The sequence below is a fragment of the Hafnia alvei genome (assembly GCF_034424155.1).
Classification (GTDB): Bacteria; Pseudomonadota; Gammaproteobacteria; order Enterobacterales; family Enterobacteriaceae; genus Hafnia; species Hafnia alvei.
The window spans coordinates 1,093,963-1,324,648 of record NZ_CP139992.1; the positions used below are offsets into that span (position 1 = coordinate 1,093,963).

General features: G+C 48.6%; 215 protein-coding genes, 9 tRNA genes, 1 pseudogene and 1 CRISPR repeat array (1 of these 226 cut by a window edge). Of the genes and pseudogenes, 123 read left to right on the forward strand and 102 right to left on the reverse strand.

Annotated elements, in window-relative coordinates; translation table 11 throughout:
- The 9 genes from rseB to acpS form a co-directional block, all read left to right on the forward strand.
- Positions 1-541: the 3' portion of a sigma-E factor regulatory protein RseB gene (rseB, locus tag U0008_RS05055; protein ID WP_025800529.1), read on the forward strand. 422 nt of this gene lie to the left of the window's left edge; the window shows 541 of its 963 coding nt (coding positions 423-963); its start codon lies off the left edge, out of view; the stop codon is at positions 539-541.
- Entirely contained in the window at positions 538-1,002 is a 465-nt protein-coding gene (gene rseC / locus U0008_RS05060; RefSeq protein WP_043491437.1) for a SoxR-reducing system protein RseC, read from the forward strand. The genes rseB and rseC overlap by 4 nt, the downstream gene beginning before the upstream one ends.
- A gap of 132 nt (positions 1,003-1,134) precedes the next feature.
- The gene (gene lepA, locus U0008_RS05065) at positions 1,135-2,928 is read left to right on the forward strand and encodes a translation elongation factor 4 (RefSeq protein WP_025800531.1); all 1,794 of its coding nucleotides are present in this window, start codon (positions 1,135-1,137) and stop codon (positions 2,926-2,928) included.
- A 121-nt stretch (positions 2,929-3,049) separates the two neighbouring features.
- Positions 3,050-4,024, forward strand: coding sequence for a signal peptidase I (lepB, locus tag U0008_RS05070; protein ID WP_121626089.1), 975 nt, complete (start codon positions 3,050-3,052; stop codon positions 4,022-4,024).
- Positions 4,025-4,332: 308 nt separating this feature from the next.
- Complete coding sequence (rnc, locus tag U0008_RS05075) at positions 4,333-5,013, forward strand: ribonuclease III (RefSeq protein ID WP_043491473.1); 681 nt, start codon at positions 4,333-4,335, stop codon at positions 5,011-5,013.
- Positions 5,010-5,915 (forward strand): GTPase Era, encoded by a 906-nt coding sequence (gene era, locus U0008_RS05080; protein ID WP_025800534.1) that lies wholly within the window; start codon positions 5,010-5,012, stop codon positions 5,913-5,915. The genes rnc and era overlap by 4 nt, the downstream gene beginning before the upstream one ends.
- A gap of 12 nt (positions 5,916-5,927) precedes the next feature.
- Positions 5,928-6,656, forward strand: a complete 729-nt coding sequence (gene recO, locus U0008_RS05085; protein WP_025800535.1) for a DNA repair protein RecO — start codon at positions 5,928-5,930, stop codon at positions 6,654-6,656.
- Positions 6,657-6,787: 131 nt separating this feature from the next.
- Positions 6,788-7,519 carry a pyridoxine 5'-phosphate synthase gene (gene pdxJ / locus U0008_RS05090; RefSeq protein ID WP_025800536.1) on the forward strand — a complete coding sequence of 244 codons (732 nt, stop codon included), beginning with the start codon at positions 6,788-6,790 and terminating at the stop codon, positions 7,517-7,519.
- A complete protein-coding gene (gene acpS / locus U0008_RS05095) occupies positions 7,519-7,899 on the forward strand; it encodes a holo-ACP synthase (RefSeq protein ID WP_025800537.1) in 381 nt (126 codons plus the stop codon). Before pdxJ ends, acpS begins: the two co-directional genes overlap by 1 nt.
- Positions 7,900-7,960: 61 nt before the next feature.
- On the opposite strand, the gene barA is transcribed toward acpS, so the two are convergent.
- A complete protein-coding gene (barA, locus tag U0008_RS05100; RefSeq protein WP_025800538.1) occupies positions 7,961-10,702 on the reverse strand; it encodes a two-component sensor histidine kinase BarA in 2,742 nt (913 codons plus the stop codon).
- Positions 10,703-10,778: 76 nt separating this feature from the next.
- On the opposite strand from barA, the gene rlmD reads away from it, so the two are divergent.
- From rlmD to U0008_RS05120, 4 genes are all read left to right on the forward strand, one after another.
- A complete protein-coding gene (gene rlmD / locus U0008_RS05105) occupies positions 10,779-12,095 on the forward strand; it encodes a 23S rRNA (uracil(1939)-C(5))-methyltransferase RlmD (protein ID WP_043491476.1) in 1,317 nt (438 codons plus the stop codon).
- 35 nt (positions 12,096-12,130) lie between these two features.
- Positions 12,131-14,374, forward strand: a complete 2,244-nt coding sequence (gene relA / locus U0008_RS05110; protein WP_025800540.1) for a GTP diphosphokinase — start codon at positions 12,131-12,133, stop codon at positions 14,372-14,374.
- Between the two features lie 351 nt (positions 14,375-14,725).
- Positions 14,726-15,751, forward strand: coding sequence for a GGDEF domain-containing protein (locus tag U0008_RS05115; RefSeq protein WP_046359224.1), 1,026 nt, complete (start codon positions 14,726-14,728; stop codon positions 15,749-15,751).
- Positions 15,752-15,763: 12 nt separating this feature from the next.
- Complete coding sequence (locus U0008_RS05120) at positions 15,764-18,346, forward strand: bifunctional diguanylate cyclase/phosphodiesterase (RefSeq protein ID WP_121626090.1); 2,583 nt, start codon at positions 15,764-15,766, stop codon at positions 18,344-18,346.
- Between the two features lie 137 nt (positions 18,347-18,483).
- Here the strand turns inward: U0008_RS05120 and paaY are convergent, their stop codons facing one another.
- The 13 genes from paaY to paaA form a co-directional block, all read right to left on the reverse strand.
- The gene (gene paaY / locus U0008_RS05125) at positions 18,484-19,080 is read right to left on the reverse strand and encodes a phenylacetic acid degradation protein PaaY (protein ID WP_043491483.1); all 597 of its coding nucleotides are present in this window, start codon (positions 19,078-19,080) and stop codon (positions 18,484-18,486) included.
- 12 nt (positions 19,081-19,092) lie between these two features.
- Complete coding sequence (paaX, locus tag U0008_RS05130; RefSeq protein ID WP_043491486.1) at positions 19,093-20,034, reverse strand: phenylacetic acid degradation operon negative regulatory protein PaaX; 942 nt, start codon at positions 20,032-20,034, stop codon at positions 19,093-19,095.
- Between the two features lie 127 nt (positions 20,035-20,161).
- Positions 20,162-21,466: a phenylacetate--CoA ligase PaaK gene (gene paaK, locus U0008_RS05135; protein ID WP_025800545.1), complete on the reverse strand. Its 1,305-nt coding sequence runs from the start codon at positions 21,464-21,466 to the stop codon at positions 20,162-20,164.
- Positions 21,467-21,547: 81 nt separating this feature from the next.
- Positions 21,548-22,753 (reverse strand): 3-oxoadipyl-CoA thiolase, encoded by a 1,206-nt coding sequence (gene pcaF / locus U0008_RS05140; RefSeq protein WP_043491489.1) that lies wholly within the window; start codon positions 22,751-22,753, stop codon positions 21,548-21,550.
- Positions 22,750-23,199, reverse strand: coding sequence for a hydroxyphenylacetyl-CoA thioesterase PaaI (paaI, locus tag U0008_RS05145; protein ID WP_043491491.1), 450 nt, complete (start codon positions 23,197-23,199; stop codon positions 22,750-22,752). Before paaI ends, pcaF begins: the two co-directional genes overlap by 4 nt.
- On the reverse strand, positions 23,199-24,743 hold the full coding sequence (locus U0008_RS05150) for a 3-hydroxyacyl-CoA dehydrogenase (RefSeq protein ID WP_043491493.1): 1,545 nt from the start codon (positions 24,741-24,743) through the stop codon (positions 23,199-23,201). Before U0008_RS05150 ends, paaI begins: the two co-directional genes overlap by 1 nt.
- Positions 24,744-24,745: 2 nt before the next feature.
- Positions 24,746-25,546: a 2-(1,2-epoxy-1,2-dihydrophenyl)acetyl-CoA isomerase PaaG gene (paaG, locus tag U0008_RS05155; protein WP_025800549.1), complete on the reverse strand. Its 801-nt coding sequence runs from the start codon at positions 25,544-25,546 to the stop codon at positions 24,746-24,748.
- A 4-nt stretch (positions 25,547-25,550) separates the two neighbouring features.
- On the reverse strand, positions 25,551-26,324 hold the full coding sequence (gene paaF / locus U0008_RS05160) for a 2,3-dehydroadipyl-CoA hydratase PaaF (protein ID WP_043491496.1): 774 nt from the start codon (positions 26,322-26,324) through the stop codon (positions 25,551-25,553).
- 9 nt (positions 26,325-26,333) lie between these two features.
- A complete protein-coding gene (gene paaE / locus U0008_RS05165) occupies positions 26,334-27,392 on the reverse strand; it encodes a 1,2-phenylacetyl-CoA epoxidase subunit PaaE (RefSeq protein WP_043491499.1) in 1,059 nt (352 codons plus the stop codon).
- 15 nt (positions 27,393-27,407) lie between these two features.
- Complete coding sequence (gene paaD / locus U0008_RS05170) at positions 27,408-27,917, reverse strand: 1,2-phenylacetyl-CoA epoxidase subunit PaaD (protein WP_043491501.1); 510 nt, start codon at positions 27,915-27,917, stop codon at positions 27,408-27,410.
- A gap of 27 nt (positions 27,918-27,944) precedes the next feature.
- The gene (gene paaC, locus U0008_RS05175; protein WP_043491505.1) at positions 27,945-28,706 is read right to left on the reverse strand and encodes a 1,2-phenylacetyl-CoA epoxidase subunit PaaC; all 762 of its coding nucleotides are present in this window, start codon (positions 28,704-28,706) and stop codon (positions 27,945-27,947) included.
- An 8-nt stretch (positions 28,707-28,714) separates the two neighbouring features.
- Entirely contained in the window at positions 28,715-29,002 is a 288-nt protein-coding gene (gene paaB, locus U0008_RS05180; RefSeq protein WP_043491508.1) for a 1,2-phenylacetyl-CoA epoxidase subunit PaaB, read from the reverse strand.
- Positions 29,003-29,016: 14 nt separating this feature from the next.
- The gene (paaA, locus tag U0008_RS05185) at positions 29,017-29,961 is read right to left on the reverse strand and encodes a 1,2-phenylacetyl-CoA epoxidase subunit PaaA (protein WP_043491511.1); all 945 of its coding nucleotides are present in this window, start codon (positions 29,959-29,961) and stop codon (positions 29,017-29,019) included.
- A gap of 319 nt (positions 29,962-30,280) precedes the next feature.
- On the opposite strand from paaA, the gene paaZ reads away from it, so the two are divergent.
- Positions 30,281-32,353: a phenylacetic acid degradation bifunctional protein PaaZ gene (gene paaZ / locus U0008_RS05190; RefSeq protein ID WP_043491513.1), complete on the forward strand. Its 2,073-nt coding sequence runs from the start codon at positions 30,281-30,283 to the stop codon at positions 32,351-32,353.
- Positions 32,354-32,424: 71 nt separating this feature from the next.
- Positions 32,425-33,219 carry a nucleoside triphosphate pyrophosphohydrolase gene (mazG, locus tag U0008_RS05195; protein WP_043491516.1) on the forward strand — a complete coding sequence of 265 codons (795 nt, stop codon included), beginning with the start codon at positions 32,425-32,427 and terminating at the stop codon, positions 33,217-33,219.
- A 176-nt stretch (positions 33,220-33,395) separates the two neighbouring features.
- Positions 33,396-33,784: direct repeats of the CRISPR family, unit length 28 nt; unit sequence GTTCACTGCCGTACAGGCAGCTTAGAAA.
- Positions 33,785-33,852: 68 nt separating this feature from the next.
- On the opposite strand, the gene U0008_RS05200 is transcribed toward mazG, so the two are convergent.
- The 3 genes from U0008_RS05200 to U0008_RS05210 all read right to left on the reverse strand — a co-directional run bounded on the left by U0008_RS05200 (position 33,853) and on the right by U0008_RS05210 (position 38,953).
- Positions 33,853-35,451: an MFS transporter gene (locus U0008_RS05200; RefSeq protein WP_051874085.1), complete on the reverse strand. Its 1,599-nt coding sequence runs from the start codon at positions 35,449-35,451 to the stop codon at positions 33,853-33,855.
- A gap of 85 nt (positions 35,452-35,536) precedes the next feature.
- Complete coding sequence (locus U0008_RS05205; RefSeq protein WP_051874086.1) at positions 35,537-37,207, reverse strand: MFS transporter; 1,671 nt, start codon at positions 37,205-37,207, stop codon at positions 35,537-35,539.
- Positions 37,208-37,306: 99 nt separating this feature from the next.
- Positions 37,307-38,953, reverse strand: a complete 1,647-nt coding sequence (locus tag U0008_RS05210; RefSeq protein WP_043491518.1) for an amidohydrolase — start codon at positions 38,951-38,953, stop codon at positions 37,307-37,309.
- Positions 38,954-39,096: 143 nt separating this feature from the next.
- Between U0008_RS05210 and pdxR the strand changes: the two genes are divergently transcribed.
- The 3 genes from pdxR (at position 39,097) to eno (ending at position 43,879) form a co-directional block, all read left to right on the forward strand.
- Positions 39,097-40,572: a MocR-like pyridoxine biosynthesis transcription factor PdxR gene (pdxR, locus tag U0008_RS05215; protein ID WP_226929917.1), complete on the forward strand. Its 1,476-nt coding sequence runs from the start codon at positions 39,097-39,099 to the stop codon at positions 40,570-40,572.
- Between the two features lie 281 nt (positions 40,573-40,853).
- A complete protein-coding gene (pyrG, locus tag U0008_RS05220; RefSeq protein ID WP_025800558.1) occupies positions 40,854-42,491 on the forward strand; it encodes a glutamine hydrolyzing CTP synthase in 1,638 nt (545 codons plus the stop codon).
- An 83-nt stretch (positions 42,492-42,574) separates the two neighbouring features.
- Positions 42,575-43,879, forward strand: coding sequence for a phosphopyruvate hydratase (gene eno / locus U0008_RS05225; RefSeq protein ID WP_025800559.1), 1,305 nt, complete (start codon positions 42,575-42,577; stop codon positions 43,877-43,879).
- Between the two features lie 114 nt (positions 43,880-43,993).
- Here the strand turns inward: eno and U0008_RS05230 are convergent, their stop codons facing one another.
- The gene (locus U0008_RS05230; protein ID WP_025800560.1) at positions 43,994-44,221 is read right to left on the reverse strand and encodes an HP1242/YdcH family protein; all 228 of its coding nucleotides are present in this window, start codon (positions 44,219-44,221) and stop codon (positions 43,994-43,996) included.
- Between the two features lie 355 nt (positions 44,222-44,576).
- Between U0008_RS05230 and U0008_RS05235 the strand changes: the two genes are divergently transcribed.
- From U0008_RS05235 to U0008_RS05245, 3 genes are all read left to right on the forward strand, one after another.
- Positions 44,577-45,344, forward strand: a complete 768-nt coding sequence (locus tag U0008_RS05235) for a basic amino acid ABC transporter substrate-binding protein (RefSeq protein WP_040044484.1) — start codon at positions 44,577-44,579, stop codon at positions 45,342-45,344.
- A 95-nt stretch (positions 45,345-45,439) separates the two neighbouring features.
- Positions 45,440-46,204: an amino acid ABC transporter permease gene (locus U0008_RS05240; protein ID WP_025800562.1), complete on the forward strand. Its 765-nt coding sequence runs from the start codon at positions 45,440-45,442 to the stop codon at positions 46,202-46,204.
- Positions 46,191-46,913, forward strand: coding sequence for an amino acid ABC transporter ATP-binding protein (locus tag U0008_RS05245; protein ID WP_043491522.1), 723 nt, complete (start codon positions 46,191-46,193; stop codon positions 46,911-46,913). Before U0008_RS05240 ends, U0008_RS05245 begins: the two co-directional genes overlap by 14 nt.
- A gap of 120 nt (positions 46,914-47,033) precedes the next feature.
- Here the strand turns inward: U0008_RS05245 and U0008_RS05250 are convergent, their stop codons facing one another.
- From U0008_RS05250 to tesA, 9 genes are all read right to left on the reverse strand, one after another.
- Positions 47,034-48,467, reverse strand: coding sequence for an L-histidine transporter HutT (locus U0008_RS05250; protein ID WP_040044486.1), 1,434 nt, complete (start codon positions 48,465-48,467; stop codon positions 47,034-47,036).
- 101 nt (positions 48,468-48,568) lie between these two features.
- Positions 48,569-50,104 (reverse strand): histidine ammonia-lyase, encoded by a 1,536-nt coding sequence (gene hutH, locus U0008_RS05255; RefSeq protein ID WP_043491525.1) that lies wholly within the window; start codon positions 50,102-50,104, stop codon positions 48,569-48,571.
- Complete coding sequence (gene hutU / locus U0008_RS05260) at positions 50,104-51,792, reverse strand: urocanate hydratase (RefSeq protein ID WP_043491526.1); 1,689 nt, start codon at positions 51,790-51,792, stop codon at positions 50,104-50,106. Before hutU ends, hutH begins: the two co-directional genes overlap by 1 nt.
- Positions 51,793-52,134: 342 nt before the next feature.
- Positions 52,135-52,590: a DUF5071 domain-containing protein gene (locus tag U0008_RS05265; protein ID WP_043491528.1), complete on the reverse strand. Its 456-nt coding sequence runs from the start codon at positions 52,588-52,590 to the stop codon at positions 52,135-52,137.
- Positions 52,591-52,600: 10 nt separating this feature from the next.
- On the reverse strand, positions 52,601-52,945 hold the full coding sequence (locus U0008_RS05270; protein WP_043491530.1) for a hypothetical protein: 345 nt from the start codon (positions 52,943-52,945) through the stop codon (positions 52,601-52,603).
- A gap of 66 nt (positions 52,946-53,011) precedes the next feature.
- On the reverse strand, positions 53,012-53,938 hold the full coding sequence (locus tag U0008_RS05275; protein WP_043491532.1) for a hypothetical protein: 927 nt from the start codon (positions 53,936-53,938) through the stop codon (positions 53,012-53,014).
- A 321-nt stretch (positions 53,939-54,259) separates the two neighbouring features.
- Positions 54,260-55,114, reverse strand: a complete 855-nt coding sequence (locus tag U0008_RS05280; RefSeq protein WP_025800567.1) for a co-chaperone YbbN — start codon at positions 55,112-55,114, stop codon at positions 54,260-54,262.
- A 74-nt stretch (positions 55,115-55,188) separates the two neighbouring features.
- The gene (locus U0008_RS05285) at positions 55,189-55,962 is read right to left on the reverse strand and encodes an SDR family oxidoreductase (protein ID WP_025800568.1); all 774 of its coding nucleotides are present in this window, start codon (positions 55,960-55,962) and stop codon (positions 55,189-55,191) included.
- 54 nt (positions 55,963-56,016) lie between these two features.
- A complete protein-coding gene (gene tesA / locus U0008_RS05290; protein ID WP_043491535.1) occupies positions 56,017-56,655 on the reverse strand; it encodes a multifunctional acyl-CoA thioesterase I/protease I/lysophospholipase L1 in 639 nt (212 codons plus the stop codon).
- Between tesA and ybbA the strand changes: the two genes are divergently transcribed.
- The 3 genes from ybbA to U0008_RS05305 all read left to right on the forward strand — a co-directional run bounded on the left by ybbA (position 56,626) and on the right by U0008_RS05305 (position 61,374).
- Entirely contained in the window at positions 56,626-57,312 is a 687-nt protein-coding gene (gene ybbA / locus U0008_RS05295; RefSeq protein ID WP_043491538.1) for a putative ABC transporter ATP-binding protein YbbA, read from the forward strand. The genes tesA and ybbA overlap by 30 nt on opposite strands.
- On the forward strand, positions 57,309-59,714 hold the full coding sequence (gene ybbP, locus U0008_RS05300) for a putative ABC transporter permease subunit YbbP (RefSeq protein ID WP_043491540.1): 2,406 nt from the start codon (positions 57,309-57,311) through the stop codon (positions 59,712-59,714). The genes ybbA and ybbP overlap by 4 nt, the downstream gene beginning before the upstream one ends.
- Before the next feature lie 241 nt (positions 59,715-59,955).
- Positions 59,956-61,374: a sensor domain-containing diguanylate cyclase gene (locus U0008_RS05305; RefSeq protein ID WP_043491544.1), complete on the forward strand. Its 1,419-nt coding sequence runs from the start codon at positions 59,956-59,958 to the stop codon at positions 61,372-61,374.
- A gap of 54 nt (positions 61,375-61,428) precedes the next feature.
- On the opposite strand, the gene purK is transcribed toward U0008_RS05305, so the two are convergent.
- Positions 61,429-62,499 (reverse strand): 5-(carboxyamino)imidazole ribonucleotide synthase, encoded by a 1,071-nt coding sequence (purK, locus tag U0008_RS05310; RefSeq protein WP_043491546.1) that lies wholly within the window; start codon positions 62,497-62,499, stop codon positions 61,429-61,431.
- Positions 62,496-63,020 (reverse strand): 5-(carboxyamino)imidazole ribonucleotide mutase, encoded by a 525-nt coding sequence (gene purE / locus U0008_RS05315; protein WP_043491549.1) that lies wholly within the window; start codon positions 63,018-63,020, stop codon positions 62,496-62,498. The genes purK and purE overlap by 4 nt, the downstream gene beginning before the upstream one ends.
- 517 nt (positions 63,021-63,537) lie before the next feature.
- Between purE and U0008_RS05320 the strand changes: the two genes are divergently transcribed.
- The 3 genes from U0008_RS05320 (at position 63,538) to dnaC (ending at position 66,446) form a co-directional block, all read left to right on the forward strand.
- Positions 63,538-64,920 (forward strand): sensor domain-containing diguanylate cyclase, encoded by a 1,383-nt coding sequence (locus U0008_RS05320; protein ID WP_051874087.1) that lies wholly within the window; start codon positions 63,538-63,540, stop codon positions 64,918-64,920.
- A gap of 213 nt (positions 64,921-65,133) precedes the next feature.
- Positions 65,134-65,697: a primosomal protein DnaT gene (dnaT, locus tag U0008_RS05325; RefSeq protein WP_043491554.1), complete on the forward strand. Its 564-nt coding sequence runs from the start codon at positions 65,134-65,136 to the stop codon at positions 65,695-65,697.
- A gap of 20 nt (positions 65,698-65,717) precedes the next feature.
- Entirely contained in the window at positions 65,718-66,446 is a 729-nt protein-coding gene (gene dnaC / locus U0008_RS05330) for a replicative helicase loader DnaC (RefSeq protein WP_369828314.1), read from the forward strand.
- 18 nt (positions 66,447-66,464) lie between these two features.
- Here dnaC and U0008_RS05335 read toward each other — a convergent pair whose 3' ends face one another.
- Positions 66,465-67,190: a UDP-2,3-diacylglucosamine diphosphatase gene (locus U0008_RS05335; protein ID WP_043491557.1), complete on the reverse strand. Its 726-nt coding sequence runs from the start codon at positions 67,188-67,190 to the stop codon at positions 66,465-66,467.
- An 11-nt stretch (positions 67,191-67,201) separates the two neighbouring features.
- On the reverse strand, positions 67,202-67,696 hold the full coding sequence (ppiB, locus tag U0008_RS05340) for a peptidylprolyl isomerase B (RefSeq protein WP_004847094.1): 495 nt from the start codon (positions 67,694-67,696) through the stop codon (positions 67,202-67,204).
- A 298-nt stretch (positions 67,697-67,994) separates the two neighbouring features.
- Here ppiB and cysS point away from each other — a divergent pair, with 298 nt between their 5' ends.
- The gene (cysS, locus tag U0008_RS05345; protein ID WP_043491559.1) at positions 67,995-69,380 is read left to right on the forward strand and encodes a cysteine--tRNA ligase; all 1,386 of its coding nucleotides are present in this window, start codon (positions 67,995-67,997) and stop codon (positions 69,378-69,380) included.
- A gap of 68 nt (positions 69,381-69,448) precedes the next feature.
- On the opposite strand, the gene ybcJ is transcribed toward cysS, so the two are convergent.
- The 3 genes from ybcJ to folD all read right to left on the reverse strand — a co-directional run bounded on the left by ybcJ (position 69,449) and on the right by folD (position 72,349).
- Complete coding sequence (ybcJ, locus tag U0008_RS05350) at positions 69,449-69,661, reverse strand: ribosome-associated protein YbcJ (RefSeq protein ID WP_025800580.1); 213 nt, start codon at positions 69,659-69,661, stop codon at positions 69,449-69,451.
- 186 nt (positions 69,662-69,847) lie between these two features.
- Complete coding sequence (locus U0008_RS05355) at positions 69,848-71,215, reverse strand: NAD-dependent succinate-semialdehyde dehydrogenase (RefSeq protein ID WP_043491561.1); 1,368 nt, start codon at positions 71,213-71,215, stop codon at positions 69,848-69,850.
- 276 nt (positions 71,216-71,491) lie between these two features.
- A complete protein-coding gene (folD, locus tag U0008_RS05360; RefSeq protein WP_025800582.1) occupies positions 71,492-72,349 on the reverse strand; it encodes a bifunctional methylenetetrahydrofolate dehydrogenase/methenyltetrahydrofolate cyclohydrolase FolD in 858 nt (285 codons plus the stop codon).
- A 204-nt stretch (positions 72,350-72,553) separates the two neighbouring features.
- Here folD and U0008_RS05365 point away from each other — a divergent pair.
- The 19 genes from U0008_RS05365 to U0008_RS05460 all read left to right on the forward strand — a co-directional run bounded on the left by U0008_RS05365 (position 72,554) and on the right by U0008_RS05460 (position 86,070).
- Positions 72,554-72,630: transfer RNA gene (locus U0008_RS05365), tRNA-Arg, on the forward strand.
- Between the two features lie 164 nt (positions 72,631-72,794).
- Positions 72,795-73,994: a tyrosine-type recombinase/integrase gene (locus tag U0008_RS05370; RefSeq protein ID WP_004092395.1), complete on the forward strand. Its 1,200-nt coding sequence runs from the start codon at positions 72,795-72,797 to the stop codon at positions 73,992-73,994.
- A gap of 363 nt (positions 73,995-74,357) precedes the next feature.
- Positions 74,358-75,059, forward strand: a complete 702-nt coding sequence (locus tag U0008_RS05375; RefSeq protein WP_004092393.1) for a hypothetical protein — start codon at positions 74,358-74,360, stop codon at positions 75,057-75,059.
- A 126-nt stretch (positions 75,060-75,185) separates the two neighbouring features.
- A complete protein-coding gene (locus tag U0008_RS05380; RefSeq protein WP_004092392.1) occupies positions 75,186-75,392 on the forward strand; it encodes a helix-turn-helix transcriptional regulator in 207 nt (68 codons plus the stop codon).
- Between the two features lie 99 nt (positions 75,393-75,491).
- The gene (locus U0008_RS05385) at positions 75,492-76,007 is read left to right on the forward strand and encodes a hypothetical protein (RefSeq protein WP_004092390.1); all 516 of its coding nucleotides are present in this window, start codon (positions 75,492-75,494) and stop codon (positions 76,005-76,007) included.
- A complete protein-coding gene (locus U0008_RS05390) occupies positions 76,004-76,627 on the forward strand; it encodes an ORF6N domain-containing protein (protein WP_043491579.1) in 624 nt (207 codons plus the stop codon). Before U0008_RS05385 ends, U0008_RS05390 begins: the two co-directional genes overlap by 4 nt.
- Positions 76,620-77,894 carry a host cell division inhibitor Icd-like protein gene (locus U0008_RS22570; protein ID WP_080723922.1) on the forward strand — a complete coding sequence of 425 codons (1,275 nt, stop codon included), beginning with the start codon at positions 76,620-76,622 and terminating at the stop codon, positions 77,892-77,894. The genes U0008_RS05390 and U0008_RS22570 overlap by 8 nt, the downstream gene beginning before the upstream one ends.
- The gene (locus U0008_RS05405; RefSeq protein ID WP_168126624.1) at positions 77,887-78,057 is read left to right on the forward strand and encodes a hypothetical protein; all 171 of its coding nucleotides are present in this window, start codon (positions 77,887-77,889) and stop codon (positions 78,055-78,057) included. The genes U0008_RS22570 and U0008_RS05405 overlap by 8 nt, the downstream gene beginning before the upstream one ends.
- Entirely contained in the window at positions 78,050-78,283 is a 234-nt protein-coding gene (locus tag U0008_RS05410) for a hypothetical protein (protein WP_043491581.1), read from the forward strand. Before U0008_RS05405 ends, U0008_RS05410 begins: the two co-directional genes overlap by 8 nt.
- A complete protein-coding gene (locus U0008_RS05415; RefSeq protein WP_043491583.1) occupies positions 78,276-79,070 on the forward strand; it encodes an ORF6N domain-containing protein in 795 nt (264 codons plus the stop codon). The genes U0008_RS05410 and U0008_RS05415 overlap by 8 nt, the downstream gene beginning before the upstream one ends.
- The gene (locus tag U0008_RS05420) at positions 79,067-79,372 is read left to right on the forward strand and encodes a hypothetical protein (RefSeq protein ID WP_043491585.1); all 306 of its coding nucleotides are present in this window, start codon (positions 79,067-79,069) and stop codon (positions 79,370-79,372) included. The genes U0008_RS05415 and U0008_RS05420 overlap by 4 nt, the downstream gene beginning before the upstream one ends.
- A gap of 79 nt (positions 79,373-79,451) precedes the next feature.
- Positions 79,452-79,820, forward strand: a complete 369-nt coding sequence (locus tag U0008_RS05425; protein WP_004092361.1) for a hypothetical protein — start codon at positions 79,452-79,454, stop codon at positions 79,818-79,820.
- Positions 79,820-80,440 carry a hypothetical protein gene (locus tag U0008_RS05430; protein WP_043491587.1) on the forward strand — a complete coding sequence of 207 codons (621 nt, stop codon included), beginning with the start codon at positions 79,820-79,822 and terminating at the stop codon, positions 80,438-80,440. The genes U0008_RS05425 and U0008_RS05430 overlap by 1 nt, the downstream gene beginning before the upstream one ends.
- Before the next feature lie 9 nt (positions 80,441-80,449).
- Entirely contained in the window at positions 80,450-80,806 is a 357-nt protein-coding gene (locus tag U0008_RS05435) for a hypothetical protein (protein WP_004092356.1), read from the forward strand.
- Positions 80,799-83,501, forward strand: coding sequence for a TOPRIM and DUF927 domain-containing protein (locus U0008_RS05440; protein ID WP_004092355.1), 2,703 nt, complete (start codon positions 80,799-80,801; stop codon positions 83,499-83,501). Before U0008_RS05435 ends, U0008_RS05440 begins: the two co-directional genes overlap by 8 nt.
- Positions 83,501-83,842 (forward strand): single-stranded DNA-binding protein, encoded by a 342-nt coding sequence (locus U0008_RS05445; protein ID WP_051874088.1) that lies wholly within the window; start codon positions 83,501-83,503, stop codon positions 83,840-83,842. Before U0008_RS05440 ends, U0008_RS05445 begins: the two co-directional genes overlap by 1 nt.
- A 54-nt stretch (positions 83,843-83,896) precedes the next feature.
- Positions 83,897-84,820, forward strand: coding sequence for a hypothetical protein (locus U0008_RS05450; RefSeq protein WP_043491589.1), 924 nt, complete (start codon positions 83,897-83,899; stop codon positions 84,818-84,820).
- An 89-nt stretch (positions 84,821-84,909) separates the two neighbouring features.
- Entirely contained in the window at positions 84,910-85,689 is a 780-nt protein-coding gene (locus tag U0008_RS05455; protein ID WP_151200885.1) for an antitermination protein Q, read from the forward strand.
- 303 nt (positions 85,690-85,992) lie between these two features.
- Positions 85,993-86,070, forward strand: a tRNA-Ile gene (locus U0008_RS05460).
- A 527-nt stretch (positions 86,071-86,597) separates the two neighbouring features.
- On the opposite strand, the gene U0008_RS05465 is transcribed toward U0008_RS05460, so the two are convergent.
- Positions 86,598-86,873: a DUF1883 domain-containing protein gene (locus tag U0008_RS05465; RefSeq protein ID WP_043491656.1), complete on the reverse strand. Its 276-nt coding sequence runs from the start codon at positions 86,871-86,873 to the stop codon at positions 86,598-86,600.
- A gap of 377 nt (positions 86,874-87,250) precedes the next feature.
- On the opposite strand from U0008_RS05465, the gene U0008_RS05470 reads away from it, so the two are divergent.
- Genes U0008_RS05470 through U0008_RS05480 form a run of 3 tightly spaced genes read left to right on the forward strand, consistent with a single transcriptional unit; the run spans position 87,251 to position 88,553 of the window.
- A complete protein-coding gene (locus tag U0008_RS05470) occupies positions 87,251-87,511 on the forward strand; it encodes a phage holin (protein WP_227660077.1) in 261 nt (86 codons plus the stop codon).
- Complete coding sequence (locus U0008_RS05475) at positions 87,508-88,038, forward strand: lysozyme (protein ID WP_227660078.1); 531 nt, start codon at positions 87,508-87,510, stop codon at positions 88,036-88,038. The genes U0008_RS05470 and U0008_RS05475 overlap by 4 nt, the downstream gene beginning before the upstream one ends.
- Positions 88,035-88,553 carry a DUF2514 family protein gene (locus tag U0008_RS05480; RefSeq protein WP_043491613.1) on the forward strand — a complete coding sequence of 173 codons (519 nt, stop codon included), beginning with the start codon at positions 88,035-88,037 and terminating at the stop codon, positions 88,551-88,553. The genes U0008_RS05475 and U0008_RS05480 overlap by 4 nt, the downstream gene beginning before the upstream one ends.
- A 330-nt stretch (positions 88,554-88,883) precedes the next feature.
- On the opposite strand, the gene U0008_RS05485 is transcribed toward U0008_RS05480, so the two are convergent.
- A complete protein-coding gene (locus U0008_RS05485) occupies positions 88,884-89,396 on the reverse strand; it encodes a hypothetical protein (RefSeq protein ID WP_043491615.1) in 513 nt (170 codons plus the stop codon).
- A 200-nt stretch (positions 89,397-89,596) separates the two neighbouring features.
- Here U0008_RS05485 and U0008_RS05490 point away from each other — a divergent pair.
- The 28 genes and pseudogenes from U0008_RS05490 to U0008_RS05625 all read left to right on the forward strand — a co-directional run.
- Positions 89,597-89,827: pseudogene (locus tag U0008_RS05490) on the forward strand (glycosyltransferase family 2 protein); the annotation flags it as partial.
- A gap of 228 nt (positions 89,828-90,055) precedes the next feature.
- Positions 90,056-90,553 carry a DUF1441 family protein gene (locus tag U0008_RS05495; protein ID WP_043491621.1) on the forward strand — a complete coding sequence of 166 codons (498 nt, stop codon included), beginning with the start codon at positions 90,056-90,058 and terminating at the stop codon, positions 90,551-90,553.
- Complete coding sequence (locus U0008_RS05500) at positions 90,553-92,658, forward strand: phage terminase large subunit family protein (protein ID WP_043491623.1); 2,106 nt, start codon at positions 90,553-90,555, stop codon at positions 92,656-92,658. Before U0008_RS05495 ends, U0008_RS05500 begins: the two co-directional genes overlap by 1 nt.
- Entirely contained in the window at positions 92,655-92,870 is a 216-nt protein-coding gene (locus U0008_RS05505) for a DUF6148 family protein (RefSeq protein ID WP_043491625.1), read from the forward strand. Before U0008_RS05500 ends, U0008_RS05505 begins: the two co-directional genes overlap by 4 nt.
- Entirely contained in the window at positions 92,867-94,351 is a 1,485-nt protein-coding gene (locus U0008_RS05510) for a phage portal protein (protein WP_043491627.1), read from the forward strand. Before U0008_RS05505 ends, U0008_RS05510 begins: the two co-directional genes overlap by 4 nt.
- A 7-nt stretch (positions 94,352-94,358) precedes the next feature.
- Complete coding sequence (locus tag U0008_RS05515) at positions 94,359-96,341, forward strand: ClpP-like prohead protease/major capsid protein fusion protein (protein ID WP_326490415.1); 1,983 nt, start codon at positions 94,359-94,361, stop codon at positions 96,339-96,341.
- Between the two features lie 85 nt (positions 96,342-96,426).
- Positions 96,427-96,753, forward strand: a complete 327-nt coding sequence (locus U0008_RS05520; RefSeq protein WP_043491629.1) for a DUF2190 family protein — start codon at positions 96,427-96,429, stop codon at positions 96,751-96,753.
- Entirely contained in the window at positions 96,746-97,021 is a 276-nt protein-coding gene (locus U0008_RS05525; RefSeq protein ID WP_043491631.1) for a hypothetical protein, read from the forward strand. The genes U0008_RS05520 and U0008_RS05525 overlap by 8 nt, the downstream gene beginning before the upstream one ends.
- 4 nt (positions 97,022-97,025) lie before the next feature.
- Entirely contained in the window at positions 97,026-97,604 is a 579-nt protein-coding gene (locus U0008_RS05530; protein ID WP_043491634.1) for a phage tail protein, read from the forward strand.
- The gene (locus U0008_RS05535; protein WP_043491637.1) at positions 97,601-98,002 is read left to right on the forward strand and encodes a phage minor tail U family protein; all 402 of its coding nucleotides are present in this window, start codon (positions 97,601-97,603) and stop codon (positions 98,000-98,002) included. The genes U0008_RS05530 and U0008_RS05535 overlap by 4 nt, the downstream gene beginning before the upstream one ends.
- A gap of 9 nt (positions 98,003-98,011) precedes the next feature.
- Positions 98,012-98,749 (forward strand): phage tail protein, encoded by a 738-nt coding sequence (locus U0008_RS05540; protein WP_043491639.1) that lies wholly within the window; start codon positions 98,012-98,014, stop codon positions 98,747-98,749.
- Between the two features lie 58 nt (positions 98,750-98,807).
- The gene (gpG, locus tag U0008_RS05545; protein ID WP_043491641.1) at positions 98,808-99,203 is read left to right on the forward strand and encodes a phage tail assembly chaperone G; all 396 of its coding nucleotides are present in this window, start codon (positions 98,808-98,810) and stop codon (positions 99,201-99,203) included.
- Positions 99,204-99,268: 65 nt separating this feature from the next.
- Positions 99,269-99,532: a phage tail assembly protein T gene (locus U0008_RS05550; protein WP_051874090.1), complete on the forward strand. Its 264-nt coding sequence runs from the start codon at positions 99,269-99,271 to the stop codon at positions 99,530-99,532.
- Positions 99,516-102,590 carry a phage tail tape measure protein gene (locus tag U0008_RS05555; RefSeq protein WP_043491646.1) on the forward strand — a complete coding sequence of 1,025 codons (3,075 nt, stop codon included), beginning with the start codon at positions 99,516-99,518 and terminating at the stop codon, positions 102,588-102,590. The genes U0008_RS05550 and U0008_RS05555 overlap by 17 nt, the downstream gene beginning before the upstream one ends.
- Before the next feature lie 25 nt (positions 102,591-102,615).
- Entirely contained in the window at positions 102,616-102,972 is a 357-nt protein-coding gene (locus U0008_RS05560; protein ID WP_051874091.1) for a phage tail protein, read from the forward strand.
- Entirely contained in the window at positions 102,972-103,727 is a 756-nt protein-coding gene (locus U0008_RS05565) for a phage minor tail protein L (protein WP_043491649.1), read from the forward strand. The genes U0008_RS05560 and U0008_RS05565 overlap by 1 nt, the downstream gene beginning before the upstream one ends.
- A 1-nt stretch (position 103,728) precedes the next feature.
- Complete coding sequence (locus U0008_RS05570) at positions 103,729-104,439, forward strand: C40 family peptidase (protein ID WP_043491651.1); 711 nt, start codon at positions 103,729-103,731, stop codon at positions 104,437-104,439.
- A gap of 108 nt (positions 104,440-104,547) precedes the next feature.
- Positions 104,548-104,877, forward strand: coding sequence for a YecR family lipoprotein (yecR, locus tag U0008_RS05575; RefSeq protein WP_043491654.1), 330 nt, complete (start codon positions 104,548-104,550; stop codon positions 104,875-104,877).
- Between the two features lie 149 nt (positions 104,878-105,026).
- The gene (tnpA, locus tag U0008_RS05580; RefSeq protein WP_043495692.1) at positions 105,027-105,464 is read left to right on the forward strand and encodes an IS200/IS605 family transposase; all 438 of its coding nucleotides are present in this window, start codon (positions 105,027-105,029) and stop codon (positions 105,462-105,464) included.
- Positions 105,465-105,649: 185 nt separating this feature from the next.
- Positions 105,650-106,087, forward strand: coding sequence for an IS200/IS605 family transposase (gene tnpA, locus U0008_RS05585; protein ID WP_043495692.1), 438 nt, complete (start codon positions 105,650-105,652; stop codon positions 106,085-106,087).
- Positions 106,088-106,272: 185 nt separating this feature from the next.
- Positions 106,273-106,608: a hypothetical protein gene (locus U0008_RS05590; RefSeq protein WP_043491669.1), complete on the forward strand. Its 336-nt coding sequence runs from the start codon at positions 106,273-106,275 to the stop codon at positions 106,606-106,608.
- A gap of 65 nt (positions 106,609-106,673) precedes the next feature.
- The gene (locus U0008_RS05595) at positions 106,674-107,267 is read left to right on the forward strand and encodes a tail assembly protein (RefSeq protein WP_043491673.1); all 594 of its coding nucleotides are present in this window, start codon (positions 106,674-106,676) and stop codon (positions 107,265-107,267) included.
- A gap of 61 nt (positions 107,268-107,328) precedes the next feature.
- Positions 107,329-110,841: a TipJ family phage tail tip protein gene (locus tag U0008_RS05600; RefSeq protein WP_327058441.1), complete on the forward strand. Its 3,513-nt coding sequence runs from the start codon at positions 107,329-107,331 to the stop codon at positions 110,839-110,841.
- Positions 110,841-111,137 (forward strand): hypothetical protein, encoded by a 297-nt coding sequence (locus tag U0008_RS05605; RefSeq protein ID WP_043495705.1) that lies wholly within the window; start codon positions 110,841-110,843, stop codon positions 111,135-111,137. Before U0008_RS05600 ends, U0008_RS05605 begins: the two co-directional genes overlap by 1 nt.
- Positions 111,138-111,140: 3 nt before the next feature.
- A complete protein-coding gene (locus tag U0008_RS05610; RefSeq protein ID WP_043495707.1) occupies positions 111,141-111,794 on the forward strand; it encodes a hypothetical protein in 654 nt (217 codons plus the stop codon).
- Positions 111,795-111,947: 153 nt separating this feature from the next.
- Entirely contained in the window at positions 111,948-112,385 is a 438-nt protein-coding gene (gene tnpA / locus U0008_RS05615; protein ID WP_043495692.1) for an IS200/IS605 family transposase, read from the forward strand.
- 78 nt (positions 112,386-112,463) lie between these two features.
- Entirely contained in the window at positions 112,464-113,819 is a 1,356-nt protein-coding gene (locus tag U0008_RS05620; RefSeq protein ID WP_327058442.1) for a phage tail fiber protein, read from the forward strand.
- Between the two features lie 185 nt (positions 113,820-114,004).
- Positions 114,005-114,619 (forward strand): helix-turn-helix transcriptional regulator, encoded by a 615-nt coding sequence (locus U0008_RS05625; protein ID WP_121626120.1) that lies wholly within the window; start codon positions 114,005-114,007, stop codon positions 114,617-114,619.
- Between the two features lie 244 nt (positions 114,620-114,863).
- On the opposite strand, the gene U0008_RS05630 is transcribed toward U0008_RS05625, so the two are convergent.
- The 12 genes from U0008_RS05630 to U0008_RS05685 form a co-directional block, all read right to left on the reverse strand.
- Complete coding sequence (locus tag U0008_RS05630) at positions 114,864-115,262, reverse strand: hypothetical protein (protein ID WP_004096324.1); 399 nt, start codon at positions 115,260-115,262, stop codon at positions 114,864-114,866.
- Complete coding sequence (locus U0008_RS05635) at positions 115,253-115,672, reverse strand: helix-turn-helix domain-containing protein (protein WP_043495717.1); 420 nt, start codon at positions 115,670-115,672, stop codon at positions 115,253-115,255. The genes U0008_RS05630 and U0008_RS05635 overlap by 10 nt, the downstream gene beginning before the upstream one ends.
- Positions 115,662-115,955, reverse strand: coding sequence for a hypothetical protein (locus U0008_RS05640; RefSeq protein WP_035504242.1), 294 nt, complete (start codon positions 115,953-115,955; stop codon positions 115,662-115,664). The genes U0008_RS05635 and U0008_RS05640 overlap by 11 nt, the downstream gene beginning before the upstream one ends.
- 283 nt (positions 115,956-116,238) lie before the next feature.
- Positions 116,239-116,415, reverse strand: a complete 177-nt coding sequence (locus U0008_RS05645; RefSeq protein ID WP_226930209.1) for a YdcA family protein — start codon at positions 116,413-116,415, stop codon at positions 116,239-116,241.
- A gap of 947 nt (positions 116,416-117,362) precedes the next feature.
- Positions 117,363-119,096: a flotillin family protein gene (locus U0008_RS05650; RefSeq protein WP_096386618.1), complete on the reverse strand. Its 1,734-nt coding sequence runs from the start codon at positions 119,094-119,096 to the stop codon at positions 117,363-117,365.
- Positions 119,097-119,131: 35 nt separating this feature from the next.
- On the reverse strand, positions 119,132-119,770 hold the full coding sequence (locus U0008_RS05655; RefSeq protein WP_043491680.1) for an OB-fold-containig protein: 639 nt from the start codon (positions 119,768-119,770) through the stop codon (positions 119,132-119,134).
- Between the two features lie 435 nt (positions 119,771-120,205).
- The gene (locus U0008_RS05660) at positions 120,206-121,723 is read right to left on the reverse strand and encodes a sigma-54 interaction domain-containing protein (RefSeq protein ID WP_226930114.1); all 1,518 of its coding nucleotides are present in this window, start codon (positions 121,721-121,723) and stop codon (positions 120,206-120,208) included.
- 135 nt (positions 121,724-121,858) lie between these two features.
- The gene (locus U0008_RS05665) at positions 121,859-123,142 is read right to left on the reverse strand and encodes an amino acid permease (protein ID WP_025800584.1); all 1,284 of its coding nucleotides are present in this window, start codon (positions 123,140-123,142) and stop codon (positions 121,859-121,861) included.
- A gap of 161 nt (positions 123,143-123,303) precedes the next feature.
- A complete protein-coding gene (gene megL / locus U0008_RS05670; protein WP_025800585.1) occupies positions 123,304-124,497 on the reverse strand; it encodes a methionine gamma-lyase in 1,194 nt (397 codons plus the stop codon).
- A 320-nt stretch (positions 124,498-124,817) separates the two neighbouring features.
- A complete protein-coding gene (locus U0008_RS05675; RefSeq protein WP_043491685.1) occupies positions 124,818-125,258 on the reverse strand; it encodes a GNAT family N-acetyltransferase in 441 nt (146 codons plus the stop codon).
- A 330-nt stretch (positions 125,259-125,588) separates the two neighbouring features.
- Positions 125,589-126,080 carry a FidL-like protein gene (locus U0008_RS05680; RefSeq protein WP_025800587.1) on the reverse strand — a complete coding sequence of 164 codons (492 nt, stop codon included), beginning with the start codon at positions 126,078-126,080 and terminating at the stop codon, positions 125,589-125,591.
- A 12-nt stretch (positions 126,081-126,092) separates the two neighbouring features.
- Positions 126,093-126,911: a winged helix-turn-helix domain-containing protein gene (locus U0008_RS05685; protein ID WP_051874092.1), complete on the reverse strand. Its 819-nt coding sequence runs from the start codon at positions 126,909-126,911 to the stop codon at positions 126,093-126,095.
- A gap of 394 nt (positions 126,912-127,305) precedes the next feature.
- On the opposite strand from U0008_RS05685, the gene U0008_RS05690 reads away from it, so the two are divergent.
- Positions 127,306-128,022: a GNAT family N-acetyltransferase gene (locus U0008_RS05690; RefSeq protein ID WP_043491687.1), complete on the forward strand. Its 717-nt coding sequence runs from the start codon at positions 127,306-127,308 to the stop codon at positions 128,020-128,022.
- 106 nt (positions 128,023-128,128) lie between these two features.
- Here the strand turns inward: U0008_RS05690 and U0008_RS05695 are convergent, their stop codons facing one another.
- Positions 128,129-128,638, reverse strand: coding sequence for an RrF2 family transcriptional regulator (locus tag U0008_RS05695; RefSeq protein WP_043491689.1), 510 nt, complete (start codon positions 128,636-128,638; stop codon positions 128,129-128,131).
- A 234-nt stretch (positions 128,639-128,872) separates the two neighbouring features.
- Between U0008_RS05695 and U0008_RS05700 the strand changes: the two genes are divergently transcribed.
- Both U0008_RS05700 and U0008_RS05705 read left to right on the forward strand, forming a co-directional pair.
- A complete protein-coding gene (locus U0008_RS05700; protein WP_043491692.1) occupies positions 128,873-130,075 on the forward strand; it encodes an NAD(P)/FAD-dependent oxidoreductase in 1,203 nt (400 codons plus the stop codon).
- Positions 130,076-130,439: 364 nt separating this feature from the next.
- Positions 130,440-131,894, forward strand: coding sequence for an EmmdR/YeeO family multidrug/toxin efflux MATE transporter (locus U0008_RS05705; protein ID WP_043491694.1), 1,455 nt, complete (start codon positions 130,440-130,442; stop codon positions 131,892-131,894).
- 55 nt (positions 131,895-131,949) lie between these two features.
- On the opposite strand, the gene lldD is transcribed toward U0008_RS05705, so the two are convergent.
- The 4 genes from lldD to U0008_RS05725 form a co-directional block, all read right to left on the reverse strand.
- The gene (gene lldD, locus U0008_RS05710; protein WP_043491696.1) at positions 131,950-133,095 is read right to left on the reverse strand and encodes an FMN-dependent L-lactate dehydrogenase LldD; all 1,146 of its coding nucleotides are present in this window, start codon (positions 133,093-133,095) and stop codon (positions 131,950-131,952) included.
- A complete protein-coding gene (gene lldR / locus U0008_RS05715; protein ID WP_043491700.1) occupies positions 133,092-133,883 on the reverse strand; it encodes a transcriptional regulator LldR in 792 nt (263 codons plus the stop codon). The genes lldD and lldR overlap by 4 nt, the downstream gene beginning before the upstream one ends.
- Positions 133,880-135,535 carry an L-lactate permease gene (gene lldP / locus U0008_RS05720; RefSeq protein WP_043491703.1) on the reverse strand — a complete coding sequence of 552 codons (1,656 nt, stop codon included), beginning with the start codon at positions 135,533-135,535 and terminating at the stop codon, positions 133,880-133,882. Before lldP ends, lldR begins: the two co-directional genes overlap by 4 nt.
- Positions 135,536-135,781: 246 nt before the next feature.
- Positions 135,782-136,675 (reverse strand): LysR family transcriptional regulator, encoded by an 894-nt coding sequence (locus U0008_RS05725; protein WP_025800596.1) that lies wholly within the window; start codon positions 136,673-136,675, stop codon positions 135,782-135,784.
- A 185-nt stretch (positions 136,676-136,860) separates the two neighbouring features.
- Here U0008_RS05725 and U0008_RS05730 point away from each other — a divergent pair, with 185 nt between their 5' ends.
- Positions 136,861-137,256, forward strand: a complete 396-nt coding sequence (locus U0008_RS05730) for a (R)-mandelonitrile lyase (RefSeq protein WP_043491706.1) — start codon at positions 136,861-136,863, stop codon at positions 137,254-137,256.
- Between the two features lie 128 nt (positions 137,257-137,384).
- Positions 137,385-137,798: a hydroxyisourate hydrolase gene (uraH, locus tag U0008_RS05735; RefSeq protein WP_025800598.1), complete on the forward strand. Its 414-nt coding sequence runs from the start codon at positions 137,385-137,387 to the stop codon at positions 137,796-137,798.
- Positions 137,799-137,858: 60 nt separating this feature from the next.
- Here the strand turns inward: uraH and U0008_RS05740 are convergent, their stop codons facing one another.
- Entirely contained in the window at positions 137,859-138,473 is a 615-nt protein-coding gene (locus tag U0008_RS05740; RefSeq protein ID WP_043491708.1) for a TetR family transcriptional regulator, read from the reverse strand.
- Positions 138,474-139,051: 578 nt separating this feature from the next.
- Between U0008_RS05740 and U0008_RS05745 the strand changes: the two genes are divergently transcribed.
- The 6 genes from U0008_RS05745 to yjfF all read left to right on the forward strand — a co-directional run bounded on the left by U0008_RS05745 (position 139,052) and on the right by yjfF (position 148,392).
- On the forward strand, positions 139,052-140,215 hold the full coding sequence (locus U0008_RS05745) for an efflux RND transporter periplasmic adaptor subunit (protein ID WP_043491711.1): 1,164 nt from the start codon (positions 139,052-139,054) through the stop codon (positions 140,213-140,215).
- A 38-nt stretch (positions 140,216-140,253) separates the two neighbouring features.
- Positions 140,254-143,367: an efflux RND transporter permease subunit gene (locus U0008_RS05750; RefSeq protein WP_043491713.1), complete on the forward strand. Its 3,114-nt coding sequence runs from the start codon at positions 140,254-140,256 to the stop codon at positions 143,365-143,367.
- A gap of 433 nt (positions 143,368-143,800) precedes the next feature.
- Entirely contained in the window at positions 143,801-144,757 is a 957-nt protein-coding gene (ytfQ, locus tag U0008_RS05755) for a galactofuranose ABC transporter, galactofuranose-binding protein YtfQ (protein ID WP_043491717.1), read from the forward strand.
- A gap of 96 nt (positions 144,758-144,853) precedes the next feature.
- A complete protein-coding gene (locus U0008_RS05760; RefSeq protein WP_025800603.1) occupies positions 144,854-146,359 on the forward strand; it encodes a sugar ABC transporter ATP-binding protein in 1,506 nt (501 codons plus the stop codon).
- A gap of 13 nt (positions 146,360-146,372) precedes the next feature.
- Positions 146,373-147,392: a galactofuranose ABC transporter, ATP-binding protein YtfT gene (ytfT, locus tag U0008_RS05765; protein WP_043491719.1), complete on the forward strand. Its 1,020-nt coding sequence runs from the start codon at positions 146,373-146,375 to the stop codon at positions 147,390-147,392.
- Complete coding sequence (gene yjfF / locus U0008_RS05770) at positions 147,385-148,392, forward strand: galactofuranose ABC transporter, permease protein YjfF (RefSeq protein WP_043491723.1); 1,008 nt, start codon at positions 147,385-147,387, stop codon at positions 148,390-148,392. Before ytfT ends, yjfF begins: the two co-directional genes overlap by 8 nt.
- 116 nt (positions 148,393-148,508) lie before the next feature.
- Here yjfF and U0008_RS05775 read toward each other — a convergent pair whose 3' ends face one another.
- The 6 genes from U0008_RS05775 to rhaB all read right to left on the reverse strand — a co-directional run bounded on the left by U0008_RS05775 (position 148,509) and on the right by rhaB (position 154,380).
- Positions 148,509-149,114 (reverse strand): transglycosylase SLT domain-containing protein, encoded by a 606-nt coding sequence (locus U0008_RS05775; RefSeq protein ID WP_025800606.1) that lies wholly within the window; start codon positions 149,112-149,114, stop codon positions 148,509-148,511.
- Positions 149,115-149,301: 187 nt separating this feature from the next.
- Positions 149,302-149,616, reverse strand: a complete 315-nt coding sequence (gene rhaM, locus U0008_RS05780; protein WP_043491725.1) for an L-rhamnose mutarotase — start codon at positions 149,614-149,616, stop codon at positions 149,302-149,304.
- A 9-nt stretch (positions 149,617-149,625) separates the two neighbouring features.
- Positions 149,626-150,774: a lactaldehyde reductase gene (gene fucO / locus U0008_RS05785; protein WP_043491727.1), complete on the reverse strand. Its 1,149-nt coding sequence runs from the start codon at positions 150,772-150,774 to the stop codon at positions 149,626-149,628.
- Between the two features lie 78 nt (positions 150,775-150,852).
- Complete coding sequence (rhaD, locus tag U0008_RS05790) at positions 150,853-151,677, reverse strand: rhamnulose-1-phosphate aldolase (RefSeq protein ID WP_025800609.1); 825 nt, start codon at positions 151,675-151,677, stop codon at positions 150,853-150,855.
- 25 nt (positions 151,678-151,702) lie between these two features.
- Complete coding sequence (locus U0008_RS05795; protein WP_043491729.1) at positions 151,703-152,959, reverse strand: L-rhamnose isomerase; 1,257 nt, start codon at positions 152,957-152,959, stop codon at positions 151,703-151,705.
- Entirely contained in the window at positions 152,956-154,380 is a 1,425-nt protein-coding gene (gene rhaB / locus U0008_RS05800; RefSeq protein ID WP_248298847.1) for a rhamnulokinase, read from the reverse strand. Before rhaB ends, U0008_RS05795 begins: the two co-directional genes overlap by 4 nt.
- A 392-nt stretch (positions 154,381-154,772) precedes the next feature.
- On the opposite strand from rhaB, the gene rhaS reads away from it, so the two are divergent.
- The 22 genes from rhaS to U0008_RS05910 all read left to right on the forward strand — a co-directional run bounded on the left by rhaS (position 154,773) and on the right by U0008_RS05910 (position 177,361).
- A complete protein-coding gene (gene rhaS, locus U0008_RS05805) occupies positions 154,773-155,594 on the forward strand; it encodes an HTH-type transcriptional activator RhaS (RefSeq protein ID WP_025800612.1) in 822 nt (273 codons plus the stop codon).
- A gap of 137 nt (positions 155,595-155,731) precedes the next feature.
- Positions 155,732-156,592, forward strand: coding sequence for an HTH-type transcriptional activator RhaR (gene rhaR / locus U0008_RS05810; protein WP_043491734.1), 861 nt, complete (start codon positions 155,732-155,734; stop codon positions 156,590-156,592).
- A gap of 134 nt (positions 156,593-156,726) precedes the next feature.
- A complete protein-coding gene (locus tag U0008_RS05815; protein ID WP_043491736.1) occupies positions 156,727-157,644 on the forward strand; it encodes an aldo/keto reductase in 918 nt (305 codons plus the stop codon).
- A 541-nt stretch (positions 157,645-158,185) separates the two neighbouring features.
- The gene (locus U0008_RS05820; RefSeq protein WP_025800615.1) at positions 158,186-158,725 is read left to right on the forward strand and encodes a fimbrial protein; all 540 of its coding nucleotides are present in this window, start codon (positions 158,186-158,188) and stop codon (positions 158,723-158,725) included.
- 77 nt (positions 158,726-158,802) lie between these two features.
- Positions 158,803-159,360: a fimbrial protein gene (locus tag U0008_RS05825; RefSeq protein WP_043491739.1), complete on the forward strand. Its 558-nt coding sequence runs from the start codon at positions 158,803-158,805 to the stop codon at positions 159,358-159,360.
- 64 nt (positions 159,361-159,424) lie between these two features.
- On the forward strand, positions 159,425-161,899 hold the full coding sequence (locus U0008_RS05830; RefSeq protein ID WP_043491742.1) for a fimbria/pilus outer membrane usher protein: 2,475 nt from the start codon (positions 159,425-159,427) through the stop codon (positions 161,897-161,899).
- A gap of 114 nt (positions 161,900-162,013) precedes the next feature.
- On the forward strand, positions 162,014-162,718 hold the full coding sequence (locus tag U0008_RS05835; protein ID WP_455748978.1) for a fimbrial biogenesis chaperone: 705 nt from the start codon (positions 162,014-162,016) through the stop codon (positions 162,716-162,718).
- Between the two features lie 16 nt (positions 162,719-162,734).
- Positions 162,735-163,358 (forward strand): fimbrial protein, encoded by a 624-nt coding sequence (locus tag U0008_RS05840; RefSeq protein WP_025800619.1) that lies wholly within the window; start codon positions 162,735-162,737, stop codon positions 163,356-163,358.
- Positions 163,358-164,413 (forward strand): fimbrial protein, encoded by a 1,056-nt coding sequence (locus U0008_RS05845; RefSeq protein WP_043491746.1) that lies wholly within the window; start codon positions 163,358-163,360, stop codon positions 164,411-164,413. The genes U0008_RS05840 and U0008_RS05845 overlap by 1 nt, the downstream gene beginning before the upstream one ends.
- 9 nt (positions 164,414-164,422) lie before the next feature.
- Complete coding sequence (locus tag U0008_RS05850; protein ID WP_043491750.1) at positions 164,423-164,965, forward strand: fimbrial protein; 543 nt, start codon at positions 164,423-164,425, stop codon at positions 164,963-164,965.
- Positions 164,966-164,987: 22 nt separating this feature from the next.
- On the forward strand, positions 164,988-165,662 hold the full coding sequence (locus U0008_RS05855; protein WP_025800622.1) for a LuxR C-terminal-related transcriptional regulator: 675 nt from the start codon (positions 164,988-164,990) through the stop codon (positions 165,660-165,662).
- A gap of 96 nt (positions 165,663-165,758) precedes the next feature.
- Positions 165,759-165,953 carry a DUF4762 domain-containing protein gene (locus tag U0008_RS05860; protein WP_043491757.1) on the forward strand — a complete coding sequence of 65 codons (195 nt, stop codon included), beginning with the start codon at positions 165,759-165,761 and terminating at the stop codon, positions 165,951-165,953.
- A gap of 91 nt (positions 165,954-166,044) precedes the next feature.
- Complete coding sequence (locus U0008_RS05865; RefSeq protein ID WP_043491783.1) at positions 166,045-166,713, forward strand: DsbA family protein; 669 nt, start codon at positions 166,045-166,047, stop codon at positions 166,711-166,713.
- A 5-nt stretch (positions 166,714-166,718) separates the two neighbouring features.
- On the forward strand, positions 166,719-167,669 hold the full coding sequence (locus tag U0008_RS05870; protein WP_043491786.1) for a lysophospholipid acyltransferase family protein: 951 nt from the start codon (positions 166,719-166,721) through the stop codon (positions 167,667-167,669).
- 9 nt (positions 167,670-167,678) lie between these two features.
- Positions 167,679-169,817 (forward strand): peptidase domain-containing ABC transporter, encoded by a 2,139-nt coding sequence (locus U0008_RS05875; protein ID WP_043491760.1) that lies wholly within the window; start codon positions 167,679-167,681, stop codon positions 169,815-169,817.
- Positions 169,814-170,974, forward strand: coding sequence for an efflux RND transporter periplasmic adaptor subunit (locus U0008_RS05880; RefSeq protein ID WP_043491763.1), 1,161 nt, complete (start codon positions 169,814-169,816; stop codon positions 170,972-170,974). Before U0008_RS05875 ends, U0008_RS05880 begins: the two co-directional genes overlap by 4 nt.
- Before the next feature lie 14 nt (positions 170,975-170,988).
- Complete coding sequence (locus U0008_RS05885) at positions 170,989-172,932, forward strand: MacB family efflux pump subunit (RefSeq protein WP_043491788.1); 1,944 nt, start codon at positions 170,989-170,991, stop codon at positions 172,930-172,932.
- Complete coding sequence (locus U0008_RS05890; protein WP_043491766.1) at positions 172,929-174,326, forward strand: TolC family protein; 1,398 nt, start codon at positions 172,929-172,931, stop codon at positions 174,324-174,326. The genes U0008_RS05885 and U0008_RS05890 overlap by 4 nt, the downstream gene beginning before the upstream one ends.
- Entirely contained in the window at positions 174,316-175,569 is a 1,254-nt protein-coding gene (locus U0008_RS05895; RefSeq protein WP_043491768.1) for a beta-ketoacyl-[acyl-carrier-protein] synthase family protein, read from the forward strand. Before U0008_RS05890 ends, U0008_RS05895 begins: the two co-directional genes overlap by 11 nt.
- Positions 175,566-176,342: a MaoC family dehydratase gene (locus U0008_RS05900; RefSeq protein WP_043491770.1), complete on the forward strand. Its 777-nt coding sequence runs from the start codon at positions 175,566-175,568 to the stop codon at positions 176,340-176,342. Before U0008_RS05895 ends, U0008_RS05900 begins: the two co-directional genes overlap by 4 nt.
- A 28-nt stretch (positions 176,343-176,370) precedes the next feature.
- On the forward strand, positions 176,371-176,622 hold the full coding sequence (locus U0008_RS05905; RefSeq protein WP_025800631.1) for a phosphopantetheine-binding protein: 252 nt from the start codon (positions 176,371-176,373) through the stop codon (positions 176,620-176,622).
- Position 176,623: 1 nt separating this feature from the next.
- Complete coding sequence (locus tag U0008_RS05910; protein ID WP_025800632.1) at positions 176,624-177,361, forward strand: SDR family oxidoreductase; 738 nt, start codon at positions 176,624-176,626, stop codon at positions 177,359-177,361.
- Positions 177,362-177,393: 32 nt separating this feature from the next.
- On the opposite strand, the gene U0008_RS05915 is transcribed toward U0008_RS05910, so the two are convergent.
- From U0008_RS05915 to U0008_RS05925, 3 genes are all read right to left on the reverse strand, one after another.
- Positions 177,394-178,536: an HD domain-containing protein gene (locus tag U0008_RS05915; RefSeq protein WP_226930116.1), complete on the reverse strand. Its 1,143-nt coding sequence runs from the start codon at positions 178,534-178,536 to the stop codon at positions 177,394-177,396.
- A 107-nt stretch (positions 178,537-178,643) separates the two neighbouring features.
- Positions 178,644-179,117 (reverse strand): FidL-like protein, encoded by a 474-nt coding sequence (locus tag U0008_RS05920; RefSeq protein WP_043491775.1) that lies wholly within the window; start codon positions 179,115-179,117, stop codon positions 178,644-178,646.
- Positions 179,110-179,859 (reverse strand): winged helix-turn-helix domain-containing protein, encoded by a 750-nt coding sequence (locus U0008_RS05925; protein WP_043491777.1) that lies wholly within the window; start codon positions 179,857-179,859, stop codon positions 179,110-179,112. The genes U0008_RS05920 and U0008_RS05925 overlap by 8 nt, the downstream gene beginning before the upstream one ends.
- A 169-nt stretch (positions 179,860-180,028) precedes the next feature.
- Here U0008_RS05925 and U0008_RS05930 point away from each other — a divergent pair, with 169 nt between their 5' ends.
- Both U0008_RS05930 and U0008_RS05935 read left to right on the forward strand, forming a co-directional pair.
- A complete protein-coding gene (locus tag U0008_RS05930) occupies positions 180,029-180,394 on the forward strand; it encodes a FaeA/PapI family transcriptional regulator (RefSeq protein WP_025800636.1) in 366 nt (121 codons plus the stop codon).
- A 593-nt stretch (positions 180,395-180,987) separates the two neighbouring features.
- Positions 180,988-181,440, forward strand: a complete 453-nt coding sequence (locus U0008_RS05935; RefSeq protein ID WP_043491793.1) for a GNAT family N-acetyltransferase — start codon at positions 180,988-180,990, stop codon at positions 181,438-181,440.
- A gap of 25 nt (positions 181,441-181,465) precedes the next feature.
- On the opposite strand, the gene rhaT is transcribed toward U0008_RS05935, so the two are convergent.
- Positions 181,466-182,500: an L-rhamnose/proton symporter RhaT gene (gene rhaT, locus U0008_RS05940; protein WP_043491796.1), complete on the reverse strand. Its 1,035-nt coding sequence runs from the start codon at positions 182,498-182,500 to the stop codon at positions 181,466-181,468.
- 505 nt (positions 182,501-183,005) lie between these two features.
- On the opposite strand from rhaT, the gene U0008_RS05945 reads away from it, so the two are divergent.
- Positions 183,006-183,329 carry a hypothetical protein gene (locus U0008_RS05945; RefSeq protein ID WP_025800639.1) on the forward strand — a complete coding sequence of 108 codons (324 nt, stop codon included), beginning with the start codon at positions 183,006-183,008 and terminating at the stop codon, positions 183,327-183,329.
- Between the two features lie 56 nt (positions 183,330-183,385).
- On the opposite strand, the gene U0008_RS05950 is transcribed toward U0008_RS05945, so the two are convergent.
- Entirely contained in the window at positions 183,386-183,808 is a 423-nt protein-coding gene (locus U0008_RS05950) for a rhodanese-like domain-containing protein (RefSeq protein ID WP_043491798.1), read from the reverse strand.
- A 109-nt stretch (positions 183,809-183,917) separates the two neighbouring features.
- On the opposite strand from U0008_RS05950, the gene ftrA reads away from it, so the two are divergent.
- Positions 183,918-184,895, forward strand: coding sequence for a transcriptional regulator FtrA (gene ftrA, locus U0008_RS05955; protein ID WP_043491800.1), 978 nt, complete (start codon positions 183,918-183,920; stop codon positions 184,893-184,895).
- 117 nt (positions 184,896-185,012) lie between these two features.
- On the forward strand, positions 185,013-185,210 hold the full coding sequence (gene tatE, locus U0008_RS05960; RefSeq protein ID WP_025800642.1) for a twin-arginine translocase subunit TatE: 198 nt from the start codon (positions 185,013-185,015) through the stop codon (positions 185,208-185,210).
- A gap of 181 nt (positions 185,211-185,391) precedes the next feature.
- Here tatE and lipA read toward each other — a convergent pair whose 3' ends face one another.
- From lipA to leuS, 13 genes are all read right to left on the reverse strand, one after another.
- Entirely contained in the window at positions 185,392-186,357 is a 966-nt protein-coding gene (lipA, locus tag U0008_RS05965; RefSeq protein WP_025800643.1) for a lipoyl synthase, read from the reverse strand.
- The gene (lipB, locus tag U0008_RS05970) at positions 186,350-187,021 is read right to left on the reverse strand and encodes a lipoyl(octanoyl) transferase LipB (protein WP_040045661.1); all 672 of its coding nucleotides are present in this window, start codon (positions 187,019-187,021) and stop codon (positions 186,350-186,352) included. The genes lipA and lipB overlap by 8 nt, the downstream gene beginning before the upstream one ends.
- Positions 187,022-187,174: 153 nt before the next feature.
- Positions 187,175-187,438, reverse strand: coding sequence for a DUF493 family protein YbeD (ybeD, locus tag U0008_RS05975; RefSeq protein ID WP_025800645.1), 264 nt, complete (start codon positions 187,436-187,438; stop codon positions 187,175-187,177).
- 109 nt (positions 187,439-187,547) lie between these two features.
- Complete coding sequence (gene dacA / locus U0008_RS05980) at positions 187,548-188,759, reverse strand: D-alanyl-D-alanine carboxypeptidase DacA (protein ID WP_025800646.1); 1,212 nt, start codon at positions 188,757-188,759, stop codon at positions 187,548-187,550.
- A gap of 162 nt (positions 188,760-188,921) precedes the next feature.
- On the reverse strand, positions 188,922-190,028 hold the full coding sequence (rlpA, locus tag U0008_RS05985) for an endolytic peptidoglycan transglycosylase RlpA (protein WP_043491803.1): 1,107 nt from the start codon (positions 190,026-190,028) through the stop codon (positions 188,922-188,924).
- A gap of 8 nt (positions 190,029-190,036) precedes the next feature.
- Entirely contained in the window at positions 190,037-191,149 is a 1,113-nt protein-coding gene (gene mrdB, locus U0008_RS05990) for a peptidoglycan glycosyltransferase MrdB (RefSeq protein WP_025800648.1), read from the reverse strand.
- Positions 191,150-191,168: 19 nt separating this feature from the next.
- On the reverse strand, positions 191,169-193,064 hold the full coding sequence (gene mrdA, locus U0008_RS05995; protein ID WP_040045664.1) for a peptidoglycan DD-transpeptidase MrdA: 1,896 nt from the start codon (positions 193,062-193,064) through the stop codon (positions 191,169-191,171).
- 84 nt (positions 193,065-193,148) lie between these two features.
- The gene (gene rlmH, locus U0008_RS06000) at positions 193,149-193,619 is read right to left on the reverse strand and encodes a 23S rRNA (pseudouridine(1915)-N(3))-methyltransferase RlmH (RefSeq protein WP_004096425.1); all 471 of its coding nucleotides are present in this window, start codon (positions 193,617-193,619) and stop codon (positions 193,149-193,151) included.
- A gap of 3 nt (positions 193,620-193,622) precedes the next feature.
- Entirely contained in the window at positions 193,623-193,940 is a 318-nt protein-coding gene (gene rsfS, locus U0008_RS06005) for a ribosome silencing factor (protein ID WP_025800650.1), read from the reverse strand.
- Positions 193,941-194,116: 176 nt separating this feature from the next.
- A complete protein-coding gene (gene nadD / locus U0008_RS06010; RefSeq protein ID WP_043491806.1) occupies positions 194,117-194,788 on the reverse strand; it encodes a nicotinate-nucleotide adenylyltransferase in 672 nt (223 codons plus the stop codon).
- Positions 194,778-195,812 carry a DNA polymerase III subunit delta gene (gene holA / locus U0008_RS06015; RefSeq protein ID WP_043491808.1) on the reverse strand — a complete coding sequence of 345 codons (1,035 nt, stop codon included), beginning with the start codon at positions 195,810-195,812 and terminating at the stop codon, positions 194,778-194,780. Before holA ends, nadD begins: the two co-directional genes overlap by 11 nt.
- Positions 195,809-196,546 (reverse strand): LPS assembly lipoprotein LptE, encoded by a 738-nt coding sequence (gene lptE, locus U0008_RS06020; protein WP_025800653.1) that lies wholly within the window; start codon positions 196,544-196,546, stop codon positions 195,809-195,811. The genes holA and lptE overlap by 4 nt, the downstream gene beginning before the upstream one ends.
- 14 nt (positions 196,547-196,560) lie before the next feature.
- Positions 196,561-199,143, reverse strand: coding sequence for a leucine--tRNA ligase (gene leuS, locus U0008_RS06025; RefSeq protein WP_043491810.1), 2,583 nt, complete (start codon positions 199,141-199,143; stop codon positions 196,561-196,563).
- A 354-nt stretch (positions 199,144-199,497) separates the two neighbouring features.
- Between leuS and U0008_RS06030 the strand changes: the two genes are divergently transcribed.
- Positions 199,498-199,980, forward strand: coding sequence for a zinc ribbon-containing protein (locus U0008_RS06030; RefSeq protein ID WP_043491812.1), 483 nt, complete (start codon positions 199,498-199,500; stop codon positions 199,978-199,980).
- Positions 199,981-200,031: 51 nt separating this feature from the next.
- Here the strand turns inward: U0008_RS06030 and rihA (U0008_RS06035) are convergent, their stop codons facing one another.
- The 12 genes from rihA (U0008_RS06035) to miaB form a co-directional block, all read right to left on the reverse strand.
- Positions 200,032-200,964, reverse strand: coding sequence for a pyrimidine-specific ribonucleoside hydrolase RihA (gene rihA / locus U0008_RS06035; protein ID WP_043491816.1), 933 nt, complete (start codon positions 200,962-200,964; stop codon positions 200,032-200,034).
- A 13-nt stretch (positions 200,965-200,977) separates the two neighbouring features.
- On the reverse strand, positions 200,978-201,925 hold the full coding sequence (gene rihA / locus U0008_RS06040; protein WP_043491818.1) for a pyrimidine-specific ribonucleoside hydrolase RihA: 948 nt from the start codon (positions 201,923-201,925) through the stop codon (positions 200,978-200,980).
- Positions 201,926-202,119: 194 nt separating this feature from the next.
- On the reverse strand, positions 202,120-202,845 hold the full coding sequence (locus tag U0008_RS06045) for an amino acid ABC transporter ATP-binding protein (protein WP_025800658.1): 726 nt from the start codon (positions 202,843-202,845) through the stop codon (positions 202,120-202,122).
- Positions 202,845-203,519, reverse strand: a complete 675-nt coding sequence (gene gltK / locus U0008_RS06050) for a glutamate/aspartate ABC transporter permease GltK (RefSeq protein ID WP_025800659.1) — start codon at positions 203,517-203,519, stop codon at positions 202,845-202,847. Before gltK ends, U0008_RS06045 begins: the two co-directional genes overlap by 1 nt.
- Positions 203,519-204,259 carry an amino acid ABC transporter permease gene (locus U0008_RS06055; protein ID WP_025800660.1) on the reverse strand — a complete coding sequence of 247 codons (741 nt, stop codon included), beginning with the start codon at positions 204,257-204,259 and terminating at the stop codon, positions 203,519-203,521. The genes gltK and U0008_RS06055 overlap by 1 nt, the downstream gene beginning before the upstream one ends.
- Positions 204,260-204,518: 259 nt before the next feature.
- Entirely contained in the window at positions 204,519-205,451 is a 933-nt protein-coding gene (locus U0008_RS06060) for an amino acid ABC transporter substrate-binding protein (RefSeq protein ID WP_043491820.1), read from the reverse strand.
- 411 nt (positions 205,452-205,862) lie between these two features.
- Positions 205,863-206,450 carry an MSMEG_1061 family FMN-dependent PPOX-type flavoprotein gene (locus tag U0008_RS06065; protein ID WP_025800662.1) on the reverse strand — a complete coding sequence of 196 codons (588 nt, stop codon included), beginning with the start codon at positions 206,448-206,450 and terminating at the stop codon, positions 205,863-205,865.
- 150 nt (positions 206,451-206,600) lie between these two features.
- Entirely contained in the window at positions 206,601-208,124 is a 1,524-nt protein-coding gene (gene lnt / locus U0008_RS06070; protein ID WP_043491823.1) for an apolipoprotein N-acyltransferase, read from the reverse strand.
- A gap of 7 nt (positions 208,125-208,131) precedes the next feature.
- A complete protein-coding gene (corC, locus tag U0008_RS06075; protein WP_004096455.1) occupies positions 208,132-209,016 on the reverse strand; it encodes a CNNM family magnesium/cobalt transport protein CorC in 885 nt (294 codons plus the stop codon).
- 80 nt (positions 209,017-209,096) lie between these two features.
- Positions 209,097-209,570, reverse strand: a complete 474-nt coding sequence (ybeY, locus tag U0008_RS06080; protein ID WP_040045675.1) for an rRNA maturation RNase YbeY — start codon at positions 209,568-209,570, stop codon at positions 209,097-209,099.
- A gap of 26 nt (positions 209,571-209,596) precedes the next feature.
- Complete coding sequence (locus tag U0008_RS06085; RefSeq protein ID WP_025800665.1) at positions 209,597-210,655, reverse strand: PhoH family protein; 1,059 nt, start codon at positions 210,653-210,655, stop codon at positions 209,597-209,599.
- 417 nt (positions 210,656-211,072) lie between these two features.
- Entirely contained in the window at positions 211,073-212,497 is a 1,425-nt protein-coding gene (gene miaB, locus U0008_RS06090; protein ID WP_025800666.1) for a tRNA (N6-isopentenyl adenosine(37)-C2)-methylthiotransferase MiaB, read from the reverse strand.
- Positions 212,498-212,740: 243 nt separating this feature from the next.
- On the opposite strand from miaB, the gene ubiF reads away from it, so the two are divergent.
- Positions 212,741-213,916, forward strand: coding sequence for a 3-demethoxyubiquinol 3-hydroxylase (gene ubiF / locus U0008_RS06095; protein WP_043491827.1), 1,176 nt, complete (start codon positions 212,741-212,743; stop codon positions 213,914-213,916).
- A 199-nt stretch (positions 213,917-214,115) separates the two neighbouring features.
- On the opposite strand, the gene U0008_RS06100 is transcribed toward ubiF, so the two are convergent.
- From U0008_RS06100 to nagB, 12 genes are all read right to left on the reverse strand, one after another.
- Positions 214,116-214,190: transfer RNA gene (locus U0008_RS06100), tRNA-Gln, on the reverse strand.
- A 67-nt stretch (positions 214,191-214,257) separates the two neighbouring features.
- A tRNA-Gln gene (locus tag U0008_RS06105) sits at positions 214,258-214,332 on the reverse strand.
- Between the two features lie 2 nt (positions 214,333-214,334).
- A tRNA-Met gene (locus tag U0008_RS06110) sits at positions 214,335-214,411 on the reverse strand.
- 45 nt (positions 214,412-214,456) lie between these two features.
- Positions 214,457-214,531: transfer RNA gene (locus U0008_RS06115), tRNA-Gln, on the reverse strand.
- 40 nt (positions 214,532-214,571) lie between these two features.
- A tRNA-Gln gene (locus tag U0008_RS06120) sits at positions 214,572-214,646 on the reverse strand.
- A 26-nt stretch (positions 214,647-214,672) separates the two neighbouring features.
- Positions 214,673-214,757 (reverse strand) — tRNA-Leu (locus U0008_RS06125).
- Positions 214,758-214,785: 28 nt separating this feature from the next.
- Positions 214,786-214,862 (reverse strand) — tRNA-Met (locus tag U0008_RS06130).
- Between the two features lie 240 nt (positions 214,863-215,102).
- Positions 215,103-216,770 carry an asparagine synthase B gene (gene asnB, locus U0008_RS06135; protein ID WP_025800668.1) on the reverse strand — a complete coding sequence of 556 codons (1,668 nt, stop codon included), beginning with the start codon at positions 216,768-216,770 and terminating at the stop codon, positions 215,103-215,105.
- A gap of 342 nt (positions 216,771-217,112) precedes the next feature.
- Positions 217,113-217,865 carry an HAD-IIA family hydrolase gene (locus tag U0008_RS06140; protein ID WP_025800669.1) on the reverse strand — a complete coding sequence of 251 codons (753 nt, stop codon included), beginning with the start codon at positions 217,863-217,865 and terminating at the stop codon, positions 217,113-217,115.
- An 81-nt stretch (positions 217,866-217,946) separates the two neighbouring features.
- The gene (gene nagC, locus U0008_RS06145; protein WP_043491831.1) at positions 217,947-219,179 is read right to left on the reverse strand and encodes a DNA-binding transcriptional regulator NagC; all 1,233 of its coding nucleotides are present in this window, start codon (positions 219,177-219,179) and stop codon (positions 217,947-217,949) included.
- A gap of 73 nt (positions 219,180-219,252) precedes the next feature.
- Positions 219,253-220,404, reverse strand: coding sequence for an N-acetylglucosamine-6-phosphate deacetylase (nagA, locus tag U0008_RS06150; RefSeq protein ID WP_043491834.1), 1,152 nt, complete (start codon positions 220,402-220,404; stop codon positions 219,253-219,255).
- Between the two features lie 27 nt (positions 220,405-220,431).
- On the reverse strand, positions 220,432-221,232 hold the full coding sequence (nagB, locus tag U0008_RS06155) for a glucosamine-6-phosphate deaminase (RefSeq protein ID WP_043491837.1): 801 nt from the start codon (positions 221,230-221,232) through the stop codon (positions 220,432-220,434).
- Positions 221,233-221,576: 344 nt separating this feature from the next.
- Between nagB and nagE the strand changes: the two genes are divergently transcribed.
- The 5 genes from nagE (at position 221,577) to U0008_RS06180 (ending at position 230,574) form a co-directional block, all read left to right on the forward strand.
- Positions 221,577-223,613, forward strand: a complete 2,037-nt coding sequence (gene nagE / locus U0008_RS06160) for an N-acetylglucosamine-specific PTS transporter subunit IIBC (RefSeq protein ID WP_172625141.1) — start codon at positions 221,577-221,579, stop codon at positions 223,611-223,613.
- Between the two features lie 266 nt (positions 223,614-223,879).
- Positions 223,880-225,547, forward strand: a complete 1,668-nt coding sequence (gene glnS, locus U0008_RS06165; protein ID WP_025800674.1) for a glutamine--tRNA ligase — start codon at positions 223,880-223,882, stop codon at positions 225,545-225,547.
- 556 nt (positions 225,548-226,103) lie between these two features.
- Positions 226,104-227,489, forward strand: a complete 1,386-nt coding sequence (gene chiP / locus U0008_RS06170) for a chitoporin ChiP (protein ID WP_043491843.1) — start codon at positions 226,104-226,106, stop codon at positions 227,487-227,489.
- A 57-nt stretch (positions 227,490-227,546) separates the two neighbouring features.
- Positions 227,547-227,876: a ChiQ/YbfN family lipoprotein gene (gene chiQ, locus U0008_RS06175; RefSeq protein WP_043491845.1), complete on the forward strand. Its 330-nt coding sequence runs from the start codon at positions 227,547-227,549 to the stop codon at positions 227,874-227,876.
- A gap of 19 nt (positions 227,877-227,895) precedes the next feature.
- Positions 227,896-230,574, forward strand: a complete 2,679-nt coding sequence (locus U0008_RS06180) for a beta-N-acetylhexosaminidase (protein WP_043491847.1) — start codon at positions 227,896-227,898, stop codon at positions 230,572-230,574.
- Positions 230,575-230,686 lie beyond the last annotated feature (112 nt).

The window sequence follows — 230,686 nt, forward strand, 5'->3', positions numbered from 1 at the left end:
CGAGGTGATTCGTATTGTGTCGCGTGACGGTTTGCGCTTTAGCTATATCGTATGGATTGATGAAAGTTCGAAATTGCCTTTGCGGGTCGACTTGTTAGATCGCGATGGCGAAACGTTAGAGCAGTTCCGCGTAATTTCCTTCACGGTTGGCGATCAGGTCAGTACAGCGATGGCGAGCTTAGCTCAGCTCACGCTGCCACCTTTGCTGAAATTACCGGCAACGGATAAGGTTAACTTCAGTTGGCAAGCATCTTGGCTGCCGCAGGGTTTCAAAGAGGTTTCACGCAGTCGCCGTACCCTGCCATCACTCACCGAACCGGTGGAATCACGCTTGTATAGCGATGGGTTGTTCAGTTTCTCTGTCAATATCAGCAGTGCCGCTGCGGGTGCTGCGGTGAGCGAGCAATTCTTGCGCCAAGGGCGTCGCACCATTCACACCGAAACGCGTAACAATACTGATATTACCGTCGTCGGTGAATTACCTCCGTCAACGGCTAAACGTGTTGCAAACAGCATTACGCTCAATGGTCGTAAATCATGATGCGCGAATGGGCAACGGTGGCATCCTGGCAACAGGGCATCGCTACGCTAAACTGTGAACAGCGCTCAGGTTGTGGTTCTTGCGGGGCGAAAAATACCTGCGGTACGGCGGTGTTGAATAAAATCAATCCTCAGTCGCAGCATCAGCTTCAAGTTGAAATTGCTCAACCGTTAGAGCCTGGCCAAAGGGTCGAGATTGGCATTACTGAAGCCAATCTGCTGCGTTCTGCGGTGCTAGTCTACCTCACGCCGCTGCTTGGACTCATCGTCGGCGGTGGTGTGGGGCAGTCATTGATGCATTCTGATGCATGGGCTGCGTTAGGCGCATTGGTTGGCGCTGCTGCTGGTTTCATGTTTGCGCGATTTAAGGCGAAAAAGCTAAGTGACCGGCAAGATTACCAGCCTATCGTTTTGCAGGTCGGTTTGCCTCCATCGATGATCCGCACCCCCACGAATATCTAGGTTTTACTGGGTTCGATGTGTAGAATGCATCGAATCTGGCAAATTACCGCCAAACGTTAAACCATCGCTTTGAACCCATCAGTGTGTCCTTAGGCGAGTAATCTAGAAATCATCAGGCAAAATATCTTAATAATGAAGCGTATACGAAATTTCTCCATTATCGCACATATTGACCACGGTAAGTCGACACTGTCTGACCGTATTATTCAGATTTGTGGCGGTTTGACTGACCGTGAAATGGCAGCGCAAGTTCTGGATTCTATGGATCTAGAACGTGAGCGCGGCATCACTATTAAAGCGCAGAGCGTAACGCTCGACTATAAAGCACAGGATGGGGAAACTTATCAGCTGAACTTCATCGATACTCCAGGACACGTTGACTTCTCTTATGAGGTTTCTCGTTCTCTGGCGGCGTGTGAAGGTGCATTGCTGGTGGTTGACGCAGGTCAGGGCGTTGAAGCCCAGACGCTAGCTAACTGCTATACAGCCATGGAAATGGATCTGGAAGTGGTTCCTGTTCTGAACAAAATTGACCTGCCAGCGGCCGATCCCGATCGTGCTGCTCAGGAAATTGAAGATATCGTCGGCATTGACGCGATGGATGCTGTGCGTTGCTCAGCAAAAACCGGCGTTGGCGTTCCTGAAGTGCTTGAACGTCTGGTTCGCGATATCCCTGCACCGGAAGGTGATCCAGAAGGCCCATTACAGGCGCTGATTATCGACTCATGGTTCGATAACTATCTGGGCGTAGTTTCTTTGATCCGTATTAAAAACGGTTCACTGCGCAAAGGCGAGAAAGTTAAGGTAATGAGCACCGGTCAGACCTATAACGCTGACCGTCTTGGTATCTTCACACCGAAGCAGATCGACCGTGACGTACTTAACTGCGGCGAAGTAGGCTGGTTGGTATGTGCGATTAAAGATATCCACGGCGCACCCGTAGGCGATACCTTGACGCTGGCACGTAACCCAGCCGAAAAATCTTTGCCGGGCTTCAAAAAAGTAAAACCTCAGGTTTACGCAGGCCTGTTCCCTGTAAGCTCTGATGACTATGAAGCTTTCCGCGATGCGTTGGGCAAATTAAGCCTGAATGATGCGTCCCTGTTCTATGAGCCAGAAACATCTACCGCGCTGGGCTTCGGCTTCCGCTGTGGTTTCTTGGGCTTATTGCACATGGAGATCATTCAGGAGCGTCTGGAGCGTGAATACGATCTAGACTTGATCACAACGGCACCAACGGTTGTGTACCAGATCCAAACCACCGGTGGTGAAGAGATTTTTGTTGATAGTCCATCTAAATTGCCGCCAATCAACAATATCGAAGAGTTGCGTGAGCCGATTGCTGAATGTCATATGCTGTTACCACAAGAGTATCTTGGTAACGTTATAACGCTTTGTATCGAGAAGCGTGGTGTTCAGACTAATATGGTTTATCACGGCAATCAGGTTGCATTAACCTATGAAATACCGATGGCAGAAGTGGTGCTCGATTTCTTCGACCGCCTCAAATCTACATCGCGTGGTTATGCGTCGCTGGATTACAGCTTCAAACGTTTCCAGCAGTCTGACATGGTTCGCGTTGACGTCTTGATCAACAACGAACGTGTGGATGCGCTGGCGCTAATCACCCATCGCGACAACGCGCAGTATCGTGGTCGTGAGCTGGTTGAGAAGATGAAAGAACTGATCCCGCGCCAACAGTTTGATATTGCGATTCAAGCGGCTATTGGCAACCAGATTATTGCGCGTTCAACGGTTAAGCAGCTGCGTAAAAACGTTCTTGCTAAGTGTTACGGCGGCGACGTGAGCCGTAAGAAAAAACTGCTGCAGAAGCAGAAAGACGGTAAGAAACGTATGAAGCAGGTCGGCAACGTCGAACTGCCGCAGGAAGCCTTCTTGGCCATTCTGCACGTAGGTAAAGACTAAAGTTCTATGATGAGCGGCACCGATTGAGGTGCCGTTATCATTGAGAGGCTTATGCCCAAATAGATTTCAACCTCGTTCTCGTTAAAGTTGAAATCACGGGGTTATTTAAGGAGTTATTGGCATGGCCAATATGTTTGCTCTAATTCTGGTTATCGCAACGTTGGTGACTGGGGTTATTTGGTGTATCGACCGCTTTAAGTTAGCACCGGCGCGTCGAGCAAAGATCGAGGCGATTAATGCCCAAACGGTTGACGGTTTAGATAACCAGACCGCCAAAGACGCGGTGAAAACGTCAGGTTGGATTGAAACCTGCGTATCCGTTTTCCCTGTTTTGGCACTGGTTCTGATTATCCGCTCATTTATTTATGAGCCTTTCCAGATCCCATCAGGTTCAATGATGCCGACGCTGCTGATCGGCGATTTCATTCTGGTAGAAAAGTTTGCCTATGGAATTAAAGAGCCTGTCGCGCAGCACACGATTATTCCAACCGGACATCCTAAGCGCGGCGATATCGTGGTATTTAAATATCCGCTGGATCCACGTTTGGACTATATCAAACGCGCCATTGGTTTACCGGGTGATAAAGTCACTTACGATCCATACAGTAAAGAAGTTACGGTTTACCCAGCCTGCCAAACAGGGCAGAACTGCGACAAGTTATTGCCGATTACCTACAGCGCGGCTGAGCCAAGCGAGTGGGTGCAGACTTTTGGCCAAATGGGTAATGGCGAAGCGAGCAGCGGCTTTTTCCAGATTCCATTAGATCAAAACGTGGATGATGGATACCGCATGAGCGAGCGCAAAGAAACGCTGGGTACCGTTACCCATCGGATTCTGACCGTGCCTCAAGCGCAGGACATGATGTCGCGTTACTATCGCCAGCCGGGTCAACCACAGGGCGTATGGGTGGTGCCTGAAGGCCATTACTTCATGATGGGCGACAACCGTGATAACAGCGCCGATAGCCGTTATTGGGGCTTTGTTCCTGAGCAAAATCTCGTAGGTAAAGCAACGGCAATCTGGATGAGCTTTGAAAAACAAGAAGGGCAATGGCCGACCGGCGTTCGCCTGAATCGTATTGGTGGCATCCACTGATTTTCTGCTCGTTATTCACGCTGTGGGGATCTTCCTACAGCGTGAAATCTGTGTGACGTTTTCACCAGCATTAAAATATGTGCCTAAACTTATTTCCGTTGCATTAATAGCTAGGCAACTTCAGCGAATAAGGCATATTACCGCAGCATTATATTTTCAGTCGTTGTAGAATACCCCTTCGAGCGATAAAAAGTTGGCTTCCGATCTGGAAGCCACTGCAAACGAAACAGCTTTGGATTGGCTAATGGCAAGCAGGCCTGTTCCGTATGCTGCGGTTTTTGACGCATTCTAGATCTATTTGGTATCTCATGAATCCCATCGTAACTAACCGGCTTCAAAAGAAGCTGGGCTATACTTTTCAACAGCAGGAGCTGTTATTGCAGGCATTGACTCATCGCAGTGCCAGCAGCAAACACAATGAACGTCTTGAGTTTCTGGGCGACTCAATTCTTAGTTTCGTTATTGCCAATGCGCTGTATCACCGCTTCCCGCGGGTTGATGAGGGCGACATGAGCCGCATGCGTGCTACTTTAGTACGTGGAAATACGCTGGCAGAAATGGCACGAGAATTTGATTTGGGGGAGTGCCTACGTCTTGGGCCGGGTGAGCTAAAAAGTGGTGGTTTCCGCCGTGAATCTATTTTAGCTGACACCGTAGAAGCGTTAATTGGCGGCATTTTCCTGGATAGTGATATCCAAACGATTGAACGACTGATCCTTGATTGGTACCGCTCACGCTTGGACGAGATAAGTCCAGGTGATAAGCAAAAAGACCCGAAAACGCGTCTGCAAGAGTTCTTGCAGGGACGCCATCTGCCACAGCCATCTTATTTGGTGGTGCAGGTTCGCGGTGAAGCACACGATCAAGAATTTACTATTCACTGTCAGGTCAGCGGCCTGAGCGAACCGGTTATCGGTATTGGCTCAAGTCGTCGCAAGGCCGAGCAGGCAGCGGCTGAACAAGCGCTGAAACAGCTGGAGCTTGAATGAGCGAAGAAACAACTTATTGCGGATTTATTGCCATCGTTGGACGTCCTAACGTTGGCAAATCGACATTGCTGAACCAATTACTGGGGCAGAAGATTTCGATCACCTCGCGTAAGCCACAAACGACCCGCCACCGCATCATGGGTATTCACACGGAAGGGCCATATCAGGCCATCTACGTGGACACCCCCGGGTTGCATATTGAAGAAAAACGCGCCATCAACCGTTTGATGAACCGCGCTGCCAGCAGCTCAATCGGTGACGTTGAGCTGGTGATTTTCGTTGTTGAAGGGACACACTGGACCGCCGATGACGAAATGGTCGTGAATAAACTGCGTGATTTGAAAGCGCCGGTTATCTTAGCGATCAACAAAGTCGATAACGTTCAGGATAAAGCAGCTTTGCTGCCACATATCCAGTTCCTCAGCGAACAAATGAACTTTATGGACGTGGTTCCAATCTCTGCGGAGAAGGGAACGAACGTAGATACCATCGCCAGTATTGTGCGTAAAAAACTGCCGGAAGCGATCCATCACTTCCCAGAAGAGTACATTACTGACCGCTCACAGCGCTTTATGGCGTCTGAAATCATCCGTGAAAAACTGATGCGTTTCTTGGGCGAAGAGCTGCCGTATTCCGTTACCGTTGAAATTGAACGCTTCGTTTCTAACGAACGCGGTGGTTACGATATTAACGGTCTGATTCTGGTTGAGCGTGAAGGCCAGAAGAAAATGGTTATCGGTAATAAAGGCAGCAAAATCAAGACAATTGGTATCGAAGCTCGCCAAGACATGGAAGCCATGTTTGAAGCTAAAGTCCATCTTGAGCTGTGGGTTAAGGTTAAATCCGGTTGGGCAGACGACGAACGTGCGCTGCGCAGCTTGGGTTATGGTGAAGATCTCTAAGAGATCGCGCCTATGGAAGGTTGGCAACGCGCATTTGTGTTACATGGGCGTCCCTACAGTGAAACCAGTCTTCTGTTAGACCTGTTCACTGAAGGGCACGGTCGTGTACGTCTGTTGGCAAAAGGCGCACGCAGCAAACGCTCAAGTCTCAAAGGTGCGTTACAACCTTTCACGCCGCTGCTGGTTCGCTGGGGCGGTAAAGGGGAAGTCAAAACCCTACGTAATGCTGAGCCTGTTTCATTAGGGCTACCGCTGACGGGCATTTCGCTCTATAGCGGTCTGTATGTCAATGAGCTGGTTTCCCGCGTGCTTGAGCAGGAAACCAACTACTCTTCGTTATTCTTCGATTACCTCAACTGTTTACAAAATCTGGCGGCGACCGTCGGCTCTCCTGAACATACGCTGCGTGAATTCGAACTCGCTTTGCTGGGCAATCTTGGCTATGGCATCGATTTTCTGCACTGCGCGGGCAGCGGCGAACCGGTCTCTGATGAGATGACCTATCGCTACCGTGAAGAGAAAGGCTTTATCGCCAGTCTGCTGGTCGATCAGCTCAGCTTTACCGGCCGCGATTTAAAAGCGTTAGCTGAACGTAGATTCCCTGATCCCCTCACGCTGCGTGCGGCTAAACGTTTTACGCGTATGGCGCTGAAACCCTATTTAGGTGGAAAACCGCTAAAAAGCCGTGAGCTGTTCCGTCAGTTTGTCGGAAAACGCCCAGTCAAACCTGCATCTGCTTGAAATCTCACTGTCCCCTACATCGCAATAATTCTGTCTGACCCTATCCCGCTAAGTTCGGTGTACACTGATGCGAACTAAGCCTTATTCTGTCTGTAATCTCTGACTTAAACGTTTTCTTAAGAGGATTTGTCATGGCTGATTTACTGTTGGGCGTCAATATCGATCATATCGCAACCCTGCGCAATGCGCGTGGCACCCAGTATCCAGACCCTGTTCAAGCGGCATTTATTGCAGAGCAGGCTGGCGCCGATGGGATCACCGTGCATCTGCGCGAAGACCGTCGCCACATTACCGATCGCGATGTGCGTTTGCTGCGCCAAACTATTCAGACGCGTATGAATCTGGAAATGGCGGTTACCGATGAGATGATCGATATCGCCTGTGAATTGAAGCCGCATTTTTGTTGTTTAGTGCCTGAAAAGCGCCAAGAAGTGACTACCGAAGGCGGGTTAGACGTTGCGGGCCAGTTGGACAAAATGACGGTTGCAGTGGAGCGCTTAACTCAGGCGGGTATTTTGGTATCGCTGTTTATCGATCCCGACCAGCGTCAGATTGAAGCCGCTGTGAGCGTTGGCGCGCCCTATATTGAAATTCACACCGGTGCTTATGCCGATGCAGAATGTGAACTAAAACGACAAGCCGAATTTGAACGTATTGCCCAAGCCGCGCGTTTTGCCAACGAGCGCGGTTTGAAAGTCAATGCGGGCCACGGTTTGACCTATCATAACGTCCTGCCGATTGCGGCATTGCCTGAAATGCATGAGCTGAATATTGGCCACAGCATCATTGGTCGTGCGGTGATGAGCGGTTTACCTGAGGCCGTGAGTGCCATGAAACAGCTGATGTTGGAAGCGCGTCGCTAATGGCTGTTCTAGGATTGGGCACTGATATCGTTGAAATTTCTCGCATTGAGGCCGTAGTCGAGCGCAGTGGCGATCAAATGGCGAAACGCGTATTGGCGCCCGCTGAATGGGAGCAATACTGCGCTCATCAGCAGAAAATTCGTTATTTAGCCAAGCGCTTTGCGGTGAAAGAGGCTGCGGCTAAGGCATTTGGCACCGGTATTCGTAACGGGCTGGCCTTTGCTCAGTTTGAAGTTTACAACGATTCGCTGGGCAAGCCGGTACTGCGTTTACACGGGCGAGCCGCCGAGCTGGCGCAGGAAATGGGGATTACGTCGATTCACGTTTCTCTGGCTGATGAACGCCGCTATGCCTGTGCGACCGTGATTGTTGAAGGGTAAAAAATAGCGAGATAACTAACGCTCAATCACCGTTCTGCGCGTGATTGAGCGCCCAACAATGCTAGCCGTTCAGTTTCTCCTGTGCGGCTTTCTCCACGTTTTCAATTTCGTCGAGTAACTCCATCCACTCCGGCTCTAAATCGCCCACCGCAATCTCATGGCGCAGTTGTTGCTCGATATAACGGCACAGACGTTTCAACCGTGGAAGACCACTGTAACTGCAGCTACCGTGAAGCTTGTGAATAATATCTACGATAGCCGGATCCTGATTGCCTTCGAGAGCCGCTTCCACCTGTGTTTTGACCTGTGGAAGGAACTCCAGCAGCATCTGTAGTAAATCCCGCGCCAGATCTTCTTTATTGGCCGCTTGTCGCAGCGCCATGTCCCAATCGAGCGTCAGATCGCTATCGGTTTCAAGTGATGCGGCTGCGGCTGGTGAATTAGTCTCATTAGGGGCACGATAGTAACGCGCTAGAAGCTGGCGCAGCATATTTTCGTCGATGGGTTTAGCGAGATAGTCATCCATCCCCGCGCGGAGTAGGCGCTCACGTTCACCGTTAATGGCATGTGCCGTTACGGCGATGATTGGCGTATCAACATAGCGTGGAATTTTGCGGATTAATTCACTGGTACGAATGCCGTCCATTTCTGGCATTTGAATATCCATGAGGATGATGTCTAAACGATGCTCCTTAGCTTGAGCAATCGCTTCTTCACCGCTATGACACAGAATAATTTGTTCGACCAGCTCACCTAACAGCGCGCCAATCAGCTTCAGGTTGGCCGGATTATCATCAACCGCCATGACGTTCAGCGGTAGGCGCTCAACCTTATGCTCAATCACCACCGGCGCACGCTTCGGCAGGCTATTATCCAGCAAAATAGGCAGCAGACGGTTGCTAGTCAGCGGTTTGGCTAAACAACTGCGTACTCCTTGTTCTTTCAGTTCATCGCTATAGAGCAGCTTGTGGCTCGGCATAGCAAGGATCACGCGGTTGGCTAAGGACAACGCGGTTTTCAGCTTATCGCGGCCCTGTGCATCGTCATAGGTGAAGTTAACCGGCAGCCCCACCAACAGGATATCGTAGTGAGAGTCAGGAATAACCTGAGCCAGAAGTGGGCTGTAGCTCACTTCTAACGGCGTTGCCTGAAGCAAGTCCAGCGTGCATTGTGCCGCAACGGGGTTTGACTCGACATAAAGCAGTTTTTGCCCGGCTAAACGCTGCATCGGGAAGTGACTTGCCGGTGCGTTATGGTTGAGCTCAAGTTGAATATGGAACCAGAATGTCGAACCTTTGTTCGGCTGGCTATGGAAGCTAATATCCCCACCCATTTCATTCACCAGTTTCTGGGTGATGACCAACCCCAATCCAGTGCCGCCATGACGGCGAGAGATACTGGCATCTGCCTGTCGGAATGCTTGGAACAGCTGCGATTGCTGGCGTTCTGAGATACCAATACCGGTGTCGTGCACCAACACTTCAAGCTCCACCTGATGTGGGGTGGTGCTACGCAGCTCAATGCGAATATCAATATTCCCTTTCTCGGTGAATTTAATCGCATTACCTAACAGGTTAGTGAGGACTTGCTGTATCCGCATCGGGTCGCCGATCACATGTTCGGGAACGTCGTTACGAATATTCAGAGTAAGCTCAATGCCTTTTTCGTGTGCGCTAGGAGCAAGTAAAACGGTGACTTCATCGATGGTTTCACGCAGCAGGAAAGGAATATGTTCCAGTACCAGTTTGCCTGCTTCAAGCTTCGAGAAATCAAGCACATCGTTGATGATGGTCAGAAGATTATTTGCCGAACGTTCAATGGTCTGCAAGTAGTCACTTTGGGTCGCGTTAAGCGGTGTTTTCAGCACTTGTCGAGTAAAGCCGATGACGCCATTGAGCGGCGTACGCAGCTCATGCGACATATTGGCCAAAAACTCGGATTTAATTCGCGCAGCTTCCTGAGCACGTTTTTTAGCTAAATCTAACTCGACGTTTTGGATTTCCATCTGCTCGAGCGTTTCACGCAGGTCTGAAGTGGCCTGATCGATATTTTGCTGCATCTCTTCGTGATAGGCCGTCAGAGACATTGCCATCGAATTAATACCGTTTTTGAGCATATCCAGCTCACCCAGCATATGGCCTTCTACGCGACTGTCGAGCTGCCCGCGACGGATACGGTCGACGGTGTTAACCATGTTGCGGATAGGCCCTGTGACATCGCGCATCAGCCGGTAGGCAAACAGCAACGCAATACACATGCAGATAATCAATAGCAACGTCGCAACGAACACTTCCTTGTATTGCTGTAATCGCACCGAACGCAGATCCAATTCAACCGCGATATAGCCAAGGTGTGGATTTTCGTCGTTGGTTGCATCGATAAATCGGTCTTCTGAGATGATCGGCGTGCGCAGGATTAACGAATCCCCATGCTTAGAAAGCATCAGGTCGTTAGGCATCGGCACCCCTTTAGGGAGCTGTAGCAGCGAATAGTTGTGGTGATAATTCGAGGTGACGAACAGATCGTTATTATCGTCGAAAACGGCGATGGAACGCACGATATCGGAATGACGGCGATGCAGCAGGCCAATCAACTGTCGCACGGCTTCACGGCTACGGAAGGTCATACCGTATTCGCTAGCCACGGCAAGCGGCTCAATGATGCTGGCTCCAGAATCCACCAATTGTGCTTGTAACTCATTGTATCTATGAACAACGAAGAAAGTACTGAGCAGCAAACCAATCAATAAAGTGGGGGCTAAAATCAGTACCATCATGCGCGCACGCAGGCTGTATTTGGTCATGTGGGTCCAATGTGGGAGAATTGGTGGCAGATATCATTATTAGCGAAAGCTAAAACCAACAACAAATCGATAAAACATGGCTCAATTTTACTCTCCGGGACGCCGTGTGGCGACCCGACAAACCATAACTGTGACGGCAACCGACCTTGATCCTTTTGGCCAGGGTGTTGCGCGCCACAATGGTAAAGCTATCTTTATTTCAGGCCTATTGCCAGATGAGCAAGCCGAAGTCACGTTAACCGAAGATAAAAAGCAGTTCGCTCGCGCCAAAGTGAAGCGTTTACTCACTCGCAGTCCAGAGCGTGTAGCGCCACGTTGCCCGCATTTTGGCACCTGTGGCGGCTGCCAACAGCAACATGCCAGTGAGCCTCTGCAGCAGCGCAGTAAATCGGCTTCTCTCCAGCGCCTGATCAATCGTGAAACAGGTTTGGATATCATACCAGAATCCGTTATTAGCGGGCCAGAATACGGCTACCGTCGGCGTGCGCGTTTAGGATTACAGTTTCAGCCGAAGCAACAACAACTGGTGATGGGATTTCGCAAGTCAGGTTCTAATGATTTAGTGCCTGTTAACGCGTGCCCTGTATTAGCGCCCGCGCTGGCATCGCTTTTGCAACCGCTGCATGAATGTCTGGCCGGAATGAAGGTGGTTCGTCGTTTAGGCCATGCGGAACTTGTTTTGGCCGATAATGGCCCCGTGTTGGTATTGCGCCATCTTGATCCGTTGAAAGAACAAGATTTGGCCCGATTGCACAATTTTAGTGCGCAGCATCGCGTTATGATCTACCTGCAGGGTAATGACGACGAACTGGTTAAGCTGTGCGATGACGCACCGTTTTATCAGGTTGATAAACTGCGCTTATTTTTTAGCCCCAAAGATTTTATTCAGGTCAACGACGCCGTGAATCAACAGATGGTTGCGCAGGCGTTGGAGTGGCTAGAGGTAGAATCGACCGATCGCGTGTTAGATCTGTTTTGCGGTATGGGCAACTTCACATTACCGTTAGCAAAACGCGCAAAACAGGTCGTTGGCGTTGAAGGTGTTGCTACGCTGGTGGCAAATGGTCTGTATAATGCCCAGATTAATGCATTGAATAACGTCGAGTTCTTCCAGCACAACTTGGAGGAGGATGTGACTCTGCAGCCATGGGCTAAACTTGGGTTTGATAAAGTGTTGTTAGATCCAGCGCGAGCCGGCGCCGCAGGCGTCATGGACCACATTGTTAAACTGGCACCGCAGAAGGTGGTTTATGTTTCCTGTAATCCCACCACGCTGGCGCGTGACAGTCAGATTTTAATCGCCGCGGGTTACCAAATGGCGCGCGTGCGAATGCTAGATATGTTTCCCCACACGGGGCATTTAGAGTCGATGGCGTTGTTTGTTGCGTCGTAGTACGGCTCAAAGTTGATGAGTAAAAGGGAGAGGATATGGTTGCGGTAAGAAGTGCCCATCTAAATACGGCTGGTGAATTTGCCCTCGATGAGTGGGTGAAGAGCCTGAATCTGTCGAACCAGCAGTCGTGTGAGCGTCTCTCTGCAACTTGGCGTTATTGTCAGCAAAAAACACTTAACCATCCTGACGCGGCATTGTTACTGTGGCGCGGCGTTGAAATGGTGGAAATTCTCTCCACGCTCAGCATGGACAACGACAGTATGCGCACCGCGCTGCTGTTTCCGCTGGTGGAAGCCAAGGTCATTGACCGTGAAACCGTCGAAGAAGATTTTGGTAAAGAAATCACCAATCTGGTGCATGGCGTGCTGGAAATGGATGCTATCCGCGCGTTAAAAGCCACCCAAAATGACTCCGGCGCCTCCGAGCAGGTGGATAATATCCGCCGCATGCTGCTGGCGATGGTGGAAGATTTCCGCTGCGTGGTGATAAAGCTGGCTGAGCGTATTGCTCATCTACGCGAGGTCAAAGATGCGCCAGAAGAAGAACGCGTATTGGCGGCCAAAGAGTGTTTCAACATCTATGCGCCGTTGGCAAATCGTCTGGGTATTGGGCAGCTAAAGTGGGAGTTAGAGGATTTCTGCTTCCGTTACCTGCATCCAGATGAATATAAAAAGATTGCCAAACTGTTGCATGAACGCCGTATCGATCGTGAGCAGTTTATTGACGATTTTGTTGAAGCGCTGCGCAAGGAAATGGCCAAAGAAGGTGTCAAAGCCGAAATTTATGGCCGACCCAAACACATCTACAGCATCTGGCGCAAAATGCAGAAAAAGGCATTGGCGTTTGATGAGCTATTTGACGTGCGTGCGGTGCGCATCGTGGTTGAGCGCTTGCAAGATTGCTACGCGGCGCTGGGGATAGTGCACACTCACTATCGTCATTTGCCTAATGAATTTGACGACTATGTGGCTAACCCAAAACCTAATGGTTATCAGTCGATTCATACCGTAGTTTTAGGCCCGCGTGGTAAAACGCTAGAGATTCAGATCCGTACACGCCAGATGCATGAAGATGCCGAGCTGGGCGTTGCGGCGCACTGGAAATACAAAGAGGGGCCGCAGGCGGCGGGTCGTTCTGGTTACGAAGGCCGAATTGCATGGCTGCGTAAACTGATTGCATGGCAAGAAGAGATGGCGGATTCCGGCGAGATGCTGGATGAGGTACGTAGTCAGGTATTTGACGATCGTGTTTATGTATTTACGCCAAAAGGCGACGTCGTGGATCTGCCTGCGGGCTCAACGCCGCTCGACTTTGCTTATCATATCCACAGCGACGTCGGTCATCGCTGCATCGGTGCCAAAATTGGTGGCCGCATCGTGCCGTTCACCTATCAGCTACAGATGGGCGATCAGGTTGAAATTATCACCCAGAAGCAGCCAAACCCAAGCCGCGACTGGCTGAACCCGAACCTTGGCTATGTGACAACCAGCCGTGGGCGCGCCAAAATCCATAACTGGTTCCGCAAGCAAGATAAGGACAAAAATATCCTTGCTGGCCGCCAAATTCTCGATGATGAACTTGAGCGCTTGGATATCAGCCTGAAAGAAGCTGAGAAGCTTCTGATCCCGCGTTATAACGTCAATTCAATGGATGAGGTTCTGGCGGCGATAGGCGGCGGCGATATTCGCGTTAACCAAATGGTTAACTTCCTACAGGGCAAAACGAATAAGCCAAGTGCGGAAGAAGCCGATCGGGAAGCGCTAAAACAGCTCACGCAAAAAGGCCAATCTCAGTCACGTAGTGATAAGAGCAGCGGTCGTGTTGTAGTGGAAGGCGTTGGTAATTTAATGCACCACATTGCGCGCTGCTGCCAGCCGATCCCTGGCGATGAAATTATCGGTTTTATCACTCAGGGGCGCGGTATTTCAATTCACCGCTCTGACTGCGATCAGCTAAATGAATTACGCTCTCATGCGCCTGAACGTATCATTGACGCGGTATGGGGCGAAAGCTACTCCAGTGGCTATTCGCTGGTGGTTCGCGTGATGGCTAACGATCGTAGTGGTCTGCTACGTGATATCACCACCATTCTCGCCAATGAGAAGGTTAACGTGCTGGGCGTGGCCAGCCGTAGCGATACCAAAAAACAGTTGGCAACGATTGATATGGATATCGAGATTTATAATCTGCAGGTGCTTGGACGTGTGCTGGCAAAATTAAATCAGTTACCCGATGTTATCGATGCGCGCCGATTGCACGGTGGAAAAGCAGAAAAATAACTAGCTAAAAATAGAGGTGGCGCTATTCGTCACCTCTATTTATATTAAGATAATTCTATTTTTAATAAAAATCCTATTAAATTAGATTTAACTATTAATATGTAATCTGATTTCTAATTATATTTTTAATTTTTATTTATCAGCGTGTTACCGTTTTCTTTCTCGTTATCAATCATGATTTTTGTTTCATGGTGGCGCTCATTTTATGAGTCTCGCGATGCATCTCTGGATAATTATTTACATCTGACTTATTATCAACGAAATATTCACTGAGTATACGCCTCAGTTGTGCCTTTCAGACAATAATCCTAAAGAGAATAATCTACTCATGAGAAAATTCTGGTTTGGCTTATGAGCTCAAATAATCTTTTTTTCCGCTTGCTAAGCCAGCGTCAGGACGTAATAACGGTAATATTGTTCGTTATCAGTGCTGCCTGTTTTACACTTTTTTATTACAAAACTGAAACAACCGTTAAGCAGATGGAATTTTTGCTTAAACTTTCCAGCGCCCGCAGCGACTTTCTCTCTCTCTCCGCGTCTACGTTTTATAATATAGATAATCGAAAAACGAATGAGCGGCTCAAAGATAGCCAATTACAAGCTTTACAGTGGAGTTATTCAAACTATATTAATTTGCTACACAGCTTTTCAATCCCTAAAGGGTTAAAAGAAAGTGAAGAAACGGCGTCAAACGAATTATTTAACCGGGTTATCAATGCTAGGCATGGTGATTCGGGGACCATGGTATTACCGTCGAATACCCAAAACTTCAGAGCGATTATTGAAGAGTCGTTAGAGGAAATAAAATATACGTTTCATTGGCAGTTAATACTGCTGATCTTAATCCCCTTTCTTATTGCCGTTATCCGCACGCTACATGGACTCTACTATATAGATATCTTTGATAAGATGAATAAAGACTACTATATGGATTTTTTGACCAAAGCCTATAATCGCCGATATATTCCTAAGATTAAAAAACGTGCTGGTTTAGACTATGTTCTTGCTATCGATATCGACCACTTTAAACAAATCAATGATAGCTATGGTCATGATATTGGTGATGAAGCTTTGTACAAATGCACGAAGATTATGCAGGGAAATATCAAGGCGAGTGACATTGTTGTTCGCATGGGAGGCGATGAGTTTGTGGTCTTTTTGTTTAATGCCACCTTACAGGATGCCAAGCATGTTACTGAGCAAATTTTGCATGATATTAATGATGAGAAACTCTATATTTCTGAGAGCGTGACGGCAAAAATGACCGTTTCAATTGGCGTCGCGAAGTTCGATAATGATATTTCCACGACAATGAAACTGGCAGATGTTAACTTATACGAGTCTAAGAGTCGCGGTAAGAAACAGTTCACCTTCTGAGCACTAGTTCGTATGAAAAAAAATAAATTGGCATTTATAGAGAGCTACTCTCTCAAGACGATTGTTCTGTCGGTATTCGTGTTTTTTACCACGTTTATTGTCATCTTTATTCTTTATCTCCAGTTTCAGCAAGAGAACCATGCGCTGAATCGGATGAGCGAAAAGGTCATTACGTCTAAAGGGGAAACGGTAAAAAGCATGCTGGAGCACTATATCAATGTGCCCAAACAGTCGAATGCCGCCGTAGCCACATCACTGAAAGCCATGGATTTTAGTGAAACCAGCGATCAAATGCCGTTTATAAAAGAAATTTTGCTGCAAACCATGGGACGAATTTTTTCGGGTGACAAGTATTTAAGCATGGTGGCGCTTGGTACGAGGGATGGCCACTATATCGGCGTCGGTCGGAATAACATTACGGATAAAGAATATCTCATCCTGAAGTCGCGTGTCACACAGGGTCGGCTGAATTACTACAATGGACTTTCTCAGGATGAAAAACCACGAGAAAGCATTGAAAACTACGACGTTAGCCAACGTCCATGGTTCCGTTATGTTGATGAAAGCAAACAATCTTCATGGACCAAAGCCTATCGAGACTTTAACTCGGATAGCGGCATTAGCATCTCTTTTAGCTCTCCCGTATACGACAAAAAAAATCGTTACATTGGCGTGATCTCAAGCGATCTGCGCTTAAGCCGATTTAGTCGCTACCTGATGGAACTGACAAAAAATGAAAACAACGTCATTTTTATTGTGAACGGTTCTAATCAGATCATTGCGTCTTCTAAAGATGATTATCTCATTTCCGATCTCTCATTTGGCATTGCCGATCAGGACGGTGGCGGGCTGGGTTCAGTCATGGACAGCACCGATCCTTTAATAAAATCGACGGTTAAAATCCTGCAAAATAACCCTAGCGAAGTTGAGCGCATTCAATCTGGCAGCTCTATGTACTTTGGTAAGGTCATGCCGGTAGGAAACGATCTTAATTTACCCGGCTGGCGCATTGTTGTGCTGTCAGCTCAGGACGATTTAACTGGTGATTTGCTGAGTAATCGTATTATTACGATTATCCTTTCGGTCATTATATTTGCACTGGGTTCGTTGATCGCGGTGAAATTACTCTCGATGGTAACGAACCCGATATTAGATATTGCGCGACAAGCGCCGATGATTGCCCGCCGAAAATGGAAACCAAGTCTTAATCATCAGGCTCAATTTTCTGAAATTAGGGTGCTGAATACCGCCTTTGCACAAATGTCGGATGAGCTGGAAGGCATGTTCCTAAAGCTAGAAAATCAGCTCAATATTGATGAAGACACTCAACTTCTGACGCGCAGAGGATTGCTGGGTAAGTTCCGAGAATGTCATGAAGAGCAGGGTGGTTATACGATTGGATTGCTCGCGATTGTCGCTTTAAGTAACTTTAATGCCATCACCAGCAGTTTAGGGCGCAGCTACGGCAGAGATTTTGTTTCACGTTTTATTCAAGACTTACAGGCAATTTTGCCCGCTGGGACATGGCTTGCGCGGGATGCCGAAGAGCGGTTTATTATTTGCTATCCGGGCGTAAAAACGCAGGAATTCTGCTTAGCAGAGCAACATAAATTTGAGCGTTTCTTCAGAGGATTAGATGTAGAGCATGATGCGGATGGGCAGGTATATGCGGGAAATACCGGCTTTGTGCATGACTTTATCAATCCGAGCACGCTCAATGACAGTATTATGGATGCTTATATTGCGCTCAAATTTGCCTGCAGCAAAGGCAACGGTTACAGCATGCTGTATCACTCAGATATTCGCGCCGAGGAAATCCTCAATATTAATATGCTACGCCATCTAAAGAGTGCGCTAGCGCTGAACGAGTTCTTCTTGGTATTCCAACCGATTGTGAATTTGGCTACGCGTAATATTACCGGTGCTGAATGCTTAATTCGTTGGCGCAATGCAGAACTCGGCATGGTGGGGCCCGATCACTTTATTCCTCTCGCGGAAGATACCGGCTTTATTGTTCCTCTCGGTGCGTGGGTTTTAGATAACGCCTGTATGCAACTGAGTGAAAAACTCTCCAGCGGTGAATGGCCAAGCAACTTTAAACTGCATGTGAATATTTCACTAGTACAGCTCATGCAGCAAGATTTTGCGCACAGCCTTTTTGCTACGCTGGCTCGGCATAATATTGCGCCGCACAACATCTCGATTGAAATTACTGAAACGAGCATGATGAAAGAAACTGAGATCCTAATGGAAACTATTAGCACTATCCGCCGTGGGGGTGTTTCTGTTGCTATTGATGATTTTGGTTCAGGTTTCTCAAGTCTCTCTTATCTGCATAAGCTTGAGTTTGATACCTTAAAAATCGATAAAGACTTCGTTAGCGATGTCCTTACCGATAGCCGCAACGAATCGATTGTGTCGGCGGTGATCCGACTATCCCACGGTTTTAATGTTCCATTGGTGGCCGAAGGGGTTGAAACTGCGGAAGTGGCCGACAAACTACAGGCAATGGGCTGCCAAAAAGCACAGGGGTATTACTTTGCTCGGCCAATGCCGCTCAGCGAGTGGCCGGATATCGGGAAGGTCTTACCCTAATCCTCGCCATAAGATGTGCCAAAGCCGTGAGATGAAATGTTTCGTTGGCTTAGGTGACGGGTTTCGGACGCTAAGAACTCCAACAGGAATAGGCGAACGAAACCTTGCACCGTCATTATGCTGTTACTGAGTCAATCTCAAATCTGCCCTTTCGGCACAATATCCTCATTGAAACTCAGCCTCTTGCGGCCCGCTTCCTCTTCACGCAGTGGCTCAACTTCACGCAGCGTTTCTTTGCAGCGGATAACCAACTCTTGATATTCGCGGGTGCCTGCGCGTTTCCAACTCAATTCTTGTTCACTGAGCTCGCGTACCACGCGGGCGGGGCTGCCAACCACCAGCTTATTTGCGTCAAATTTTGCGGCGGCTTTCACAAAAGCTGCTGCGCCAATAATGGTGTTTTCACCGATGTCTGCGCCATCCATCACCACGGCATTCATGCCAACGAGCGCATTATGACGAATGCGGCAGCCGTGCAAAATGGCACCGTGGCCGATATGCCCATCGATTTCTACCACGGTATCCTGCTGTGGGAACCCATGCATGACGCAGTTATCTTGAATGTTTGCGCCGTCTTGCACCACGATGCGGCCAAAGTCGCCGCGCAAGCTGGCGTTGGGCCCGATATATACGCGTTTGCCGATAATCACATCGCCAATTAAAACCGCGGTAGGATGAACGAAACTACTGCTGTCGACTACGGGGGTTAAGCCATCAATCTGATACACGGGCATCGTTAAGTCTCCTTAAGGTGTAGGGCTTTCTCGGGGTAATCCGCCAAAGCGCCGATAGTAGGCGACCGCTGGCTGGGGGAGTTCACCGATGGTGGTTTCTGTTTTCTCACTCACATAGCGCGTGGCGGCATGATCGATGCGTTGGTAAATATTGATACACAGATTACGGGCGATCTGTCCTTCCCACTGGTTCGGCAAAAGCGCATCGGGCAACAGCGGATCTTTCAAAACCACGCGGCGATAGTAGTGGATCAACAGTAAACGCAGCTGAAAGCAGCGCTCAGGGGTGAGTTCTTCTTCTGGTGTATCACGCAGCAGCGTCATGAGCGGGCGAAACGAGGCGATAAACTCATGATAATACTCTGCAACTTCATTCAGGGACCAACTAGTAGAAACTAGCTCTTTCAAGCTCTGTTCCGAGCGGTTGTAAGGATAGTCCGCACGGAAATAGATCACTGATTCGCTGGCGTTCAACTCGCTTAGCATGGCGGGAACGTCGTTCTGTTCGCGTGCGGGAGCCGCCATCAGCGAACTGTTCATTTGACCAAAACCAAGCCAGCTGAGTCCCTTTTTCAGCCGAACTCGCTCTGCTTTACTTGCCATTTCGAGCAACAACAAATCCCACTGTCCATCCCATTCAGGCTGTTCGCTGAGATAGATTTTGCTTTCTGCATGACGAAACTGATTCATGCCGCGCTCGGTGACGCGATAGAAGCTGCGACGGCCTAATTTTATGACGTCCAGCCATCCCTCTTTTTGCAGCCGAAAAATGGAGGTACGGACGAAACGATCGCCAAACCCAAGCGGCTCAAGCAGCGCACTCAGGCTACCTAACCAAACTTCACCGCCACGATGGCTGAGTGCATCGCCATACAACGAGATAATCAGTGACGTACCGCTGATCGGCTGGGCATCCAGCGCATGACGAATAAAGTCGTCAATTTTGTGTTCCATTATTCTTCACCGGTCAGTTTTTAGTGTGTCATCACAGTAGCATAACCGGATGAAAAGTTGTGGGATCTTCCAAACAGCGCAGAACGGTTCCCTCCCCTGATAAGGGGAGGGCTAGGTGGGGCAGGGTTTACCGCCCCCGACAATCCACCACGCGAACGGCTTTGCCCTCTGAACGCGGAATATCACCGCAGTTGACGATGCTGACCTGAGTACTCACGCCGACCATCGATTTAATATGGTGGCGCAGCTGATGGCAGATATCACAGCGCTGGTCGTGGTTGAGAACGTTAGGCTCTTTCAGTTCAACTTTGACCGACAGGTTATCCAAATTGCCTTTGCGCGTGACTTCCAACTGGTAGTGCGGCGACAGCTCGCGGAACTTCATAATTTGTTCTTCAAGCTGAGAAGGGAACACGTTTACGCCGCGAATAATTAACATATCGTCAGATCGGCCGGTGATCTTATCCATACGGCGCATATTGCGTGCCGATCCCGGCAGCAAGCGGGTAAGATCGCGGGTGCGATAGCGGATCACCGGCATCGCCTCTTTGGTTAGGGTGGTGAAAACCAACTCTCCCGCTTCACCGTCTGGCAGCACATGGCAGCTATCGGGATGAATGATCTCTGGATAGAAATGATCTTCCCAGATTGTTGGGCCGTCGGCATATTCGGCGCACTCCATCGCTACACCAGGGCCCATCACTTCAGACAGTCCATAAATATCTAGCGCTTTAATCCCCATACGGGTTTCGATTTCGCTACGCAGAGAATCGGTCCAAGGCTCCGCGCCGAATACGCCCAAGCGCAGTGAACAACCGCGGGCATCACCGCCCATTTTGCGCTCGAGCTCGTCAATCAGCGTCAGGCAATAAGAAGGCGTCACCATGATGACATCGGGTTTGAAGTCGAGAATGAGCTGCGCCTGTTTTTCCGTTTGTCCGCCGGACATCGGGATGACGGTTGCGCCGAGTCGCTCAGCGCCGTAATGCGCGCCTAAACCTCCGGTGAATAGCCCATAACCGTAGGCCACATGAATTTTATCTTTGGCCGTTGCTCCTGCGGAACGCAAACAGCGGGCCACAATATCCGCCCAGTTATCGATATCCTGCTGGGTATAACCGACTACCGTTGGGCGACCGGTCGTTCCCGATGACGCATGCACGCGAACCACCTGTTCCATCGGCACTGCGAAGGTGTCGAAAGGGTAGTTGTCGCGCAGATCCTGCTTGGTGGTATAGGGGAATTTCGCAATATCGCTCAGTTGCTTAAAGTCATCAGGATGAACGCCAGCCGCATCGAATTTGCGTTTGTACATCGGCACGTTGTTATAGGCGTGATGCAGCGTCCACTTCATACGCTCTAGCTGCAATGCCTGAATTTCATCACATGAGGCGAATTCAATCGGATCAATGTGCGGTAATGTTTTAGTCATGTTTGCCATTCCTGATAATATTTTTCTTAGTATTTGAATCGCGCTCACAGGCTCTGATTTGTAGGGGCAGAGGCGGAGGGATCAGACACGCTCGATAATCATGGCGATGCCTTGCCCTACGCCGATGCACATGGTGCAAAGTGCGTAGCGCCCGCCGCGCCGTTCCAGTTCAAAAGTGGCTGCCAAGGCCAAACGTGCACCGCTCATGCCAAGCGGATGACCGAGTGCAATGGCACCGCCGTTTGGGTTCACGTGTTCGGCATCGTCAGGAAGGCCAAGCTGACGCATCACGGCCAGAGACTGCGCCGCAAAGGCTTCGTTAAGTTCAATAACGTCCATTTGGTTCAGGCTTAAACCGGCCAGTTCCAGCACTTTGCGCGTTGCCGGAAGCGGACCGATCCCCATAATGCGTGGTTCAACGCCGCAGGTGGCGGTGGCGACAATGCGTGCTCTTGGTGTCAGTCCCTGCGTGATAGCCAGTGCTTCGGATGCCACAATCAGTGCGGCGGCGCCGTCGTTAACGCCCGAGGCATTTCCGGCTGTCACGCTGCCCGGCATACGGAACGGCGTTTTCAGGTTTTGCAATTGCTCCAGCGTGGTTTCTGGACGAGGATGCTCATCCTGCGTCACGCGGATTTCCGCTCCTTTTTTACCTTTCAACACTACCGGAACAATTTCTTGCCCTAACACGCCTGAAGCCTGCGCTTTCGCAGTACGCTGTTGGCTGCGCAGTGCAAAGGCATCCTGATCGGCGCGGCTGATATTGAACTGAGCGGCTACGTTTTCGGCGGTTTCCGGCATGGAGTCAGTGCCAAAAGCCCCTTGCATGAGCGGATTAACAAAGCGCCAGCCGATGGTGGTATCGAATATTTGTGCCTGACGGCTGAAGGCGCTGTCGGCTTTACCCATCACCAGCGGAGCGCGCGTCATGGATTCCGCGCCGCCGGCCAACATCAGCTGAGCGTCACCGGCTTTAATGCTGCGAGCAGCAAAGGCCAGAGCGTCTAAACCAGACCCGCACAGGCGATTGATGGTGGTGCCAGAAACGGTTTGTGGTAATCCCGCCAATAACGCCGCCATACGGGCTACGTTACGGTTGTCTTCTCCCGCCTGATTGGCGCAGCCGAGGATCACGTCATCGACGCGTTCCCAGTCCAACGCGGGGTAGCGAGCGATCAAGGCTTGCAATGGAATAGCCGCCAAATCATCGGCTCGCAGGCTGGCTAATGCACCGGCATAGCGGCCAATAGGGGTGCGAACGCCGTCGCAGATAAAAGCGTGATTCATGGCTGCTCTCCTTGCTGTTCTAAAAGGGGATGACCAAGACGATGCGCACGGCCGCGGAACCATGCGACGGTTTTGCCATCTTGGTTAGTGATCTCAACGTCGTATAGGCCGGTTTTCTTGCCCTGATGGCGCACTTCGGCACAGGCGGTTAGACGATCGCCGCTAAATCCGGGGCGGATAAAATCAATAGAGCAGCCAGAAGCCACGGCGGCTAATCCTTGGCTGTTGCAGGCATAGGCAAACGCCGTATCGGCGAGGCTGAAAAGTTGCCCGCCGTGACAGGTTTGATGCCCGTTAAGCATATTGGGGGCGATAGTCATGCTGACCTGAGCGAAGCCGCTATCAACGCGGTCGATGGTCATCCCCATGGATTGCGCGCAGGTATCTTGAGCAAACATCTGTTCGGCGCAGCGTTGTGCTAGATGAGTCGGCGATGAGGCGTTCATCAATGGTGCTCCTGAGTGGCAAGCGACACATAGCCAGCCGCCAGTTGGCGCAATAGCGGCGCTGGGCGATAGCGGGTATCGGCATAGAAGTGATTAAGGTTTTCGAGCGTGGTGAGAATATGCTGCCAGCCAAGCTGGTTGCCCCAGGCTAAGGGGCCTGCGGGATAATTCACTCCCAGACGCATCGCCAAATCGATATCTTCGACGCTGGCGATCCCTTTATTCACCACGTCGAGCGCTTCGTTGCACAACATGGCAACCGTACGCAGGGTTAACAACGCGGGATAATCAGGAAGAACAATGACGTTTTTGCCTAAGGATTGCAGGAAGCGAATCACTAACGCCGTTTGCGCCGTGCTATTACCGCTGGCCGCGCTAATAGCGATGGCTGAAGCCTGTTGATGATTCACTGAAAGATCGAATTGAACAACGGGCGTTCTCGTTTCTACGGCGATTTTCGAAGATAATTTACCATTGCTTAACATAAGTGTAACTTCATCGAGGCGCAAAAAAGGAGACGATTCGGTACTCTCTTTGCGTTCTTCAATCGCGATCCCATTTTGTTGCAACAGCGCAGCAAATTCAGGCAGCGCCGACCAGCGCCCATGCGCGCTAATTCGTTGCGGCATTGCGCCAGTTTCAATCGGTGCAAACTCAGCGATAACAGGCTGAACGTCGCTCGGGTAGCGGTAAAAACCCCGGTCGCTTTTACGCCCTAAATGCCCAGCTTCCACCAGCTCTTTCTGCACCAATGAGGGCTGAAAGCGCGGATCGGAGCCGAAGGCATGAAACACCGATTCCGTTACCGCATAGTTCACGTCGTGGCCAATTAAATCGGTTAGCTGTAAGGGCCCCATCGCAAAGCCGCCCGCATCACGCAGCACGGCATCCAGCGTGGCCGGTGTCGCTATCTGTTCTTCTAACGCCCGCAGGGTTTCCGCATAGAAAGGACGCGCAACGCGGTTAACGATAAAGCCAGGCGTCGAACGACAAACCACAGGCTGTTTTTTCCATGCCACGGCCAATTCTCGTAGCGCATTGAGCGTATCCGCATCGGTTTCCAAACCACGTACAATCTCGACCAGTTTCATCACCGGCGCGGGATTGAAAAAATGTAATCCAGCCATACGCTGCGGGTGTTTCAGCGCGCTGGCAATGGCGGTAATTGATAGCGAAGAGGTGTTGCTAGCAAACAGCGTTTGTGGCGAACAAATTGCTTCCAGATCGCGAAACAGGCTCTGTTTGATCTCTAAACGCTCGGCGATCGCTTCGATCACTAAAGCACAAGAAGCCAGCTCGGTGAGCACGGTGACAATTTGAATACGCGCTAAAAGCTGTTGCGTGGTATCAGCATCTGCTTTACCTGCGTCCACGCGCTGTTGCAGGCGTTGATGTAAAGCGTTTAACGCACGCGACGAAGCTTCGGCGTTAACGTCAAACAGCATCACATGATGGCCTGCGCTGGCGGCAACCTGAGCAATGCCAATACCCATTGTTCCTGCGCCAATCATGCCAACGGAGCCTTGTAGCAAAGGAGAAGACATGGTTATTTCCCCTTAAATTCAGGCTGACGTTTCTGGAAGAACGCACTCACGCCTTCGCGGTAGTCTTCGCTACGGCCGCCGAGGCGTTGTAGATCGCGTTCAAGATCCAGCTGTTGGTCGAGCGTGTTGGTGGCAGCGCTGTACATCGCTTTTTTAATTAATCCCAAGCCATAGGTTGGCTGGGTTGCGAGGTGCTGAGCGAGTTCTTGTGTGCGTGCAGCGAGCATTTCGGGTTCAACAACTTGCCAAATCATGCCCCATTCCAACGCTTGCTGAGCGCTGATCTTATCGCCCAACAACGCCATTCCCATGGCGCGCGCATGGCCGGCTAAGCGGGGTAAGAACCAGCTGCCGCCGGAGTCTGGCACCAGACCTAAACGGCAAAATGACTGAATAAAACTGGCGTTAGCGCTGGCGATCACAATGTCACAGGCTAAAGCAATGGCGGCACCGGCACCGGCGGCAACGCCGTTCACTGCGCAAACGATCGGCTTTGGCAGGGCGGTCATACGGCGGATCAGCGGATTATAGAAACGCTCCACGGACAGCCCCAGATCGGGAGCCGCTTGCTCAACGCTGACGTTACGATCGTTCAGATCTTGTCCGGCACAGAAACCCCGTCCGGCACCGGTGAACAGAATGCAGCGCACGGCCTCATCGCGTTCGGCAATTTTTAATGCTTCGCTAAGCTGACGGTGCATTTCGTCATTGAAGCTGTTTAAGCGGTCGGGGCGATTGAGCGTGATAGTCAGAACGCCAGCCTCAATGTGGGTAAGTACCATGTTTTCATCAGAGGAAGTCATAGGATTAGCGTCCTTTAAATTCAGGTGAACGTTTTTCAAAAAAGGCGGCGATGCCTTCTGCGCGATCGTCAGTTCCCGCCAATGAGACAAAATGCTGGCGCTCCAGATTTAATCCCTGTGAAAGCGTGGTTTCCTGCGCAGCCTTAAGCGCCGATTTGGCCGCACGTAGTGCGAGCGGTGATTGCTGGCTAATGCGTGTGGCAATTTGCTGGGCGCGTTCCAGCGTCAGTTCGGTAACGCAGATTTCGCTGATGAGTTGTGCATCGCGCGCCTGTTGCGCGTTAATTGGCTCACCGGTCAGCACCATCTGCGTGGCGAGAGATTTCCCGACGCTGCGCAGCAAACGTTGGGTACCTCCGGCGCCGGGTATCAACCCTAGGGTGATCTCAGGCAGCCCGAAGCGCGCATTTTCACCGCTCACCACGATGTCGCAGGCCAGCGCTAGCTCACAGCCTGCGCCAAGCGCGTAGCCATTGACGGCGGCGATAATCGGTTTGCTGATGGCATTGAAGCGCTGCCATACCTGTGGGCGACGGTCGATAATGGCGTCTGCTACTTTTTGTTGCTGGAGCTCGCGTAAATCGGCACCGGCGGCAAAGCAGCGCGAGGAACCGGTGATCACCACGGCACCAATGCTGTCATCGCTATCGGCGTTTTCTAAATGACTGACTAACAACTCTAAACAGGCGGTGCTCAGGGCGTTACGTGCATCAGGACGATTAAGCGTTAGGGTTAAAACCCGCTGTTGCTGGTGGCGTAAAATCCAGTCGTTGCTCATGGAATTTCCTTAGACGTCGAAGTCGAGCACTACGCCGTCGCCTTTCGGCCACGACTGGCAACTGAGGATATAACCGGCTGCGAGCTGGTCGGGTTCAAGGCTGTAATTCACCCCCATTTCCACTTCGCCAGATTTGAGTTTGCATTTGCAGGTAGCGCATACGCCGCCTTTGCAGGCATAGGGTAAATCGGCACCTTGGCGCAGCGCCGCGTCCAGAATGCTGTCATCCTGTGCGCTCATGGCGATATTCACGCGGCGGCCATCCAACTGGATTTCCACCATGGTTTGCTCTCGTTCGGTCATATTCGCAGGGCGAACGCTGATACCGGCGGTGTTAAAGCGTTCACTGTGAATATTTTCCGCCGCCATTCCTGCGGCTTCGAGCGTGGTGTGGGCATCGTCCATCATGCTTTCAGGGCCGCAGATAAACGCTTGATCGAACGTGGTGAAATCCAGCAGTGATTTGCCCATCAGGTTTAAACGTTCGCTGTCGATACGGCCATTAAGCAGCGGACTGTCCAAGCTTTCTTGGCTAAACAAATAGAGAATTTGTAAACGCTGCGGGAAGCGGTTTTTGAGATCGCACAGCGCTTCTTTAAACATGATGGAGCGGCTGGTGCGGTTGCCGTAGATCAGGGTGAATTCGCTTTTTGGCTCCAAAAGCAGCGTGGTTTTAATGATCGAGAGCATCGGGGTGATGCCCGAACCTGCCGCGATAGCCAGATAGTTGCCTTGATGTTCGCCAGTAGGCTGATAGCCAAAGCGCCCCTGTGGCAACATTACTTCTAGCGCATCGCCCACGTTGAGCTGCTGATTGACGAAAGAAGAAAAACGCCCTTGATGGATAGTTTTCACGCCAATCTGGAGCACGCCATCCTGTGGTGAGCTGCAAATAGAGTAACAGCGACGCAGTTCTTCGCCGTTAACGTTGGCCTTGAGCGTGAGATGTTGCCCCGGCTTATAACGGTAATGCGTTTTTAACTCGTCGGGCACTCGCAGCGTGATCGCCACGGCCTCTGGGGTTTCCCGCTCAATGGCGGCAATACTTAAACGGTGAAATACGGTCATTTTTCTCGCGACCTCTTAAATGCATTTGAAGTAATCGAAAGGCTCAAGACACTGCTTGCAGCGGTACAACGCTTTACAGGCGGTGGAGCCAAATTCGCTGATCTTCTGAGTTTCATGGCTGCCGCATTGCGGGCACTGCACCGCGCCGGAGGAGAGCGGCTTTTCACAGGCCAGCCCTTGCGGAGGCGCAACGCCGTATTCACGCAGGCGCTTTTTGGCCTCGGCATTCATCCAGTCGGTTGTCCATGCCGGACTGAGCCGGATTTCAACCTTGATCGGGGAAAAGCCAGCGGCGGTTAGCGTGGTTTGAATCGCATCGATGAGAAACTCCGTTGCGGGGCAGCCGGAGTAGGTGGGGGTAAACGTGACCAGCCAGCCGTTTTTCAGAGGGGCAACGCCGCGCACCATGCCAAGATCGGTGATCGAGAGTACCGGCAACTCAGGATCGCTAATCTCGTGCAGGCACTGCCAGATCTGATGGATCTCTGGCGTTAACAGGCTATTGAGTGGTTGACGTTGTTCCATGATCTTCTCCTGTTCCCCGTTGCCGCGTTACCAGCGACAGCCCGGATAAGCGCGCTGTAGAAACTGCATTTCGGCCAGCATGAATCCAAGATGTTCCGTGTGTTTGCCTTGTTTTCCGCCGTGGCGGTAGGCCTCTCCTTCAGGAAGCTGTAACGTGGCTTCTTGCAGAACTTGCTGTACGATTTGCAGCCACGGTGCCTGAAGGCTTTCAGGATTGACGGCGATGCCTTGCTCAGCGAGACGACGTTCCACGTCGTCGCTGTGGAACAGTTCGCCGGTGAAACGCCACAGATCGTTGATCGCCTGCTGCATTTTTTTCTGGCTCAGTTCGGTGCCGTCACCAAGACGGATCATCCAGCTACGGCTGAAACGTAGGTGGTATTCAGCCTCTTTCAGTGATTTGGCACCGATAGCGGCAAGCTGTGGATCGCTGCTTTGGCTTAAGCCTTGGTGCAGCAGAAAATGATAGGTATCGAGGAAAAACTGGCGCACCAAGGTGTCGTTAAAGCCGCCGTTCGGCTGTTCAGCTAAAAGCAGATTGCAGAACGCCAGATCGTCACGCCCAAATGCCAAACTATCTTCGTCGACGTTCTCACCGGATAATTCGGCGGCATAGCTGTAGAAGTTGCGAGCCTGCCCAAGCAGATCCAGCCCGATGTTGGAGAGCGCGAGGTCGATTTCTAGCTCTGGCGCATGGCCGCACCATGCACATAGGCGCTGGGCTAAAATGAGCGGCGTATCGGCTTGGCGTAGTACGTATTGGATGAGGTCTTGATTTAACGTTGTCATCAGCTGCCTCACATGTTCTTGATGCCGTCAGGAATGGTGTAAAACGTCGGATGGCGGTAGACCTTATCGTCAGACGGATCAAAGAATGCGGCGCGATCTTCCGGCTGCGATGCCACTAAATGCTCCGATTTCACCACCCAGATTGAACAGCCTTCGTTGCGGCGGGTGTATGCATCGCGCGCGTTTTCCAGCGCCATTTGATCGTCTGCGGCATGCAGGCTGCCAACGTGGCGGTGGGCTAATCCTTGTTTGCTACGAATAAAAACTTCGTAAAGTGGCCAGTGTGCTTGAGTCATTTGGATTTCCTTGTTTATGCCGCTGTGGCGTTGGTGGCAGATTTTTCTGCGTGGGCCATTGCGGCATCGCGTACCCAACAGCCTTCTTCCCAAGCGCGGCATTTAGCACTCAGACGCTCGTGGTTACAGAGGCCTTGGCCTTTGAGAACTTGATAAAACTCACTCCAGTCGATTTCACCAAAGCGGTAATGTCCGATGGCTTCGTCCCATACCAAATCTTTGTCAGGCGCAGTCATGCCAAGCGCTTCTAACTGCGGCACGGTGTTATCAACAAATTTCTGGCGCAGCTCATCGTTGCTATGGCGTTTGATTTTCCAAGCCATGCTTTGCGCGCTGTGTGGGGAATCGCTGTCGTTAGGGCCGAACATCATCAGCACCGGCCACCAGAAACGGTTGATGGAATCTTGCAGCATGGCGCGTTGCTCGGCGGTGCCGTTGGCCAGCACCGTAACGGCCTCATAGCCTTGACGCTGATGGAAGCTTTCTTCCTTACAGACTTTGATCATGGCACGAGCGTAGGGGCCATAGGAGGCACGGCACAAAGCCACTTGGTTAACGATAGCGGCACCGTCAACCAGCCAGCCGATGACGCCCACGTCAGCCCAGCTCGGGGTTGGGTAATTGAAGATCGAGGAGTATTTCATTTTGCCGTCGAGCATCTTTTGGTAGATATCTTGGCGTGAACAGCCCAGCGTTTCCGCAGCGCTGTACAGATACAAACCATGTCCTGCTTCATCCTGCACTTTCGCCAGCAGCACGGCTTTACGGCGTAGGCTGGGGGCTCGAGTGATCCAGTTGGCTTCTGGCAGCATCCCGATGACTTCTGAATGCGCATGCTGACCAATTTGACGGATGAGGTTTTGCCGATAGGCATCTGGCATCCAGTCTTTGGCTTCTATCGACGTATCTGCGGCAATTTTTGCCTCGAAGAGCGCCTGATGTTGAGCGTTTTGGGTCATTGCTTCCTCACTTAATGATTCGGATATTTTGAGTTTTAATTTAAATTGTGAATCACTTCCAGTAACTCAAAAGCTACATTCTGATAACAAAAAGATCAAACACCTATTGTGCGCATTTGTCGTACAGGTCACAGGGTTTTATTTTTAATTGTTTAAAAACAATGAATTGATTTCTTGTAAAGGTTTGTCTATATCAATGAGTGCTTTTTTAAAATGCGATGTGTTTCTATTTTGTTAAATTAATGAGTGGCGGGTAACTAAAATAATGTGATACACCTTGAGTAAATATTTAGTCACAAAGTGAAGCTTGGAGGATAGGATGCAGCAGTTAACCAGTTATATTTCAGGTGTCTGGGCATATGGGCAGGGCAAAGAGCGAGCGATCCACCATGCTGTGAGCGGTGAAGCGCTGTATCAGGTGTGTTCTGATGGCTTACCGTTGGCTGAAAGCTTGGACTATGCGCGCCAGCACGGCGGCAAAGCGTTGGCTGCGATGACCTTCCAACAGCGAGCGCAAATGATGAAAGCGGTAGCCAAGCACCTGCTGGCTCACAAAGAATCGCTGTATCAGATTTCGGCTGAAACCGGAGCTACGCGGGGTGATGGTTGGGTGGATATTGAAGGCGGTATTGCGACGCTGTTTGCCTATGCGGGCTTGGCTGGGCGCGAGCTTCCCGACGATACCCTTTGGCCCGAAGACGAATTAATTCCTCTCTCCAAGCAATCACAGTTTGCCGCCCGTCATGTCATAACGTCTCGTCCCGGCGTGGCGCTGCACATCAACGCGTTTAACTTTCCTTGCTGGGGAATGTTGGAAAAACTAGCACCAACGTGGCTGGCGGGAATGCCTGCAATTATCAAACCGGCTACGGCGTCGGCACAGCTCACTCAGGCGATGGTTAAACTGATTATTGAGAGTGGACTGGTGCCTGAAGGGGCGTTGCAGCTCATCTGCGGCGGCGTCGGCGATATCTTTGAGCACTTAGACTATCAGGATGCGGTGACTTTCACCGGTTCTGCCCAAACTGGCCAGAAGCTGCGTTCACATCCCCGCTTATTACAAAAATCCATCGCCTTCACCATGGAAGCCGACTCGCTCAACTGTTGCATTTTAGGCGAAGATGTCACGCCAGAGATGCCTGAATTCGCGATTTTCATTAAAGAAGTGGTGCGAGAAATGACCACAAAAGCGGGGCAAAAGTGTACCGCTATTCGTCGTGTCATTGTGCCTGCAGCGCAGATGGACGCCGTTCAGCAAGCGTTGCTTAAACGTTTGGGCGGTGTCACGGTGGGCGATCCTGCGCACCCCGATGTACGTATGGGCGCATTAGTCAATCTTGAACAGCGTGATGACGTGCAGCAAAAAGTCGATTATCTGCTGCGCAACGGCTGTGAACCTTTGTGCGGTGGCTCGCTTTCGGCGCTGCAATTAATCGGAAGCGGTGCTGAAAACGGTGCATTTTACCCTCCGACGCTGCTTTACTGTGCCGACCCTTTCACGCATCAGGCCGTGCATGGCACCGAAGCCTTCGGCCCCGTGGCTACGCTGATGCCGTATCAAAACGCTGAGCAAGCGGTTGAGTTAGCGTTGCTGGGGCAGGGAAGTTTAGCCGGATCGTTGGTGACTGCGGATGAGCAGACGGCGGCGAAAATTATCCGCGCAACGGCATGTGCTCATGGGCGTATGCTGATTTTGGATCGCCATGCGGCCGCAGAATCCACCGGCCATGGTTCACCGTTGCCCATGCTGGTACATGGAGGCCCCGGGCGAGCCGGTGGAGGGGAAGAGCTGGGTGGCTTACGTGCGGTCAAACACTACATGCAGCGCACCGCGATTCAGGGAAGCCCAACCATGCTGGCGGCGATTGGCCGTGAATGGGTGCGTGGCGCAGACGTGGTGGAAGAGCAGGTCCATCCATTCCGAAAATATTTCGAACAGCTGGCGATTGGTGAAAGCCTGCTGACCGCTCGACGCACGATCACCGAAGCGGATATTGTGAATTTTGGCTGCCTGAGCGGTGACCATTTCTATGCCCACATGGATAAAATTGGCGCGGCGGAATCCTTGTTTGGTGAGCGCGTGGCGCATGGTTATTTTGTGGTGTCAGCGGCGGCAGGCCTGTTTGTCGATCCGGGCGTAGGGCCGGTGATTGCTAACTACGGCATGGAAAACCTGCGCTTTATTGAGCCGGTGAAAATCGGCGATACCATTCAGGTGCGCTTAACCTGCAAGAAAAAAATCAAAAAAGCCCAGAAAACCGCTGAAGATAAACCGCATGGTGTGGTGGTATGGGATGTGCAGGTGCTCAATCAGCATCAGCAACCGGTGGCGCTATACAGCATTCTGACGCTGGTGGCGCGCCAAAACGGTGACTTTATCCCTGCCGCTTAAATCCGTAAGATAGTCAGCATAGAAACCGCCGCATTCTGCGGCGGTTATTTTTTATACCTGAGAGCTGCACTATGAATTCCTCCCCGATGCAACGCCTGCTGACCATCATGCAAACCCTGCGCGACCCAGAACGCGGCTGCCCGTGGGATCAGAAGCAGACTTTTGCCACGATTGCGCCCTATACGCTTGAAGAAACTTATGAGGTGCTTGACGCGATTCAGCGTGAAGATTTCAGTGACTTACGCGAAGAGCTGGGCGACCTGTTATTTCAGGTAGTGTTTTATGCACAGATGGGGCAGGAACAAGGGCTGTTTAACTTTGACGATGTGTGTAATGCCATCAGCGATAAGTTAGAACGCCGCCATCCGCATGTCTTTGCTGCCGAACATACCGAAAGCGCCGAAGCATCGCTAGCTCGCTGGGAACAGCGTAAGGCGCAGGAACGTGCTGAAAAAGATCTCAGTTCATCGATGGACGATATTCCAAATGCGCTACCTGCGCTGATGAAGGCCTATAAAATCCAAAAACGCTGCGCGGCAGTGGGATTTGATTGGGATACGCTTGGCCCCGTATTAGGCAAGGTGTATGAGGAGATCGACGAAGTGATGGATGAAGCGCAGCAGGCGGTGGTGGATGAGGAAAAGCTAGGCGAAGAAATTGGCGATCTGCTGTTTGCAACGGTGAATTTATCGCGTCACTTAGGCCATAAAGCTGAAAACGCCCTACAGGCAGCCAACCGCAAATTTGAACGTCGTTTCCGTGCAGTAGAAGATGCAGTGCGCGCCTCGGGCAAAACCATGGAAGAAGCCACGCTTGACGAAATGGAAGCGCATTGGCAGCAGGTGAAAAAGGCTGAAGGTAAATAGTCAAAATCGCGTTGGTTAAAGTGAAAAAGGCTGACGTGCTGCGTTAGCCTTTTTTTTCTGCCTACTAGTAACTGATTGATTTTAAACAGGCTGAGAAAAACGCGCAGAAAAAGGGTATTTTGAATTTATTGCGCGAAATCGCTTTATTTTCACTCAGCTAGTCATAAAATCCAGCAGTTCACTGCCGTACAGGCAGCTTAGAAAGTTTGCAGCACGCTCATTGCGCTGTCTACCGCGTTCACTGCCGTACAGGCAGCTTAGAAAAATACACGAGGTTCATATGGCAAAAGTAGCAGGTTCACTGCCGTACAGGCAGCTTAGAAAAGCCACAAATACGTGAACAGATTTACCCGGCAGTTCACTGCCGTACAGGCAGCTTAGAAAATGTCCATCTACGGCGGCTTCGTAAAGTACATGTTCACTGCCGTACAGGCAGCTTAGAAACTACATCCGAGAGCGTGACTCAGCAGAGCCATGGTTCACTGCCGTACAGGCAGCTTAGAAATTGCCGTCGAGCTGCATCCCCTCGCCTTGACTGTTCACTGCCGTACAGGCAGCTTAGAAAAATTCAAGTAACACGTGGAGATCAACCGACATGTTCACTGCCGTACAGGCAGATAATTCCTCGCCACTCTATTTTTTACCATCTGGTTGCAAAATTCCTCGTGTGCCTAGTAGAAACAGCAACGTCATTAGTGCCATAGCCAGTAGACCTGCTTGGCTAACACGGGCTCGAGATTGTTGGTAAAGCTTGGTGATAGTGGGTAAGTCTTGTTTGGTTGCTCCAGACTGCACTAACAGGCTGCTGAATCCTTGATCGCTGAGATAGGGAAACACGGTCATATTTTGTATGGTAATGCGGGTCTGAGGTGTGACGGTGATGTCTGCGATTCGGTGTTTCATGCTAAACGTAAGCGTAGTAAGCATGACCGTACTCACCAACGCTACACCAAGCGCTTGACCAATATCACGGGCGGCAGACTGAATTCCGCCTGACTGGCGAGCCTCTTTTTCCGGTAATGCACTGGTGACCAAATATGGCGCGTTGGCTGCAATCACTCCCATGCTGGAACCGATAAAACAAAGCCCGACAATAATCAATGATCTGTTAAAACTATGCACTCCAATACCGGCGGCGGTAACCGCTGCGCCTATAATGCCGAGAATTAGCCCAACTCTGCACTGCCTACGTGCATTACGCTGGTGGATGAAAAGTGGCAATCCTAAAGAACATCCAGCAAGGCAAATAGCAAACGGCACTATGAGTAGGCCGGTTTGAATCGCCGTTAACCCGCTAACCACCTGAGCAAAACTCACTACCACAAAAATTCCTGAGCTGTAGGCAAAAAAGATATAAGCGGTGAGATAGAGACCGGCACGCACCTGTGGGGTATGTAAAAAAGCATGTGGAATGAGTGCGCTACCGGTGCGGGCTTCGTGCGTTTTTTCCCAACGTAGCATTATGATTAAGACCAGAATACCTGCCAAAACTAAAAATAGGGCAGGGCTTAAACCAAACAGTGTGAAAGGCGGATTAAAAGGTGCAAATAGCCCCCAGTTAGAGATTTGCAAAATGCCAAAGATGACTAAAAATAAGCCGATGGTTGAGAGAATAAAAGCAGGAAAATCAAAATGTAATGGCTGGTTGCTTTTGGCTGGTTCATCAATAAGTGCAGAAAGCAGCAGAATAATGACGAGCAGCCCTCCCATCACGGAAAATGCCCAGCGCCAGCCGAGTGTATCCAGTAGCATACCGCAAATAATCGGCCCTAAAGCAAAGGAAACGCCACTGGCTGCACCGAGCGCCCCAAAGGCCATCGCGCGATCGCGCCCTTGATAGAGTCCAGTGATTAGGCCGAAGACGGAAGGGATCATAAAACTCCCCCCAATTCCTGCCAGAATGCGCGCTGCCCAGATAAAGAACGAAATAGAGGGGGCAAGTGTGGCGCACAGTTCGCCTAATAAATAAATTGCGCATCCAATACGGAATGTTCTGCGCCAGCCGAGAACACCGCCCAGCATACCACCTGCAATCATAAAGGTGCCTGCAATTAGCGGATACATGGTGTTAGCCGCACTAACTTGCGCCATTGATGCGCCAAGATCGTGCATTAAGGCGTGTGTGGCAATACTGAGCGTGACGTTATCGGCAGAGGCCAGAAATTGTGCCATACAGAGCACGATGAGTGGCAGCCAAATACCGCGTGTGTTGATCGGGGCTGTTTTTAACATGAAAATTCTCCGGTGCGGAAAATACCAAAACGCACACCTCCTTGCAGAGGTGTGCGTTAACGAGGCAAACAACGGCTAAAGATTATTAGCGTGCTGCCTGTTTCTTTTTCTTATCATCAGTTTGCCCATCCGGCTGGTTGCCCTTTGTCCGAGTAGGGAGGTTGCGTGTGCCGAATAAAAACATCAGCGTCATTATGGCTGTCGCGACCATGCCTGCTCGAGTCGCGTTCAGACGCGCAGTTTTGTAAACCTCGCTGAGCGCCGGAACATCCCCCTGTGTAATTCCGTGATCTAACATTAGCTTGGTAAAAGCATTATCGCTTAGGTAGGGAATTACGGTGATTTCAGAGACTTTGGTGCGAGTATCGATGGATAAATGATCGTCGCTACGCGCGGCCCCTTGAACGGCCATGGTGACGGTGGTGAGCATTACCATGCCGCAAACGGCAACGCCGATAGCTTGCCCAACGTTACGTGACGTTGCTTGTACGCCACCCGATTGTTGGGCATCGCGTGGAGGAAGACCACTAGTTACGATATAGCTTGAATAGGCGGAAATGGTGCCCATGCTGATACCAATCAAACACATACCGACAGGTACGATTGTTGAATAATCAGAGGGCTGGAACCCAAAAATACATAAAATAGATCCTAGCGTGCCGATTAATAATGCAGCCTGACAGAGGCGCTTAGGATTGGCATTTTTGTAGATGACCGGTAGGCCAAGAGAGAAAAAAACCACGCCGAGAGCGAAAGGTAAAATCATTAATCCAGTTTGAATACCGTTGAGTCCTGCAACCACCTGCACAAAACTGACGGTGACAAAGATGCCAGAACCATAGGCCAAAAAGATAAACGCGGTGAGGTATAAACCGTTACGTACCTGTGGGGTAGCTAAAAATGACATCGGTATCAGTGCACTTCCCACTTTTGCTTCGCGATAGCGTTCCCATTTCAGCATAACGGCTAGCACAACCAGCCCGAATAATACTAAGAACGGCGCAGGGCTCAGGCCTGCAACGGTGAACGGCGCATTGAATGGTGTAAACAGTCCCCAACTTGACACTTTTAGGAAGCCGAGGATCACGCTAAACAACCCAACAACGGTAAGTAGCACGCCTAACGCATCGAATTTTAACTTACGCTCTGGTTTGGCTGGTGTAGGAACTAAAAATGAGCCAGCAAAGATAACAATGCATAAGCCAGCGATGGCGGCGAATGCGGTACGCCAGCCCATGTGATCGACTAATAAACCACAGATAATGGGGCCGGCTGCAAAAGAGACTCCGCTGGCAGCACCGATTGCACCAAAGGCAACGGCCTGCTGTGAACCTTTATAATTGCTCGCGATAAGTCCTAAAACTGAGGGGATCATGAAACTGCCACCAACGCCGGAGAGTAGGCGAGCTCCGTAGGTGAAGATTTCCATATTAGGAGAGAAAAAGGCGGTGAGCTCGGCTAAAAAGAGCAATGAACAACCGATACGGAAGGTCTTTTTCCACCCAATGATAAGACCAATCATCCCTGCGGCCACCATGAGTGAACCGGCGGCTAATGAATACATGGCGTTGGCTATGTTGATGAGATCCATTGATGCGTGAAGATCTTTAACCAATGCACCCGTGGCGATGCTCAGCGTGGCGTTGTCGCCAGATGTTGAGAGCTGAGCTAGGCATAAAACCAGTAGAGGTAGCCATTTGATGGTCGTTGATGAATCAGCAGCGTTGGCAACCGCGGGTGTTGCGATTGAGGACATAGTTATAACCTTTAAAGGTAAATTTAGGGCGCAAGCCGTTAGCCAGCCTGCTGTGCAGGCCGGTATGAGGTGAAAAAGGTAAGAAAGACCGCGTATTGCTTAGTTTTGAATTGGCTGTAAGCGCCCGCCCAGTACGGTTCCCCAAATCTCAATGTCTTTAAGCTTCATCGGTTCAATAGCGAGTGGGTCTTGTTCAAGGATCGTGAAGTCGGCGTATTTCCCGCATTCGATGCTGCCGATGAGATGGTCGACTTTCATCGTATAGGCCGCACCGACTGTCATGGCATGTAGAGCCTCAGCGACGCTGATTTTCTCTTTTTCGCCCAGCACTCTACCGCTGGCAGTAACGCGGTTGACGGCACACCAGCCGGTAAATAGTGGGTTAATTGGTGTGATACCACAGTCGCTGTGGAAGGCAAATGGAATGCCGTGACGTACGGCGCTACCACAGGCGTCCATGCGGTTGGCGCGTTCTGGTCCCATGGTTTTTGCGTAATGCTGGTCGCCCCAATAGTAGATATGGTTACTGAAAAAATTCACGCACATGCCCAGACTTTTGATGCGTTTAAACTGATCCTCTCGCAGCATCTGAGCGTGCTGCATGGTGGCTCGGTGATTGGCTGCAGGGATCCGGTTAAGCGTTTTTTCGACTGCCTGAATGAAGGCTTCAGACGCTTCGTCACCGTTACAATGGCAATGAACCTGATAACCACGAGACATAATCTCATAGACCTGTTGTTCAACAACTTGTGGCGTGGCGTTCCAAGCGCCGTTATGTCCAGTTTTGTAATAGCCGGGTGATAACATACGGCCAGAGCCACCTTGAATAGAGCCATCTAAAAAGATTTTCATTGGACCGAAGAGCATTTTTTCATGGCCGTGTTTCATTACATCTGAAGCGAACTCAATGGCCTCAACAAACGGCTTTTTCACAAACGGAGGGCCATAAGCGACTAGCAAGCGAATAGGGAAACTGTTTTCCCGCGTCATACGAATGTAGTTCGCGGTGAGTTCTGGATTGCTGAAATCGGTTAGTCCCATGTCTGCTGCGCTGGTGCAACCAGCACGGAAAGCTTCTTGACCAAAATTACGGATCGCTTGTTCAGTGGTAAGTGCATCCCAGAAGCCATATTTGTCGAGAATCGGCCCCATCGCCGCGAACTCTACGAGCTCACCATGCAATGTGCCATCTTCATTTTTGACTACGCCTTCAATGGCGCTGTCATCAAAAATTCCACAGTCATGCAGAGCACAGGTGTTGGCCCCCATCAAATGGATGCTCATGTGGATCACTGCAACTGGACGGGTGGTGGAGACTTTATCCAGATGCTGGCGGCCAAGTTTCTCACTGCCAAAATAAATGGGATCTACGCCCCAGGCGATCAGCGGCGCATGGGGATCGGTCATGGTGCGTTCGATGGCTTGTAACGCGGTGACCACTTCGTCGAACGACCGGCAGCCTTGCCAGATTTTTCCCGTATAGTCAGGGCGATCGTAATATCCAACATATGGGAATTGCCACATACCGCCGCCGGTGGCGTGGGAATGGGCCTCAATAAGCCCTGGCATCACAATTTTATTCGCAAAGGTGTTATCGAGCGTGTATTCGCCCCAGCCTTCCAGCTCTTCCAATGTGCCGACGGCTAAAATTTTTCCATCACGAACGGCAACGTGTGAGGCTTCGGGCTGAGAAGGGCACATCGTGATAATTTTTTTTGCTGCGTATATTACGGTTTGGTTTGTCATCAGATATTGGCCTGTAAATATTGAGCTAATCGGATCTGCCCTTTGTTTTAACCAAAGCATAGGCAAATTTAATTTGGCTATGCTAGGAGGCTTATTGGTTGTATAAAAGAGCCAAAATGGTGTGATTTTAAGGTGCCAATTTGTTGTCAAACTCATCCGCGTATTTGCAGCTTCAGCTCACAGGAATAAAACTTGAGGCAGGACGAAAACGCAGCCAGCAGTTGTATCTGTTGTTACGAGAGCTTATTGCCAGTGAGCCGCTATGTGGCGGCAGTAAGCTACCGGCAACGAGGGAGTTAGCGAAGATGCTAGGCGTTTCGCGCAATACCGTGATGAATGCCTATGAACGACTGTTTGCTGATGGATTTCTTGAAACCCGAGTGGGCGATGGTACCTATATCACTTTAGCAGGCAGTGGCACTCGGGGGCAGGCCCAACCATCACCTCCCTTAAACCCGCCACTTCATGCAGGGCTCCGTCTGCCGATTGCACAGCAATTTAACCGTCATATCGTGCATGACGGTTTGCCTTCAGCCTTTCGTATTGGGTTACCGGCGCTGGATTTGTTTCCCTTTGAAACTTGGTCCCGTTTACAGAACCGTTTTTGGCGTAGAGAACCGATTCAGCATATGGGGTATGGCGATCCTGCCGGTGATATACAGCTTCGAGAATTGATTGCCCACTATTTGCGAAGTGCACGCGGATTGGCGTGCGATCCTGCACAAATTCTAGTCACACTTGGGGCACAGCAAGCCATCATGGTGTCTGCGGCGATGTTGTTGAGGGCTGAAGATGAAGTTGTGATGGAAAACCCCTGCTATTGGGCTGCTGCTGGGGCATTCTCATGTTTAGGGGTGCACATTAACGCCGTAGGCGTTGATGACGATGGGCTACTAACGCATCAGCTCGCGCAGATCCCTAAAGCTAAAATGGCCTATGTATGCCCCTCTTGCCAATATCCAACGGGGGTCACCATGTCATTACCCCGTCGATTAGAACTGCTGAATTGGGCAATAGAGCGAGAAGCATGGATTTTAGAGGATGATTATGACGGTGAGTATCGTTATAGCGGCACCCCGTTGATGCCATTGGCTGCACTTGATCAAAGTAACCGCGTGATTTATATCGGTTCATTTTCTAAAGTCATGTACCCCGGATTACGTTTGGGCTACATGGTGGCACCTCCACAGTTGGTATCACAGCTCACACTATTGCGCACGATGGCTAGTCGTCAGCCGCCGATCAACGATCAGCGGGTGATGGCTGATTTTATTGCTGAGGGTCACTTTCAGCCGCATATTCGCCGGATGCGCAGGGCTGGTCAGCTACGGCGCGATGCGTTGCTAAAGTCATGGTGTCAGCACCTTAGCCATATAGGTTCAATGCCGGAGGTGGCATCGGGTTTACACGTAACCATCCGGTTGCCCAATTTTGAACGCGAACAAACGCTGGTGGCGCAGGCCATGAGTGCGGGCATTGAGATAACCCCCTTAAGTTCGTTATGGCTGCCGGAGTCGGAAGAGAACGCTAACCACTACGGTCTTATTCTGGGGTTTGCGGGAGTGAGTGAGAGCGCCATCGAACGTGCTGTTTTGAAATTAAAAGATATTTGGCGCTAGAGTTTAATTCATGTCATTCATGATTCATCGATGGAAGCGATAACGAGAGTTGTCGTATGTTTTAACAAATTTCACCGCCTATCGTTGGTTTACAGGTTTTTTTTACCAATGAAATTTTTATCCAGTTGTAATTTAAAGCTTAAATGAATTTAGTCATACCTTTTATCCTAAACAAATGTGACTTAGGCGTTGAGATCGTTTGTGGCAAATGAAAGGTTCGGGTATACTACTGTCCCGTCTTGGTTCTTCCATCGTCTTTAAACCTAACTCTCAGGTTCAGCATGACAACTAATTATATTTTTGTGACCGGCGGGGTTGTATCCTCTCTGGGTAAAGGCATTGCCGCAGCCTCCCTGGCGGCTATTCTTGAAGCCCGTGGCCTCAACGTAAGCATGATGAAACTGGATCCGTACATCAACGTCGATCCGGGCACGATGAGCCCTATCCAGCACGGGGAAGTTTTCGTCACCGAAGACGGCGCAGAAACCGATCTGGATTTAGGTCATTACGAGCGTTTCATCCGTACCAAAATGTCCCGCCGCAATAACTTTACTACTGGCCGCATTTATTCTGATGTGCTGCGTAAAGAGCGTCGTGGCGATTATCTGGGCGCGACCGTTCAGGTTATTCCTCATATCACTAATGCAATCAAAGAACGCATCCTTGAAGGTGGCGAAGGTCACGATGTGGTTCTGGTTGAGATCGGCGGTACCGTCGGTGATATCGAATCCTTGCCATTCCTCGAAGCTATTCGCCAAATGGCGGTAGAAGTGGGTCGCGAGCACACCATGTATATGCACCTGACTTTGGTGCCGTATCTGGCGGCGGCTGGCGAAGTGAAAACTAAGCCTACTCAGCACTCTGTAAAAGAGCTTCTGTCTATCGGTATTCAGCCTGATGTGCTGATTTGTCGTTCAGATCGTGCTGTTCCTGCGAATGAGCGCGCAAAAATTGCGCTATTCTGTAATGTTCCTGAGAAAGCAGTTATTTCTCTGAAAGACGTTGATTCTATTTATAAAATCCCAGGCCTCTTGAAATCTCAGGGACTTGATGATTACATTTGTAAACGATTCAGCTTAAACTGTCCTGAAGCAAATCTGGCAGAATGGGAACAGGTGATTTACGAAGAAGCCAATCCTGGTGGTGAAGTGACCATCGGTATGGTCGGTAAATACATCGAATTACCGGATGCCTATAAGTCTGTTATTGAAGCATTGAAGCACGGCGGCCTGAAAAATCGCGTTACCGTGAACATCAAGCTTATCGATTCGCAAGACGTAGAGACCAAAGGCGTTGAACTGCTGAAAGGTTTGGATGCGATCTTGGTACCGGGCGGCTTTGGCTACCGTGGTATCGAAGGCAAAATCGCTACCGCACGCTATGCGCGTGAAAATAATATTCCATATCTGGGCATTTGCTTGGGTATGCAGGTTGCTCTGATGGAGTTTGCCCGTAACGTGGCAGGCATGGCTGATGCGAACTCAACCGAGTTTGTACCAGACTGCAAATATCCAGTGGTTGCGCTGATTTCAGAATGGCGTGACGAAGAAGGCAACGTAGAAGTACGTACAGAAGAAAGCGACCTAGGTGGCACGATGCGTTTAGGTGGACAACAATGTAATCTGGCCGACGGAAGTTTGGTTCGTCAGATGTACGGTTCACCCACTATCGTTGAACGTCATCGCCATCGCTATGAAGTAAACAACATGCTGTTGAAACAGATTGAAGCTGCGGGTCTGCGTGTGACCGGCCGTTCTGCGGATAACAAGCTGGTGGAAATCATTGAGCTGCCAAACCACCCATGGTTTGTCGCCTCTCAGTTCCACCCAGAGTTTACTTCTACGCCGCGTGATGGACATCCGTTGTTCGCTGGTTTTGTGAAAGCGGCCGGTGAGTACCAGAAGCGTCAGGCAAAATAAGTGAATATACTGGTAGGCGCGAAGCATCGGTTTCGCGCCTGTCGTCTGGAGTTTTTAGTTTAACTTGTATCGAGGAAAACCTAATGTCCAAAATCGTTAAAGTCATTGGTCGCGAAATCATCGACTCACGCGGAAACCCAACTGTAGAAGCTGAAGTTCATCTGGAAGGCGGCTTTGTCGGTATGGCTGCTGCACCATCAGGTGCTTCAACGGGTTCCCGTGAAGCGCTGGAACTGCGTGACGGTGACAAATCCCGTTTCATGGGTAAAGGCGTACTGAAAGCCGTTGCCGCTGTAAACGGCCCAATCGCTCAGGCGGTTATGGGTAAAGATGCGAAAGACCAGGCTAACATCGATAAGATCATGATCGATCTTGATGGTACAGAAAACAAATCCAAGTTTGGCGCTAACGCTATTCTGGCTGTTTCTCTGGCTGCTGCTAAAGCTGCTGCTGCCTCTAAAGGCCTGCCGCTGTATGCGCACATCGCTGAACTGAACGGCACTCCAGGCAAATATTCTATGCCTCTGCCTATGATGAACATCATCAACGGCGGCGAACATGCCGACAACAACGTTGATATCCAAGAGTTCATGATCCAGCCTGTTGGCGCTAAAACTCTGAAAGAAGCGGTTCGCATCGGTTCTGAAGTGTTCCACAACCTGGCTAAAGTTCTGAAGTCTAAAGGTATGAACACTGCTGTTGGTGACGAAGGTGGCTACGCGCCAAACCTGGGTTCTAACGCAGAAGCGCTGGCTGTTATTGCTGAAGCGGTTAAAGCAGCAGGCTACGAGCTGGGTAAAGACGTTACTCTGGCTATGGACTGTGCTGCATCTGAATTCTACAAAGACGGTAAATACGTTCTGGCTGGCGAAGGCAACAAAGCTTTCACCTCTGAAGAATTCACCCACTTCCTGGAAAACCTGACCAAAGATTACCCAATCGTTTCTATCGAAGACGGTCTGGACGAATCTGACTGGGATGGCTTCGCATACCAGACTAAAGTACTGGGCGACAAAATCCAGCTGGTCGGTGACGATCTGTTCGTAACCAATACCAAGATCCTGAAAGAAGGTATCGAAAAAGGTATCGTTAACTCCATCCTGATTAAATTCAACCAGATCGGTTCTCTGACCGAAACTCTGGCTGCAATCAAAATGGCTAAAGACGCTGGTTACACTGCAGTTATCTCTCACCGTTCAGGTGAAACTGAAGATGCTACCATCGCTGACCTGGCTGTTGGTACTGCTGCAGGCCAAATCAAAACTGGTTCTATGAGCCGTTCTGACCGTGTTGCTAAATACAACCAGCTGATTCGTATCGAAGAAGCTCTGGCTGCACAAGGCACCCCAGCACCATTCAACGGTCTGAAAGAAGTTAAAGGTCAGTAATTCGTTACTGAGCACGTTTTTTTAATTAAAAACGACTTCATTAAAAAACCCGCTCATGAGCGGGTTTTTTTTATTCGGTATTTTGTATGCAGAAGAAAACAACACGACTAACTATCAGGTTGTTGCTTCATCTTCATACGATCGCAGGATTTTATAAAGCTCGTCTTTCAATCTAAGCTTCTCTCGTTTCAATCCTGCAATTTGTTCATCAAACGGGGCTCCTGGCCGGTTTTCAGCCCTTCGGATCGTGTGATCCAACTGGTTGTGCTCATGAAAGAGCGTGGCAAAACGGACGTCTTCTGTTTTCAGTCTTGAGATAAGATCTCGATACTCTGGGAACATATGCACTCCTTTTTGTCAAAACCTAGAAGTACTATGCCACAAAAACTCTGCTTATTTTGTAATCGATATCTCAACGTGTTCGATAAAGCGTAAAGTTATGTCTTTATCACCGCCGTTTCTCCTCTCTTTTATGCCATCTAATTCCGTATAAAAAATAGTCTTTGCGTATCTTTATAAGATCTCTCACTAGAATTATGAGTCCCTGCAACAACTGATGCTTAATTGTGACGTTAGATTGAATTTTTATGCTGGGAGTAAAATTTTATTCGCAATGGTATTGAGTTGGTATGCTTTGTTGTGTATTTTTATGCATTAAAACTGCATAAATAAAATATCTTACGTCAGGGGAAAAGACATGTTGAAGAAAATGGTTTTGGCTGGCTGTTTTATGGCTGCAATGATGGGGAGCTCTTTTGCTGCACAACAAACCTACGTTGTGGGCTCTGGTGGTACCTACCGTCCATTTGAGTTTGAAAATAGCCAGAAGCAATTGGAAGGTTTTGATATCGATATCATCAAAGCGGTCGCTAAGGCCGAAGGGTTTGATATCAAACTAGTCAATACGCCGTGGGAAGGCATTTTCGCCACGCTAAACTCAGGCGATCGCGACATTATTATTTCAGGCATCACCATTACCGATAAGCGTCAGCAGATGGTCGACTTCTCCGCGCCTTATTTCCCTGCCGAACAATCTATCGTGGTACCGAATGGCTCAAAAGTAGATTCGGTTAATGCGCTGAAAGGACAGAAGGTTGGGGTGGTGAACTCCAGTACCGGCGACATCGTGGTGTCTGAGGTATTAGGCAAAAACAGCACTGATATTAAGCGTTTCGACAATACGCCGCTGATGCTGCAAGAGTTGTATGAGGATGGTCTAGGCGCGGCGGTTGGCGATGTGGGCGTGGTGAAGTACTACATTAAAAATCATCCAGAGAAAGAATTCAAACTGGTTCCCGATAGCAAATTTGAACGCCAGTATTTTGGTATCGCCGTGGCAAAAGGCAACCAAGAATTACTCGGAAAAATTAATGCCGGCCTGAAGAAAATTGTGGCCGACGGGACCTATGCCAAGATTTATACCCAATGGTTTGACGCGAACGTTCCAACGCTGCCTGAAAAGTAAACGCTGTGGGTTGCGCTTATGGACTGGGCGCAGCCGGTATAGCTGTTATAACTTGCTGTCATAAATAGAAAAAATGCAATAAACAGGAAAGTTGTATGACCGGATTCCGTTGGGAAATCATTCAGGAATATGCCCCGCTGTTTGCTGAAGGCGCGTGGATGACCATTAAATGCACCATTATCTGTGTGATTTTAGGCACGCTTTGGGGATTAACCTTAGGCTTAGGAAGAATGGCTAAGGCTGAAAATGGCCCGTGGCGCTTCGTGTTGCGTTATTTTGTACAATGGCCTGTCCGTGTCTACGTGAGCGCTTTCCGCGGCACACCGTTGTTTGTACAGATTATGGTGGTGCATTTTGCCCTTGTTCCTCTGTTGATAAACCCGCGCGACGGTGTTTTGGTGACGAGCGGGCTGATGTCCGTAGATTTTGCCCGTATGCTGCGCTCAGACTATGGCGCATTCCTCTCGTGTATTGTGGCGATTACGCTTAATGCTGGCGCTTATGTGTCCGAAATTTTCCGTGCGGGTATTCAATCTATCGATCACGGCCAAATGGAGGCCTCGCGCGCACTCGGCATGAGCTGGGGTAAAACCATGCGCAAAGTGATTTTGCCGCAGGCGTTTCGCCGGATCCTCCCGCCGCTAGGAAATAACGCGATTGCTATCGTTAAAGACTCTTCACTGGCTTCCGCTATTGGCTTGGCCGATCTTGCGTACGCTGCGCGTACCGTGTCTGGCGCATATGCGACTTACTGGGAACCCTACCTAACGATTTCAGTGATTTACTGGATGCTAACGTTCATCCTGTCGCTGCTGGTGCAACATATGGAAAAGAGGTTGAGCAAAAGTGATTCACGTTGATAATTTGCAGAAGCAATTTAGTGAAACGCACGTGCTGCGTGGGATCTCTTGCGATATCAAACCACAGGAAGTGGTTTGCATTATTGGCCCGTCGGGATCGGGGAAAAGCACGTTTTTACGCTGCCTCAATGCTCTAGAAAAACCAGACGGCGGCGAAGTGTCGGTTAATGGTTTTGACGTTCATAACCCTAAAACAAATTTAAATAAAATGCGCGAAAGCGTTGGCATGGTGTTTCAGCGTTTTAATCTGTTCCCCCATATGACGGTGTTAGACAATCTGATTATGGCACCGATGTCGGTGAAAGGGATGTCGCGTGCCGATGCGCTCAAGCGCGCTGAGGTTTTGCTAGATAAGGTGGGTCTGCTCGACAAAATTGATGCATGGCCTGCTAGTTTATCTGGCGGGCAGCAGCAGCGCGTGGCAATAGCACGTTCTATGGCGATGGATCCCTCGATTATTCTTTTTGATGAGCCGACGTCTGCGCTTGATCCTGAGCTGGTTGGCGAAGTGTTGGAAGTGATGAAGAAGCTGGCGCTGGAAGGAATGACGATGGTGATCGTGACTCATGAAATGGGCTTTGCCCGTGAGGTTGCCGACCGTGTGGTATTTATCGACCAGGGTATTATTCAGGAAGAAGGTACGCCGGAGCAGATTTTCACCGCGCCAAAGAATCCACGCACGGCAGCATTTTTGAGTAAAGTTCTTTAGACAGACCCCACCCTAACCCTCCCCTTGGCAGGGGAGGGAACCGATTAGTGATGCCTGCATTAACTCGCTCTGCTCCTCCCCTGCGAAGGGGGAGGCTAGGTGGAGATATTAGCTGATGAGCTACACATCCGCCTCAGTTTCAGCATTAAAACCATTCACAGATTGACCTTTCGGTTTTCTCACCCAAATCCACCATGCCAACGTCAGCAGCGCCATCCACACCACACCTACGGCGAGAGCAACTCGGCTGTCTTCAAAATATCCGAGCAGCGCAATAACGAAGGCCATGAAGATGATGGTTAACGCTGGCGCTAACGGCCAGAACGGTACGGGAAATTTCAGCGTGGCGACTTCTTCTTTGCTCATCTGGCGGCGCATAGCAACCTGAGAAAGCAGGATCATCAGCCATACCCACACTGTGGCAAAGGTAGCGATAGAGGCAATAATCAAGAAGACTTTTTCTGGAATCAGATAGTTCAACACCACGCCCGTGAGCAGTGCAATCGCCATCACCAGAACCGTCATCCATGGCACGCCGCCCGCGGTTAATTTGGTAAAGCACTGAGGCGCTTGCCCATCTTTTGCCATGCCATACATCATGCGACCAGCGCCAAAAATGTCGCTGTTGATGGCCGATATTGCCGCGGTGATGACCACTACGTTGAGGACGTGAGCGGCAGAACTGATACCCAGACTTTTAAAGATTTCAACGAACGGGCTGCCATGCTGACCAATGCTGTTCCATGGATAAATCGCCATTAATACCATCAGCGTGAGGACATAAAACAGCAAAATACGCACTGGAACTGTATTGATGGCTTTAGGGATTACCTTGGCCGGATCGCGGGCTTCGCTCGCCGTTACGCCGATAATTTCTATCCCACCGAAGGCAAACATCACCACCGCTAGCGAAGCGATGACGCCGGTAATGCCGTTTGGCATAAATCCGCCGTGCTGCCACAGATTACTAAAACCCGTTGCCTGTTCATGCTGACCGAAACCAAACATCATAATGGCGCCGCCGCCGACGATCATGGCGATAATCGCGACCACTTTAATCAGCGAGAGCCAAAACTCCATTTCGCCAAATACTTTAACGCTGCACAGGTTTAACGCACCGATAAAGCACACGATACTGAGCACCCAAATCCATTGGGAAACATCGGGGAACCAGAGGCCCATGTAGATGCCGAAGGCCGTGACGTCAGCCATGCCGACAATCACCATTTCAAAAGTATATGTCCACCCGGTGATGAAACCGGCTAAGGGGCCAAGATAGCGGCTGGCATAGTGACCGAAAGAGCCGGATACCGGCTGATGTACCGCCATTTCCCCCAGCGCGCGCATCACCATGAAAACAGCGAGCCCGCCCACTAAGTAGGCTAATAAAACCGCGGGGCCGGCGAGTTGTATCGCGCCCGCAGAGCCGTAAAACAGACCGGTGCCGATGGCAGATCCTAAGGCTAGAAAACGAATGTGGCGTGCGTTCAGACCACGTTTGAGGTGCGAGGTGTTGTGCGGTTGCAGGGGCGATGTTTCATTATTATTTTGCATGTTTTATCCCGTCATATTGGTCGGCAGGTACAGATTACCGACGCAGGGTATAGAATATATACCCCGCGTGCTCTTACTTTTTGCAGATAATGAGAGAGGACTTAGGCTTGGCTAGGCAGCAGCGCGCTAGGAATGAGCGCTTTGAGCTGACCGGAACCTAATAGCTGGCTGGCGGCTTCAATGTCGGGGGCGAAGAAACGATCCTTGTCGTAATAAGCCACGCTTTCGCGTAACAGCTGACGTGCTTGTTCTAACCGTGGGCTGGTTTTTAAACCGTTGCGGAAATCTAACCCTTGGCAGGCAGAAAGCCATTCAATAGCCAGAATCCCACGCACGTTTTCTGCCATTTCCCAGAGTCGACGACCGGCTGCCGGTGCCATCGATACATGGTCTTCCTGATTAGCAGAAGTCGGTAAACTATCAACGCTGGAAGGATGCGCGAGGGCTTTGTTTTCGCTGGCTAGCGCGGCCGCAGTGACCTGAGCAATCATAAAGCCAGAGTTAACGCCGCCGTTGTTCACCAAGAATGGCGGCAGCTGTGACATATGCTTATCCATCATCAGCGAGGTTCGGCGTTCAGACAGCGCACCGATTTCAGCTAACGCCAGCGCCAGATTATCCGCCGCCATGGCCACTGGCTCGGCGTGGAAGTTTCCGCCAGAGACCACGTCATTTTGCTCAGCGAAGACCAGCGGGTTATCGGAAACCGCGTTAGCTTCAATTTCTAATACCGCAGCGGCCTGACGGATTTGCGTTAAGCAAGCTCCCATCACCTGTGGCTGGCAGCGCAAGGAGTAGGGGTCTTGCACTTTTCCGCAGTTGTGATGGGAATCCGACACTTCGCTGCGTTCACCGAGCAGATGGCGGTAGGCTGCGGCGCTGTCGATTTGGCCAATTTGCCCACGCACGTCGTGAATACGGGCGTCAAACGGGCTGCGTGAACCCAGCACGGCTTCAACGGTTAAACCGCCGCACACTAACGCAGAGGCATACATATCTTCTGCGTCGAAAAGGCCACGTAGCGCATAGGCGGTTGAAACCTGTGTGCCATTAAGTAGCGCCAACCCTTCTTTGGCTGCCAGTTGAATCGGCTTCAAACCGGCTTTCTCCAGCGCCTGCGTGGCGGGTAGCCATTCACCTTGATAGCGTGCCTGGCCTTCACCCAGCAGCACCAGACTCATGTGCGCCAGCGGGGCTAAATCCCCCGAAGCGCCGACGGAGCCTTTTACCGGAATATGTGGATACACTTCGGCATTCACCAAGGCAATCAACGCGTCCAGCACTTCTTCACGAATCCCCGAGAAGCCACGCGCTAGGCTATTGATTTTCATCACCATGATTAAGCGTACGATCGCGTCATCGTTAGCGCTGCCTACACCCGCCGCATGTGAAAGTACGATGGAACGCTGAAGGTTTTCTAAATCGCAGGTTTCAATACGTGTTGAAGCTAGCAGGCCAAAACCGGTGTTGATGCCGTAGGCGGTACGGCCTTCGGCTACGATACGCTCAACGCAGGCCACGCTTTGACGAATTGGCTCACGCGCGCTGCTGTGCAGTTGAATATGCACCGGATGATGATAGATTTCACGCAACTGGCTAAGGGTAATTTTTCCTGGCTGAAGCATTAATTCGTACATTATTTTTTCCCCTGAGCGGAGGTAATCATTGGCAGGTTTAATCCCTGCTCGTGTGCGCATTCAATGGCGATCTCATAGCCAGCATCCGCATGACGCATCACGCCGGTAGCGGGATCGTTGTGCAGTACGCGGGCGATGCGTTCAGCGGCTTCATCGGTGCCATCACACACGATAACCATGCCAGAGTGCTGAGAGAAGCCCATTCCCACGCCGCCGCCGTGATGCAGTGAAACCCATGTTGCTCCGCTGGCGGTGTTTAATAATGCGTTCAGCAGTGGCCAGTCGGATACGGCGTCCGACCCATCTTGCATGGATTCTGTTTCGCGGTTTGGGCTGGCAACCGAGCCTGAGTCTAAGTGGTCGCGACCTATCACAATAGGGGCAGATAGCGCGCCGCTGCGAACCATTTCATTGAAAGCTAAACCTAACTTAGCGCGCTGGCCTAAACCAACCCAGCAAATACGCGCTGGCAGCCCTTGGAAATGAATGCGCTCACGCGCCATATCCAGCCAGTGATGCAGGTGTTCATCGTCAGGAATAAGTTCTTTAACCATGGCATCGGTTTTGAAGATATCTTCAGGATCGCCTGACAATGCCGCCCAGCGGAACGGACCTACGCCACGGCAGAACAGTGGGCGAATATAAGCAGGGACAAAACCAGGGAAATCGAAAGCGTGAGTCACGCCCATCTCTTTGGCCATCTGGCGGATGTTGTTGCCGTAGTCAAAGGTAGGAATGCCCATCTTTTGGAACGCTAGCATGGCTTCAACGTGCTCAGCCATGGACTCTTTAGCGGCATTCACCACGAATGCAGGCTCGGCCAGCGCTCGCTCGCGATATGATTCCCATGTCCAGCCTTTCGGTAAATAGCCATTGAGTGGGTCGTGCGCGCTGGTTTGGTCAGTCACCATGTCTGGGCGTACGTCGCGACGAACTAATTCAGGCAGAATTTCTGCCGCATTGCCGCACAGAGCAATAGAGATAGCTTTGCCCGCCTCGGTATAACGTTTGATACGTGCCAGCGCGTCATCCAGATCGGTTGCCTGTTCGTCGACGTAGCCCGTTTTCAGACGAAAATCGATACGGCTTTGCTGGCATTCGATGTTTAATGAGGTCAGCCCAGCCATGGTTGCGGCTAACGGCTGAGCGCCACCCATGCCGCCTAAGCCTGCGGTCAGAACCCAACGACCGGTCAGATCGCCGTTGTAGTGTTGGCGGCCTGCTTCCACAAACGTTTCATAGGTACCCTGAACGATGCCTTGGCTACCGATGTAAATCCAGCTGCCCGCGGTCATTTGGCCGTACATAGCCAAGCCTTTGGCATCGAGCTCATTGAAGTGTTCCCACGTTGCCCAGTGTGGTACCAGATTGGAGTTAGCAATCAATACGCGCGGTGCATTGCTGTGGGTTTTGAATACGCCAACGGGTTTGCCAGATTGCACCAGCAGAGTTTCGTCGTCGTTTAAATTTTTCAGTGTTTCAACGATTTTGTCGTAGCACTCCCAGTTGCGTGCAGCGCGCCCGATGCCGCCATAAACCACTAATTCATGAGGGTTTTCTGCCACTTCAGGATCGAGATTATTCATCAGCATGCGCAACGGCGCTTCGGTCTGCCAGCTTTTGGCATTGAGTTGAGTACCACGCGGGGCGCGGATGTCGATTTCACGCAGTCGGTTTGGAAGAGTCACTTTTATTTTCCTTTCGCGTTATCAGTTCAGATATCAGGATTTACTAGTTAACTAGTGTTTAACAAAAGCTGTTATTGATTAACATATACTTGTATAGACAAGTATATGCAAATAGATTTTATACGCGTGATTTAAAGGAATAAGGACGTGTAGAAGAAAAGTATTTGTAGATAAAACAACGAATTAATTTCTTAATTGTGAAGGATTTTAGGCGATAGCGACAGGGCTGGTTGTATAAGAATTGGGAAGGGGATCACAGGTGGGGGAGTGAATCAATGAAAAGACAATAGAGAAAGGCGACGAAAAACACACTGAATTTCGCCACCTCTATATCAGATGGAACTAAGGGCGTTGCGTTTGGAGTTTATGCAAAATCGCGTCAATAGCTGAATTGACGCTAATATCATCCTCGTCGACGCTCGCCGCCGTTTTGAGTTTCAAATGCTGTAGCTCAGGGGCGATGGCTTTGGCCAGTTGTAGGTCGGTTGTATCGACTAATTCACTGACGACCCAATATTTCCAAATCGAGTCTTGAGTTTTTAGCACATCAAGTACTGGCTGTTTTAGCGGGGCACCAATTTTGGCTAAAAACGGCGTTAACTCCTGCGCTACCGGCCAGTTAAGATCCTGTAGCCAGTAGATGAGCACCGGCAGAATAGGGGCAACACCGGGATAGCCGTAGTCCACCGCTTTTTTGGCTGTTTCTACGTCCGTTTTATCCTGTGGAATAAGTGCATAGAGTTCAGAAGAAATCGTTGTGAAATCAAATGAACCGCACATTTTTTTAATGAGATCCATAAATCTTCCCCTAGTTAACTTGGCCTGTACGTGCCGTGTTGACGTCCGTAGTGTAGGGCCCGATAAGAGGATTCGTCCATGTATTATCGGCGAGCAGAGCCTCTCGGGTTGCGGCCCAATCTAGCAAATCCTGCCCTACATTGGGATTTGGCAAAATTGAATAATGCTGTGGGTTTCCTGGAGTAGGTGTATTAATAATTTGGGTCATCTGAGTTAAGGCTGAGTCAATAACCTGCGCCCTTACTGCTGGAGCCGTATTTGCCATGGAGAGCCCCGCACCGGGCCCTACGGTATCGGCAATACGTGGCGTAAAATTAGCTGGGGTTCTATTCCCAAGCCGATAATAATTGGGCATAAGGATTTTCCTATAATATTTAATTGCTGTGGGTATGAATTTGAACAGGAATAAATATTTTTTTAATTATATCTTTAACAACCCCGCCTCTCTGCGTTTTATTGCTTCGAGTAGATGTTTGTTGCTGGAGTAAAATATTCTGTATAGACCATTTTGAGAAATGAATTCTTTGGCCAATTGTGTTCCTCTTTCTTTTTTTGGATCGAGTTCTCGTATTTTCTTTAATACATCTTCCATAACCTTTTCAAATTTAGCAGACATGACTGACCACTGTTCATAGGTGATTTTATCCTCAAAGAACTGTTGGTCATTTTTATCTGAGGCAAATTTTGTCACGTTTAACGTGTTTTGGTACTGATCTATAAGCGCAATTTTCGCCTGCAGTTCAAACTCTTCAACGGAGAATCTCACAATATAAGCAAACTGGTAGGTTGCGATTTTCTCGTTATTGAAGAAAGAGGAACGCTGGAAGGTTTGGGTTCCGACGGAGCCGAAAATTCGTAGCCCACCACCAATAGGATCTGACTTAGTACCGTGTTTCACGGTAATCGAGGTGGCATTGCCGAACGATCCAACGATACCGGCCAGCAGGTTAAAGCAGTTAGTCGCAATTAATAATCGCTTATCCTTGTTCATGTCGTACTTTTTATTAATATCCTGTGCTTTATCTCCTGAATCAGTTCCTGCTGGCAGATTTTCTACTTTTCCATCAACGGTGCCAATAACCGCAGCGGATATTTTATTAATAATGGCAGATACAGATGCGAGCGACCATTCTTGCACAGATTGGTAATCAAATTGTTTACCCGTAATATAAAGATCGCTAGACCAAGGTTTTTCATGTTCTTTTTGATAGAAATTTTCAGCTTCTTTTTCTAATGTTGCGTAGGTATTACCGAGTTTATTAGTTAATTCGTTGGCTATTTCATCTAAATATTCACGGCTTTTTTTATCTTTTTTTTCCATTTCTTCAATACTTGGACTTTTACCCATGATTTATCCTCTCTTGTTAATATCAGAGACAAACTGTTTTTAATGAAAATAGAGTTGGTGATAGCCGGGGAAAACGATGTTTATCATCGGCCTTAAACTATCACTAAAAATGATAGATTAAGGTTGTCTATTATCAAGCGAGGGTAATCATATTTTTTCTTAGATGAGGCTAATATATTGATTTCGATCAATCTTTATTTTTTGAGATGCTTTTTAGGAATGAGTCGTAGTTATTTAAAAAATTGTATATATCAGATTTTATTATGAAATGCCGCTAATTTAATATCAGCGGCATTAGTATCGAGAATGAATAGCTATTGATTAATACAACAACGAATACAGTTGTTTCCGATACTTAGACGCCAATGCATCACCATTCCCCAACGCGGCGAGAATGTCCATCAGGGTTTTACGCGCAGCGCCGTCGGCGGCGGTCAGATCTTTGCGTAGATGAACCATCAGCAGTTCAAGGGCCTCTTCGTTGCGTCCAACCTGATGCAGCTGTAAAGCCAACTGAGCGGCAATGACCGCATTTTCAGGCTCAGCGTCTACCTGTTTTTGCAGCAGCTGAATTTCAGGGGTATCGGCGGCTTGTTTCAGTAATTCGATTTGCGCCACGAGTCCTTGATAGCGAGAGTCCTGATCCTGCATTGGGATGGTTGCCAACACGGTTTCTGCTTCATCGCTGCGGTTGAGCGCGATCTGTACTTCGGCTAGCATCAACGCGATGTCGCTGCGTTTAGAATCCAACGCGCGCGCTTCTTTCAGCAACGGCAAGGCTTCGGCCATTTTGCCTTCGGCAATGAATTCAGCTGCCTGTGCGGCTTTCAGCTCTTCTTCTTTTGGCAAGAAGCGGCCTAACAGTTCGCGGATAAATTCTTCAGACTGTGGCCCTTGGAAGCCATCCACAGGCTGGCCATCTTTAAAGAGATAAACCGTTGGGATGGCACGCAGACCAAACTGTGAGGCCACCATTTGCTCTGCGTCGCAGTCAACTTTAGCCAGCACGAACTGGCCTGCGTATTCTGACGCGAGTTTGTCGAGAATCGGGTTGAGCTGGAGGCAATGCTGGCTGCGTTCAGACCAGAAGTAGAACAGCACTGGAATAGACGCAGACTGCTCTAGCGTCTGATGTAGGTTGGCTTCGGTAACGTTGATCACGGAATTATTTAGCATTCTTTTGTTCTCTCAGACGCTTAAACATATAAAAACGATATGGGGCTTATCTGGCCGTTTGCAATGCCAAGCTGTTAATTTCCACGCAGAACTTTGTCGAGTAACCGTCCTGGCAAAATACGGCGCAGCACGGTTAGCGCGTGCGCGACCAGCGTGACCGGATAACGAAGCTTGGGTCTTTTGCTTTCTAAGGCATGATGTAGCTTAGGCAGAATGGCATCAGGCGTGAGCGTAAAGCGCTCTGCAATACCTGGATTGGTCACTGGCTTATCTTTTTCCATTTGATGCACATTGCTGGTGAAGCGGGTATTTATCGGGCCTGGTTCAATCAGTGAAACATGGATGCCGCTGCCGTGTAGTTCCATCCGCAGTGCATCAGACCAGCCTTCAAGCGCAAATTTACTCGCGGCATAAGCACCACGTCCCGGCGTGGCGACGAGTCCCATCACCGAGCTGGTTTGAATAATTCGGCCTTCACCGTGTGGCAGCATAATGGGTAATAAAAGCTGGGTGAGCTGGTGGGTGCCAAAAAGGTTAGTGGCAAACTGCCGTTCTAATTCGGCTCGGCTGATGGTGTTAAGCGGGCCGTAGAGGCCAAAGCCGCCGTTGTTAAACAGCGCATACAGGCGTCCTTCAGTGATACGAATCACTTCGGCCGCGGCGCGTTCCACGCTCTCGCTGTCGTCCAAATCCAGCTCAATACCTTCCATGCCCAGATCGCGCATCACCTCAACGTCCTGCGGCTTGCGACAAGCGGCTAACACGCGATATCCCCGGTTGCGGAGATCCTGCGCTGCGGTAAGTCCAATTCCGCTGGAGCAGCCGGTGATAAGGATGGCTTTTTGCATAACTTTACCTATATAAACCTGTTGGCACGGCGTTAAAGATGTTTAATTAAAACATTACTGATGGGGATTCGTCAGCAACGGGTGGAGCTGTTCGCTCATCCATTGTGCAATAAACGGCTGTGCTTTGCCGTTTGGGTGTAATCCGTCCTGCTGCATCCACTCGGGTTTTAGCGCCACCTGTTCCATATAGAATGGAATAAGCGGTATTTGATGTTGTTTTGCGAGTTTAGGATAAATAGCCGCAAAGGCTTCGGTGTAGCGGCGGCCATAGTTAGGTGGTAGCTGAATTTGCATCAGCAGTGGCTGTGCTTTCGCCTGTTGTACCTGAGTAATTATTTTTCCTAAGGCCGTTTCGATATCGGCAGGAGCAAAGCCTCTTAGCCCATCGTTAGCGCCGAGTTCGATCAATACCCAGCGCGGCTGATGTTGTTTCAACAACGCGGGGAGCCGAGCAAGACCTTGATCGGCAGTATCACCGCTGATGCTACCATTCACCACGGAAACCGGCGGCGTTGTTTTTTGCCATTGCTGCGCAAGACGGGTGGCCCATGAATCGGCAATCGGTAACCGATAGCCTGCGCTAAGGCTGTCGCCTAATATTAATAATGTATCAGCGGCCATTGCCCGCCCACATAACAAGCTGAAAAGAAGAAGGAAAGGGATATGCCAACGGAAAATGTTCTTGAAGTTCATCATTTAGCCAAAGAGGTCGGTCAAGGTGATAGTCAGCTTTCCATCCTTACCGGAGTTGAGCTGGTTGTCAAACCTGCGCAAACATTAGCGTTGATTGGCGAGTCGGGGTCAGGTAAATCAACGCTGCTGGGGATTTTAGCCGGTTTAGATGATGGAACTAGCGGAGAGGTTTCCCTTTTAGGCCAGCGTTTAGATCAAATGGACGAGGAACAACGGGCGGCGCTGCGTGCACGTGACGTTGGCTTTGTGTTTCAGTCTTTCATGTTGGTGCCCACGCTGACGGCGTTGGAGAACGTTCAACTCCCGGCGCTGCTGCGCGGTGATAGCGATCGTCAAAGCCGTCAACAGGCGGTGCAGCTGCTAGAGCAGCTTGGGCTGGGCAAGCGTTTGAATCATCTACCGGCGCAGCTTTCAGGGGGAGAACAGCAGCGCGTGGCGTTGGCGCGTGCGTTCAGCGGGCGTCCCAAAGTTCTCTTTGCCGATGAGCCAACCGGTAATCTCGATCGTCACACCGGCGATCGCATCGCCGATCTTCTGTTTTCCCTGAATACTGATTTTGATACCACTTTGATTTTGGTGACTCACGATCCTCAGTTGGCAGCAAGATGCCAGCGTCGTATGCGCTTGGTTGAAGGCGTATTGCAGGAGGAAGCATGATTCTGCGTTGGTTTTGGCGCGAGTGGAAATCGCCTTCGTTATTGATTGTTTGGATGGCTTTAACGTTGGCAGTGGCCTGCGTGTTGGCACTGGGAAGTATCAGTGACCGAATGGAGCGCGGGCTGAGTCAGCAAAGCCGCGATTTTCTGGCCGGTGATAAAGTTCTGCGCAGCGCGCATCCTGCCGATGAGCAATGGCTAACGCAGGCTCAGCACGATGGGTTGAGTGTAAGCCGCCAGCTTTCGTTTACCACTATGACGTTTGCTGGAGATAGACCGCAGTTGGCGGATGTAAAGGCAACCGACACGCTTTATCCGCTATACGGTGAGCTAATTACGCAACCTGCCGGATTACGTCCTGAGCCGGGTGAAGTACTGGTCGCCTCTCGTTTGCTCTCGCTGTTAAATCTTAAAGTGGGGGATAGCTTAGATGTGGGAGACGCAACGCTAAAAGTGGCGGGCGTGGTGGTGCAAGAACCAGACAACGGGTTTAATCCGTTTCAAACCGCACCAAGAATTCTTATCAATCTTGCCGATGTTGATAAAACGGGCGCGGTGCAACCGGGCAGTCGCCTGAGCTATCGCTACATGTTTGCAGGCCCCGCTGATGCTATCGAACGGTTTACGCAGTATCTCACGCCACAGCTGAAGCCTGACCAAAAGCTGTTTGGGCTGGAGGAGTCGGGGGGGACGCTGGGCAAATCATTGCAGCGCTCGCAGCAATTTTTGCTGTTATCCGCGTTACTCACACTTTTACTTGCGGTGGCGGCTGTCACCGTTGCGATGAACCATTATTGCCGAAGCCGCTATGAACTGGTGGCGATCCTAAAAACGCTCGGTGCTGGGCGTAAAACGTTGCTGCGTTTCATTGCGGGACAATGGTTGGCCTTGCTGCTGGTATCTGGTGTTGCGGGAAGCGCGCTAGGGCTATTGTTTGAAGCGTTATTGATCCGCTTGTTGGCCCCTGTATTACCGGCTGCCTTTCCCGCTGCGGGAGGCTGGCCTTGGGTTTGGGCGCTAGGGGGCATGGTTCTGATTTCGCTGGTGGTTGGGTTAAGACCTTATCGCCAACTGATAGCCACTCAGCCGTTGCGCGTGCTGCGTAGCGATGCGTTTCGCGTGGTGTGGCCGCTGCGTTACTACCTGCCCATCACGGCGCTGATTTTAGTTGCGGGGTTGATATCGTTAGTTGGGCTTAGCACGCTGCTGTGGTCACTGCTGCTGGGCATGGTGGCACTGGCGTTTCTGCTCAGCGTGGTGGGCTGGGGGGGATTAGTTGTGCTGCGTAGGCTCACGCTTAAGAATTTGGCGTTACGTTTAGCGGTTAACCGCTTATTGCGTCAACCTGCGGCGACAATCAGTCAGTTGGCGGCGTTCTCACTGTCGTTCATGCTATTGGCTCTGCTGCTTGTGTTGCGCGGGGATTTGCTCGATCGTTGGCAGCAGCAATTACCGCCGGACAGCCCGAACTATTTTCTGATGAACATGACGGAGCAGCAGGTTCCACAGGTAAAAAACTTCCTTGAGCAACATCAGGTTGAGGCGCGTACATTTTATCCCGTGGTGCGCGTGCGTTTAACGGAAATTAACGGGCATGAAGCGACAAAATTAATCGCTGAAGATGCGCCGGGGGGCGAAGCGGTTAACCGTGAGCTGAATCTGACGTGGCAAGATAAGTTACCTGAGCATAATCCGTTAACGGCGGGATATTGGCCACCGAAGACCGGCGAGGTTTCCATCGAGCAGGGAATTGCCGAACGTCTTGGTTTGGGGATCGGTGATGAGGTGACGTTTAGTGGCGATACGCAAAACTTTAGCGCCAAAATCACTAGTCTACGTAAAGTTGATTGGGAAAGCCTGCGGCCAAACTTTTACTTCATTTTCCCTCCACATGCCTTGGATGGCCAGCCGCAAACGTGGCTAACCAGCTTCCGTTATGTGGGCAGCGAACAGCTACTGACTCAGCTTAATCGGCAATTTCCAACGCTGAGCCTGCTTGATATTGGCGCAATATTGCAACAGGCGAGTCAGGTATTACAGCAGGTAAGCCGCGCCTTAGAAGTGATGGTGATTCTGGTGATTATCTGCGGCGTATTGCTACTCATGGCGCAGGTGCAGGTGGGCATGCAGCAACGCCGGCAGGAGCTCAGGGTTTATCGTACACTGGGTGCGGGCATGCGTTTACTGCGTCGTACACTGTGGAGCGAATTTGCCTTATTAGGATTGGTGTCTGGTATTGCAGCAGCGGCGGGTGCTGAAGTGGCATTGTGGTTGCTACAGCGGCAGGTGTTTGATTTTGCGTGGCAGCCGAATTACTTAATGTGGGCTTTAGTTCCTATTAGTGGAGCGCTGTTGCGTTCATTGTGCGGTGGTTTCTTAGGTGCTCGTTTGCTTAAGCGATAACGAATATGAGCACGCCGTTATCGGCGTGCTCATTGATATATTATTCAATTAATTGCTTTATTAATCCCCGCTTCGTGGGCTAATAGCTACATAAATCCCGATGTGTTAGCTCGTTTATTCGGTAAAACTATATGTTTTTGGTGCGAATAATTGCATGTAATGCAGTTCATAAGTAATATCAGGTTATGAGATTTTTATAGGATATATGGACGAGTGGTTAATATTTAAAAGGAATTTAAATATGAAAAGATCTGAGGTTAATACTGGATCTATCAAGATAAATAAGTTTGTAATTTTTTCAATTATATTATTGGTTGTGCTTTTTGTTCTATTCAGAATGTTTGGCTATATCCGACTTCCCGCATTAGAAGCATTATTCCCTGTTTCCACGTCAGTAACGCTTATTCTGAATGTTTTGTTAGCATTGTTTATGCTGATGAAATTTAGTGTTGATAGAAAACACCTTTATTTGGTTGTGCTTGCATTCGCTTATGGTATCTCTTCTCTTTACCTTATGAGTAAACTGCTTAGTTATCCGGGAGTTATTTTTACTGAAGGTGGGATTGGTACTAACGCTAATGATTTGGCCATCTATTTTATCTTTCGTAGTGCCAGCATGGCGATATTTTTTCTTCTGTCTTTAGTCGTTTATCGTTTATGGAATAACCGATTTATTAATATGGTTTCAGTTACGGCTCTGTGCGCGTGCCTGACGATTATTCTGCTGTCTACCGCCTATTTTGTTTCTAGCCATAGCTCAGTTTTAAGCCTGCCGATTGTTGATGAGGGAAGCCTTTCTTATCAGCAGTTTTGGAACTCATCCGTTGGGCTCTATCTGGTGTTACTCTGGGGCGGAACAACCTGTGCGGTGATGTGGTTTGCCGGTGTGAAGAATAACTTTTGGGCAAGTCTGAGCCTTAGCTGTATGGCTTTTTTAGGGAGCACGATGCTGCTTAGCGGCAGCGAATATTTGACGTCTCTGGCATGGTATGGCGCTCATCTTTTTGAAGTGCTTGCCACGTTTGTTGTTATGCTGGCTTTCTTATTTGATATTTTTAAGCTTTATCAAAAAGCGCGTATTGATTATAAGATTTCCTATAATAATTCTATCCGTGATCCGATGACACGTTTATATAATCGCAGTTATTACTATGATTCTTTAGTTAATCGTATGAAGAGCGCATCAAAAAATTCGCCGATTACACTGCTGGTGGCAGACATTGACCATTTCAAACGGATTAACGATATTTACGGACATATAACCGGTGACCGCGTCATTCAATACGTGGCAAAAACTTTGCAGGATTCAATACGCAAGACAGATATTGCGGCGCGGATTGGTGGCGAGGAGTTTTCGGTGATGCTCGATGGTGTTAGCCGAGATGATGCGTTAGAAATTGCAGAGAAAATACGTGTTAAAATTTGCCATCATCAGGACTCGCCGTTCGGACAGGATGTTCCCGAAAGAATCACTATCAGTATTGGTATTTATACCGTGATGGATAATGAACTTACCGCCGAGCAATGCGTTGCACGTGCTGACGAGGCAATGTATCAAGCCAAGCAAGAGGGGCGCGATCGTGTGGTTATCTATTCTGCGCGCACTACACAAATAATGAGACGTGAGAATTCAGTGCCATTAAGGGTAATATATACTTAGTTCATCGCATGAAGTAAAAACGGAGCCTCTGGGCTCCGTTTTTGATGACCAGAATTAGGCGAGAAGTTTTTGCTGCGCCCAACGTAGTCCACTGTGATATTCCGCCGATAGCTGAGGCGTAAGATCATTTAACGCAGCGGCGAGAAGTGAAGCGTTAACGTCATTCAAATTGAGATGGCCGACCTTGCGCCCTGGACGTACTTCTTTATCGTACCAATGAAGATGTACTAACGGTTGCGCCATCCACTCATAGTTCAAGTCGGTGCCAATCAAATTAACCATGACTGACGGTGTACTGACTACAGGTGTTGGGAGTGGCAAATCCAGAATAGCGCGTAGGTGCAATTCAAATTGGCTTATCGATGCGCCATTCTGCGTCCAGTGGCCGCTGTTATGAACGCGCGGCGCAAGCTCGTTAATCAGTAAACCGTCATCCACCACGAAGCACTCCATCGCCATCACGCCGACGTAACCAAGTTCATTCATGATAGCGCTGAGCATCTGCTCTGCTTGCTGCTGGAGCTGGGTATTTGGTTGAGGAAGGGCGACACTAGTTCGCAGAATGCCATCTTCATGTAGGTTGTGTGCTAACGGATAGAATACACAACGGCCATCATAGGCTCGTGCGCCCACTAATGACACTTCGCCTGAAAAGTTGATGCCTTGTTCAACGATACATTCACCGTAAGCATCTGTCGGTAATTCAGACTCATCACCGGGGCGAATTCGCCATTGACCACGACCGTCGTAGCCGCCGGTACGGCGCTTCACTATCGCGAATTGGCCAATATTGGCAAATACTTCCGGCCATTCGCGTGCTGAGGCTAATAGCTGCCACGGTGCGGTGGCTAAGTTCAGCTCATCCAGCAGCTGCTTTTGCGTTAAACGATCGGCTAGACGTGGAAAAATATCGCGGTTAACAAAACCATTGTGGCGAGCTAATTCTCGGGTCAGCGGGGTTTCTGGCCAGCGTTCAATTTCGGCCGTTATAACACCCTGCTGCCAAGGAACGGCTTCAGGATCAACGTCGAGTCCGACAGGAAAAACGGTGATCCCCAGCGGTTCACCCGCCTGACGTAGCATGCGACCAAGTTGGCCATTTCCTAAAACACAAACGGGCTTCATGCTTCCTCCCGTGGATCGGGATGCGCCAGCACTTCATCTGTTTGCGCTTGACGCCATGCAGTCATGCGACGCGCGAGCATCGGATCATGTAGCGCTAAAATTTGTGCAGCCAATAATCCTGCGTTTGCAGCGCCGGCTTTGCCAATAGCCAATGTCCCAACAGGAATACCGCGAGGCATTTGCACTATGGAATAGAGGCTGTCTACGCCGCTAAGCGCTGCGCTTTGCACGGGTACGCCGAGTACAGGAACTAATGTCTTGGCCGCCAGCATGCCAGGCAGATGAGCTGCGCCACCGGCACCGGCGATAATAACGTCAACCCCCCGTTCGCTGGCCTGTTCGGCAAAGCTAAAGAGTTTGTCAGGAGTTCGATGAGCGGAAACCACTTCTACATGGAACTTAACATCAAGCTGGGTCAAAACTTCGGCGGCAAACTGCATGGTGGCCCAATCGCTTTTGGAACCCATCACGATGGCAATTTTTGCCTCGGATAGGTTAGCCGGAACAACATTGGCTGACATTGATGGCAAGCTCCTGTTTAACGAACTAACTTTGGTAACTCAGCACCGCTGAGCAAGTAAAGAGGCGCGAAGTATATCACGTGTTTATAGTGACGAAAACGGTTGCGTGGCGTCGTCGGCGGTGAGTTTTGGCATCGTTCATGGCATTAAGAGCATCAACATTAAGTACGTAATGCTGTCTTTTTTGTATTGATTATAATCCTGAGGTATATTGTTATAATGGCTTGATTGAGTTTTAGTGGATAATAATACGGAGATATTGAACAGATTGTTAATCTTGTTTTAATTGGCTAGCTAGCCAAACAACAGTGTTATTTATTAATTTTAAGATATATAAGAATTCGATCTATAATAATGATGCTATATGTTTCATTAATAATGTGGCTGTAATTTGTAACGATTAGTTTAATTCATTGAATGTCTGTTTGTATAATGATATATATATCAATAAGTAAATTAAATTAACATGACAAATATAACCTAAGCTTAATAGCGGTTAGAGAACAGGATGTTCGCTATGTTAGAAAGAGAGAAAATATCATTTCTGGGTAAGGGCCATTTTTTGAGCGTGGCTTCCTTTTTATTATTGTTTTGTTTATTCGCTTTTTTTATCCGTTTTGGCGCTCATCGGGTTGATGTTCTACGATCCTTTTTCCCCGTTTCTACTGCTATTGTCTTTGTTTTACATCTGTTTTTAACTATTATTATATTGATACGATTTCATTTTAAAAATACACATTTGCATCTACTTACGATAGCAAGCGCTTATGGATTATCGAGTTTATTTCTTGCTAATAGTCTGTTTATATATCCAGGTGTTTTAATATCAGAATCTAATATTAATGAAAGCGCAAATGCTTTAGCCGTTGATTTCGTTATTCGTAGTTTTTCAATGGCGGTATTGTTTTTACTCTCTGTGCTTTTCTATATAAAAGGGAGATGTAATTACGTTAATAAAAGTAATGTGATAACGAGCTGTGCTGCAGTTATATTGATAGCAATTGGCTTTGCTGTTGTTATTATAAACCATAACAACATCTTACAGTTGCCGATAATTGAAACAGATGAACTTAACTATCGCCGCCTGTGGAGTTCTCATATTGGTAGCGCCTTAATCATTATTTGGGTAATAACGACATTCACAGTAGTTTTCTTTACTAAATTAGTTAATGGGTTCTGGTTCAGCCTGAGTCTCAGTTGTTTGGCTTTCCTTGGTAGCATCTTGCTAATGTGGCGCAGCGAATACGTTACCTCATTGGCTTGGTATGGTTCTCATTTGTTTGAGGTACTGGCTACGCTGTTTGTTGTTCTGGCGTTCATTTATGACATCTACAAGCTTTATCAAAAAGGGTTGGAAGATTATCTTGAATCCTATGAGAATTCTATCCGTGACTCTCTTACTCATTTATATGATCGGCGTTATTTCGACAATAAATTAGCTAGCCGAATTAAAAGAGCGTCGAAAGAATCACCGATTTCACTGTTTTTTATTGATATTGACCACTTTAAAAGTATTAACGATGGCTATGGTCACCCCGTTGGCGATAAAGTAATTCGGCGTGTTGCTGATACGATGGTGGCATCGGTGCGTAAAACGGATGTGGTCGCGCGCTATGGTGGCGAGGAGTTTGCCATTATTCTCAAAGGGTTAAACTCAAAGTTAGCGTCAAAAATTGCTGAGAATATCCGCAATCGTGTGTCAAAAGAGGTCCACGTACATGCGGGGCCGGAAAAAGTTACCGTTAGCGTTGGCGTGTACACCATAACCGATCATCACCTCAGCGTAGATGAGAGCATATCTCGAGCCGATTCAGCTATGTATCAAGCTAAAAAAAGCGGGCGAGATCGTGTGGTGGTTTACTCTCATCCTGCTTCTGAGTTTGAGCACACAACTGCTTAACCTCCCTGTTAAGCATCAGGTATTCCACGTTTTCTCATCCGCTGGTGGGTTCATTCCTTCTCTCGTTCGATATAAGACTGATTTATACTGTATGGACTGGTAATATATCGCCAGATTGCTCTGGGCTAAAAATGCCTAGGGTGCAGGGTATTTGGGCGGTATGCACCATTGTTAGCTTTATCAGTTCACACTTCATCAGAGTAAAAAGAAAACATGTCTGTCAAAATTTTGGCCTCCTCCATTACGAGCTTAGATTCATTTAGCCGCGATCCAGCGACGGCATTAAAATCCGGCGATCGCGGAGTAATGACTGTGCTCGATAACAACATGCCAATTTTTTACGCCGTGACGCCTGAGAGAATGGCTGAGCTGTTGGCCATTGAGGAAGCGGCTGGCCGCGCAAATTCAGATGTCACTCTTGAAGAATCTCTGTTTAATGATGATTTTAGCCATGACGTTGCCGCGCCTGTCGCACAGAATATTCCAACGCCGTTAGGCAAATTTGTGATGTACGCTGGATGGCAGCCCGACGCTGACTTTTTGCGCATGGCGGCAATGTGGGGGTGCATTTTGACCTCACCGGTGACTCCAACCGAATTGGCCTCCTTTGTTGCCTATTGGCAGGCGGAGGGGAAAGCCTTCCATCATGTGCAATGGCAGCAGAAACTCGCACGCAGCGTGCAGCAAAATCGCATGAGCAACGGTGGTCAGCCAAAACGCGATATCAATGACATAGGCGAACAAGATTATTCCATCCCTAAAGGTTTCAGAGGTTAATGATGAAAGATGCCGCTAGCATGAACCTGATGCAGAGATTGAAGAAAATGATGCCTGCTCACGTTGAGCCAAAGTTTACCAACGCTGAAGAATGGCGTGTTTGGCAGGAAGAAGAAGGGCGTAAACGCTCAGAAGCCATTTCGCGTGAGAATCAGGCAATGAAAATGCAGCGCGTTTTCAAGCGCTCTGGTATTCGCCCCCTGCATATGAACTGTTCTTTTGATAATTATCGTGTGGAGTGCGAAGGGCAGCGCATCGCGTTGGAGCGTGCTCGCCAATATGCTGCTGAATTTGACGGTAATATCGCAAGCTTTGTGTTTTCAGGTAAGCCCGGCACAGGAAAAAACCATCTGGCCGCGGCCATTGGCAACGATCTGATTTTACGCAATAAGTCAGTGCTAATTGTCACCGTGGCGGATTTGATGTCGAGCATGAAGGGGACGTTTAGCGGTAACAGCGATACCACCGAAGAACGCCTGTTAGAGGATCTTAGCGCGGTGGATTTGCTGGTTATTGATGAAATTGGCGTACAGACCGAATCTCGCTATGAAAAAGTGATCATCAATCAAATTGTCGACCGTCGCTCATCGTCTAAACGACCAACCGGTATGCTGTCTAACCTAAATGTGCAGAGCATGAATACGTTGCTCGGCGAACGCGTGATGGATCGCATGAGCTTAGGTAACAGTTTATGGGTTAATTTTGATTGGGAAAGCTATCGTAGCCGCGTCGTGGGCAACGAATACTAGCGTCAGTTTGAGGCGCTTTTAGAAAGGGAACTCAATCAGTTCAATACCTGCGGGCGTAACGCTTATCATCGATCCTTGATAGTGCCATGCGCCCAGTACGGCCCGTTTTGCAAGCTTACCGTCCGGCATGGAGATATCATGAATCGCTGGGCGGTGAGTATGCCCATGAATCAGCCACTCGGCATGATTTCTCTCTAACGCTTCTATAACCGCATGTGGATTGACGTCCATGATGGCGTCAGATTTATCACCGTTGGTCATCTGGCTGCGATCGCGCATTTTGGCCGCGATATTTAAGCGTGTACGCAGAGGTAGCCATAAGAACAACGTTTGAATAAGCGGATTGTGCACTTTACGGCGGTAGCGCTGGTAGTCTTTATCGTCGATACACAGCGTATCACCGTGCATGATGAGAATGCGGTGTCCATAAAGTGTTAACAATGTTTCTTGAGGAAGTAACGTCATATCGCATTCCTGCGCGAAACGTTTACCTATCAAGAAATCACGGTTGCCGTGAATGAAATAGCACGGTACGCCAGAAGCCGTTAGATCGCGTAGTGCTTCGGCGATTTCACGGTGCAGCAGTTGTGGATCGTCGTCGCCAATCCAGTATTCAAAAAAGTCACCGAGAATATACAAAGCGTCAGCCTGATAGGCATCGCGCTGTAAAAAACGCAGAAAACCGGCGGTAATCGCCGGTTCCTGTTCGCTAAGATGCAAATCTGCAATAAATAGCGTACGCATCAAGAAAGCGATTATTCGCTTACGGTGACGCTTTTGATGATCACGTCTTCACGTGGAACATCTTGGTGCATGCCGCTACGGCCAGTAGAGACTGCTTTGATTTTGTCTACTACGTCTAAGCCTTCAACGACTTCGGCAAAGACTGCATAGCCCCAACCGTCTGGACGTTCTGAACGGAAGTTCAGGAAATCGTTATCAACCACGTTAATGAAGAACTGCGCAGTTGCTGAATGTGGGTCGTTGGTACGCGCCATTGCTAGCGTGCCACGGGTGTTTTTCAAGCCGTTGTTTGCTTCGTTTTTGATTGGAGCTTTAGTTTCTTTTTGTTTCATGCCAGGTTCGAAGCCGCCGCCCTGAATCATGAAGCTGTTGATAACACGGTGGAAGATGGTGTTGTCGTAGAAACCTTCACGGCAATATTCCAGGAAGTTGGCAACGGTAGCCGGTGCTTTGTCGTCAAAAGTTTTGATGACGATGTCACCGTGGTTGGTGTGGAAAGTAACCATATCAATAATCCTGTTTTTTTGATGTAGAGGACGAAAGAATGCGATTGTAGCCGATGCGCAGGGCGCTGACACCCTTTTGTCGCAGTTAGCGTATCGCCTTTCTTAGCGGTACATCACTACGATAACGGAAATACCCCTTGGGCTGCAAAACTCTGTGAAAATCGAAAACGTGAAAGAGCACAAAGAAGAACACAGGAAATCGGTACCCAAACGGGTGAAAATAGGGGTTATTCTTGCAAACAGCCTTTCTTCGCGGTTCAATACACCTAATATTATGTCAAACATCATGGATGCCCCGATGCTAAAGATTTTTAACACACTCAGTCGTCAAAAAGAGGAATTCAAACCTATTCACGCCGGTGAAGTCGGTATGTATGTGTGTGGGGTAACCATTTACGATCTGTGTCACATCGGTCATGGTCGTACATTCGTTTCTTTTGATGTGGTGGCGCGTTATCTACGCTATTTAGGCTACAACCTTAAATATGTGCGCAACGTGACGGACGTAGATGACAAAATCATCAAGCGTGCGGTGGAGAATGGCGAAACCTGCGAGCAGTTGACCGAGCGTATGCTGGCGGAAATGCATAAAGATTTCGACTCGCTGAATATCGCGCGTCCCGATCTTGAGCCACGTGCGACGCACCATATTCCTGAGATTATTGAAATCGTAGAATTGCTGATTGAGCGCGGCCACGCTTACATTGCCAGCAACGGCGATGTGATGTTTGCTGTGGATACCGATCCGGACTATGGCTTGCTGTCTCGACAGGATCTGGATCAGCTGCAGGCAGGCGCTCGCGTTGAAATTGCCGACGTGAAACGCAATCCGATGGACTTCGTTCTGTGGAAAATGTCGAAACCGGGTGAGCCAAACTGGGAGTCTCCTTGGGGCCCTGGTCGTCCTGGATGGCATATTGAATGTTCAGCCATGAACTGCAAACAGTTGGGTGCACATTTCGATATTCACGGTGGTGGTTCTGACCTGATGTTCCCGCACCACGAGAATGAAATTGCGCAATCAAGCTGTGCACACGACGGTCCCTATGTGAACTACTGGATGCACTCCGGTATGGTGATGATTGACCGCGAGAAGATGTCGAAATCGCTGGGCAACTTCTTCACTATTCGTGATGTGTTGCAGCACTATGATGCTGAAACCGTGCGTTACTTCCTGATGTCAGGCCACTATCGTAGCCAACTGAACTATAGCGAAGAGAACCTGAAGCAAGCACGTGCTGCATTGGAACGTCTGTATACTGCGCTGCGTGGCACAGATCCTCACGCTGAGCCAGCCGGTGGCAACGTCTTTGAAGCCCGTTTCCGTGAAGCGATGGACGACGATTTCAACACGCCAGAAGCTTATTCTGCGCTGTTTGATTTGGCGCGTGAAGTTAATCGCCTGAAATCAGAAGATATGGCGCTGGCTAATGCCATGGCGGCAGAGCTACGTAAGCTAGCGAAAATCCTTGGCCTGCTGGAGCAAGATCCTGAAGTATTCTTGCAAAGCGGTGCGCAAGGTGACGATGGTGATGTGGCCAAAATTGAAGCGTTGATCAAGCAGCGTAACGATGCTCGTGCGGCAAAAGATTGGGCGATGGCCGATTCGGCGCGCGATCAACTGAATGAGCTAGGTATTGTGCTCGAAGACGGCCCGCAGGGGACGACTTGGCGTCGTAAGTAAGGCGTTAGATTTACCCAATAAAAAAGCCAGCTTATCCGCCGGCTTTTTCATATCAAGCATAATAGAAGTTACGCTTTGACCTGCACGCTCTGACCGTTATAAGTCACCGTCTGGCCGTCAAGAATTTTGCAGCGTTTGCGGGTTTCGATCTTCCCATCAACTTTCACATAGCCGTCAGCAATGGCGTTTTTTGCCGCCGCGCCGCTGTCATTCCAGCCTTGCAGTTTCAGCAGATCGCACAGTTCAACGTGCGGATGGTTTTCCAGATGGAAGATTTCCATGGTGTTATCTCTTTATTCTTTGGGAGTGATTCGTTCGAGATGCCGTAGCCATCATACAGCCAATATATGACTATCAATATACGGCGGGCAATACGCTATTATGCCAGTTTGCGCGCGATGGCGCATAGCTAATCTACGAAGTGCGGGTGCGTTGCACACCCGCAGAGAACTAATCCCAAGAATAAGTTAAGCCACAACCACCAGTTTTTGGTTCGTGAACTCTTTAATCCCAAGATCGGCTAGCTCGTGACCATAGCCTGAACGTTTTACACCACCAAACGGCAGTTCTGGCGCAGTACCGCTCAAGGTATTGATAAATACCATGCCGGTTTCAATGCGTGAGGCCATTTTTTTGCCGCGTTCAATGTTGCCCGTGAAGATGGCACCACCCAGCCCGTAGTGTGAATCGTTCGCCAAGCTGATGGCTTCATCGTCACTCTTCACAACGAATACCATGGCGACTGGGCCAAAGAACTCTTCGAAATAGGCTGGGTTATCACGCTTGATGTCTGTGAGGATTGTTGGTGGATAGAAATAGCCTTGTTTATCCACCGTCTTGCCGCCTAACGTGGCTTTTGCGCCGTTTTTGACTGCTTTATCAACCTGCTTAACCAAGTTCTGCAATGCGCTTTTAGACGACAACGGCCCCAATGTAGTGCTCGGATCGAGTGGATCGCCCATTTTTACAGATTCCAGCTCTTTGGTAAAACCAGCAAGAAACTTATCAGCAATCTTTTCATGAATAATAAAGCGTTTGGCAGCGGTACACACCTGACCCGCATTTTGCAGGCGAGCCTGAGCGCCTACTTTTATCGCCTTGTCGAGGTCGCAATCATCAAGAACCACAAATACGTCATTCCCACCAAGTTCCATGGTGGATTTTTTAAGGTTCTTGGCCGCCTGTGCAGCCACCACGCTACCCGCTTGTTCGGAACCGGTAAGCGCAACGCCGCTGACACGATCGTCATCGATAATGCTGGCAACTTGATCCTGAGAGATGAACAGATTGGTATAGGCACCTTTAGGGGCACCAGCCTGAGAGACCATCCGTTCGAAGGTTTCTGCGCAGTGGGGGACGATGCTAGCGTGTTTCACCATCACGCTGTTACCAACGGCCATATTCGGGGCTAATACACGCATAAGCTGGTAGAACGGGAAATTCCAAGGCTCAACGGCCATGATGATGCCAATGGGATGATGTTCAACCCATGCGTCACCGAGTGATGAAGGGTATTTGACCGGTTTGAGGAACGCTTTAGCGTTATCTGCATAATATTGGGCGATTGCGGCGCAAATCTTAACTTCCCCACGGCTCTGTTCAATCAGTTTACCCATTTCTTGGCTGATCGTTTTTGCCAGTTCTTCCTCGTGTTGGGTAAATAGCTCAGACAGCTTGCTAAGAACGTTAAGACGTTGAGATATATCGCCTTGTGCCCAGTCTGATTTATAGAGTTTGTGCGCGGTTGCTAAAGCGGATTCGACATATTTATCGTCGTGCTGCGGATATTCTTTGATGAGTTTGTCGGTATAAGGGTTGATTGTCTGGTATGGCATGATGGCTCCTTATCGGTATAGATCATGTTGACGAAGACGAGTTGGATATTCTCCGAGATAGGTGATTGAACGGCATGATGTTTATGAACGTTAATGGAACAACTGAGATTAACGAGTTCACGACTCAATCGCTGATGTGTAATAACTAACTATAGGCTGGAATCGTATATCTACAAGGAAATGAGGTGAGACTAAGAATTATCTTGCCGCGTGGTCAACCGCTATAAATGAATAAAGCCAGTCAATGACTGGCTTATATTGAGAGTGGTTTGCTGCTTAAATATCGTGAAACTCTTCGCAGGCTTGCAGGGTATTTTGAATCAGCGTTGCTACGGTCATTGGTCCAACGCCACCCGGTACCGGCGTGATCCAACCCGCGCGCTCAACGGCTACATCAAACTCAACGTCGCCAACGACTTTCCCACTGGCTAAACGATTGATCCCTACATCGATCACCACGGCGCCTGGTTTGATCCATGCACCGGGAATAAAGCCTGGTTTACCCACTGCAACCACGACCAAATCGGCATTTTCAACGTGCTTTTGCAAATCCTTGGTAAAGCGATGAGTAATGGTGGTGGTGCAACCGGCTAACAGCAGCTCAAGTCCCATAGGACGACCCACAATATTCGATGCACCAACGACCACTGCATTCAAGCCATAGGTGTTGATTTCGCAGCGTTCTAGCATAGTGATAATGCCGCGAGGAGTGCATGGGCGGAGCTTTGGTGAACGCTGGCATAAACGACCAACGTTATAAGGATGGAAGCCATCGACGTCTTTATCTGGGCTGATTCTTTCCAGCACTTTCACGTTGTCAATACCGGCAGGCAGCGGAAGCTGAACCAGAATACCGTCGATAGTGTTATCGGCGTTGAGGTCATCGATCAAACTTAATAGCTGCTCTTCGCTGGTGGAAATCGGCAGATCGTAAGATTTTGAGATGATACCGACTTCTTCACATGCGCGGCGTTTGCTGCCGACGTAAATCTGCGAGGCAGGGTTTTCGCCTACTAATATTACTGCCAGCCCAGGGGCGCGTTTCCCCTCAGCCAAACGTTGTTCTACGCGCACAGCCATCTCGCTTCTAACCTGCTGCGCAATCGTTTTACCATCAATAATCTTTGCTGCCATCAGTGACGAAATCCATCAATATTGTTCAAGCGGGGGAGGGCTTCTATTGTGTCAGATGCAAAGCGTGCTGTCAGGCAAAGAATAACCATAAAATAACCAAGTGGATGATCAAACGGACAAAAGACATTGACTCAAACCGTGCTGACCGTATAATCCAAATCCGCTGCACGACCCGACAGAGAGCAACAGCTCTACCGTCTCAGTGCGCCCTTAGCTCAGTTGGATAGAGCAACGGCCTTCTAAGCCGTAGGTCACAGGTTCGAATCCTGTAGGGCGTACCATCTAAACCTCTCTCAACGTCTTCTAAAGTCTACTAAATCCAGCAACAACAAGCCTTTCATTCGTTTTCTTGTCTCTCAATGTCTACTCACATCTATTGCAATCAACACCAATGTGGGGGTATTAATGGGGGTATTCTAGGTACAATGGAAACTGATACCCCCAAATGAAACTCAATGCCCGCCAGATAGAGACTTCCAAACCTAAAGAAAAACCATACAAGCTTGCCGATGGTGGTGGGCTTTTTCTGTTGGTTAAGCCAAACAACTCGAAGCTATGGCAGATGAAATATCGAATAGCTGGACGAGAAAAACTTTTATCAATTGGTCCTTATCCTGACGTGTCCCTTGCTGATGCTCGCCAAAAGCGACAGGAGGCTAAAAGCATTATTGCTGCTGGTGGTGATCCTAGTCAGGAGAAGAAAGCAGATAAAATTGCAAAGCAGACGGCTATTAATAACAGCTTTGAAGCTCTAGCCAGAGAATGGCATGAATACAAAAGACCGAACTGGTCTGAGGGGTATGCAGCCGACATCCTAGAGGGATTACAGAACGATGTGTTTCCAGCGGTAGGTAAGAGGCCCATAGCAGAGATAAAACCTCTGGAGATGCTTGAAGCGCTTAGAAAGATGGAAAAGCGTGGTGTTCTCGATAAATTAAAAAAGCTACGGCAAGCCTGCAACCAAATTTTCAGATATGCCATTGTTACTGGCAGGGCTGAGGTTAATCCAGCAGCTGAGCTTACTGGTGCATTATCTTCGCCAAAAGCTAAGCACTTCCCACATCTGCTCGCAGACGAGCTACCAGCCTTCCTACAGGCACTTTCACAATATAGCGGCAGTAGCATTACCAGAATAGCTACAAAGCTCCTGATGCTTACTGGAGTGCGCACGATTGAGCTTAGAGCTGCAATGTGGAGTGAGTTCGATCTTGATAAGGCTGTGTGGGAGGTTCCCATTGTGCGTATGAAGATGAAACGTCCCCACCTAGTGCCACTTTCTAATCAGGCTCTAGCTCTAATCGAAGAGCTCCAGCAGATCACCGGTCGGTTTCAGTTTGTTTTCCCCGGACGTAACGATTCCCGAAAGCCAATTAGTGAAGCGAGCATTAATCAGGTGATTAAACGTATTGGGTATGATGGAAAAGCTACAGGGCATGGTTTCCGGCACACAATGAGCACGATATTACATGAGCAGGGCTTCAACTCTGCTTGGATAGAGACTCAATTAGCTCATGTGGACAAGAACAGCATTCGGGGTACGTACAACCATGCTCAGTATCTTGATGGGCGCAGAGAGATGCTGCAGTGGTACGCCGATTATATAGATAGCCTTGAGTTAGGACTGCCAGCCAGAAAGAAGGCTTAATAGTTCCATTTACTCACGTGCGTAGAAAGTAGGTCGGTTAGGTTGGTTAAGTCGGTTAATTGTTATGTTTTATAGATATATTAATTAGTTACGTATTAGCATTTAACCGACCATTACCCGACTTTGAGGTGATTTAACCGACTTCATTCATTGTGGCTGGTTATACATACAGTTTTGATAACTTAATTTGAACTATTCGAACCAATTTTGTGACCTCGGATAATAACTGTGATTTTATACAGTCATTCTTGTTGGTGGCCTGTGCTGGACTGCTGTAAACTTATATATAACAAGGTTATGCTCAGGTATTCGTCATTAACAATTCTGGCATAGCTCCGATTTGAAGAGAGCACGAGGTGGTGCATGAGTTGGTTTGCTCTTGATAGGCACGAGGATTTTGTCTCGGCATGGAGCTTGATCTCTGATATCGCAACATTGGAGTCAACAAGCTTGCAGTGCGCGGCAAGGTTACTAATGAGACTTAATGAACGAGATCCAATTGATGGCTCTTATGCTATCCCTTTTTACGGATACAATGAGTTTGAAGGGTATTTCATAGCATCTCCCGATGAGGTCGTACTGTGTATTGATGCGCTTAGGTTAGCTATTACCATGGGGGTAGCTCTGGTACGCGATGATAGTTTTGAGGAGATACACATATCTTTATCTGAAGCACTATCTGCGGGCACAGGCTTGGATTTTTTCTTCAATAAAGGGGATGTCATTAGGGCAATAACTCACATAAGTATTTCTTTAAATGTTCCTTTAAAATTTCCTAAGTGCCTTCAAAGCAACAAGGTTGAAATCTCATTAGCTAATAAAAATGATAACTTGCCAAAACAATCCACCAAGACCAGTAGGGCACAGGCTCGTTTCATAAAAACGCTATTATTCTTTACATATAGTGACGAAAAAATTGTCAATAATCCCCGTTCATATTTTGATAATCCAGATAGTGAAATATGCAGAGATTTCAGAGCAATGGGGCTAAAGCTACCTACTGGTAAAACTGTTCAGAAATGGCTGGAAGATGTTGATATAGACTGGTTAGTTAAAAAAGAGTGACAAAACATCTTGGAATATTCCAATACAACTCTGGAATATTCCAAGAACTTGACGAATTTGAATGATTAAATCCCTCTGTCATCTACAAACGTCCAGTATTGAGGACAGAAAAAAACAGGGGGCTACATGTCACAAGCATCACAATCATTAATCCGCATTACAGAAGTCCAGCGTCGTACCGGATTCGGTAAGGCGTGGATCTACCGCCTCATGTCTCAAGGAAAATTCCCCGCATCAGTAAAAATCGGTTCGCGGTCTATTGCTTTCATTGAAAGTGAAATTGATGAGTGGATTAACGCTCGCATCGAAGAATCCCGCAAGGAGGTCGCATAAACATCCTATGTGCATTATTTGCGAGAGTTTGCGACTGTTTTCATTCATTCTTCGATTGCCGTCGCGACAGCTAACAAAAGCTTAAACGGAGAATAACTAATGAAACTGAAAAAAAGTCCCTTTGCTGGGGAGGGACAGACTCACTCTAAACCCGTCACGAGCGGTATTTTGGTTAATGGTTTACCTATCGAATTAGTTCGCCAATGGATCGAATATCCAACAAAGCAAAGTTTTGCCGTATCGGTATCTACTGAAGTGCGCCGTCAGTATTACCAGAATGATGCTGCATTTGGTAAGGCTATGCGTGTGGCTGGTTATGTACCGGTTCGTACGAGAAAACTAACTGGAAAGGATGGCCGCTTTTGGTTGTACCGTGTTACAGGCAAAGACAAGGGGGTTGTCGCAGAGAAACCCGCACCGCACAAGGCTTGTAGCGTAGTTGTCCAGACTATGGCGAGGCCGCATCCGTGGTTTAAATATATCGCGCTTGATGGCAAATGGCAGTATGTCTACGCCGATCACATCCGTTTTCTAACCAAAAAACGCCACCGCGTTGATGGTGTACGTGTGCAAGGTTACACGGCTAAAGACTTGCCGTTGGAGGTATTGGAATGAGTGATTATTTAAATCTGGAAGCTGGCCAGAATGAAATCCTTATTCAGCTTAAACAACTTCCTACCTTGGAATTTAATAGCCAACGCTTAGTGACATTCTCAATGATTGATACTGCTCACCAGCGTCCGAAAGGTACGGCGAAATCGGCTTTTGGTCGTCATCGCTCGCGGTTCGTTCTGGGGCGCCACTTTTTTGAGCTAACTGGGGACGTAATACGTACTCAGTTGCTTTCAGAATTTTTCCCGAAGCATACCCGCAAGGGGATTGTAATTACTGAGATGGGCTATCTGTTGTTAGTTAAGCCCTTTCAGGACGATCTATCTTGGCTGGTTCAGGAAGAATTGGTGAATGCTTATTTCCGCTGTCAGGAGGCAGTCACTTTCCATCATGTGGAACTACCGTCACTGCAAGAGCTGGCTGCCATTCCGGTTGCTGATGCGCAAAGTACTGTAACTCGCGCAGACAAGCATTCTAAGCAACTTCATGGATCACAGGGCAGTAATGGCATGAACCTGCGGAAGAAGGAACTCAAAGCCCTGCGTCCGGCTGAAAAGTTAGTACATGCGATGGGGCAGATTGGTTTCGATAAGTACAAGTGGGAGGTTCAGCATAATGGCTAATATCTATGGGGTGTGTCCAGAAAGAGCCTTGCAGCACAAAGGCTACAGCGATTTTGTGCAGCATACTAACCCTCTTAAAGAGGGGCTATTGCGACTAGTTTTAAACGAGCCTCAAACCTTGCAGGTAACTATCGGTTACTTACAAAACCAAGCTGCAAATATGCCGCTTGCCTATAGCTCATTGAAAAGTTTTCAAAACCCTAATTCGGGCTTTGCTACTAACTTATTGAAAAAGTTCCAGACTGTGAACTTGCAGTCTGCTCAAACTTTGTGCAACTCTTTTAGAGGTGTGCAAATCACAATCGGTGAAACGCCGAGTTTGAAACTGAAAGCAGATAACTCGTTGATTGGCCTTATCTCTGTTAGAGAACCAGAGTTAGTCAATCCGTTGCTCCAGCTTAATTATCGCGAATCGCGAGAATTGGCTAACTCGTTGATCCAGCTTAATTCCGTCGATTCAACGGAATCGGCTAACTCATCGATTATGTCTAAAACCTGCATTGCAGGGACTTCACCTGGTGTATTGGTGAAGTTTGATTCGGACAATTTTCCTAGCAGGGATGACACGCAGAATGCGCAGAAAGAAAAAGGCAGCACTGCGAATGCCGCCTTTTTGCATAACGTTGATGGGGATCAGTCGTTATCTTGTTTGGCTATCTTGCGCTGGCGTCGTTTGATTTCGCCTCTAGCAGCAGTAACTAAAAAACCAGCTGTGCTTTCACCATCTTCCTTAAGTGATTCTATATTTTCCATTACATCATGTGGAATTCGTACAGTTGTCATTTGTGACTTTGCGTTCTTTGCACCGGTTACCATTACTGATACTCCTTGGGATTGGTGTATGTCAGTATACGCGAAAAAAATCACAAAAAAAGGCTTGTGGTGTATTTCACTTGAGTATAGTCTTTGTTGTGAAGGTGAAATACACCTTATTAACTGCGAAGCCCGAAAGTGCGCTAACACTAATCGGGCTTCTATCCACAATGTTACTGGAGCTAACACTATGGCATTTACTCATAGTACCCAAACTCGCCCTAAATTTACATACCTGTTCTTGGGCACCCCAAGTGATTTACCTACCTGCACACCCACTGTTCTTCGTGCTGAGGCTGATACGGAAGCTGAAGCACGTTCCAAGTTTATTGATTGGGACCTGACATTTGCCGCCCAGATCCGCACGGCTGCACCTTCTCGTCTGCAATTGTTCTCCACCGACGATGGTTTCATGTGGATCTACGAACAACGTCAGGAGGCCAGCCATGCGTAAAGCTAATCGAACTGAACCCGTTGATGCCTTGGGCAAGATCCAAGCATTGGCAGCCGCGGCCGGATACCTCGTTTCTACTGAACGCGAAACCCAGCTGTGCTTCGAGCTTATTGACCTTATCGAAGGGATCGCTAGCAAAGTGTTGGAGGATGAAGATGCCTAACACCTATATCTATCACACTGACTCAAATGTATTGCTTGGCTTGCAGCGCTCATTAGACCTGATGAATTGCACCCAACTAATCCTCAATAGTGGCGATAAGAAAATGCAAATGTACGTCCAGTCATTAGTTGATGTTGCTCAGGAATTGACCCAGCAGGCAGTGAACGCACTGGATTTTGGTGAACAGCCACAGAACAAAGATGAACAGGGGGTGTGCAATGGCTAAGAAAACTGAGCTGGTGGCTGTTGAAGCCAAAGACCTGAAAGTTATCGAATATCGCAACCAGCGTGTCGTGTCCAATGAGCAGATGGCCAGCGGATACGGAACTGATCCAATCCGCATTCGTCAGAATTATCACGAAAATAAAGACAGATTTGTTGAGGGGAAACATTACTTCAAGGTGGTAGGTGCTGAGCTAAATAATTTGCGAGTAGCTTTTAACTACTTACAAATTTCCTCGAAAACTCGGTCATTGATGCTGTGGACTGAACGCGGCGCAGCCAACCACGCCAAGATGCTGGAAACAGATCAGGCTTGGGAATACTACAACGACCTGACCGAGTTCTACTTTACTCAGCGTGATGCCAAGGCATTACCTGCGCCGGTGGAGCTATCCACGCTGGAAATCATCCAGCTTGCGTTGGAATCTGAAAAAGGCCGATTGGCGGAGAAAGAACGCGCTGATCACGCCGAACGAACCAAAGGTCAGATTAGCCGCAAGCGTGAGGCATCTGCACTCGGCAAACTAAGCGCCAAAAGTCGCCGCTGTAAGGAGCTGGAAGAGCGACTCGGTGAAGGTGTTAAACACGCGGCCATCAAGAAAGTCGAGAAGGCTACGGGTGTAAAGGAGACCTACAAGTTTGTTCCGCTGCGTAAGTGGTGTCGTGATAACGGTATGGATGCAAAGGATGTAGTGGATGATCGTTGGGGAAGCGTGAAAGCTTGGCCTGCACAAGCATGGTTGGCAGTTTATAACATCGACCTCAACGTATTATTTGGGGGTAACCTATGAGCCACATCGAAAATGTTTTATCTAGGACTGACTTAGATAAAAATAACATAGAGTCCCTGAAATATATTCGCCAGCATTCTGAAGCGGCTTACGATGGATTAATCTCGGGGCTTGGTGCTATGGGGAATGCCATATTTTGGGCTTGCGATAATGAAAATTATACCGAGTCGGAAGCAAAAGAGGACTTACGCGGTATTGGTGAAATGATGATTTATATACCCGGCATTATTGCAGCATTGAAATTCAATGCGGATGAAGCGGACTTTAATATTAAGGAACGCGATAAAACACCGAAACGCTAACGCCTATTTTCTTTTAACTATTTTCATTACGGACTCAGTCCGGGGTATCGCTCGGCCTGAATCCGGAGAGGTTCATATTATGAATAAAAACATTGAATCAAATCGTAAGCACATTGCTAATGCTTTTGTGGATTATTGCAAGCGTCGTAATTGCGGCCATTCCGTCTGTGTCGTTACGGTCGGACGCAAGCAGATTATTTTGGGTGACCTGACGGCTGACGGGGTGCATCGCTGCCTGAAGGACTGCTTTGAGGTTGAGTGCATCAAAAAATACGGAAAGGCAAGTAGCCAGAGTTTATTGGAGTCGACCTATCCGGGAATGTTGAATAAGGACAATACAAAGCTGACGCCAGAAGGGATTGAATTTATGTCATCGCTTATGGCTAACGCCGTCGAAATTGCATTAAAGGACCCGAAAGGCAATCACTTTGGATTGGAGATGTACTAATGAACAATATTATTCATGCCGAATTTGGAAAAAATAAAGCTGTCGGTAAATACCGTGTAGAGGCTACTACGGATGGCGTCAATATTATGCGCTCCAACCATGAGGGTATATTTGAACGCGTCGATTTAGTGCCATTTCCCGATGTAATGCGCCGACTGGATGCTGGCGAATGGGAAGAAGAGATCACGTTGTCATTCGATATTATCAAAGCATGGGGCAGTAGCCGAAAAAGCGCAACGGACAGTGATTTATTACTGCTGTGGCGCTGGCTGATTGCTACCGCATTTATACGTGAGCAGCGCGAGGAAAACGGCACTGAGCGAGTTGAATGGCGATCGGGCGAATTCAAGGACTGTGCAATTTATGTCGGCGAACAGGGCAGCATGAATCTCTATCCCCTAGCCGAACGCTTGGCGATGGCGAATAACATCGAAGGGGCACTGATTGAGCGTTTTGGCCCCGAGCAGGGTGTCAAAAATGCCATCGATTTTTACACGATGATGGTTGGTAACGATCGTGGGCTATCGAAGGTCGGGCGTGAAATATTGGCGGATTTGCACGATAGCTTCATTGAACAACTGAACCGTGAAGGTTTACCTACTGCGCCGACGGCTCATTAAGGAGGAAATATGAAACTCATTACCAAGAATTTTCGCCTGAATGCGCTGGCAAACCAGTTCTCAACAGCCATCTTCGACCTTATCCGGCAGCAGAGCGGCGGAGACTGGTTCATTGTCAATGTAGACGGACAGGAGATACGCGTGGAGGTTATTGGTGGCGTTAGCGGAATACGTGATCTGGTGGATGCGTGTTTTCTCGCGGCTCTGAAAGATATTGGCCCTCAGTGGGAGGGGATCGCTATCAAATGGCTGTCGCAGTGCGTTGTTGATGGTGAATTGTCCGAACGGGGCATTGAACTTTGGACATCCATGCGGGCGGATATGGGTGATTCAGTCGCCAGACGTGGAGGAACATTCCATGCGTAATATTGACCTGATCCGTGAAGTGACGGCAGCAGCCACTAATCGTTGGCCAGAGATCCTCGATTTTATCGGCGTAAATGTCCCTGCGTCACCGCGTACACATACGGCTTGCCCTGCGTGCGGCGGTAAAGACCGTTTCCGTTTTGATGATAACGGGCGTGGCTCTCACTTCTGCAACCAGTGCGGGGCGGGGGATGGCTTAGACCTGATAGCCAAGGTCAGGTGTTGTGATATCACAACAGCCGCGCAGCTTGCAGCCGATGCGTTGGGTATTGATTACCGGACAGCCAAAATGCAGGAAGTCACTAGCCAGAGAAAGAGCTTGTCCGCAACCAAGGGGCAAAAAAGCGCTTTGGATCAAGAGCAGCACACCAAGTTTGCCGACCGCTATCGTAAGCTGGGGCAAAAGGTCACGTTCGGCGAAAGCCCGTATTTACAGAGCAAGGGGCTGGAGGGTTTTACTTTCTCTATTCTGCCTGATGGCGGTTTATTACTGCCATTGCGTGATGAGTCAGGCGAAGTTGTTGCAGCACAGACGATTAGCCCATCGGGTGAAAAACGATTAATAGCGGGATCGGCTAAAAAGGGGAGCTTCTACACCATTAATGCCGTGGAAACCCCGCCGTATATTTTGATCGCTGAGGGGCTGGCGACAGCGCTAAGTGTGCATCTCATGCGCCCTGACGCCCTTACTGTGGCGGCTATTGATGCAGGTAACCTGCTACCCGTCGCGCAGGTTTTGAGAGTCAGCCATCCTGATGCACAAATTATTATCGCCGCTGATAATGATTTAGCCGAAGGTGCCAAGAACGTCGGGATCGAACACGCAGAAAAAGCGGCTCTTGCCGTGGCTGGCTGGGTATCGGCACCGCCGACAGACAAAAAGGCGGACTGGGATGACTACCGCCAGCAACATGGTCTAGAAGCAGCCGCAAAAGCTTTTGCATCTGCCCTCTATCAACCTCAGGCGGATATTCAATCCGAACCCACTAAAGGCCACAAAGAGAACGATCTCAAGCCTTACGTGGATAAACGCCGAGAGGGGCTGTACTGGATAGAGCCCAAGCTGGACAACAGTACGAATGAAATCCTCGAAAAGGAATCATGGCTATCGACGTTAGTCAACGTTGTTGGCGTTGGTGAGGATGATGCTGAGCGCTATTTGATACTCGCATGGACACCCGAGGGAACGGACAAAGAGCGTATTGAAGCGATCCCTTTGCGCGATATTGGCGAAAAAGAAGGTTGGGCAAGGATGAAGTCGGGCGGAATGCTGATCACTGCGAAAAGTGGTCTGCGTTCTCTCTTAGCCGATCACCTTCAACGTAGCGGCAACCGCGAGCTGTGGTCTATCGCTAATGCGACCGGTTGGCAGTACGGTGCTTACATTATGCCGGATGCATCCATTATTGGGCGTCCTGAAAGGCCGGTATTGTTCAATGGTCGATCGGCAGCGGCGAAAGGTTACTGCGTAAAAGGTACGGTCGAGAGTTGGAAAGGCAGTGTTGCGAAGCTGGCTTATCGTAATCCATCAATGATGTTGGGCATTGCCTGCGCCTTGTCTGCACCGCTGATCGGTTTAGCGGGGGCTGATGGTTTTGGCGTTCATCTGTTTGGGGGCTCTTCTGCGGGTAAAACGACCACCGCAAATGCAGCCAGTAGTGTTTACGGTGAACCTGATGCATTGAAACTCACATGGTACTCAACGGCACTCGGCCTCGTGAATGAAGCCGCTGCACATAATGATGGTTTTATGCCGTTGGATGAAATCGGTCAGGGTGGCAACCGTCGTGCGGTGGCGGAATCGGCTTATGCACTATTTAACGGAGTAGGGAAAATTCAAGGTGCTAAAGAGGGCGGGAATCGCGACCTTAAACGTTGGCGAGCGATGGCCTTTAGTACTGGGGAAATCGACCTCGAGAGCTACATTCGAGCCGATGGTGGGAAGATCAATGCGGGGCAATTAGTCCGACTTCTTAACGTTCCTATCAGTAAAGCAACAGAGTTTCATGGCTATGCAGATGGTAAGGCGCATGCAGATGCGATGAAGGATGGGTACCAGAATAACTTCGGTGCTATTGGTCGGAAATGGATCGCTTATCTGGCAGAGCACCGCGATCAAGCAGTGAAAGTTGTCAGAGATTCTGAACGTCGCTGGTTGTCATTATTACCCCCTGAAGCGAGTGAGCAAGTTCGACGTGTTGCGAGTCGCTTCGCCATTCTGGATGCCGCATTGCGCCTGTCCTCCGATTTAACGGGGTGGGACGAGTCCGTAAGCCACGATGCATTGCTGCATAGCTTTAATGCGTGGGTTAGTGAGTTTGGCATGGGTAACCGCGAAGCCAAAGCATGGGTTGAGCAGGCCACTGCATTTCTACAGCAGTTTGGTTTGAGTCGGTATTTGCCTTACCCAGACTCTGATCCGCGAGATTTACCCATTAAAAACCTTGCAGGGTATCGTGTCACGAACCGTGTGACGGATGTTATCGCTTTCCACACATGGCCAACGGTATTCAAGGACGAAATAGCGGCGGGTGCTAATTACACGGCCTTTGCCCAAGCGTTGGCAGATGCGGGAATGTTGGACAAACCCAGTAAAGGTATCAGCAAAAAAACACTTAGCCACGGGGGGAAGCAATGCCGGTTCGTTGTGTTGAGTTTGCCCATTGATGATTCAGATGATGAGGAGAATGACTAATGACCGCACATATTGCCGCACATGGACGCCTTGTGTCTGACGTGCAATCAAAGGCTACAACCAATGGCAACTCAATGGCATTGGCGCGTATGGCCGTGTCGCTACCTTGCCATGCCGCTGATGATGGGCAGTCCACATTCTGGCTTGCTGTCACCGCTTTTGGAAAACAGGCTGATTTCTTAGCTAAACATGGAAAAGGCGACCTCATTAGCGTTTCCGGTTCAATGAATATCAGCCAATGGACGGGGCAGGATGGGCAAGTGAACACCGGGTATCAGGTACTGGCGGATTCTGTAATCAGCGCAAAAACAGTGCGCAGTGGTGGTAGTCGTCGCCAGTAAGAGACATGGCGGCCTGAGTGCCGCCTTATCGAATCTGAATATAGGGTGTGCAAAATGACAACGGAACAGAAAGACGAAATCTTGCGCCTCAAACGTGAGGGTAAGGGCTATAAAACGATATCTCGGCTCACCGGCATTAATATCAACACAGTAAAAACAACGTGTCGCCGTTCAGGGCTTTTTCGTGATAACCCTGAACATGAGGTGCTCTTTACTATTCCTGAGAGAAAATATAGCACGGCGGTTGGGATGACTAAGCCTCTGCCACCACAACGCACAATCACTGAGCATAAACAGACGGATGCTTATTTATGGATATTGGATGTGATTAAGACAGGAGAGCCTTCGCATATTGAGTCGGCAGAAGAAGCCCTGAAGAAATTGACCATTTCACCAAAACAGGCACAGGAAAGGTACACGCATTATTTGCAAAGCCAAGGTGCTGGCTGGACTTCGGTATTTTCTACCCTATGGATGGATGATCCTCAGCACTATATCAATATTGCGAAAGAGCAGTTCAAAAGCGTTGGCGATGTCCGCGGCATTTTTGGCAGTCTTGATGCCGCCTTTGATCCTGTTGGTGCGGAACATCTCATTGAAGCTAAATATGGCCCATGTCAGGACATATATTGCGACATTATGTCTGAGAAGCGGAATAAATATACCTTCACCGATGTCTTACCCGAGCCTTTTACCCTGAGTGATGCCGTGCGAGAAATCCTGTACTGGGATTGGCTGGCATCGATGCGTGCCAGTGCCCATAAAGAGCTTTATCCGGACGAATACACCCTCGAACAGTCACATTTATGGGATCGAGAAGAATACCTCGTTATGTTACTTGAGAAGATAAAACCCATAAGCCGTACCGAAGCGTTTGAAGTGCTTAAATGGTATCTGGAATATCCAAGATATCAGGATCTGGGGGCAGATAAAGACGGGGTTTATCTTAACCTTATTGGCATGCACGAGGCGGCTTAATAATGTTAATTGCAATAAATGCAATAATATTAAGTTGTGTTGCGTTTTATGGGATAATAAGACATCAGAAATCCCCATAAGGTATTGCTATGAAAATCGAAAATGCGTTAAAGCACTTTGGGCCTAAAGGGATGAATATAACCGGCATGTCTGGCGGAACATCTCCCGATCGCATTACGGGCACTGACCTGATGGCGGCGATGGGCATGGCGGAAGCGAGAGCCAGCTTTGGTATGGCGGCTTTCCTCGGAAAAAGTGGTATCAGTACCCAAGATAAGATCCGCACCGTTGAAGAGTTGAGCAAGTACGCTTTGCGTCATGCGCCGAAGCTGGTTGTTAAATCTGCAGGTAACCGGTTAGGGCAATGCATGGTCGTTCTTGCAAAACTTGCCTTTGAAGAATATGCCAGATCGGCAGCGTCAATGTCAGAATGTGAGGAGTGCAAAGGTGATGGTCTCATCTATAGCTACCAAGATGTTGTGAAACATCCCGGCATCACGAACGCCGATGGTGAGGTCGTTTATTCTCCTACCATCAAACGCGAGCGAGTAGGTGTGTTATGCAAGCACTGCAACGGTAAAGGCAAAGTATCTCAACGCTGCCGCTGTCATGGTACAGGGAGAGTGCGGGATTTAGAGAAGTCAGCACTGCTTGGCCGACCAATAGATAAAATATGTGAGCGCTGCTCTGGAAGAGGATATAAACGTACGCCAGCCTCTAAAGCTTACAGAGCCATTGCAGCATGGGTGCCAGAATTGCAGGAAAGGACATGGAATCGTAATTGGAAGCCTTACTTTGAGGCGCTGGTGGCAAAATGTGATATTGAAGAGAGTTATGCGGATAGCGTGTTTAACGAAGTGACTCGTTAGACACTGTTTGGAAACGATAGCGACAAATTAAGACATAAAACTTGCATTTTGTCCGAAGCTGGTTTAATTTGGCTAAATAGTGGGAATTTGTATCGTTTATCCACTCGCAATCATTTGACCCCGCCTAGTGCGGGTTTTTTTATTGTCATTGTCGTACTTATCCGAAAATAACGCTTAGTTATTGTAATGAATTATCTTATATGGTTATTATTCCGCTAGCTGTAGCGAGCTAGCGTAGGGATGAGCGTCGTTATCATTGGTGAAAGCCAATTTATCAGCTCGTTACAGCGCCGCGCGTCCTAACCGCCACTAGCTCAGCAGGATAGAGCCGATGACCATATAAGTTGTAGGTGCGAGGTTCGAGTCCTCGGTGGCGGACCAACTATGTAAATGGAAATATGGAATGAAGTCATCTAAAGATCTGTATGTATTCTTAGGGATTTGTGTTCTGATGATGGTGTTCTATTTTTCTATGGTTTTGTTCTACGAATAAGTCAGCACGTCATTCAGCGAAGAAGGGATAACCCAGAGCGTTTGGTGTGCTGCACAACTGCATGAGCCATCTTCATATAGTACCGAATACAGGTGCGTGTCTTTCAACCAGTGGAGATGGCTCAGCCGATTGTGTTGATGCTGTATTTCAGGCAGCCACAATATAGAACAATAGTAATATAAAGATTAATGATGATGTAAATGCCGTCATCCCTGTAAGCCATTCACTAATGAAAATGCTCATATTTACCTCTCGATGCCTCTGAAAACTAGTTGCATTTTGATAAAAAGTATAAATCTTTTTTTGCAAAGTCACATTTTATTTTTATATGTCTATTCAATTAGTATCAGTTGTTGGTCTTCGAATAACGGATAGGACCATACTTTTGACTTTAATTCTCACTGTGCGTGATTCTCTATTTTATCGTTTTATCTCCAGACAGGATGCTTATGTTGACTTCAGGAGGTGAACATCCTGATGTGTGAGTGTCTACAACCACATTCCAAATACCATCATATGGAACTTCAATTATCACAGGGAAGTGGGTAAAAAAACCACCGTGATATTCAGCCCAGCTATCTTGGCAAAAGTGAGCATAGTGCTTTTTATTAATCAATAGGACATTAGCGGGTTCAGAACATATCACTTCAACGTAGGTATGGGTTGTAAGATAAAACTGAGTCTGTTTCATTTGATAGATCTCTATAGGCAAAAAAAATCCCACTGCGATCCGATTCAACACAGTGGGGGACCAAGTATTTGTGGTCGCAACATCAAGGAAAGTTTTAATGACAATAGGATTAAACACCTACGAATAGTTATACTCCTGTGTACAATATTTAATCCATATACTTGATTGATAATTGATCAAGATCATGGATTGCTTTGTATAGATAAAAACATTGCACTTTCAATATATTAGGCTACGAGAATCGTGGCCTTTTGCATACCTAGCACTCAGCAAACAACCATCCACACACTAAATACTTTCTAGCTGAGAGTGGTTACGGCTGGGCGCTATCCCACACATTAACCCCGCCTCGCTGGTGGAGGTGAAGGATGAAAATAATGTACACACGTGCTGCCGATAACGCCTTACTTGCTGGTGGGGTTTCGTCATGGCTATTCAGCCTGATCAATTACTTCTCACCTAACGAGTGGATGGTGGTCGGCATCATTGTTGGCATCTTTTGTACGCTGGGCGGTTTTATAGCGGGGATTTATTTCCGCTGTCGCCGTGAGCGTTTGTTGCGTGAATGGATTAAAAGCCGTCAAGTGATGGCAGCTGCGCCATTAGATGAAGAGATCGACATGCTGGAGCGTGATTGATGGGAACTAAAACCAAACTCAGCGCTACGGTTCTCGCTTTGATTATTGGTGGCGCGACAGCAGATAAAATCCTTGATCAGTTTTTGGATGAGAAAGAGGGCGTTCGAACTATCGCGTATCAGGATGGGCAAGGTATCTGGTCAATATGTCGTGGATTGACGCGTATTGGGGGGAAACCAGTCACTCGAGGGCTGAAACTTTCATACAGTCAGTGCAAGTGCTATGACGCGGTAGAACGTGATAAAGCCATTGCGTGGGTTAAACGTAATGTAACAGTGCCACTATCCGAGCCAGCCATTGCGGGTATCGCTTCTTTTTGTCCTTACAACATCGGCCCTGCTAAATGTTTTCCATCCACGTTTTATAAGAAGTTGAATTCAGGTGATCGAGTAGGTGCCTGTGCGGAGATCAAGCGCTGGATATTCGACGGCGGCAAAGATTGTCGGATCAAAGCTAATAATTGCGCGGGGCAGCCGGTGCGAAGGGGACAGGAATCGGAGCTTACTTGCTGGGGTATAGACCAATGATTACCTCTCTTAAACACTATTGGAAGCCACTAACACTAATCGCGCTGATGGCTTTTTCGTTATGGGGGGCATACTCCGCTGGCTACCATAATGCCGATACATCTTGGCGGTTGAAATGGGTACTGCGTGATAAAAACGATTCTGATGCTCTAACCCAGCGGCAAGTAGAGGCTAGAACCGAAGAACAGCGCCGCCAGCGGGTAATCAACAAGGTGATACAGAATGCCAGCCAACAAATATATGCCGCTCATAATGATGCAGTTTCTGCCAATGCTGCTGCTAGCAGGTTGCACGAACAGACCGACAAGCTCGCCCAGCGATTGGCAGACCGTGAAAGGGCCTGCGGTTCCCCAACTACCCACAGAGGCCAGACAGCAAGCGGAACCCAATTGCTTGCCGAGTTGTTCAAGCGTGCTGATGAAGAGGCGGGAAGAATGGCAGCAATTGCTGATGAGGCAAGAGTCAGAGGACTAGCCTGTGAACAGGCTTATAGTGGGCTAGTACCCGATAGATAGGAAACCCCCGCCGAAGCAGGGGCCACTCTGGGGGAGTTATCCAATAAATGAATAGCCAACAGTGGATTGGCTTAATGAATATACACAATAATTTGCATTGTAATGTATGAGTTTGGTAACAATTTGAATTTTTGATAAAAAACGCCGCACTAAAAAACTGTGGTGAGTTTAGTGCGGCGGAGCAAAGAGCATCGATATGTGAAGTCAAAGAACTATCACCTGATAAGAATAGTACCGATAGGGAATTTATCAAGTTGGTGTGTATTACAGCAGGCATTCAATGAGTGCCTGTGATAATGCATTCATATACGCATAATAAAGCGTGGAAGGTTAACTGCGGACTTTATAATTGATGATTTGCTCACCGATGGATAAGGCGCGTTTAAATAAGCGGACGCACTCATCGATTGCCTCTTTGTTAAAGCCGTTAACGCTAACATAAGATCCATCTTTGAAATCCTGAGCTAAAGACTGAAGGATTTGATGGTACTGGACCAAAAGTTTAGTTCTCTCCACACCAAGCAAGCCAACTTTGTTTAGATTAGCGTTGTAAAATCGAGCAAAGTCATCAGGGATTAAGATTATATACTTAGCTGCCTTTCCATCCAGTATATCCGGATGATTTGAAAATGAGATAAATGATTCAAGGTACCCCCTTTCCTTTATGATGGTTTGCAGTGCCTCGACTTCAGCAATAAATCCGGCTGCAAATGATAACTTTTCAATATCATGATTGTTACTACTAATCCTGTAGTTAACCCAGCCAGAAATACTAGCACCAATACAAGCACCGATTAAACCCGAGCCAGCAGCGATCAACTGATTGATAGTTGTGATTTCCATTGTAATCCTACGCTCTATAAAACAATGAGAGACATATTACTTCATAAGTTATATCAAGCATGACAAGTGTAAATATAACCATGGGAATTTATGGGAGTAATAATCAATGGGATGCAGTATATACCATGTAATGTTCTTCCTGCGCGTATCGGCATAGCTATCACTACTTACAATCGCGCTGATGCCCTTTCTCGCACTATATGGCTGAGCAGTATCGCGACAATAAGAACGTTACTTATACCTGTCAGCGCGGCGTGATGCTGTATTACCACCGAAGTGCCATTGAGAAGGTTGGCGGTTTCGATACTGTCTATGGTCGTGGTATGTACGAGCATCCTGATTTGGCATTGCGCATTCATAACGCAGGATTAACCACATGGGCCTTTGCTGATGTAGTCGGCTCGGAAAAGCTGATTTATTCGCTCGATGAACAGGTGTTCACTGCATGTCTATTATGGTGGTTGACCTAGTAAATAATAATCATTATCGAAAAGGTACTCCCGAGGGGGGCCTCTGCCACGGGGCGGCGACCTCGCGGAAAACGCCTCATTTTTGGATTTTGATCTGCCATCACCACTACCTCAACATTTTGAAAATAATAGTTAAATTATTTTTCAGTGGTGAATGTGACTGTTTTTTGTTCATCACTGGAGTGGAGAATGGATAAAGAGTTAACAAATCTCACGCTCAATATCAGCCAACTTGCAGCACTTTCGGATGTTCATCGCCAAACAGTGACGGCGCGTCTAAAGAATGTGGCAACTTCTGGTGGGAATGAATCAAACCTTAAGCTCTATAAATTAACGTCGGTTCTCTCTGAACTGATGAAGATGCCAACGCCGGTTTCAGGTAATGACATGGCGCCGCAGGATCGCAAAGCTTGGTACCAGTCAGAACGTGAGCGGCTCAAATTCGAACAAGAGATAGGGGAGTTACTCCCCGCAAGTGATGTGGCACGGGAAATGGCGTCTATGGCCAAGGCGATGATCCAAGGTCTGGAAACCTTACCGGATATTCTTGAGCGTGATTGCGCGATGACACCATCAGCGGTGCTACGTGTTCAAAACATCATAGACGATATGCGTGATCAGATTGCCCAAAAAGTGGTTGATGCTGACACCTCAATGCCAGAGGAGGGAGAGCCAGAGGAGGCGTGATGGCGTCGCAGGTTACAGCCAGCGTATTACGTAAAAACACCTATGGATTACTGAGTGCGCCTCGGCGCATGCCTGTCGCGGATGCTGTTGCTCGGTATATGCGTGTCCCCGTTGGGGCGGGTAACTCAGTACCTTGGGACCCGATGGTTGCGCCCTATATTGTAGAACCAATGAACTGCCTTGCCTCACGTGAATATGATGCGGTGATATTCGTTGGCCCTGCGCGAACTGGTAAAACAATCGGACTCATTGATGGGTGGGTTGTCTATAACGTAGTTTGCGATCCTTCGGACATGCTGGTTATCCAGATGACGCAGGACAAAGCGCAAGAGCATTCTAAAAAACGTCTTGCCCGAACATTTCGCTGCAGTCCAGAAGTGACTAAATGCTTAAGCCCACGCCGCAACGATAATAATGTTTACGATCGCGTGTTCCTCAACGGTAGCTACTTAAAGTTGGGTTGGCCATCGATCAATGTCATGTCCTCATCGGACTTTAAATGCGTGGCGCTAACGGATTATGACCGTTTCCCCGAGGATATTGATGGAGAGGGGGATGGTTTTTCTCTGGCATCAAAACGCACGACAACCTTTATGTCCGCGGGTATGACGCTGGTGGAAAGCTCTCCCGGCAGAGAAATAACCGATCTGAAGTGGAAACGAACATCGATACATGAAGCACCACCAACGACAGGTATTTTATCTCTCTATAACCGAGGTGATCGCCGTCGCTGGTATTGGCCTTGTCCTCACTGTGGTGAGTATTTCCAGCCAGCCATGAGCTCAATGAATGGCTACCGTGATAATCCCGATCCTGTCGTTGCCAGTGAATCAGCTTTTTTGCTTTGCCCTCATTGCGAGGGACATATTTTGCCCGCACAAAAACGCGAGTTAAATAATCTCGGGATATGGCTGATTGAAGGGCAGCGTATTGATCGGCATGGCGTGATTTCTGGCGAGGCGCGTCGATCACGTATCGCATCGTTTTGGATGGAAGGCCCCGCCGCGGCTTATCAAACATGGGCGCAACTGGTCTATAAATTACTGACTGCTGAGCAGGAGTATGAGCGAACAGGCAGTGAGGAAACGCTTAAGGCGGTTATTAATACGGACTGGGGATTGCCTTACGCACCACGCTCTAGCACCGAACAGCGTAAAGGAGAAAGCCTTAAGGCCCGCGCTGAGGAAGTGGCTAAGCGGACGGTGCCACCAGGAGTACGGTTTCTTGTGGCCACAGTCGATGTGCAGGGTGGTAAACACCGCCGCTTTGTTGTGCAGGTTATAGGTTATGGTGCTCATGGTGAACGGTGGGTGATTGATCGATTCAATATCAAGCAGTCAATGCGTGCCGGGCCAAACGGCGAGAGCCTCCCCATTGACCCCGCAGGCTATCTCGAGGATTGGGATTTATTACGTACTGATGTACTTGATAGAACGTGGCCCTTAGCGGCTGATCCCACAAGTCATTTTCCGGTGTTGGCGATGGCAGTGGATAGCGGTGGTGAGGATGGCGTAACGGGTAACGCATATGACTTTTGGCGCCAGTGTCGTCGTGATGGGGTGCATAAAAAAGTCTATCTCTTTAAAGGGGCGAGCCAGTCAAACGGTAAGATCATCAGCAAAACACTGCCTGATAATACCGACCGACCGAATCGTCGTGCAGAGGCCCGCGGGGATGTGCCTCTTTATCTCTTACAAACGAATGCCCTCAAAGATCGAATCAATAACGCGCTATCGCGTGAAACGGTAGGGGCTAATTACATACATTTTCCTGAGTGGCTGGGTGAATGGTTCTATGACGAGCTGACCTATGAGGAGCGAAGTCCAGACGGAAAATGGACGAAACCGGGCAAGGGGGCTAATGAAGCCTTCGACCTCATGGTGTATGCCCATGCATTGGTTATGTTGCGCGGGTACGAAAGGATAAATTGGGAAAAACCACCTCCTTGGGCGCGATCACTTGATGAATCCACACCTGTATTATCGCCTCGCCCCGCTCAGACTAAAACATCCGAAGTATCAACTCATAAGACAACACAATCACAGACTCAGCATGAGGCTACGGCCTCGGCGTGGGCGCCATCGACGACAGGAGGCTGGTTATGAATCAGACCGATATTGAAGACATGATCCAGTGTTATCTGGAAGCCGAGAAAACATTACTACAGGGGAAGTCGATCACCTTTAATGGACAGTCGATGACGATGGAGAACCTCGGCGAAATTCAGAAAGGCCGAATGTCTTGGGAGCGTCGTCTTGTGCAGTATCAAGCCAGCCAACGGGGACGGTCATCACATAAACTGGCGAGGTTTGTATGAGCCTATTAGATGAAGCCATTGGTTTAGTATCACCGGGCTGGAAAGCGGCACGTCTTAAATCTCGGGCGATGATCCGGGCGTATGAAGCCGTTACTCCGACAAGAACGCACCGTGCTAAACGTGAAAACCGCAATGCCAATCAGCTGACCCAATCAGGGGGGCGCTCGTTACGTGAGCAGGCTCGATGGCTCGATTGTAACCATGACTTGGTGATTGGTCTGTTGGATAAACTGGAGGAACGTATTGTTGGTGCCCGCGGAATCATTGTAGATCCTCAACCCATTTTAAAAACGGGTTTGGTTGCCGATGAGTTAGCGAAAGACATTCGTGCGGCTTGGGCGGAGTGGTCTGTTGCGCCGGATGTTACAGGGCAGTTTACGCGCCCCGTGCTAGAGCGGTTGATGGCACGCACGTGGTTACGTGATGGTGAGGTGTTTGGGCAAATGGTGAGCGGGGCGGCAGCAGGACTAAATCCTACGGGCAACGTTCCCTTTTGGATCGAAGCACTAGAGCCTGATTTTATCCCGCTTGAGCTAAATGACGAGGGTAAGGGGATTTGTCAGGGTGTTGCGCTCAATGAGTGGGGGCGTCCGACAAAATACGTTGTGTATAAAACATTAACTCGTTTGGGCAGCGCGCAGGGAAACACGAAAGAAATCGCCGCAGACAGCATGGTTCATCTGAAGTTTATGCGTCGGTTGCACCAAATTCGTGGCAATAGTTTGCTCGCTGGGGTGCTGATGCGTCTAAGTGCACTCAAAGAGTATGAGGATGCTGAACTGACTGCAGCGCGTATTGCGGCGGCTTTGGGCATGTTTGTTAAGAAAGGCGATCCCCAAACCTACGGTGATAACGAAGGTTCAGGATCATCAGATGGTCCTCGAGAATTAGATATCCAGCCGGGCATGCTTTTTGATGGGCTACAGCCCGGCGAAGATATTGGCATGATTAAATCCGACCGGCCGAATCCCAACCTAGAAACTTTCCGTAATGGCCAACTGCGAGCGGTTGCAGCCGGTAGCCGTGGAAGCTTTTCCAGTATTGCCCGTAACTACAACGGGACTTACAGCTCACAGCGCCAAGAGCTGGTGGAATCGTTTGAGGGCTACAGCATTTTGCAAGATGCATTTATCGCGGCGGTGAGTCGCCCGATTTACCGCAATTGGCTTCAAATGGCGATCACATCAGGTGTGATTAATGTCCCCCTCGATGTGGATAGGGAGACTCTTTTCAATGCGGTATACAGCGGGCCGGTGATGCCGTGGATTGATCCGTTGAAAGAGGCTAATTCGTGGCGGGTGCTTTTACGTGGCGGTGCAGCCACGGAGGGCGATTGGGTTCGGGCTCGGGGGGCAAATCCGGGCGATGTTAAACGCCGCCGCAAGGCCGAAATTGATGAAAACGCCACCTTAGGACTGAAATTTGACACAGACCCGGCGAACGATAAAGGGGAAGGCAGTGAGCAAAAAACAAAAAAATAGTGTGTTTATGACTCCGCGAGCGGCTGCGAACGGGGAGAAAAACTGGTTTCGAATGAAAGCCAGTGGAGAACGGTCTGCTGATATTTATATCTTTGATGAGATCGGTTATTGGGGAGTGAGTGCGCGGCAGTTTGCTAGCACATTGAAAGCGCTGGGCGAGTTAGACCATATCAACTTACATATTCACTCGCCGGGTGGAGATGTGTTTGATGGCATTGCCATTTACAACTTACTTAACAGCCACCCTGCGAGCAAAACGGTCTATATCGATGGGCTGGCCGCATCGATGGCTTCAGTTATTGCGATGGTCGGCAACCCTATCATCATGCCTGAAAATGCGATGATGATGATCCACAAGCCGTGGGGCATTACGGGGGGCGATGCGGATGATATGCGTGATTACGCCGATCTCCTTGATAAGGTCGAAACGGTGCTTATCCCCGCATATGCCAAGAAAACCGGCAAGACTACTGACGAATTAGCCGACATGCTGAGCGCTGAAACATGGCTTTCTGGACGAGAGTGTGTGGAGCATGGTTTTGCTGATCAACTGACAACATCTGTGCAGGCAATGGCTTGCATTCATTCAAAACGTATTGAGGATTTTGATTCCATGCCTAATTCATTAAAGAATATGATTATTGCGCCAAAGGCCCAAGCCCCCGTATCAACACCACAGGCAGCTCCGACTGCTGCGCCAGCCACGGTTGATGAGAACGCTATCCGCGCTCAGGCGCGAGAAGAACAAAAACAGCGCATTAATGGTATTAAAGACCTGTTTGCGATGTTTGGCGGTAAGCATCAAACCCTGCAGGCATCCTGTATTGAGGATATCGAATGTTCTGTCGAGCAAGCGAAAGATAAACTGCTTGCTGAATTGGGCAAAGATGCGACGCCATCAAATAAGAACACGCCTCATAACCTTATTCATGCGAGTAACGGTAATTTCACCGGTGACGGTATTCGTCAGGCGATTATGGCGCGTGCAGGCTATGAAGAACGTCAGAATGATAACGTCTACAACGGTATGACATTGCGTGAATATGCACGTATGTCACTGACTGAGCGCGGTATTGGCGTGTCCTCGTTGAATCCTGTTCAAATGGTGGGGCTGGCGCTAACCCACAGTACATCGGATTTTGGCAATATCCTGCTCGATGTCGCGAATAAGTCGATCTTGCAAGGGTGGGAAGAGGCGGAGGAAACCTTCGAGCTCTGGACTAAAAAAGGGCAGTTGTCGGACTTTAAAACCGCTCATCGTGTCGGTTTAGGGGGCTTCCCTTCCCTGCGTAAGGTTCGAGAGGGGGCAGAGTATAAATACATCACAACCAAAGATCGTGGTGAGTCAATTGCCTTGGCAACCTACGGTGAAATTTTCTCAATTACGCGTCAGGCACTGATTAACGATGATCTAAACCAGTTAACTGATGTCCCGATGAAAATGGGCCGAGCAGCGAAGGCGACCATTGGCGATCTGGTTTATGAAATTCTTACGGCGAACGCCGTGCTGTCTGATGGTAAAAAACTCTTCAGTCCAGACCACAAGAACGTAAGCACTGGGGCGATTGATGTCGCTAATTTGGACAAAGCCCGCTTGTTGATGCGAACCCAAAAAGAAGGTGATCGAAGCCTTAATATCCGTCCAGCATTTATGCTGGTACCAACAGCGCTAGAAACACTCGCTAATCAGACGATTAAGTCTGTAAGCGTCAAAGGTGCCGATATCAACGCGGGGATCATCAACCCAATCCAGAACTTTGCAACCGTCATCAGTGAAGCCCGTCTGGATGATAAAGATGCAGCCGCATGGTATCTGGCGGCGGCTAAAGGGACGGATACGATTGAGGTTGCTTATCTTAATGGTGTGGATGTGCCCTATATCGATCAGCAAGAAGGCTTTAATACTGACGGGATTGCCACTAAGGTCCGTATTGATGCCGGTGTAGCTCCGTTAGATCATCGCGGTTTGGTGTATTCAAGCGGCAAATAACTTTCCACACATGTGATGTGAACAGCCCTAACGGGCTTTTTTTATACCTAAAATCCGGCCCCATTGGGGCCGTGGAGCAAAGAGTATGGCTACGAATTTTGTGCAAGATGGCAATGTGATCGAGGTTGTTAATGGTAACGCCGACCTAATTTCCAGCGGTGAACCTATCGTAATTGGCGATATTGTCGGTGTGGCAATTACTGATATTCCCGTGGGCGATGCAGGGGCCGCAATGGTAAGTGGTGTCTTTTTGCTACCAAAATTAGCGGCAGACGTGATCCCTATGGGGAAAAAAGTGGCGCTAAAAGATGGGAAAATTCAATTGGACGCTACTGATGCGGTGGCCGCAGGCATTGCATGGAAGGCTGCTGATAAAAATAGCGCCATGATTGAAGTGAAACTCAATGGCTAGTCCGTTTGTGCAGCTCACGGCAAAAATGGATCGTGTGACCGCTGAACGCTTTGGCAAAGCGGTCACCATCAATGGGCAGTCTTATACGGCCGTTGAGTCTCATCTATTGCCTGAAATGGGCCCTGTGCAGGGGGATGGTGTTTCATTAGTGGTTTTTTCATTGGCATATTCACCACGCCGCAACGACAACGTGGTGGTGGATGATGGGTCCTATATCGTCACCCGTCATCAGCTCTTTAATGGAAAACCTCAGATTTGGCTGGAGTAGCGTTATGTCAGTTAAAGGGCTTGAACAGGCGATCCTAAATCTGAATAGCTTGAGTCGGATAATGGTGCCCACGGCAACGGCGCAGGCCGTCAATCGTGTGGCCGCGCGAGCCATTAGTCACAGCACGCGTAAGGTAGCAAAAGAAGCGCGAGTGGATGACAACCGGCGAAAGGGGCTCCCTGTCAAATTGGTCAGGCAGCGAGCTCGATTAAGGAAGGCCAAACCGGATCGTCCAATTGCGTCGATCAAAATAAATCGAGGCAACCTTCCGGCGATCAAATTAGGCGCGGCGCGTGTGCGTCTCTCTCGTCGCAGAGAGGCCAAACACGGTAAGGGCAGCGTACTTAAAGTGGGGCCCTACACCTTTCGCAATGCTTTTATTCAGCAACTAGCTAATGGCCGCTGGCAAGTGATGCGCCGTGTTGGGCGTGCCCGTTATCCCATTGATGTGGTGAAGGTCCCCCTGTCTGGGCCGTTGACCGAAGCATTTATGGCATCGTCGTCACAACTTATCGATAGCGACATGCCAAAAGAGTTGGCCTCGGCGCTGAAAAATCAACTGAGACTACATATCAAACGATGAGCAAACATACCCAGATCCGTCAGGCCGTAACGTCACAGCTTCAACGTGAAATTACTGAGCCAGTGACATGGTTTGATGGGCGCCCTGCCTTTCTTGATGAGCAAGATCTTCCCGCTGTTGCCGTTTATCTCTCTGATGCGGAATACACCGGAGACACCTTGGATGAGGATAGTTGGCAAGCAGCGTTACATGTTGAGGTGTTTCTTAAATCGGCCCAGCCAGACAGTGCGCTAGATAGCTGGATGGAGTCGCACATTTATCCCGCACTGTCCAATATCCCAACGCTCGATACCCTGATCGAGACGATGACCCCCCAAGGTTATGACTACCAACGTGATGAGGAGATGGCGACGTGGGGCTCGGTTGATCTGACTTATCTTCTCACTTATTCAATGTAAGGATGTTATATGACAACACCTAACCCACTGGCACCGGTAAAAGGTGCGGGTACCACGCTATGGCTCTATACCGGCAAGGGTGACCCTTATGGAAACCCGTTAAGCGATGCTGATTGGTCGCGTTTGGCGAAAATTAAAGATCTTCAACCCGGCGAAATGACCGCCGAATCCTATGATGATACCTATCTCGATGATGAAAACGCCGATTGGAGCAGCACGGCGCAAGGAGAGAAATCTGCTGGGGATACCAGTTTTACCCTCGCGTGGAAACCCGGAGAGAGTGGCCAACAAGGGTTGGTTGAATGGTTTACTGAAGGGGATGTTCGTGGCTATAAAATCAAATATCCCAACGGTGCGGTTGATGTGTTCCGTGGTTGGATTAGTAGCCTAGGCAAAGCGATCCCAGCGAAAGAAGTCATTACCCGCACGGTAAAAGTTACCAACTCAGGCAAGCCGTCACTGGCTGAAGATTTACGCACACCGGCAGTCCCTGTCACTGGGGTAACCGTCACCCCTGCGACCGGCAATATTGCGGTTGGCGCCTCTGAAAGTGTCACGTTCGCGATTCAGCCAGACAATGCCACGGATAACACTTTGCGGGTTGCATCATCAGATCTAAAAACGGCGACCGTCGTGGTAAAGGATAAGGTTGCTACGGTCACGGGTGTTAAGGCGGGAAAAGTCGAAATTATCGGCATGACGAATGATGGCCAACATGTGGCCATAGCAACGTTTACCGTGGCGTAACTTCGCTCTATTTCATTTCAATGGCCCCTGACTGGGGCCTTTTTTATAGGTATTTGTCATGTTTTTGAAAAAAGAAACGTTTAAGTACAACGGCCAGTCTGTCGTATTGCACCAAATCTCGGCATTACAGCGCGTGGAGTATTTTGATTATTTAGCCTCGAAAGAAGCCATTAGCGATGAGGGAAGCGAAAGTTTACGTCATACAGCGCAGCTTGTGCGTCTTAATGTGGATGTAAATGCATGGCTGATTTCTCGCTCGTTATCCCATGAAACACCAGAGTGCGATGAAAATGAGCTTCACCAAACTATCCAAAAAACATGGCCTAGCGAAGCAATTAACGAAGCGGTGGAAATAGTGCTAGCGCTTAGCGGCATGCATCCCAAGTCAGCAGACGAGGCTGCTCCCTCGCCTGATACCGTTGAGCCGGTAGAGGAAAAGCCGCTGGCAAAATAGCGGCCCGCGAGCGGGCATTTGCACAGCGTCTGGCTCATGAGTTTCGGCGCCCAGACTGGCGCCGTATGCTCAGTGAAATGAGCGCCACCGAGTTCTCAGATTGGGCAAATTATTTTGCGCTAACTCCGTTTAGTGACCAGTTACTGGATGCGGAGTTTGCCACGATGAAAGAGATGCTTGTGACCGTGTTCGCGAGTGGGGGCGAAATACGCGCTGAAGATTTTAGCCTGCTTTCCCAGCCAGAACGTGAAGAGGTTAAAACGGATGATGAACTTATGCTGATCGGTGAAGGTGCCTACGGGGGAGTTCGATATGTCCCAACAAATTAGCGACTTAGTTATTAATCTCGATGTAGATACTGCCACGTTTAAAGAGCAAATGGCGCGTATTCGTGGGCAACTATCAGGCATGGGGAAAGATGCAGATGGTTCATCGGATCGAATGCGTAAGCTGGTGGAGAGTCAAACCAACGCAATCAAAGGGATGGGGGATACCAATGCTCGGGTAATGAGCGAGGTTAAATCTCAGCAGTCTTCTACGGCCGATACGCTCAAAAAGGATTGGGAAAAAGCATCTAAAGCGGTCGATGAAACTCACCGACGTGTCGCGGAGTTGAACCTAAAATTACAGGAGAGTCAGTCTCAGAGCTCGGCATTAGGTCGCGATCAGGATGCGCTGACGGCCTCATTTTTTCGACAAATTGATGGTACCAAGCAGCTGAGTAACGGGATGCAATCGCTTGGGCGCATTCAGGAACAGATCCGTGCCGCGCGGAAAAATGGCAACATTACCCAGCAAGACTATCTCACTCTTATATCGCATTCTTCCGCACGTATTAAAGAAACGGCACTGGCGGAGGCGGAGGCTGGTAAGCAAAAAGCGCGATTTCTACAGCAGCTAAAATCTCAGGTTGTCGCACAGAAACTTTCTGGTACTGAGCTTTTGCGTTTCAAAGCGGCTCAAGTCGGGGCTGGTGATGCGGCAGAACTGTATATCCGCAAATTAGAGACAGCTAAAACAGCAACCCGCAACCTTGGCATACAAAGTGCGGCAGCGCGTCGTGAACTGGGTGTTTTGGTGGGGGAACTGGCTCGAGGTAACTTTGGGGCCTTGCGAGGGTCGGGCATTACCTTGGCGAACCGTGCTGGATGGATAGAACAATTGATGAGCCTACGCGGATTAGGCTTAGCCGCCGTTGTGGGAGGGATTGCAACAGCGGTCTATGTGCTGGGAAAAGCATGGTACCAAGGTTCAGAAGAAGCCGTGGCCTTTAATCGGCAACTGATTCTAACGGGTAATTATGCGAGTAAAACATCGGCTGAACTACAGTCTATGGCGAAATCACTGTCGGGCGGCGGTATCACTCAGGGCGCCATGTCGAGTGCGTTAGCCTCAGTGGTGGGCAGCGGTAGTTTTTCTGGCAATGCCGTTACGATGATTGCAGATACTGCCGCTAAGATGCAGGCCAGCGTAGGCCAGTCCGTGGATGAGACAATCAGGCAGTTTAAACGCTTGCAGGATGATCCCGTGCAGTCGGTTTTGGAACTGGATAAAACGCTGCACTTTCTAACGGCAACCCAACTCGAGCAGATCACTACACTGGCAGAGCAGGGACGTACAACGGATGCTGCTCGGATAGCGATGGACACCTACGCTAATGCTATGCGTGCTCGAAGTGCCGATATTAAAAATAATCTCGGAGACTTGGAGAACGCGTGGAAATGGTTAGGCAATGCTGCATCCGGCGCGTGGGATCAGATGCTGAATGTCGGGCGTGAGAGCACACTAAAAGACAAGGTAGAGTCTACCCGCCAACAGCTCGAGCGAGCTCAAAAGGATCTAGATAGTCTGCAACGTGGGGGGGCGGCGGACTCCACGGGATATGGCTATGGGCGTAAAAATGACTCTCTGATCTCGCAGCAAGAGACTCAGCGGGTCAGTAGCCAAAAGGCGCTGGTTACCCGCCTGCAAAAAGAACTGGGTGAACTGAGTGAGAAATCCTATCAGGATTCAGTGACTGCAGCGCGAGCAGCCGCTGAGCAAAAAGAGCAGGAGCGACAAAAGCGCCAATTTCAAAGTGACCAGGATCTCAAGCGGCAGTATGAAACCTCGGAGGAAAAACATCAGCGTGAGATTTTGCGGATCAAGAATTCCTACGCATCACAGTCTGCAAAAGATGAGGCGGTTAAGCGTGAAAATGCGCGCTTTGCCAAAGAGCAGGCGAGCAAAGTGCGTAAAGGACCCCAGTATAAAGCGCCGGTGGGTGATAAGGCAGAGGAATCAAGCCAAGCTGATTTACAAGCGCTGCAGGCGCAGCTGGTGGTTCTGCAACAACACAAGGCGGTGACAGATGTTATCAGCCAGCAGCGCAAAGACTTATGGAAATCGCAGGCGCAATTCGCGGTATTAGAGGCCGCTGCGACTAAGCGCCAACTCACCACGCAGGAACAATCGTTATTAGCCAGCAAGTCGAGTGTATTGGCATATAAAGCCCGCGTTGCCGCGGTAGGTGACGAGGTTGTTTTACAGGAGCGATTAAATCGCCTCAATGATCAGGCCGATAAGTATCTTCTTCAGCAGCAAACTAAGCGGGACGCATTGCTGGCTAGCCAAACAAAGTCCAGCCGAGAGGTGCAGCGAGGACTCGAGCGCTCTCAACTGCTTTCAGGTCAGAAAGATAATCCTCGTCTCAATGAAATGCTAGATGCTCAGCGAAAAACGTGGGAGCAAGAGGACCAGTTGCGATCGAATTGGCAGGCCGGAGGGCAAAAAGCGTGGGCGGATTATGCAGATGCAGCAACAGATGCTTATAGCGTGATGAAAGATGCCGGAGGGCAAGCACTGACCGGTTTAAGTTCTCAACTCACCACCTTTTTGACGACGGGTAAAGCAGACTTCAAATCCTTTACCAGTTCCATTCTCAGTATGTTGACTGAAATTCTCGTAAAAATGGCTCTAGTAAATGGCGTTAAATCCTTGGCTGGTGCGATGGGATGGGGCGGCATTGAGGCCAATGCAAAAGGCGGGGTGTATTCCTCCGCAAGTTTGAGCGCATACAGTGGTTCGGTTGTCGATAAGCCGACGTTTTTTGCATTCGCTAAAGGGGGCGGTGTCATGGGAGAAGCTGGCCCTGAGGCTATTTTACCTTTACGCCGTGGCGCCAATGGAAAACTAGGTGTGGTTGCGGGAAGTGGCGGCGGCGGAAGCCCCGTTTTCCATAATACCGTTATTTTACAAAATGACGGATCAGCCACATCTAAGTCATCTGGTGGCAATGAAGCTGTGAGCAAAACCATGATGAAAATGCTCGATCAGTTTTGTCAGGACAATATTAGTAAATCCCTTCGTCCGGGAGGACAGCTTTTTAACGCGATGAAAGGTCGTTAATCAGCGTATTCATTGAGGAACGCTCATGGCAATTGAAACTTTTATGTGGCCTACACAGGTCGCAGGACAGCCCACGACGGAGTACGCCAGAACAATACGCGAGGTGCAATTTGGTGATGGATATAAGCAGGTATCTGAAAGTGGCATTAACTCAGAGCGGATAAAGTTTTCTTATTCTTTTCGTGGCTCTCTGAGCGTGGCCATTGCGATCCGTGATTTTTGTCGTCGTCACTGTACTAAGGCATTTATTTGGACGCCTCCGCATGGTGATAAAGGGTTGTACATTATCAGCGCAGATTCAATCCGATTAATTCCTAACGGCAAAACGCAAGCAACAGTCTCGGCGACTTTTGAGCAAACCTTTTCAGCTGTGGAGGTCTAATGTCACTAAATAGTGATTATCAAAAATTAGAGCCGGGAAACGAGATTCGACTATTTGAGGTTGACGGTACGGTATTTGGCGTGGGAGAGGTATTGCGTTTTCATGCCTACAACCTCCCTCATACGCCTGATGAAATTACCGCGGCTGGCAAAGATGAATCCAAGCTACCTGCAAAGTCGATCTGGTGGCAGGGTAATGAATATAGTGCGTGGCCATGCATGATTGAAGGGATTGAAACATCGACTAGTGGAAGCTCAGCGCAGCCTACGTTGACTATTGCGAACCTTGACGGATCTATAACTGCGCTTTGTCTACATTACGACGACATGCTGCAGGCTAAAGTAATTATTCACGACACGCTAGCCCAATACCTTGATGCTCGTAATTTTTCCGGCAGTCACCCGACTGCTGACCCGCTTCAAGAGAAATTGCAGGTTTACTACATTGATAGCAAGAGCGCTGAAACGAAGGTTCAGGTTGAATTTACGCTAAGTAGCCCGATGGATTTGCAGGGGGTAATGATCCCGACCCGCCAACTCCATTCGCTCTGTACATGGTGTATTCGAGGCCATTATCGCTCTGGTAATGGCTGTGATTACGCGGGAACTCGGTATTTTGATATTCACAATAATCCTGTTGATGATCCCTCTTTGGATGTTTGTAACGGTACGCTACGGGCATGCAAATTGAGGTATGGAGAAAATGAAGAGCTATCACATGGTGGTTTTGTAGGAACCTCGCTGATCAGGAGCTAACATGCGGCAGAAAACAATCGACGCAATCATGCAACATGCTGCAGCAGAATACCCGAAAGAGTGTTGTGGTCTGGTGGCACAAAAAAGCCGAGTTGAGAAATACATACCCTGCAGGAACATGGCGATCGAGGCCACAGAGCATTTTCATCTTAATACCGAGGATTACGCAGCCGCAGAAGATTGGGGGGTAGTTATCGCCGTCGTACATAGTCATCCTGATGCAACTCCCCAGCCTAGCGAGCTGGATAAGGCGCAGTGTGATGCGACCGCGCTTCCGTGGCATATTGTGAGTTGGCCAGAGGGAGATTTACGGACAATACAACCTCGCGGGGAGCTTCCCCTTATTGAACGACCATTTGTGTTGGGGCATACGGATTGTTGGGGGTTGGTCATGAGCTATTTTCGCCAGCAGCACAGTATTGAACTAACCGATTACCGCGTTGATTATCCGTGGTGGGAAGATAATCACAGCGATAATTTTTATCACGACTGCTGGTATGAGTGTGGTTTTCGTGAGTTTAGCGGCCCCCCTCAGCCGGGCGACATGGTGATCATGCAGATACGGTCGAAGAAGTGGAACCATGCAGGCATTTTGCTCGAAGGGAATATGTTACTGCATCATCTCTACGGGCATTTAAGTCAGCGAGTACCTTACGGTGGATACTGGATGGAAAGAACAATGAAGATAGTGCGTCATATTAGTTTGATGTGAGGCAATATTTACTCACTATTTTTTTATATATAGCCCATTTAACATGACGGCCGTTTTATTGTTTGTTAACATTTTTCCGCTTAAAACTTACTAATAAATGGAACAACAATGAATAAATTTTCTGTGGCAATGATGACCGTGGCTGTCATTTTATTATCTGGATGTGCTACTAAAAAAGATATGATTCCAATGGGTGGAAGTAAGGCTGATGGCACTGTGCGTATGGGATATACAGTTGGATCTTTTGAAAATCCGATTATTGATGCTAATCAAGCAAAGAATCTCGCAGCGCAAAAATGTAAAACATGGGGATATGATGGTGCCGAAGCATTCGGTGGGCAGGTAAGTCAATGTGCGCAGATGGGGGCATATGGATGTAATCTTGCAAATGTTTCTGTTGAGTATCAATGCACTGGCGGGCAAGCAGCAAAAAATTGAAATTAAGACCCGCTACGGCGGGTTTTTATTGTCAGCTTTAAACCACCTCCTCGGGAGGTGGTGATTGTCCCTGTGAGGCTATAGCCTGAAGGAAGCCCATGCCAGAAAATTCCAGCTTACTCACCACAAGTAAGAAGGAAATCACTGACATGAGCAGTTATAGAAGTTCAGCACATGTATTCTGGCGTTGCAAATATCACTTGGTGTGGACGCCAAAGTATCGCTACAAGGTTTTAGCAGGGGCGGTAGGTAAAGAGCTTTATCGCTCAGTTTATATACTTTGCAATATGAAAGATTGTGAGGTACTTGAACTGAATGTTCAGCCAGACCATGTTCATCTTGTCGTGATGATCCCACCGAAACTCTCGATCTCAACGCTGATGGGCGTCCTGAAAGGGCGCACAGCTATTCGTCTCTACAACAAGTTTCCGCATATACGAAAGAAGCTGTGGGGTAATCATTTTTGGGCGAGGGGATATTTTGCCGACACAGTTGGAGTGAACGAAGAAATTATCAGGCGCTACGTGAGGCATCAGGATAAGAAAGACCAAGAATACGAACAGCAAATGGCGTTATTACAGGATTAAAACGAACAAGGCCCCCTTTTAGGGGGCCCCATTTAAAGCCACCTCTTCAAGAGGTGGATTTTTACTGTCAGCTTTAAACCACCTCCTCGGGAGGTGGTGATTGTCCCTGTGAGGCTATAGCCTGAAGGAAGCCCATGCCAGAAAATTCCAGCTTACTCACCACAAGTAAGAAGGAAATCACTGACATGAGCAGTTATAGAAGTTCAGCACATGTATTCTGGCGTTGCAAATATCACTTGGTGTGGACGCCAAAGTATCGCTACAAGGTTTTAGCAGGGGCGGTAGGTAAAGAGCTTTATCGCTCAGTTTATATACTTTGCAATATGAAAGATTGTGAGGTACTTGAACTGAATGTTCAGCCAGACCATGTTCATCTTGTCGTGATGATCCCACCGAAACTCTCGATCTCAACGCTGATGGGCGTCCTGAAAGGGCGCACAGCTATTCGTCTCTACAACAAGTTTCCGCATATACGAAAGAAGCTGTGGGGTAATCATTTTTGGGCGAGGGGATATTTTGCCGACACAGTTGGAGTGAACGAAGAAATTATCAGGCGCTACGTGAGGCATCAGGATAAGAAAGACCAAGAATACGAACAGCAAATGGCGTTATTACAGGATTAAAACGAACAAGGCCCCCTTTTAGGGGGCCCCATTTAAAGCCACCTCTTCAAGAGGTGGATTTTTACTGATAGATACATATTTAATGCAATTGATATAATTAGAGTTGTTGGTAATTTTTGGTAAAAAAATAATATAGATATATTATGATTCACCATAACCCTTAGTTATTTTTATAGGATAAGGATATGATGAAATTATTCGTTGCATTGGGTATGGTAGCCCTTGTTGGCTGCTCTAGTGCATCTCTTACTGAAAAAAAACCAATATTTCAAGCTCATACAACTAAAACTCCAGATGAAGTAAATCGCTGTCTCGCCCCTAAAATGTTGGAGTGGACTCCTGCAACTACCTCTATGCAAACGGAACAGGGGTGGCTGATTTCATCATCAGCTGATTTTGTGGGGACCTTTATGGTCACTAAAATAAATAAAAGCGGAGATGGTGGAAGTGACATAGTAATTTATGCGGTCTCTAAAGGCTCATCTGATCCATTTGGGAGTCGAGCTAGAATGTGTATTTAACGTTTACGCACATGAATAACGATGATCATAAGCCCACTTTTGTGGGTTTTTTTATTGGTGGAAACATGAAAGAGATAATGACCCGAATAGAACTAGGTGGTGTATTAGGAAAAACGTTTGGCAAAGTGCATAGGAGATTAATCAGTTCGGATGGTGAGGCCATTATTGCATTATGTAAGACGATATCTGGATTTGAGTCCTTTATGATTAGCAGTAAGAGCAGAGGACTTACTTATGCTGTGTTTCGGGGAAAGAAAAATATCGGTAAAGATGACCTAAGCTATCCAGTTTCAGGGGAAATAATAAGAATTATTCCTGTAATTATTGGCAGTAAAAAGGGGGGGGTGCTCCAGACTATTCTAGGTGCTGTTTTAGTAGCGGCAGGCGTAGTGTACGGATACTTTTCAGGAGATTGGGCTAATGCTGCCTATGCAATACAGGCTGGTGGCGCAATGATGTTAGGTGGTGTTGTCCAGATGCTATCTCCCCAAGCGGCAGGACTTGCTAGTAAACAAGATCCCGATAATAAAGCATCGTATGCTTTCGGCGGTGTAACTAATACTACCGCTCAAGGCTACCCAGTCCCATTACTTTACGGTAAGCGCCGAATTGGTGGCGCAATAATCTCAGCAAGCATTACTGTAGAAGATCAACAATAACACTCCCTCCTATTTAACTAATCTACTGAGTCGCTTTTGCGGCTTTTTTTGTGAGTTTAATATGGCAAAAATACGCATAAAAGGTGGGAAAGGTGGCAGCTCATCTTCACGGACACCGACTGAACAGCCCGATGATCTTCAATCTGTAGCGAAAGCTAAGATTTTGATTGCGCTCGCTGAGGGGGAAATTGCTGGTGGTTTAACAGGGAAAAACATTTTTCTTGATGGTACCCCACTAGAAAACTCTGATGGCTCATCTAATTTTTCCGGTGTGGCATGGGAATTCCGAGAGGGTACGCAGGCTCAGCGTTATATTCAGGGAATCCCCAGCGCCGAAAATGAAATTAGCGTGGGTATGGAAATTTCAAGTGACACGGCATGGACGCATACTTTTACCAATCCTCAATTGTCTGGTGCACGCGTTAGACTCAAGTGGCCATCGCTTTTTAAACAGCAAGACAATGGCGACTTAGTAGGATACTCAATCAAGTATGCGATTGATTTGCAGACCGACGGTGGAACGTGGAAAACCATTATTGATACATCGGTGATCGGTAAAACAACCTCGGGTTATGAGCGTAGTCACCGGATCAATTTTCCTCAGTTAGGTAACACATGGACTGTTCGTTTACGTAAAATCACTGGAGATGCCAACAGCGCAAAGATTGGCGATACGATGACGCTACAAAGTTATACGGAGGTCATCGATGCAAAGTTGCGGTACCCGAACACCGCGCTACTTTATATTGAATTTGATTCAAGCCAGTTCAACGGTTCTATCCCGCAAATATCATGTGAACCGCGAGGCCGTATTATTCGCGTTCCAGATAATTACGATCCCGAAAGCCGCACTTACACAGGGATATGGCAGGGGCAGTTCAAATGGGCATGGACGGATAATCCAGCATGGATTTTCTATGATGTTGTCATCAATGATCGCTTTGGCTTAGGGGATAGGCTGACTGCAGAGAATATTAGTAAATGGACGCTTTATGAGGTCGCGCAGTATTGCGATCAAATGGTGCCAGATGGACGGGGAGGTGATGGCACTGAGCCGCGTCATATCTGCAACGTGTACGTACAAGATCGCAATGATGCATACACCGTATTGAGAGATTTTGCCGCGATATTCCGTGGCATGACATATTGGGGGGGCAATCAGATTGTTGCACTGGCTGATATGCCGCGTGATGTAGACTATGTTTATACCAATGCTAGCGCTGTCGATGGGCTTTTTACTTACGCAAGTAGTACTAGTAAGACTCGTTATACCTCATCCCTAGTTTCATATTCTGACCCTGCGAATGCCTACGCAGATGCTGTTGAGCCAGTTTTTGATCAAACACTTGTCGCTCGATACAAGGTTTACAACCCCTTAGAAGTGACGGCTATCGGGTGTACGCGGCAATCTGAGGCACAACGTAAAGGTCGCTGGGGAATATTGACCAACAATAAAGATCGTATCGTTACGTTTGGTGTGGGGCTTGACGGAAATATTCCGCAGCCGGGTTATGTTATTGCTGTTGCTGATGAGTTTTTATCAGGCCGTGTCGCAGGTGGGCGCATCAGTTCTGTTAATGGACGCGTCATTGAACTAGATCGCAAGCCTGATGCCATTGCAGGTGATCGCCTTATGCTTAACCTGCCGTCCGGTGCTGCGCAAAGTCGAACAATTCAGGCGATTAACGGCAATTTTGTAACGGTAACCGTAGCATATTCAGAAGTACCTGAGGCCGAAAGTGTATGGGTTGTAGAGTCTGAAAAACTGTACGCACAGCAATACCGTGTGGTCGGCGTAGCGGATAATAATGACGGCACATTTACCATTTGCGCGGCACAGCATGATCCTGATAAATATGCGCGTATCGATACGGGCGCAATTATAGATGATCGCCCGGTTAGTGTGATCCCTCCGGGCAACCAGATTGCACCAGATAACATCATTATTGATTCATACTCTACAGTTAATCAGGGAATTAGCGTTGAAACTTTACGAGCATATTGGGATGCGGTTGCAAACGCTATTTCATACGAGGCCCAATGGCGGCGCGATGAGGGGAACTGGATTAATATCCCGCGTAGCTCAACAACGTCTTTTGAAATTCCGAGTATTTATTCTGGCCGTTATCTTGTGCGAGTCAGAGCCATTAATGCGGCGGAAATCTCAAGTGGGTGGGCATACTCACAAGAAACAACACTCATAGGAAAAGTTGGAAAGCCGCCGCAGCCGGTTAGTTTCAAAACTGATCCGCTAGTTTTTGGCATACAGCTTTCGTGGAATTTCCCTGAAGGAGCGGAAGATACCCTTAAAACTGAGATTCAGTACAACGATAAAAACGCTGAAGACGGAGCCATGCTTCTATCTGATATTCCGTATCCTCAGCGCAGCTATCAGCAGATGGGCCTGAAAGCAGGACAGTCTTTCTTCTATCGCGCTCGATTGGTTGATAAGACGGGGAATCAGGGTGACTGGATTGAGTGGGTATTAGGGGAGTCCAGCACGGATGTTGATTGGATTGCTGATGAAGTTAAAAAGGGGATTGAGGAGTCTGAGGTATTTAAAGAATTAAATGAAAATGTAGTTGATGCAAATAAAAAGCTTGAGGAGATAGCTGGAGATTCAATATCAAACTCGACGGCATCAATTATAAACTCTTTAACTATTGATGCAGACTCTAAGCGCTGGCGTAAAGAAAACGGAGATCGAAAAGCAGAGATTACAGTGACGAGAGAGGCTATCGCTACTGAAACAGAAGCCCGTGCAACGCAGGTGATAGAACTTAAAACTGAAACAGAAAAGACAAACGCGAGTTTAGCTAAGCTCTCCCAAACTGTTTCTGATAATGAGAGTTCAACAGCTACAGATATCACCAATTTAAATGCTAAGACGGATAAAACTGATGCATCCCTGAGTTCATTAAGCCAAACCGTTGCGGATGGCGACAAAGCATTATCCCAACAAATCACCCAGCTAAATTCTAAAACTGATACCACTAATAGCAATATCACTGCCTTAGAAAAAACCGTTGCGGATAGTGATAAAGCCTTATCGGAAAAAATAACCGGCTTAACATCGACGGTCGGAGAAAACACGGCTGCTATTCAAGTTCGCGGCCAAACTATCTTTAACAAAGATGGAACGGGTAGTTCCGTTTACAGCATGGGTGCCGGTATCACGTATAAAGGGAAGTATTATGCAGCCGGTTTGTCTGTCGGGGCTGAGGTTAACGCCGCTGGAGCAGTGAGCACACGTATTTTAGCCAGTGCTGATCAATTCGCTGTGTTAAATCCGGCTACTAACGGCTATACGTTGCCGTTTTTTGTTCAAGGTTCGCAAACCTTCATTGTTTCCGCGCTCATCCAAGATGCATCTATTACTAACGCCAAAATCGGTAGCTATATTCAGTCAAACAATTATGTTGCGGGCAAGGCTGGCTGGCGCATCGATAAGAATGGCGTGTTAGAAATGAACTCGGCGTTACCGGGCGGTGGTCGCTCCGTGTTTGATTCTAATGGTATTGGTGTATATGACCCAAATGGCGTTAGACGTTTTGCAGCGGGGTATAAACCTTAATGGGAAGTTATGGTGTTTTTGTTTACAACGAAAAAGGGATTGAAACGAGCGCCATCGATGGGCGCTCTTTTTTTCTCGATAGCATTATGATCACTAGTGCAAATAGAAATGGGAGCAAAAGCTATCCAAGCGTAGATTTGAATGTATATAGCTTAACTTATGCCGTGTCAGGCTCCGGTGGTGCGATAGGCGCATATATTCATCCCAAAATAAGCGGAAATACAATTTCATGGACAAGCATTGCTTCCGATGCTTCTTCATCGGGGTATATCTTTATTTGCTTGGTGGAAAAATAGTTTATGCCATTTTACGTTGAACTGAAAAATGATAAGGGTAGGACAATATACGATACAACTCTGCGCAATTTTTCGCTGATTTCTCGCCAACGTGTCATTGTGCCTCCGGCAGGGCAAAGCCCGTTAATCATTAACATTCCAAATCCCCAAACTACGATCCCTTTTGTTCGAATAGAGGGCGGATATGAAGCGAATGTGGCTTTGCTAGCCTCTGTTTCTGGCTCTCAGGTAGGGCTCATACTTGCGCCGCCGCCGTCAGGTGCTGCTGTCAGTAAACCCGCGATTGTATACCTGATGGGGGTTGGGACTACCGGCATTGCGCCAGAGTATGGGGCAGTCATTAGAAATGAGGCTGGCGCCGTTGAGTGGTCATCGCTGGATAACCCTCTATTTATTCGAACCGTCGCCATTACAGATGCCCATGCAACGCCAAATACTAGTATTGTGGCAGGCCGTTCGATAGCCGTTTGCCCATCAATCACCGGAACGATAAAGCGTAACGGTGGTAATGCGTTTAGCGTGATTACCGGTTTTTCTGATGGCTTGCGTGCGCAGGCTTTTGGAAACTTCGGTGGCTCCGGTGCGTGGTCTTGGGATACATCGCTTACACCCCGGCTCGATTATCAGGTTTATATCGAAACAGCTTACATGGATTAAATCTTAATAACCCGCCTAGTGCGGGTTTTTTATTGTCAGCTTTAAACCACCTCCTCGGGAGGTGGTGATTGTCCCTGTGAGGCTATAGCCTGAAGGAAGCCCATGCCAGAAAATTCCAGCTTACTCACCACAAGTAAGAAGGAAATCACTGACATGAGCAGTTATAGAAGTTCAGCACATGTATTCTGGCGTTGCAAATATCACTTGGTGTGGACGCCAAAGTATCGCTACAAGGTTTTAGCAGGGGCGGTAGGTAAAGAGCTTTATCGCTCAGTTTATATACTTTGCAATATGAAAGATTGTGAGGTACTTGAACTGAATGTTCAGCCAGACCATGTTCATCTTGTCGTGATGATCCCACCGAAACTCTCGATCTCAACGCTGATGGGCGTCCTGAAAGGGCGCACAGCTATTCGTCTCTACAACAAGTTTCCGCATATACGAAAGAAGCTGTGGGGTAATCATTTTTGGGCGAGGGGATATTTTGCCGACACAGTTGGAGTGAACGAAGAAATTATCAGGCGCTACGTGAGGCATCAGGATAAGAAAGACCAAGAATACGAACAGCAAATGGCGTTATTACAGGATTAAAACGAACAAGGCCCCCTTTTAGGGGGCCCCATTTAAAGCCACCTCTTCAAGAGGTGGATTTTTACTGGAGCAAATATTATGTCTTTATACGCGACAGGCACGATCACGGGCGCATTGAATGCAACCACTATTACCGGCACCGGCACAAAATGGAGCGATGCGAAGATCGGCATTACGAATGGCTCCGTGCTGTTTGTATCGTCTAATGCAGGGGTTGATGGCGTCTATCAGGTTAAGCGTGTCATTAGCGATACGTCGATAGAGCTGGTCCAGCCAATCTATAAAGCGTTTACTAATTCCAAGTATTCGATCCTGGTGGCAGAGTCGGCAAGTACAGCGGCATGGTCTAATCAACTCGCGGCGACGCTTGGATACTATCAAGCGCAAATGGACGGCTGGCAGCAAATTATGACCGGAACGGGCGATATTGCACTTACTGCGCCGGATGGCACTAAAGTAACGATCAAAAGTTTTACTAAGCTATCAAATGATTTAGATAAAAAAGCCAATGCAGGTGATAACAGCGATATTACAAGCATCTCCGGGCTAAAAACTGCACTCAGCATTGAGCAGGGAGGGACTGGCGAGAAAACTCCAGGTATGAAGTTGTTAGGTGGCCTAGGGCTGAAAAGTAATTCAAGGTTTCTAACGACGACTGGTTCATATATCCCCGGCGAGTTCGTTCCTCAAGCGGTTTATGACAGTCGCTCTATCGTCGGGTACGCAAATATACATAACTGGCCGTTGGGCATCAGCGCAGGTGTTCAGAGTGGGGCGAACGGCACCGATCAGTCGGGAGTCATTTCTCTATTAACAGTGAGAGGGTGGCCTGATGACTCGGGTATATCCGCATCATGTCAGTGGTTCATGGGAGCTACAAAAGCAGGTTATAGATATCCAGGATACAATTCGGTTGATGCGGCATGGTACTTGAGAACTGAGTATTTATGGTGCACTAGGACAACAACAGTTGATTCAAATGGGTTCATTAAAAAAGCATCGCCTGTTATTAAAATCTTCAGTGATGGGAAGTTTGAAACAAATAATGAATCAGAAGGTGCGCAGGTGACCCGCGAGGGTGTTGGTGTTTATCGCATAAGCAATATTCTCGGCCCGCACTCAGATAAAGCATGGGGCGGTATCGATGGTGGTTTTGAAATCCCAAAAGACCGCAATGGCCAGCGCTTAATTTGGTTGGATTATGAGGTTGAAGCCGACGGTTCTATTATTGTTAAAACCTATCACCGTACATACCCGGATGCGCCTGAATTTGCCAGAAACATCAAGGATGGATATGAGGAAAGCGATCCTATTGATATACCGTCTGACCAATTCCTTTCCGTTCGTGTAGAAATGCCACAGGACTCGATCTGGAATCTGGCACAAAAAGCAGCGCAAGAAGAAATGGCACGAGAAGAAATTGCAGAAGAGTAATTAGGTTTGCGCCGGAGCGTATGCAAGACTCCGGCGCAGTGACAATACCAGAGTGACTCTATTGTGGTGACTGTTTATTATTTTGATGATATAGGTTCTAACGCTATAATAAGCAAAGGTTTGCCTGCTGGTTTCAAAACTAGCTTGGTGGATTTATGCTGATTCGATGTATAAAGGAGGTGGGAGTGCCTGCAGAGATTAAAGTATACCTTGAGGATGCTAATCAAGCCTATAGCTCCGGTGTGTGGTGCCTATTAGAGGAAATCTTCACTGAAAATATGGGGATGCTTCTGAAACGGATTGATGGAGTTTCAGCAACAGTTGCATTACGTGATGCAGATATCTATGTAACACCATTCAGTGCAGGAATAGACCGAATTTGCGCTTATATGTTTAGTCATCATAAAAAAAATTTCCTTCTTATTGGTATTAGTATAGGACAAAATTTGCCGATTATTGAGAACCTATGCCCATGTTTACAAAGCGTTTTTATCCGAAGAGTTGACTCTGTTGAGCAAGTTCGTCATAAGGTGTCTCAAGCTTGGACTATATCAAACGAAAAAAAAGAAGAAAAATGCCGTTCATGCTGTCGCTTATTATTAACTGCAGGTGAAAAACGTGTAATCCATTATTTATATAGGGGGTTTAGTGTGTCTCAAGTTGGTAATATTCTAGGGATAGGAATGAAAATGGCAAGTCAAAGAAAACGGGAAGTTATGAGGAAGTATAATTTGCACTCTGACGTAGAACTGTGGAATTTTCTTAACAAATGGCGAGAATATTTAATTCCTTCTGAATAATGCTCCCACCACTCTAGCGAGCTTATGTTGAGTAAGTTCGAAGGAAATCCGAAGTATTAGAAAAATCAGAGTGTATATAACAGACCGGCGCAGTGACAATACCAGTGGATCGCTAATGCGTTTAAGTGATTCAGATGGATATTGTCAGGCGCGGATTGTACGGATTAAATCTAAGATAGCAATGCGGATGATTCTTTGAGTTATGAACTGGGTAATAAAAACCCCGCTCGCTGGCGGGGATAGGTCAATTCATGGGGAGGGAGATTCCTTTAATCCCAGATTGTACAAGCAGTGTATCGGCAAAGAATTTGAAGTAAGTTTTCATGAATGATGAGAAATACCAAGTGTTATCAATAAGAAAATCTGCATCTATTTTTTCATCTTTTGGATATGTGTAAACCATTTTGATATCCATTTTCAACGAAAACACTTTGGCAGAACTCTCAGAATCATAGCTATATCCGTAGGGGCTAGCGTTAACAACAATCACCGATAATTCCGGATTGGAAAGCAGATGACCTCCAGCTTCAAAATTTAGGTTACCATATTCAAAAGTAACATCTCCGCCATAAGAATCTCCTATGCGCATAATTGAGCTGTTAATTACTGATGCTTCAATAAGTTGTAATTCACTTAGTAACATTTTGTTTGGTATTCCGCATTACTGGCTTTAATAGTAATCTTGATGGTCTGTACAGGATTTGTTCTGACATCACTCATGTTCCATGCAAGCTGTTTTAATTCAGGGGCAACAACATGTGAAACATCAACCCCCTCTCTTAGTATGACAACTTTCGCAATTGCTCCTAATGCATATGCCATATCAGAAAGAGTTTTGAGAGTCATATTTCTAGAGCCGTCAAGCAACTGGCACACATGGGCTTTAGATTTCCCCATCTTTTTAGCAAGTTCTGACTGTGAAATGTTCGCATCCTGCATTGCCAAAAGAAGATCCTCGGTTGTGTTGAAAATCAGGCGTTCACACGCCATCTCTCGCTCTCCAACCTCAGGAAAAACAAAATCTTCATCATTAAACATATTGTTAGCAATCATCACAGCCCCGCTCGATTCTTTCCCAGTTATTTCTTACCTTTTGAACGTCTGCATCATCAAGTCGATCAAAGTCTTTGTATATATAATGACTCATGAAGAATGTCATATCATGTCTGTCAGATTCCCAGTAATAACCTCTAATTGGGATCTTTTTTATAGCCCAGAAATTTTTTGCTGGCTTACCATTCAGTGATGGCAACACCCCTTCCTTGCGAGCACTTAAATCAGGTGTTCTCTTTCCAGAAACTAGTCGTTCAAGCTGCAGAGTGAGAGATATCAGCATACTTTTCTGCTTCTTTGCAGGAGTTACACTTTTTAGGGACTCACTGAGGGACTTCAATGCTCCCTTGCAATGCACTATGCGATGACACTCACCCTGTATAGAGCCTTTCAATTTATCACCACCTAAGAGTTAATATATATATTAACTTGCAGAATACAAGCCAGTTTGGCAGAAAATGCTGATTCATCGCTGATTACAATGCCTAGCGAGTTCAAACTTAGTTACCCCCCCCTAGAACGTATCCTCAGGCCTCCGGGATAAACCAGTCTAAGGTTGGCCTCAATCAGCGGCAAATCTTTTTCGATTTACTAATCGTCCCATCGTTACAAACGAACTGCCCGTCAGTTGTACAATGAGATATGCCACCTTTAGAGCCAGAGCAAGGCTTACGCCCACGGCTCGCGTCAGCTTGAAGTGATAGAGTCAGACCGATAATTAACACTGCTAATACTTTGAACATATATAATTCCATTTAATCGCCATATAACTACTTTGAGTTATTAGGATAACTTAAGCATTATGTAGTTCAGATATGTTAATTCTTCCAGCGCTGGACAACCGATCAGCAATCAGTCGTCATAAAAGAAACACGAGTTCGGATGCTCGATCCCTGCATCAACATAATCAATCGCTCTCTTGAGCGCCTTCATCAGCTCCTCAGCTTTATCCCGCCTCATCACTATCTTCTGGTCTGGGAACTCAACAGTAGTCCATCCAGCTACTCCAGAGGCCATATCTTTGATCCAGTCACCACATCAAACTTAAACTTAACCTACCTTCGTCGGTTATTAACCGACCCCCAAGTCGGGTAAATTGCGGAAAATTTATCTATAATTATCAGTGTATTAGATTAAATAACCGACTTAACCAACCTAACCGACCACTTTCTGCTTATATAGAGAGAATTTTGAGATTGTGAAAAGTAGAAAAATTTGGCTATGTTTTGTCCGGCTATGTAACCAATCTACTGGTCGCAATTTATAAGATATGTAGGGGAGAAAAAGTATATGGGGGTATTATTGGGGGTGTTGTGAATTATCGAATGAAAAAAGCTACATAAAATACAGTTTATTAGTGGTTAATATCGAATCCTGTAGGGGTACCATTAAAATCAATAAGTTATAAGTAATCCTCGCATTTAATTCTCAATCACTAGTCAAACTGTAAGCTAAGTTACAAAATTCCTATCGTCGTTTTTAGTCCTTTCATTTATCCATTCTGCATGGTGTGGCGGTGGGTGTCCCAAATGAGTGGTTTGCTCTAACGTTCACCTAAAAGCCCTAGCAAGTTTTTTCAAACCTGCGTAAGGCCAATGGGTTACTCGAATTCAGTTTAGGCCGCATCAGACTCTTTTCTCAATATGCTACTGATAAGCACGTGGCACGGCCTCGGTGTGCAGAAAATAGCTTAAGCAGGTAGCGGAGCGTTTTCGTTGCCAACAACCGATATATTTTCTTGTACTGGATGTTCAGTCGCCGTCAGATCTGCATGACCAAGCGTGTTGGGTAATGCCGCGGTGAGCGCAGCTAATGAACCACCCGAAAGGCCGACTTCTTTGAGCAAGGAGTCTACAATCGGCGCATGTGTACGGTAGGATAACGCGGCCGTCATGGCTTGTTCCGCGAGATTGCCGCTGCCGCCATTGCTGTTTGGTTCTGACGAACTACCGGCTGTAGCTGGACCATTACGGTTTAAACCGTCAACCTGGATTATTTTGATTCCGTCGATAGATTTCATTGGCTCAACGGATTTTTCAATGATGCTAGGCAAGGACTGTAATAGCGCCAGTTTGAATTTTAAGCTGGTCTGATTATCAGACAGTATATTAACCGCATCATTTAACGCCCTCTGAGCTTCAGCTTCAGCAAGTCCTTTTTTCAATGTTGCTTCAGCAAGTTTAATGATGGCGGATGCTTGCAGCTCTGCCGCTTCCTTCTCGGCTTGAGCTTTTAGCGTTAGCTGTACGGCTTCAGTTTCTGCTGATTGTTTAGCAACGATTAGCGCAACCTGCTTGGCACGATCTGCCTCGGCCGTTTCTCTAGTTGTCACCACATGCTCTTCGGCTCGTACTGCCTCGGCTAATGCATCGTTTGCTCTTGCCTGAGCTTGAGATTGCTGTTCTGATTTACTGGCAATAGCAATATCTTTGTCCTGTGCAGCAATTTCGGTAACTTGTTGTTGTTCAATTTCTTTTATTCTAATTTCACGTTCAGCTTCAACTTTGCGAGTGCGTACAGCCTGTTCTCGTGCGATTTCTGCTTCCTGAATCTGGCGTTCGGTACTAATACGGCTCTGCTCCGCTTCTCGACGACGTTCAGCCTCGAATACGGCAATATTAGCGCTTTGCTCAGCGCTACGGGTTTTAACCTGCTGCTCTTGGTCAAAGGTCATGAATGATTCTTGCTGCTCAATTTCTAGCTTACGTGACATGGCATCGCGGTTCTTTTCACGTACGGCAACTTCTATATCTTGTTCAACTTCATTACGTTCGCGGCGGCGGCGTTCGGTTTCCTGAGTGAGCTTGGTTAGTCCCTCAGCATCAAACGCATTGTTAGGATCGAAGAACTCCTTTGAGGTTTGGTTAAAGTTGGTTAATGACACGCTTTCCAGCTCAAGGCCGTTCTTAGTTAAATCTTCAGCGACCGTATTTTGCACACCTTGAACGAAGTGTTCACGGGTGTCTTGGAGGTCATGCATGGTCATTTGTGATGCCGTTGCACGCAGCGCATCTACAAATTTGTCTTCAATAAGGATGCGCAGATCTTCCGGTGACAGCGTTCTTTGTCCTAACGTCTGTGCCGCGGTTGCGATGCCTTCAATGGTTGGTTTTACACGTACAAAGAATGCGACGACCACATCGACTCGCATACGATCTTTGGTGATCAGGCTGTCTTTCATAGAGCGACTGACTTCCAGCTTGAGGGTATTCATATTGATGTGAATAAGCTCATGAAATATAGGGAGTACGATCGCTCCTCCGCTCATGACAACTTTCAGCCCCCCTAAACCGGTTCTAACAAAAGATTGCTCTGCTGAAGCGCGCTCATAGAGCCGAGAAAAAATAATCCCGATAACCAACAATACGATTAATACACCAAATGAAACAAATCCCCAATAAGGGATGTTATCCATTTCAAACATAATATTTCCTTTTGATATCATTAAGTAATATAGGTTTACAGCAAATTAGGCCAAGGGTTTTTACTTGCTAAAAATCGCGCTGCCGATATTTTGGCAATAATGAGTACGCGTTCTCCTCGGGTAAAAATAACGTCTGAGTTTTCTGGTTCGATCAAAAAATAATGGGGTTGTCCGTAGGCATCGATAATTTTGCATTCGGCTGACATCCCTGGCTGGCCTGCTGATTGAGTCACGAGAGCCATTGAACCAATAAAACTATCTTCTGACACAGCAAAGGATTCATCTTTTGGGAGATATGGGGCGAGCCATCGCCCTATGAAATGTAAAGTAGGCAACGATAGTACAAATGAAATCAGAGCCATTAACCCTGCTGATAGCGGTGTTTGAAGCAGGCTAATCATTAAATATTGCCCGCTGATGCCAATAATAGCAAAGCTACCCAGCAGTAAAACGAGCGTAACCAATAGCGGAAGTTTGCCAATGTGCAACCAGCTCAGCGCCTGCACTAACAGGTTATCCCCAGTGGCGAGATCAAGATGAGTTCCTATGGAGGAATCTATATGACTAAATGCGCTAGCGCCTATTAACAACGATAGAATTTCTAATACACCAAGTGAAATGATGAACGCGAGTGCAAAGAGAAAAGGGGCGTTATAGGCTGAGAGTAGTATCACTAGGGCATCCTTTCTGTGTATATCCGTAATATTTTCTATTCTAACGTTATTTTTTTATTTCGGATACGGAGGAGAAGAGATATAGGATAATGACGTGGAAAGATAAACTTTACGAATATTCTATGGTGAATCATCAAGGTTTAAAGTTGCTAGTGTCAACTTTCCAATCTTTGAGGTGCTAACCAATTATTATTTTAATGCAAACCAGACTGCCGAGATAAAATGGTGATAATAAACATCTTCGCGATATAATAATATTTAAATGGATGCTGTGGTAGCTGGGGAGCTTAGTTCTGGTTGTGAATAAATTACTCATATCCCCATTGTTATAAGAGTAATTCATTCTGCAAATGTTGGGAGCCTAAGTTGAGGGGGGAAGGAATTTTATCCATATAAAACATAACTATAATAAAAAACATATGAATTCCGAAGAAGCTATTTTTTGTTGCGAGACAGCAAATGCTCTAAATGATATTGCTTAATTTTATTGAGCACCGTGGTGTGTGATAGCCCCACTTGGCTTGCGACCTTCCTGGCAGAACCCAGCGAAACAAGATATTTCCTAATAATGTCGCGCTCTTGTTTTTCTATCATCGCCTTAATGCTGCCATTGTGTATATGTTCTTCTAGATGCTTATTTTCAGGCAGTGGGATATCAGTACCCGCGATTTCTTGTTTCTCTGCTAATAGCATGGTTCTAAGTAGGATATTCTTTAATTCACGTACGTTGCCTGGCCATGAGTACGCAGTTAGCGTGGCGAGAGCGCTGGGCAACAGCGTTAGTTTTTTATCCAGTTCTTGGCTGTATTTTTGGAAAAAATAACTGACGAGTGGAAGAATATCTTCTTTGCGATCTCTAAGTGGCGGGATGACGATAGGCAGAATATTGACACGATAATAGAGATCTTCGCGAAACAGCTTCTGTTCAATCAGGTGTTCTAGATTTTGGTTGGTGGCTACGATCACTCTCACATTCACATGCTGTGTCTTGAGTCCTCCCACGCGCTTAATCATTCCGTCTTGCAGCACTCGCAGCAGCTTGCTTTGAAGGGAAAGAGAAAGCTCACCAAATTCATCAAGAAAAACAGTGCCGTGATTGGCACTTTCAAACAAGCCCATCTTGCCGCCTTTAAGTGCACCGCTAAAAGCACCGTATTCGTAGCCGAACAGTTCGCTTTCAACTAAAGATTCAGGAATTGCTGCGCAGTTTATCGCTTCAAAAGCATTGTTCCGCCGTTCGCTGGAGTCGTGAATAGATCGTGCAATGAGCTCTTTGCCTGTACCTGTTTCGCCCCGAATCAGGACGGTGTATTTACTTTGCGCTATTTTGCGTGCTGCGGCTAAGCAGTCAGCCATGATAGGGCTTGCGTAGATGAGTTCATCGAAATCAGAGGATAGCTTTTTACTCTTGGGCGTATGTATTAGAGATGTATTCTTGGCCGTACCAAGAATAATATTGGCACCCGTAATTTTGTTATTGTGTAATACAGGGCGGATAGTGCAGCTAATTATCTCCCCGGTGATCTTGTTTTCTATTTCTTTAGTGCTGACTTTCCCACAGCGAAAATCTTTAACTTCTTCCCAATCAATCAGTGCAGATATATTTCTGCCAATCATTTCATGGCGTAATAAGCTGAACACTTTTTCTGCGCTAGAGTTAAAGTCATTAATAACGCCGTAGTTTGAAATAACAATGTGGGCAAAGTGCGAAGAGGGTGATGTAGCCGGTTCGCCATTAGCAGGATATATGCTTAAAATGTCATTATTTATCAGTAAATTACCTAGTAAGTATTGAAGTTTTTTTTCCGAGGGAATGCTAAAGCGAATGAAAATTTCACAAGATGATACGTGCATTGAATCAATATAAACATCCATGTTTCTGAATTCACTAATCACATCAGCAATCATAGCTGTGCGATCGATAGTTTTTATATTCCACCCAACGGTAAGCATGATAACCACCAGAGTCAAATGTATGGCGACTATGGTAACAATGTTTGTTAGTTGAGCAATTGCAGATTGTCCGGCGAGTGATTTGGTACCCGCCGGACATCACAATACTGAGATATTTTTGGAATGGACTAACCGCTATTCGAAAAATTTAAGGAAAGGTGATATGACCAGCAGTATGCCAAACGCTAACACACACCATGTTTGCACTCCTTTGAATTTATGTAGTTTTTTAACTTTATAGACAAGATAACACGGGATTAAACATGATACGATGCCGTAGAGTGGGCTGCCGATATGGAAGAAGATCACCACGGAGAAACCAAGAGAAACCCAAGCAAACAGTAGCAGAACAATAAAAATATAAACGCCTAGCCCAAGCGCTTTATGGTTGATTCTATCTTCTGGAATGAACCGTTGGATGATATTAACTAAAATACCTTTAACGGCTTCTTGAAAACCTAAATAGATACCCAAGAACGCTGTTAATACTGCGAAGATATTTAGCAGCGTTGTCATCACGTGGACAAGCGTTCCGGGGATAACCTTTGCTGCCATGGCGAGAGCAGAAATATTCAAGTTAAAGGCTTCTACGGCCTGCTCGTGGCTCATTGAGAAGGTAAAAGAGAATGAAAAGAATATTATTATACTAATGAGGATAATATAGGAAATGCGATGTACGCGGATGGCTTTATAAGTGGCAAGCTGCTTATCCTCCTCTCTTTTTCTATAGGCAATGTTCATCGGATTTAAGATTTGTACAAACACAGCAGAGAAGAAAGCAAAAGGGGCCGTTAACAAAACGTCTCGACAAAAAACACCCATTTCAGGAAATGCGGTAATATTATTCAAATCCCAGTGAGGGATCATCACTAAGCCGAGTAGGATAATAATGCCCACTTTTATGACAACCATCGGCCCTGATATTTTAAATAACAAGCGTTCACCGCGAGAAGCAATAAACACTAGTACCATAAAAACGATGAGTTTATATACAGCAGAGTTAGACAGAATCTGATCCGTTACCCCAAACGTTTTTAAATATGAAGCACTATCGTAAATAACTGAAATAGAATAGATAAACATGCCGTGGACCAGCATGATGAAATAGATGATCCCCAGAGCTATGCCCCAGTTTTTGCCAAGGTACTGGGTGATAATGTTGGAGTAGTCTTCACAGATATCGCTCTCTGAGAGCGTTTTCATATAAAGATTCTGTAGCATGTAAGTAGCAGGGTAGGCGATTAAAAATGCGACAATAAATACCCAAATACCTTTCAAACCGATTTGTACTGGAACTAATACGGTTCCAGCCCCAATAGCCATGCCGATGCACAGTAATATCCAGCCAATGTCATAGGCCGTGAGAGGAACGCTTTTGTATTGCCGCTTTGTTTCACTTAGGGAAGCAATGGTCGACATGAGTTACTCCTGTCTGAATAATCGAGAGAGTCAAAATTGCAGCGGGTGCCTATCTGTTTTATATGTGCGCACTCGGCTGTTTCCCCATGTGCAGCCACGGCATGATGATAGATTTCCCTATCGTGTGGGGCAGTGGCTGCTAGAGGACAAATGAGTAAAGGTTAATAAATCGCCTTATTAAAGGCTTGTTCGAGGTCAGCGATGATATCTTCAGGATCTTCAAGTCCTACAGATATTCTTATTAGGCCATCGGTAATACCGGCTTTCATTCTTTCCTCTGGTAACATAGGTGAATGCGTCATAGAGGCAGGATGCTGAATCAAGGTTTCAGTATCGCCAAGGCTGACTGCAAGCAGGCATAGCTCAACGGAGTCCATCACTGTTTGCCCCGCTTCAACGCCCCCTTTGATTTCAAAGCTAATCACAGCGCCAAAATTCGACATCTGTTTTTTGCCCAATTCATAGTTTGGGTGTTCTGGCAGGCCGGGATAATAAACCTTTGTGACGGCAGAATGCGAGGATAAAAATTTTGCCACCTGCATGGCATTCTGACAATGGCGCTCCATGCGCACGGCCAATGTTTTTAATCCACGTAGCGTGAGCCACGCGTTGAAAGGACTGATGCAGCCACCTGTTATATCTTTAACGCCGACAAAGCGCGCCTGATTGATGAATTCTTGGTCACCTACGATCACGCCACCAATTACATCGCCGTGCCCATTAATATATTTAGTCACGCTGTGAACTACGATATCGGCGCCAAATTTAAGTGGGTTCTGACAATAGGGTGACATAAACGTGTTATCGACGACTAATAATGCATCGTTGGCATGAGCGAGTTTGGCGCTTTGCTCGATATCGATAATGGATAAGGTAGGATTGGCAGGAGTTTCAATATAAATCACTTTGGTATTCGGTTTTATTGCTGCTTTGATGTTCTCTATATTGGCAGCATCGACAAAAGTAACTTCTATCCCGAATTTAGGCATGCTGTGCGATAACAACGCATGGGTACAACCATATATTGCCTCAGAAGCAACGATATGATCGCCTTGTCCGCATAGTGTTAGCAGCGTTGATGAAATAGCGGCCATCCCTGATGCGGTGGCAAGCGCAGCTTCGCCTCCCTCTAACATGGCAATTTTTTCCTCAAGAGCCGTTTGCGTTGGGTTTCCAAGGCGTGTGTAGATATATCCGGGCTCCTCAAGGGCAAACCTAGCGGCACCTTGTTTAGCGTTTTCGAATACGAATGTAGAAGTCTGAAAAATAGGGGTGGCTAGCGCACCGGTTGTTGCATCGGGATGCTGTCCTGCATGGATGATTTTAGTGTTATAGCCTTTGTCGCGCAGTTCCATACTTCGTTGCCTCATTAGGTTAGGTAATGTCCTAATGGATATAGCAATGGCTGTGCCATAATTTAATCTATTGAAATATATGTGTTTTATTATATTTTAATTCTTTTATGTCAATTTTATCACCAGTGGTGGAAATGTTATTTACAGTATAGAAAATAGTTTTTAAAATTTAAAAATAACAATTAATCTATAAAATAAAATAGAATTTTAAATCAAGATTAATTAATGTGTTTTATGATTAGCGTGGTAGATGTTGATATTAAAAGGAGGCGTTGGGGCTCCATTCATTATTAATACGCAGAAGCCCCAGATTATTTTTATTAAACTAATTTATTATAAACGTAGAATGCTTCGTCGCGGACATACCCGTTACTTTCGTAGAGTGCCTGTGCTTTTGTATTATCAGTGGCAGTACTAAGCATAATGAAAGCAGAGTTTGTTTCTTTTGCTAACTGATCAGCACGTTCAATGAGTTGTTTAGCAACACCGTGTTTTCTTGCCTCTGGCGCTACATACAAATCATAAAGTAACCAGATTCGTTTCATTTCTAGTGAGCAGAACAGCGGATAAAGCTGAGTAAAGCCTACGGCTTTTCCATTATCTTCTAAATAGTAGATGACTGATTCACCGAGCGTAATACGGTTTGTCAGAAATTCTTCAGCAGCTTCTTTAGATTCGCTGACCTCATAAAATTTGCGGTATCCAAGATATAAAGGAAGGATTTTTTTAACATCTTCTGGCTGGGCTTTTAAAATTTTCATTGTGTATCCTTATCTTGATAAAGAAAATATTATAACACTCGCACAATGTTGTATTTAGTACGTATATTCAATACGAAATAAGTGTAGCGTAAAAAACTATCTGCTTGTGATAATTTTTATCTTTGTCACAGGACTGAATAAATACGTATCATCTAATACATCATTAAACCGATGAATTTATGATATTGCGTCGTACGCTTCTTTTATATTTATAAATAGAAAATGGATGTTTTTGGTGTAAATATCTAAAATAATATATTTTATAGATTTTTATACTGATTAATCGATGAATCTCACCTTTTTTTTGCTATTTTGAAGAAGGTAAGACCGTTAAGATTTATCAACGCACATAATAATAGGGCTGTACATATTGCCAATGCTATAAGTGTTACTGTTAGCGCGGCGCACAATATACACTAAATCAGCGTTCGGTTTCCCAGTGATGTTGTTTTCGATAAGCTGCGTTGGGGTGTTGTCACGTGCTGCTATATGTTGTGCGTTTAATTTTATTGAAAGTATATTGTTAGTGTCTTTAGGTTGGTATTGGAATCCAACTTCTCTAGCAACATAATAGGTAGTTCCATTGTATTCAGCATCGCCAGATAATCCGATATATCCAGTTGAATCTGGTTTAAAGCGAACTAAAACGGTGCCTGAAAAATGAAAGGGTACATTTTCATTATCTCGGTTGGTGCTAAGTTTAAGGGTAGATTCACAAAATATATCGAGTTTTTCCTTATGTGATGCGGTATGCGGTGCAAAATAAACCCACAATGCAAAAATAAGATTAATTGCCAAAACAACACCGAATATTTTTTTCATCGTATTCATCACTTAATTAGTATAGTTGCTATGGCAGCTGGAATACTTGTCATCATTTATCTGTTCACAGATAGTAACGAAGATCATTGCTTTTTTACCCTGAAGTGCAGAATCCCCAACTTTAAGATAAATATCGCTGCCTAAGCGACAGCTGAGATCTGAGTTTTTTAAGCTATCATTCGCTAGGGCGAGAAGCTTATCTCTATTCGTTCTATCGGTATGGTAAAAGCTGTAAACTGGACATGAATCTATTTTCCCGACCAGATAGCGGCTTTCGAAAGAAGGGGGCGGAGTGACTGAGAGAAAATAATAGATTCCGTTGGCGATAGTTAAGAAAACCAAGGCAATTATGATGAACTTCTGCCACTTATTTTTTACTACAGCCTTAGACTGTGGTGCTGCTGTGGATAGTGCTTCGCCTGTATCCGTAATAATCTCAGGCGCTGCTATTTCTGCTGTTGAAGGTTCAATGGGCAAAGAGCTCTCAATGGTGACATCGATATCCTTGCTGAACATAAAGCCAACCGTGGGAATCGTCACGATCACCACTTCTTCGATGCCAAGATCGGCAAAGTTGCGGCGAAGCATGCTGACATACTGGTTTAGGCTATTGTTAGACGCTTTTAAACCATGAGCGTCCCAAACCTGTTCAAGTAGCTCATCGCGTTGCAGGATGCTGCCATGATGTGCGATAAGTAGGCTAAGTAGGCGGTTAGCCGTTGGTGCTAGCGTGATCTCACCGGTTGAAAAATAGCTCGGATCGTCGCTGATGAGCTTTATGCTACCGTCATCTGGGGTATAGATAATAGAGTGACTGATTCGGTAGATCATAATCTCACCAGAACATTTATAGTTTAATAGAGTATAAGTGACAGATAACAATATTATCAAGATATGTATTGAGATCTTTTTTTAAATAAAAATCTGCAACGAGATAAACTTTCATACGTAATACACAGTAATTGAATGGTTATTCAATCATTATTTTCACTGTAAGAATAATCTACACAGAAAAAGTCTTATTAATGTAAATGGTGTTTATGTAGTGAGGTGTTAGCTGTTTTTATTTTGTTAAATATTGTATTTGCATTATAGGATATATCTTAATTGGATGTGGGTGTATATACATATAATTTTATTTTCATTATATGAGGTCGTGGTTATTATTTTTCTGATAATAAGATACAATGGCATTACGGTACTCTACACAGAGAAAGCATTAGTTATGAATAATGAATATAATCAGTTCAACCAACCAGTAGGACATAGCTTACCTCATTGGAATGGATGTGAGGTGCCAACCCAATCCGTGCTTAACGGGCAGTATTGCCGGTTAGAAAGGGTATCCGCTGTTCATGCTGACGATCTGTTCGAAGCTTATCAATTGTCCGGCTCAGAAAAGGATTGGACGTATCTTCCTGCTGGCCCATTTAAGGATCGACAGGCGTTTGATCTTCACTTCAACGCAATCTTAGCTTCGGTGGATCCACTGCACTATGCGGTTGTTGATTTAGCGACGGGTAAGGCGATTGGTACCGTTGCGCTTATGCGCATTGATGCGAAAAATGGCGTGATTGAAATGGGATGGGTGGTTTATTCCAGAGCATTAATGCGTACTCGTATGGCGACGGAAGCACAGTTTCTGTTGATGTCATATGTTATGGATAATCTCCATTACCGTCGCTATGAATGGAAATGCGATTCCCTGAATGAAGGGTCGCGTAAAGCTGCGTTGCGATTAGGATTCAAATTTGAAGGCCTATTCCGTAATGCCACGGTCTATAAAGGAAGAACCCGTGACACCGCATGGTTTTCGATTATCGATGAAGAATGGCCAGAAGTTCGAAATGCACTTGTCTCTTGGTTAAGCTCGGATAATTTTGATAATCAAGGCCAGCAACGCCATAGCCTAAATGATGTTAGAAATAACAGCATGGCATGAGATTATTCTTTTCTGAATATAACTCTTATTCGCAATAAATCTATTGAGACGCTCTTGGGCGTCTTTTATTTTCTTCAGAAGTATCCGGCGATAATTTGCTGAGACTTTATCTCGAACTACGACGCTCTGAAATCCAGTCCTGAATTTCGATAGCGAAAGTGTCTGGCGCTTTACGGAATGTACGTCGAGCCAAATCTAAAATCGTGTGACGAGCCAACTCTTCTTCCATGCGTTGCTGGGCGCCATCCATGACCGCACGAATGCTGCATGGACCTTCACATGCCCAAGCCGGAGGTGTTTCCTCAAAAACAGCGAGGCGTTGACGAATTTCTTTGCACTCAAACACCGTCTTGGTGCCATCAATGGCCTGTGCAACGTCAAGCGCGGTAATGAGCTCAGGTGCTCTTGCTAAGCGGAATCCGCCGCCTTTACCTTCAGTGCTGACCACTAGCCCAGCACGTGAAAGACGGGTAAAAATTTTGGCAAGGTAATCGAAGGGAACACCTTGTAGTTCAGCCATCTCACGCACATTCATTTCACGATCGTCGCCTTTGCTATCGACCATGCATAACAGGCTATGAAGGCCATATTCCACGCCTGAACTATAGAATGCCATATCAAACTCCGCTTAGTAAATTCTTAGTAAGAATACATGGAACCGCACGCTCTGCAAAGGCATGTGTGAGATATAGCCTTATTTGAAATTTTAATAACTTTAAAATCAGATAATTAGATAAAGTCGCTGACTAGGCGCCAACGTTAACTCCGAAACATGTTGTCGGAGTTAACGGCGACATGTATAGTAGTAGTTATTGAAGTGGATGATCAAATAATCAAAAGGTAGCAAAGCATGAATAACCGTATTCTTATCGTTGGCGCTGGTTTTTCTGGCATGTGGGCCGCTATCAGCGCTGCGCGTTTAGCGCACCTGAATAATCGTCGTGATATCGAAATAACCGTCTTAGCGCCGCAGCCAGAACTGCGCGTTCGTCCGCGTTTTTATGAAGATAAAGTAGCCACGTTAGTTTCTCCTTTGCTGCCACTGTTTGGTGAGATTGGCGTTAACTTCCTGCAGGGAAGTGCAGAACAGATTGATTATAAAAGTAAAATAGTTTCATACCGTGACGGTGCAGGAAATGCCGCTTCGGTATCGTATGACCGGTTAGTGCTAGCCAGTGGTAGTCGTGTGAAGAAGTCGTTGGTTGAAGGTGCGCAGAAATATGCCTTCGATATTGATCAGTTAGAATCAGCCCAGAAGTTTGAAAATCATCTGCAAAATTTATCGAATCAAGAGCCGAGTGAAGCGCGTAATACCGTTGTCGTATGCGGCGGCGGATTTACCGGTATTGAATTGGCAACGGAGCTTCCTTCACGTCTTAAAGCGTTATTCGGCGAGGATACAAAGACTAAAGTCATCGTAGTTGAACGTGGTGCCGAAATCGGCAGTCGGTTCAGCGCTGAATTACGCGATGTTATCGCTCAAGCTTCTGAAGAGTTAGGTATTGAGTGGAAGCTGAATGCGGAAGTTGAAGTCATTGATGCCAATGGCGTGACGCTGAAGGATGGAACACGCATTGATACTTCTACCGTGGTGTGGACCGTTGGCGTAGAGGCCAGCGCACTCACACAGCAGTTGAAGGCTGAACGTGATAGTCAAGGTCGCTTGCTGGTTGATGAAAACTTGCAGGTTCGTGGATTGCCGGGCGTTTATGCCACTGGAGATGTTGCCCATGCCGCAACCGATAATTTAGGGCATAAAGCGCTGATGACCTGTCAGCATGCGATTCAACTGGGGAAATTTGCTGGTAATAACGTTGCCGCCGATCTTATTGGTGTTTCTGGCGTTGCTTACCGCCAGGAAAACTATGTGACCTGCCTCGATTTAGGCGCGTGGGGCGCGGTGTTCACGCAGGGGTGGGAACAAAAAGTTGAGTCGATTCGCGATGAAGCAAAAAAGATCAAAATCTCAATCACTAATGAGCTGATCTACCCACCAAAAGCAGAGCGCGATGTTGCTTTTGCTGCGGCAGATCCGTTGGCGGCGTTTGTATAACCCCGTCGACGAGGGGCAGGCTTTGAGCTTGCCCTAGCTTTTCTGAGTCATGCGATGTTGTGTTGTCGAATGTTAGCGTGGCTCAAAGATTGTTTTTTATTAATAATAAAAACGTATACCAATAAGTAATTATTGTTTTCTACGTTATAACCCTGCCAGCGAAATTATTATCCCCCTCACGCTAATTCTCTCTTTTTACAATACCTTAGTTTAAGTAAGTTTTTTGCCATTCCTTTTTGTTATGTCATAAATCACCTTTGTCCCGTTTTAGCGACAACAGTAGGATACAAAAAATACTTTGCAGAATAAGTATCTATAAATCATTATTTGAAACGTGGTTTCACTCCAATTTTGTAGGCTAATCTTGAACTTACATGCAGTACTGCGTCAGCGCGTAGCCAATACGCGTTGGTATGCGAAAAGAAAAAGTTATCGGGTTCTATTCTGGCGAGAAATAACGCCGCTTGCTGTTCCTATCTTGGTAGAAAATGCCTGTGTGTTACTGATGGGCGTCCTCAGTACTTTTCTCGTTAGCTGGATTGGCAAAGAAGCGATGGCAGGCGTTGGGCTTGCCGATAGCTTTAATATGGTGATTATTTCTTTCATTGCCGCCGTTGACCTAGGGACGACCGTGGTGGTCGCCTTTAGTTTGGGAACACGCGATCGCCGTCGAGCTCGCGCCGCCGCAAGGCAATCACTGGTATTGATGACGGTTGTTGCTTTGCTGCTGGCTGCGGGTATTCATTTGGCGGGTGAACACATTATTGATGTTATCGCCGGTGATGCGACGCCAGAAGTCAAAACGTTAGCGCTGTCTTATCTGCAAACCACGGTGTGGAGTTATCCCGCAGCGGCTATTGCGCTCATCGGTAGCGGGGCGCTGCGTGGTGCCGGTAATACAAAAATTCCCCTGCTGGTTAACGGTGGGATGAATATCCTGAACATCATGATCAGTAGCGTACTGATTTACGGCATCTTTGGCTGGGGTGGGCTTGGTTTTATCGGTGCAGGGCTTGGACTCACGCTCTCTCGTTATATCGGCGCGGCCTGCATTATTTACGTGCTGTTAAAGGGCTTTAACCCTGCGCTGCGTATTTCGCTGAAAAGTTATTTTAAACCGCTGAAGCTGAATATTCTGTGGGAGGTTTTGGGCATTGGTATTCCAGCCAGTATCGAATCGGTATTGTTTACCGGCGGTAAACTGCTCACCCAGATGTTTGTGGCGGGTATGGGCACCAACGTTATCGCGGGTAATTTTATCGCCTTTTCTGTGGCGGCATTAATCAACCTACCTGGAAATGCGCTGGGCTCCGCTTCAACGATTATCGTTGGACGCCGTTTGGGCAAAGGGCAAATAGGCCAAGCTGAACGTCAGCTGCGTTATGTGTTCTGGTTATCAACTATTGTCTTAACCATTATTGCTTGGGGAACCGCACCTTTTGCCGGCTTGTTTGCGTCTTTCTATACGCAAGAGTCAGACGTTATCGACGTGGTTAAAATACTGCTGTGGCTCAATGCCGCATTTATGCCGATCTGGGCTGCATCGTGGGTGCTTCCGGCAGGGCTTAAGGGCGCACGTGATGTTCGCTTTGCCATGTGGATTTCGATGCTCGGGATGTGGGGTTGCCGCGTCGTGGCAGGCTATACGTTAGGCGTTGTGCTTGGCATGGGGGTCGTTGGCGTTTGGCTGGGGATGTTCTTTGACTGGGCGGTGCGCGGCGTATGCTTCTATTGGCGGATGGTCAGCGGTCGTTGGCTATGGAAATATCCTCGTATTCAGCCTGAAATCGTGGAAATTGATACCAATAAAACAGAATAAGTCAGTCGTTGACGATATTCCTCCCCCCGTAACCGGGGGGAGATTGACGAATCAATTAGCTCAATCCTTCCTGCACCAAAGAGTCGCGGCTAATTTCAGCGATCGATTTTGCTCCTGTGAGCGTCATCGCAACGCGCATCTCTTTTTCGATTAAGCTCAGCAGATTTTCTACACCCGCCTGTCCGGCGGTGGCTAGTGCATACAAATAGGCGCGGCCTAATAATACGGAATCGGCACCGAGTGCGATCATTCTCACTACGTCTAAACCGCTGCGAATACCGCTATCGGCAAGAATTTTAATCTCGCCTTTAACCGCATCAGCAATCGCGGGCAGGGCACGGGCAGACGACAATACGCCGTCTAATTGGCGACCGCCATGATTCGACACCACGATGCCATCTGCGCCAAAACGAACCGCATCGCGCGCATCGTCGGCATCCAAAATGCCTTTAATCACCATTGGGCCGTCCCAAAAATCGCGGATCCACTCTAAATCGCTCCAAGAGATCGATGGATCGAAGTTCGTCGCCAGCCAGCCGATGTAGTCTTCAAGTCCCGTCGGCTTGCCCAGATAGGCTGAAATATTGCCTAAATCGTGTGGTCGGCCATTAAGGCCAACGTCCCACGCCCAGGCTGGATGCGTCATCGATTGCAGATAGCGACGCATGGCGGCATTGGGGCCACTCATTCCTGAATGGGCGTCACGATAACGCGCGCCCGGCGTCGGCATATCGACGGTAAACACCAGCGTTGAACAGCCTGCGGCTTTGGCGCGCTCTAAAGCATTACGCATAAATCCGCGATCTTTCAGCACATACAGCTGAAACCACATGGGGCGATTAATCGCCGGTGTGACTTCTTCGATAGGGCAAACGGAAACCGTGGAAAGCGTAAACGGAATGCCTTTATTATCAGCGGCGCGAGCGGCTTGAACCTCACCGCGACGTGCGTACATCCCGCATAATCCAACGGGACCAAGCGCAACAGGCATGGCGAGTTTTTCATTGAACAGTTGAGTCTCAAGGCTCAGCGCCGACATATTTTTCAGTACGCGCTGCCGTAACGCTACCTGCGACAGATCTTCTACGTTGCGTCGTAGGGTGTGTTCGGCGTAAGCGCCGCCGTCAATGTAGTGAAACAAAAACGGAGGCAGTTTGCGTTGCGCCGCGGCGCGGTAGTCGGTTGCAGCTGAAATAATCATGGATTTCCTTCCCTTGTTACATTTGTTTCTTCGTCGGGCAGGCGAGTGATACGGGCCTGCCGCGCTTCGTCTTCATGCAGATTTTTAATGGTGGAGTGAACGAAACCGAGGTGTGATTTTGCCGCTTTGCTGGCACGCTCGGGATCGCCGGCCAGAATGGCCTCAAGCAACTCGTTATGTTGCTCAGTGAGTCGAGAGAAAATGGTGGGTACGGTGTACATGCGCTGTCGGCTATGCATCACCGACGACTGCATTAAATCGAAAAAGCCGCGCATGGTTTGCAGTAACACCACGTTGTGTGAGGCTTCGGCGATGGCCAGATGGAAACGTACATCGGCCTGTGCCGCGAGATCGGGATTGTCGCTTTCTTTCAGTTTCAGCGTGGCATCAAAACAGTATTGGAGTTTTTCTTTGTCGGCGTCGGTGGCCCGCATTGCGGCATGCCATGCGGTGCTGGCTTCAATCGCGTGTCGGGCTTCGAGGATGTCGTAACGATAGTTGGGATCCTCGGCAACCAGCGTGCGCAGAGGTTCGACGATACGTTGTTCCGACCAAGGCTGTAGTTCAAAGCGCACGTAGGTGCCGCCGCCGCGGCGGCTGATCAGAATATTTTCACTGATCAGCTTCTGAATGGCTTCGCGCAGCGATGAGCGAGATACGCCAAGTTCGGCGGCAAGCTGCCTTTCGGCGGGCAAACGCATGCCCGCCTCCAGATTACGTTCGTTAATAATCGCCTTAACGCGCTCGACTAAATGGTCGGCAAGGCGAGGTTGTGGCAATGATGTCATGGAATCATCCAAGTCAGCAGATATGCCTGTAGCGTGGTAATTACGCCCACCATGCAGGTGAATATCAGGCTATGTTTCACCGTGAAGCGGAACAGATCCGATTCTTTACCAACCAGCCCAACGGCGGCGCAGGCGATGGCGATAGACTGCGGTGAAATCATTTTCCCCGTTACGCCGCCGGTGGTGTTTGCTGCAACGAGCAGAACATCGGAAACACCGATTTGCTGCGCGGTTGTCGCCTGAAGGGCCGCGAACAGCGCGTTTGATGAGGTATCCGAACCGGTAAGGAATACGCCTAGCCAGCCAAGGAACGGTGAGAAGAAGGTGAAGGCATCGCCGGTGTGTGCCAAAGCCAGCGCCAGCGTGGCAGATAAACCTGAATAGTTAGAGATGAAAGCAAAAGCCAAAACCATCCCGATGGAGTAAATCGGCAGCGCCAGCTCTTTCATCGTTGAGAAGAATGTCGCTACTGCGGCCTGTGGTTTCATGCGCAGATAGATAACCGAGATAACCGCCGCCACCATAATGGCCGTGCCGGTTGCCGAGAGCCAATCAAGTTTATACACCGCGGCATAAGGCATGCTTTCTGCTACCACCGGCGGCATTTTTGCTACCAGTTTATCCAGCAGAGGAACGGAGAAGTTAAACACCCAATCCTGTAATGCGCCACCTTTGGCAAACAATGCCTTGAACGGCGGAATGCTCCAAATAGTGACCGTGGCGGTCAGGAAAATGAAGGGCATCCACGCACGTACAACCTGTTTGGCCGTGTAGTTTTGGCGCGCGAGTGTTTGATCGGTGACGGATGCACCCACATCGTTAAATCGGAAGATACGCTTTGGCTGCCATACGCGCAGAAACATCGTGAGGCAAACGAGTGACACTAACGATGAAATGATATCTGGCAGCTCTGGCCCGATAAAATTAGAGCTCAGGTACTGGGCGACGGCAAACGAACCACCGGCAACCACCACCGCAGGCCAAGTCTCTTTGATACCGCGCCAGCCATCCATGATAGCCATAATCCAAAACAGTACGATGATGGTCAAGAAAGGCAGTTGGCGTCCGACCATCTGGCCAATCTCAAAGCTGTCTAGGCCAGTAACTTGTCCAGCCACAATAATGGGGATGCCCATTGCACCGAAGGCAACCGGCGCAGTGTTTACAATAAGGCAAAGGCCAGCAGCATAAAGCGGATTAAAGCCTAAACCCACCAGCAGCGCGGCGGTGATCGCTACGGGAGCACCAAAGCCTGCGGCACCTTCCAAAAATGCACCGAAGCAGAAACCAACAATCAGCATTTGCAGACGTTGATCCGGCGTGATGGAAAGAATGGAAGAACGGATGATGTCAAACTGCCCGGTTTTTACCGATATTTTGTATACAAATACGGCGGCGATGATGATCCAAGCGATAGGCCACAGACCATAAAAAAAGCCATAAATAACGGAAGCAAAGGCGCGGTCTGCGGGCATTTGGTAGAAAAACAGTGCCACCAAAAGTGCAATGCCGACCGTAATCGTGGCGGCAATATAGCCTTTGAGTTTGAGTTTTATCAACGCAAAGAAGAAGAACAAAATCGGTAACGACGCGATGAGGCTGGATAGCCAGATATTCCCGATGGGGTCGTAAACTTGTTGCCAAACTTGCATGCAGGTATCTCCAGAGAACAGACACTTTATTGTTCCGCTCCATTGGTCTGACCAAATTGGGCGGGTCACTGTTATAGTGTTCAATGGTTAATCTTTTGTTAATTTCTTGCAACGATAGCGTTTACTTTTTTTATTTTTCTGCCGCCAATGCTCACGTTTTTAGTTGGATTGGTACGACCAAAGAGAGGCTGAAGGGAAACTGCGGAGAATCGCCAGCGGACTTTGCCGCTGGCCAAATGTTAAATGTTAAGACTGGTAGCGCAGGGCGTCGACGAATAAGGAAAATGCCGTAGTGTGCTGTTTGCGGCTTGGATAATAAAGATAGTAACCGGGGAATGTGTTGCACCATGCGTCAAGTACTTGAACTAACCGCCCATCGGCGAGCTCGTTTTGCACTGAATCCTCAGGCACATAGGCTAAGCCAAAGCCAACCACGGCCGCATCAATACGCTGGCGTAGGCTGTTAAACGTCAGTTGCCCATCGACACGAACCCTCAGCTCTTGCCCATCTTTCTCAAACTCCCATGCATACAGTCCACCTCGCGTGGGTAAGCGCATGTTGATACAGCGATGGTTTTGCAGTTCCTGTGGTGTCGAAGGGCTGTTGTGTTGCTGGAGATACTGAGGCGATCCCACCACCACCATTCGCATATCGGGGCCAATCCGCACGGCAACCATGTCTTTAGCCACTTGCTCGCCAAGGCGAACACCAGCATCAAAGCGCCCATTAACGATATCGGTCAGGGAATTATCCGCCACGATTTCAACGTTGATATCGGGATAGTTGGTGAGAAACGATTTCAAAAATGGCCACAGAACAGAATCTACGGCGTGCTCTCCGGCGGTAATGCGAATATTTCCCGCTGGAGTGTCGCGCATATCACGGAGGGCATCTAGCTCGCTTTCAATCTCACGAAACCGTGGTTCAAGACTGTTGGCGAGTTTCTCACCAGCTTCCGTTGGCGCTACGCTGCGCGTAGTGCGGGTCAGTAAACGAATATCAAGACGCTCTTCAAGCCCGCGAATGGAATGGCTGAGCGCCGACTGCGATACGCCTAATTTCGCTGCGGCTTTGGTAAAGCTGCGTTCTCTGGCGACGACGAGAAATGAGATCAGATCGTTAAAGTTTTCTTTCAGCATTTTGCAGGCCTTTTGGCTCAAGATAGCGCAAGTATATGCCTATTTATGAATTTTACTCATAGCTCCTTGCGCATTTAGCTACCTAGTTCCGTTGTTTGAATCGGGGTAACGTTTAGGCCATATAGAGTACTAACGGCTTCAGCGCTTGATTGGCTTGGCTGTATAAGATCAAAGAAGAGGAAAATATGAAAATTATCCATAACGGTTCGCAGGCTTCACTGGTTGGTTCAGATGATTATTTTACCGGTCGTGTGCGTATCGATGGCCTATTTCAGGCTGAAGATCCTGCGCGCGTAGGCGGCGCTACAGTGACCTTTGAACCCGGTGCGTGCACCGCATGGCATACACATCCATTAGGGCAAACGCTGATCGTTACCCAAGGTCGCGGATGGGTACAGGAATTAGGTAAAGAGATTCAGGAAATTAACCCAGGCGATATGGTTTGGATCCCTGCTGGCGTTAAACACTGGCATGGCGCTACATCAGAAACCGCCATGACACACATTGCGATTGCCGAGTCATTGAATGGCAGCGTGGTGGAATGGATGGAGAAAGTGACGGACGAGCAGTATCGCAAATAGCGCTACACACAGCAGAACTGCGGTTTCATGCTGTTATCAGTCCATTGTTAAACTTTTTGTGATAAAGGCAGATCGCGTTTTTCGCGTGCTAGATTCAATGTTCAAGACAAAACAAAAAGGATTAACGGATGAAATTGTTGAAAATCGCGCTTCTGACCTCGCTTATCTCTTTGTCTACCACTGTGTTTGCGGAACAGGCTAAAAATCCGCTTAGCGTGCATATATTAAATCAGCAGACTGGGCTGCCTTCTGCTGGTGTTGCCGTCACGCTAGAACATAAAGAGGGCGATCGCTGGGTGAGTTTATCAAGTGGAGTTACTGACAATGATGGGCGTATTCCTGCATTGTACCCACAGGGGAAAAATATGGCGTTGGGGGATTATAAAGTGACGTTCAAAACGGGTGAGTATTTCTCAAAACTTAAACAAGAAACATTCTTCCCAGAAATCCCTGTTGTGTTTCACGTCATTAAAACTAACCAACATTTACATGTGCCTTTGCTGCTGAGTCAATATGGCTACTCAACATATCGTGGTAGCTAATATATTTTATATTTAACATTCACGTTTTAATTAGGTCGCATTTTCTGCGGCCTTTTTATTTTATTGCAGTTTCAGAAGGGTGATTAAATTATTTACTAACCCTGATGCGTTGCTGTCCAGATCGTAGTTTTCTGAAGACAATAGCCAATTCTCTATCAGTCCGCTCATATATGCGCGAATGATAATTATTGATTGAGGAATGTTTAATGTTGATGGCAATTGGTTTAATGTAACACAACGTTTTAGCGTGTTGGTTAAACGCGCCTCCTCAAAATAGACCATGCGACGTATTTCATGTCTGGGTGTCATTTCTTTAGTGAATTCACATTTATGGAACATTATTTCCATTAATGATTTCTGTTGGGGATCGCTCACCACTGCGCGTAAAAGATAGGTGAGTGTTTCTTGTAAGGCCTTTAAAGGATTGTCTTTGTTTTCACTATGTATTTTTTCTGATACGTGTAATGAGTAATGCGCAGATTGCTGCCATATCTCATTGAATAACTCTTCTTTGTTTTTAAAGTGCCAGTAAATTGCACCTCGAGTCACCCCCGCAGAGCAGGCGATATCACCTAATGTTGTGGATGAAAAGCCACGCGTTGAAAATTCACTGATTGCTACATTTATTATTCTTTGGCGAGTAATAAATGCATCCTCTTTAGTTTTACGTGCCATAGTGATACCAAACATCCAAGACGGTGATTTACAGGGAAGGATAGGATTTTGTAGGATGGGCATCATTCTATTCGCTACACATTCAGTTTGTCATTCTGATTTTATTATTTGGCTGTCTATTAATACTTGTGATTAAACTAGCCAACGTGTCTATTCAGAACCATATTAGTCATGAAAGTCTGGGTAATTAATGATAAATAAATTATATGTTTAAGATGTGAAGTATTTATATGGGGATTGTTTGAATTCAAACGTCAAGATGAACGTAAAGATAAAGTGGCTTTGATAATTAAACTTACACAATTAGCTGGGTGTTCTTGTTTTTTATCTGGATGTTAATCTCTTTTTCCTAAAAAATAGCGGGCTGCAACTCTGTTTTTCGTATCGCTGGATAAGTTTTGTTTTTATTTTTTGATGTTAATCATTTATGTGATTTATCAGTAGTGCGGCACCCACTATTTTCTATCAGAACACGTTGTTTATAACCATCAGAAGAACGATGTATGAATTATACCCGTACAACTTATTACCATTTATATGTACGCCTGGCGTCGTATCGAACTATTTAAGGAATAGTAATGAAGAAATACAGTGAGTTTATTCTCCTGCCATCAGTAATTCTCCTTTCCGCCTGCTTCGTGTTGTCTGGGTGTGATGATAAAGAGGTCAAAGCGCCTCTGCCGCAGCCCCATGTGGGGGTGGTGACGTTGAAAGCCGAACCTTTGCAAGTGACGACGGAATTACCAGGGCGTACAGATGCTTACCGTGTTGCTGAGGTTCGTCCGCAGGTAGGAGGAATTATCCTCAAACGTAATTTCGCTGAGGGGAGTGATATTCGTGGTGGCGAATCGTTGTATCAAATCGATCCTGCCCCCTACAAAGCCGCTTATGACAGCGCGCAAGGCGAGCTCGCCAAAGCTGTTGCCGCAGCAAAACTGGCTCATTTAACCGTCCAGCGAGATAAGCCGTTGGTTGGCGATCACTATGTTAGCCAACAAGAATTCGATACGGCGGTGGCCAATGCGCAACAAGCCGATGCTGATGTCCAAGCGGCAAGAGCCAATGTTGAAACCGCTCGCATCAATTTGGCCTACACCAAGGTGACTTCTCCTATCGATGGGCGAATCGGACAGTCCAACGTCACCGAAGGTGCGCTTGTGACTACTGAACAAGCTAATGCACTGGCGACGGTGCAGCAGCTTGATCCTATTTATGTTGATGTCACCCAATCAAGCAACGACTTCATCCGTCTTAAACAGGCCGTCATCCAAGGAAGCCTAGAAAAAAGCGCTCTGCAAACTCAGGTCACGCTGGTGATGGAAAATGGCCAGCCTTACCCGCTCAAGGGCCAGTTGCAATTTTCAGATGTGAGCGTTGATGAAAGCACCGGTTCGATCACGATTCGCGCCTTGTTCCCAAATCCTCAACACGATCTCTTACCGGGGATGTTTGTGCGTGCGCGTATTGATGAAGGGATGCAAAAAGATGCGTTGCTAGTTCCGCAGCAAGGAGTAGCACGCAACCCGCGCGGAGAGGCTACGGTGATGCTGGTTAACGCTAAGAGTCAGGTTGAAGTGCGCAATGTGACCGCGGCGCAGGCAATCGGTGATAAATGGCTGGTGACGGATGGATTACACAGCGGTGACCGCGTGATCGTCAGTGGGCTACAGAAAATACGCCCTGAAATGACGGTAAAAGCGGAAGAGCAGAATCTGCAGGCGAATGCGTCTCAGGGTCAGTAATCGCTACGGCGATAATTCATACAAGGTAAAACGAGCGTATGTCTAAGTTTTTTATTGAGCGCCCGATCTTTGCTTGGGTACTTGCCATTATCCTCATGTTGGCAGGGGGATTGGCAATTTTGCAACTGCCGATTGCCCAGTATCCAACGATTGCACCTCCTGCGGTGGCGATAACGGCAACTTATCCAGGCGCTGATGCGCAGACCGTACAGGATACGGTGACGCAGATTATCGAACAGAACATGAACGGCATCGATAATCTTATGTACATGTCGTCCACCAGTGACTCTGCGGGAGGGGTAACGATTACCCTAACCTTCAACTCGGGGACTGACCCCGATATTGCACAGGTTCAGGTTCAGAATAAGCTCCAGTTGGCAACGCCGTTGCTGCCGCAAGAAGTGCAGCAGCAGGGGATTAGCGTTGAAAAGTCCAGCAGCAGTTTCTTGCTGGTAGCAGGGTTTATTTCGGACAACAAAAGTCTCACTCAGGATGATATTTCTGACTACGTTGCTTCAAACATCAAAGATCCGATCAGCCGTAGTAGCGGTGTGGGTGATGTGCAGCTCTTTGGTGCGCAGTATGCCATGCGTATTTGGCTGAATGCCGATCAACTGAACAAGTATCAACTGACTACGGTTGATGTTGTTAATCAGCTAAAAATCCAGAATGACCAAATTGCGGCAGGGCAGTTAGGTGGCACGCCTGCTGTGGGTAATCAGCAGCTTAACGCGTCCATCATTGCGCAGACGCGTTTAAAAGATCCTGAAGAATTTGGCAAGATCTTGCTGAAGGTGAATCAGGATGGCTCGCAGGTTCGTCTGAAAGATGTGGCTCACATTGAGCTTGGCGGTGAAAACTACAATATCGTGGCGAAAATCAACGGACAACCCGCGGCTGGCTTAGGGATTAAGTTAGCAACAGGGGCCAATGCGTTGGATACGGCCGCAGCGATAAAAACGAAGCTAGCAGAGCTACAACCGTATTTCCCTCAGGGGATGAAGGTTGTCTATCCGTATGACACCACGCCGTTCGTTAAAATCTCGATTCACGAAGTGGTCAAAACCCTGTTTGAAGCCATTATCTTGGTCTTCTTGGTCATGTATCTGTTCTTGCAAAATATCCGCGCAACGCTGATCCCAACCATCGCAGTGCCCGTTGTTCTGTTGGGGACTTTTGCTGTGCTGTCCGCGTTTGGCTATTCGATAAACACCCTAACCATGTTTGGGATGGTGTTGGCGATAGGTTTGCTGGTTGACGATGCCATCGTCGTGGTAGAAAACGTTGAGCGTGTGATGGCGGAGGAGCATCTACCGCCAAAAGAAGCCACGATAAAATCGATGGATCAGATACAGGGCGCATTGGTTGGGATTGCCATGGTGCTGTCGGCGGTGTTTATTCCGATGGCATTTTTTGGCGGCTCAACCGGGGCGATCTATCGGCAGTTCTCCATCACCATTGTTTCCGCCATGGCGTTGTCTGTGCTGGTGGCGCTTATCTTGACGCCAGCGCTGTGCGCTACGTTGCTTAAACCCGTTTCAACTGAAGGTCATGGGGAGAAGCAAGGTTTCTTTGGATGGTTCAACCGCAAGTTTGAACAGAGTACACATCATTATACGGATAGCGTGGGTGGGATCCTGCGAAATACGGGACGTTACCTCGTTATCTACGTATTGATAGTTGTCGGTATGTGCGTGCTGTTCTTACGTCTGCCTACGTCATTTTTGCCCGAGGAAGATCAGGGCGTCTTTATGACGATGGTGCAGTTGCCTGCTGGAGCGACTCAAGCGCGCACCCAAAAGGTTTTAGATCAGGTGACGAATTATTACCTGACTAAAGAGCATGCCAACGTTGAGTCTGTTTTTACGGTGAACGGTTTTAGCTTTAGCGGATCGGGACAAAACTCCGGTTTAGCATTCATTAGTTTGAAACCATGGGACGAGCGTTCGGGGAAAGAAAATAACGTGACGTCTATCATCGGTCGTGCGATGAAATCTTTCACGCAGATCAAGGATGGTCTGGTGTTCCCATTCAACTTACCGGCCATTATTGAACTTGGTACCGCGACCGGTTTTGACTTCGAACTGATCGATCAGGCAAACCTGGGCCACCAACAGCTCACTCAGGCGCGTAATCAGCTGTTAGGTATGGTCGCTGAGCATCCAGAAGTGATGGTGCGTGTACGTCCTAACGGGCTGGAGGATACGTCTCAGTACAAACTGAATGTGGATCAGGAAAAGGCGCAGGCGTTGGGCGTGTCGCTCTCGGACATTAACCAAACCATTTCAACTGCCTTAGGGGGAACCTACGTTAACGACTTTATCGATCGCGGGCGTGTGAAGAAAGTTTATGCTCAGGCCGATGCGCGTTTCCGTATGCTGCCAGACGACATCAATAATTGGTATGTACGTGGTAACAGCGGAAAAATGGTGCCTTTCTCCGCGTTCTCGACCGCCAGTTGGATTAAGGGTTCACCGCGTTTAGAGCGCTATAACGGCTTGCCGTCGATGGAAATTCTCGGCGAAGCGGCACCGGGTAAAAGTACTGGTGATGCCATGCAAATGATGGAACAACTTGTGACTAAGTTACCTTCAGGCATTGGCTATGACTGGACGGGCATGTCCTATCAGGAACGCTTGTCGGGAAATCAGGCACCAGCCCTGTATGCCATCTCGCTGGTGGTTGTATTTCTATGCTTAGCGGCGCTGTATGAAAGCTGGTCTATACCGTTCTCGGTAATGCTAGTTGTTCCGCTTGGCGTGGTCGGTGCCTTATTGGCCGCGGCATTACGCGGTATGAACAACGACGTTTATTTCCAAGTTGGGCTATTAACCACCATCGGCCTCTCCGCTAAAAACGCCATTTTAATCGTCGAATTTGCTAAAGATCTGATGGATAAAGAAGGCAAAGGTCTGATCGATGCCACCTTAGAAGCGGTGCGAATGCGTTTGCGCCCAATCTTGATGACTTCGCTGGCGTTTATTCTGGGGGTTATGCCGCTGGTTATCAGTTCTGGTGCAGGTTCAGGTGCGCAAAACGCCGTGGGTACAGGGGTGATGGGAGGAATGCTGACGGCAACGCTGCTGGCGATTTTCTTTGTTCCGGTATTCTTTGTGGTTGTGCGCCGTCGCTTTAGCAAAGCACAAGACTAAAAATAAAGGCTGTTAAATCAAAAGATAAAGGCCTGTGATGATGAGTCACAGGCCTTTACATCAAAGTTTTCCATACCCCTTTGCATATATCTTCTGTGTACCGAGATCTATCTCGCAAAACTTACAAAAGCCATGTTACCCAGCGTCGCAGATTCCGTGACGTAAAAAGTACATATATGGCCTGAATAAGTGTAATCGCTTTCATTGTTGTGAATGCAACTCCCCGTTCTCATTAGATTTCTCTATCTCTACCGTGGTGTGGTGAAGTTAAACCGTCCATAACCTCAAGAAAAAGTTAGATAAAGCTAAGATGTATTCACTTTGTTAATTTTTCAATACTGTGATGTAACCCAAATCTCACTTCAACGCATTGACTATAGTGATCCCTGTTCGGTTGCTTTTTATCCAACCATTGCTCAATGAGGATCTCAGTATGTGGAAGCGTTTACTTTTGGTTACTGCCGTCTCTGCTGCACTCTCTTCAGCTGCGTTTGCTCAGTCGATGACCGTTGGTTTTTCTCAGGTCGGTTCTGAATCAGGCTGGCGCGCCGCTGAAACCAGCGTGGCAAAAAGCGAAGCACAAAAGCGCGGTATTACGTTGAAAATTGCGGATGGTCAGCAAAAGCAGGAAAACCAAATCAAAGCCGTTCGTTCCTTTATTGCCCAAGGCGTTGATGCCATTTTTATTGCTCCGGTGGTTCAGACCGGATGGGAACCCGTCCTGCAGGAAGCCAAAGAGGCGAATATCCCCGTTTTCTCACTTGATCGCGCCATCACCGTGAAAGACAAATCGCTGTATATGACCGTTGTTACCGCAGACAACGTGTTGGAAGGAAAATTAATCGGCGACTGGTTGGTGAAACAGGTCGCAGGAAAGCCGTGTAACGTGGTGGAGCTACAGGGAACGGTCGGTGCAAGCGTAGCGATCGATCGTAAAAAAGGCTTTGCTGAAGCGATTGCCAATTCGCCAAACATCAAAATTGTCCGTTCTCAGTCTGGAGATTTTACCCGCAGCAAGGGTAAAGAGGTCATGGAGAGCTTTATTAAAGCCGAAAACAACGGCAAAGATATCTGCATGGTTTACGCACACAACGATGATATGGCGATAGGTGCCATTCAGGCGATCAAAGAAGCGGGGCTTAAACCGGGTAAAGATATCCTGACTGGCTCTATCGACGGCGTACCTGATATCTATAAAGCTATGTTGGCAGGAGAAGCTAATGCCAACGTTGAACTCACGCCAAACATGGCGGGGCCTGCGTTTGATGCGTTAGAGAAGTATAAAAAAGATGGCACCTTGCCACCGAAAATTACCAAGACTGAATCCAAATTGTTCCTACCTGACAGCGCGAAAGCTGAGTTAGATAAGAAAAAAGATATGGGATATTAATTTCATCTTATCTCTCGTTTTCAATCCTATTAGTCACTTCACCGGCAGAGGCTTCCGCCTCTGCCCATGATTTTCAGCGAAGCTAGGAGCGATGGTATGCGCGGCGATGGCGATAATGAGGTGTTACTCCGCACTGAAGGTTTGAGTAAATATTTTCCCGGCGTTAAGGCACTCAATAACGTTTCTTTCAGCCTACGTCGCGGCGAAATTATGGCGCTGCTTGGCGAGAATGGTGCGGGAAAATCGACGCTGATTAAGGCGCTAACCGGCGTTTACCAACGGGATAGCGGTACTGTTTGGTTAGACGGTGCCGAGGTCTTTCCAAAAAATACGGCTCATGCGCAAATCTTGGGTATTGGTACCGTATATCAAGAAGTGAACCTGCTGCCTAATATGTCGGTGGCAGACAACCTGTTTATTGGCCGAGAGCCGCGTCGTTTTGGTTTTATTCATCGTGGTGAAATGATCCGCCGTGCCACTGAGCTGATGCAACGTTACGGTTTTTCGCTGGATGTCACGGAGCCGCTTGGGCGGTTTTCTGTCGCTATGCAGCAAATCGTGGCGATCTGTCGCGCTATCGATCTTTCTGCCAAGGTGCTCATCCTTGATGAACCTACTGCCAGCCTCGATACCAGTGAAGTAGAAATGCTCTTTACCCTGATGCGTCATTTACGCGATCAAGGTATAAGCCTGATTTTTGTGACCCACTTTCTCGAACAGGTTTATGCCGTCACCGACCGCATCACGGTGCTGCGCAACGGCGAGTTTGTGGGAACTCGAAACACCAAAGAATTACCTTATATCGAATTAGTCAAAATGATGCTGGGTCGTGAGTTGGACAACAATGCTTTGCAGCGTGCGGGCCGTACTTTGCTCAGTGAAAATCCAACGGTCGAATTTGAAAACTATGGCAAAAAGGGCGTGATCGCCCCCTTTAATCTCAAGGTTCGTCCCGGTGAAATTGTGGGGTTAGCTGGGTTACTTGGCTCTGGTCGTACGGAAATGGCTGAGGTCATTTTTGGTATTAAACCAGCGGACAGCGGCATCGCACAGGTCAAAGGCAAACCAAGATCGTTACGTTCACCGCATCAATCATCGCGCTACGGATTGGGATTCTGCCCTGAAGATCGCAAAACCGATGGCATCATCGCGGCGGCGTCCGTGCGTGAGAATATAATTCTGGCGCTTCAGGCACAGCGTGGGTGGCTGCGCCCGATTGCACGCAAAGAGCAACAGCACATCGCGGAACGCTTCATTCGCCAACTGGGGATTCGTACCCCAAGCACTGAACAGCCCATTGAGTTTCTTTCCGGCGGCAACCAGCAAAAAGTTTTACTTTCGCGCTGGCTGCTCACCAAACCCCAGTTTCTTATTTTAGACGAACCGACACGCGGGATTGACGTGGGCGCTCACGCCGAGATTATTCGCCTGATAGAAACCTTGTGCGCCGATGGTTTAGCGCTGCTGGTGATCTCATCGGAGCTTGAAGAGCTGGTGGGGTATGCCGATCGGGTGGTGATCCTGCGCGATCGCCAGCAAATCGCCGAAATCCCACTTGAGCAGCTTTCGGTTGCCGCCATTATGAATGCCATTGCGGCATAAGGAGATGAACGCCATGTCTGGTTCTTTGCCCGATGCCAATCCCTCCAAAACCTCACGGCTACGATGGCCAACGGGTATGCCGCAAATTGTGGCGTTGGTTGTGGTGTTACTGGTTGATAGCGTTGTCGCCAATAATTTCTTTTCTATTCATATTCAAGATGGGCGCTTGTTTGGCAGCTTAATCGATATCCTCAACCGCTGTGCGCCAGTGGCGCTTTTGGCGATAGGTATGACGCTGGTGATTGCGACTGGCGGTATCGATCTTTCCGTGGGCGCGGTGATGGCAATCTCAGGGGCGACCGCCGCTTCGTTAACGGTTCAGGGTTATGGTTTGCCAATCGTGATTTTATCCGCGCTTGGCGTCGGCATTTTATCTGGGCTGTGGAATGGCATTTTGGTGGCACTCCTAAAAATTCAGCCGTTTGTCGCCACGCTGATTCTGATGGTTGCAGGACGAGGCGTAGCCCAATTGATTACGGCAGGGCAGATTGTCACTTTCAACTCCCCCTCACTATCGTGGCTGGGCAGCGGTTCACTCTTTTTGCTCCCCACGCCGGTGATTATCACGTTACTGACCTTGTTAGCCTTCTGGCTACTGACGCGTAAAACCGCGCTCGGGCTTTTTATTGAAGCGGTAGGGATTAACATCCGAGCGGCGAAAAATGCAGGGGTGAATACGCGGCTGATCGTCATGGGAACCTACATGCTGAGCGGCCTATGCGCTGCGATTGCAGGGATTATTGTAACGGCGGATATACGCGGCGCCGACGCGAATAATGCTGGGTTATGGCTAGAGTTGGATGCCATTTTGGCCGTGGTTATCGGCGGTGCATCGCTGATGGGAGGCCGATTTAATTTCCTGCTATCGATACTTGGGGCGTTAATTATCCAAGGAATGAACACCGGCATTTTGCTTTCAGGATTCCAACCGGAATTGAATCAAGTCGTTAAAGCCGTGGTGGTATTGGTTGTTTTAGTGTTCCAGTCGCCGCGCTTTCTCGCCGCAATCAGAAGGAAGCCGCGCCATGCTTAAACGTAATTTGCCGTTGATGATTACGCTGGCGGTTTTTGTACTGGGATATCTGTTTTGTTTGAGCCAGTTTCCCGGTTTTGCTACCACGCGTGTGATTTGTAATATCCTCACAGATAATGCTTTTCTCGGTATTGTCGCCGTTGGAATGACGTTTGTGATCTTGTCGGGTGGCATCGATCTTTCTGTTGGTTCAGTGATCGCTTTTACCGGCGTATTTCTGGCGCGCATGATCGGTGATTATCATATGTCGCCGCTGGTGGCTTTTCCGTTGGTGCTCGTGATGGGATGTGGCTTCGGGGCCTTCATGGGATGGTTGATTGATGCGCTAAAAATTCCGGCGTTTATCATCACGCTAGCAGGCATGTTTTTTCTGCGCGGTGCCAGCTATTTGGTTTCAGAAGAGTCGTTGCCTATCGATCATCCGATATACACCACGCTCTCCTCACTGGCTTGGAAAATTCCAGGAGGAGGGCGCTTGAGCGCCATGGCGCTATTGATGTTGGCAGTGGTCGTGCTGGGGATCTTTTTGGCCAATCGTACGCGCTTTGGTAATCAGGTTTATGCGATTGGCGGTAATGCCACATCGGCCAATCTGATGGGGATTTCAACCCGCAGCACCACCATCCGTATTTATATGCTTTCAACTGGATTGGCGACGTTAGCGGGCATCGTATTTTCCATTTATACCTCTGCGGGTTATGCGCTTGCAGGAATGGGCGTTGAGCTGGATGCCATCGCCTCCGTGGTGATTGGTGGCACGTTGCTGAGCGGCGGAGTGGGAACCGTTTTAGGCACGCTGTTTGGCGTTGCGATTCAGGGATTGATTCAAACCTATATCAACTTTGACGGCACGCTTAGCTCATGGTGGACCAAAATCGCAATAGGGATTTTGTTGTTCGCATTTATCGGGCTGCAACGCTTACTCACGGTGATGTGGGAGAACCGGCAAACGGCAGAGGTGAAGAGGATTGATGTTATTAAAGTCGATCGTGCTGTATGACCCCATGCTAACCCTCCCCTTGGCAGGGGAGAGAACCGATTCGGCGTTGCATGCGAGAACTCGATCAGCCCCTCCCCCTGCCAAGGGGGAGGTCGGGAGGGGGGATACTCCAACTCTTACAAACTATTATAAACCTGCTCGACCTTCGCCATATAACGCGGAGCCTGTGCCGCAGGATGATATTGACGAACGTGCCAGTGGAACGCTTCTGGTGAAAGCTGATTAATCATCTGAATCGCGGTTTTGCGATTGCTCGAAAAAGTACGCAGCAGCGCGCCTGCGCCGTTAGCGTAAGCCACCTCGGTTGCATAGCGACGAGTCACAGGATCGTCAATCCAGTTCAGCTGTTGATGTTGAATTGCGCTGATATAAGCGGCACCTAAATCGATATTGGTTTCGGGATCGAGTAAATCATCGTCGTCAGGGCAGCCGCGTTTACCTTTATAGCGATAGGCATCACACCCGCCGGTTGAGGCTTTGAGCTGCATGAGACCGATGGCGTTCGAAGGGCTGACGGCTTCTGGATTGAAGCTGGATTCTACCTGAATAATCGCGGCGATAAGTTTGGGATCGACCTTATAGTCATCGGCAGCATCTTCGATAACATCGTCGTAGGCATGGGTGTCGTACTTTTTATAATGATGTTTGCTTGAACAGCCAGCCAAGAAAAGCAATAGCAGCATAATGCCAAATCGCGAAGGATGTTTGAGTATTGAAATCATTGGTGAGCACGCCAGCCTATATCCATTAAAATAGAATAGGACTCATTAGTGAGACGACCATGTCGAAGGGAATGCCTGATTTAAATAGACGGATCCCTACGCCCGAAACAGACGCAGGGATCATATAGTCATCCAGCAAGTAGGTCACCTGCTGTTTTGCGCATTTTTAGTAAAAAAATAAGATCCTTCAGCGAAGATAAAACACCTCGTTAAGCTCATCGGTAACTGGGCTGTTGTCCGCGTTGCTCGGCATTACATCGGCCATATGTTTCCACCAGCGCTGGCAGGTTTCGGTCTGTGCAATCGCATTCCAACGCGCTTCGGATTCAATTTCAACGAAGCCAAACAGCAGATGGCGTTTTTCATCCAAAAAGATCGAATAATTGTGTGCGCCATGCGCTTTTAATTCGGCTTCCAGCTCTGGCCAAATCGGCGAATGGCGGCGCTGATACTCTGCGTGGGCATCGGGATTAACCTGCATGACAAAGGCTTTACGGATCATATTTCCTCCTTACATCGCCTGAAGGTAGAGCGCCCGAACCTGCTCACGATCTGCGCTACGCGGGTTACACGGCGCACAGGGATCGGCCAGCGCTTTATCTAACCAACCGTCAATATCACTTTCTTTGATACCCAGCGCGTGGAATCCAGAAGGAATACCAACGCGTGTCGAGAGCTCACGAATGGCCGCGATAGCGCTGTGGCTGGCCTGCTCTTCATCCATTTCCTGAGTATTAACTCCCATTGCCTGCGCGATTCGAGCGAAGCGGGAAACCGCATTAGGGCGATTAAAGGCTTCAACCACCGGCAACAAAATGGCGTTACATACGCCGTGTGGCAGATTATGCGTCGCCCCCGGCTGATGCGCTAATGCATGAACTAAACCCAGTCCGGCGCTGTTAAAAGCCATCCCTGCCAGATATTGCCCATAGGCCATCATTTCACGTGCCTGAAGGTTCTGCCCATTGTCCACCGCCAGCGGTAACCATTCGGCGATCATGCGAATAGACTCCAGCGCCGAGTGATCGGTCAGTGGATGCGCGCCTACGGAAACATAGGCTTCAATCGCATGGGTTAGCGCGTCCATGCCGGTTGCGGCGGTTACCGAGGCGGGAATATTTAGCATCACCGCCGGATCGTCCACGGCAATATCAGGAATAATATTGCTGTCGATAATCACCTCTTTCACCTGACGTCGGCTATCAATGATCACCGCGTTGCTGGTGAGCTCAGCGGCGGTTCCCGCCGTGGTATTAATAGCGACCAGCGGTACACCGGCATTTTTCACCTTGCCCACGCCCGAATAGGCGGTGGAAGGGCCGGGATTGGCGGTCAGAATTTTAATGGCTTTGGTGGTATCAATTGGGCTACCACCGCCGAAGGCGATCAGGTAATCACACTGGTTTTGCTGATAGGCTTGAAAACCTGCCTGAACTAATTCTTCGGTTGGATTTGGAAACACATCTTTAAACAGTACGTATGGCAGGTTTTGCTGCTGCATCGCACTAAACAGGCTGTCTAACAACCCCATTTCCACCAACTGACCATCGGTAACAATCAGCGCTTTTCCCCACTTTTTGTCGCCAAGCAGTTTCACCATATCGACGATAGCGCCGTTGCCGTGCAGGCTGATTTTCGGTAATGCCAGCATGAAACTCATGATATTGCTCCTGAAAATGAAAAACCGTTGTAATGCGCTTCCTAAGGAGAAGCGCATGCGATCGGTCTTTCTCAGCGATTAATCTTCAAGTGCCGCAGCCATTGGCGTAACACCAAAGCGTGCGGCGAGCGCAATCAGCTCCTGCGTGGAGATCGTTTGTTTTTTCCCGCCCATCGACAGCACTTTCACCATAATCTCCGCGGATTTTTCAGCGGTATCGATCAGGCCAAAAGCATCGTCTAGCGTTGGGCCACTGCCGAAAATTCCGTGGAAAGGCCACAGTACTAAACCGTGCTGACGCATTTGTTCTGCGGTTTGCGTGCCGATGCCGTCGGTGCCCGGCACCATCCAAGGTACGATGCCAATGCCATCAGGGAACACCACTAAACACTCGGTGCTGCCTTCCCATAGCAGACGGGTAAATTTGGCGTTGTCCAAATCATGCACGTAGCTAAGCGCAATCAAATTGGTGGCGTGACAATGCATGATGACGCGGTTATCGCCGCCGGTAACCTGCATACGTACGATATGCGATTGGAAATGCGCGGCCAGTTCAGAGGTTGGCAGGCCGCCTTTGGTTAATCCCCAATGGATGTGGTAGGCCATGCCATCGGCGCTAACCTGTAGCAGCACCAGATTTTCCTGCGGTGCAATTTGTACGTTGCGGAAAAATTTGCCTGAGCCGGTCACTAAGAACCAGCTATTGGCGAGTTCGGTGGCAGGCTGTGTCAGCTCAACGCAGCGCGGCTGTGAGTTAAAATCGGCGCGAAACGGTGCGACTTCTTCCTCTAATAAACGCAGGCTAACGTTGCCTCCGTTACGTTCATCCCAGCCTTTGAGCCACATATCGCTGGTGGCTTTAATCATGCCCTGAACGAACCAGGAATCGATGATAGATTGCATAGTTTTTATTCCTTTTATTTATCACTTAACGCTGAGACAAAATGTGTTCTTCATATTCGCGCACTGCTTTTAGCCAACTGGCATCAACGGGAACGTCGTTGCGCTGGCAGTACATTTCCCATACCGCCTGCCAAGGCAGCGATTTTTGTTCTTCCAGCAGAGCCAGACGTGCCGTGTAGTCACCGCTTTCTTCCAAATTACGCAGATGGTTAGTCGGTTCTAGCAGTGCGCGCAGCAGGGCTTTTTTCATATTGCGCGTACCAATTACCCAGGCCGCAATGCGATTGATGGAAGCATCGAAGAAGTCCAAGCCGATATGCACGCGGTTAAACAGGTTGTGGCGGACGATTTCGCTGGCAATGGCCTGAGTTTCATCGTCGAGCAAGACCACGTGGTCGCTGTCCCAGCGTACTGGGCGGCTAACGTGCAGCAGCAAACGAGGCACATAAAGCATGGCGCTGGAAATTTTGTCGGAGATCACTTCTGTTGGATGGAAGTGACCGGCATCCAGACACAGGGCGGTCTGACGGCTGGCTGCGTAGCCGAGGTAAAACTCGTTTGAGCCCACGGTATAGCTCTCAGCGCCGATGCCGAAAAGTTTGCTTTCAACCGCGTCGATGTGATGTGCCGGGTTTAGTTTTTCAGCGATAACCTCATCCAGCGCCGAAGCCAAGCGTTGACGCGGAGCCAAGCGGTCAATCGGCGTGTCTTTCATGCCGTCTGGGATCCAGATATTCATGACGGACGGCGTACCCAACTGTTCGCCAAAATAGGCTGAAATACGGCGGCTGGCTTGGCAATGTTCAATCCAGAACTGGCGTGTTTCGGGGTTGGCGGATGAGAGAGTAAAACCATCGGCGCTCAGCGGGTGAGAGAAACAGGAAGGGTTAAAATCTAAGCCTAAATGGTGTTTTTTAGCCCATTCAACCCAGTTAGCAAAATGGCACGGCTCGATTTTATTACGTGCGACCGGCGTATCAGATTCTAAATAAATCGCGTGCAGATTCAGGCGTTTTGGCCCTGGGATCAGCGTTAATGCCATTTCTAAATCGGCACGCAGCTCTGCGGCGTTGCGCGCTTTGCCCGGATAGTTACCGGTGGCCTGAATACCGCCGGTCAGTGAACCTTCAGGATTTTCAAAACCGGCAACGTCATCGCCCTGCCAGCAGTGCATCGAAACTGGCAGTTTCTCCATGGTTTTCAGCGCATTTTCGACGTCTACGCCAACAGCGTTAAAACGTTGTTTAGCCAGTTCCCAAGCCTGATCGATTGAAGTGGTCATACACATGTTCCTTTGAATTGGGCAGAGGTTTGCGCACCGCCGTTGCTGAGCGATGCGGATAAAGAGTGGTGAGATGGGTTGGGTAAAAAATGTTCCAGCGGGAAGTTATTTGCCACCACGCGGCGGAAAGCATGCACATCGGCGATATCGCCCAGCGCGATTAACTGGCAGCCGATATTGCCTAAGGTTGAAGCTTCAACGGGGCCCGCGCTGACTTCGATGTTGCAGAGATCGGCGCACAGCTGATTGAGGAAACGGTTTTGGCTGCCCCCGCCGACGATATGTAAATGGCTGATCGGCTTACCGCGCAGTTCAGCAAGCTCTTCGGCCACCTGCTGATAGAGTTTCGCCAAGCTGTCAAAAATACAGCGCGCCAGTTCTGCCGGTGTTTCGGGCACCGGAACGCCACGCTCGCGGCAGTCGTTTTGAATTTCCAAACACATATTGGCTGGGTTGATGAAGCGCTCGTCGTTCGGGTTAATCAGAAAATGGTGTGCAGACTGCTGAGCGGCCTCTGCAATCAGATCGGGCAGATACTGAACGCCCAGCTCTTGGGTTGCGCGCTGTAGCAACCATAAGCCCATAATATTTTTCAGTACCCGATAGCGGCCTTCTGCCCCCCCTTCATTGGTGATATTGGCCTGCAACGCATGGCTATCGGTGAACGGCGTACGGCTTTCAATGCCCATTAATGACCATGTACCTGAGCTGAGATAGGCCGAATCGCTATCCTGCATTGGGGTGGCAATCACCGCGCTGGCAGTGTCATGGGTGGCAACGGCAACGACTGGAACCTGTTGTCCTTTCGGGCTTTGCCAGCAATCGATACGCTGACCCGGCTGGGTCGGTTTGCCAAACCAACGAGCCGGAACACCGGCATAGTTCAGCAAATCGGTATCCCAATCGCCGCTGTGGATATTCAACAGCTGTGTTGTACTGGCGTTGGTGTATTCCCAGTTCATTTGCCCTGTTAAACGGTAATGAAGGTAATCGGGAATAAGCAGTAAATGCTCAACCCGATCCAGCAACTCAGGCTGTTGTTCGCTGAGCGCACGCAGCTGATAAAGGGTATTGAAGGGCAAAAACTGAATGCCGGTACGTTGATAGATAAACGGTTTACCTAAGTGCTCTTGCGCCTGTGCCATCAGGCCGTGCGTACGATCGTCTCGATAAGCGACGGGATGGCCGACTCGTTCGCCGCTGGCATCCAACAACACAAAATCTACGCCCCAGGTATCAATGCCAATGCTGTCTAATGGGATATTTTCAGCATCAATTTGCTCAAGCCCGGTACGAATTTCCTGCTCAAGGGCATCAAGATCCCAAGTATCAAAACCGTCACGAGGTACCAGCCGATTGGTAAAGCGGCGGATCTCTTTTAGCGTAAGGTGTTGCGTGCCGACGTGGTAACTCGCCAGCATCACTCGCCCGCTGGAGGCACCAAGATCGATTGCGGCAATATGGCGTGTCGTCATGTTGAACCGTCCGTCGTTGAACATTCTTATTTATCAATGACGGTCAGTGTAGAAACTTGCTTGGTGGGGCACCTTCTCATGAATGCCAGTGAAATTATGGCGATGGCAATACGGCAAAGGTGAAAGTGAAGTAAGTCACAGTTCTTAGATGCGCTGGCCTGTGATGTTCGCCGCATTTCTTAATATTGGTCGTGCATTCTTGAATTAACGAACGCGAAAAGCCGTTTTGACGTCAAAAGTTTAAGGTTCATTTTTCAGCCTTCTTCTACTATCGAGCCATAGCAAACCGCTGGAGAAATCACCCGCGTTGATACCCCGATAAGATAAGGAGTCTGACGATGACGGTTTTGCACAGTATTGATTTTTTCTCTTCTGGCTATGCGCCTGTCGCCATAGAGCCTCGCGCTCCGCAGCCGGAGTTTCCTGAACATCACCATGATTTCTATGAAATTGTGATTGTAGAACAGGGCGCTGGTGTACACGTTTTCAACGGCAATCCTTATACGCTCAACAGCGGCTGTGTATGTTTCGTTCGCGATCACGATCGTCATTTGTTTGAGCATACCGACGGCCTTTTTCTCACCAATGTGCTCTTTCGAGCGCCGGATGCGTTTAAGTTTTTATCGGGCGTTGAGCAATTTTTACCGCGAGAATCTGAAGGGGTTTATCCCTCGCATTGGCGTATCAGCCAGCAGGTGCTAGCGCAGGTAAAAATGCTGATGGCGAAACTCGAACAAACACCGGCCAGCGAGCGAGCCGAGGATATTGCGTTACATGAAAGCGTCTTTATGCAGCTTATTGTGCAGCTTTGGCAGGGGTGTTCTGCTCAGGTCGGGGACGATCAGGAAGGGCGTTTGCGTCAGCTCTTAGATTGGTTACAGCATCACTACGCCGAATCTGTGGAGTGGACGGAATTAGCGGACCGTTTCTCTTTGCCGCTTCGCACCTTACACCGCCAGCTTAAGAACCATACCGGCATGACACCGCAGCGCTATCTGACTCGCCTACGTCTTTTACAAGCCCGACACCAGCTTTGTCACAGTGATAGCAGCGTGACGGATATTGCCTATCAGTGCGGTTTTGGCGACAGCAATCATTTTTCTACGCTTTTCAAACGCGAGTTTGACCAATCTCCTAGAGCCTTGCGTTATCAGGGATAGTGGCTCAGTCACGTTAAGCCAAGTGACATTTTGTTACTTAACGGCGGAATGCAATGTGCGGAATCGAGAAAGCCGTCAACGTAAAACCATGATGATTCTGTGATACTTTCTGGCTAAATAAGCGTGGGAGGCGGGGAATGCGAAAGCCGTTAGTGCTGGAGAATCGGGATTATTTCCCTTCGGAACAGATGCCGGTCGCGGTAGCGGATCGTTATCCACAGCAGGTTTTTGCCGAACATTCCCACCAGTTTTGCGAGATCGTGATCGTTTGGCGCGGTAACGGCTTGCACGTTCTCAACGATCGCCCGTATCGCATAACCTGTGGCGATATTTTCTATATCAACGCCGAGGACTGTCATAGCTACGAATCGGTTAACGATCTGGTTCTGGACAATATCATCTATTGCCCCGAGCGTTTACGTTTAAACGCCCAATGGAATCTATTATTGCCACCGTTTGATGAGTCGACTCGACAGAATCATTGGCGTTTAAGCACCGGTGGTTTAGCGCAGGCGAGGCCGATTATTGCTCAGCTGGCGCAAGAGAGCCGCAAAACCGACGCACTTTCGATTCAGTTAACTGAAGCTCTGCTACTGCAGTTAGCGATTGTGCTAAAACGTTATCGTTACACGGCGGAGAGTGTCTATTTGCTACCGGCTGGCGAACAGCTTGATTTGCTGATGGCATCACTGCAAGGTGGACTCGACAGCCATTTCGATTTATCGGCTTTTTGCGCAGAGCATCAGTTGGTCGAGCGCTCGCTGAAACAGCTATTTCGCCAGCAAACAGGGATGTCGATCAGCCATTATCTGCGTCAGCTACGTCTGTGTCAGGCTAAGCGATTATTGAGACGCAGCGACTATCGTATCAGTGAAATTGCGACGCGCTGCGGTTTCGAAGACAGCAACTATTTTTCCGTGGTGTTTACCCGTGATGCCGGACTAACACCACGAGAGTATCGCCAGCGCTTTGTGACTGAACCAGAGCGAGCGATTTAACCCCTTTATACTTGAAGCCAGTCCAATTATTGGGGGATAAGCTAGAGTATGACATGGCATTTTTTGCGGCGATTTTCGTCATCATCAATAGCGGTGGCCGTGATTCGGCACCGCTAACCAGATAGGGCAGTTTGATGAAACATATTAAATTAGGTGGTTCTACCCTGCATGTTCCCGCCATTGTGGTGGGCTGCATGCGTATGGATGAGTTGAAAGCCGCAGAGGCCGAAACTTTTGTGCAAACCGCGCTGGATTTGGGCGCAAACTTCTTCGACCACGCAGATATCTATGGCGGCGGCGAATGTGAGCGTATTTTCGCTCGCGCAGCCAAACTCAATGATGACCGCCGCGAGAAGGTCTTCCTACAGTCTAAATGCGGGATTCGTAAAGGCCTGTTCGATTTCTCTAAAGAGCACATTTTAAAATCAGTAGACGGCATCTTAGAGCGTTTAGATACCGACTATCTCGATATGCTGCTGGTGCATCGCCCTGATGCGCTAATGGAACCGGAAGAAGTGGCCGAGGCGTTTGATCACTTACTGAATACCGGCAAAGTGCGCCGTTTTGGTGTTTCAAACCAAAGCCCAATGCAGATGGCTTTACTGCAAAAGTTTATGAGCCAAAAGATCTTGGCGAATCAGCTTCAATTGAGTATTACCAATAGCGGTATGATCCGCAGTGGTATTAACGTCAATATGGAAAATGCGTCGAGTGTCGATCACGACGGTGAAGTATTGAACTATTGCCGTTTAAATGACGTGACGATTCAGGCATGGTCCCCGTTCCAATACGGTATGTTTGAAGGCGTATTCCTCGGCAATCCTAAGTTCCCAGAACTGAATCAGAAAATTGATGAGATTGCGGCGCGTTATGACGTATCAAATACCACTATTACGACGGCGTGGATTTTACGTCATCCAGCCAATATGCAGATGATTTCAGGCACGATGAGCACTTCGCGCCTCAAGCAAATATGTCAGGCCTGCGATATCACGTTAACGCGTGAAGAATGGTATGAAATTTATCGCGCAGCCGGTAACGAGCTGCCATAAGCCCTGACGCTATTATAGTTCTAGAACAGCCAGTTTTCTGGCTGTTCTCTAGAGACAACAAACATCCTCCTATTTTATTGTCACCTCTTATTACCAATTCTTATTGCAACTCCTTAACGCAACTTCGTTTAACGTTTCTCATTCTCTATTAATTATTAATACACGTATGTGGTGTGCTGGCGTGTATTAACTGTATAGGAAAAACTATATCTAAGTATTTTCCGATATTAAAAAATGGCGCGACTAGGATGATTCCAAATACTTCGCGAGATTAAAATAGCGTATATAGCATTGTTGCGAGTTTTAAATACGTACTTAAACCTCTTTGGCTGTAAGACTTTTAACGATTAATGGGATTTGATAGCATTTTGTTCGTCCGATGGAGCAGGATAATAATTATGATAAACACATGGCGTCTTTAATTATTTAAAAGGATTTATACCAATAACACAGAGAGCTTCTATTGTCGCTTGGATTGCGTCCTGTGGCTTAAATGCTCTTTATCTTTTTTTAGGATATTTATATTACGCAGGAAATTTTTATGAAATTGAATAAAGTTGCTTTAGCCGTAGCATTTACCGCTGCTGTAAGTTCTATGTCTGTTCTGGCTGATACGACCAATGGCCAAATCCAATTCCAAGGTGAATTGGTGAATACTGCCTGCGGTTTATCACCTAATTCTAGCCCAGTATCTGTCGATTTTGGTCAGATCCCTGTTTCAGCGCTGGCTAACGGTGCTCATGCAGGTAACGTGCAGAAAAACATCGAATTGCAGGATTGCGATACTACCGTTGCGACCAGCGCCGTTGTTTCTTACACCCCAACTAGTGTAAGCCCAGCTGATGCAACTCTGGCAGCGTTCACTTCAGGTACCGCGTCTAATGCGGGTATCGGTCTGAAAGATAGCGCCAGCCAGGATGTGGTTTGGGGTCAGGGCACCACGGCTGTACAACTGGTTAACGGTACTAACACCATTCCATTTGTTGCCTATGTGAAAGCAGACAGCGCGGATCAGACTGCAAACCCTGTAACCGCAGGTTCTTTCCAGTCAACCATCAACTTCCAGATCGCTTACCAGTAATCTCCTAGAAGTGGTGCACACGGGGGGCGTATATCCCCCGTTTTCTACCTGTGAAATATTCAGTAGGGATAGCGAGCATGATGTCAGGAATAAAGAAAAAAATATCAGTGATGCTTTTTTTATATGCGCTGTTTTTTTCCGCTGACACGCTGGCATCCAGTATTACACCAGGGAAAGTCGAAATGTCTGGTGAGCTGATTGAAACTGCCTGTGGCATTGATCCTCTTTCACGTGAGATCTGGGTTGATTTTGGCGATGTATCTGCTCGTGATATTAATATGGATAGCGAAAGTCACCTAACGAAAGATTTTAATGTTCATCTTACCGGGTGCAGAGTTATTAAAAATAAAACGGCTGCTGATGACAGCTTTCCTTATGCCACGATCACTTTTATTGGCAATTCATCTCCTCATGATCCGTCAGCGCTATTAGTTACCGGAGAAGGGGAAGGATTTGGTATTCATTTACGTAATCAGCATGGAAGTATGCTGACAATAGGGCAACCTTCTCCCGGATATGATTTAAGTAACGGGAGTAATATTCTGAGATTTACCGCCTCGCTGGTTCCGGTTAATAAACATATTAAAGCCGGTGAGTTTTATGCTATTGCTCGTTTTTTTATTGATTATAACTAAAAAATTAACCAATGCCATTTGGGGTATTCGGCGTATTCCGTCGATTAATTCGGGATAAATTGTCATGTCGGTAACACTAAAAACAAAATTAAAAATAGTGGCCTTAAAGGTGATTATTTTCTGCTATGCCAATACGGTATATGCAGACGATCTCGTTGAATTTAATACCGACGTATTGGATGCGTCCGATCGCACCCATGTTGATTTATCCCGTTTTGCTTCAGACAACTATGTTGCCGCAGGTGATTACCTGTTGGATATCAAAATTAACGGCCAGCCGATAGGTCAAGACAAGGTGCATTACGCGCTGTTGCCCGATGGTAAAAGCACGCAAGCCTGCATCAGTCAGGCCGTGCTGGATAAGCTGGCATTGAAGGAAGAAGCCAGACTCAAAGTTGAGCAGGTTTCAGAAAACTGTTTTGTTTTGCTGAGCCTGCCAGGGGCTAAGCTCAGCAACTATGCCGGAACGCTGGATATTACGGTGCCGCAGGCGTGGATGAAATATAACGATCCCAATTGGACGCCACCGGAGCGCTGGGATAACGGTATTGCTGGCGTCATTTTTGACTACAGTCTGACGGGCCAACTCACTCATCAACTCGATCACAGTGAAGATTACAATTCTTTGTCAGGCTATGGTCAGGCAGGGTTCAATGTGGCTGGCTGGCGTTTTCGCAGTGAATATCAGACCAGCTACTACAACTCAACTCACCAATTTGATTTTGATTGGAACCAGATTTATGCCTATCGTCCGCTGCCCATGATGGCGGCCAAACTGACACTGGGCGAAATCTATCTTAACTCGCAGGTCTTCGACACGTTGCGTTTCACCGGCGTCAATCTGTCGAGTGACGAGCGTATGCTGCCGCCAAATCTACAAGGCTATGCGCCCGAAGTACACGGCGTAGCGCGCACCAGCGCTAAAGTGACGGTGAGCCAGAGCGGCCGAATAATCTATCAAACTACCGTGCCAGCCGGTCCATTCAATATTCAGGATCTAAGCAGTTCGGTGCGTGGAACGCTGGACGTCAAAGTTGAAGAGCAGGATGGTTCGGTGTCTACCTTTCAGGTGAATACCGCCAATATTCCGTATCTCACGCGCCCGGGCTACGTACGCTACAACATCGCCGCGGGGCAGCCTTCGCGCTATACCCACCAAACTCAAGGGCCGGGCTTTGTCTCGGGGGATTTCTCGTGGGGGATTTCCAACGCGTGGTCTCTGTACGGTGGTTTGCAAACGGCGGGTGAAGAGTACAACGCCATGTCGATAGGGATTGGACGCGATCTCAGCATGTTTGGGGCTATCTCCGTGGATGCCACCGAATCATGGAGCCAAAACCGTGATGGGGAGCGCCTAAAAGGAACGTCGTACAAACTCAGCTACGCCAAAACCTTCGACGAATACAACAGTTCAATCACGTTTGCGGGCTATCGATTCTCGCAACAAGATTTCCGCTCGATGGCGCAATACATGGATGAGCGCTATCAGGATTACGACCATGTTGGGCGTGAGAAAGAGCTATACACCATCACCGGTAACAAAACGTTCTGGGCTGATGAGCCGAGCAAAACGTTGACCACATTCTTGACCTATACCCACCAAAACTATTGGGATCGAAATAGCCAAGATCGTTATGGCGTGTCACTGGGACGCACTTTCCGCATCGGTGAAATTAACGGTATTACGGCCAATCTCTCTGCGTATCGCACCGACTATAAAGATCGGCGTGATGATTCGATTGCAATTTCAATCTCTGTGCCGGTTGGCGATAGCCGCTGGGCCGGTTTGGATATGCAAACCAATAACGGCAAAACCAGCCCGATGATGTCGTACACCGACAATAGCGACAACAACAACCTATGGCGAGTGCGCGCGGGGGCAAGCCAGAGCGGTAACGCCAATATGGATGGCTATTACCAGCACCGTTCGCAGATGGCAGAAATCAACAGCAACCTCAGCTATCAGCAAAGCCATTATGTGGCGCTGAGTAGCACGCTGCGCGGTGGTTTCACGGCGACACGACACGGCGCCGCGCTGCATAACAGCGGAGCTACGCTCAACACGGCTCGCATGATGGTAGATACCAACGGTATTGCAGGCGTTCCGCTAAACGGAAGCAAATCGCGAACCAACCGATTTGGCATCGCGGTGGTGCCAGACGTTGTCAGCTACAACAGCTTTGACACCCGCGTGGATGTGGATGCGATGGACAGTGATATCGAGCCGTCAAAAGCCATTAGCACGACCACGCTGACCGAAGGCGCTATCGGCTACCAGTCCTTTGGGATGGCAAAAGGGATGAAGATGATGGCAAACATTCGCCGCTCTGATAGCAGCACACCGCCTTTCGGCGCTGAAGTCTTTAATGGCGACGGTGTCAGCGTGGCGATGGTGCTTGATGACGGTCAGGCGTGGCTTGCCGGTGTTAATCCTGATGAGACGCTCAAGGTGGTCTGGAACGGAAAAACACAGTGCAAGATCACTATTCCGGCAAAAGCGTCGAATTATTCGAATTCTGTTTTGCTGCCTTGCCATTAAGCGATGCGGCTAAACCGAAGCAACAAATCTATGACGAAGCAACAAATCCATTACTGTCATAAAAGGCTAAAAATGAGCATGAAGAAAAATAGCGGATGCGGCTGGATAGCGGCGATGGCTCTGACGGTTCTGACCGGCTACGCGCAGGCGGGCGTTTCACTGGATCGCACGCGGATCATTATTACCGAAAAAGAGAGCTCATCGAGCGCCAACCTGTCCAACACGAGCCCAGATATTCCTTTTTTGGCTCAGTCATGGGTAGAGGACTCGGAAGGTCACAAGATCACCTCGCCGTTAATGGTCTTGCCGCCGCTACAGCGAATCAACGGTGGACAGAAAGGGATTGCCCGCGTGACCAAAACCGGTGCGATAAACACGCTGCCGCAGGATCGCGAAAGCCTATTTTATCTCAACGTGCGTGAAATCCCGCCTAAGCCGAATAAGCCCAACATGCTGCAACTCGCTATGCAGTCACGTATCAAGCTTTTCTATCGTCCGGCGGCAATTATCCCCACCAGCAAAAATGAGATCTGGCAAAACCAAGTGGTGTTCCAGAAAAACGGCAGCACGATGACGGCGCAAAACCCAACGCCGTATTACGTCACGATTATTGGTTTAACGAATAGCGCGGGCAGCAAAATTACTCGCTTCCCAGGAATTATGGTCGCTCCGAAATCGAGCCTTGATTTTGCGGTTACTGATGGGGCGGTGAGCGCGTTCTCCATGATGTATGTCAATGACTATGGCGGCCACCCAGAACTGAAGTTCAGCTGTTCAGGCAGCACCTGTAAAGCGTTGCCTAGCGCGCAGCAGGAATAACCATAAGGACCCGACAATGCAAAATCGATTCGCGTTATGCGCATTTCTGGCACTGGGCGTTGTGTTTCAGGCTCAGTCTACGGTGCCGCAGTTGCCACAACATCAAGATCGGGATCATGCCGGTGAAGATGGCGGCATTGTTCGGTTCCATGGTTCTGTGTATGCCTCTCCGTGCGTAATGGCGGGGGAGAGCCGGATGCAAGATATCGATATGGGCGAAATGACGGCGCGTAGTTTTCATCGTGCTGGCGATCACAGCCAGCCGGTGCTGATCAAAATCTATCTACGCGATTGCCTAAAAGGGGCATCAATGGCGCGCGGTAGCTTGGCTTCGAAGACGACGGGAAGCGATTGGCGAGCCTATACCACCGGCGAGCAAGCGGTGCAGATGACATTTATCGGTGAATCCGATGTAGCCGACCCTGCGCTATTACACACTACCGGTATGGTGCAAGGAGCAGGTATTCGTTTGATGGATATGTCAGGCAATAAGCTGGCAATTAATCAGACCCAGACGCCTTCCTTAGTGAAATACGGCGATAGCGTATTGACCTTTATGGCCGCATTGGAATCGACGGGAAACTCGGTCACCGCCGGTGAATTCCAAGGATTGCTGCGTGTGAAAATGGAGTATTTGTAATGAAACTGTCTGGCCTATTCTCACGCCAAACGTGCGTTATGTGTGCACTCGCTCTATCGCTACTTCCCGCTGGCGTGCAGGCCTATATCGATGGCGAAATTATCCCGGTCGGTGGTCCGCATCAATACAATATTGATGTGGGAAATCAGGATATTACCTCTAACGTAGCGGGCTCTCTGATTAGCTCTGAGTTTGCATTAGGTGGGCTTTATGCCGGGACAGCCTACTGCAATACGCCGATGACGAATCAGCCAGTATTTTTCACCTCGCGTGCGACGCTGGCTGAATCAGGCAATAACCCCGGCTATCTGCGTTTGAACGACTATATGGATGTCAAAATTGAAATCTACATCCGTGGTAACCGTCTCGAATACCTGCCGGTTCCGTTCAACAATGAAAGCAACCGCGCGTATCAGAACACCTGTGCGCCGCCATCGGTGCAGTACACCGATTTTGAGTCTGGGTCGAAGGGGCGTGTCACTTTTATGATCACGAAACCCATTATCAATGGTGTCAATCTGGTCGGGACGCAAATTGCTGAGCTATATGGCCGCATTGGTTCAACGGCCTCCGGTATTGGCTCTGTGCCGATGTCGGTGATTTATATCAACTCGGGTGTTCTTACCGTACCCGATAAATGCGTGGTGAATCAGGGAACGCCTATCGTGGTGGATTTCGGCACCATACCTGGTACGGGCAGCAAGCTCAATGGCAATAACTACAGCCATAACGTGCCAATTCACGTGAAGTGTGAAGGCGGAAGTTTTACCACGGGCAGCCTGAATATCAAACTGGCTATTCAGCAGGCCAGCCCAGCCAGTTTTAACAGTGATTATCTGGGAACCACCGGCTCCGGCGATCGTTCAAATTTGGGCATCAAGCTGACAGATCAAAGCGGTTCGACCATCACGCCGAATAGATTTTATAACGTCCCTGGTTTTAACAATAACGAGGGGGATTGGAATCTCATCGCAGCGCCGATTGCAAACGCCGGAACCAACATTGAGGAAGGTGATTTTCAGGCTTCTGCAACCGTTGTTGCAGAGTTCCAGTAAGGAGAGGGTATGCGTCTGATGGAACTGGCTGTGCTAGCGACGCTGATGTTCAGTAACGCGGTTGAAGCGGCGGGAGAGTTGGTGGGTGGTGCAATGACGTTTAAAGGCGTGGTTGTCGCTCTGCCTTGCAGCATTGCTCCGGGATCGGAAAAAGTGCCGGTAGACTTTGGTGAGATTTCAACCAAGTCGCTTTATGCGACGGGGAAAACCACACCCATTGCGTTTTCGATTGTGTTGGAAGACTGCAACCCCAGCGTATTTGACTCGGTAACGGTCACCTTTGATGGCGACCGGAACTCGAACATGACCGATCGTTTGGCCATTAAGTCCGTGGCGCCAAGCGGCGCGAGCGGCGTAGGTATTGGCTTAGAAGAAAGCGATGGTTCACCGATTCGACTCAATATGCCAACCAACGCAACGGCTATTACCGATACCGTGATGCAGTTGAACTTCCAAGCCTTCGTGGAGGGAGAGCCGCAGGCGTTAGCGAACGGAACGTTAACGACCGGTGCTTTCACTGCAACAGCTAACTACACGTTAAATTATCAGTGATTTGCTGAGAAGGTATTTATAAATGAATTATCAGTGCTTTTTCTTTGATAAAAATATCTTTTTCTCTCAAGGCTTGAAGTCCGTTATTCAGGATGCTTGTGATGACTCAATGCGAGTCCAATTTACCAGCTCTAATAATATACATCAGCTTGTTGAGGTGCTTAAACAGCAAAGGAATGAACGAGAACAGCGCTGGGTGATTTGTGATTTTGAAAGTTTTCCTCAGGGGCGGTTTAATGTACTCAATATGATCAAGATGTACTACCGTCATCATCGACAGAAACTCGTTATCTTATTGAGTGAAAATAATATCCCGCTTTTTTTTGCGCTGCACTCGCTATTACCTGGTGCACATTGGCTATTAAAAAGTGAATCTAAACAGAATGTGAATCTATTTTTTAATGAGCTGAAGTGTAGCGAAATAGGACAAACAGTTTTTAGTCCCTCATTGGTGAGTTACACCCGAATGAAATGGTTAACCGCCGACGCGGGGTGTTATATCTCAAGCGATGAGTGGTGGCTCATGGAAGAGATATTTAAGGGTAAATCACTTTCGCAGATAGCGAACGAAGTCAATATTAACGTTCGAAGGTTGAGTTATTACAAACGGCGTTTAATGAAGCGGCTTAATGTCACCAGCAATGTCGCTTTGTTCAATGTTTTTAAATGTATTGTGGCAACGCCTCGTAACGACTGAGTTATCAACGATTTTTAAAGATTACTGGTGCCATGTTCATCGGTAGGTACATGCAATTCATTGCATATTTTTAATAAACTAAGGTAAGGATTATATATGAAACACATTAATGCAGCGGAAGCCTCACAGATTGTTGGTGGCAACTGCAAAACGTGTAGCAGCTCTTATGAAACCGTGGTAATTGGCGGCGTAGCATCATGTAAGTTAGTGACAGTTTGCACTGACAAACATGGTTCAACGACCACCATGAAAGATGCCGATATGAACCTGTGCCGCGTGCCAAATCGTTAATCTCTCTAGTTTGCTAAATAAATAGTCACCAATACATGGAGAGTTGCTCTCCATGTATTTATTCGACGATCAATTTTGGGGCATTAAAGTTATGCAGTTTAAACGCACAACGGTTATTAGTTATTCATTGCTGCTTGTCATTGTCTCATCGTTGATGACCGTGTTGTTTTACCATGTGTTTGTGTTCAAGTCGTTTTCAAGTGAAAGCGATAATCAAACCTCGCCGCAGAAAGAGTTAACTATTGCGCAGGCAGAGAAAAGCCCAATAAGAGAAAATAACAGTATTATCGAAGTGATGTCCTATGGCTGCCATTACTGCGCCGCGAATGAGGATAATGTGAGGGAGTTTGTTAAAAAATTGCCCACAGGCGTAGTATTTGAATCAATACATATCAATACAGAAAAGAGTGGTTTATCTGCCTTTGCCCCTATCTTTGCCACGCTACAAGAAATGGGCGTAGAACCTACCGTGCGTGATAGTGCGTATAACGCCATTATTGCTCGAGGTATTAATCTGACGGATGCGGCAGAGTTAAATAAATGGCTGCTTAAAAATAGCATTGATGTTGCAGAATATAAAAAAGCGCGAGCCAGTGAAGCCGTTAAAAATCGATTAGATGAAATGTCAGCTATTACAGATTTTTATGATATTACGGCAACGCCGATTTTTATTATTAATAAGCGTTTTGTGGTCGCACAAGATAGTTCTTTCCCTGAATTCTCAAAACGTATGCTGAATTTGCTCGGAAAGGATAAGTAATGGCGATTACCCGGTTTCTGCTGGTGTGGATCGTTTTCAGCACCAAAAATATTGGCGGATATTTTCATCAAGTGATTCATCGCTTATTTTCCGCGCTGAAAACATTTTTATGCTGGGTGCTACGTTTTTGTAACGTGCGTCTTGTGCTGGCTATCGCTCGCGGGCTCTGTTTTTTGGGCGTGCTTGGGCGAGAGTTTCGCCATCAGAATCCGGTTGCGACTCAGAATTTTCACTGCTTAACAGGGCAAAAAGGGCGCATCGATGCGTCATGGATTGCGGTACGGCGCAAAATTCTTGAGGCCAGCGCAACGTGGGCACAAAACCCAAAAGTGCTACAGCAGCTTGCCGCCTGTACTCAACAGCTCGATGAGGCCGTAGCGCCACTTCGCCTGCGGAAAAATGCGGTCATATTGGCGCCGCTGCACAGTATTTCTGATGTGCTCGCTGCGATGGTAGCCGCTGGCGTAACACCGGGGCGTGCCAGCGTTATCGTGTCTTCCAGCGCTGAACAGTACAACGCCCGCGCGCGTGCCTTAGGGGGCGTGAATCTTTCCTACTGCTCTATTCATCAAGATAGCAAACAGCTGGCTTCCAGCCTGACTTCGTTGCTAAGCGACGTCGCGATGGGACATCAAAACCTCATCATTTTTCCCGATATTACGCCGGACTATACCGTGCAAACCGAAGAAGCCGCATCGGGGAAACTACGCTGTCGGTTATTTGGGCGCGTCGCGGGGCTGCATAGCGGTATTGTGCGTTTGGCGCGGGCCGTTTCTGCTCAGGTGGTTTTCTACCATCTCTATGAGCAAGACGGGCTGCGTATCCATATTCATGAGCCGGTAAAAGCGCGCGATGTGGCGGAGAAACTGCCAGAAATTATCGAGCAGGCGCTGCAAGAATATCCACATGATTGGCTGCTTTGGCATAGCCACTCTCTGTATTTTATCAATCAATAACTAATGATGATGAAACCAATAATACCCGATCTGATTTTTCAGGAAGAGACCAACGAATGTGGGCTGGCGTGCATTGCCATGCTGGCGCAAACGCAGGGACGAAAAACCGATCTGGACACGCTGAGAGCGCGTTTCCCCGCGTCGGACCATGGAACTTCACTGAACGATTTATCCACCATTCTGGCGAGTCTTGGCATTGCTTCGGCTCCCGTGCTTTTTGAGCACCATGAGCTCAGTGAATTGCCTCTACCTGCTATTTTGCACTATGGCGCGAGCCACTATGTCGTGTTGGCCTATCGCAAAGGCCAGCAGGTGTGTGTGATGAATCCCGCGATTGGCCAACAATGGCTACCCTTTGCCTCGCTGAAAACTGAAATCAGCGGCTATGCGCTCATTCTCGATCCACAAACGCGGGTTAACGCTGAGCAGAGCGCCGAAACAGGCACGACGAAAAGCACGTTGCCTCATGCGATGAGTTTGAAAGAAACGGCTGCGGTGCCCGGTATGTATGGGCTGATGTTGATAACGTTTTTGGTTTCTCTCACGTTATTTCTCATGCCTTCGATGGTCAGTAACGCCATCAATCAGGCGTTTGCTGAGGTGGGTAACAGCCGCTTCCCTTACGGTTGGTTTATTGCCGCGTTTATTGCCTCAACGCTGCTGGCGCTGGGTGTGCGCGTGATCAGCGAGCGCTTTATCAAACGTTTTGTCCTGCTCAACAGCAGCGTGGGTTTTTCGCGACTGCTCGCCAATCCGCTGCGGTTTTTTGAAAAACGCGCACCGGGCGACATCTTTAGCCGATTTATCGCTTGGCAAGGCGGGCTGTTGCAGAAAATCGAGCTGGATAACGGTTTGCGAAGTGACTGGGTTATCTGCCTTATCGCGTTGGGCATTATGTTTTGGATTGCTCCCGTGCTGGCGCTGATTTCAGGCGTTGGGGTGATAGCCATGGGGATGATCAGTATCTGGGCGGTTCTGCGCGATCGTTGGTATACCCAGCAGCTGCAGCTCAAAAGCGCAGTGCTCAATGACTTTTTCATGGAAACGTTGCAAGGCGTTTTAACCATCAAAACGGCCGGACTTGAGAGCCAGCGCAAGGCACAGTTTGCATGGTTCAGCCGCGATTTGTTTGGCTGCTTGCAGCGGCAGAAGGTCTATCAGCAGGTCAAAGAGGGGCTGTATCAACTGGTGGGCAGCCTTGAGATGGTGGTTTTCATGCTGGTGGTTCTGCCCATGGTGAATAACAAGCAGATCTCTCTGGGCGATTTTTTTGCCTATAGCTTCCTACGCCAGATTTTTAGCTCTTATGTGACGCGCATTTTCTTTTCGATTATTCAAAAATCACAGTTGCATGTGATTGATACCCGCGCCCACAGCCTGTTTTTGGCCGATGAAGATCAACATGCGATACCGCAAAGCACCGAGCTAAGTACCGTTGCGCCGCATGTGCGCTTCGAGCGGGTACGTTTCTATTACGATCCAGCGAAAACGATTTTCGCGGGTATTTCTCTCGATCTGCCTGCGGGATCGCAAATCGCGATTGTCGGCGAGTCAGGGGCAGGGAAGAGTACTTTATTGCGGCTGATTGCTGGGCTGTTCTCACCTCAAGAGGGCGGCGTGCTGGTTGATGGAAACCCGGTGCTGGCTCAGCAATTGGCATCGTTAGTGTGTCTGCAAAGCCAAGAAGACATTCTGTTTAATGCATCCGTTTTGGAAAATATCACCCTGTTCGATCCTCATTATCGCGACAGCGATCGCGGGCGTATTGAGGAGTTACTCACCTCTCTGGCGCTGTATCCGGTGATCCATCAGCTGCCCGGCGGTATCAATGCGCTAATCCGTGAAAGCCATGCCGCGCTTTCGCTTGGCCAGCGTCAGCGCTTGCTGCTGGCGCGTTCGCTGTATAGCTCGCGTCCCATTTTGCTGTTGGATGAACCCACGGCCAATTTGGATAACGAAACGGCACGTACCGTGATGGCAGCGGTTCAACAACATTGCCGTAAAACCGGCAAAACCTTGATTGTGGTCACTCACAGCCAGCACATTCTGCCGCAGTTTTCGCAGGTTTATCATCTACTTGACGGCGAGCTTAGGCCTGTCACTCCGGCTGAGGCCAAACCGATGGTTAACGTGGAGCTTTTGGCATGAAGCAATGGCGCTCTTTTGTCACCTCGCGCTGGCTGCTCGCGCTGCTTGCCGGAGCGATTATATTGCTGGCGGCGATCGGTCTTTCGCGGGGTTTTTCTGCGCCAGAACCGGTGATCACGGAGCAGGTTGATCGGGGTGACATTGAAAAAGTGGTTTTGGCGACCGGTACGCTTAAGCCATCGATGCAGGTCAACGTCGGGGCGCAGGTTAATGGGCAGCTACGAAAGCTGTATGTCCGTCAGGGTGACAAAGTGGAGAAAGGGCAGTTGCTGGCGGAGATTGACCCCACGCTGCAAGAGTCCGATCTGAGCAATGCAACGGCGCAGTTAGCCAGCGCCAAAGCGCAAAAACTGGCCTCGCAGGCCATGCTGGTGCGCTATCGCCAAGAACTGAACCGCCAACAAGCCATGATGCGTGATGGTTCGGGTGTGCGAAGCGATGTGGAGCAAGCACAGGCGCAATATGACGCTCAGCGCCAGCAGGTCGAGATGAATGATGCGCAAATTGTGCAGGCCGAAATGGTTGTCAAAACCGCCAACGCGAACCTGAGCTATACCCGCATTATTGCGCCTATCAGTGGTGAAGTGCTGGGCATTGTGACCAATGAAGGACAAACCATCGTGTCATCACAAACGGCTCCCACCATTCTGGTATTAGCCGTCCTCGACAAAATGCTGGTTCAAACGCGGATCTCAGAGGCAGATATTCAGAAAATACAGCCCGGTCAACCGCTGTGGTTTTATGTGATTGCCAACCCTGAGAAACGATACACCAGCCGGATGGGCTTTGTTCAGCCCGCTCCTCAAGAAGCTATGGAAGAGCAGGCAAACGGGAATAGTGCGGCAAGCCAGCAGGCCAACGCGGTGTATTACAACGGCACGTTTGCTGTTGATAACGCACAGCGAGAACTGAAAACCTCCATGACGGCTCAGGTCTTTGTGCGCGTCGCCGAGGCGAAGAATGTGTTGCGTGTGCCGGTTTCGACGCTGGGACGGGCACTGAGCACCGACAGCTACCTGATCACCGTGCTTGAAAACGGCAAGCCACAGCAGCGCAAGATCCGTATTGGTATCAACGATCGTCAGTTTGCTCAGGTACTAGAGGGATTACAGCTGGGCGACCGCGTAGTGATGCCAGCGGATGGGGCTCAGGGATGAGTGCGATAGCGAAGATGAATCCCATTATTGAGCTGCGTCACGTGTACCGCGAGTTTGTTGCCGGTAACCAAACTCACGTGGTGCTCAATGATATTACGCTGACGATTGCGCAAGGCGAGATGGTTGCCATTATTGGTGCCTCGGGCTCAGGAAAATCGACGTTGATGAACATCATTGGCTGTCTGGATAAATCCACGCGGGGCGAGGTTCTGATCAACGGGATTAGCGTTAACGAAACGGATAGCGATCGGCTTGCTGAGCTACGCAGCTGCTATCTCGGGTTTATATTCCAGCGCTATCACCTAATGCCCTATCTGACCGCAGAAGAAAACATCGCTATCCCCGCGTTGTATACCGCCATGCCCGAAAGTGAACGCAAAGCGCGTATTCAAATGCTGGGGCAAAAATTGGGTCTGAAAAGTCGCTTAGGCTATCGCCCAGCGCAGCTTTCTGGCGGGCAGCAGCAGCGCGTAAGCATTTGCCGCGCGTTAATCAATGGCGCGCAGGTGATCCTCGCGGATGAGCCTACCGGCGCTTTGGATAGCGTTAGCGGTAAGGCTTTAATGGGGGTTCTTCACCAGCTGCATGCGGATGGGCATACGGTCATTATTGTCACGCACGATCACGGCGTCGCTAAACAGGCGCAGCGCATCGTTGAAATCAGCGACGGTCGCATTATCGCGGATGAAATCAATCAGTCCTGCCCCGAAGATCGTTTAGCGCAGCACATTCCCGTGGTTCGAGATAACGGGCGAGCTTCGCTGTGGCGCAGCATTCATGAATCGATGCGGATGGCTTGGCGTTCTCTATTGGGGCATCGCATGCGCACGTTTTTATCCATGCTCGGCATCATCATTGGCATTTCATCGGTGGTGTCTTCAATGGCCGTGGGGGAAGGGGCGCGCCAGACCATCATGAATGAAATTGGCAAGTTAGGTAACACCACGCTAGAAATTCGACCGGGTACTGGCTGGGGCAGCAAGCGGCCTGATATGGAACGCGCGCTGTCGCTTAATGACGTGGCGAGTCTGCAAAAGCAGCCGTGGGCAGAGGGGGTATCCCCACAGGTGAGCAGCATGGCTACCGCAGTGCGCAAAGGCTACGACTCGTCGATGATGTTATCCGGCGTATCACAGGATTTCTTTGCGCTACAGGGCATTCGTTTTATTCAAGGCAATGGGTTTACCGCTCGTGATGTCGCCGAAGGGGAGCCGGTTCTGGTGCTGGATGAAACCAGCCGCGACACCCTGTTTCAAGATGGCGAAGATCCTCTCGGCCAAATTGTGCAGATTGCTGGCGCATCATGGCGCGTGGTGGGGGTGGCGGTGAAACCTGGGCCAAAAGTGGTGGGTGGATTTATGGCGGGATGGCTGCCCTATACTTCGCTGCAACAGCGTATTTCCGGTGATAAACCTTTGGAAGCGATCGTTCTGCGCTTTCAAGAGTCCTTAACGCCTCAGGATGCGATGCAGACCGTTGAGCATCTGCTGACACGTGAGCACGGGAAGAAAGACTTCTTCTCTCAAACCGACGACCAGCTCACCAAGGCGATGCAGAAAACCTCCGATTCGATGTCGCTGCTGATCACCGCGATTGCCGCTATTTCACTGCTGGTGGGCGGCGTTGGGGTGATGAATATCATGTTGGTTTCCGTAACGGAAAGAACCCATGAAATCGGGATCCGGCTTTCGGTGGGCGCGCGTCCCTCCGACATCATGCATCAGTTTTTAATCGAAGCCGTGATGATTTGCACCTTGGGCGGCCTTGTCGGGGTAGGGGGCTCGTGGATTGCGGCTCAGATTTTTGCTCTGATCACCGATGAGTTTTCGATGGCGTTCACGTGGCTTCCCGTGGCGATTGCGTGCGCGTTCTCTGCGCTTATCGGTTTGACCTTCGGTTATTTTCCAGCGCGCAGTGCGGCGAAGCTCAACCCAACTGAGGCGCTGGCTCGCGAATGAAACTTCATTACGTTATCTCCATCATTTTGCTGTTATCGGGCTGTGGCAACCTGACGCGCAGTGACTATCAGCGCCCACAGCTCTCTTATCCTACGCAGTGGCAGAAACAAATGGCGCAAGATCCCAACGTGTTGGCATCGGAGTCTGAAAACTGGTGGCAAGGGTTTAACGATCCGCGTCTGACGCGGGTGGTTAATCAAGTTCTTGCGAGCAATAACGATTTAGCCGCCGCGGCGATTACGCTTCAGCAGGCACGGGTTGCCGCTGGACTCACCAATACCAATTTAACCCCAGACGTTTCGCTCGGGGGATCGGCCAGTAATAGTCAATCGGTGCGTCACCATTCGGCGGCGCAGGAGAGCTACGCGGCGTCTTTGTCGATCAATTATGAGCTGGATTTGTGGGGGAAATTAGCTCGGGTGCGTGAGCAAGGCGAGTGGCAGGCCACCGCGAGCGAGCAAGATTATCGGGCGACGGTGCTATCAACCATTGGCACAACCGCGCAAATTTACTGGACCATCGCGTTGCTCAATCAGCAGATCGGCAATTTGCGCGATAGTTTGGATATTGCTGAACAAACGCTGGCGCAGATTGAGTCTTGGCATTCGGTGGGTAAAGTCGGTTTGCTCGACGTATTGCAGGCGCGCCAAACGCGCCTAAGTCGCCAGAATTCATTGCGGGCGCTGTTGCAGCAGCGCGAAGCCTCTCGTAATGCGTTGGCACTGCTTCTTAACCGTCCCGCAGAGCAGCATACCGATGAACTCGCCACGCTTAATACCGATCAGCGGGTAGCCATAGCCGCGGTAACGCCGCTGGCGGTCATTAGCCAGCGTCCTGATATTCAGGCGGCCGAGTCTCGGCTGCGTGCGGCGCTGGCGGGCTACGACGCTGCGCGTCTGAGCTTTTATCCTTCGCTCTCGTTGAACGCGACCATGAACGCCGGAAGTCAGGTTTTCAGCCAGTGGTTTAACAACCCGACCCGCACCGTGGGTAGCGCTGTCGCCTTGCCGTTTATTCAGTGGAACACCGTGCAGCTCACCATCGAACAGTCGAATTTGCAGATCAAGCAGGCGGCGGTGAAGTTTCGCCAGACGGCTTATACCGCGCTTTCTGAAGTGGATAACGCCATGGAGCAGCGGCTGAGTGCGGATGAGCAACGTGGCCGTTTACAGCAATCGTTAGCGTTAGGTAAACAGCGTTTAGCGTTGACTGAAAGCCGTTATCGAGCAGGTGCAGTGGACTACCAAACGTTGCTCGATGCGCAGGATGTACAGCTCACATTGGAAAACAGCCTGACGCAGGCGCAGTACGACTACCTCTATGCCACGCTACAGCTATGGCTGGCACAGGGCGGTGGAAATTCGGAACCAAGGACAATCAAAAATGCAGCGTAATAATGAGATGAGACGCGTTGTGGTGACCGGCTATGGCGCAATCACGCCTTTGGGCTCAAATGCACAGGCCAGCTGGCAGGCCATCATGGATTATCAGTTGGGCTATGGCTACGTGGATAAAACTGAACTGGGTATCAAGGCGCATTTTCTGGGGCTTATCGCGGAAGAGCCGAGTTTAAAAGGCGTACCGGCCGCGATCCGTCGGCGTTTGCCGCGTTTTGCTCGGCTGACGCTAGGCGCCGCGCGTGAGGCGATGAGCATGGCGTTTGGTGAAAGCTCGCCGCTCGATTTTTACTCTCCCCTGATGTGTGGCGCCATTATGGGAACCGGCTGGGGTGGACTCGACGAAAGCTATTATGCTGCCAGAGAGTTTGCCTTACAGGGCGTTTCCTCTCCGTTCAACTGTTTTTATACCATGCCGAACGTGACGTCGGCTGCATGCAGCCAATATTGGAATCTGCGTGGCTATCAAAATACCGTTGTGGCCGCGTGCGCAACGGGAACGGTCGCTATTGGCGATGCTTTCGAGGCTATCCGTAGCGGCCGCGCCAATATGATGCTCGCCGGTGCCGGGGAATCTCTAACGGGTGACGGTGCCGTGTGGAACATCGACGTGCTCGGCGTGCTGTGTCACGAGCCGAGCGATCCTCTGCGTGCAAGCTGTCCTTTTAGCGCCCAGCGTAACGGTTTTGTACTTTCAGAAGGTGCCAGCGTGCTGTGCTTGGAAGAGCGGGAAAGCGCGTTGGCACGAGGGGCCACCATTTTAGGCGAAGTCACCGGATACGGTAATTTCTCCGATGCCTTTGATTTTACCTCCCCGGCGGAAGACTGCGTGGCCCGTGTGGCCACGATCAAGCATGCGCTAGAGCAAGCGGGGCTGGCACCGGAGGATCTGGACTATATCAATGCCCATGGCACTTCTACGCCGCTTAACGATCTCAATGAAACCCAAGCGCTGAAGCTGGCTTTAGGCCAAACGGCGTATGCGATCCCAACGTCGAGCACTAAATCATATTCAGGCCACCTGATTGCTGCCGCAGGCGCTTTTGAGGCGATTATCTGTTTACAGGCGATGCAACACCAGATTATGCCCGCAACCGCGCATCTGACGGAGCCTGATCCTTTGTGCGATCTCGATTATATCGCTGAAGGGCACCGAGCTGGGCGAGTGACGCGTGCGCTGAACCTGAGTTTTGGCTTCGGCGGCGCGAATGCAGCATTGATTCTGGAGCAGCATCCGTGAATTCCGTTCAATACACTTTGGCTGATGCCAACCGCTGGGCTGAATTCTCCGGTGACTATAACCCGATTCATTTTGATCTTGAGCAGGCACGACTGCGTGGTGAAGGTCTTAGGGTTCATGGGATGCGCGCACTGCTGGATATCAAACAGGAGATTGCACGTGCGGCGTTGGGCTTGGATGAGTCGGCGGCTTATCTGCGCTGCGTCGCGCGATTACGCCAGCCGGTGTGGTGCGATACGCCCTATCAACTGATCCGTGCGGGACGAAAGGCCTCCATTGTTCACTCAGATTCAGGGATAGCGAGCATGTCATGTCAGGTGAGCGCCGTGCAGTCTTTGGTCGATGGTTATAAGGGGGAAAGCGGAACGCTTGAGGCTGTGGATATCATCCGTCATGGGCAGACGTTTTCTGCCTTACAGCCGCATACCCAACAGTGGCAATTTTTGGACGCGCTGCTGTTTCGCTACCTGATCCATGATAGCGGGCTGCTGCGCCAGCAGGTACTTTGCCACTATTTCCCCGAGAATGCGCAGGCATCATTTGAGGCGATTTTTACCCAGTTTCCTGTGGTTCAGACCCATCAGGAACTGGTGTTCGATCGTCGCTTGCTTGCTTCATGGGAACCCTCGATTTCACCTGAGGCGCTGGTTATCCACATTGAGCCAGCGCTACTCATCAACGATGCACCGGGCAGCGCGCTGGTGCGAATTGCCGCACATACACACTATCAGCATGCATTTATCAGCAATGCGATTACGTTAAAAATTGGCTAATTAGCCGCTGAATAATAAGGGAAAAAACATGAGCCAGTATGATGTTATCTATGAAAAAGTGAGTGAGATGATTGCCGATGCCAAAGATTTAGAGTGTGAAGATATTCAGGCCGATGCGCCTCTAGCGCTCCTTTCGCTGGATAGTTTGGACTACGTGGAGTTGATCATCTTAGCCAAGCGAGAATTTGGTGTGACCTTAACCGCCGAACTCTTTATTCAGCATCCGAATATTACGCTGCGCGAAGTGTGTGAGTTTATCGATAAGGAGTCAGTGGCCTAACATGACGCAGAAATGGGTATTGATCACCGGCGGAAGTCGCGGAATCGGGCAGACGCTGGTCACTGAATTATTGCCGCGGTGGAATGTGGTGTTTACGGGGCGCAGCGCTGAAAGTCTAGTGGGGACGCAGAGACGAGCCGAAAATCTTCAAACGGACACCTGGGTACAAGGCTATGCCTGCGATGGGAAAAATGAGCAACAGGTTGCGCAGCTGGCTCAACGATTAATCGATAAATTTGGCGCGCCGAGCGCCGTTATTCACAATGCTGGGGTGACGCGAGACGCACTGCATATACATCAAGACGCTGAAATTTGGCGAGATGTGCTGGAGACGAATCTGGTGGCGATTATCAATTGGAACCGCGTGTTGCTTCCGGCGATGATGCTGCAAGGGCAGGGGGCGATAGTATTGATGTCCTCGGTGAGTGCGATTAAGGGAAACCGTGGGCAGACGGCCTATGCGGCGAGTAAAGCGGCGATGATGGGACTGGCGCGTTCGCTGGCGTGCGAAGTGGGCCGTTTTGGCATTCGAGTCAACTGCTTGGCGCCAGGCCTTATCGATAGCGGTATGACTCAAGCTATTCCTGAATCTAAGCTAAAAGCAATGCGTCAGGAGATCCCGCTGCGCCGCTTGGGGCACCCACACGAAGTCGCTAAAGCGGCAGAGTTTTTAATCGGTGAAAATAGCCATTATTTAACGGGACAAACGCTTATTCTCGATGGCGGGCTGTCCGCTTAATGGCCTGAGTATTCGATCGATTAAGTCTGTTTTTATTCATGCTTTTCGCGATTTAACGCGTGGTTGAGTTTATCGATATGTTGCACCAATGCGCGTCTTTCACGCGTCGTTACCTGATAGATTTGTACCAACATAGCGGCGTGAACGCTGGTTAGACGAAAAAGGGCTGGCGAAATTTCATTCTGCCGTACGGCCAGTTTTAAATCAGCGATAAGCCCATGAGTGGACAGTTTTTTTTCTAGCACCAAAGCGGTTCGATGACTGACGTAGAGAATCTCTTGCTCGACAGGGCCGCTCGCTCTTTCTTCTTTAGAGGATGACTGCATCATGCACCATTCAGCGATATCACTCATTCCTTCAATGGGCTGAAGTATTTCCCAAATATGCTGAGGGGAGTGCGGTGAAGTTCGATCGAGACTGCCAATGTTGTGCAAAAATCCAGCGATTTCTGTTTTTAGGCACTGTGTAGGGGGAATGCCCGCTTCTTTCGCCAGATAGCCGGCGAGGCGTCCTACAACCAGTGAATGGCAATCATCATCTTCGCTGAACTGATCGATGATAAATGCCAGTAAATTCATGATATCGCGAAAGTTATGCAGCGAGATTGTATTGTTATGAATCCGAGGGATTTCTCTAATGTAATCAAGATAGTTAGAGGATTGAATGACAGACCAAAAAACATCACGCGCAGCGATTTTTGTAAAGGCCTGAATAAATTCAGGTTTATACAATACATTGATACCTTCCTGAATTTTCTTTGTCAGCACATCCCGCAGAGCAAACAGATCTTGGTGGCGATATTGTGCCAGAAGCACATCAATACGATCGGCCAAGTAGATAATATGGCTTTCTTCGGGAACCTGCTCGCCGTCAATAATGCTGCCGGTACCGTAATCCCAGCAGGTGTGATGATAGCGGACAAAATCGCTAAGCGGTTTGAATAGCGGAATATGGGCTAATAACAGACCACCAATAAGTGCATGATTGTTATGATCATTATCATAATAGCTGAGCGGCGCTAGCCTAGATTGCTCATTCAGGCCGCCGATATCATGTAATAGCGCAGCCAGCAGCGTTTGACGACAGCTTGCGGGTGAGAACGAAGCTTCTTTGGCTAAATGCCATGCGATGAATGCCGTTCGAACATGATGCATGTTCAGTTTTGGGTTTATCATATCAATGGTTTTAGATATGCAGGCTAATGTTTGTATTAGGTTTATATCCATGATTATTTTTATTTGAGGTGAGTGATTTTTAAAATATTACATTAAATAATAGTAACTTATCTTACATGGCAACCATACTGCGGAAAAATTGAGTTACCGAATAGCATGACGCCATCATAAGATTTGTTAATGTATATGATGCGGTTTTTGTCACTGTTACTAAAAAAAAGGTCAGAGGCGGTATTATCATCAAGGTTATCGGAGTCGTACCGAGAGGTGTTTATTGCAGTAACTTTATAGAGGTGAAAGGCTTTATTGTAGGCTTTGTAGGTGATCTGGATGCTTCGCGAAATAATGTATCGATCATTATTGCGGGTTAATAAACCATCAATATTGATAAAGAGATAGTTTTGTGATGCCTCTATCGAGAGCATACCCGTTGAGACGGTATGCACATCGTTAATGTTTTGCTCAATAGAGAAGTCCGCATCGCAGATAAAACTATCGGGTGCATGATATTTTAATACGGCCCATAAAGTCACCACTGTAGAGCAGAGAAATATGATAGATATATAAATTTTCTTATGCATTTTTCTTTTCTCTATAATAGTGGCTTGTACACCTTTTCTTTTCTTCATCACATTCTGTAATGAAAATCTGGATGTTGGTTCCTAGAACACTATTTCGCTGTTTTTTATAAATGTAGAGCTTTTTCTTGCTAGAACAGTCAAGTTTATCTAAGGACAAATGTCCCAACCGCTCATTATTCATCACATCATTAAACGGAAGGTTTGAAGGTATAAATATAATACAGCTTTCTTTGGTGAACTTTTTAATTTCTACCTCTTTATTGTTATCAGCGACTTTAATAATAACCGTGAGTAACAAAAAAAGAAGGGTGATTATTGTTGCTGATATTGGTATAGGGCGCAACCAAGAATTCGTTTTTTCAGTTTTTTCTTGCTTTATCGGTGTAGGTGTAAAAAAAGAATTGTATTCTTGATCGCACGTAATGATCGCATCTTCAGCAATTTTAAAACCAATTCTTGGTACGGTAATGATGATGTTTTTTTGAATGCCGAGATGGCTCATATTTTTTCTTAACGTAGAGATATACTGGTTGAGATTGCTGTTAGATGCTCTTGCACCATATTTATCAAATACGGACTGAAATATTTCCCCACGAGAGAGAATATCACTACGGTGATGCAGTAACTCAGTAAGTAGACGATTAGAGGTTTGTGATAGTTCGATACAATCTCCGGTAATAATATTGACCAGTGACGCATCTTCAGTATCAAAGGTGACAAATCCCTCTATATCGAACCTCATGTTAATCTCCATACTAAATCAAGTTTTTTTAGCTTGGTTAGGTTTTTTATATAAAAAACACATAAATAGTGGATAAAAATATCGTTATTATTGATTTTTTTGACTAATCTTGCTGCCTGTGCGGGCGAGAAGCATACTGGGATTCATTTGATAACAAGGAGCTCGGCAAATGAAACTTGAATCTTATTCTTCTCATCCTTCTTTATTGTTCCAAGGACAACGTGTTCCACAGGATAATCTTAGAGTGTTGGCGGCAGCAATGAATTTAAGTAACCACATGATGGTTAGCGTGCCGGAACAGGGATTGATTCTCCGTTTATTAGAAAGAGATAGAACAGGGGGGCTATCTACAAGGCAATTAGCCGAACTATGTGAAGTCTCGATTTATAGAGTCAGGCATTTGCTTCTTCCTTTGGAAAAAGAGGGGAGAATTGCTAGGGATAAAATGCAAAAACACCATCGGTGGTTTTTATCTGAAGAGTCTGTAGAAATTGCAAACGATTCTAACAAGGCGGTTTTTTGTTTGCAACAATGAAGGTTAACTCGGAATCATCACCTTAATATAAAAAAATTAAATAATGAAGATCTCGCAGATTTACAAGAATGTTCTTATTTTATGATTTTTGCCATGTGGCGCAATGTCGCTAGCGTTTTTTAATCATGTTTAATATTGTCATTATGTGTTTTTTCTGAAATGTAAATATTAAAAGATGCCATTTTTATTTTTTCATCAGTCGAGATGAGAATGAAAACTAGAATTTCCAATCTGCATTGATGGTTTACAGATTTCATTTGATGATTTTGATAAAAAGCTAATATAGCTTTAATGTTAAAATTGCCAATTGAGAGTTCGTTTAACTTTTATAACATTGGGCTAGTGAGAGGGATACTTTTCTAACAAAAGATGAAATGTGCCCTTTTTTTTGGGCAGCGTGTGCCGTGAATATGACTACCGCGCACGTTGTTATGAATTTGCTCACGCCGAGTGGTTAATGTGCTGCCATAAGTTTGAGGGCAGAATTGTGTATGCACCCGTCACTGACTAACCTTCTAGGCTGTTTTGTATTTCACTTTCAAGCAATGCGGCGTAGTATCTCCACCTTGATTGTTTTCTAACCACCATTTTATATGATCCAAATATTGCCGCTGTCTGAAGTTCCAGAACACTGTGAGTTGATAACTGATTGGTTATTCACGTCTTTTGGCAGTAAAAATAGCCGAGATTTTTTTGCCAGCATTGTGCGTAGCAGCCTGCGCGCTGAAGGTTTGCCGATAACCTTTGTGGCTTTGCAAGACGAGAAGCCAGTGGGCACCGTGGGATTGTGGCGCTGTGATTTGATTAGCCGCCAAGACCTATTTCCATGGCTGGCCGCACTTTACATTGATGAAGGTCAGCGTGGTCAAGGATTAAGCGTTCAGCTACAGCGTTATGTGGAGGACTTTAGCCGCCAAGCCGGATTTAAAGAACTTTATCTCTACGCGGCCTTTGCAGATTATTACGAACGTTTTGGTTGGCAGTATATTGGCGACGGACTGGACTATCCTGACCAGCCCGTGCGTTTGTATCGGAAGGAGATCTAACTCAAACGGTTTCCTGATCGTTTTTCTAAGCCGCCATGCCAAGGCCGACAATATTGGCTGCTAATATGATGATTAGGCAGCCAATACACAGCACGCTGACTGGCTTTTTGCTCTGGCACTTCCACTCTTTTAGCAATAATCCTACAATGCCGCCGCACAATACGTAGAAGCTCATGTGCAGCATCCAGCTCATATAGTCGTATTGGGCCGGAATTTTGGCGTGTCCCCACGCATAGAAGAAGAATTGCAGATACCACATGGTACCGCCCAGCATGGAAAACAACACGTTAACCACGATAAGCCTTTTCGCCAAAGAGAAGTCTGCTTTAATTGAGATGTTTTTCATGGTGGCTAAACGAATAAAGCAGTAACCGAGGTTGATGACGGCCCCGCCCCCCATAATGATCACATAGCTCGGCAATGCGACATAAAGAGAATCGATGCCTAATGCAGCTGCGGCTTCATGCATTGGCTTCGCGGCATCCATGGCAAACGACATTCCCGCAGAAAAAATCCCGCACAGGACGGCGAGAATCAGGCCCTTTTTCAGGTTGAACTCTTCGGCACGGATCCCTAGGGCGCGTTCCTTGAGTAAGCCAGCATAGCTGACCGTTGCCACCCCAATCAGCGCGACTAACACACCCAGCAACGTCATTCGTCCGCCGGGCGTTCCGAATAGCACGTCGACACGGCCTTGAATAATCGGGGTCATCAAGGTGCCAATGATGAGCGTAATACCGATGGCAATGCCGATCCCCATCGACATGCCGAGGTAGCGCATCGTTAGGCCGTAGTTGATGTTGCCGATGCCCCACATGGCGCCAAATAAAAAGACGGGAAGCAGCACCGAGAAACTAAATGAGCCGTAATAAGCCCAAAAGTTAGGCAGCAGGATGTAGCTCACTAACCAAGGCAAGACCAGCCACGAGACAAATCCGCCGATAGACCACATGGTTTCCCATGACCAATGTTTTACCTGTTTAAATGGCGCATAAAAGCATGCAGCACTGGCCGCGCCAACCAGATGCCAGATGATTCCCAAAACAATAGAGTCGTTCATTCGTCCTATCCTTTTTGTTATAGGTGAGAAGCGGCAATGGAATGCATCAATGTGTTGGGCGCCACTTCTCTGACGATAGGAGTCTAAATAGTGTGCAGATTTCACACCTTCGGATAGCTGCCGCGCAAGGCTTAGGGATGGCAGAATTTAGCAGGTTGGACCGATGGCGATCACAAAAGCATTTAAAAGCAGAGGGTTATTACGGTGCGCGTGGCAGCCAATGGGAATCGATGCATATTGAAGGAATGCTATGAAATATAAGAACTTTCTTATGAATATAAATTTCTTTAACCAAAATTAGCTTTTAAGGAATAAGCTATTTATGATTGCCAACGTATACCTGCCGTACTTCAAACTGCATTTTTGTTGGCTGTGTTCACACTCTCGAACCGCTGATGTGCCGCTTCAATGCAATTCGAATTATGTTGGGTACAATCTATTTTTTGGTGCGTCGGAGGCCATTAGGTATACTCTATGGCTAACCTGTCGAGGGATGAGAAACGCGATGTCTGATTTGGAAGTGCAACTGCGTAATTCGCTAGCGGCTTTAGATGATCTTAAAGAAAGCTTTGAGCAACAGCGTCTCGTATGGCAACAAGAATGCGAAGGAATACGCATGCAGCTCGAACAGGCGCGTCAGCGCGAAGCTGCTCTCCTGCTTAAGAATGAACAGCTGACACGCAAGCTGGTTGAAATGGGCTCTTTGCCAGAAAATAATCCGTTGTTAAAGCAGTTCAAGATGGTTGGAGCGCATATTGAGGCTTTAGCTCAGGAGGCGACTGCATTTAATAATTATATTTCTTCGGTGTCGGCGCCAGAAACCCACTAAGGGAAATCTTGACTGACGTGATACCCAAGCCGCTCATTATGAGCGGCTTTTTAGTATTAGCAGCCGCACTGTGCGGTTTTTGACTTTTGTCCGGCAAACGAGAAGCCTTCATCCTGCCATCCCATTACTCCTCCGATCATCTCCTTCACGGGATAACCTAATTGGCTGAGTTTTAATGCGGCCTTTTGTGCACCGTTACAGTGTGGCCCCGCGCAATACACCACAAATAGAGTCTCGCGAGCGAAGCGCTGATATAGGCGCTGATCCATCTCTTTATGAGGAATATTGATGGCTTGCGGAAGGTGGGATTGCTGGTACAACGCTGGCGAGCGCACGTCGAGTAATACAAAATCCACCTGTGGCTGCTGTAAACACGCATGAACATCAGAACAGTCGGTCTCAAACTGAAAGCGGCGCGCAAAATAGTGTTCGGCTTCAATAGAATCTGCGGCCGGAATACGGCTAACTAAGCTGGTCATCGTTGAAACTCCCTCATTTGAATGAATTTCTACTGTATTGTGCATCTCATCTTGCCTACAGTGGCAGATGTGCCATCTTTCCTAGTAAATCTGCCAATGAATGCATTGTATGAATGAATATCCCGGACTAGTGGCAACGTTAGCCTACGATGGTCTATGTAGCTTTGAGTTTGGTATTGCGCTTGAAGTTTTTGCCTTGCCCCGCTCAGAATTCGACTTCCCGTGGTATCGACACGTCGTAGTGGGCGTTGATCAGGGCCCGATGCGTGCGGCCAACGGCGTTACCCTACTGGCCGAATATGGTCTAGAGCAGTTGGCGCAGGCCGATACGATTATTATCCCCGGCTGGCGTGGCAATGATGTCATGCCGCCACAGCCGCTTATCGATGCATTGCGTAGCGCTTATGCCAGAGGCGCACGATTTATTACCATTTGCTCAGGGGTTTTCGTTTTGGCTGCTGCGGGAATCCTCGCGGGAACGCGTGTCACAACCCACTGGCGTTACTGTGAACAACTCGCCAAGCGCTATCCTGATATTCAGGTGGATGCCGATGTGTTGTATGTCGACAGTGGACAGGTGATCACCTCAGCGGGCAGCGCAGCAGGTATTGATGCCTGTTTACATTTAGTTAGCCGTGATTATGGTGTGCAGGTGGCGAATCGTGTGGCGCGGCGTTTGGTGATGGCTCCACAGCGTAGTGGGGGGCAAAAGCAGTTTATTCCGCAAACACCGGTGAAAAAGACAACCGATGCTCTTCAGCGTTTGATGACGCAGATACTGACCAATCTGCATTTAACCTGGAGTGTGCGCATTATGGCTCAAGAAGTGAATATGAGTGAGCGTACTTTGGTTAGGCGCTTTGTGGCGGTTCTCGGTGTACCGCCAGCGACTTGGCTGCAGCAGGCAAGAATGTCCTTAGCCTGTGAGCTATTAGAGCTGGGGGAGATTCAGATTGAGCGCGTAGCTGAGCGCTGTGGTTTTAATACCAGTGAAGGTTTTCGTCAGGCATTTCGTCAACAGTTTGGCGTAACGCCGTCGATCTATCGCCGCCGTTTTTCAGAGTCAAATCCACAAAGAAGCGTCTAACTCTGTTACATATTCACATTGCTAATAGGGGCAAATTGGATATTAATAGACACATTATTACGAACGTTTTTTAGTCAGTCGGTCCTGCCGTCTGATGTATTCATTAAGAAGGTGTTTATGGAAGGTATCAGTATTACCAAATTGTTGGTGATTGCGGTTCTGGTTATTCTGCTGTTCGGTACAAACAAACTGCGCACTCTGGGCGGTGACCTCGGTGCTGCCCTGAAAGGCTTTAAGAAAGCCATGAATGACGACACAGCTAAACCAAGTGCGGATGCCGATAGCGCCGCACCTCGCGTTGACCATAAAGACTAATTCGGTTTTTCAGCCCTCGCTGAGTGACCAATAAAAAAACCGTAGAGAGTGAGCCCTCTACGGTTTTTTCTGTTCTGTTTGCCAAGTATTGAGGTTGCAGTGAGTTTCACCGAGACCTCATGATTTTGGCTGTCAGTCTGTTCTCTTGTAAAAAAATATTTCTACGGAAACAGACTTATCTTTACTTAACTTCCACGCCCTTGGCCTGTAAATCAGCATGGTAAGAAGAGCGCACGAACGGACCACAGGCGGCATGGGTAAAGCCCATCGCCATCGCTTCAGCTTTCATCTCTTCAAATTCGTCAGGGCTGACATAACGCTGTACCGGAAGATGATGGCGGCTAGGCTGTAAATACTGTCCCAGCGTTAACATCGTTACGCCGTGCGCACGCAGGTCGCGCATCACTTCAATGATTTCGGCATTGGTTTCACCTAAACCAACCATTAGACCCGATTTGGTTGGGATCTCTGGGTGCGCAGCCTTAAAGTTTTCCAGCAGTTTCAGCGACCAGTTATAGTCGGCACCCGGACGTACTTGGCGATAGATACGCGGTACGTTTTCAAGGTTATGGTTGAATACGTCCGGCGGTGTTTCCGTCAGAATATCTAATGCGCGTTCCATACGACCACGGAAATCAGGCACCAGCGTTTCAATGCGGATGGTTGGGTTTTTGGCGCGAATGGCACGAATACAATCGGCAAAATGCTGCGCACCGCCGTCGCGCAGATCGTCGCGGTCAACGGAGGTAATCACCACGTAACGCAGGCCCATATCGGCGATGGTTTGTGCCAGCTTTTCGGGCTCGTTGGCGTCTGGCGCTACTGGGCGTCCATGTGCCACGTCGCAGAATGGGCAACGACGGGTACAAATTGCACCGAGGATCATAAAGGTTGCCGTACCGTGGTTAAAACATTCCGCCAAGTTAGGACAGGAGGCTTCTTCACAGACCGAGTGCAGGCCATTTTTACGCATGGCCGCTTTAATGCCTTGAATACGACTGGAATCCGCAGGGAGCTTGATTTTCATCCACTCAGGTTTGCGCAGCAGCTGTTCTCTTTCGACGGCCACGGTTTTTACCGGGATCAGGGCCATTTTGTCTGCGTCACGGTATTTGACGCCGCGTTCCATCAGAATTGGTTTACTCATAATCTTGCGGGTTCCAGTTGCTTGACTCGACTGATTGATAGCCAAGTATTTGAATAAATTGCTCGACCAGTACCGGCTGTACATCTTCAAGCGTAACGCCGGGGTTGAGTGCGCTGATCTGTGTCATTTGCATGCCAGCATAACCACAGGGGTTAATTCGGCTAAACGGGTCGAGATCCATGGTGGTGTTCAGTGCAAGCCCGTGGAACGAACAGCCTTTACGGATGCGTAGTCCCAGCGAGCAAATTTTTTGTTCTCCAACGTAAACGCCGGGGGCGTCAGCTCTGGCATGAGCATCAATATCGAATTTGCCCAAGGTGTTAACCACGGTTTGTTCAATGGCCGTTACCAGTTGGCGTACGCCGAATTTATTACGTTTTAAATCGACAAGGACATACATCACCTGCTGACCGGGGCCGTGATAGGTCACCTGTCCTCCGCGATCGCTTTGGATCACGGGAATATCACCAGCGGCTAATACGTGTTCGGCTTTGCCAGCCTGACCTTGGGTAAACACCGGATGATGCTGAACCAACCAAAGCTCGTCGGGCGTGCTCTCCGTACGCTGGTCGGTGAAGGTGTGCATAGCTTGTGATACGGGAACATAGGGTTGCAACCCCAGTTGACGCAGTATGATCTTGTCTTGTTGCAAACGAGTCATCATCCGGTTACAGAATTGGTAAAGCCATTATACCGAGATGAACCCCCAGCGACCAGTGCTGATCATCCAAAAAAGAGCGGCCCGATAGGGCATTTGTGCCATATCGGGCCGTTTCTCCTTCATACTTGAAAGGAGGTAATCGTTAAAGAACTGTAATTACAATACCATACGGACGATTTCGATTTTGCCCAGTTCTTCGTACAGCGTTTCTACCTGCTCAATATGGGTCGCATTGATGGTGATGGCGACAGAGTGGTAGTTGCCTTTGCTGCTTGGTTTAACCTGCGGCTGATAGTCGCCGGGTGCATGGCGCTGCACCACTTCGACCACCTGATCGACCAGCTCAGGCTGCGCTAAACCCATGACTCTATAGGTAAAAGAGCATGGAAAATCGAGCAGTTCATTCAGTTTAGTTTTCATGTTGCGCTCCAGCGTGTTACTTCAATCTATAAATTATAACTCCCGCCGAAGCGGGAGTTATTGTTATTCATTATATGGGGATGGATTTTCCCCATTTCAAGAGGCCGGATTAGCCGAACCAGCGATGGAACATCAGTTTGATGTGATCGACCATACGGCTGAAGAAACCACCCTCTTGAACTTCATTCAGAACCACTAATGGGCGCTGCTCGATGGTTTTACCATCCAGTTGGAAGTTAATGGTGCCTACTACCTGATTTTTAGCTAAAGGCGCATCAAGTTCGGTTGAGTTCAGCGTGTAGCTGGCTTTTAGATCTTTCATGCGACCACGAGGGATAGTCAGATAAACATCTTTATCAACGCCCAACTGCGCACGATCGGTATCGCCGAACCATACTGGCTCAGAGGCGAATTCGCGACCTGCTTTCAGCGGAGAAACTGTTTCAAAGAAACGGAAGCCCCAAGTCAGCAGTTTTTTGCTTTCGCTTTCACGGCCTTTGCTGGTGTGTCCACCTAATACCGCCGAGATCAGACGCATCTGACCTTCGGTGGCGGAAGCCACTAAGTTAAAGCCCGCAGATTCAGTGTGACCGGTTTTGATGCCGTCAACGTTCATGCTGGTATCCCACAGCAGGCCGTTACGGTTCATCTGGCGAATGTTGTTAAAGGTGAATTCTTTCTCTTTGTAGATAGAGTATTCATTTGGTACATCGCGGATCAGCGCCTGACCAATCAGTGCCATATCGCGCGCGGAGCTGTACTGGCCATCGGCATCCAAACCGTGAACGGTCTGGAAGTGGGTGTTCTGAAGACCTAACGCTTTCACGTAGTTGTTCATCAGGCCCACAAAGGCGTCTTGACTACCGGCAACATAATCGGCCATCGCCACACAGGCGTCGTTACCCGATTGCAGGTTGATACCACGGATCAGCAAGGAAACCGGTACGCGATCGCCGGGTTTCAAGAACATCAGCGATGAACCTTTGAAAACAGGGTTACCGGTTGCCCACGCATCTTGGCCTACGGTTACAACGTCCTGCTCGGTAAATTTACCGGCTTTCATTGCCTGACCGATAACATAGCTGGTCATCATTTTTGTCAGGCTGGCAGGGTTACGGCGTGCATCGGCGTTAGATTCAGCCAGAACTTTGCCTGAGTTGTAGTCAATCAGAATATAGGCTTCCGCATCGATCTGCGGCACGCCTGGGATCATAGTCTTAAGGTTGACGTCATCAGCATGGGCAACATTGATCATACCAATGGCGAGAAGGCTGCTGAGCGCAATGCGTTTCATCGAACGGGAAGTGAGAGTGTATTTCATGATAAGGACTACAACATCCGTGAATTAAGTGAAAAAAACGAGCCACACTATAACAGAAGCCGATTTATGGTTCATGCCTGAACGGGCACCAATCGGGCCTCTTTACATAAGCAATGTGTGACTAATTATTGCATAGCCCGCCGTTTTGGCGGGCATTTGAGCTTACTGCGCGCTAGCAATGAACGACTGTTGCTGTGCTTCGCTGGCTAAACGTTGCTGAAGTGCCGCAGCTTCTTGGCGGCTTGCGAACGGCCCCAATTGCACACGGAACATTGCGCCGTTGGGTGATACTTTACCCGGCACACCAAATTGCTGGCTTAATTTCTGCTGCCATTGCTGGGCGCGAGCACCGTCGCTTACCGCACCGACCTGCACCACAAATTTTCCATTAGCGGATGCCGCAGGCACCGAAGATGCTACCGGCGCAGCAACGGCCGCAGGGGCTGAAACAGGTGCCGGTGCAGCTACGGGTTCGCTACCTTCTAATACGCCGGTACGCAATGGCTGTGGAGCACCAAGGAAGCCGCTGGCGTTGCTGGCTGGCGCAGAAACCGGCATATCACCGTCTGACTCCAGCGCTGCTGGCGTTGGGTTCGCCACAGGACGCACCGCAACCGGTGTATCCGAAGGTGATGGGCTCATCGATACCTGGGTGGTTTCCTGTCCGATAGTTGGACGAGAAGGCAGCGCATAGCTCTGTTTGGCAATCGTGGTACCAATCGTACCCGGGCCAGACATCGTACCGTCTGGCGCAACGTTGATGAAATCGATGCGAACTTTGGTGTTATTTGAGATGTTTAAGCGATCGGCGGCGGCGCGTGAAAGGTCAATCACCTTGCCGGAAGTATAAGGGCCACGGTCGTTCAAACGCACCACGAGGCGACGTCCGTTAGCGAGGTTGGTGACGCGGACATAGCTTGGCAGAGGCAGCGTGGCGTGGGCCGCGGTCATCGCGTTAGGATCAAACTGTTCGCCGATAGCGGTCATATTACCGCCGTTTTCTTCACCGTAGGACGTTGCATAGCCCACCTGTGAAAAGTTTGATGGATCCTGAACCACTTTGTATTTTGTGCCGTTCACGCTGTAATCCTGACTGGTTGCAGGATTAAAGGGTTCATAGCGGGGCTCTGCACCGCTAATTTCTTCTACCGGGCCGTTATACGCAGGCTGCTGAGGAGCCGGGGTCTCGGTGGTTGTGGTGTTGGTACAGCCCGCCAAAAACAGACTGAGTAAACCAGCACTAAGCCATGATTTATGCGCCATTCGCATCGCGACCTCTATAGGTTCTTAGATAACATTTTTCTGTGAGTGTGGATCGACATAACGATACCAAACCCGGCCATGAGAACGATCAGGGCGGAACCGCCATAGCTGACCAGTGGCAAAGGTACGCCAACCACGGGCAAAATTCCACTGACCATACCGATATTCACAAAAACATAAACGAATAAAATCAACATTAAACCGCCAACCATCACGCGGCCAAAGGTGGTCTGCGCTTTGGCTGCAATCATCAGCCCGCGCATGATGGTGAGCAGATACAGCCCCAACAGCACCAACACCCCCACTAAGCCCAGCTCTTCCGCCAGTACGGCAAAGATAAAGTCGGTGTGGCGCTCAGGCAGGAATTCGAGCTGTGACTGGGTGCCGTGCAGCCAGCCTTTACCGCCAAAACCGCCGGAGCCAATCGCAATCTTAGACTGAATAATATGGTATCCCGCACCCAGCGGATCGCTCTCAGGATCCAGCAGCATCATAACGCGAGCCTGCTGATAATCGTGCATCAGGAAGAACCACAGGATAGGGATAAATGCAGCAACCAGCACGACGGCGACCAAAATTAACCGCCAGCTTAGCCCTGCAAGGAACAGAATAAACAGCCCCGAAGCGGCAACCAGAATTGAGGTACCGAGGTCAGGCTGCGCGGCGACCAGCAGCGTTGGCATGAAGATTAAGATTAAGGCGATGCCGGTATTCTTTAGCGACGGTGGACAGACGTCACGGTTGATAAAGCGTGCCACCATCAACGGCACCGCAATTTTGGCAATCTCAGAAGGCTGAAAACGAACAAATCCCAAGTCTAACCAGCGCTGCGCGCCTTTACTGATCTGACCGAAGGCATCAACCAGAATCAGCAAGATGACGCAGAACACGTAAAGGTAGGGCGCCCAGCTTTCATAGACGCGCGGGGGAATCTGGGCCATAACCAGCATGACGCACAGCCCCATGAAGATCTGACCGATTTTACGTTCCATCATGCCAACGTCTTGACCGCTGGCGCTCCACATAACGAAGGCGCTATAGGCTAAGATTGAAAGAATGCAGAGCAAAAAGGGCAGGTCGATATGCATCTTTGCCCAGATAGAACGTTTCTGTTGGTTGTCTGTCATGATTAACCTGTATGCCTCATCAGTCGCCTTCAACGCCCGGAGGCGGTGCGTTTTCACTTGGGAGCGTCGTATTGTTATCGCCTAACATGATGTGGTCGAGGATCTGACGCACGATAGTCCCGACGGCCGGTCCTGCGCCACCATTCTCAAGAATGATGGCAACTGAAACCTGCGGGTTGTCGTACGGCGCAAACGCCGTCATCAGTTTATGGTCGCGCAAGTGCTCGGCTAAGGTGTGGGCGTTATAGGTCTCATATCCAAAGACCTGCGCGGTACCTGATTTAGCGGCTATCTTGTACGGTGCATTGGCGAAATACTTATGTGCCGTTCCGTTGGCGCGATTAGCGACGCCATACATTCCATCTTTGGCTATTTCCCAATAACCGGAATGTATATCGCCAATCTGTACTGCATCCTGCTGCTTGTACGGTACCAACTGTCCGTTGATACGCGTGCTGTTCAGCAGGTGAGGAACTTTCATATTCCCGTCGTTGATCAGCGTGTTTAACGCCTTGGACATTTGGATTGGCGTTGCCGTCCAATAGCCCTGACCGATTCCGACTGGAATGGTATCACCCTGATACCACGGTTTTTTATAACGTTTTTGTTTCCATTCGCGCGTCGGCATCAGGCCGGAACGCTCTTCTGACAGATCGATACCCGTGTATTGTCCGTAGCCGAATTTGCTCAGCCACTCAGACAGACGGTCGATGCCCATATCGTAGGCGACCTGATAGAAGAAGGTATCCGCAGATTCCTCTAGCGCTTTGGTGACATTCAGACGGCCATGGCCCCATTTTTTCCAGTCACGGAAGCGTTTTTCTGAGCCAGGTAACTGCCACCAGCCGGGATCGAACAGGCTGTAGTTTTTGGTAATGACGCCCGCGCTAAGTGCTGAAACGGCGATATACGGCTTAACGGTTGAGGCCGGCGGGTAGAGACCTTGCGTGGCACGGTTTATCAACGGGCGATTCGGGTCATTCAGTAAACGCTGATATTCCTTACTAGAAATACCGTCCACGAACAGGTTTGGGTCATAGCTTGGGTTTGACACCATCGCTAAAATCCCACCGGTACGCGGGTCGCTCACCACCACGGCGGCACGGCTTCCCACGAGGAGCTGCTCAAGATAACGCTGGAGATTCAGATCCAGCGTTAGATAAATATCTTTACCCGCCTGCGGTGGCTGCTCATGCAATTGGCGGATCACGCGCCCACGGTTGTTCACTTCAACTTCTTCATAGCCCGTTTTGCCGTGCAGAACGTCTTCATAATAGCGTTCAATGCCCAGCTTTCCGATATCATGGGTCGCAGCGTAGTTGGCCAGCTTGCCGTCTTTATCTAAGCGGTCAGCGTCTTTTTCATTAATTTTAGAGACATAGCCAATGACGTGGGTAAGTGCTGAACCATAAGGATAGAAGCGGCGTTGGTAGCCTTTAACTTCAAATCCAGGGAAGCGGAATTGGTTGACGGCAAAGCGCGCGACCTGAACTTCGTTGAGCGCAGTTTTCACCGGAATAGAGGTAAATCGACGCGAGCGTTTGCGTTCTTTCTGGAAGTTATCGAGATCTTCGTCGGTGAGATCGACGATAGAACGTAAAGCATCAAGTTCTGCCTTCAAGTCATCGACTTTCTCTGGCATCACTTCAAGCTGATAAATTGTGCGGTTAAACGCAAGAGGAGTGCCGTTTCGGTCATAGATCATGCCGCGGCTAGGTGCAATGGGCACCAGTTTGATACGGTTCTCGTTGGAGCGGGTTTTGTAATCCTCAAAGCGCAGGATCTGAAGATGGTACAGATTAAAGACCAAGACGCCAGACAGAATCAATATGCCGAGAAATGCAACGAGAGCACGGCGTATAAACAGGGCGGACTCTGCTGAATAATCACGAAAAGGGTTACGGTCTATTTTCATTCCATTCCGTCGTGTTCTGGGTGATTGCTTGGATAAATAAGAGAGCTCAACGGCGAAGCTTGTGGCTAGCGCCGTTGATACTGGCTATTCACGATGATACGGATGGTTCGTCGTGATGCTCCATGCGCGATACAGGCTTTCTGCAACCAGAACGCGCACCAGTGGATGCGGCATCGTCAGCGTGGATAGCGACCAGCTTTGCTCGGCGGCAGCCTTACACGCCGGCGCTAATCCCTCAGGACCGCCGATGAGAAGGCTAACATCACGGCCATCTTGCTTCCAGCGTTCTAGCTGCGAAGCAAGCTCTGGCGTATCCCACGGTTTTCCTGGGATATCGAGCGTGACGATACGGTTACCTTTACCCACGGCGGCTAACATCATCTCGCCTTCTTTTTCCAGAATGCGTTTGATATCGGCATTTTTACCGCGTTTCCCTGCCGGAACTTCAATCAGTTCGAACGGCATATCCTTAGGAAACCGTTTGAGGTAATCGGTAAATCCCGTTTGTACCCAGTCTGGCATTTTGGTACCCACGGCGACCAGTTGCAGCTTCACCGATTAACTCCAGAGCTTTTCCAGTTCGTACAGGCGACGACTTTCTTCCTGTAAAACGTGAACAATCACGTCGCCCAGATCGACCACGATCCACTCAGCGCCGTTTTCGCCTTCGATACGCGGAGGCAACAGGCCAGCCATACGTGCTTCTTGTACTACGTGAGTAGCAATAGAGTGAACATGACGGCTAGAGGTACCGGTGCATACGATCATGCAATCGGTGATGCTTGATTTGCCAGCGACATCAATAGCGACGATATCCTGAGCTTTCAAATCATCAATTTTATCAATAATAAATTCTTGGAGCGCTTTACCTTGCAAAGGTTCCCCCTCGGGTTGGAGCTAGTATTGCTCGGAATAACGTTTTCAAATAAAACCGTTTATTCGGGCAATCAAATCTTTAAAGTTAGAACCATGGCATATCACATAACGAAATGGATTCGGCTGCGATATCGGTTCTGCGAAAATAGGCCGCGGAGTATAACACGCGACCAGAGCTAACGGTACAGCCCCTGTAATTCGATATAGCGTTGAACCGCACGTGGGAGTAAATCATCACAGCTGATGCCTTGATGGCGGCGCTGACGAATATCCGTTGCTGAAATAGCAAGTAGAGGCGTATCAGCAAGATAAATACAGCCATGGGGTCGTTGGCTGAGTTGCGCCGCATCGTAAACGCGATGTTGCTCGAGCCAGTTTTGCAGCTCAGGTGTATCCAGACGATCGGAATATCCCGGACGCGCGCATACCAGCAAGTGGCAGTAATGCAGGATTTCTTCCCAGCGATGCCACTTATGCAGGGTCAACAAAGAGTCTTGGCCGATGATAAAGGCTAACGGTGCGGCAGCACCTCGCTCTTGGCGAACTTCAATCAACGTATCAATGGTATAGGAGGGCGTTGTGCGGTGCAGCTCTCGTTCATCAACCGAAAACAGCGGATTGCCGGCGATAGCCAACTCAACCATCGTTAAGCGTTGCTGCGCATTGGCCTCTGGCTGAGGGCGATGCGGAGGAACATGATTGGGCAACAAGGTGACATTTTGCAGGCCAACTTCCTGTGCCATCGCGGTGACCGGCTTAAGGTGCCCATAATGAATGGGATCAAAAGTACCGCCAAAGAGCGCGGTTAAGCGATGTTTAGCGGCAGCCTGCAGATGTTCATTCGGCATTGAGCATACTCTCCGGCAACGATTTTCCGCAAAGTAGCAGCGTTAGCGACTCCAGTTCACTCCATACGGATTGGCCGTAGTCTTGTTTGAGAATGACTTCAATGTGTGACAGCAGTGCGATGGACTGATGAAGCTGCTGAAGACTAAGAAGTTGTAACGCCTGAGTCATCGCCGGCCTACGATTCTGCCAAACCTTGTGCTGATCAAACAGATTGCGCAGTGGTGTATGGCTCATCTGGCTTTTTAGCGTCATCAACAACAAAACTTCCCGTTGCACGGTACGCAGTAAGATCACGGGCTCCATGTCTTCTTGGCGTAGCTGCTGCAAAATATGCCATGCACGTTTGCTTTTACCGGCAAGAATAGCGTCCACCCAGTGGAACGGCGAAAAATGAGCCGCATCACTAACGGCTTCTTCAACGCGAGGCAGCGTTAATTTTCCGTCTGGATAGAGCAATGAAAGACGCTCTAAAGCCTGAGATAGCGCTAATAAATTGCCCTCATAGCAGTAGCAAATGAGCTGGTTGGCTGCTTCGTCTAACTGCAAATTCATCTGTTTGGCGCGGGTGGCAACCCAACGTGGGAGCTGTGCTTGCTCTGGCGTTTGGCAACTGATCATAACCGCATTTTGGCTAAGCGTTTTAAACCATCCGGCATTTTCTTGTGCTTTGGTTGGCTTATTACCACGGATAATCAGTAATAGATCGGGGTGCAGCAAGGTAGACAGCTTGGTCAGCTGTTCGCCGATTGCGGCATTAGCGCCGTTTTCTGGCAACGTCAGAGAGATAATTTGGCGGCTGGCAAACAGGCTCATCGCCTGAGAAAGGCTAAAGATGCTTTCCCAATCGGTATGAGCATCAAGCGCAAAGGTGAAATATTCAGTAAAGCCATGCTCTTGCGCCTGTTGGCGGATAAGATCAAGGTTTTCCTGTAAGAGCAACGGCTCGTTGCCCATAACTAAATAACAAGCGCGCAGCCCCTCACGGAGCTGCGCGGCAAGTTGCTCAGGATAAACGCGAGTCATTGTGCGCTAATACTGCCTGTAGATTTAATCGCGGTGGTTGGCACAGTGGCACCGGTGTTGACTGAGTTAAAGTCATTGGCGCTTTGCACTTTTGGCGCAGCCACTTCTGCATTCATGCGGTTGTCGTTGTTTTGCAACTCAGCAGCATGAACAGAGAGTAGTTTACGAACCAGTTGTTGTGCCGCCTGATCGCGCATCTCCTGACGGATCATCTCCTGCTCGGCATCTTTCGCCAGCGCAGTTAATGGGTTGTCGAAGAACGAGCGATAAACGCGCACGGTCAATGGATAGAGATCGTGTCCACGCACTAATACCTGCGCATTCACATTTAACACCATTTGGTATTCAGCCGTTTTACCATCTTTGAAGATCGACACGGTTTCTTTGGATTCGCTGCTGCCAACAATACGCAGTGATGGCAGTTTATCTGAACCATCAGCCGGTTTTGCTGCTGTCGCAGAGTTATCCACGATGCTAGCGCTGCTGGTTGTGGTCGCGTCCGTCGTTTTCGAGTCGTCAACTTTAGGATCGACGATAGTAATACCGCTTAGGCGCAGCTGTTCACGAATAGAACGTGACAGTGGGCCATACGGGTCGCTCGTGTCAAACGTGATTTTCTGGAATTCGGTTGGCACCGACGTGTTACCACGCAGATGGAAACCACAACCGGCGGTAAGTACCGCCAGCCCCAGAACAGCAACTTTTAACAACGACGTCATAGTACGATGTCGCACAATTCCTCCTCGGCTCAACCTACAACTAGGTTCAGCAGTTTACCCGGAACGTAAATCACTTTACGAATGGTCACGCCGTCGAGATATTTAGCGACCTGAGCTTCTTGACCTGCAAGTTCGCGAACCTGCTGTTCAGTGGCATCAGCCGCAACGGTTACCTTGCCACGGACTTTACCATTAACCTGAACCACGATCAGCTTAGAATCTTCTATCATCGCTTTTTCGTCGGCTTGTGGCCATGGAGCAACGTCGATATCGCCTTCGCCGCCCAACGCTGTCCACATTTCGAAGCTAGCGTGCGGGGTGAACGGATACAGCATACGAACCACGGCCAGCAGAGCTTCCTGCATCAGCGCACGGTCTTGTTCGCTCTCTTGTGGAGCACGAGCCAGCTTGTTCATCAGTTCCATAATCGCCGCGATAGCGGTGTTAAAGGTCTGACGACGGCCAATATCATCGCTGACTTTAGCAATAGTTTTATGCAGATCGCGACGCAGCGCTTTCTGATCTTCGTTCAGGTTTGCAGCGTTCAGCTCTGCGCATGCGCCTTTCTGTGAATGTTCGTAAACCAGTTTCCAAACGCGTTTCAGGAAGCGGTTAGCACCCTCAACGCCTGATTCCTGCCATTCCAGCGTCATTTCAGCCGGAGAAGCAAACATCATAAACAGACGAACGGTATCTGCGCCGTAACGCTCAACCATGACCTGAGGGTCGATGCCGTTGTTTTTAGACTTGGACATCTTGCTCATGCCAGCATAAATAACTTCGCGGCCTTCGTTATCAACGGCTTTGGTGATGCGACCTTTTTCATCGCGCTCAACGGTAACGTCAACAGGAGAAACCCAGTTACGCTCGCCGTTTACGCCGGTGTAATAGAAGGCATCAGCCAGAACCATACCCTGACACAGCAGACGTTTGGCGGGCTCATCAGAGTTGACCAAACCAGCATCGCGCATCAGTTTATGGAAGAAGCGGAAGTACATCAGATGCATGATGGCATGTTCGATACCACCAACATACTGATCAACCGGCAGCCAGTAGTTAGCGGCTTCTGGATTCAGCATGCCTTCATTGTACTGAGGGCAGGTGTAGCGTGCGTAATACCATGAAGATTCCATGAAGGTATCAAAGGTATCCGTTTCGCGCAGCGCTGGCTGGCCGTTAACGGTGGTTTTTGCCCAGTTTGGATCGGCTTTGATTGGGCTTGTGATCCCATCCATCACCACATCTTCAGGCAGAATAACCGGCAGTTGATCTTCTGGCGTTGGAATGACGCTGCCGTCTTCCAGAGTGACCATTGGGATTGGCGCACCCCAGTAACGCTGACGAGAAACACCCCAGTCGCGCAGACGATAGTTCACTTTACGCTCACCAACGCCTTTCTCTACCAGCTTGTCTGCGATGGCGTTAAAGCCAGCTTCATGGCTCAAACCGTCAAATTCACCGGAATTGAACAGCGCGCCTTTATCGGTCATGGCTTCTGCATGAACGTCAGGCTCGCTACCGTCCAGATTCAGGATCACAGGTTTAATCTGCAAACCGTATTTGGTGGCGAACTCCCAGTCACGCTGATCGTGAGCAGGAACGGCCATCACGGCGCCGGTGCCGTATTCCATCAGAACGAAGTTTGCTACCCAAACTGGCAGTTTTTCGCCCGTCAGTGGGTGGATCGCAAACAGGCCGGTGGCCATGCCTTTTTTCTCCATGGTTGCCATTTCTGCTTCGGCAACTTTGGTATTGCGGCATTCGTCGATGAATTGAACCAGTTCAGGATTGTTAGCAGCGCCAAGCTGAGCCAGAGGATGGCCCGCCGCGACGGCAACGTAAGTTGCGCCCATGAAGGTATCTGGACGCGTAGTATAAACGGTCACTTTCTCATCGCTTTCTGCGACGTCGAAAGTAATTTCGACGCCTTCAGAACGGCCGATCCAGTTACGCTGCATGGTTTTGACCTGTTCAGGCCAGTTTTCCAGCGTATCAAGATCGTTTAGCAGTTGGTCTGCATAAGCGGTGATTTTAATGAACCACTGAGGGATCTCTTTACGCTCGACTTTGGTATCGCAACGCCAGCAGCATCCGTCAATAACTTGTTCGTTAGCCAGTACGGTCTGGTCATTCGGGCACCAGTTAACGGCTGAGGTTTTCTTATAAACCATGCCTTTTTCGTACAGCTTAGTGAAGAACCACTGTTCCCAACGATAGTAATCAGGATCGCAGGTCGCGATTTCGCGGCTCCAATCGTAGCCGAAGCCCAGCAGTTTAAGCTGGTTCTTCATGTATTCGATGTTGTCGTAAGTCCACGGAGCAGGTGCTGTTTTATTCTTAACCGCAGCGCCTTCTGCTGGCAGACCGAATGCATCCCAACCGATTGGTTGGAGAACGTTTTTACCCAGCATGCGTTGGTAACGGGAAATCACATCACCGATGGTGTAGTTACGCACGTGACCCATGTGGAGTCGGCCGGATGGATACGGGAGCATAGAGAGGCAGTAATATTTCTCTTTACTTGCATCTTCGGTAACCTGGAAGGTTTTCTTTTCATCCCAATGGCGCTGGACGTGTGATTCTATGTCCTCTGGACGATATTGCTCTTGCATGGCAGCTGGGGGTCCTGTTGGTTAAAAACAGCAATACCTCTTCTCTTTCGGGGTCAGCGATGTTGGCTGTTATCGAAAGACGTTAGGTATACGACTGTGATCTTTTTAAAAAACGTTTTTTTATGAAGTTTGGCTTTAGTACCGATCGCCATAGAATAGCCGATAAGCGCGGCGTGCAACAACCAAGAAGCGTCAACAAGAGGGCAATTCTTTGTGATTAAGGACAAAAGCGTTGCGTTGAGATGCCGATCACAGCCTAAAGATCGTAGAGACTCAGGTATTTACGTCTAAAATGATTGTAGGTTAGGTTAAGGGTACGAATCAGATTACATTCACGTCACGCGGAGGTTTGGTATGAACAAGGTTGCTCAGTATTACCGTCAATGGGTCGCGGCATTAACCGAACGATTGAAAAACGGCGAGCGTGACATTGATGCGCTGATTGGGAGCGCGGAAAAGCACTTAAACAAAGCGGAAGATCTCACGCATGATGAAGTTGAGCAGATTAAACTCGCCGTGCGGCGCGATCTGGAAGAGTTCGCCCGTAGCTACGAAGAAAGCAAAGACGAGCTGACCGATAGCGTATTTATGCGCGTCATCAAAGAGAGTTTATGGCAGGAACTCGCCGATATTACCGATAAAACTCAGCTCGAATGGCGTGAAGTCTTCAAAGACGTCAGCCATCATGGCGTTTATCACAGCGGGGAAGTGGTTGGGCTTGGGCATCTTGTATGCGAAAAATGCCACTACACGCTTGATTTCTATACCCCTGAAGTTTTGCCGCTGTGCCCAAAATGCGGCCATGACCAGTTCCACCGTAAGCCGTTCCAGCCTTAGGTTTTGGGAAACGTCATCCCCATTTTTCAGGGGATGACGAATAGTCAAACATCAATACAGCGAAACCCGCTCCATCAAGAGTTTCACAAACCCTTCTCGATCGACGTTGAGCAATACTTCGGTATTTGGCGCATTTCCTGTGAGGTTATAGACGTCCGCCACAGTCATGCCCGTGGTGTATTTCCCCTGTGTTTCTACGCCAACCCAGTAGTGTGCCGAGGTAAATAATTCAGGTTTAAGCAACCATGCCACGACGCAGGGATCGTGCATCGCTGCGCCCGGTAGTTTACGCGGCCCGCTAAGATAGAGCGGCAGATAGAAATCAAGCATTTCGGCTACGGCCTTCGCTACTGGATTATTTATAGCGCGAATTTGTTCGACTTCATCTGCCATCACCAAGGCTTGATGGGTCATATTTAGTCCAGCCATCACTAATGGCACGCCCGATTGCATCACAATTTCAGCGGCTTCGGGGTCAACAATGATATTGAATTCTGCTGCCGGCGTGGCGTTACCGCCGTCGATGCCGCCGCCCATGAAGACGATGCGTGAAATCTTGGTTTTCAGCTCTGAGTATTGTGATAGCAATAGCGCGGCGTTGGTCATTGGCCCTGTTACGACTAGCGTTATCGGCGTATCTGATTCGCGAAGAATTTTTGCCATCAGTTCAACGGCATTGAGCGGATGAGGCTGAATGGTGGCGGCTGGCAGCTTGGTGGTTCCCATTCCGGTTTCGCCATGCACGTGGTCAGCAATCATTAATTTGCGCATTAGCGGTTGGTGCGCTCCGCCTGCAACAGGAATATCGGTACGCTGCATGAGCGTGAGTAACCCTAGCGCGTTGTGCAGCGTTTTCTCTGGGGTCTGGTTGCCCGCTGAGGTGGTGACGGCCTTGATATCCAACTCAGGGGAATGTAAGGCCATCGCCAGTGCAATTGCATCGTCAAGGCCCGGATCGCAGTCAAAAATGATAGGGGTTGGCATCGGTTTTCCTCCGTTAGCGCAGATTGGCGTAGGCGGTGCCGACGCGTTCAACCAGTAAATCGACGAATGCCTGACGATCGATATCCATCATTACGGTGGTATTTGGAGCGTTGTTGGTCAGACTGTAGTAATCCACCACGGTCATTCCTTGTGTGTATTTACCTTGTGTTTCAACACCGACCCAGCGTTCAACGCAGGTAAACATTGATGGCTTAATCAGCCATGCGATGGTGCAAGGATCGTGTAGCGGAGCGCCTTGGAATCCCCATTTTTCCTGTTTGTGATATTCCATGAAGAAATCCAGCAGGTCAGCGACCACCGCGGCGACGGGATTATCCAACTGACGGAAACGTTCAATATCTTCACTCATGATTTGGGCCCGATGGGTGACATCAAGTCCGGCCATAACTATCGGTAGCCCTGATTGGAATACGATTTCGGCCGCTTCAGGATCGACATAAATATTAAACTCGGCGGCAGGTGTCCAGTTGCCGAGCCCAGCGGCACCGCCCATGATCACGATGCGCGCAATTTTAGGCTTTAATTCGGCATGTGAGGTGAGGAGTAATGCAATATTAGTGAGTGGCCCGGTCGCAACAATCGTCATCGGCTCCTTGCTTTCACGCAGGGTTTTGGCGATAAGCTCAACGGCATTGCATTGTTGTGGTGCGAAGTTGGGTTCTGGAAGCTCTGGGCCATCTAAACCGCTTTCGCCATGCACGTTGTCGGCGATAATTAGCTCGCGCATCAGAGGTTTCACTGCGCCGCCAGCCACTGGAATATCGTTTCTTTGCAGCAGGGTTAAAATGCGCAGAGCATTGCGCAGAGTTTTCTCTGGCGTTTGGTTGCCCGCGGAGGTGGTAACGGCTTTGAGGTCGAGCTCTGGTGAGGCAAGGGCAAGGATGAGCGCAATAGCGTCATCGTGGCCAGGATCGCAATCAAGGATAATAGGTAAAGACATTCGAGAAGACTCCTGTCATTAGCGGGTTTTATTGTTTGAGCTTATTTATTTGAAGAAGATTGTTTAATAATGATTGTTTGAAAATTAATGTGTGACCAGCTTAACGCGCAGAAGAAATTTGGAATAGAAAAGCGAGTGGAAAGCGTGAGGTAATGCGCAATCCCACACGATTGTGGAAATTGCGCACGAAAACATTAATGAATGATTTTAGCGAGGAAATCCTTGGCGCGATCGGATTCTGGATTATTGAAGAAGTCGTCTTTGTTGCGATCTTCCACAATTTTGCCTTCATCCATAAAGATTACGCGGTTGGCTACTTTACGCGCAAAGCCCATTTCATGCGTCACCACCATCATGGTCATGCCTTCTTTTGCCAGTTCGACCATAACATCCAGCACTTCGTTGATCATTTCAGGATCGAGCGCCGAGGTGGGTTCATCAAACAGCATGGCGACAGGATCCATACACAACGCACGTGCAATAGCCACGCGCTGTTGCTGTCCACCGGAAAGCTGGCTAGGGAATTTGTCAGCATGAGAGCTAAGCCCTACGCGTTCCAGCAATTTTAGCCCTTTGCTTTTTGCCGCGGCTTTTTCGCGGCCTAGTACTTTCACCTGTGCCAACGTGAGGTTTTCGATAATCGACAAATGTGGAAACAGTTCAAAATGCTGAAAAACCATGCCCACTTTCGAGCGTAGCTTGGCTAAATCCGTGCGTTTATCGTTAACCTGAATTCCGTTCACCGTGATCTCGCCTTTTTGAATCGGCTCCAGACCATTAACGGTTTTTATCAACGTTGATTTACCTGAACCAGAAGGGCCGCATACCACCACCACTTCGCCTTTTTTCACTTCCGTGGAGCAGTCTGCCAGCACCTGAAAGTGACCATACCACTTAGAAACATTTTTCAGGGAAATCATCAAACAGTCCTTTTTTTCAAGTAATTAACCAGCGCCGAAGCGGCTAGGCTGATAATAAAATAGACAAAACCGGCAAACAGAATCATTTCAACCTGCGTTCCATCACGTTCCCCAATGGTTGACGCGGTGCGGAAGAAATCGGCCAAGCTGAGTACGTACACCAGTGAAGTATCTTGAAAGAGCACAATTCCCTGAGTGAGCAGCAGCGGCACCATGGCGCGGAACGCCTGAGGCAGGATCACCAAACGCATCGATTGCCAGTGGGTCATGCCTAACGCTAGCGAAGCGCCGGACTGCCCCTTGGACACGCTTTGGATGCCCGCACGAATGATTTCTGAGTAGTAGGCGGCTTCGAATAGAGAAAACGCTACCATGGCTGAGATAAGCCGAATATCGTTTTTTGGTGATAGGCCTAGAACTTGTTGTAATAAGCTTGGAACAACAAGATAGAACCAAAGTAAAACCATCACCAACGGTACGGAGCGGAACAGGTTGACGTAGAGCGTGGCAAACCAGCTAATCGGTTTGAACGACGATAAACGCATGACGGCTAAAACCGTGCCCCAGATAATGCCAAAGACCACGGCGATGACCGTGATTTTTAGCGTAATCACCATCCCATTCATCAGATAGGGCAGGCTAGGAACAATAGAACTCCAATCAAACTCGTACATTATTTGCTCCCCATATTCCCTGGTAGCTGAATCTTGCGCTCGACGAAGTGCATGATCAGCATGATCACCGCGTTGATGGCAATATAGGCCAGCGTGATGGCGGTAAAGGATTCGTAGGCATGAGCAGAATAATCGAGCAGCTTGCCTGCCTGAGCCGCCATGTCGACCAGCCCAATAGTTGATGCGATAGCCGAGTTCTTCACCAAGTTAAGCATTTCGGACGTCATTGGCGGAACGATCACGCGATAGGCATTAGGCAACAAGACATAACGGTAGGTTTGTGGAAGCGTGAGCCCCATGGCTAAACCGGCGCTTTTTTGCCCGCGTGGCAGCGATTGAATGCCTGAGCGAACCTGTTCACACACGCGTGCAGCGGTAAATAATCCCAGACATAGCATCGAGGAAACGAAGAACTGGATGTTGGGGTCGAGCTCGCTCTTAAACCACATGCCGATATCAGCGGGCAATAATTCGGGGATCACTAGATACCACGTAAAGAATTGCACAATCAGCGGAACGTTGCGGAAAAGCTCGACGTAACACATGCCGAGGCTTGAGAGAAAGCGGTTAGGAACGGTGCGTAGGATACCGAAAATAGAACCGACGAAAAACGCGATGATCCACGCACAGATAGACAGGGCTACCGTGACCTGAAAACCAGACCAGATCCACCCCAGATACGTTGTGTTGCCGAAAGGTGCCTGTTGCAAAAAGATGCCCCAGTTCCAGTCAATAGACATAGATAGCTCCCTAAAGTGAGATACGGCAATAACCTATTCAGACGTCAGGCTGGGTAGATAACCGCACACACGAAAATTGATGACAGTCACTTTTGAATTGGAGACAAGACAACTGCGGCGAGAAAAAGGGGGAGGGAACGATCTCCCCCAATCCCGTCTGCCTAAAGTTTTGTCAGCAATCTAGCGCCCTTGCGTAACTCGAATAACAATGGCGATTGTCTCCGTCTCCTTAATTTTTACATCGTGCGGAGACTAGGATTTATTTAGCGATTTGGTCGTTAGGGGCTTTGAACAATGCTTTCATGTCATCAGAAAGCGCAAAGTTCATATTCATATTTTTTGGTGGAATTGGTTGATTGAACCAACGTTCAAACCATTTAGCGGCTTCGCCAGAGGTTTGCGCTTTGGCAATGGTTTCATCCATCAGCTTTTTAAAGGCTGGATCGTTCTTACGCAGCATACAGCCGTAGGCTTCATGCGACTGAGGAGTGCCAACAATTTCCCACTGATCGGGTTTCTTCGCTTTAGCACGCTCACCGGCCAATAAGGCGTCATCCATCATAAAGGCCACTGCGCGACCGCTTTCCAGAGTACGGAATGAGTCACCGTGATCTTTGGCGCTGATGATGCGCATTTTCATATTGTCTTTCTCGTTCAGCTTATTGAGCAGGATCTCAGAGGTGGTGCCTGATGTGACCACGACCGGCTTGCCCGCCAGATCTTTGAAATCTTTAATATCGCCGCCTTTTTTCACCAGCAGACGAGTACCGACGACGAAGATCGAGTTAGAGAAAGCCGCTTGTTGCTGGCGCTCTGCGTTGTTGGTGGTGGAACCACATTCAAAATCAAAGGTCCCGTTTTGCAGCAGTGGGATTCGGTTCTGCGAGGTGATTGGCAACATTTTTACCTGTAAATTAGGCATGTTCAGCTGCTTTTTAACCGCATCAACGATTTGATTAGAATAGTCTTGGGAATAGCCCACCACTTTCTGCGCGTTATCGTAATAAGAGAAAGGTACAGAAGATTCGCGATGACCAACGACGATAACGCCGCTGCTTTTAATCTTTTGTAATGTGTCTGCAGAGGCTTCAGCTTTCTGGGCGTCTGCTGCTTTTGCTTCATCTGCGGCGTGAGCCACGGTGCTAGACATACCGATTAGCAGCATTGATAACGCCAGTTTGCGCATTTGCATTCGCGTACTCCTTTGATTGTTGTGTTACAAGTTTCACATTTAATTGTTATATGTAGCTTTTGTTACTGCTTTTTATCTGTTCGTACGTGGGAGCCGGAACGATGGCACCGCTGTACGTTTACCCATTGTCGAAATTGGTTGTCTCTTATTTGGCGTGCAAAATACGTCTGCACTTGATAGCAAAATAGCCTAATGTAACCAAATTGATATCTTTATGTTTATATTTTGAGACATAAACCGCACCATTTAGTGGCATAAAATTCCCGATGCACAAAAATAAAGCACTCAATGCATCAATTTTGTGCAGCGTTTTTATGGATTAACGCCAACGCATGGTTTTCGGTCGTTATGCGGAAAATACTGCAAGAGGTATGCCAGAAATTGAGCTCCGCGCGGGAGCTCATGGCGATGTTAGGCTTGAGAGGCTGCTTGAGATAGGGCGATGTGGGCGCGGACAATTTCCATGATAGAAGGCAGTGACTTAGGATCAAGCTGGCGTTCAGCGTCCCATAAGCCCCCAAAGGTCACGGCTCTGCCACAGTGGATAAAGGCTTCTTCAACGTTAATCACCAGCACGCTACGAGCGGCATTTTCTTGCACATTGAAGCGCTGGCATAGCTCAGGATCGACGCTGATTTGTGCGCTGCCGTTCACACGAAAGGCTTCACTCCAACCCGGAATTAAAAACAGCAGCCCGATCGTTGGATTATTCAGCAGATTACGAATGCCGTCTAAGCGATTGTTGCCCGGTAAGTCGGGCAGCAACAGCGTCTTTTCATCTTCCACTACGACAAAGCCCGCATCTCCGCCTTTGGGAGAGCAGTCCATTCCGTTTTCACCAACCGTTGAAATCACGACAAATGTAGACGACGCGATCAGCTGACGGGCGTAGCTATCAATGTGATCAATTTGCTTCTGCAGCACCATCTTATTGGGCTGAGCATAGTGTTCACGCAATTTTTGCTCATCGGCAATGATAAATTCAGGATTTAGCTGCATCACTTTCTCATTAATGACTAGGGAAATTGCGGGCACATTAACAGCAGTGAGTATGATTCGCAATCGCGAAAATAACCCTATTTGATTGAGGGGACGGTGTTCTGGGGAGTTGAGAAGTACCTCCCCCGAGAAGGGGGAGGTGGTGCGGGATTAACGGCGTTTACGTCCGGCAATCAGCGCAAGAGCGGCCATCACAAAGGTAATAATCCATAGTGGGATAGAACCAAAGCGGGCGTAAGGCGTGATGCCTGTTGTCGGTGCAACGTTAACTTCCAGCACCTTGCGTTCAAACTGTGGAATTTCCGCAATCACATTGCCTGAAGCATCAACCGCAGCGGTAACGCCGTTGTTGGTGCTGCGCAGCAGTGGACGACCCAGTTCTAACGCACGCATCCGTGCCATTTGGAAATGCTGCCATGGGCCAATGGAGTGGCCGAACCACGCATCGTTAGACACGGTGAGCAAGAAGTTAGTGTCTGGGCGGAAGTTAGCACGTACCTGTTCGCCAAGCACGATTTCATAGCAAATAGCCGCGGTTAGGTTATATCCCTGCACGCTGAGCTGTGGCTGGATATAGTCTCCACGACTAAAGGCTGACATCGGCAGGTTAAAGAACGGTGCTAGAGGACGCAGCAAATCTTCCATCGGCACAAATTCACCAAAAGGAACCAGATGGTGCTTGTTGTAGCGGTTTTTGCTCGGATAAACGTACGGTTCTTTCTCACCCAAGACGATCACGGTGTTGTAATAACGTGGGCCATATTCGCCCATGCGGTCATCAACAATACCGGTAATCAGGCTGCTGTGGTGTGAGCGGAACAGGCTGTCGAGCATGGTTAAGAACTGGTTCTGATTCTTTTCAGTATCTGGGATTGCGGATTCCGGCCAAATAATAATCGGCGCTTTCCCCAGATAAGGACGTGATTCATCCAGATAGGTTTGCAGCGTGGTGATCAGCGCGTTCGGATCCCATTTCATGGATTGCTCAATGTTACCCTGAACCATTGCCACGTTAACCGCTTTGTCTGTTTGGTTCTGATACCACTGAATGCCGCGCAGCGGCCAAGGTAATAACAACAGCGCGAGAGCAACAATCGCGGGGACAATTTTGCGCAGACAGACCGAAAGCACAACCAATCCACTGATAATCATCAGTAAATAGGTGATGGTGTCCATACCCGCAATGGGAGCAATGCCTTTCAGCGGGCCGTTGATCTGGCTATAGCCAAACTGAAGCCACGGGAAGCCGGTTAATACCCAGCCGCGCAGGAATTCAGTCAATTGCCAAAGCGCCGGAGCCGCGATAACTAAACGCCAAACGTTCGCCTTAGGCCAAAAACGATTGAGCACACCGGCAAAAAGCATCGGATACAGCGCAAGATAGGCGGCCAGCAGCACGACCAGTGACATACTCACCGGCGTTGGCATGCCGCCAAACTGTTCAATACTGACGTAAACCCAGTTGATTCCCGTTCCGAATAACCCCATTCCCCACAGAAAACCTAAACCGATGGCTTGTTTCGTGGTGCGGTTAAGCGTAACGGCAAGCAGGCCAATCAGTGAAATGAGAGCCGCAGGCCAGAAATCATAGGGAGAGAACGAGAGGGTGCCAGCGGCACCCAAGATAAGCGCCAGCAGGGCGCGAACCCACTGGCGTTGAAGTAATGAACACATGTTGTTATTAATCTTCCAGATCCAATTTCGGTTGAGGGGACTCATCCGGGATTTTGACATGAACCTGTATAATGCGTCGACTATCGGCCATGGCTACTTTGAATTGGTAACCATCAATGTCAATGGTTTCGCCGCGTGCCGGTAGGTGGCCAAAGGCTTGCATTACCAAGCCACCCACGGTATCAACTTCTTCGTCGCTGAAGTGAGTACCGAAGGCTTCGTTAAAGTCTTCAATTTGAGTCAACGCACGCACGGTATACATGTGGCGGCTGATTTGACGCACATCGCGATCTTCAACTTCGTCATATTCATCGTCGATTTCACCCACAATAAGCTCGAGGATATCTTCGATGGTAACCAAGCCAGAAACGCCACCGAATTCATCGATAACGATCGCCATGTGATAACGCTGTGAACGGAACTCTTTGAGCATACGGTCAACACGTTTGCTCTCTGGAACAACCACGGCCGCGCGCAGCACTCTGTCGATGCTGAACGGCTCAGAATCGCTGCGCATAAACGGCAGCAAGTCTTTCGCCATCAGGATCCCTTCGATGTGATCTTTATCTTCGCTAATCACCGGAAAACGAGAGTGGGCAGAATCAACAATCACGTCTAGACATTCTTCCAGCGTCTGATTACGTTTCAAGGTGACCATTTGGCTACGTGGGATCATGATGTCGCGAACGCGCTGCTCCGCAATATCCATCACGCCTTCCAGCATGTCACGGGTATCGGGATCGATCAGATCGTTTTGTTCGGAATCACGGATCAGTTCAACTAAATCTCCACGGTTTTTAGGTTCTCCGTGGAACAGCTGATTGAGAATCAGAGAGAAAAAACCCTTTTTGGGACTGGGGCTATCGTTGTTTTGTGAATGGTCGTCGCTCATGGCGTTAGTGTGTGGTTACTCATATAAGTGGTCAATAATTCACGTCATACGGCGCGATTAGGGGCCGCATGACGCAATAGTTAATCGGATTCTTTTTCCGCCGCGTAGGGATCGGGATACCCGAGTTCCTGCATGATTTCGGCTTCTAAAGCTTCCATTTCTTCTGCTTCTTCATCGATGATGTGGTCATACCCTAGCAGATGTAGACTGCCGTGAACAACCATATGCGCCCAATGTGAGAGCAGGGAAATCTCTTGCTCTTTTGCTTCTGCTTCAACTACCTGCCGACAGATAATCATATCACCCAGCAGAGGAAGCTCAATGCCCGGAGGCGCTTCGAACGGGAAGGATAACACGTTGGTCGGTTTATCCTTACCACGATAGGTCATATTGAGCTCGTGACTCTCTGCTTCATCAACCAAACGAATGGTGACTTCCGCCTCTTCTTGAAACTTAGGTAGCACCGCTTCAAGCCATTGACGGAAATCGGCCTCGGCGGGTAATCCCTCCGTGTTTTCGCAGGCGATTTGCAGATCTAATATTACATTGCTCATAGTGTGTTGCTCATAATACTTCCAGCTTAGTGTGATTCTTGCCCTGAGGCTGAGGTTTGGGCTTCGCGCTTACGCTGTTCCGCCAGCTCATCTTTACGCTTTTGCTCCGCCAGTTCCCACGCTTCGTAGGCCATGACGACCTGTGCAACGACCGGATGACGTACCACGTCTTCACTGGTCAGGAAGTTGAAGCTGATCTCTTCGACGGAAGACAATACTTCAATCGCATGGCGTAATCCTGACTTCTGCGCGCGCGGTAAGTCGATCTGGGTGACGTCACCGGTAATGACCGCTTTCGAGTTAAAACCGATACGCGTCAGGAACATCTTCATCTGTTCGATGGTGGTGTTTTGGCTTTCATCGAGAATGATAAACGCGTCATTCAACGTGCGTCCGCGCATGTAGGCAAGCGGGGCAACCTCGATGACGTTGCGCTCCATCAGTTTTTCAACGCGTTCAAAGCCGAGCATTTCGAACAACGCATCATACAAGGGACGCAGGTAAGGATCGACTTTTTGGCTTAAGTCACCGGGTAAGAAGCCCAGCTTTTCACCGGCTTCTACCGCAGGACGGGTGAGCAAAATACGGCGAATTTCTTGGCGCTCTAAGGCATCAACCGCGGCAGCAACGGCAAGATAGGTTTTACCGGTACCCGCAGGGCCAACGCCAAAGGTAATATCGTGATCCAACACGTTGGCGATGTACTGCGCCTGATTGGGCGTACGCGGCTTGATTACACCACGCTTGGTTTTGATATTAACGGCTTTGCCGTATTCAGGCACATGGTCAGACACCTGTTCCAAAATGCCACTCTCTTTGATGGCCAGATGGATTTGTTCAGGAATAATATCTGGAATGTGACCGCGCATTGGCGCCGTATCAACATACAGATGGCGCAGGATATCTTTGGCGGCGTTGACGCAGGCCGCTTTACCCACCAGTTTGAACTGGTTATCGCGATGGCTGATTTCGATACCTAAACGGCGCTGTAGTTGCTTAATATTGTCATCAAACGGGCCACACAGGCTGTTTAGTCGCTGATTATCCGCCGGTTCTAATGCAAGTTCTTCAGTGATAATGTTCAAACTATTCCTCTGAGCTTATACCCATAACTAATAGCGTAAATGATACATGGCATTACGCCATTATTCTTCATCTGCGGGCTATTGTGACCAGAATTGCCAATACGCTTCGCAATTTCTCATTATTCAATGGGGGAGGAAGTGCATAATTTCAACCCATTTTGTTTTTCATGTTAACTGAAATGCATTATAGAGCCGCCAGCAGGGATGCTGGTGGCAGGTTGAAGGCACACAGGATGTGTGCTCTGAAACCGGTCGGCCAAGCGACTCGGTAAAAGCGCGCGGGTATTGGGTGCGCGCGCTGGCGCACCCAATTCGGTCGCCGATACCCGTGTCTGCATAGAAGTGCGTTGGCTTAATAGGCGAACGAAATTTTACACCGCTCGCTCATTAACCTTAGAAATGTAAGAGCATCAAGCACTAAGGCTGATAGCTCCCCACCCCCAACGCATCCTCTTTACGCGTGCGTGCAATAACCGACTCCGGTGACTCATGAACGCGCAAATCCATCTGATCTTCGGTACGCACTAACACACCGCGCAGCGAGTTGGTTCTGACTTCGGTAATTTCTACATCCACGAAGGTGCCTACCAGCTCAGGTGAACCTTCGAAATTCACCACGCGGTTATTTTCAGTGCGGCCTGAGATTTCCATGACGTTTTTGCGTGATACCCCTTCCACCAAAATACGCTGCACGGTGCCGACCATTTTGCGGCTGTAGCTCTGTGCCTGCTGATTGATGCGGTCTTGCAAAATATACAGGCGCTGTTTTTTCTCTTCTTCAGAAACATCGTCAACCATGTCGGCGGCTGGCGTACCTGGGCGCGGTGAGAAAACAAAGCTGTAGCTCACGTCGAAGTTGATTTCAGCGATCAGCTTCATGGTTTGCTCAAAATCTTCCTGCGTTTCACCGGGGAAGCCGACGATAAAGTCTGAGCTGATGAGAATATCCGGTCGCGCTTTACGCAGTTTGCGAATGATGGATTTGTATTCAAGTACCGTATGGGTACGTTTCATCATATTGAGAACTCGGTCTGATCCGCTTTGTACCGGCAGATGCAGGAAGCTAACAAGCTCAGGCGTGTCTTCATACACGGCGATGATATCGTCGGTAAATTCAATCGGATGGCTGGTGGTGAAGCGAATGCGGTCGATTCCATCAATGGCGGCAACCAAGCGCAGCAGCTCGGCGAAAGTACAAATATCGCCGTCGAACGAAGGGCCGCGATAGGCATTCACATTTTGCCCAAGCAGATTGACTTCGCGCACGCCTTGGGCGGCAAGCTGAGCAATTTCAAACAGCACGTCGTCGCATGGGCGGCTGACTTCTTCACCGCGGGTATAAGGCACCACGCAGTATGTGCAGTATTTATTACAGCCTTCCATGATGGAGACAAAGGCGCTTGGGCCGTCGGCACGCGGCTCGGGAAGCCGGTCGAATTTTTCGATTTCAGGAAAGCTCACGTCCACGATAGGGCTTTTGCTACCGCGAACCTTATTAATCATTTCTGGCAAACGATGCAGCGTTTGTGGGCCAAAAACGATGTCGACATAGTGGGCGCGCTGGCGCAGCAGTTTGCCTTCCTGCGAGGCCACGCAGCCCCCAACGCCAATAATCACGTTTGGATTCGCTTCTTTGAGCAACTTCCAGCGGCCGAGTTGGTGGAAGACTTTCTCTTGGGCTTTCTCTCTAATTGAGCAGGTATTTAGCAGCAAGACATCTGCCTCTTCGGCATTTTCGGTCAGTTCGAAACCGTGCGTGCTGCCCAGTAAATCTGCCATTTTAGATGAGTCATACTCATTCATCTGGCAGCCCCAGGTTTTAATATGCAGTTTTTGTGTCATCGATTTGCCATTGCTTTATGCAGGTGGATTTCGGACAGACCGGCACTGTTATCTAAAGCGGATAAAGCATCGGGTGAAAATCGCCCTAGATATTAAAAGGTAGAGGTGTCGGAACAAGCCCATACGCAGGTCGGCTATTGTAATCTTTGCCTTAGGTCATGACTACCCTATAACCTCACGCTTTGTGCACGGAATCAAAGGTAAAATCCGGTACAATGGCGAAATATATCAGCGGGAGGATTTATGGCCGAGCATAAAAGTGATGTTGTCGTTATCGGAGGCGGCATGGTGGGGGCGGCAGCCGCGTTGGGGTTGGCCCAGGCCGGTTTTACTGTCACGGTTGTTGAAAACCGTACGCCTCGTCCATTCGATGCGTCACAGCCACCTGATTTACGAATATCGGCTATTAGTGCTTCATCGGTGGCGTTGTTAGAGAGTTTAGGCGTATGGAAAACCGTACGTCACATGCGCAGTGCGGCCTATCGTGGTTTAGAAACCTGGGAGTGGGAAGCATCTCGCGTCAGTTTCAGCGCCCAAGAGCTGGGTATTCCAGAGCTCGGCTATATGCTAGAAAACGAAGTGTTGCAGCTTGCGCTTTGGCAGCATTTAGAGCAGATGCCTAATATTTCGCTGATGGTTCCTGCTGAATTAAAAACCATCGTGCCAGGCCAAGACGTATGGAACGTGGAATTGAGCGACGGCCGTGAAATTGAAACCAAGCTGGTTTTAGGTGCCGATGGCGCAAACTCTCTGGTGCGCGCTCAGGCGGGCATAGGCGTGCGTGGTTGGCAATATCGTCAATCATGCATGCTGATAACCGTTCAAACGCTGGAAGACCCCTTAGACGTCACGTGGCAGCAGTTTACGCCGCAGGGGCCGCGCGCTTTTCTGCCGCTGTGGGATAATTGGGCTTCGCTGGTCTGGTATGACAGTCCCGCTAGGATCCGTCAGCTTATGGCATTGCCAATGTCGCGGCTTACGCAAGAAATCAAACAAACCTTCCCCGCTCGTTTGGGCGATGTAACGGCAATAGCCGCTGGATCGTTTCCTCTGGTGCGTCGTCATGCAAACCGTTACGTGCAAAGTGGTTTGGCTTTGCTTGGCGATGCGGCGCACACCATTAATCCATTGGCAGGGCAGGGCGTTAATCTGGGATATCGCGACGTAGATGTGCTGTTGGACGTGGTGATCAATGCACGTCAGCAGGGTGAAATCTGGCACAGCGAGGAAATTCTGAAACGCTATCAGCACCGCCGTCGCCCAGATAATTTACTCATGCAGGCCGGTATGGATCTGTTTTATAGCGCTTTCAGCAACGAGCTTAAGCCGCTACAGCTGGTGCGAAATTTAGGGTTGATGGCAGCGGAGCGCTCTGGAGAGTTAAAAAAACGCGCGTTGAAGTATGCGTTGGGGTTGTAGACCACGAGCAATGTGCTGACTGCCTACGAGATCGAGATACACGGGGGCGACCGTAGGGTGGGGCGCTCCGGCAGCTAAAGCTGCTACGACCCCATCCCTACGATTCCCCCTAAAATCAGGCTTAATTATTGATAACGACTATTCACCGCTGAAGAAAATCAAGATGAAAAAAAGCTCGCTAAAAGCGAGCTTTTTTTATTGGCTGGGGTACGAGGATTCGAACCTCGGAATGCTGGTATCAGAAACCAGAGCCTTACCGCTTGGCGATACCCCAATTGTTTGGGTGTTACTACATTGCGTCTTTTGACGCGTAAACCTGTTTAAAACAGATTTACGAAATTTGGCTGGGGTACGAGGATTCGAACCTCGGAATGCTGGTATCAGAAACCAGAGCCTTACCGCTTGGCGATACCCCAAATGGTGGCTACGACGGGATTCGAACCTGTGACCCCATCATTATGAGTGATGTGCTCTAACCAACTGAGCTACGTAGCCAACTCAAGGAAACTCTATATTACGTAATTCTATTAGCCAATTCTATGGCTGGGGTACCAGGATTCGAACCTGGGAATGCTGGGATCAAAACCCAGTGCCTTACCGCTTGGCGATACCCCAATCGGGAATAGAATTCACTAGACCTTTTCGAGGAAAAGGATGGCTGGGGTACCAGGATTCGAACCTGGGAATGCTGGGATCAAAACCCAGTGCCTTACCGCTTGGCGATACCCCATCCGCTGCAAAACCGAGTCGTTTAAATGGTGCGGGAGACGAGACTTGAACTCGTACACCTTGCGGCGCTAGAACCTAAATCTAGTGCGTCTACCAATTTCGCCACTCCCGCTCATTTAATCGAAGGTGTTGAAAATAGATGGTGGCTACGACGGGATTCGAACCTGTGACCCCATCATTATGAGTGATGTGCTCTAACCAACTGAGCTACGTAGCCATCTATTTTTCGCCAACCTTCATCGGCGTTGCGGGGCGCATTATGCGTATATGAGAAAGTTGCGTCAACCCCTTTTTTATCGGAAAAGGGCATCTTAGGCACGTTTGCGCGGGGATTATACAGCTCGGTGAGAAAATCAACAAAATTCAGGCTTATTAATAGGGTAAAACGGCGTTATCGATAAAAAAACGGCGAACCTAAAAAGTTCGCCGTTTGGTGGGTAGATGAATTTTTAAATCACTACTTTTGATAAGCCGACTGATGTACGCCTACAGCACGCCCTGACGGGTCATCCATTTTTTTGAAAGATTCATCCCATTCAATCGCTTTTGCCGAAGAACAGGCAACGGAAGGGCCGCCCGGAACGCACTCTGCGGCGCTAGGCACGGGGAATAACTCTTCAAAAATTTCACGATACAAATAGCCTTCTTTCGAGTTTGGCGTGTTGTATGGGAAACGGAAGTGCGCATTTGCCAACATTTGATCGCTAATCTGCTGATTCGCGGTTTCTTTTAAGGTATCGATCCAGCTATAGCCGACGCCGTCGGAGAACTGTTCTTTCTGACGCCATGCGACGCTGGCTGGCAGATAGGATTCAAAACATTCACGTAAGATGTATTTCTCCATTTTGCCGTTGCCGCACATTTTATCTTGTGGGTTTAGGCGCATAGCGACGTCGAGGAATTTTTTATCCAAGAAAGGAACACGTGCCTCAACGCCCCACGCTGACATCGCCTTGTTAGCACGGGCGCAGTCATACATATGCAGAGCCAGCAGCTTACGCACGGTTTCTTCGTGGAACTCTTTGGCGTTTGGAGCTTTATGGAAGTAGAGGTATCCGCCAAAGACCTCATCGGCTCCTTCGCCGGAAAGCACCATCTTGATGCCCATGGCTTTTATCTTACGTGCCATCAGATACATTGGCGTTGAGGCGCGGATGGTGGTCACGTCATAGGTTTCGATGTGATAAATCACGTCGCGAATTGCGTCTAATCCTTCTTGCACCGTGAAATGAATTTCGTGATGCACCGTGCCAAGATGGTTAGCCACTTCCTGCGCGGCTTTTAAATCCGGAGATCCTTCCAAACCCACGGCGAAAGAGTGCAGCTGTGGCCACCATGCTTCGCTGCGTTCACCGTCTTCAACGCGGCGAGCGGCAAATTTTTTGGTAATGGCGGAGATCACCGAGGAGTCGAGCCCGCCAGACAGCAGCACGCCGTAAGGGACGTCAGACATCAGATGGCTTTTGACCGACTCTTCCAAGGCTTCTTTCAATTGTGCTGCGTCAGTGTGGTTATCTTTGACGTTATCGAACTCAAACCAGTCGCGTTGGTAGTAGCTATGAATTTCGCCATCGTCGCTCGACATGTAGCTGCCTGCCGGGAATTCTTTGATGGTGCGGCAAACCGGAACCAGAGCTTTCATCTCTGACGCGACGTAGAAGTTGCCATGTTCGTCATAACCCATATACAGCGGAATAATTCCGAGATGATCGCGGCCAATCAAATAGCTGTTTTTTTCTGCGTCATATAAAACAAAGGCAAACATGCCCTGCAGTTCGTCTAAGAATGCAGAACCTTGCTCTTCGTATAGCGCCAAAATGACTTCACAGTCAGAGGCCGTTTGGAATTCATAACGACCTTCGAAACGCTGGCGCAGAGCCTGATGGTTATAAATTTCACCATTCACGGCAAGAATATGGGTGTGCGCGGCATTGTACAAAGGCTGGGCGCCGTTGTTGACGTCAACGATAGACAGGCGCTCATGTGCCAGAATCGCGTTGTCAGAAGCGTAAATGCCGGACCAATCTGGGCCACGATGACGCATCAGGCGTGATAGCTCGAGCGCTTTTTTGCGCAGCTCAACAGGATCGGTTTTTAAATCAAGCACACCAAAGATAGAACACATAGATTTCTCCCATACTGCATTGTCTAGTTGTGACGTTGTGGGTCAGTTTAAGGCGGTAAAAGATTATTGATTTACGACTCAGAGAGGCGTTTACCGCTGCTATAAATAATAAATTGCGTCAAAACCTGAATAGAATGCAAGCGCTTTAGCGTAATGGTGAGAAATAGTCAGTTGGCATACTTAAAAACTTAATGATTGTTCATTTTTTTAAGTGAATTATTGATGAATCGATAATTTTTTAGCGTTCATTGTAGAAACGATAAAAAGCAGCGCAGAAAAAAGTGAAGAAAAAAACGAGGAGAATCGCGTCTGGCCAAGCAGACCAGACGCAAAGGGGTAACGTTAGATTATGTCAATATCGGCAACGGAGGGATAAATGTAGTTAGGGCGGAACGGCATGTTATCGACGTCGTTTAACGTAGAAACGCCGGATAGCACTAATATCGTTTCTAGCCCCGCTTGGAAGCCTGCCAGAATATCGGTATTCAGATTATCACCGATGATTACGGTGCTTTCTGAATGGGCCTGCATTTTGTTGAGCGCGGCACGAATAATCCACGGGCTCGGTTTGCCAACGTAGAATGGCTTGCGGCCTGAAATGAGTTCAATTGGCGCACACAGGGCACCACAGGCGGGGTAAAAGCCACGACCGTGTGTATCTGGATTCGTCGCGATAAACCGTGCGCCGTTAACTACGAAGTAAGAGGCCTTATGGATCATTTCCCAGTTATACGAACGGGTTTCACCAACGATAACAAAATCAGGGTTGATATCGGTAATGGTAAAGCCTGCTTTATATAATTCGTGAATTAACGCACCTTCACCAATCACATAGGCTTTTTTCCCTTCTTGACGCTTGAGAAAATCGGCGGTGGCCATGGCTGAGGTGTAAAACACGCTTTCAGGAACATCAAGCCCGGCGGCTGCGAAGCGGTTCGCCAGATCCTGCGCGGTTTGAGAAGGGTAGTTGGTCAGAATGACGAGAGGAATGTCTTTTTCTTGAATACGTGCCAGAAATTTATCTGCACCCGGAACCGGAGTGTTGTCGTGCATCAAAACGCCGTCGATGTCACAAATAATACTTTTGATTGTCATGGATTTATTACTCGTTAAGTTGACAAGCACAAATCATATCATGCTTGTCAGCTAACGCAGCAGCTTCAAATAAGCAAAGAACTAGTGCGGATGTTGCCCTTCCAGCAGGCGCTGTAGCAATACACCGTTGAGCATGGCTCGCTTCACCAGCGCAAATGCCCCAATGGCTGAGCGATGATCTAATTCAGAGGTGACCACTGGTAAATTAATGCGGAAATTCTTCAAAGCTTGCGTATTGATACAGCTTTGAATGGCAGGCAGCAGCGTTTTTTCTGCTTCGATAATTTCGCCCGCGATAACCACTTTCTGCGGGTTAAACATGTTAATCGCAATCGCAATAGCGCGGCCAAGATAACGGCCAACCAATTCAATGACTTCTGTTGCTAGTGCGTCGCCTTTATTTGCTGCTTTACAGATTGCGGTTATACTACAATCGTCCAACGAGAGTTTGCTTGGATAGCCTTGTTCGAGCAGATGACGAACGCGTTGTTCAATGGCGGCGTTGGCGGCCACGGTTTCCAAGCAGCCGAAATTCCCGCAGTGGCAACGTTCGCCTAATGGATCGATTTGGATGTGACCAATCTCACCGACGTTGCCTTTACTGCCGAGAAATATTTTCTCATTCACGATGATGCCAGCACCGGTTCCTCGGTGTAGGCGTACCAGCATTGAATCTTCACAGTCGCGGGTGGCGCCGAAATAGTGTTCAGCTAAAGCAAGGCTACGAATATCGTGCCCCACAAAGCTGGTGACGTTAAATCGATCTTCCAGCGCATTAACCAACGGCCAATCGTTAACGGTAATATGCGGCATGTAGCGCACAATCCCATGCTGTGGATCGACTAATCCGGGCAGGATCACCGCAATGGCAATCAGCTCGCGGATTTTACGCTGGTAGGTGAGCATGAACTGCTCAATGTTATTCAGCAGTGCATTTTCCACTGTTTCCTGAGTACGTTCAGGCAACGGGTAGTGCTCTTCGGCCAGCGACTTTCCACTCATATCGTACAGCGTGATGGTGGCGTCGTGACGCCCTAAGCGGATGGCAATGGTATTGAAGAGGCGGGTTTCTGTCACAATGGAAATGGCACGGCGGCCACCGGTAGACGCTTGCTGATCGACTTCTTTGATCAGCCCGCGCTCCAGTAGCTGGCGGGTAATTTTGGTGACGCTAGCGGGGGCAAGCTGGCTTAGTTCGGCAATTTGAATGCGCGAAATAGGGCCTTGTAGATCGATCAAACGGTAAACAGCGGCGCTGTTAAGTTGTTTAACCAGATCTACGTTACCAATTTGTCCTTGTCCGCCTGTGGTCATCAATTTATTACCCGCTTATAAAAATAGAGCTCAAGTTAATAAAGAAAGCACGCAGACTGATGTACGTTCTCTCTTATTTATTTTCGTAAACCGTTTCGCCGTTCACGATGGTTTTGATCACGCGATAGTCTGAAGTGAAAGCGGTCAGGTTCGCCACTTTACCCGCTTCGATGCTTCCCAGACGGCTATCAACGCCCACCGCGCGCGATGGATAGAGCGTTGCCATGCGCAATGCTTCATCCAGAGCAATACCGACGTGCTCAACGCTATTTTTGACGGCGTCGATCATGGTCAGTGCAGAACCGCTCAGCGTACCGTTTTCATCAACGACTAAACCGTTGCGGTAATATACTGTTTTTCCGGCGAAAATGAAGTGATCTATGTTAGCGCCTGCCGGAGCAGTTGCATCGGTGACCAGCACCAGATGTTCGCCTTTCAAACGTTTAGCCAGACGAATACTCGGCCAAGCAACGTGGTGACCATCGGCGATGATGCCGGTATACACTTCAGGAGTGTCGAAAATAGCGCCCATCAGACCCGGAGCACGGCCAGAAATGACTGGCATTGCGTTATAAAGGTGAGTCGCAAAGCTCATGCCTGCGGCGAAGCCTTTACGCGCTTCTTCATAGGTGGCATTAGAGTGACCCGCGGAAACCACAATACCGGCGGCTTTCAGCTGTTGGATAGATGCCTGAGTCGCGACTTCTGGAGCCATCGTCACTTTGGTGATGGCGTCCGCGTGCTCGCACATGAAATCGATCATTTCATGATCCGGTTTACGGATGTATTTCGGATTGTGCGTGCCTTTCTTTTCTAAGCTGATGTATGGGCCTTCAATATGCAGACCTAGCGCCTGATTCTGGTGCTTGGTCAGATAGCTGCGCATAACATCAATACCGTGCTTCATTAAATCGTCAGCACAGGTGATAAGCGTAGGTAAATAGCTGGTACAGCCTGATTTCTCGTTGGCGTGCTGCATGATTTCAAGCGTTTCTTCAGAAACCGCTTCGGTTGAATCATTAAACTGAACGCCGCCACAGCCATTAAGTTGCAGATCGATGAAACCAGGAGCAAGGATTGCCCCGCCTAGATCGTGAGTTTCAATGCCTGACGGAAGTTCAGCGACAGGACAGATCTTTTCAATTAAGCCATTGGCGATCATTACTGCATGGTCGTCGAGAATATCGTGGCCGGTATAAATCCGACAATGGGTCAAAGCGTACATCACATACCCCTGGTTACAGGTTGAAAATTACAGATTCTTCATGTTTTCCGCTTCTAACTCGCGGAAGTACTTAACTGTTTTGACTTTCAGCTCCATCGTTGAAGGCTCATCGCATACGATGACGGACTTCGGATGAAGTTGCAGAGCGCTGATCGTCCACATATGGTTGACGCTGCCTTCAACGGCGGCCTGCAGAGACAATGCTTTCGCGTGGCCAGTGACCAGAATCATCACTTCTTCAGCGTCCAATAATGTGCCAACGCCTACGGTGAGCGCGTATTTTGGCACTTTTGTCATGTCGCCATCAAAGAAACGAGAGTTTGCGATACGGGTTTCTTCGGTCAACGTTTTGATGCGAGTGCGCGACGCTAAAGATGATGCTGGCTCGTTAAAAGCAATATGCCCATCGTTACCTACACCACCCATAAACAGATTGATTCTGCCGTAGGATTTAATTTTTTCTTCATAGCGGCGGCATTCGGTATCAACGTCGGCCGCATTGCCGTTCAGCAAGTTAATGTTTTCGCGTGGGATATCCACGTGATTGAAGAAATTATTATACATGAAGCTATGGTAGCTTTCTGGATGCTCTTCCGGCAGCCCGATGTATTCGTCCATGTTGAACGTCACCACGTTTTTAAAGCTGATTTCGCCAGCCTTGTGCAGCTCGATCAAACGTTTGTAGGTTTGCAGCGGGGTGCCGCCGGTTGGCAGACCGAGAACAAATGGACGCTCAGCCGTTGGTTTAAAGGCATTGATACGGTTAACAATATGACGGGCAGACCATAAGCCAACGTCTGCAGCATTACTTAGAGGGATAAGTCTCATAGGGCACCTTTAGTGAATATAAATCTATATTATAAACGGGGGTCCACATTGCTCTTTGCTCAGAGTATAAGGCGTAATGCTTGCTAACGACTAATGTGTGACCTAACGCCGCTTTGATTTTTCGAATGATAAAATAAGTTTTGTATGATGGCTAGCAATTAGGCATGTTTAGAGCCTCCTTTGGTGATATTTATCACAAAACTGGAGGTTTTAATTTGCGGAGAAAAATAATTTTTTTACACTCCTGATTGTAGTCCATACTGTCAACTTAATAATTAAGTCAGTTATGACGTGACCATGAGCAGTGCCAATTCGAGCAATGACGGGTCCACAAGGGGGAAATGGTGAGTATTTTAGGTTATCTGCAAAAAGTCGGCCGTGCGCTGATGGTACCGGTGGCGACGCTGCCGGCTGCCGCGATATTAATGGGTGTCGGTTACTGGATCGACCCGGTAGGTTGGGGGGGCGATAATGCGTTAGCGGCCTTCTTCATCAAGTCGGGCTCTGCCATTATCGACAACATGTCTGTACTGTTTGCGATCGGTGTCGCTTACGGTATGTCAAAAGATAAAGACGGCGCTGCCGCATTAACTGGCTTTGTTGGCTTCTTGGTATTGACTACGCTGTGCTCTCCGGCCGCCGTAGCCATGATCCAGAAAATCCCTGCGGATCAGGTTCCAGCTGCATTCGGTAAGATTAATAACCAGTTCGTCGGTATCTTGGTGGGTATTATCTCTGCTGAACTGTACAACCGCTTCAGCGGCGTTGAGCTGCCAAAGGCGCTGTCCTTCTTCAGCGGCCGTCGTCTGGTGCCAATCCTGACCTCCTTCGTCATGATTCTGGTCGCGTTCATCCTGATGTACATCTGGCCGTTAATCTTTGACGGACTGGTTAACTTCGGTGAACACATTCAGAAAATGGGCTCCGTCGGCGCAGGTATCTACGCGTTCTTCAACCGCTTGCTGATCCCAGTGGGTCTGCATCATGCCCTGAACTCCGTATTCTGGTTTGACGTTGCAGGTATCAACGACATTCCTAACTTCCTGGGTGGCGCACAGTCTATCGAAGCGGGTAAAGCCGTTGTGGGTATCACGGGCCGTTATCAGGCTGGTTTCTTCCCAATCATGATGTTTGGTTTACCGGGTGCTGCGCTGGCGATTTACCACTGCGCGCGTCCAGAAAACAAAGCCAAAGTGGCTGGTATCATGATGGCCGCTGCGTTTGCAGCCTTCTTCACTGGTATCACCGAACCGTTGGAATTCTCCTTCATGTTCGTTGCACCAGTACTGTATGTTCTGCATGCATTCCTGACCGGTATTTCTGTATTCATCGCTGCTTCTATGCACTGGATTGCGGGCTTCGGCTTCAGCGCCGGTCTGGTGGATATGGTGCTGTCTTCACGTAACCCGCTGGCAACTCACTGGTACATGCTGATCCCTCAGGGTCTGGTGTTCTTCGTGATTTACTACGTGGTGTTCCGTTTCACTATCACCAAATTCAACCTGTTGACCCCAGGCCGTGAACTGGCTACCGACGCTGACGAAAGCGCTGATGGCTACGATCTGGATCTGGACAATGCGAAAGGTGGTAACGAAACGGCAAATCTGGCACGCAATTACATTGCTGCTGTCGGTGGTTCTGCCAATATCACCGGTATCGATGCATGTATTACACGTCTGCGTCTGAGCGTTAAAGACTCTGCTATCGTCAACGATAGCTTGGCTAAGCGTCTGGGTGCTTCTGGTGTGATTCGCCTGAACAAACAAAGCGTACAGGTCATTGTAGGTACACGTGCCGAAGCAATCGCGACTGCAATGCGTGGCGTGATGGCATCGGGCCCAATTGAAGCTGCCACTGCGCATGCTGCTCCAACTGCCGCTGAAGCAAAAGCACAGGCAACGCCAAACGCCGCTGCGGTAGTAAAAGCGACGCTGGTTTCTCCAATCACCGGTGAAGTGGTTGCGCTGGATCAGGTTCCTGATGAAGCGTTCGCTAGCAAAGCCGTGGGTGACGGGGTGGCGGTTCGCCCAACGGATAAAACCGTGGTATCCCCAGCTCGTGGCACTATTGTGAAGATCTTCAATACCAACCATGCGTTCTGTTTAGAAACGGATGAAGGTGCGGAAGTCGTTGTGCATATGGGCATCGATACCGTGGCGTTGAATGGTCAAGGCTTCAAACGCCTCGTTGAAGAGGGTGCAGAAGTGAAAGCGGGTCAGCCAATCTTAGAGATGGATTTGGAATATCTGAACGCCAATGCACGCTCAATGATTAGCCCAGTTGTTGTCAGCAACATCGATGATTTCGGTGGTCTGAAAGCGCTGGCAGCGGGTCATGTTGTGGCGGGTGAAACCAAGCTGTATGACATCACTGCAAAATAAGAGCTTTGCAAAATAACTTGTCTGCGAACGGTTAGCTGATTTATCAGAAACTGTTTTAAGCAAGCAGAACGGAGAAGGGGGGACCTTTCTCCGTTTTTTTGTTTTTAGCGTCCGCTGATATACAGTGTCACTTAGCAGATCTTTCATCTTTTGACATAACCACAGAAAAAACGCCGTGATAATGGCAACAAACGGTTGTTTCCCGCCACAGGTTGTAAGATCATTACTGGTTATAAGTCGCGTTTTTAGGCATAGAGGAATAGAAAATGAGTGAGGCTGAAGCCCGCCCTAGTAACTTTATCCGTCAGATCATCGATGAAGATCTGGCCTCAGGTAAACATAATTCAGTTCATACCCGTTTTCCGCCGGAGCCAAACGGCTACCTGCATATTGGCCACGCCAAATCCATTTGCCTGAACTTTGGCATTGCCAAAGATTATCAAGGCCAGTGCAATCTGCGCTTTGATGACACCAACCCGGTGAAAGAAGACATTGAATACGTTGAGTCCATTAAACGCGACGTACAGTGGCTAGGTTTTGAGTGGAGCGGCGCGGTGCGTTACTCTTCTGATTACTTCGATCAGCTGCACCAGTACGCCGTAGAGCTGATTAGCAAGGGCCTTGCTTACGTTGATGAGCTCACTCCTGAACAGATCCGTGAATATCGCGGTACCCTGACTTCTCCGGGTAAAAATAGCCCGTATCGCGATCGTAGCGTTGAAGAGAACCTGGCACTGTTCGAAAAAATGCGTAACGGCGAATTTGCCGAAGGCACCGCGTGCCTGCGCGCCAAAATTGATATGGCCTCTCCGTTCATCGTGATGCGCGATCCGGTTCTGTACCGTATTAAGTTTGCTGAACATCACCAGACCGGCAACAAATGGTGCATCTACCCGATGTACGATTTCACCCACTGCATTTCCGATGCGCTGGAAGGGATCACGCATTCACTGTGTACGCTGGAATTCCAAGACAACCGCCGTCTCTACGACTGGGTTTTGGATAACATCACCATTCCAACTCATCCGCGTCAGTACGAGTTCTCTCGTCTGAATCTCGAATATGCCATCATGTCTAAGCGCAAGCTGAACCAGCTGGTGACCGAGAAAATTGTGGAAGGTTGGGATGACCCACGTATGCCAACAATTTCTGGTCTGCGTCGTCGCGGCTACACAGCGGCTTCTATTCGTGAATTCTGCCTGCGTATTGGCGTGACTAAGCAAGATAACAACGTTGAAATGGCGGCGTTAGAGTCTTGCGTGCGTGATGACCTGAATGAAATCGCGCCGCGTGCGATGGCGGTTCTGGACCCGGTTAAAGTGGTTATTGAAAACATGTCTGCGGATAGCGTAGAAATGCTGGCGATGCCAAACCATCCAAACAAGCCTGAAATGGGCAAACGCGAAGTGCCGTTTAGCAACGAGATCTATATCGATCGCGCTGATTTCCGCGAAGAAGCTAACAAACAATACAAGCGTTTGGTATTGGGTAAAGAAGTTCGCCTGCGTAATGCCTATGTGATTAAAGCCGAGCGCGTTGAGAAAGACGCTGACGGTGAAATCACTACTATTTACTGCACCTACGATGCGGATACGTTGAGCAAAGATCCTGCTGATGGTCGTAAAGTGAAAGGCGTTATTCATTGGGTATCTGCAAACCACGCAGTGCCTGCTGAATTCCATCTGTACGATCGCTTGTTCAGCGTTGCCAACCCAGGCGCGGCGGAAGACTTCCTGTCTACCATCAACCCTGAGTCGTTGGTTATCCGTAAAGGTTTTGTTGAACCAAGCCTTGCTGTAGCGACTTCAGAAGTCACCTACCAGTTCGAACGTGAAGGCTATTTCTGCGCTGATTGCCGCTATTCCGCGCCAGACCATTTAGTGTTTAACCGCACTGTGGGTCTGCGTGATACGTGGGCAAAAGTGGGTGCATAACCCAAGATAGTCCTCGCTAGATTGCAATCACAAAAAGCCGCTTACCTATGCTGTAAGTGGCTTTTTTTATGTCTGTCTTCAACATACCCCATCAGTTTTTAAATCCTAATTGTAAATAGTTTAGTAATTCGATGTTATTTCTCGAAGTGCATAAACACACTCTGAATATTCGTTTCACGAATTAATTAATTGCCACAGATTTACCTCGATATAAAAATAGTTATCCCATCAGCGTTTGTTTTCTAAGCATTTTTATCTGAGTTTACAATGCAATTATAAATATCATGTTGTTTTTGAATGGTATTTATTATTAGCCTCGACAAAAGTGTGTCACATGTAACAAAACATTAAAATATGTGCACTAGCTCAAGAATTGACACAATTGTTTTACTTTTCATTTGATAATTCGCGTCGCGAAAAATAGTCTAAGACGGTAGATGAGCAATTGAGCTATTCACTCTACTACGAATTAACTTTTCCCCATTTTAGGGGTTTTGCGTCCTAGACAGGTGAACGTCGAGGGTCGCGTTTTTCAAAGTCAAAGAGGATCGATTTTATGGTTACGCATCGTTTGAAGCGCAACGCGCTAACGCTCGCCATAACTGGGGTGTTGTTGGGTAGTGGTTTTTATGCAATGCCAGAAGCTAAGGCTGAAGGTTTTGTTGATGATTCAACGCTGACGGGGGGTATTTACTACTGGCAACGTGAGCGTGACCGTAAAGATGTCACCACTGGAAACTACGAAACCAACCTGAATCATTCCACGTGGAACGCCAACCTAGATTTCTCATCCGGCTATGCAGCCGACATGTTTGGTATTGATGTTGCCGCATTTACCGCAATCGAAATGGCAGAGAACCATGATAGCGGACATCCAAACGAAATTGCTTTCTCCTCGAAAAACAAAGGCTACGACGAAGACTACTCGGGTGATAAGAGTGGCATAAGCCTTTACAAAGCTGCTGCGAAATTTAAGTACGGCCCTGTCTGGGCGCGTGCGGGCTACATTCAGCCAACGGGCCAAACTTTACTGGCGCCACACTGGAGCTTTATGCCTGGTACCTATCAAGGTGCTGAGGCCGGTGCAAACTTTGACTACGGTGATGCAGGAGCGCTGAGCTTCTCCTACATGTGGACCGACAAATATAAAGCGCCATGGCATACCGAAGTTGATGGCTTCTATCAAAACGACAAAAAAACCGGCGTTTCTTATCTGCACTCATTGGGTGCCAAGTATGACTTCAAAAACGATTTCATACTGGAAGCGGCCTTTGGTCAGGCTGAAGGTTATGTCGATCAATACTTTGCAAAAGGTTCCTACAAGTTTGATGTCGCGGGTAATCCGATGACAACCAGCTACCAATTTTATGGCACGCGTGACCGCGTACATGACGGCGGTGTGAATGATATTTATGACGGAACCGCATGGTTGCAAGCGCTGACGTTAGGCTACAAAGTTGGGCAGTTCGACTTCCGCTTGGAAGGTACTTACGTTAAAGCGGAAGGTAATCAGGGTTACTTCTTACAGCGTATGACTCCAACCTACGCATCTTCAAACGGACGTTTGGATATTTGGTGGGATAACCGTTCCGACTTTAACGCCAACGGCGAAAAAGCCATTTTCGGCGGCGTGATGTATGACCTGAGCAAGTGGGATCTGCCGGGCTTCGCCATCGGTGGTTCTTATGTTTACGCATGGGATGCGAAACCAAGCACCGATCCTCAGTACGATCAAAGCCAGCGCGTGAAAGAAAGCGCCTACAGTCTGGATGCGATGTACACCATTCAGGACGGCCGCGCGAAAGGCACGCTGTTCAAACTGCACTTCACTCAGTACGACAACCATTCAGACAACCCAAGCTGGGGCGGCGGTTACGGCAACATGTTCCAAGACGAACGTGATGTTAAGTTCATCGTTATCGCACCGTTCACCATTTTCTAAGCCAAAGATTCTGCATGTTTAACTAAGCATGCAGAGTCATTTTGACGAGATCAAAATATGAAAAAAATTCTATTGGTTGTCGCTGCCGTTGTTGGGTTAAGTGCCTGTGTGCAGCAATCTACTGCCCCTCAAGAAGATGCAAAGTTAAAACAAGCCTACAGCAACTGCATTAATACCGCTGAAGGTAACCCAGATAAAATTTCAGCCTGTCAGTCAGTGCTGGAAGTATTGAAACAAAGTAAAACGCATCAGGCCTTTGCTGAAAAGGAAAGCGTGCGCGTATTTGATTACCAAAATTGTATTCAGGCGGCTAAAACCGGTGCTGGAGATAACTACCAGCAGGCCTGTGGCAAAATTTGGCAGGAAATTCGCAGCAACAATAACTGATTAAGGACGGGGCTTTAGGATGAGCAAATTTAAATTGAATACGTTGGCCGTTGCCGTTGCCGTTTCTGCACTGGGCATGCTCGGTTTTTCCGCAGCAAGCCAGGCAGATCAGCAAATCGTTGACCAACTGAGTCAGCTAAAAGTTAACGTGAAAGTCACCGACAACCGCGCGGCAGAGAACGGCGTCGATTGTGCCGCGCTGGGCGCTGACTGGGCATCGTGTAACCAATCGGTCATCACGCTAACCAGCGATAGTGATATTAAAGGCAACGACTGGGCGATCTATTTCCATAACCCACGTCAGGTTCTGGACGTGAAAAGCGATCAGTTCAAAATTACGTTTGTGACCGGTGATCTGCACAAAATTGAACCCACCGATAAATTTAAAGGGTTTACCGCCGGTCAATCGGTGGAAATTCCTCTGATTGGTGAATACTGGCAGTTGTTTGAAAGTGACATTATGCCGCGTTGGTACGTCACTTCTCAGGATGCTAAACCTAAGGTGATTGCCAGCACCGATACGGAAGATCTACGTCAGTTTGTGACGCCGTTTGCGGGCGATCTGTGGAAGCGTACCCAAGACGATAAAAATGTTCTGATGGTACCTGAAACTCGCTTCGACAAAAACGCCGACGTGAAAGAGCTGCCAGCGCAGAGCCTGCGTGGCCAAATTATGCCAACGCCGATGGAAGTGAAAATCCATCAGCAGGACGTTGACCTCAGCAAAGGCGTTGCGCTGGATCTTACCGTTCTGAACAACGCCACGGCAGAAGCCGCACAGCAGCGTTTCGCGCTGTTAGGTGTAAAAAGCGATGATAAAGGCTATCCAATCAAAACGGCGATTGCGGTTAATAACTTCAAAGGCGACTTAGCGGTTCCGGGGGCTTACGAGCTGAAGATCGGGCCGAAGGGGGCTGAAGTCATTGGTTACGATCAGGCTGGCGTTTTCTACGGCTTACAGTCCATTCTTTCTCTGGTACCAAGCGATGGCAGCATGAAGATTGCAACCTTAGATGCGAAAGATGCGCCGCGTTTCCAATACCGTGGCATTTTCTTGGACATCGGGCGTAACTTCCATTCCAAAGAAGCGGTACACCGTCTGTTAGACCAGATGGCGGCGTACAAGATGAACAAATTCCACTTCCATCTGACCGATGATGAAGGCTGGCGCATTGAGATCCCAGGCCTGCCAGAGCTTATCGATGTGGGCTCGAAACGCTGCCACGATCTGAGCGAAAAAGAGTGCCTGCTACCACAGCTAGGCTCAGGACCTGATGCTAACAACAATGGCTCTGGCCATCTGACTCGCGCTGAATATATCGATATCGTGAAGTATGCTCAGGCGCGTCAGATCGAAGTGATCCCTGAAATCGATATGCCTGCACATGCCCGTGCGGCGGTGGTTTCGATGGAAGCGCGTTATGACAAACTGAAAGCCGCCGGTGACGAGAAGGGCGCTAACGAATTCCGTTTGGTTGATCCAACGGACACGTCAAACACCACGTCTGTGCAGTTCTATGATCGTAAGAGCTATTTGAACCCATGCTTAGATTCTTCTAAACGCTTTGTCGATAAAGTGATCGGCGAAGTGGCGCAGATGCACAAAGAGGCGGGGCAGCCGTTAACCACGTGGCACTTCGGCGGTGATGAAGCTAAAAACATCCGCTTAGGGCCGGGTTATCAGGATAAGAATGGCAAGATTGAGCCGGGCAAAGGCATTATCGATCAGAGCAAAGAAGATAAGCCATGGGCGCAGTCTCAGGTTTGCCAGACCCTAATTAAGAGCGGCAAAGTGGAAGATATGGAGCATCTCCCAAGCCACTTTGCGATTGAAGTCAGCCAGATCGTCAATAAGCACGGCATTGAAAAAATGCAGGCATGGCAGGATGGCCTGAAGGATGCCAAAGACGCGAAGGCATTTGCCACCAAGCGCGTGGGTGTTAACTTCTGGGATACGCTCTATTGGGGCGGTTTTGATACCGTAAACGACTGGGCGAACAAAGGCTATGAAGTGACGGTTTCTAACCCAGACTACGTCTACATGGATTTCCCGTATGAGGTGAATCCACAGGAAAATGGCTATTACTGGGGAACTCGCTTTAACGATGAGCGTAAGATCTTCAGTTTCGCGCCAGACAACATGCCACAGAATGCGGAAACTTCCGTAGACCGTGACGGCAATTTCTTTACCGCGAAAAGCGATAAGCCATGGCCGGGCGTTTATGGTCTCTCGGCTCAGCTGTGGAGTGAAACCACGCGCACCGACGAAATGATGGAGTATAAAATCTATCCTCGCGTTATGACGGTGGCGGAGCGCGGATGGCATCGCGCTGGCTGGGAGCAGGATTACAAAGCGGGTCGCGAATATAAAGGCGGTGAAACAAATCTGGTCGACAAAAAATCTCTGCTGAGTGATTGGCAGCGCTTTGCCAACCTGATGGGGCAGCGTGAGCTGGCGAAAATGGATAAAGCCGGTGTGGAATATCGCCTGCCGGTTCCTGGAGCAAAAGTTGTGGGCGGGAAACTGGAAGCCAACATTGCGCTGCCAGGGTTGGGGATTGAATACTCCGTAGACGGTGGCAAGCAGTGGCAGCGTTATGATGCTAAAGCTCAACCGACCGTTTCTGGCGACGTTCAAATTCGTTCAGTGAGCCCAGATGGTAAACGCTATAGCCGCGTAGAACCGGTGCAGGCGTGATATCGAGATAGGGATGCAAGGTATTCTCTGCTCCGGTGGGGTAGGGAATACCGCAATAACGTATTAACGCAGTGATTTTTAATACCGTTTCATCATCATTATTGTTGCTATG

What these genes read in the sequence shown, in the direction of transcription:
- rseC (WP_043491437.1), top strand. Translation starts at nt 538, where the DNA reads ATGATGCGCGAATGGGCAACGGTGGCATCCTGGCAACAGGGCATCGCT.
- lepA (WP_025800531.1), top strand. Translation starts at nt 1,135, where the DNA reads ATGAAGCGTATACGAAATTTCTCCATTATCGCACATATTGACCACGGT.
- lepB (WP_121626089.1), top strand. Translation starts at nt 3,050, where the DNA reads ATGGCCAATATGTTTGCTCTAATTCTGGTTATCGCAACGTTGGTGACT.
- rnc (WP_043491473.1), top strand. Translation starts at nt 4,333, where the DNA reads ATGAATCCCATCGTAACTAACCGGCTTCAAAAGAAGCTGGGCTATACT.
- era (WP_025800534.1), top strand. Translation starts at nt 5,010, where the DNA reads ATGAGCGAAGAAACAACTTATTGCGGATTTATTGCCATCGTTGGACGT.
- recO (WP_025800535.1), top strand. Translation starts at nt 5,928, where the DNA reads ATGGAAGGTTGGCAACGCGCATTTGTGTTACATGGGCGTCCCTACAGT.
- pdxJ (WP_025800536.1), top strand. Translation starts at nt 6,788, where the DNA reads ATGGCTGATTTACTGTTGGGCGTCAATATCGATCATATCGCAACCCTG.
- acpS (WP_025800537.1), top strand. Translation starts at nt 7,519, where the DNA reads ATGGCTGTTCTAGGATTGGGCACTGATATCGTTGAAATTTCTCGCATT.
- barA (WP_025800538.1), bottom strand. Translation starts at nt 10,702, where the DNA reads ATGACCAAATACAGCCTGCGTGCGCGCATGATGGTACTGATTTTAGCC.
- rlmD (WP_043491476.1), top strand. Translation starts at nt 10,779, where the DNA reads ATGGCTCAATTTTACTCTCCGGGACGCCGTGTGGCGACCCGACAAACC.
- relA (WP_025800540.1), top strand. Translation starts at nt 12,131, where the DNA reads ATGGTTGCGGTAAGAAGTGCCCATCTAAATACGGCTGGTGAATTTGCC.
- U0008_RS05115 (WP_046359224.1), top strand. Translation starts at nt 14,726, where the DNA reads ATGAGCTCAAATAATCTTTTTTTCCGCTTGCTAAGCCAGCGTCAGGAC.
- U0008_RS05120 (WP_121626090.1), top strand. Translation starts at nt 15,764, where the DNA reads ATGAAAAAAAATAAATTGGCATTTATAGAGAGCTACTCTCTCAAGACG.
- paaY (WP_043491483.1), bottom strand. Translation starts at nt 19,080, where the DNA reads ATGCCCGTGTATCAGATTGATGGCTTAACCCCCGTAGTCGACAGCAGT.
- paaX (WP_043491486.1), bottom strand. Translation starts at nt 20,034, where the DNA reads ATGGAACACAAAATTGACGACTTTATTCGTCATGCGCTGGATGCCCAG.
- paaK (WP_025800545.1), bottom strand. Translation starts at nt 21,466, where the DNA reads ATGACTAAAACATTACCGCACATTGATCCGATTGAATTCGCCTCATGT.
- pcaF (WP_043491489.1), bottom strand. Translation starts at nt 22,753, where the DNA reads ATGAATCACGCTTTTATCTGCGACGGCGTTCGCACCCCTATTGGCCGC.
- paaI (WP_043491491.1), bottom strand. Translation starts at nt 23,199, where the DNA reads ATGAACGCCTCATCGCCGACTCATCTAGCACAACGCTGCGCCGAACAG.
- U0008_RS05150 (WP_043491493.1), bottom strand. Translation starts at nt 24,743, where the DNA reads ATGTCTTCTCCTTTGCTACAAGGCTCCGTTGGCATGATTGGCGCAGGA.
- paaG (WP_025800549.1), bottom strand. Translation starts at nt 25,546, where the DNA reads ATGACTTCCTCTGATGAAAACATGGTACTTACCCACATTGAGGCTGGC.
- paaF (WP_043491496.1), bottom strand. Translation starts at nt 26,324, where the DNA reads ATGAGCAACGACTGGATTTTACGCCACCAGCAACAGCGGGTTTTAACC.
- paaE (WP_043491499.1), bottom strand. Translation starts at nt 27,392, where the DNA reads ATGACCGTATTTCACCGTTTAAGTATTGCCGCCATTGAGCGGGAAACC.
- paaD (WP_043491501.1), bottom strand. Translation starts at nt 27,917, where the DNA reads ATGGAACAACGTCAACCACTCAATAGCCTGTTAACGCCAGAGATCCAT.
- paaC (WP_043491505.1), bottom strand. Translation starts at nt 28,706, where the DNA reads ATGACAACGTTAAATCAAGACCTCATCCAATACGTACTACGCCAAGCC.
- paaB (WP_043491508.1), bottom strand. Translation starts at nt 29,002, where the DNA reads ATGACTCAAGCACACTGGCCACTTTACGAAGTTTTTATTCGTAGCAAA.
- paaA (WP_043491511.1), bottom strand. Translation starts at nt 29,961, where the DNA reads ATGACCCAAAACGCTCAACATCAGGCGCTCTTCGAGGCAAAAATTGCC.
- paaZ (WP_043491513.1), top strand. Translation starts at nt 30,281, where the DNA reads ATGCAGCAGTTAACCAGTTATATTTCAGGTGTCTGGGCATATGGGCAG.
- mazG (WP_043491516.1), top strand. Translation starts at nt 32,425, where the DNA reads ATGAATTCCTCCCCGATGCAACGCCTGCTGACCATCATGCAAACCCTG.
- U0008_RS05200 (WP_051874085.1), bottom strand. Translation starts at nt 35,451, where the DNA reads ATGTTAAAAACAGCCCCGATCAACACACGCGGTATTTGGCTGCCACTC.
- U0008_RS05205 (WP_051874086.1), bottom strand. Translation starts at nt 37,207, where the DNA reads ATGTCCTCAATCGCAACACCCGCGGTTGCCAACGCTGCTGATTCATCA.
- U0008_RS05210 (WP_043491518.1), bottom strand. Translation starts at nt 38,953, where the DNA reads ATGACAAACCAAACCGTAATATACGCAGCAAAAAAAATTATCACGATG.
- pyrG (WP_025800558.1), top strand. Translation starts at nt 40,854, where the DNA reads ATGACAACTAATTATATTTTTGTGACCGGCGGGGTTGTATCCTCTCTG.
- eno (WP_025800559.1), top strand. Translation starts at nt 42,575, where the DNA reads ATGTCCAAAATCGTTAAAGTCATTGGTCGCGAAATCATCGACTCACGC.
- U0008_RS05230 (WP_025800560.1), bottom strand. Translation starts at nt 44,221, where the DNA reads ATGTTCCCAGAGTATCGAGATCTTATCTCAAGACTGAAAACAGAAGAC.
- U0008_RS05235 (WP_040044484.1), top strand. Translation starts at nt 44,577, where the DNA reads ATGTTGAAGAAAATGGTTTTGGCTGGCTGTTTTATGGCTGCAATGATG.
- U0008_RS05240 (WP_025800562.1), top strand. Translation starts at nt 45,440, where the DNA reads ATGACCGGATTCCGTTGGGAAATCATTCAGGAATATGCCCCGCTGTTT.
- U0008_RS05250 (WP_040044486.1), bottom strand. Translation starts at nt 48,467, where the DNA reads ATGCAAAATAATAATGAAACATCGCCCCTGCAACCGCACAACACCTCG.
- hutH (WP_043491525.1), bottom strand. Translation starts at nt 50,104, where the DNA reads ATGTACGAATTAATGCTTCAGCCAGGAAAAATTACCCTTAGCCAGTTG.
- U0008_RS05265 (WP_043491528.1), bottom strand. Translation starts at nt 52,590, where the DNA reads ATGGATCTCATTAAAAAAATGTGCGGTTCATTTGATTTCACAACGATT.
- U0008_RS05270 (WP_043491530.1), bottom strand. Translation starts at nt 52,945, where the DNA reads ATGCCCAATTATTATCGGCTTGGGAATAGAACCCCAGCTAATTTTACG.
- U0008_RS05275 (WP_043491532.1), bottom strand. Translation starts at nt 53,938, where the DNA reads ATGGGTAAAAGTCCAAGTATTGAAGAAATGGAAAAAAAAGATAAAAAA.
- U0008_RS05280 (WP_025800567.1), bottom strand. Translation starts at nt 55,114, where the DNA reads ATGCTAAATAATTCCGTGATCAACGTTACCGAAGCCAACCTACATCAG.
- U0008_RS05285 (WP_025800568.1), bottom strand. Translation starts at nt 55,962, where the DNA reads ATGCAAAAAGCCATCCTTATCACCGGCTGCTCCAGCGGAATTGGACTT.
- ybbA (WP_043491538.1), top strand. Translation starts at nt 56,626, where the DNA reads ATGCCAACGGAAAATGTTCTTGAAGTTCATCATTTAGCCAAAGAGGTC.
- tesA (WP_043491535.1), bottom strand. Translation starts at nt 56,655, where the DNA reads ATGAACTTCAAGAACATTTTCCGTTGGCATATCCCTTTCCTTCTTCTT.
- ybbP (WP_043491540.1), top strand. Translation starts at nt 57,309, where the DNA reads ATGATTCTGCGTTGGTTTTGGCGCGAGTGGAAATCGCCTTCGTTATTG.
- U0008_RS05305 (WP_043491544.1), top strand. Translation starts at nt 59,956, where the DNA reads ATGAAAAGATCTGAGGTTAATACTGGATCTATCAAGATAAATAAGTTT.
- purK (WP_043491546.1), bottom strand. Translation starts at nt 62,499, where the DNA reads ATGAAGCCCGTTTGTGTTTTAGGAAATGGCCAACTTGGTCGCATGCTA.
- purE (WP_043491549.1), bottom strand. Translation starts at nt 63,020, where the DNA reads ATGTCAGCCAATGTTGTTCCGGCTAACCTATCCGAGGCAAAAATTGCC.
- U0008_RS05320 (WP_051874087.1), top strand. Translation starts at nt 63,538, where the DNA reads ATGTTAGAAAGAGAGAAAATATCATTTCTGGGTAAGGGCCATTTTTTG.
- dnaT (WP_043491554.1), top strand. Translation starts at nt 65,134, where the DNA reads ATGTCTGTCAAAATTTTGGCCTCCTCCATTACGAGCTTAGATTCATTT.
- dnaC (WP_369828314.1), top strand. Translation starts at nt 65,718, where the DNA reads ATGAACCTGATGCAGAGATTGAAGAAAATGATGCCTGCTCACGTTGAG.
- U0008_RS05335 (WP_043491557.1), bottom strand. Translation starts at nt 67,190, where the DNA reads ATGCGTACGCTATTTATTGCAGATTTGCATCTTAGCGAACAGGAACCG.
- ppiB (WP_004847094.1), bottom strand. Translation starts at nt 67,696, where the DNA reads ATGGTTACTTTCCACACCAACCACGGTGACATCGTCATCAAAACTTTT.
- cysS (WP_043491559.1), top strand. Translation starts at nt 67,995, where the DNA reads ATGCTAAAGATTTTTAACACACTCAGTCGTCAAAAAGAGGAATTCAAA.
- ybcJ (WP_025800580.1), bottom strand. Translation starts at nt 69,661, where the DNA reads ATGGAAATCTTCCATCTGGAAAACCATCCGCACGTTGAACTGTGCGAT.
- U0008_RS05355 (WP_043491561.1), bottom strand. Translation starts at nt 71,215, where the DNA reads ATGCCATACCAGACAATCAACCCTTATACCGACAAACTCATCAAAGAA.
- folD (WP_025800582.1), bottom strand. Translation starts at nt 72,349, where the DNA reads ATGGCAGCAAAGATTATTGATGGTAAAACGATTGCGCAGCAGGTTAGA.
- U0008_RS05370 (WP_004092395.1), top strand. Translation starts at nt 72,795, where the DNA reads ATGAAACTCAATGCCCGCCAGATAGAGACTTCCAAACCTAAAGAAAAA.
- U0008_RS05375 (WP_004092393.1), top strand. Translation starts at nt 74,358, where the DNA reads ATGAGTTGGTTTGCTCTTGATAGGCACGAGGATTTTGTCTCGGCATGG.
- U0008_RS05380 (WP_004092392.1), top strand. Translation starts at nt 75,186, where the DNA reads ATGTCACAAGCATCACAATCATTAATCCGCATTACAGAAGTCCAGCGT.
- U0008_RS05385 (WP_004092390.1), top strand. Translation starts at nt 75,492, where the DNA reads ATGAAACTGAAAAAAAGTCCCTTTGCTGGGGAGGGACAGACTCACTCT.
- U0008_RS05390 (WP_043491579.1), top strand. Translation starts at nt 76,004, where the DNA reads ATGAGTGATTATTTAAATCTGGAAGCTGGCCAGAATGAAATCCTTATT.
- U0008_RS22570 (WP_080723922.1), top strand. Translation starts at nt 76,620, where the DNA reads ATGGCTAATATCTATGGGGTGTGTCCAGAAAGAGCCTTGCAGCACAAA.
- U0008_RS05405 (WP_168126624.1), top strand. Translation starts at nt 77,887, where the DNA reads ATGCGTAAAGCTAATCGAACTGAACCCGTTGATGCCTTGGGCAAGATC.
- U0008_RS05410 (WP_043491581.1), top strand. Translation starts at nt 78,050, where the DNA reads ATGCCTAACACCTATATCTATCACACTGACTCAAATGTATTGCTTGGC.
- U0008_RS05415 (WP_043491583.1), top strand. Translation starts at nt 78,276, where the DNA reads ATGGCTAAGAAAACTGAGCTGGTGGCTGTTGAAGCCAAAGACCTGAAA.
- U0008_RS05420 (WP_043491585.1), top strand. Translation starts at nt 79,067, where the DNA reads ATGAGCCACATCGAAAATGTTTTATCTAGGACTGACTTAGATAAAAAT.
- U0008_RS05425 (WP_004092361.1), top strand. Translation starts at nt 79,452, where the DNA reads ATGAATAAAAACATTGAATCAAATCGTAAGCACATTGCTAATGCTTTT.
- U0008_RS05430 (WP_043491587.1), top strand. Translation starts at nt 79,820, where the DNA reads ATGAACAATATTATTCATGCCGAATTTGGAAAAAATAAAGCTGTCGGT.
- U0008_RS05435 (WP_004092356.1), top strand. Translation starts at nt 80,450, where the DNA reads ATGAAACTCATTACCAAGAATTTTCGCCTGAATGCGCTGGCAAACCAG.
- U0008_RS05440 (WP_004092355.1), top strand. Translation starts at nt 80,799, where the DNA reads ATGCGTAATATTGACCTGATCCGTGAAGTGACGGCAGCAGCCACTAAT.
- U0008_RS05445 (WP_051874088.1), top strand. Translation starts at nt 83,501, where the DNA reads ATGACCGCACATATTGCCGCACATGGACGCCTTGTGTCTGACGTGCAA.
- U0008_RS05450 (WP_043491589.1), top strand. Translation starts at nt 83,897, where the DNA reads ATGACAACGGAACAGAAAGACGAAATCTTGCGCCTCAAACGTGAGGGT.
- U0008_RS05455 (WP_151200885.1), top strand. Translation starts at nt 84,910, where the DNA reads ATGAAAATCGAAAATGCGTTAAAGCACTTTGGGCCTAAAGGGATGAAT.
- U0008_RS05465 (WP_043491656.1), bottom strand. Translation starts at nt 86,873, where the DNA reads ATGAAACAGACTCAGTTTTATCTTACAACCCATACCTACGTTGAAGTG.
- U0008_RS05470 (WP_227660077.1), top strand. Translation starts at nt 87,251, where the DNA reads ATGTACACACGTGCTGCCGATAACGCCTTACTTGCTGGTGGGGTTTCG.
- U0008_RS05480 (WP_043491613.1), top strand. Translation starts at nt 88,035, where the DNA reads ATGATTACCTCTCTTAAACACTATTGGAAGCCACTAACACTAATCGCG.
- U0008_RS05485 (WP_043491615.1), bottom strand. Translation starts at nt 89,396, where the DNA reads ATGGAAATCACAACTATCAATCAGTTGATCGCTGCTGGCTCGGGTTTA.
- U0008_RS05495 (WP_043491621.1), top strand. Translation starts at nt 90,056, where the DNA reads ATGGATAAAGAGTTAACAAATCTCACGCTCAATATCAGCCAACTTGCA.
- U0008_RS05500 (WP_043491623.1), top strand. Translation starts at nt 90,553, where the DNA reads ATGGCGTCGCAGGTTACAGCCAGCGTATTACGTAAAAACACCTATGGA.
- U0008_RS05505 (WP_043491625.1), top strand. Translation starts at nt 92,655, where the DNA reads ATGAATCAGACCGATATTGAAGACATGATCCAGTGTTATCTGGAAGCC.
- U0008_RS05510 (WP_043491627.1), top strand. Translation starts at nt 92,867, where the DNA reads ATGAGCCTATTAGATGAAGCCATTGGTTTAGTATCACCGGGCTGGAAA.
- U0008_RS05515 (WP_326490415.1), top strand. Translation starts at nt 94,359, where the DNA reads ATGACTCCGCGAGCGGCTGCGAACGGGGAGAAAAACTGGTTTCGAATG.
- U0008_RS05520 (WP_043491629.1), top strand. Translation starts at nt 96,427, where the DNA reads ATGGCTACGAATTTTGTGCAAGATGGCAATGTGATCGAGGTTGTTAAT.
- U0008_RS05525 (WP_043491631.1), top strand. Translation starts at nt 96,746, where the DNA reads ATGGCTAGTCCGTTTGTGCAGCTCACGGCAAAAATGGATCGTGTGACC.
- U0008_RS05530 (WP_043491634.1), top strand. Translation starts at nt 97,026, where the DNA reads ATGTCAGTTAAAGGGCTTGAACAGGCGATCCTAAATCTGAATAGCTTG.
- U0008_RS05535 (WP_043491637.1), top strand. Translation starts at nt 97,601, where the DNA reads ATGAGCAAACATACCCAGATCCGTCAGGCCGTAACGTCACAGCTTCAA.
- U0008_RS05540 (WP_043491639.1), top strand. Translation starts at nt 98,012, where the DNA reads ATGACAACACCTAACCCACTGGCACCGGTAAAAGGTGCGGGTACCACG.
- gpG (WP_043491641.1), top strand. Translation starts at nt 98,808, where the DNA reads ATGTTTTTGAAAAAAGAAACGTTTAAGTACAACGGCCAGTCTGTCGTA.
- U0008_RS05550 (WP_051874090.1), top strand. Translation starts at nt 99,269, where the DNA reads ATGCTCAGTGAAATGAGCGCCACCGAGTTCTCAGATTGGGCAAATTAT.
- U0008_RS05555 (WP_043491646.1), top strand. Translation starts at nt 99,516, where the DNA reads ATGTCCCAACAAATTAGCGACTTAGTTATTAATCTCGATGTAGATACT.
- U0008_RS05560 (WP_051874091.1), top strand. Translation starts at nt 102,616, where the DNA reads ATGGCAATTGAAACTTTTATGTGGCCTACACAGGTCGCAGGACAGCCC.
- U0008_RS05565 (WP_043491649.1), top strand. Translation starts at nt 102,972, where the DNA reads ATGTCACTAAATAGTGATTATCAAAAATTAGAGCCGGGAAACGAGATT.
- U0008_RS05570 (WP_043491651.1), top strand. Translation starts at nt 103,729, where the DNA reads ATGCGGCAGAAAACAATCGACGCAATCATGCAACATGCTGCAGCAGAA.
- yecR (WP_043491654.1), top strand. Translation starts at nt 104,548, where the DNA reads ATGAATAAATTTTCTGTGGCAATGATGACCGTGGCTGTCATTTTATTA.
- tnpA (WP_043495692.1), top strand. Translation starts at nt 105,027, where the DNA reads ATGAGCAGTTATAGAAGTTCAGCACATGTATTCTGGCGTTGCAAATAT.
- tnpA (WP_043495692.1), top strand. Translation starts at nt 105,650, where the DNA reads ATGAGCAGTTATAGAAGTTCAGCACATGTATTCTGGCGTTGCAAATAT.
- U0008_RS05590 (WP_043491669.1), top strand. Translation starts at nt 106,273, where the DNA reads ATGATGAAATTATTCGTTGCATTGGGTATGGTAGCCCTTGTTGGCTGC.
- U0008_RS05595 (WP_043491673.1), top strand. Translation starts at nt 106,674, where the DNA reads ATGAAAGAGATAATGACCCGAATAGAACTAGGTGGTGTATTAGGAAAA.
- U0008_RS05600 (WP_327058441.1), top strand. Translation starts at nt 107,329, where the DNA reads ATGGCAAAAATACGCATAAAAGGTGGGAAAGGTGGCAGCTCATCTTCA.
- U0008_RS05605 (WP_043495705.1), top strand. Translation starts at nt 110,841, where the DNA reads ATGGGAAGTTATGGTGTTTTTGTTTACAACGAAAAAGGGATTGAAACG.
- U0008_RS05610 (WP_043495707.1), top strand. Translation starts at nt 111,141, where the DNA reads ATGCCATTTTACGTTGAACTGAAAAATGATAAGGGTAGGACAATATAC.
- tnpA (WP_043495692.1), top strand. Translation starts at nt 111,948, where the DNA reads ATGAGCAGTTATAGAAGTTCAGCACATGTATTCTGGCGTTGCAAATAT.
- U0008_RS05620 (WP_327058442.1), top strand. Translation starts at nt 112,464, where the DNA reads ATGTCTTTATACGCGACAGGCACGATCACGGGCGCATTGAATGCAACC.
- U0008_RS05630 (WP_004096324.1), bottom strand. Translation starts at nt 115,262, where the DNA reads ATGTTACTAAGTGAATTACAACTTATTGAAGCATCAGTAATTAACAGC.
- U0008_RS05635 (WP_043495717.1), bottom strand. Translation starts at nt 115,672, where the DNA reads ATGATTGCTAACAATATGTTTAATGATGAAGATTTTGTTTTTCCTGAG.
- U0008_RS05640 (WP_035504242.1), bottom strand. Translation starts at nt 115,955, where the DNA reads ATGCTGATATCTCTCACTCTGCAGCTTGAACGACTAGTTTCTGGAAAG.
- U0008_RS05645 (WP_226930209.1), bottom strand. Translation starts at nt 116,415, where the DNA reads ATGTTCAAAGTATTAGCAGTGTTAATTATCGGTCTGACTCTATCACTT.
- U0008_RS05650 (WP_096386618.1), bottom strand. Translation starts at nt 119,096, where the DNA reads ATGTTTGAAATGGATAACATCCCTTATTGGGGATTTGTTTCATTTGGT.
- U0008_RS05660 (WP_226930114.1), bottom strand. Translation starts at nt 121,723, where the DNA reads ATGCTTACCGTTGGGTGGAATATAAAAACTATCGATCGCACAGCTATG.
- U0008_RS05665 (WP_025800584.1), bottom strand. Translation starts at nt 123,142, where the DNA reads ATGTCGACCATTGCTTCCCTAAGTGAAACAAAGCGGCAATACAAAAGC.
- megL (WP_025800585.1), bottom strand. Translation starts at nt 124,497, where the DNA reads ATGGAACTGCGCGACAAAGGCTATAACACTAAAATCATCCATGCAGGA.
- U0008_RS05675 (WP_043491685.1), bottom strand. Translation starts at nt 125,258, where the DNA reads ATGAAAATTTTAAAAGCCCAGCCAGAAGATGTTAAAAAAATCCTTCCT.
- U0008_RS05680 (WP_025800587.1), bottom strand. Translation starts at nt 126,080, where the DNA reads ATGAAAAAAATATTCGGTGTTGTTTTGGCAATTAATCTTATTTTTGCA.
- U0008_RS05685 (WP_051874092.1), bottom strand. Translation starts at nt 126,911, where the DNA reads ATGATCTACCGAATCAGTCACTCTATTATCTATACCCCAGATGACGGT.
- U0008_RS05690 (WP_043491687.1), top strand. Translation starts at nt 127,306, where the DNA reads ATGAATAATGAATATAATCAGTTCAACCAACCAGTAGGACATAGCTTA.
- U0008_RS05695 (WP_043491689.1), bottom strand. Translation starts at nt 128,638, where the DNA reads ATGGCATTCTATAGTTCAGGCGTGGAATATGGCCTTCATAGCCTGTTA.
- U0008_RS05700 (WP_043491692.1), top strand. Translation starts at nt 128,873, where the DNA reads ATGAATAACCGTATTCTTATCGTTGGCGCTGGTTTTTCTGGCATGTGG.
- lldD (WP_043491696.1), bottom strand. Translation starts at nt 133,095, where the DNA reads ATGATTATTTCAGCTGCAACCGACTACCGCGCCGCGGCGCAACGCAAA.
- lldR (WP_043491700.1), bottom strand. Translation starts at nt 133,883, where the DNA reads ATGACATCATTGCCACAACCTCGCCTTGCCGACCATTTAGTCGAGCGC.
- lldP (WP_043491703.1), bottom strand. Translation starts at nt 135,535, where the DNA reads ATGCAAGTTTGGCAACAAGTTTACGACCCCATCGGGAATATCTGGCTA.
- U0008_RS05725 (WP_025800596.1), bottom strand. Translation starts at nt 136,675, where the DNA reads ATGCTGAAAGAAAACTTTAACGATCTGATCTCATTTCTCGTCGTCGCC.
- U0008_RS05730 (WP_043491706.1), top strand. Translation starts at nt 136,861, where the DNA reads ATGAAAATTATCCATAACGGTTCGCAGGCTTCACTGGTTGGTTCAGAT.
- uraH (WP_025800598.1), top strand. Translation starts at nt 137,385, where the DNA reads ATGAAATTGTTGAAAATCGCGCTTCTGACCTCGCTTATCTCTTTGTCT.
- U0008_RS05740 (WP_043491708.1), bottom strand. Translation starts at nt 138,473, where the DNA reads ATGGCACGTAAAACTAAAGAGGATGCATTTATTACTCGCCAAAGAATA.
- U0008_RS05745 (WP_043491711.1), top strand. Translation starts at nt 139,052, where the DNA reads ATGAAGAAATACAGTGAGTTTATTCTCCTGCCATCAGTAATTCTCCTT.
- U0008_RS05750 (WP_043491713.1), top strand. Translation starts at nt 140,254, where the DNA reads ATGTCTAAGTTTTTTATTGAGCGCCCGATCTTTGCTTGGGTACTTGCC.
- ytfQ (WP_043491717.1), top strand. Translation starts at nt 143,801, where the DNA reads ATGTGGAAGCGTTTACTTTTGGTTACTGCCGTCTCTGCTGCACTCTCT.
- U0008_RS05760 (WP_025800603.1), top strand. Translation starts at nt 144,854, where the DNA reads ATGCGCGGCGATGGCGATAATGAGGTGTTACTCCGCACTGAAGGTTTG.
- ytfT (WP_043491719.1), top strand. Translation starts at nt 146,373, where the DNA reads ATGTCTGGTTCTTTGCCCGATGCCAATCCCTCCAAAACCTCACGGCTA.
- yjfF (WP_043491723.1), top strand. Translation starts at nt 147,385, where the DNA reads ATGCTTAAACGTAATTTGCCGTTGATGATTACGCTGGCGGTTTTTGTA.
- U0008_RS05775 (WP_025800606.1), bottom strand. Translation starts at nt 149,114, where the DNA reads ATGATTTCAATACTCAAACATCCTTCGCGATTTGGCATTATGCTGCTA.
- rhaM (WP_043491725.1), bottom strand. Translation starts at nt 149,616, where the DNA reads ATGATCCGTAAAGCCTTTGTCATGCAGGTTAATCCCGATGCCCACGCA.
- fucO (WP_043491727.1), bottom strand. Translation starts at nt 150,774, where the DNA reads ATGAGTTTCATGCTGGCATTACCGAAAATCAGCCTGCACGGCAACGGC.
- rhaD (WP_025800609.1), bottom strand. Translation starts at nt 151,677, where the DNA reads ATGCAATCTATCATCGATTCCTGGTTCGTTCAGGGCATGATTAAAGCC.
- U0008_RS05795 (WP_043491729.1), bottom strand. Translation starts at nt 152,959, where the DNA reads ATGACCACTTCAATCGATCAGGCTTGGGAACTGGCTAAACAACGTTTT.
- rhaB (WP_248298847.1), bottom strand. Translation starts at nt 154,380, where the DNA reads ATGCTGGCGAGTTACCACGTCGGCACGCAACACCTTACGCTAAAAGAG.
- rhaS (WP_025800612.1), top strand. Translation starts at nt 154,773, where the DNA reads ATGACGGTTTTGCACAGTATTGATTTTTTCTCTTCTGGCTATGCGCCT.
- rhaR (WP_043491734.1), top strand. Translation starts at nt 155,732, where the DNA reads ATGCGAAAGCCGTTAGTGCTGGAGAATCGGGATTATTTCCCTTCGGAA.
- U0008_RS05815 (WP_043491736.1), top strand. Translation starts at nt 156,727, where the DNA reads ATGAAACATATTAAATTAGGTGGTTCTACCCTGCATGTTCCCGCCATT.
- U0008_RS05820 (WP_025800615.1), top strand. Translation starts at nt 158,186, where the DNA reads ATGAAATTGAATAAAGTTGCTTTAGCCGTAGCATTTACCGCTGCTGTA.
- U0008_RS05825 (WP_043491739.1), top strand. Translation starts at nt 158,803, where the DNA reads ATGATGTCAGGAATAAAGAAAAAAATATCAGTGATGCTTTTTTTATAT.
- U0008_RS05830 (WP_043491742.1), top strand. Translation starts at nt 159,425, where the DNA reads ATGTCGGTAACACTAAAAACAAAATTAAAAATAGTGGCCTTAAAGGTG.
- U0008_RS05835 (WP_455748978.1), top strand. Translation starts at nt 162,014, where the DNA reads ATGGCTCTGACGGTTCTGACCGGCTACGCGCAGGCGGGCGTTTCACTG.
- U0008_RS05840 (WP_025800619.1), top strand. Translation starts at nt 162,735, where the DNA reads ATGCAAAATCGATTCGCGTTATGCGCATTTCTGGCACTGGGCGTTGTG.
- U0008_RS05845 (WP_043491746.1), top strand. Translation starts at nt 163,358, where the DNA reads ATGAAACTGTCTGGCCTATTCTCACGCCAAACGTGCGTTATGTGTGCA.
- U0008_RS05850 (WP_043491750.1), top strand. Translation starts at nt 164,423, where the DNA reads ATGCGTCTGATGGAACTGGCTGTGCTAGCGACGCTGATGTTCAGTAAC.
- U0008_RS05855 (WP_025800622.1), top strand. Translation starts at nt 164,988, where the DNA reads ATGAATTATCAGTGCTTTTTCTTTGATAAAAATATCTTTTTCTCTCAA.
- U0008_RS05860 (WP_043491757.1), top strand. Translation starts at nt 165,759, where the DNA reads ATGAAACACATTAATGCAGCGGAAGCCTCACAGATTGTTGGTGGCAAC.
- U0008_RS05865 (WP_043491783.1), top strand. Translation starts at nt 166,045, where the DNA reads ATGCAGTTTAAACGCACAACGGTTATTAGTTATTCATTGCTGCTTGTC.
- U0008_RS05875 (WP_043491760.1), top strand. Translation starts at nt 167,679, where the DNA reads ATGAAACCAATAATACCCGATCTGATTTTTCAGGAAGAGACCAACGAA.
- U0008_RS05880 (WP_043491763.1), top strand. Translation starts at nt 169,814, where the DNA reads ATGAAGCAATGGCGCTCTTTTGTCACCTCGCGCTGGCTGCTCGCGCTG.
- U0008_RS05885 (WP_043491788.1), top strand. Translation starts at nt 170,989, where the DNA reads ATGAATCCCATTATTGAGCTGCGTCACGTGTACCGCGAGTTTGTTGCC.
- U0008_RS05890 (WP_043491766.1), top strand. Translation starts at nt 172,929, where the DNA reads ATGAAACTTCATTACGTTATCTCCATCATTTTGCTGTTATCGGGCTGT.
- U0008_RS05895 (WP_043491768.1), top strand. Translation starts at nt 174,316, where the DNA reads ATGCAGCGTAATAATGAGATGAGACGCGTTGTGGTGACCGGCTATGGC.
- U0008_RS05905 (WP_025800631.1), top strand. Translation starts at nt 176,371, where the DNA reads ATGAGCCAGTATGATGTTATCTATGAAAAAGTGAGTGAGATGATTGCC.
- U0008_RS05910 (WP_025800632.1), top strand. Translation starts at nt 176,624, where the DNA reads ATGACGCAGAAATGGGTATTGATCACCGGCGGAAGTCGCGGAATCGGG.
- U0008_RS05915 (WP_226930116.1), bottom strand. Translation starts at nt 178,536, where the DNA reads ATGATAAACCCAAAACTGAACATGCATCATGTTCGAACGGCATTCATC.
- U0008_RS05920 (WP_043491775.1), bottom strand. Translation starts at nt 179,117, where the DNA reads ATGCATAAGAAAATTTATATATCTATCATATTTCTCTGCTCTACAGTG.
- U0008_RS05925 (WP_043491777.1), bottom strand. Translation starts at nt 179,859, where the DNA reads ATGAGGTTCGATATAGAGGGATTTGTCACCTTTGATACTGAAGATGCG.
- U0008_RS05930 (WP_025800636.1), top strand. Translation starts at nt 180,029, where the DNA reads ATGAAACTTGAATCTTATTCTTCTCATCCTTCTTTATTGTTCCAAGGA.
- U0008_RS05935 (WP_043491793.1), top strand. Translation starts at nt 180,988, where the DNA reads ATGATCCAAATATTGCCGCTGTCTGAAGTTCCAGAACACTGTGAGTTG.
- rhaT (WP_043491796.1), bottom strand. Translation starts at nt 182,500, where the DNA reads ATGAACGACTCTATTGTTTTGGGAATCATCTGGCATCTGGTTGGCGCG.
- U0008_RS05945 (WP_025800639.1), top strand. Translation starts at nt 183,006, where the DNA reads ATGTCTGATTTGGAAGTGCAACTGCGTAATTCGCTAGCGGCTTTAGAT.
- U0008_RS05950 (WP_043491798.1), bottom strand. Translation starts at nt 183,808, where the DNA reads ATGACCAGCTTAGTTAGCCGTATTCCGGCCGCAGATTCTATTGAAGCC.
- ftrA (WP_043491800.1), top strand. Translation starts at nt 183,918, where the DNA reads ATGAATGAATATCCCGGACTAGTGGCAACGTTAGCCTACGATGGTCTA.
- tatE (WP_025800642.1), top strand. Translation starts at nt 185,013, where the DNA reads ATGGAAGGTATCAGTATTACCAAATTGTTGGTGATTGCGGTTCTGGTT.
- lipA (WP_025800643.1), bottom strand. Translation starts at nt 186,357, where the DNA reads ATGAGTAAACCAATTCTGATGGAACGCGGCGTCAAATACCGTGACGCA.
- lipB (WP_040045661.1), bottom strand. Translation starts at nt 187,021, where the DNA reads ATGATGACTCGTTTGCAACAAGACAAGATCATACTGCGTCAACTGGGG.
- ybeD (WP_025800645.1), bottom strand. Translation starts at nt 187,438, where the DNA reads ATGAAAACTAAACTGAATGAACTGCTCGATTTTCCATGCTCTTTTACC.
- dacA (WP_025800646.1), bottom strand. Translation starts at nt 188,759, where the DNA reads ATGAAATACACTCTCACTTCCCGTTCGATGAAACGCATTGCGCTCAGC.
- rlpA (WP_043491803.1), bottom strand. Translation starts at nt 190,028, where the DNA reads ATGCGAATGGCGCATAAATCATGGCTTAGTGCTGGTTTACTCAGTCTG.
- mrdB (WP_025800648.1), bottom strand. Translation starts at nt 191,149, where the DNA reads ATGACAGACAACCAACAGAAACGTTCTATCTGGGCAAAGATGCATATC.
- mrdA (WP_040045664.1), bottom strand. Translation starts at nt 193,064, where the DNA reads ATGAAAATAGACCGTAACCCTTTTCGTGATTATTCAGCAGAGTCCGCC.
- nadD (WP_043491806.1), bottom strand. Translation starts at nt 194,788, where the DNA reads ATGCCGAATGAACATCTGCAGGCTGCCGCTAAACATCGCTTAACCGCG.
- holA (WP_043491808.1), bottom strand. Translation starts at nt 195,812, where the DNA reads ATGACTCGCGTTTATCCTGAGCAACTTGCCGCGCAGCTCCGTGAGGGG.
- leuS (WP_043491810.1), bottom strand. Translation starts at nt 199,143, where the DNA reads ATGCAAGAGCAATATCGTCCAGAGGACATAGAATCACACGTCCAGCGC.
- U0008_RS06030 (WP_043491812.1), top strand. Translation starts at nt 199,498, where the DNA reads ATGAACAAGGTTGCTCAGTATTACCGTCAATGGGTCGCGGCATTAACC.
- rihA (WP_043491816.1), bottom strand. Translation starts at nt 200,964, where the DNA reads ATGCCAACCCCTATCATTTTTGACTGCGATCCGGGCCTTGACGATGCA.
- rihA (WP_043491818.1), bottom strand. Translation starts at nt 201,925, where the DNA reads ATGTCTTTACCTATTATCCTTGATTGCGATCCTGGCCACGATGACGCT.
- U0008_RS06045 (WP_025800658.1), bottom strand. Translation starts at nt 202,845, where the DNA reads ATGATTTCCCTGAAAAATGTTTCTAAGTGGTATGGTCACTTTCAGGTG.
- gltK (WP_025800659.1), bottom strand. Translation starts at nt 203,519, where the DNA reads ATGTACGAGTTTGATTGGAGTTCTATTGTTCCTAGCCTGCCCTATCTG.
- U0008_RS06055 (WP_025800660.1), bottom strand. Translation starts at nt 204,259, where the DNA reads ATGTCTATTGACTGGAACTGGGGCATCTTTTTGCAACAGGCACCTTTC.
- U0008_RS06060 (WP_043491820.1), bottom strand. Translation starts at nt 205,451, where the DNA reads ATGCAAATGCGCAAACTGGCGTTATCAATGCTGCTAATCGGTATGTCT.
- U0008_RS06065 (WP_025800662.1), bottom strand. Translation starts at nt 206,450, where the DNA reads ATGCAGCTAAATCCTGAATTTATCATTGCCGATGAGCAAAAATTGCGT.
- lnt (WP_043491823.1), bottom strand. Translation starts at nt 208,124, where the DNA reads ATGTGTTCATTACTTCAACGCCAGTGGGTTCGCGCCCTGCTGGCGCTT.
- corC (WP_004096455.1), bottom strand. Translation starts at nt 209,016, where the DNA reads ATGAGCGACGACCATTCACAAAACAACGATAGCCCCAGTCCCAAAAAG.
- ybeY (WP_040045675.1), bottom strand. Translation starts at nt 209,570, where the DNA reads ATGAGCAATGTAATATTAGATCTGCAAATCGCCTGCGAAAACACGGAG.
- miaB (WP_025800666.1), bottom strand. Translation starts at nt 212,497, where the DNA reads ATGACACAAAAACTGCATATTAAAACCTGGGGCTGCCAGATGAATGAG.
- ubiF (WP_043491827.1), top strand. Translation starts at nt 212,741, where the DNA reads ATGGCCGAGCATAAAAGTGATGTTGTCGTTATCGGAGGCGGCATGGTG.
- asnB (WP_025800668.1), bottom strand. Translation starts at nt 216,770, where the DNA reads ATGTGTTCTATCTTTGGTGTGCTTGATTTAAAAACCGATCCTGTTGAG.
- U0008_RS06140 (WP_025800669.1), bottom strand. Translation starts at nt 217,865, where the DNA reads ATGACAATCAAAAGTATTATTTGTGACATCGACGGCGTTTTGATGCAC.
- nagC (WP_043491831.1), bottom strand. Translation starts at nt 219,179, where the DNA reads ATGACCACAGGCGGACAAGGACAAATTGGTAACGTAGATCTGGTTAAA.
- nagA (WP_043491834.1), bottom strand. Translation starts at nt 220,404, where the DNA reads ATGTACGCTTTGACCCATTGTCGGATTTATACCGGCCACGATATTCTC.
- nagB (WP_043491837.1), bottom strand. Translation starts at nt 221,232, where the DNA reads ATGAGACTTATCCCTCTAAGTAATGCTGCAGACGTTGGCTTATGGTCT.
- glnS (WP_025800674.1), top strand. Translation starts at nt 223,880, where the DNA reads ATGAGTGAGGCTGAAGCCCGCCCTAGTAACTTTATCCGTCAGATCATC.
- chiP (WP_043491843.1), top strand. Translation starts at nt 226,104, where the DNA reads ATGGTTACGCATCGTTTGAAGCGCAACGCGCTAACGCTCGCCATAACT.
- chiQ (WP_043491845.1), top strand. Translation starts at nt 227,547, where the DNA reads ATGAAAAAAATTCTATTGGTTGTCGCTGCCGTTGTTGGGTTAAGTGCC.
- U0008_RS06180 (WP_043491847.1), top strand. Translation starts at nt 227,896, where the DNA reads ATGAGCAAATTTAAATTGAATACGTTGGCCGTTGCCGTTGCCGTTTCT.